This is a genomic window from Paraburkholderia sediminicola, assembly GCF_046026675.1.
GTDB classification, from domain to species: Bacteria; Pseudomonadota; Gammaproteobacteria; order Burkholderiales; family Burkholderiaceae; genus Paraburkholderia; species Paraburkholderia sediminicola_F.
The window spans coordinates 2,468,477-2,699,162 of the sequence record NZ_JAQQEY010000001.1 but is presented as its reverse complement, the minus strand read 5'-3'; the positions used below and the strand labels follow the sequence as shown (position 1 = coordinate 2,699,162).

Annotated in this window: 183 protein-coding genes, 5 tRNA genes and 1 pseudogene (2 of these 189 cut by a window edge); 125 read left to right on the top strand and 64 right to left on the bottom strand. The window is 62.0% G+C overall.

The window, feature by feature from the left end; all coding sequences use genetic code 11:
• Window positions 1-4,999: the 3' portion of a non-ribosomal peptide synthetase gene (locus PQQ86_RS11675; RefSeq protein WP_408266735.1), read on the top strand. 899 nt of this gene lie to the left of the window's left edge; the window shows 4,999 of its 5,898 coding nt (coding positions 900-5,898); its start codon lies beyond the left edge, outside the window; it ends in the stop codon at window positions 4,997-4,999.
• 56 nt (window positions 5,000-5,055) lie between these two features.
• Here PQQ86_RS11675 and PQQ86_RS11670 read toward each other — a convergent pair whose 3' ends face one another.
• On the bottom strand, window positions 5,056-5,841 hold the full coding sequence (locus PQQ86_RS11670) for an AraC family transcriptional regulator (RefSeq protein WP_408266733.1): 786 nt from the start codon (window positions 5,839-5,841) through the stop codon (window positions 5,056-5,058).
• A gap of 215 nt (window positions 5,842-6,056) precedes the next feature.
• Here PQQ86_RS11670 and PQQ86_RS11665 point away from each other — a divergent pair, with 215 nt between their 5' ends.
• The 6 genes from PQQ86_RS11665 to fhuB all read left to right on the top strand — a co-directional run bounded on the left by PQQ86_RS11665 (window position 6,057) and on the right by fhuB (window position 16,415).
• Window positions 6,057-8,204 carry a TonB-dependent siderophore receptor gene (locus tag PQQ86_RS11665; RefSeq protein ID WP_408266731.1) on the top strand — a complete coding sequence of 716 codons (2,148 nt, stop codon included), beginning with the start codon at window positions 6,057-6,059 and terminating at the stop codon, window positions 8,202-8,204.
• A 98-nt stretch (window positions 8,205-8,302) separates the two neighbouring features.
• A complete protein-coding gene (locus PQQ86_RS11660) occupies window positions 8,303-10,786 on the top strand; it encodes a penicillin acylase family protein (RefSeq protein WP_459252429.1) in 2,484 nt (827 codons plus the stop codon).
• Window positions 10,787-10,819: 33 nt separating this feature from the next.
• Entirely contained in the window at window positions 10,820-12,502 is a 1,683-nt protein-coding gene (locus tag PQQ86_RS11655) for a cyclic peptide export ABC transporter (protein WP_408266727.1), read from the top strand.
• 52 nt (window positions 12,503-12,554) lie between these two features.
• A complete protein-coding gene (locus PQQ86_RS11650; protein ID WP_408266725.1) occupies window positions 12,555-13,367 on the top strand; it encodes an ABC transporter ATP-binding protein in 813 nt (270 codons plus the stop codon).
• Window positions 13,364-14,326 (top strand): ABC transporter substrate-binding protein, encoded by a 963-nt coding sequence (locus tag PQQ86_RS11645; protein ID WP_408266723.1) that lies wholly within the window; start codon window positions 13,364-13,366, stop codon window positions 14,324-14,326. Before PQQ86_RS11650 ends, PQQ86_RS11645 begins: the two co-directional genes overlap by 4 nt.
• The gene (fhuB, locus tag PQQ86_RS11640; RefSeq protein ID WP_408266721.1) at window positions 14,316-16,415 is read left to right on the top strand and encodes a Fe(3+)-hydroxamate ABC transporter permease FhuB; all 2,100 of its coding nucleotides are present in this window, start codon (window positions 14,316-14,318) and stop codon (window positions 16,413-16,415) included. Before PQQ86_RS11645 ends, fhuB begins: the two co-directional genes overlap by 11 nt.
• Before the next feature lie 49 nt (window positions 16,416-16,464).
• Here the strand turns inward: fhuB and PQQ86_RS11635 are convergent, their stop codons facing one another.
• From PQQ86_RS11635 to PQQ86_RS11625, 3 genes are all read right to left on the bottom strand, one after another.
• Entirely contained in the window at window positions 16,465-17,652 is a 1,188-nt protein-coding gene (locus tag PQQ86_RS11635; protein WP_408266719.1) for a porin, read from the bottom strand.
• A 62-nt stretch (window positions 17,653-17,714) separates the two neighbouring features.
• The gene (locus tag PQQ86_RS11630) at window positions 17,715-20,138 is read right to left on the bottom strand and encodes a glycoside hydrolase family 31 protein (protein WP_408266717.1); all 2,424 of its coding nucleotides are present in this window, start codon (window positions 20,136-20,138) and stop codon (window positions 17,715-17,717) included.
• A gap of 19 nt (window positions 20,139-20,157) precedes the next feature.
• A complete protein-coding gene (locus PQQ86_RS11625) occupies window positions 20,158-21,444 on the bottom strand; it encodes an MFS transporter (protein ID WP_408266715.1) in 1,287 nt (428 codons plus the stop codon).
• Window positions 21,445-22,293: 849 nt separating this feature from the next.
• On the opposite strand from PQQ86_RS11625, the gene PQQ86_RS11620 reads away from it, so the two are divergent.
• From PQQ86_RS11620 to PQQ86_RS11595, 6 genes are all read left to right on the top strand, one after another.
• On the top strand, window positions 22,294-22,641 hold the full coding sequence (locus tag PQQ86_RS11620) for a hypothetical protein (protein WP_093633381.1): 348 nt from the start codon (window positions 22,294-22,296) through the stop codon (window positions 22,639-22,641).
• A gap of 287 nt (window positions 22,642-22,928) precedes the next feature.
• Window positions 22,929-24,884 (top strand): extracellular solute-binding protein, encoded by a 1,956-nt coding sequence (locus tag PQQ86_RS11615; protein WP_408266713.1) that lies wholly within the window; start codon window positions 22,929-22,931, stop codon window positions 24,882-24,884.
• 42 nt (window positions 24,885-24,926) lie between these two features.
• Window positions 24,927-25,964, top strand: coding sequence for a microcin C ABC transporter permease YejB (locus tag PQQ86_RS11610; protein WP_408266711.1), 1,038 nt, complete (start codon window positions 24,927-24,929; stop codon window positions 25,962-25,964).
• Window positions 25,964-27,070: an ABC transporter permease gene (locus PQQ86_RS11605; RefSeq protein WP_408266709.1), complete on the top strand. Its 1,107-nt coding sequence runs from the start codon at window positions 25,964-25,966 to the stop codon at window positions 27,068-27,070. Before PQQ86_RS11610 ends, PQQ86_RS11605 begins: the two co-directional genes overlap by 1 nt.
• 5 nt (window positions 27,071-27,075) lie before the next feature.
• Entirely contained in the window at window positions 27,076-28,701 is a 1,626-nt protein-coding gene (locus tag PQQ86_RS11600) for an ABC transporter ATP-binding protein (RefSeq protein ID WP_408270236.1), read from the top strand.
• Between the two features lie 137 nt (window positions 28,702-28,838).
• The gene (locus tag PQQ86_RS11595) at window positions 28,839-29,504 is read left to right on the top strand and encodes a C40 family peptidase (protein WP_408266707.1); all 666 of its coding nucleotides are present in this window, start codon (window positions 28,839-28,841) and stop codon (window positions 29,502-29,504) included.
• Window positions 29,505-29,714: 210 nt separating this feature from the next.
• Here the strand turns inward: PQQ86_RS11595 and PQQ86_RS11590 are convergent, their stop codons facing one another.
• Window positions 29,715-30,665: a patatin-like phospholipase family protein gene (locus PQQ86_RS11590; RefSeq protein ID WP_408266705.1), complete on the bottom strand. Its 951-nt coding sequence runs from the start codon at window positions 30,663-30,665 to the stop codon at window positions 29,715-29,717.
• 415 nt (window positions 30,666-31,080) lie between these two features.
• On the opposite strand from PQQ86_RS11590, the gene gltX reads away from it, so the two are divergent.
• The 7 genes from gltX to PQQ86_RS11555 all read left to right on the top strand — a co-directional run bounded on the left by gltX (window position 31,081) and on the right by PQQ86_RS11555 (window position 34,017).
• Entirely contained in the window at window positions 31,081-32,490 is a 1,410-nt protein-coding gene (gene gltX / locus PQQ86_RS11585) for a glutamate--tRNA ligase (protein WP_408266703.1), read from the top strand.
• A 122-nt stretch (window positions 32,491-32,612) separates the two neighbouring features.
• Window positions 32,613-32,688, top strand: a tRNA-Ala gene (locus PQQ86_RS11580).
• 165 nt (window positions 32,689-32,853) lie between these two features.
• A tRNA-Glu gene (locus PQQ86_RS11575) sits at window positions 32,854-32,929 on the top strand.
• A gap of 82 nt (window positions 32,930-33,011) precedes the next feature.
• Window positions 33,012-33,088 (top strand) — tRNA-Asp (locus PQQ86_RS11570).
• A gap of 61 nt (window positions 33,089-33,149) precedes the next feature.
• Window positions 33,150-33,225: transfer RNA gene (locus PQQ86_RS11565), tRNA-Glu, on the top strand.
• Between the two features lie 96 nt (window positions 33,226-33,321).
• Window positions 33,322-33,398: transfer RNA gene (locus PQQ86_RS11560), tRNA-Asp, on the top strand.
• 154 nt (window positions 33,399-33,552) lie between these two features.
• Complete coding sequence (locus tag PQQ86_RS11555; RefSeq protein ID WP_054041032.1) at window positions 33,553-34,017, top strand: GNAT family N-acetyltransferase; 465 nt, start codon at window positions 33,553-33,555, stop codon at window positions 34,015-34,017.
• A 24-nt stretch (window positions 34,018-34,041) separates the two neighbouring features.
• Here PQQ86_RS11555 and PQQ86_RS11550 read toward each other — a convergent pair whose 3' ends face one another.
• Entirely contained in the window at window positions 34,042-34,926 is an 885-nt protein-coding gene (locus PQQ86_RS11550) for an AraC family transcriptional regulator (RefSeq protein WP_408266701.1), read from the bottom strand.
• A 220-nt stretch (window positions 34,927-35,146) separates the two neighbouring features.
• On the opposite strand from PQQ86_RS11550, the gene rraA reads away from it, so the two are divergent.
• Window positions 35,147-35,641 (top strand): ribonuclease E activity regulator RraA, encoded by a 495-nt coding sequence (gene rraA, locus PQQ86_RS11545; RefSeq protein ID WP_408266699.1) that lies wholly within the window; start codon window positions 35,147-35,149, stop codon window positions 35,639-35,641.
• A gap of 55 nt (window positions 35,642-35,696) precedes the next feature.
• Window positions 35,697-36,098, top strand: a complete 402-nt coding sequence (locus PQQ86_RS11540; RefSeq protein WP_408266697.1) for a gamma-glutamylcyclotransferase family protein — start codon at window positions 35,697-35,699, stop codon at window positions 36,096-36,098.
• 251 nt (window positions 36,099-36,349) lie between these two features.
• Here PQQ86_RS11540 and aceB read toward each other — a convergent pair whose 3' ends face one another.
• Window positions 36,350-37,960, bottom strand: coding sequence for a malate synthase A (gene aceB, locus PQQ86_RS11535; protein ID WP_408266695.1), 1,611 nt, complete (start codon window positions 37,958-37,960; stop codon window positions 36,350-36,352).
• 83 nt (window positions 37,961-38,043) lie between these two features.
• Window positions 38,044-38,901: a (S)-2-haloacid dehalogenase gene (locus tag PQQ86_RS11530; RefSeq protein WP_408266693.1), complete on the bottom strand. Its 858-nt coding sequence runs from the start codon at window positions 38,899-38,901 to the stop codon at window positions 38,044-38,046.
• A 177-nt stretch (window positions 38,902-39,078) separates the two neighbouring features.
• Between PQQ86_RS11530 and PQQ86_RS11525 the strand changes: the two genes are divergently transcribed.
• Complete coding sequence (locus PQQ86_RS11525; protein ID WP_408266691.1) at window positions 39,079-39,990, top strand: LysR family transcriptional regulator; 912 nt, start codon at window positions 39,079-39,081, stop codon at window positions 39,988-39,990.
• A 236-nt stretch (window positions 39,991-40,226) separates the two neighbouring features.
• Window positions 40,227-40,661: a universal stress protein gene (locus PQQ86_RS11520; protein ID WP_175053195.1), complete on the top strand. Its 435-nt coding sequence runs from the start codon at window positions 40,227-40,229 to the stop codon at window positions 40,659-40,661.
• 262 nt (window positions 40,662-40,923) lie between these two features.
• On the opposite strand, the gene aceA is transcribed toward PQQ86_RS11520, so the two are convergent.
• The 3 genes from aceA to PQQ86_RS11505 all read right to left on the bottom strand — a co-directional run bounded on the left by aceA (window position 40,924) and on the right by PQQ86_RS11505 (window position 45,006).
• Entirely contained in the window at window positions 40,924-42,228 is a 1,305-nt protein-coding gene (gene aceA, locus PQQ86_RS11515; protein ID WP_408266689.1) for an isocitrate lyase, read from the bottom strand.
• Window positions 42,229-42,679: 451 nt separating this feature from the next.
• Window positions 42,680-44,308, bottom strand: a complete 1,629-nt coding sequence (locus PQQ86_RS11510) for a DEAD/DEAH box helicase (RefSeq protein ID WP_408266687.1) — start codon at window positions 44,306-44,308, stop codon at window positions 42,680-42,682.
• A 428-nt stretch (window positions 44,309-44,736) separates the two neighbouring features.
• Window positions 44,737-45,006, bottom strand: coding sequence for an acyl-CoA-binding protein (locus tag PQQ86_RS11505; protein WP_408270233.1), 270 nt, complete (start codon window positions 45,004-45,006; stop codon window positions 44,737-44,739).
• Window positions 45,007-45,168: 162 nt separating this feature from the next.
• Between PQQ86_RS11505 and tsaB the strand changes: the two genes are divergently transcribed.
• From tsaB to PQQ86_RS11485, 4 genes are read left to right on the top strand one after another with little or no spacing between them, the layout of a single operon-like run.
• Complete coding sequence (gene tsaB, locus PQQ86_RS11500; protein WP_408266685.1) at window positions 45,169-45,981, top strand: tRNA (adenosine(37)-N6)-threonylcarbamoyltransferase complex dimerization subunit type 1 TsaB; 813 nt, start codon at window positions 45,169-45,171, stop codon at window positions 45,979-45,981.
• A complete protein-coding gene (rimI, locus tag PQQ86_RS11495; protein WP_408266683.1) occupies window positions 45,978-46,472 on the top strand; it encodes a ribosomal protein S18-alanine N-acetyltransferase in 495 nt (164 codons plus the stop codon). Before tsaB ends, rimI begins: the two co-directional genes overlap by 4 nt.
• Window positions 46,459-47,355 carry a uracil-DNA glycosylase gene (locus PQQ86_RS11490; protein WP_408266681.1) on the top strand — a complete coding sequence of 299 codons (897 nt, stop codon included), beginning with the start codon at window positions 46,459-46,461 and terminating at the stop codon, window positions 47,353-47,355. The genes rimI and PQQ86_RS11490 overlap by 14 nt, the downstream gene beginning before the upstream one ends.
• Window positions 47,352-48,398, top strand: a complete 1,047-nt coding sequence (locus PQQ86_RS11485) for a DUF1853 family protein (protein ID WP_408266679.1) — start codon at window positions 47,352-47,354, stop codon at window positions 48,396-48,398. The genes PQQ86_RS11490 and PQQ86_RS11485 overlap by 4 nt, the downstream gene beginning before the upstream one ends.
• 107 nt (window positions 48,399-48,505) lie before the next feature.
• Here the strand turns inward: PQQ86_RS11485 and thiD are convergent, their stop codons facing one another.
• Both thiD and lplT read right to left on the bottom strand, forming a co-directional pair.
• Window positions 48,506-49,312 (bottom strand): bifunctional hydroxymethylpyrimidine kinase/phosphomethylpyrimidine kinase, encoded by an 807-nt coding sequence (gene thiD, locus PQQ86_RS11480; protein WP_408266677.1) that lies wholly within the window; start codon window positions 49,310-49,312, stop codon window positions 48,506-48,508.
• 55 nt (window positions 49,313-49,367) lie between these two features.
• On the bottom strand, window positions 49,368-50,675 hold the full coding sequence (gene lplT / locus PQQ86_RS11475) for a lysophospholipid transporter LplT (RefSeq protein WP_408266676.1): 1,308 nt from the start codon (window positions 50,673-50,675) through the stop codon (window positions 49,368-49,370).
• A 218-nt stretch (window positions 50,676-50,893) separates the two neighbouring features.
• Between lplT and alr the strand changes: the two genes are divergently transcribed.
• The 3 genes from alr to PQQ86_RS11460 all read left to right on the top strand — a co-directional run bounded on the left by alr (window position 50,894) and on the right by PQQ86_RS11460 (window position 53,932).
• The gene (gene alr / locus PQQ86_RS11470; protein WP_408266674.1) at window positions 50,894-51,964 is read left to right on the top strand and encodes an alanine racemase; all 1,071 of its coding nucleotides are present in this window, start codon (window positions 50,894-50,896) and stop codon (window positions 51,962-51,964) included.
• Window positions 51,965-52,133: 169 nt separating this feature from the next.
• Window positions 52,134-53,510 (top strand): DNA repair protein RadA, encoded by a 1,377-nt coding sequence (radA, locus tag PQQ86_RS11465; protein ID WP_408266672.1) that lies wholly within the window; start codon window positions 52,134-52,136, stop codon window positions 53,508-53,510.
• 143 nt (window positions 53,511-53,653) lie between these two features.
• The gene (locus tag PQQ86_RS11460; protein WP_097389622.1) at window positions 53,654-53,932 is read left to right on the top strand and encodes a DUF2866 domain-containing protein; all 279 of its coding nucleotides are present in this window, start codon (window positions 53,654-53,656) and stop codon (window positions 53,930-53,932) included.
• Between the two features lie 132 nt (window positions 53,933-54,064).
• Here the strand turns inward: PQQ86_RS11460 and PQQ86_RS11455 are convergent, their stop codons facing one another.
• Window positions 54,065-55,135, bottom strand: coding sequence for a CaiB/BaiF CoA transferase family protein (locus tag PQQ86_RS11455; RefSeq protein ID WP_408270231.1), 1,071 nt, complete (start codon window positions 55,133-55,135; stop codon window positions 54,065-54,067).
• Between the two features lie 157 nt (window positions 55,136-55,292).
• Window positions 55,293-57,236, bottom strand: a complete 1,944-nt coding sequence (locus PQQ86_RS11450) for an ATP-binding cassette domain-containing protein (protein ID WP_408266669.1) — start codon at window positions 57,234-57,236, stop codon at window positions 55,293-55,295.
• Window positions 57,237-57,370: 134 nt separating this feature from the next.
• Here PQQ86_RS11450 and PQQ86_RS11445 point away from each other — a divergent pair, with 134 nt between their 5' ends.
• Window positions 57,371-57,850, top strand: a complete 480-nt coding sequence (locus PQQ86_RS11445; protein WP_054041016.1) for a glutathione peroxidase — start codon at window positions 57,371-57,373, stop codon at window positions 57,848-57,850.
• Window positions 57,851-57,974: 124 nt separating this feature from the next.
• Here the strand turns inward: PQQ86_RS11445 and cls are convergent, their stop codons facing one another.
• From cls to dapC, 6 genes are all read right to left on the bottom strand, one after another.
• Window positions 57,975-59,414: a cardiolipin synthase gene (gene cls / locus PQQ86_RS11440; protein ID WP_408270228.1), complete on the bottom strand. Its 1,440-nt coding sequence runs from the start codon at window positions 59,412-59,414 to the stop codon at window positions 57,975-57,977.
• Window positions 59,415-59,680: 266 nt separating this feature from the next.
• Window positions 59,681-60,565 carry a 50S ribosomal protein L3 N(5)-glutamine methyltransferase gene (gene prmB, locus PQQ86_RS11435; protein ID WP_408266667.1) on the bottom strand — a complete coding sequence of 295 codons (885 nt, stop codon included), beginning with the start codon at window positions 60,563-60,565 and terminating at the stop codon, window positions 59,681-59,683.
• Window positions 60,566-60,581: 16 nt separating this feature from the next.
• Complete coding sequence (gene dapE, locus PQQ86_RS11430) at window positions 60,582-61,721, bottom strand: succinyl-diaminopimelate desuccinylase (RefSeq protein WP_408266665.1); 1,140 nt, start codon at window positions 61,719-61,721, stop codon at window positions 60,582-60,584.
• 190 nt (window positions 61,722-61,911) lie between these two features.
• Entirely contained in the window at window positions 61,912-62,277 is a 366-nt protein-coding gene (locus PQQ86_RS11425; RefSeq protein WP_097389617.1) for an ArsC family reductase, read from the bottom strand.
• A complete protein-coding gene (gene dapD, locus PQQ86_RS11420; protein ID WP_054041009.1) occupies window positions 62,277-63,104 on the bottom strand; it encodes a 2,3,4,5-tetrahydropyridine-2,6-dicarboxylate N-succinyltransferase in 828 nt (275 codons plus the stop codon). Before dapD ends, PQQ86_RS11425 begins: the two co-directional genes overlap by 1 nt.
• Window positions 63,105-63,186: 82 nt before the next feature.
• Window positions 63,187-64,404, bottom strand: coding sequence for a succinyldiaminopimelate transaminase (dapC, locus tag PQQ86_RS11415; protein WP_408266662.1), 1,218 nt, complete (start codon window positions 64,402-64,404; stop codon window positions 63,187-63,189).
• A gap of 388 nt (window positions 64,405-64,792) precedes the next feature.
• Between dapC and PQQ86_RS11410 the strand changes: the two genes are divergently transcribed.
• The 5 genes from PQQ86_RS11410 to def all read left to right on the top strand — a co-directional run bounded on the left by PQQ86_RS11410 (window position 64,793) and on the right by def (window position 73,604).
• Window positions 64,793-65,803: a DMT family transporter gene (locus tag PQQ86_RS11410; protein ID WP_408266660.1), complete on the top strand. Its 1,011-nt coding sequence runs from the start codon at window positions 64,793-64,795 to the stop codon at window positions 65,801-65,803.
• A gap of 149 nt (window positions 65,804-65,952) precedes the next feature.
• Window positions 65,953-69,471, top strand: a complete 3,519-nt coding sequence (gene smc, locus PQQ86_RS11405) for a chromosome segregation protein SMC (RefSeq protein ID WP_408266658.1) — start codon at window positions 65,953-65,955, stop codon at window positions 69,469-69,471.
• 129 nt (window positions 69,472-69,600) lie between these two features.
• On the top strand, window positions 69,601-70,845 hold the full coding sequence (locus PQQ86_RS11400; protein WP_408266656.1) for a cell division protein ZipA C-terminal FtsZ-binding domain-containing protein: 1,245 nt from the start codon (window positions 69,601-69,603) through the stop codon (window positions 70,843-70,845).
• A 162-nt stretch (window positions 70,846-71,007) separates the two neighbouring features.
• Window positions 71,008-73,074: an NAD-dependent DNA ligase LigA gene (gene ligA / locus PQQ86_RS11395; protein ID WP_408266654.1), complete on the top strand. Its 2,067-nt coding sequence runs from the start codon at window positions 71,008-71,010 to the stop codon at window positions 73,072-73,074.
• Window positions 73,071-73,604 (top strand): peptide deformylase, encoded by a 534-nt coding sequence (gene def / locus PQQ86_RS11390; RefSeq protein WP_408266652.1) that lies wholly within the window; start codon window positions 73,071-73,073, stop codon window positions 73,602-73,604. The genes ligA and def overlap by 4 nt, the downstream gene beginning before the upstream one ends.
• Before the next feature lie 151 nt (window positions 73,605-73,755).
• On the opposite strand, the gene PQQ86_RS11385 is transcribed toward def, so the two are convergent.
• The 3 genes from PQQ86_RS11385 to map are packed head-to-tail and all read right to left on the bottom strand — an operon-like array spanning window position 73,756 to window position 79,426.
• Window positions 73,756-75,999 carry a pseudouridine synthase gene (locus tag PQQ86_RS11385; RefSeq protein WP_408266650.1) on the bottom strand — a complete coding sequence of 748 codons (2,244 nt, stop codon included), beginning with the start codon at window positions 75,997-75,999 and terminating at the stop codon, window positions 73,756-73,758.
• Between the two features lie 6 nt (window positions 76,000-76,005).
• Window positions 76,006-78,585 (bottom strand): [protein-PII] uridylyltransferase, encoded by a 2,580-nt coding sequence (locus PQQ86_RS11380; protein WP_408266648.1) that lies wholly within the window; start codon window positions 78,583-78,585, stop codon window positions 76,006-76,008.
• 31 nt (window positions 78,586-78,616) lie between these two features.
• The gene (gene map / locus PQQ86_RS11375) at window positions 78,617-79,426 is read right to left on the bottom strand and encodes a type I methionyl aminopeptidase (RefSeq protein ID WP_408266646.1); all 810 of its coding nucleotides are present in this window, start codon (window positions 79,424-79,426) and stop codon (window positions 78,617-78,619) included.
• A gap of 401 nt (window positions 79,427-79,827) precedes the next feature.
• On the opposite strand from map, the gene rpsB reads away from it, so the two are divergent.
• The 16 genes from rpsB to PQQ86_RS11295 all read left to right on the top strand — a co-directional run bounded on the left by rpsB (window position 79,828) and on the right by PQQ86_RS11295 (window position 96,107).
• Window positions 79,828-80,580, top strand: coding sequence for a 30S ribosomal protein S2 (rpsB, locus tag PQQ86_RS11370; RefSeq protein WP_054035183.1), 753 nt, complete (start codon window positions 79,828-79,830; stop codon window positions 80,578-80,580).
• 192 nt (window positions 80,581-80,772) lie between these two features.
• The gene (gene tsf / locus PQQ86_RS11365) at window positions 80,773-81,654 is read left to right on the top strand and encodes a translation elongation factor Ts (RefSeq protein WP_408270226.1); all 882 of its coding nucleotides are present in this window, start codon (window positions 80,773-80,775) and stop codon (window positions 81,652-81,654) included.
• 220 nt (window positions 81,655-81,874) lie between these two features.
• Window positions 81,875-82,588, top strand: coding sequence for a UMP kinase (gene pyrH / locus PQQ86_RS11360; RefSeq protein WP_011488865.1), 714 nt, complete (start codon window positions 81,875-81,877; stop codon window positions 82,586-82,588).
• Window positions 82,589-82,688: 100 nt separating this feature from the next.
• Window positions 82,689-83,249 carry a ribosome recycling factor gene (frr, locus tag PQQ86_RS11355; protein ID WP_054035184.1) on the top strand — a complete coding sequence of 187 codons (561 nt, stop codon included), beginning with the start codon at window positions 82,689-82,691 and terminating at the stop codon, window positions 83,247-83,249.
• 64 nt (window positions 83,250-83,313) lie between these two features.
• A complete protein-coding gene (uppS, locus tag PQQ86_RS11350) occupies window positions 83,314-84,096 on the top strand; it encodes a polyprenyl diphosphate synthase (RefSeq protein ID WP_028199369.1) in 783 nt (260 codons plus the stop codon).
• Window positions 84,090-84,911, top strand: coding sequence for a phosphatidate cytidylyltransferase (locus PQQ86_RS11345; protein WP_408266644.1), 822 nt, complete (start codon window positions 84,090-84,092; stop codon window positions 84,909-84,911). The genes uppS and PQQ86_RS11345 overlap by 7 nt, the downstream gene beginning before the upstream one ends.
• Before the next feature lie 10 nt (window positions 84,912-84,921).
• Window positions 84,922-86,127, top strand: a complete 1,206-nt coding sequence (locus PQQ86_RS11340; RefSeq protein WP_408266642.1) for a 1-deoxy-D-xylulose-5-phosphate reductoisomerase — start codon at window positions 84,922-84,924, stop codon at window positions 86,125-86,127.
• A 7-nt stretch (window positions 86,128-86,134) separates the two neighbouring features.
• The gene (rseP, locus tag PQQ86_RS11335; protein WP_408266640.1) at window positions 86,135-87,520 is read left to right on the top strand and encodes an RIP metalloprotease RseP; all 1,386 of its coding nucleotides are present in this window, start codon (window positions 86,135-86,137) and stop codon (window positions 87,518-87,520) included.
• Between the two features lie 67 nt (window positions 87,521-87,587).
• Window positions 87,588-89,900 carry an outer membrane protein assembly factor BamA gene (gene bamA, locus PQQ86_RS11330; RefSeq protein ID WP_408266638.1) on the top strand — a complete coding sequence of 771 codons (2,313 nt, stop codon included), beginning with the start codon at window positions 87,588-87,590 and terminating at the stop codon, window positions 89,898-89,900.
• A gap of 74 nt (window positions 89,901-89,974) precedes the next feature.
• Window positions 89,975-90,511 carry an OmpH/Skp family outer membrane protein gene (locus tag PQQ86_RS11325; RefSeq protein WP_175171772.1) on the top strand — a complete coding sequence of 179 codons (537 nt, stop codon included), beginning with the start codon at window positions 89,975-89,977 and terminating at the stop codon, window positions 90,509-90,511.
• A gap of 110 nt (window positions 90,512-90,621) precedes the next feature.
• On the top strand, window positions 90,622-91,725 hold the full coding sequence (gene lpxD, locus PQQ86_RS11320) for a UDP-3-O-(3-hydroxymyristoyl)glucosamine N-acyltransferase (protein WP_408266636.1): 1,104 nt from the start codon (window positions 90,622-90,624) through the stop codon (window positions 91,723-91,725).
• A gap of 256 nt (window positions 91,726-91,981) precedes the next feature.
• On the top strand, window positions 91,982-92,446 hold the full coding sequence (gene fabZ / locus PQQ86_RS11315; protein ID WP_020065638.1) for a 3-hydroxyacyl-ACP dehydratase FabZ: 465 nt from the start codon (window positions 91,982-91,984) through the stop codon (window positions 92,444-92,446).
• 94 nt (window positions 92,447-92,540) lie between these two features.
• Complete coding sequence (gene lpxA / locus PQQ86_RS11310) at window positions 92,541-93,329, top strand: acyl-ACP--UDP-N-acetylglucosamine O-acyltransferase (protein WP_408266634.1); 789 nt, start codon at window positions 92,541-92,543, stop codon at window positions 93,327-93,329.
• Between the two features lie 3 nt (window positions 93,330-93,332).
• Complete coding sequence (lpxB, locus tag PQQ86_RS11305) at window positions 93,333-94,502, top strand: lipid-A-disaccharide synthase (RefSeq protein WP_408266632.1); 1,170 nt, start codon at window positions 93,333-93,335, stop codon at window positions 94,500-94,502.
• Window positions 94,499-95,263, top strand: a complete 765-nt coding sequence (gene rnhB / locus PQQ86_RS11300; protein WP_408266630.1) for a ribonuclease HII — start codon at window positions 94,499-94,501, stop codon at window positions 95,261-95,263. Before lpxB ends, rnhB begins: the two co-directional genes overlap by 4 nt.
• Before the next feature lie 61 nt (window positions 95,264-95,324).
• Window positions 95,325-96,107 carry a TrmH family RNA methyltransferase gene (locus tag PQQ86_RS11295; RefSeq protein WP_408266628.1) on the top strand — a complete coding sequence of 261 codons (783 nt, stop codon included), beginning with the start codon at window positions 95,325-95,327 and terminating at the stop codon, window positions 96,105-96,107.
• A gap of 77 nt (window positions 96,108-96,184) precedes the next feature.
• On the opposite strand, the gene ppsR is transcribed toward PQQ86_RS11295, so the two are convergent.
• Window positions 96,185-97,000, bottom strand: coding sequence for a posphoenolpyruvate synthetase regulatory kinase/phosphorylase PpsR (ppsR, locus tag PQQ86_RS11290; RefSeq protein WP_054035190.1), 816 nt, complete (start codon window positions 96,998-97,000; stop codon window positions 96,185-96,187).
• A gap of 548 nt (window positions 97,001-97,548) precedes the next feature.
• Here ppsR and ppsA point away from each other — a divergent pair.
• The 3 genes from ppsA (at window position 97,549) to PQQ86_RS11275 (ending at window position 101,599) form a co-directional block, all read left to right on the top strand.
• Window positions 97,549-99,954 carry a phosphoenolpyruvate synthase gene (gene ppsA, locus PQQ86_RS11285; RefSeq protein ID WP_408266626.1) on the top strand — a complete coding sequence of 802 codons (2,406 nt, stop codon included), beginning with the start codon at window positions 97,549-97,551 and terminating at the stop codon, window positions 99,952-99,954.
• 193 nt (window positions 99,955-100,147) lie between these two features.
• Window positions 100,148-100,603, top strand: coding sequence for an NfeD family protein (locus tag PQQ86_RS11280; protein ID WP_408266624.1), 456 nt, complete (start codon window positions 100,148-100,150; stop codon window positions 100,601-100,603).
• A 63-nt stretch (window positions 100,604-100,666) separates the two neighbouring features.
• Window positions 100,667-101,599, top strand: coding sequence for an SPFH domain-containing protein (locus PQQ86_RS11275; RefSeq protein ID WP_408266622.1), 933 nt, complete (start codon window positions 100,667-100,669; stop codon window positions 101,597-101,599).
• Window positions 101,600-101,778: 179 nt separating this feature from the next.
• Here PQQ86_RS11275 and smpB read toward each other — a convergent pair whose 3' ends face one another.
• The gene (gene smpB, locus PQQ86_RS11270; RefSeq protein ID WP_054035193.1) at window positions 101,779-102,225 is read right to left on the bottom strand and encodes an SsrA-binding protein SmpB; all 447 of its coding nucleotides are present in this window, start codon (window positions 102,223-102,225) and stop codon (window positions 101,779-101,781) included.
• A 100-nt stretch (window positions 102,226-102,325) separates the two neighbouring features.
• On the opposite strand from smpB, the gene PQQ86_RS11265 reads away from it, so the two are divergent.
• A complete protein-coding gene (locus PQQ86_RS11265; protein WP_028199353.1) occupies window positions 102,326-102,763 on the top strand; it encodes a type II toxin-antitoxin system RatA family toxin in 438 nt (145 codons plus the stop codon).
• Window positions 102,760-103,092 carry an RnfH family protein gene (locus PQQ86_RS11260; protein ID WP_408266619.1) on the top strand — a complete coding sequence of 111 codons (333 nt, stop codon included), beginning with the start codon at window positions 102,760-102,762 and terminating at the stop codon, window positions 103,090-103,092. The genes PQQ86_RS11265 and PQQ86_RS11260 overlap by 4 nt, the downstream gene beginning before the upstream one ends.
• 54 nt (window positions 103,093-103,146) lie before the next feature.
• Here PQQ86_RS11260 and PQQ86_RS11255 read toward each other — a convergent pair whose 3' ends face one another.
• The gene (locus PQQ86_RS11255; protein ID WP_408266617.1) at window positions 103,147-104,124 is read right to left on the bottom strand and encodes a DMT family transporter; all 978 of its coding nucleotides are present in this window, start codon (window positions 104,122-104,124) and stop codon (window positions 103,147-103,149) included.
• 358 nt (window positions 104,125-104,482) lie between these two features.
• Between PQQ86_RS11255 and guaB the strand changes: the two genes are divergently transcribed.
• From guaB to PQQ86_RS11230, 5 genes are all read left to right on the top strand, one after another.
• On the top strand, window positions 104,483-105,943 hold the full coding sequence (guaB, locus tag PQQ86_RS11250) for an IMP dehydrogenase (protein ID WP_169484046.1): 1,461 nt from the start codon (window positions 104,483-104,485) through the stop codon (window positions 105,941-105,943).
• A 6-nt stretch (window positions 105,944-105,949) separates the two neighbouring features.
• Window positions 105,950-106,675: a hypothetical protein gene (locus PQQ86_RS11245; RefSeq protein WP_408266615.1), complete on the top strand. Its 726-nt coding sequence runs from the start codon at window positions 105,950-105,952 to the stop codon at window positions 106,673-106,675.
• A gap of 203 nt (window positions 106,676-106,878) precedes the next feature.
• Window positions 106,879-108,462, top strand: a complete 1,584-nt coding sequence (gene guaA / locus PQQ86_RS11240; RefSeq protein WP_408266613.1) for a glutamine-hydrolyzing GMP synthase — start codon at window positions 106,879-106,881, stop codon at window positions 108,460-108,462.
• Between the two features lie 106 nt (window positions 108,463-108,568).
• Window positions 108,569-110,773: an OsmC domain/YcaO domain-containing protein gene (locus PQQ86_RS11235; RefSeq protein ID WP_408266611.1), complete on the top strand. Its 2,205-nt coding sequence runs from the start codon at window positions 108,569-108,571 to the stop codon at window positions 110,771-110,773.
• Between the two features lie 386 nt (window positions 110,774-111,159).
• Complete coding sequence (locus PQQ86_RS11230; protein WP_408266609.1) at window positions 111,160-111,840, top strand: alpha/beta hydrolase; 681 nt, start codon at window positions 111,160-111,162, stop codon at window positions 111,838-111,840.
• Between the two features lie 131 nt (window positions 111,841-111,971).
• On the opposite strand, the gene benD is transcribed toward PQQ86_RS11230, so the two are convergent.
• From benD to catA, 5 genes are all read right to left on the bottom strand, one after another.
• The gene (gene benD / locus PQQ86_RS11225; protein ID WP_408266608.1) at window positions 111,972-112,748 is read right to left on the bottom strand and encodes a benzoate diol dehydrogenase BenD; all 777 of its coding nucleotides are present in this window, start codon (window positions 112,746-112,748) and stop codon (window positions 111,972-111,974) included.
• Window positions 112,745-113,767, bottom strand: a complete 1,023-nt coding sequence (gene benC, locus PQQ86_RS11220) for a benzoate 1,2-dioxygenase electron transfer component BenC (RefSeq protein WP_408266607.1) — start codon at window positions 113,765-113,767, stop codon at window positions 112,745-112,747. The genes benD and benC overlap by 4 nt, the downstream gene beginning before the upstream one ends.
• A 40-nt stretch (window positions 113,768-113,807) precedes the next feature.
• On the bottom strand, window positions 113,808-114,296 hold the full coding sequence (gene benB / locus PQQ86_RS11215; RefSeq protein ID WP_408202174.1) for a benzoate 1,2-dioxygenase small subunit: 489 nt from the start codon (window positions 114,294-114,296) through the stop codon (window positions 113,808-113,810).
• Complete coding sequence (locus PQQ86_RS11210) at window positions 114,293-115,651, bottom strand: Rieske 2Fe-2S domain-containing protein (protein ID WP_408266605.1); 1,359 nt, start codon at window positions 115,649-115,651, stop codon at window positions 114,293-114,295. Before PQQ86_RS11210 ends, benB begins: the two co-directional genes overlap by 4 nt.
• 113 nt (window positions 115,652-115,764) lie before the next feature.
• Complete coding sequence (gene catA, locus PQQ86_RS11205) at window positions 115,765-116,697, bottom strand: catechol 1,2-dioxygenase (RefSeq protein ID WP_408266603.1); 933 nt, start codon at window positions 116,695-116,697, stop codon at window positions 115,765-115,767.
• Between the two features lie 173 nt (window positions 116,698-116,870).
• Here catA and PQQ86_RS11200 point away from each other — a divergent pair, with 173 nt between their 5' ends.
• From PQQ86_RS11200 to PQQ86_RS11175, 6 genes are all read left to right on the top strand, one after another.
• Window positions 116,871-117,794 carry a LysR family transcriptional regulator gene (locus PQQ86_RS11200; RefSeq protein ID WP_408266601.1) on the top strand — a complete coding sequence of 308 codons (924 nt, stop codon included), beginning with the start codon at window positions 116,871-116,873 and terminating at the stop codon, window positions 117,792-117,794.
• Between the two features lie 111 nt (window positions 117,795-117,905).
• Window positions 117,906-118,133 (top strand): hypothetical protein, encoded by a 228-nt coding sequence (locus PQQ86_RS11195; protein WP_097389533.1) that lies wholly within the window; start codon window positions 117,906-117,908, stop codon window positions 118,131-118,133.
• A 46-nt stretch (window positions 118,134-118,179) separates the two neighbouring features.
• A complete protein-coding gene (locus PQQ86_RS11190) occupies window positions 118,180-119,211 on the top strand; it encodes a LuxR C-terminal-related transcriptional regulator (RefSeq protein ID WP_408266599.1) in 1,032 nt (343 codons plus the stop codon).
• Window positions 119,212-119,560: 349 nt separating this feature from the next.
• Window positions 119,561-121,342: an adenylate/guanylate cyclase domain-containing protein gene (locus PQQ86_RS11185; protein ID WP_408266596.1), complete on the top strand. Its 1,782-nt coding sequence runs from the start codon at window positions 119,561-119,563 to the stop codon at window positions 121,340-121,342.
• A 51-nt stretch (window positions 121,343-121,393) separates the two neighbouring features.
• On the top strand, window positions 121,394-122,632 hold the full coding sequence (locus tag PQQ86_RS11180) for a phosphatase PAP2 family protein (RefSeq protein ID WP_408266595.1): 1,239 nt from the start codon (window positions 121,394-121,396) through the stop codon (window positions 122,630-122,632).
• Window positions 122,633-122,674: 42 nt separating this feature from the next.
• A complete protein-coding gene (locus PQQ86_RS11175) occupies window positions 122,675-124,906 on the top strand; it encodes a S8 family serine peptidase (RefSeq protein WP_408266594.1) in 2,232 nt (743 codons plus the stop codon).
• Window positions 124,907-125,010: 104 nt separating this feature from the next.
• On the opposite strand, the gene PQQ86_RS11170 is transcribed toward PQQ86_RS11175, so the two are convergent.
• Window positions 125,011-125,277, bottom strand: coding sequence for a hypothetical protein (locus PQQ86_RS11170; RefSeq protein ID WP_408266592.1), 267 nt, complete (start codon window positions 125,275-125,277; stop codon window positions 125,011-125,013).
• Window positions 125,278-125,681: 404 nt separating this feature from the next.
• Here PQQ86_RS11170 and PQQ86_RS11165 point away from each other — a divergent pair, with 404 nt between their 5' ends.
• Window positions 125,682-125,936: a hypothetical protein gene (locus PQQ86_RS11165; RefSeq protein ID WP_408266590.1), complete on the top strand. Its 255-nt coding sequence runs from the start codon at window positions 125,682-125,684 to the stop codon at window positions 125,934-125,936.
• On the opposite strand, the gene PQQ86_RS11160 is transcribed toward PQQ86_RS11165, so the two are convergent.
• From PQQ86_RS11160 to PQQ86_RS11150, 3 genes are all read right to left on the bottom strand, one after another.
• A complete protein-coding gene (locus tag PQQ86_RS11160; RefSeq protein ID WP_408266588.1) occupies window positions 125,920-127,353 on the bottom strand; it encodes an MFS transporter in 1,434 nt (477 codons plus the stop codon). The genes PQQ86_RS11165 and PQQ86_RS11160 overlap by 17 nt on opposite strands.
• Before the next feature lie 62 nt (window positions 127,354-127,415).
• The gene (aroE, locus tag PQQ86_RS11155) at window positions 127,416-128,240 is read right to left on the bottom strand and encodes a shikimate dehydrogenase (RefSeq protein WP_408266586.1); all 825 of its coding nucleotides are present in this window, start codon (window positions 128,238-128,240) and stop codon (window positions 127,416-127,418) included.
• Between the two features lie 34 nt (window positions 128,241-128,274).
• Window positions 128,275-129,465, bottom strand: coding sequence for a YncE family protein (locus PQQ86_RS11150; protein WP_408266584.1), 1,191 nt, complete (start codon window positions 129,463-129,465; stop codon window positions 128,275-128,277).
• 209 nt (window positions 129,466-129,674) lie between these two features.
• Between PQQ86_RS11150 and PQQ86_RS11145 the strand changes: the two genes are divergently transcribed.
• Window positions 129,675-130,568, top strand: a complete 894-nt coding sequence (locus tag PQQ86_RS11145) for a LysR family transcriptional regulator (RefSeq protein WP_408266582.1) — start codon at window positions 129,675-129,677, stop codon at window positions 130,566-130,568.
• Between the two features lie 112 nt (window positions 130,569-130,680).
• On the opposite strand, the gene PQQ86_RS11140 is transcribed toward PQQ86_RS11145, so the two are convergent.
• Window positions 130,681-131,523: a helix-turn-helix transcriptional regulator gene (locus tag PQQ86_RS11140; protein ID WP_408266580.1), complete on the bottom strand. Its 843-nt coding sequence runs from the start codon at window positions 131,521-131,523 to the stop codon at window positions 130,681-130,683.
• Window positions 131,524-131,811: 288 nt separating this feature from the next.
• On the opposite strand from PQQ86_RS11140, the gene PQQ86_RS11135 reads away from it, so the two are divergent.
• The 6 genes from PQQ86_RS11135 (at window position 131,812) to PQQ86_RS11110 (ending at window position 139,352) form a co-directional block, all read left to right on the top strand.
• The gene (locus PQQ86_RS11135) at window positions 131,812-132,933 is read left to right on the top strand and encodes a polyamine ABC transporter substrate-binding protein (RefSeq protein WP_408266578.1); all 1,122 of its coding nucleotides are present in this window, start codon (window positions 131,812-131,814) and stop codon (window positions 132,931-132,933) included.
• A gap of 36 nt (window positions 132,934-132,969) precedes the next feature.
• The gene (locus tag PQQ86_RS11130; RefSeq protein WP_408266576.1) at window positions 132,970-134,508 is read left to right on the top strand and encodes a DUF3138 family protein; all 1,539 of its coding nucleotides are present in this window, start codon (window positions 132,970-132,972) and stop codon (window positions 134,506-134,508) included.
• Between the two features lie 57 nt (window positions 134,509-134,565).
• On the top strand, window positions 134,566-135,858 hold the full coding sequence (locus PQQ86_RS11125) for an NAD(P)/FAD-dependent oxidoreductase (protein WP_408266574.1): 1,293 nt from the start codon (window positions 134,566-134,568) through the stop codon (window positions 135,856-135,858).
• A 73-nt stretch (window positions 135,859-135,931) separates the two neighbouring features.
• Entirely contained in the window at window positions 135,932-136,312 is a 381-nt protein-coding gene (locus tag PQQ86_RS11120) for a cupin domain-containing protein (protein WP_408266572.1), read from the top strand.
• A gap of 52 nt (window positions 136,313-136,364) precedes the next feature.
• The gene (locus tag PQQ86_RS11115; RefSeq protein ID WP_408266570.1) at window positions 136,365-137,786 is read left to right on the top strand and encodes an amidase family protein; all 1,422 of its coding nucleotides are present in this window, start codon (window positions 136,365-136,367) and stop codon (window positions 137,784-137,786) included.
• Window positions 137,787-137,858: 72 nt separating this feature from the next.
• The gene (locus PQQ86_RS11110) at window positions 137,859-139,352 is read left to right on the top strand and encodes an aldehyde dehydrogenase (protein WP_408266567.1); all 1,494 of its coding nucleotides are present in this window, start codon (window positions 137,859-137,861) and stop codon (window positions 139,350-139,352) included.
• Window positions 139,353-139,767: 415 nt separating this feature from the next.
• Here the strand turns inward: PQQ86_RS11110 and PQQ86_RS11105 are convergent, their stop codons facing one another.
• The gene (locus tag PQQ86_RS11105) at window positions 139,768-140,811 is read right to left on the bottom strand and encodes a 2-dehydropantoate 2-reductase (RefSeq protein WP_408266565.1); all 1,044 of its coding nucleotides are present in this window, start codon (window positions 140,809-140,811) and stop codon (window positions 139,768-139,770) included.
• Window positions 140,812-140,949: 138 nt separating this feature from the next.
• Window positions 140,950-141,717 carry a class II aldolase/adducin family protein gene (locus PQQ86_RS11100; protein WP_408266563.1) on the bottom strand — a complete coding sequence of 256 codons (768 nt, stop codon included), beginning with the start codon at window positions 141,715-141,717 and terminating at the stop codon, window positions 140,950-140,952.
• Window positions 141,718-141,937: 220 nt separating this feature from the next.
• Here PQQ86_RS11100 and PQQ86_RS11095 point away from each other — a divergent pair, with 220 nt between their 5' ends.
• Window positions 141,938-142,642: a Crp/Fnr family transcriptional regulator gene (locus PQQ86_RS11095; protein ID WP_408266561.1), complete on the top strand. Its 705-nt coding sequence runs from the start codon at window positions 141,938-141,940 to the stop codon at window positions 142,640-142,642.
• Window positions 142,643-142,710: 68 nt separating this feature from the next.
• On the opposite strand, the pseudogene PQQ86_RS11090 reads toward PQQ86_RS11095, so the two are convergent.
• The 3 genes and pseudogenes from PQQ86_RS11090 to PQQ86_RS11080 all read right to left on the bottom strand — a co-directional run.
• Window positions 142,711-142,928: pseudogene (locus PQQ86_RS11090) on the bottom strand (MFS transporter); the annotation flags it as partial.
• Between the two features lie 107 nt (window positions 142,929-143,035).
• Entirely contained in the window at window positions 143,036-143,641 is a 606-nt protein-coding gene (locus PQQ86_RS11085) for an FMN-dependent NADH-azoreductase (protein WP_408266559.1), read from the bottom strand.
• A 219-nt stretch (window positions 143,642-143,860) separates the two neighbouring features.
• A complete protein-coding gene (locus PQQ86_RS11080; protein ID WP_408266558.1) occupies window positions 143,861-144,619 on the bottom strand; it encodes a TetR/AcrR family transcriptional regulator in 759 nt (252 codons plus the stop codon).
• A gap of 500 nt (window positions 144,620-145,119) precedes the next feature.
• Here PQQ86_RS11080 and PQQ86_RS11075 point away from each other — a divergent pair, with 500 nt between their 5' ends.
• From PQQ86_RS11075 to PQQ86_RS11040, 8 genes are all read left to right on the top strand, one after another.
• Complete coding sequence (locus PQQ86_RS11075; protein WP_408266556.1) at window positions 145,120-145,938, top strand: enoyl-CoA hydratase/isomerase family protein; 819 nt, start codon at window positions 145,120-145,122, stop codon at window positions 145,936-145,938.
• A 317-nt stretch (window positions 145,939-146,255) separates the two neighbouring features.
• Window positions 146,256-147,356 carry a porin gene (locus PQQ86_RS11070; RefSeq protein ID WP_408266554.1) on the top strand — a complete coding sequence of 367 codons (1,101 nt, stop codon included), beginning with the start codon at window positions 146,256-146,258 and terminating at the stop codon, window positions 147,354-147,356.
• A 64-nt stretch (window positions 147,357-147,420) separates the two neighbouring features.
• Window positions 147,421-148,845, top strand: a complete 1,425-nt coding sequence (locus tag PQQ86_RS11065; RefSeq protein WP_408266552.1) for an MFS transporter — start codon at window positions 147,421-147,423, stop codon at window positions 148,843-148,845.
• A gap of 257 nt (window positions 148,846-149,102) precedes the next feature.
• Window positions 149,103-150,842 (top strand): CocE/NonD family hydrolase, encoded by a 1,740-nt coding sequence (locus tag PQQ86_RS11060; protein ID WP_408266550.1) that lies wholly within the window; start codon window positions 149,103-149,105, stop codon window positions 150,840-150,842.
• A gap of 65 nt (window positions 150,843-150,907) precedes the next feature.
• Window positions 150,908-151,696, top strand: a complete 789-nt coding sequence (locus PQQ86_RS11055) for an enoyl-CoA hydratase/isomerase family protein (RefSeq protein ID WP_408266548.1) — start codon at window positions 150,908-150,910, stop codon at window positions 151,694-151,696.
• Between the two features lie 111 nt (window positions 151,697-151,807).
• Window positions 151,808-153,544, top strand: a complete 1,737-nt coding sequence (locus PQQ86_RS11050) for an AMP-binding protein (protein ID WP_408266546.1) — start codon at window positions 151,808-151,810, stop codon at window positions 153,542-153,544.
• A gap of 118 nt (window positions 153,545-153,662) precedes the next feature.
• A complete protein-coding gene (locus PQQ86_RS11045; RefSeq protein ID WP_408266544.1) occupies window positions 153,663-155,417 on the top strand; it encodes an FAD-dependent oxidoreductase in 1,755 nt (584 codons plus the stop codon).
• Between the two features lie 59 nt (window positions 155,418-155,476).
• Entirely contained in the window at window positions 155,477-156,424 is a 948-nt protein-coding gene (locus PQQ86_RS11040; RefSeq protein ID WP_408266542.1) for a hydroxymethylglutaryl-CoA lyase, read from the top strand.
• A gap of 76 nt (window positions 156,425-156,500) precedes the next feature.
• On the opposite strand, the gene PQQ86_RS11035 is transcribed toward PQQ86_RS11040, so the two are convergent.
• The 6 genes from PQQ86_RS11035 to PQQ86_RS11010 form a co-directional block, all read right to left on the bottom strand.
• The gene (locus PQQ86_RS11035) at window positions 156,501-157,184 is read right to left on the bottom strand and encodes a TetR/AcrR family transcriptional regulator (RefSeq protein WP_408266540.1); all 684 of its coding nucleotides are present in this window, start codon (window positions 157,182-157,184) and stop codon (window positions 156,501-156,503) included.
• 71 nt (window positions 157,185-157,255) lie between these two features.
• Window positions 157,256-158,329: a maleylacetate reductase gene (locus tag PQQ86_RS11030; protein ID WP_408266538.1), complete on the bottom strand. Its 1,074-nt coding sequence runs from the start codon at window positions 158,327-158,329 to the stop codon at window positions 157,256-157,258.
• A 27-nt stretch (window positions 158,330-158,356) separates the two neighbouring features.
• Window positions 158,357-159,241, bottom strand: a complete 885-nt coding sequence (locus PQQ86_RS11025) for an intradiol ring-cleavage dioxygenase (protein ID WP_408266536.1) — start codon at window positions 159,239-159,241, stop codon at window positions 158,357-158,359.
• 33 nt (window positions 159,242-159,274) lie between these two features.
• Window positions 159,275-160,198 (bottom strand): amidohydrolase family protein, encoded by a 924-nt coding sequence (locus tag PQQ86_RS11020; protein WP_408266534.1) that lies wholly within the window; start codon window positions 160,196-160,198, stop codon window positions 159,275-159,277.
• A gap of 543 nt (window positions 160,199-160,741) precedes the next feature.
• Window positions 160,742-161,581, bottom strand: coding sequence for an aldo/keto reductase (locus PQQ86_RS11015; RefSeq protein ID WP_408266532.1), 840 nt, complete (start codon window positions 161,579-161,581; stop codon window positions 160,742-160,744).
• A 164-nt stretch (window positions 161,582-161,745) separates the two neighbouring features.
• Window positions 161,746-162,837, bottom strand: coding sequence for a porin (locus PQQ86_RS11010; protein WP_408266530.1), 1,092 nt, complete (start codon window positions 162,835-162,837; stop codon window positions 161,746-161,748).
• 286 nt (window positions 162,838-163,123) lie between these two features.
• Here PQQ86_RS11010 and PQQ86_RS11005 point away from each other — a divergent pair, with 286 nt between their 5' ends.
• Window positions 163,124-163,900, top strand: a complete 777-nt coding sequence (locus PQQ86_RS11005; protein WP_408266528.1) for an IclR family transcriptional regulator — start codon at window positions 163,124-163,126, stop codon at window positions 163,898-163,900.
• A gap of 104 nt (window positions 163,901-164,004) precedes the next feature.
• Here the strand turns inward: PQQ86_RS11005 and PQQ86_RS11000 are convergent, their stop codons facing one another.
• The 6 genes from PQQ86_RS11000 to PQQ86_RS10975 are packed head-to-tail and all read right to left on the bottom strand — an operon-like array spanning window position 164,005 to window position 169,999.
• Window positions 164,005-164,871 carry an alpha/beta fold hydrolase gene (locus PQQ86_RS11000; RefSeq protein ID WP_408266526.1) on the bottom strand — a complete coding sequence of 289 codons (867 nt, stop codon included), beginning with the start codon at window positions 164,869-164,871 and terminating at the stop codon, window positions 164,005-164,007.
• A gap of 51 nt (window positions 164,872-164,922) precedes the next feature.
• Window positions 164,923-166,032 carry a flavin reductase gene (locus PQQ86_RS10995; RefSeq protein WP_408266524.1) on the bottom strand — a complete coding sequence of 370 codons (1,110 nt, stop codon included), beginning with the start codon at window positions 166,030-166,032 and terminating at the stop codon, window positions 164,923-164,925.
• Window positions 166,029-167,051, bottom strand: coding sequence for an LLM class flavin-dependent oxidoreductase (locus PQQ86_RS10990; RefSeq protein ID WP_408266522.1), 1,023 nt, complete (start codon window positions 167,049-167,051; stop codon window positions 166,029-166,031). Before PQQ86_RS10990 ends, PQQ86_RS10995 begins: the two co-directional genes overlap by 4 nt.
• 39 nt (window positions 167,052-167,090) lie before the next feature.
• Window positions 167,091-167,456 (bottom strand): VOC family protein, encoded by a 366-nt coding sequence (locus PQQ86_RS10985; RefSeq protein ID WP_408266520.1) that lies wholly within the window; start codon window positions 167,454-167,456, stop codon window positions 167,091-167,093.
• Between the two features lie 58 nt (window positions 167,457-167,514).
• Complete coding sequence (locus PQQ86_RS10980) at window positions 167,515-169,176, bottom strand: AMP-binding protein (protein WP_408266519.1); 1,662 nt, start codon at window positions 169,174-169,176, stop codon at window positions 167,515-167,517.
• 34 nt (window positions 169,177-169,210) lie between these two features.
• Window positions 169,211-169,999 (bottom strand): enoyl-CoA hydratase/isomerase family protein, encoded by a 789-nt coding sequence (locus tag PQQ86_RS10975; protein ID WP_408266517.1) that lies wholly within the window; start codon window positions 169,997-169,999, stop codon window positions 169,211-169,213.
• 329 nt (window positions 170,000-170,328) lie between these two features.
• On the opposite strand from PQQ86_RS10975, the gene PQQ86_RS10970 reads away from it, so the two are divergent.
• The 5 genes from PQQ86_RS10970 to PQQ86_RS10950 all read left to right on the top strand — a co-directional run bounded on the left by PQQ86_RS10970 (window position 170,329) and on the right by PQQ86_RS10950 (window position 174,791).
• Entirely contained in the window at window positions 170,329-171,336 is a 1,008-nt protein-coding gene (locus PQQ86_RS10970; protein WP_408266515.1) for a zinc-binding alcohol dehydrogenase family protein, read from the top strand.
• Between the two features lie 246 nt (window positions 171,337-171,582).
• Window positions 171,583-172,263, top strand: coding sequence for a TetR/AcrR family transcriptional regulator (locus PQQ86_RS10965; RefSeq protein ID WP_408266513.1), 681 nt, complete (start codon window positions 171,583-171,585; stop codon window positions 172,261-172,263).
• Between the two features lie 193 nt (window positions 172,264-172,456).
• Complete coding sequence (locus PQQ86_RS10960) at window positions 172,457-172,741, top strand: DUF4148 domain-containing protein (protein ID WP_408266511.1); 285 nt, start codon at window positions 172,457-172,459, stop codon at window positions 172,739-172,741.
• A 318-nt stretch (window positions 172,742-173,059) separates the two neighbouring features.
• Window positions 173,060-173,659 (top strand): NAD(P)H:quinone oxidoreductase, encoded by a 600-nt coding sequence (gene wrbA, locus PQQ86_RS10955; protein WP_408266509.1) that lies wholly within the window; start codon window positions 173,060-173,062, stop codon window positions 173,657-173,659.
• A 154-nt stretch (window positions 173,660-173,813) separates the two neighbouring features.
• Window positions 173,814-174,791: an alpha/beta hydrolase fold domain-containing protein gene (locus tag PQQ86_RS10950; protein WP_408266507.1), complete on the top strand. Its 978-nt coding sequence runs from the start codon at window positions 173,814-173,816 to the stop codon at window positions 174,789-174,791.
• Between the two features lie 44 nt (window positions 174,792-174,835).
• Here PQQ86_RS10950 and PQQ86_RS10945 read toward each other — a convergent pair whose 3' ends face one another.
• The gene (locus PQQ86_RS10945; RefSeq protein WP_408266505.1) at window positions 174,836-175,753 is read right to left on the bottom strand and encodes a LysR substrate-binding domain-containing protein; all 918 of its coding nucleotides are present in this window, start codon (window positions 175,751-175,753) and stop codon (window positions 174,836-174,838) included.
• 202 nt (window positions 175,754-175,955) lie between these two features.
• On the opposite strand from PQQ86_RS10945, the gene PQQ86_RS10940 reads away from it, so the two are divergent.
• Together PQQ86_RS10940 and PQQ86_RS10935 are read left to right on the top strand one after the other, a co-directional pair.
• A complete protein-coding gene (locus PQQ86_RS10940) occupies window positions 175,956-176,654 on the top strand; it encodes a pirin family protein (protein ID WP_408270225.1) in 699 nt (232 codons plus the stop codon).
• Window positions 176,655-176,702: 48 nt separating this feature from the next.
• A complete protein-coding gene (locus PQQ86_RS10935) occupies window positions 176,703-177,125 on the top strand; it encodes a DoxX family protein (protein WP_054035269.1) in 423 nt (140 codons plus the stop codon).
• 94 nt (window positions 177,126-177,219) lie between these two features.
• Here the strand turns inward: PQQ86_RS10935 and PQQ86_RS10930 are convergent, their stop codons facing one another.
• Window positions 177,220-178,104 carry a LysR family transcriptional regulator gene (locus tag PQQ86_RS10930; RefSeq protein WP_408266503.1) on the bottom strand — a complete coding sequence of 295 codons (885 nt, stop codon included), beginning with the start codon at window positions 178,102-178,104 and terminating at the stop codon, window positions 177,220-177,222.
• A gap of 102 nt (window positions 178,105-178,206) precedes the next feature.
• Between PQQ86_RS10930 and PQQ86_RS10925 the strand changes: the two genes are divergently transcribed.
• The 10 genes from PQQ86_RS10925 (at window position 178,207) to PQQ86_RS10880 (ending at window position 190,120) form a co-directional block, all read left to right on the top strand.
• Window positions 178,207-179,073 (top strand): pirin family protein, encoded by an 867-nt coding sequence (locus PQQ86_RS10925; RefSeq protein WP_408266501.1) that lies wholly within the window; start codon window positions 178,207-178,209, stop codon window positions 179,071-179,073.
• A gap of 330 nt (window positions 179,074-179,403) precedes the next feature.
• On the top strand, window positions 179,404-181,125 hold the full coding sequence (poxB, locus tag PQQ86_RS10920) for a ubiquinone-dependent pyruvate dehydrogenase (protein WP_408266499.1): 1,722 nt from the start codon (window positions 179,404-179,406) through the stop codon (window positions 181,123-181,125).
• A gap of 134 nt (window positions 181,126-181,259) precedes the next feature.
• Window positions 181,260-181,499, top strand: a complete 240-nt coding sequence (locus tag PQQ86_RS10915) for a YtcA family lipoprotein (protein WP_408266497.1) — start codon at window positions 181,260-181,262, stop codon at window positions 181,497-181,499.
• Between the two features lie 39 nt (window positions 181,500-181,538).
• Window positions 181,539-182,630, top strand: coding sequence for a multidrug transporter subunit MdtN (gene mdtN / locus PQQ86_RS10910; protein WP_408266495.1), 1,092 nt, complete (start codon window positions 181,539-181,541; stop codon window positions 182,628-182,630).
• Window positions 182,627-184,846 carry an FUSC family protein gene (locus PQQ86_RS10905; RefSeq protein WP_408266493.1) on the top strand — a complete coding sequence of 740 codons (2,220 nt, stop codon included), beginning with the start codon at window positions 182,627-182,629 and terminating at the stop codon, window positions 184,844-184,846. Before mdtN ends, PQQ86_RS10905 begins: the two co-directional genes overlap by 4 nt.
• 6 nt (window positions 184,847-184,852) lie before the next feature.
• A complete protein-coding gene (locus PQQ86_RS10900) occupies window positions 184,853-186,430 on the top strand; it encodes an MdtP family multidrug efflux transporter outer membrane subunit (protein WP_408266491.1) in 1,578 nt (525 codons plus the stop codon).
• A gap of 220 nt (window positions 186,431-186,650) precedes the next feature.
• The gene (locus tag PQQ86_RS10895) at window positions 186,651-187,055 is read left to right on the top strand and encodes a Ros/MucR family transcriptional regulator (RefSeq protein ID WP_408266489.1); all 405 of its coding nucleotides are present in this window, start codon (window positions 186,651-186,653) and stop codon (window positions 187,053-187,055) included.
• Between the two features lie 114 nt (window positions 187,056-187,169).
• Window positions 187,170-187,760, top strand: a complete 591-nt coding sequence (locus tag PQQ86_RS10890; protein ID WP_408266488.1) for a helix-turn-helix domain-containing protein — start codon at window positions 187,170-187,172, stop codon at window positions 187,758-187,760.
• A 2-nt stretch (window positions 187,761-187,762) separates the two neighbouring features.
• Window positions 187,763-188,161, top strand: a complete 399-nt coding sequence (locus PQQ86_RS10885) for a DUF3331 domain-containing protein (RefSeq protein ID WP_408266486.1) — start codon at window positions 187,763-187,765, stop codon at window positions 188,159-188,161.
• Window positions 188,162-188,353: 192 nt separating this feature from the next.
• Window positions 188,354-190,120: a LuxR C-terminal-related transcriptional regulator gene (locus PQQ86_RS10880; protein ID WP_408266484.1), complete on the top strand. Its 1,767-nt coding sequence runs from the start codon at window positions 188,354-188,356 to the stop codon at window positions 190,118-190,120.
• Here the strand turns inward: PQQ86_RS10880 and PQQ86_RS10875 are convergent.
• Window positions 190,117-193,137 carry an ATP-binding protein gene (locus tag PQQ86_RS10875; protein ID WP_408266482.1) on the bottom strand — a complete coding sequence of 1,007 codons (3,021 nt, stop codon included), beginning with the start codon at window positions 193,135-193,137 and terminating at the stop codon, window positions 190,117-190,119. The genes PQQ86_RS10880 and PQQ86_RS10875 overlap by 4 nt on opposite strands.
• A gap of 251 nt (window positions 193,138-193,388) precedes the next feature.
• Between PQQ86_RS10875 and PQQ86_RS10870 the strand changes: the two genes are divergently transcribed.
• The 6 genes from PQQ86_RS10870 (at window position 193,389) to PQQ86_RS10845 (ending at window position 201,739) form a co-directional block, all read left to right on the top strand.
• A complete protein-coding gene (locus tag PQQ86_RS10870) occupies window positions 193,389-196,508 on the top strand; it encodes an AAA family ATPase (RefSeq protein WP_408266480.1) in 3,120 nt (1,039 codons plus the stop codon).
• Between the two features lie 272 nt (window positions 196,509-196,780).
• Entirely contained in the window at window positions 196,781-197,680 is a 900-nt protein-coding gene (locus tag PQQ86_RS10865; protein ID WP_408266478.1) for a LysR family transcriptional regulator, read from the top strand.
• 133 nt (window positions 197,681-197,813) lie between these two features.
• Window positions 197,814-198,488, top strand: a complete 675-nt coding sequence (locus PQQ86_RS10860) for a histidine phosphatase family protein (protein ID WP_408266477.1) — start codon at window positions 197,814-197,816, stop codon at window positions 198,486-198,488.
• Between the two features lie 75 nt (window positions 198,489-198,563).
• The gene (locus tag PQQ86_RS10855; protein ID WP_408266475.1) at window positions 198,564-199,583 is read left to right on the top strand and encodes a phosphotransferase; all 1,020 of its coding nucleotides are present in this window, start codon (window positions 198,564-198,566) and stop codon (window positions 199,581-199,583) included.
• A 43-nt stretch (window positions 199,584-199,626) separates the two neighbouring features.
• On the top strand, window positions 199,627-200,391 hold the full coding sequence (locus PQQ86_RS10850; protein WP_408266473.1) for an SDR family oxidoreductase: 765 nt from the start codon (window positions 199,627-199,629) through the stop codon (window positions 200,389-200,391).
• A gap of 103 nt (window positions 200,392-200,494) precedes the next feature.
• The gene (locus PQQ86_RS10845; protein ID WP_408266471.1) at window positions 200,495-201,739 is read left to right on the top strand and encodes an acyl-CoA dehydrogenase family protein; all 1,245 of its coding nucleotides are present in this window, start codon (window positions 200,495-200,497) and stop codon (window positions 201,737-201,739) included.
• A 51-nt stretch (window positions 201,740-201,790) separates the two neighbouring features.
• On the opposite strand, the gene PQQ86_RS10840 is transcribed toward PQQ86_RS10845, so the two are convergent.
• Together PQQ86_RS10840 and poxB (PQQ86_RS10835) are read right to left on the bottom strand one after the other, a co-directional pair.
• On the bottom strand, window positions 201,791-203,065 hold the full coding sequence (locus tag PQQ86_RS10840) for an MFS transporter (RefSeq protein ID WP_408266469.1): 1,275 nt from the start codon (window positions 203,063-203,065) through the stop codon (window positions 201,791-201,793).
• Between the two features lie 51 nt (window positions 203,066-203,116).
• Entirely contained in the window at window positions 203,117-204,838 is a 1,722-nt protein-coding gene (gene poxB / locus PQQ86_RS10835; RefSeq protein WP_408266467.1) for a ubiquinone-dependent pyruvate dehydrogenase, read from the bottom strand.
• 474 nt (window positions 204,839-205,312) lie between these two features.
• Between poxB (PQQ86_RS10835) and PQQ86_RS10830 the strand changes: the two genes are divergently transcribed.
• The 6 genes from PQQ86_RS10830 to PQQ86_RS10805 all read left to right on the top strand — a co-directional run bounded on the left by PQQ86_RS10830 (window position 205,313) and on the right by PQQ86_RS10805 (window position 211,150).
• The gene (locus PQQ86_RS10830; RefSeq protein WP_408266465.1) at window positions 205,313-205,939 is read left to right on the top strand and encodes a hydrolase; all 627 of its coding nucleotides are present in this window, start codon (window positions 205,313-205,315) and stop codon (window positions 205,937-205,939) included.
• 91 nt (window positions 205,940-206,030) lie between these two features.
• Window positions 206,031-207,908 carry an amidohydrolase gene (locus tag PQQ86_RS10825; RefSeq protein ID WP_408266463.1) on the top strand — a complete coding sequence of 626 codons (1,878 nt, stop codon included), beginning with the start codon at window positions 206,031-206,033 and terminating at the stop codon, window positions 207,906-207,908.
• Window positions 207,909-207,921: 13 nt separating this feature from the next.
• A complete protein-coding gene (locus tag PQQ86_RS10820; RefSeq protein ID WP_408266461.1) occupies window positions 207,922-208,329 on the top strand; it encodes a DoxX family protein in 408 nt (135 codons plus the stop codon).
• Window positions 208,330-208,368: 39 nt separating this feature from the next.
• The gene (locus PQQ86_RS10815) at window positions 208,369-208,605 is read left to right on the top strand and encodes a DUF1427 family protein (protein WP_408266459.1); all 237 of its coding nucleotides are present in this window, start codon (window positions 208,369-208,371) and stop codon (window positions 208,603-208,605) included.
• Between the two features lie 125 nt (window positions 208,606-208,730).
• On the top strand, window positions 208,731-209,684 hold the full coding sequence (locus tag PQQ86_RS10810; protein WP_408266457.1) for a VOC family protein: 954 nt from the start codon (window positions 208,731-208,733) through the stop codon (window positions 209,682-209,684).
• Window positions 209,681-211,150 (top strand): alginate export family protein, encoded by a 1,470-nt coding sequence (locus tag PQQ86_RS10805; RefSeq protein ID WP_408266455.1) that lies wholly within the window; start codon window positions 209,681-209,683, stop codon window positions 211,148-211,150. Before PQQ86_RS10810 ends, PQQ86_RS10805 begins: the two co-directional genes overlap by 4 nt.
• A 48-nt stretch (window positions 211,151-211,198) precedes the next feature.
• On the opposite strand, the gene PQQ86_RS10800 is transcribed toward PQQ86_RS10805, so the two are convergent.
• The 3 genes from PQQ86_RS10800 to PQQ86_RS10790 all read right to left on the bottom strand — a co-directional run bounded on the left by PQQ86_RS10800 (window position 211,199) and on the right by PQQ86_RS10790 (window position 217,089).
• A complete protein-coding gene (locus PQQ86_RS10800) occupies window positions 211,199-211,591 on the bottom strand; it encodes a DUF3331 domain-containing protein (protein WP_408266453.1) in 393 nt (130 codons plus the stop codon).
• Between the two features lie 129 nt (window positions 211,592-211,720).
• Window positions 211,721-214,018, bottom strand: a complete 2,298-nt coding sequence (locus tag PQQ86_RS10795; protein ID WP_408266451.1) for a PAS domain S-box protein — start codon at window positions 214,016-214,018, stop codon at window positions 211,721-211,723.
• Window positions 214,019-214,350: 332 nt separating this feature from the next.
• Entirely contained in the window at window positions 214,351-217,089 is a 2,739-nt protein-coding gene (locus PQQ86_RS10790) for a winged helix-turn-helix domain-containing protein (RefSeq protein WP_408266449.1), read from the bottom strand.
• Between the two features lie 451 nt (window positions 217,090-217,540).
• Here PQQ86_RS10790 and PQQ86_RS10785 point away from each other — a divergent pair, with 451 nt between their 5' ends.
• The 3 genes from PQQ86_RS10785 (at window position 217,541) to PQQ86_RS10775 (ending at window position 220,283) form a co-directional block, all read left to right on the top strand.
• Window positions 217,541-218,938: a sensor histidine kinase gene (locus PQQ86_RS10785; protein WP_408266448.1), complete on the top strand. Its 1,398-nt coding sequence runs from the start codon at window positions 217,541-217,543 to the stop codon at window positions 218,936-218,938.
• Window positions 218,939-219,236: 298 nt separating this feature from the next.
• Entirely contained in the window at window positions 219,237-219,872 is a 636-nt protein-coding gene (locus tag PQQ86_RS10780) for a response regulator transcription factor (protein ID WP_408266446.1), read from the top strand.
• 45 nt (window positions 219,873-219,917) lie between these two features.
• Window positions 219,918-220,283, top strand: a complete 366-nt coding sequence (locus PQQ86_RS10775) for a response regulator (protein ID WP_408266444.1) — start codon at window positions 219,918-219,920, stop codon at window positions 220,281-220,283.
• Window positions 220,284-220,292: 9 nt separating this feature from the next.
• On the opposite strand, the gene PQQ86_RS10770 is transcribed toward PQQ86_RS10775, so the two are convergent.
• Window positions 220,293-221,066, bottom strand: coding sequence for a ParA family protein (locus tag PQQ86_RS10770; RefSeq protein ID WP_093639868.1), 774 nt, complete (start codon window positions 221,064-221,066; stop codon window positions 220,293-220,295).
• 284 nt (window positions 221,067-221,350) lie between these two features.
• Between PQQ86_RS10770 and PQQ86_RS10765 the strand changes: the two genes are divergently transcribed.
• From PQQ86_RS10765 to PQQ86_RS10740, 6 genes are all read left to right on the top strand, one after another.
• Window positions 221,351-222,994 carry a fatty acid--CoA ligase gene (locus PQQ86_RS10765; protein ID WP_408266442.1) on the top strand — a complete coding sequence of 548 codons (1,644 nt, stop codon included), beginning with the start codon at window positions 221,351-221,353 and terminating at the stop codon, window positions 222,992-222,994.
• A 22-nt stretch (window positions 222,995-223,016) separates the two neighbouring features.
• On the top strand, window positions 223,017-223,487 hold the full coding sequence (locus PQQ86_RS10760) for a MaoC family dehydratase (protein WP_408266440.1): 471 nt from the start codon (window positions 223,017-223,019) through the stop codon (window positions 223,485-223,487).
• A gap of 46 nt (window positions 223,488-223,533) precedes the next feature.
• Window positions 223,534-225,240, top strand: a complete 1,707-nt coding sequence (locus tag PQQ86_RS10755; protein ID WP_408266438.1) for an alpha/beta fold hydrolase — start codon at window positions 223,534-223,536, stop codon at window positions 225,238-225,240.
• Between the two features lie 84 nt (window positions 225,241-225,324).
• Window positions 225,325-225,747: a phasin family protein gene (locus PQQ86_RS10750; protein ID WP_408198466.1), complete on the top strand. Its 423-nt coding sequence runs from the start codon at window positions 225,325-225,327 to the stop codon at window positions 225,745-225,747.
• A gap of 87 nt (window positions 225,748-225,834) precedes the next feature.
• A complete protein-coding gene (phaZ, locus tag PQQ86_RS10745) occupies window positions 225,835-226,668 on the top strand; it encodes a poly(3-hydroxyalkanoate) depolymerase (RefSeq protein ID WP_408266436.1) in 834 nt (277 codons plus the stop codon).
• A complete protein-coding gene (locus PQQ86_RS10740) occupies window positions 226,665-227,960 on the top strand; it encodes a DUF445 domain-containing protein (RefSeq protein WP_408266434.1) in 1,296 nt (431 codons plus the stop codon). The genes phaZ and PQQ86_RS10740 overlap by 4 nt, the downstream gene beginning before the upstream one ends.
• Window positions 227,961-227,968: 8 nt before the next feature.
• Here the strand turns inward: PQQ86_RS10740 and PQQ86_RS10735 are convergent, their stop codons facing one another.
• Window positions 227,969-230,686, bottom strand: partial view of a winged helix-turn-helix domain-containing protein gene (locus PQQ86_RS10735; protein WP_408266432.1) — the 3' portion only. The gene runs 12 nt beyond the window's last position; 2,718 of the gene's 2,730 nt are visible here — the last part of the coding sequence; its start codon lies off the right edge, out of view; it ends in the stop codon at window positions 227,969-227,971.

Genomic DNA, 230,686 nt, shown 5'->3' with positions numbered 1-230,686 from the left:
AACAGCGGACGCGTTACTGCGGACCGCGCGCACGAACGGCGTGTCGCCGTTTGCTGCGTTGCTTGCGGTCTACTGCGTGCTGCTTGCGCGATACGGCGGCCAGCATGATTTTTGCGTCGGCGTGCCGGTGAGTGGCCGCGAACGCGCGGAGACGCACGGGCTCGTCGGGTTTTTCGTCAACACGCTGGTGATCCGTGCTGAACTGTCGATGTCGATGAGCATCGGTGAGCTGTTCGCCCACGTGGGCGAGCGTGTGGCCGAGGCGCAGGCGCACCAGGCCGTGCCGTTTGCGCGCGTGGTCGACGCCGTGCAGCCGCAACGCGAGCGCTCGCACTCGCCGCTGTTCCAGACGATGTTCAACTACGAAGTGGCCGGACGTACGGAAGATACCGAACTCGCGGGCCTGACGATTCGTGCGGAAGCCGCCTCGACGCGGACAGCCCGTTTCGATCTCGTTCTCAATGTGCTCGACGATAGCGATGGTCTGCGGTTGACGTTCAACTACGCAGTCGATCTGTTCGACGCATCGACGATAGAACGGGTGAGCGGGCACTACGTGGCGCTGCTGGAACAGATGTGCGCCTCGGGCGAGCAGCGCCTGTGCGAGCTGTCGATGGGGGCGGGCGCGGGTGCCGCGAGCGCGGCGCAACGTGCGTCGTATGCGTATGTGCCGACGGTCGCGCGCTTCGAGTCGCGTGCGCGGGTGTGTGGCGACCGGCAGGCCGTGATATGCGGCGACGAGCGGCTCAGCTATGCGCAGCTCGACGCGTGGGCGGACCGCCTGGGCGTGGCGCTGATGCGCGCGGGTGTGGCGCACGAGGACCGGGTGGGGGTGTGCCTGGAGCGCTCGGCGGGACTGGCCGCGGCGCTGCTGGGGATCTGGAAGGCGGGTGCGGCGCAGGTGCCGCTGGACCCGTCGTATCCGGAGGCACGGCTGCGCGAGATGATCGAGGATGCGGGGGTGCGTTGTGTGATTGTTGATGTGGCGAGCGCGGCGCAGCTGTCGGGGGTGCTTGAGGGCTGCGTGCAGGTACGGATTGGGGAGGAGGCTGGGCAGTTTGATGAACCGGTCGATGGGCAGGCCAATGAGCAGGCGGATTCGCAGCTTGAGAGGCAGTTCGATGAACCTGCCAGTCCAGTTGCCGGCGAACGTGCCCGGCCGGATGCATCGCGTGCCCGGCGCGCGCTGCGCAAACGCACCGCATCGATCCACCCGGAGCAGCTCGCCTACGTGATCTACACGTCAGGCTCGACCGGCCGGCCCAAGGGCGTGGCGGTGAGCCAGCGCGCGCTGTCGCTGCACCTGGAGGACTTCATCGGCACCTACGGGATCTCCGCGCAGGACACGCTGCTGCAGTCGTCGACGATCAACTTCGACGTGGCGCTGCACGAACTGCTGCCGGCGCTGCTGATGGGCGGCCGGGTGTGCATGCGTGGCGCCGCTGCGTGGGACCTGCAGGCGCTCAGCAGCGCACTGGCGACCCACCAGGTGACGTTCGCGCGGATCCCGACGGCGCTGTGGCAGCAGTGGCTCGGCGAGGCGCCGTCGCGCGCGGCGCTGCCGGCCTTGAGGCAGATCACGGTGGGCGGCGAAGGTCTGCCGGGGGACGCGCTGGCGCGCTGGCAGCGTAGTGCACTGGCGGGCGTGCGGCTGGACAACCTGTACGGGCCGACCGAGACGACGGTGGCGGCGCTGTACCGCCGTACGCAGCCGGAGGACACGCGGCACGTGAGCGCGCCGATCGGGATGGCGTATCCGGGGCGCAGCGTGTGCGTGCTCGACGGGGACGGCAACGAGGTTCCGGTGGGCGGGCTGGGCGAGCTGTGCATCGGCGGGGTGTCGCTGGCGCGCGGCTACCTGGGGCGGCCGGGGCTGACGGCGGAGCGCTTCGTGCCGTCGCCGTACAACGACGGAGAACGGCTGTACCGCAGCGGGGACCTGTGCCGGCTGCGCGCGGACGGCTGCATCGAGTACCTGGGACGGCTGGACCAGCAGGTGAAGCTGCGCGGTTACCGGATCGAGCTGGGGGAGATCGAGGTGCAGCTGCGCGGGTGTGCCGGGGTGGAGCAGGCGGTGGTGGCGCTGCGCGGGGAGGGCGAGCGCCGGCGGCTGGTGGCGTACTGGGTGGGCGAGGCGCAGGCGCCGCAGTTGCAGGCGGCGCTGCGGTCGACGCTGCCGGGGTACATGGTGCCGGGCGGGTGGATGAAGCTCGCGCGGCTGCCGGTGATGGCCAACGGCAAGCTGGACCGTGGGGCACTGCCGGCGCCGCAGGAGGACGAGGCGTGGCAGGCGGTGGCGCCGCGCACGGCGCGCGAGACGCAGATGCGGGCGATCTGGGCGTCGGTGCTGGGACGCGAGACGCAGCAGCTGGGGGTAACGCAGAACTTCTTCGAGGCGGGGGGCGATTCGATCGTGAGCCTGCAGCTGATCGCGAAGGCGCGCCAGGCGGGACTGAGGCTCACGCCGAAGCAGGTGTTCGATCATCCGACGATCGAGGCGCAGGCGCGCATGGCGGTGGAGCTGGGCGGGGCGGAGCAGGTGGAGCAGGCCGAATTGCACGAAGCGCTCCCGCTGACGCCGATCCAGGCGGGTTTCTTCGACCGGTTTGAGGCGGCGCCGTCGCACTGGAACCAGGCGGTGCTGCTGCGGGTGCGCGGGGGGCTGGAGGTGGCGGTGCTGGAGCGCGCGTTGCAGGCGCTGGTGGCGCGGCACGATGCGCTGCGGCTGCGGTTCGTGCGGGTGGGGGAAGCGGAACATGTTCGCGCGGGAGAACGAGATGCAGCAGAAGGACAGGATGTAGAAGGACATGACGCAGCAGAGAAGCGTGATGCAGCGGAAGCATCGACGCGTAGCTGGACACAGCAGGTAGCGCCGGTACAGACCCAGCCGCAGGAATCGCTGGTCGAACAGATCACAATCGGCGACCGCGGCGACTGGGAGCAGGCGCTGCACGATGCGTGCACACGGGTGCAGCAGCAACTGGACCTGCGGCGCGGTCCGCTGCTGAAGGCGGCGTATCTGGATGTGGGGCGACACGGCCAGCGTGTGCTGCTGGCGATCCACCATCTGGCGGTGGACGGGGTGTCGTGGCGCATCCTGCTGGAGGAGCTGCAGCAGGCGTATGCGCAGGCGGAGCGTGGCGAGGCGATTGCACTGGGCGCGCGCAGCACGCCGTTCAGCGTGTGGAGCCTGCGTCAGCATGCGTACGGGATGCAGGCGGAGCGGCTCGCGGAGCTGGGCTGGTGGCAGCAGCGGCTCACGGACGTGGTGGCGTGGCCGGCCGCGGAAGCGACATCAACAAACGCAGCAGGCACATCGACAAACACATCGACAGGCACAGCGACAGGCACAGCGACAGGCACAGCGACAGGCACATCGACAGGCACAGCGACAAACACAGCGACAGGCACAGCGACAGGCACATCAACAGACGCACCCACCGCGACCCACACAATCCGCCTCGACCCGCAGACGACTTCGGCACTGCTCTACGACGGCGCACACGGAGCAGGGCGCCCCGGCCTCACACCCGAAGTCCTGCTGCTGGCCGCGCTTACCCGCACGCTGGCGCAGCGCAGCGCGCAGCCACGGGTGCTGGTGGAACTCGAGGGCCATGGCCGCGAGGACATCCTCGATGACATCGACCTGACGCGCACGGTGGGGTGGTTCACGACACGCTATCCGGTCGTGCTGGAAGCGGATGACGACGCCAGTCACACCCTGCACACCGTGCGCACCGCACTGGGCGAAGTACCGCAGCGCGGTCTGCACTGGGGCCTGCTGCAGACACGCGCGTCGCGGGATGCGACGGTACGCGAGGCACTGGCCGGACTGCCGCAGGCGACGGTGGGCTTCAACTATCTGGGCCAGTTCGATGCAAGCCTGCCGGAGACTGCACGCTTCGCGTTCGCAGAGGAGCGGGGCGGTGAGTCGGTACAGGCGGGACTCCACGATGCGCAGGCAAAGGTGCTGCAGCTCGATGCCCTGGTAGCGGACCGTGAACTGCAGGTGAGCTGGCGCTACCGCACGGACCGGCTCACGCAGCAGGAAGTCGAAGCATGTGCAGCAGGTTTCGCGCAGCAGCTGCAAAACATGATCGACGTAGCCCGCACGCAGGGACATCTGCCGAACACCGATGACTCAACCGCGCACGCCACGTCGGCGCTCTTCTCGACGCGCTACCCGGCCAGCAACGACGACGAGTCGGGCATCTGGGCGCAGCGCCTGAACGCCGAGTCGGCGATACACGCAGCCCGCACGAAGCGCACGGCCCAGGATGGCGTGCCCTTGCCCGCGGGCATGCTCGCGCTTAACAGCCTGCGCGCGCCGGCGCGGCTGTTCTGTATCCATCCCGGGTACGGACTCGTTGCCGAGTATTGCCACCTCGCGCAAACACTGAACGGTGTGGCGACCGTCTATGCAATCCAGTCGCCGATGTTTTCCGACAGCGAGTGGACCGCGCCGAGCTTCGAAGCGCTCGCAGCCAACTATGTCGAGCGGATGCGCGCGGTTCAGCCGCACGGGCCGTATCGATTGCTGGGGTGGTCGTTTGGTGGACGTGTCGCTGTCGCGATGGCGGCGTATCTCGAATCGCTAGGCGAATCGGCCGATCTCGTCGGTCTCGGCGATACGGCCTCTCACTTCACGTTGCCGCCGCCGGCGCGAGGGTCGCGCAACGGAGTCCACACCGCGCAATCCGGCGAGGGGGATGCACCGGCTGCGGCAGCCGGTGGTCTCGATCGCGCGCTGCAACTCGCGATGCGCGTCGACGCGCATCACGTCGATCTGATCCGCGCTCACATGTTGCCGCGCATTGCGGCGCCGATCACGATGTGGCGCGCGTCGCAGAGCGAGGAAGGTCCGGAGCGTCGACTCGACTGGGCGCATCACACGGCGGGCCGCTATCGCGAGACGCTGGTGGAGGCATCGCATTCGAATATTATGCGACAGGCCGTGCTGCACGACGACCTCCGCAGCTGGTTCGAAACGCGCCGCTAGCGCGACACAAAAAACGCCGAACGCTTGCCCTCGGCCGGTTCTCCGGCCCAGGCGACTCAGGTGCGTCGCAACAGGCGATTCGGCGTTTCGCCGATCTCGCGGCGGAACATCGCTATGAAGCTGCTGCTGCTCTGATAGCCGAGTTCGTCGGCGACCTTCGAAACCGGGTCGCCGACGGCCAGCCTCGCCATCGCCTCGACGAGACGCAACTGCTGCCGCCACTGTCCGAAGGTCAAACCCGTCTCCTGGCGGAACAGCCGCGCGAGCGTGCGCGCGCTTGCACCGACTGTCGCACTCCATTCGTCGAGCGTGTCGTCGTTCGCGGGCGCCATCAGCAACGCGCTGCAGATCGCTCTCAATCTGCGATCGCTCGGCAGCGGCAGGCCGCCTTGCATCGTCGCCTCAGCACCGCGCAGGACCGCAAGCAGCAGCGGGGCAATATGCGCACCCAGGCTATCCGGGCCGTAGTCATGCGGCTGTTCCGCAAGGGCGATGGTGAGCTCGTGCATCAGCGGGGTGACCAGCACGACGCGACACGCCGGCCACAGCCAGGGCGCCGCATCCCGTTCCAGATACACGCTATAGGAATTGACCTCGCCAATCGCGTGCAACTCGTGATCGACGCCGGGCGGCAGCCAGATGGCGCGCATGGGCGGCAGCATCCAACTGCCCATCGGCGTCAGAACCCGCACGGCGCCTTCCATCGCATAGAACAACTGCGCCTGCTCGTGCGAGTGCCAGATCTCGCGATGGCCGTTCGGATACTTCGAGCCGCGCGCCATGACAGGGCGCGGCTGCCGACGATATTGAAAGCCGAATTGCTCTCTCCAGATCGGATCCATAGATTTCCCTGATTGCAGACTGCCAAAAAATGTCCGTTTCGCGACATTCGATGGCAAGACAGCGTGCTACCACCATCGTTATCATTCCACGTCTCCTGCGCTTTAGCAAATAATTGCAAAACAAAATAAGAACGATTCTCATTTGTATTAGTATTATTGACCAACTTAAACACACTGGAAGGGTTCTGGAGATGTGCGATCGGGGAACGAATCGGATGACGCGGATGCATTGGGCGATAGCCGTGGTATGGATGGTAGTCGCCGCAACGGCTCATGCGCAGACCACAGCGGAGTCCGCCGCGGGGGCGAGCGGCACGGCCGGCGATGCAGCAAGCTCGAATACTTTGCCGGCTGTCGTCGTGTCCGCGCCCGCTGGGGACGAGACCGAAACATTCGGCTATGTCGCGAAGCGTAGCGTTGCTGGAGCGAAGACGAACACGCCGCTGATCGAGACACCACAGTCTATTTCGGTTGTGACGCGCGATCAGATGGACGCGCAGGCCGCCCAGACGATCGATGGCGCGATTCGCTACGTACCCGGCGTCACGTCGCAGGACAACGACACCCGTTTCGATCAGATTACATCGCGCGGTTTCGATCTGGACAACGATTCATACCTTGACGGCATGCGCCTGATGCGCACCACCTGGTATGCGGCGCCGCGGATCGACCCGTATTTTCTCGAGCGCATCGATGTCGTACGCGGTCCTATCTCGGTGCTGTACGGCCAGGCGAGCCCTGGCGGCGCCTTGCTGATGACCAGCAAGCTGCCGACGACCTATCCCTTCCACGAGGTGCAGGTCCAGGTCGGCAACTACAACCGCTATCAGGGCATGTTCGATCTGAGCGGGCCGGTCGACAAGAACGGCACGATTCTGTATCGCGTGACGGGCCTCGTACGCGATGCCGACACGCAAACCGACCATGTCAAGGAGCAGCGTATAGCGATTGCGCCGTCGGTCACGTTCAAGCCTGACAAGGATACGACCTTCACGGTACTCGGCAGCTACCAGTACGACCCGCAAGGCGGCCTGTTCAATCCGGTTCCCGCAGCGGGTACGATCCTGCCGAACGTCAATGGCCACATCTCGTCGCACGACTATCTTGGCAATCCGGACACTGACCGCTTCAAGCGCCAGCAGTTCTCGATCGGCTATCTGTTCGAGCATGCCTTCAACGATACGTGGAAGGTCCGTCAGAACGTCCGCTATCTGCATCAGGACATCCAGTATTACCAGAACTCGATATTCGGCTCGCTCGCCGACGATCAGCGCACGGCAGGTCTCTACACCAACAACAACGACGAGCACCTGACGAACTTCACGGTCGATACGCAGGCCGAGGCCAAATTCGACACCGGTCCGATCAATCACACGGTGCTGTTCGGCTTTGACGTGCAGCGTGTGATGAACCGCATCAGCCGCGGCTATTCGACTGGCACGATCGATATCTTCGACCCGGACTACAGCGATGTCGCCTACGTGGCGGATACCACGAAGCAATACATCGCGCAGACGCAATACGGTCTCTACGCGCAGGATCAACTGCGCTACAAGAAGTGGACGTTGACGATCGGCGCCCGCCAGGATTGGGCGCGCAATTCGAATACGACCGACGGCGTTGCGTCAGATAGCCAGCAGCACGCGTTCACTTGGCGCGCGGGCCTGAGCTATGAGTTCGACTCGGGGATCGCGCCTTACGCGAGTTTCGCGAAATCGTTCCAGCCATATGCCGGCGCGACGTTCGACGGCACGCCGTTCCAGCCGACGCGCGGCAAACAGTATGAAGTGGGTGTGAAGTACCAGCCGAAGGGCTACAACGCGCTGTTCACGATCGCGGCGTTCGACCTGCGTCAGACGAACGTCGAAACGAATGATGATGCGCACCCGGGCTACACGATCCAGACGGGCGAGATCCGTTCGCGCGGTTTCGAAGCCGAAGCGCGCGTCAGCCTCACCGACAGCCTGAACATCATCGCTTCGTATGCATTCCTGAACCAGCGAGTCACCTCCGCGGCGGCAGACGATGAATCGCTCGGCAAGGCGCCGGCGAACGGCAGTCCGACCAATATGGCATCGTTGTGGCTCGACTACACGTTGCATGGCGGCAACTTGCGCGGCTTGGGGTTCGGCGCCGGCGCCCGCTACGTCGGCTCTTCGTATGGAGACGCGGCCAATACCTTCAAGGTGCCGAGCCGCTTCCTCGTCGACGCGGTGGTGCATTACGACATGCGCAACTGGCGTTTCGCGATCAATGCGAACAACCTGTTCAACCGCGAATACATCGCTTACTGCAACAGCGCAACGCAGTGCTACTACGGCGCGGATCGCTCAGTCCTTGGAACAGTCAGGTATCAATGGTAAGACTTAAATTGCAGGTCGCCGGGGCGTCTCGCCCCGGCGCGTCGCGGCTGGATGACGTCAGGAAGATACCCGCGCGGTTCCGTCAGATCTTTCGACGGATGATGTGCGCGGCGCTGCTTCCGGCGGCGCTTGCCGGCTGCCTCGCGCAGAAGCCGACGCCGCCTCGTGCGTCGGCTTCTGACGAAGCAGGCGCGCAGGTCGTGATCCGTCGAACGGCGGATGGCGTACCGCACATCGAAGCACGGTCCTGGACCGCGCTTGGGTACGGCTACGGTTATGCGCAGGCGCAGGACAATCTCTGCACGCTCGCCGACGCGTTCGTCACGTATCGTGGCGAGCGTTCGGCGTTTTTCGGTGCGGACGCGAAGCCGCCGACGCGCGCGACTTTCGGTTCACCACGCAATATCGATGCGGACTTCTTCTTTCGCCTGCTCGACGGACGCGAGCAGACCGATGCCTACCGCGCCCATCAGCCGGACAATGTGCGGCAACTGATCGCGGGCTTTGCGCAAGGCTACAATCGCTATCTGGCGACGCTGCGCGCAGCACCAGACACGCAATCGCATGCTGCGTGCAGGAATGAGCGCTGGGTGCGCGATATCTCCGAGACCGACATCTATCGACGTCTTGCCGCCGCGAATTTCGCGGGCGGCTACACGGGCTTCATCGAGGCGCTCGCCAATGCTCATCCGCCCGCCGTGCAGCTCGGGCAGGCGGTGCCGCAACGCGTTGCGAGTCTCGGCACCGAACTCGGCAATACGTATCTGCAGGCGGGCGGCGTACGCGATGCCGGCAGCAATGCGCTCGCTTTCGGCGCGAACGTGACGGGCAGCGGGCAAAGCGTGCTGTTCGGCAATCCTCACTGGTTCTGGCAAGGGCCGGACCGCTTCTATCAGGCGCAGCTCACGCTGCCGGGCCAGCTCGACGTGAGCGGCGTTTCTTTTCTGGGTGTGCCCGTCGTGATGATCGGCTACAACCGCAACGTGGCCTGGACGCATACAGTGTCCAGCGCCCGCCGGTTTGGGCTATTCCAGTTGTCGCTCGTGCCCGGCAAGCCGACGGTCTATCGGATCGATGGGCGTGAAGAGCCGATGACGCAGCAGCAAATCACCGTTGAGGTAAAGCAGACCGACGGTACATCGCAGCCCATCACGCGCACGTTCTATCGCTCGCGCTTCGGTCCCGTGGTCGATCTGCACGCCATGTCGCCAGCGCTCGCCTGGAACGGCACGCAGGCGTTCGCGGTTCGTGATTCGAATGCCGACAACTACGCGATCTTCGAAAACTTTCTTCGCTGGGGGCAGGCGTCGTCGCTCGATGAATTCATCGCCACGCAAAAGCGCCTCGCCGCAACGCCGTGGGTCAATACCGTGGCGATCGGCCGCGACGACCCACGCGCGTGGTTCGCCGACATCGGCTCGATGCCCAACGTCGACGACGCGTTCGCCGCAACCTGCACGGCGAAACCGCTCGGCGCGGCGTTCGACGCCAAATTACCGGGCGTGCCTTTCCTCGACGGTTCGCGCTCGGCCTGCCAGTGGCCGATGAGCAAGGGCGCGGTTCGCGCGGGGGCGTTGCCGGTTGACGACATGCCGTCGTTGCTGCGCACCGACTACGTGGCGAACATGAACAACAGCTACGGTCTCGCCAACCCGCAGCAGCCGCTTTCCGGTTATCCGCGTGTGGCGGGCGAGCCCCACGCGGCGTTGTCGCTACGCGCGCAACTCGGACACGAAATTGCCCGTTCATGGATGGCCTTGCCGGCCGGCCAGCGCACGCTCACGGCGTTGGGCACACGCGTGCTCGATACCCGCACGCTGACCGCTGAACGTTTTCTGCCGCAGGTTTTGCAAAGTGTGTGCGCGGGTCCGGACCCGGACCCCGTCGTGCAGGTCGACAAGGATCGATCCGACGGCGCGGCTTTGGCAGCGCCGCAGACGGTCCATCTAGCCGCGGCGTGCAAGACACTGCGAGCCTGGCCAATGAATGCCGAAACAGACTCGCGCGGTGCGGTGCTGTGGGAGGCGTTCTGGTCGCGTATCGAGGCGATCCCGGTCGATCAGCGCTATGCCATACCGTTTTCGATGTCCGCACCGTTGTCGACGCCTGACCGGCTGCGTGCGGACGATCCGCGTGTCGCAGAGGCGTTGGGCGCCGCGGTGCTGGCGTTGCAACGCGCGGGCCTCGCAGTCGATGCGCCGACCGGCGCGTCGCTCTACACGTCGCGTAATGGCAAACGCGTCGCCCTGTTCGGCGGCTGTAGCGAAAGCGGTTACTTTGTGTCGGCCTGTCCGATTGAGCGCGTGGGGGCGGGTAAAGACGAACCTGCCTCGATGGATGGCGCGGCAATCGGCAACAGCTATATGCAGATCGTCAGCTTCGGGCCGAAGTCGCGCGTGATCGCAAAGACCTTGCTCGCGCCGTCGGAGTCTGACGATCCCGCATCGCCTGCGAGCGCTGAAGGCACACTCGACTACGCACGCAAGACATGGCGGAACGCGCCGTTCGATCAAGCCGATATCGAACGCGAAGAAGCCAGATCGCAGCGTGTCACGCTGACTATTCCCGCGCCACAAGACTGACCACGTCTCAAGAAAAGACTCCACTCGATCTCTATGCACACTCTCTGGTTTCTGGTTAAGGGTTCACGTCAGCGCTTGTTGCTGGCAATCGGTATGAGCCTTGTTAGCGGGTTCGGAAACGCGGCGATGGTCGCGCTCATCAACCAGGCGCTGTCTGCTTCGCGCGAACAGCTGGTCGAACTCGGTTTGCGTTTTCTCATGATTGGTGTCGTCGTGCTCATCACGCGGACCGCTTCGCAGACGCTCTTCATGAGTCTTGGGCAGAACGCCAAGGCGAGTCTGCGCATGAAAACCATCAATCGCATTGCGGCCGCGCCCTTTGCCTACGTCGAACGCCAGGGATCGGCGCGTTCGCTAGGGGTGCTGACGCAGGATCTGGATGCCATCGTCGTGCTGTTCGTCGGTCTGCCAGGGTTCGTGATGAACGGTGCGGTGATTGCAGGGTGTCTCGTTTACCTTGGCTTGCTGTCGTGGCAGGTTCTGGTATTCGCCGCCGTCACGGTGCTGATCGGTTCAGCGGGTTTTCACGTGGCCAATACGCGTGGCATGTTCCATCTGCGCAGTTCGCGCCGCCGGGAAGATGCGCTGGTGCGTCATTTCCGTGCGCTGTTCGACGGCGCCAAGGAACTGAAGCTGCATGGGGCGCGGATGCGCGAGTTCATCGACGAGACGCTGGCGACCAATGTCGAGGCCGTGCGCGTACAGCGCACCCGCGGCTACGTGCTCTATGCGGCCGCAGCGAGTTGGGGCAGCTTCATCTTCTTTGCGTTCATTGGCTGCGTGCTGTTCGTTCTGACGCGTTATCTGCCCGTCACGCCGCATGTGATGTCCGGTTACGCGATGATCTTCCTGTACATGATCATGCCGATCGAAGGCCTGCTTTCCGCGATTCCGAATCTCAGCACGGCGCGCGTGGCGCTCGAACGCGTCGAGCAGGTGAACGCGGAGCTGCCCATCGAGCAAACGGTCGCCGCGCCGCAAGCCACGGCGTTCGAGAGCATCGTGCTCGAAGGCGTCACGCATCGGTACTTCCGTGAAAAAGAGAACGACGTGTTTACGCTCGGGCCGGTCAATCTGAGTTTCCGTCCCGGCGAGCTCGTCTACCTGATCGGCGGCAACGGCAGCGGCAAGACGACCCTTGCGAAGATGCTCGTCGGACTCTACACGCCCGAAAGCGGACGGATTCTGCTCAATGGCAAGGAAGTCGACGAAGCGCGGCGTGACGCCTACCGCCAGCACTTTTCTGTCGTTTTCAGCGACTTCTTTCTGTTCGACACGCTGCTCGGTATCCGGCTCGATAACGTCGACGCGGCCGTGCATGCGCTGCTCGAAGATCTGCAACTCGCTCACAAGGTCAAGATCGAGAATGGCGTGTTCTCGACGCTCGAACTGTCGCAAGGCCAGCGCAAACGTCTCGCGTTGCTTGTGTCCTATCTCGAGGACCGGCCGTTCTATCTGTTCGACGAATGGGCCGCTGATCAGGACCCGCTCTTCAAGGATGTGTTCTATCGACGGCTGTTGCCGGAGCTGAAGGCGAAAGGCAAGACGGTGGTGGTCATTACGCACGACGACCGCTATTTCCATCTCGCGGACCGCTATATCAAGCTCGATTTTGGTCAGGTGATCGAAGAGGGCGCAGGCGGTGCACAGCCTGCCGATCCCTTCCATGCGCATGGCGCCGATCCGCTGCCCGCCCGCGCCCCGGCGCGCGCCTGATACGTCCACTTTGTTTCCCGCGGCCGCCGGCCGCGGGTATAGCCAGAATTCCATGGTCAATACCAGTTTGTCCGCTACCGGATCCGCCGCCGTGCCGCCACTTTTCGAACTGGACCAGGTCCGGTTCGACATCGGCGGCACGCGCTTGCTGGATGACATCGATCTGTCGATTTCGCGCGAGTGCGTGACAGGTCTCATCGGTCACAACGGGTCGGGAAAGACGAGCCTGATACGTCTGCTTGCGCGCCATCATGTGCAGGGTGGGGGCTCGATCCGTTTCGATGGCAAACCGATTGCGTCGTGGAAACCGCGCGAATTCGCGCAGCGTGTCGCCCATCTTCCGCAATACACCCCGTCCACGGATGGTCTGCTGGTGCGCGAACTCGTCGCGCTCGGCCGATACCCGTGGCACGGCAGTCTCGGCATATTCGGCGACGACGATCGCAGCCAGGTGGAACAGGCCATGCAGATGACGGACGTCACGCATTACGCGGACCGTCTCGTGGACAGCCTGTCCGGCGGCGAACGGCAACGCGTGTGGCTGGCCATGCTGATCGCGCAGGACAGCCGCTGTCTGCTGCTCGACGAACCGACGTCCGCGCTGGACATTGCCCATCAGGTCGAGGTGCTGGATCTGGTGCGCACGCTTTGCGTGCAACGCAGTATCGCGGCCGTTGTCGTACTGCACGACATCAACATGGCTGCGCGCTTTTGCGACCACATCGTCGCGCTGCGCCACGGGCGCATCCTGATGCAGGGCACGCCCGGCGACATCATGACCGGGCCGAACTTGCAGGCCATTTACGGTGTGCCGATGAACGTGCTGCGGGATCCCAGCGGCCGGGTCGTGGGCATTCCGCAATGAGCGTCGACGGCTTGATCGCACCCGTGTCGGAGAAACGCCGCCTGTACCTGCGGGCGGTGGTGGCCGCCGCGCTGGGGATGACGGCTGCCGCGCACGGCGCCGCGCCGGACGCTGCAAACCGCGCGCCGCGCCGGATCATCGTGTTGAACTGGGATCTGACGGAAATGCTGCTTTCGCTTGGCGTGGCGCCCGTCGGTGTGCCGGCGCCCGCATGGTACGTCAGCAGCGTCGTCAAGCCGCCGCTGCCTCGGGGTGTTGTCGATGTGGGACTGCTGTTCCAGCCGAACTACGATCTGCTTTACGAACTCCGGCCCGATCTGATGTTGATCACGCCCGCGCACTCAAGCGTGCGGGCTTCGTTCGAACGGATCGCGCCGACGCTGACACTCGGCGCTTACACGATGGACCCGCAACCCTACCGTGCGATGCGCGGCGAAGCGATGACGCTCGCGCGGCGCCTGGGCGTCGAAGCAAAGGCCGAAGCGCTGCTGACTGCGACGACCGGCGTGCTCGCCCAGTCGCGTGCGGCCCTCGACGCGGCGACGCCCACGGGTGGCTATCCGGCCGTCTATGTCGCGCAGCTCGTCGACGACCGTCATCTGCGCGTATTCGGCACCGGCAGCATGTTCGACGAGATCCTGCAGGCGCTGGGTCTGCGTAACGCCGCCGTGACCGCGCTGGAGCGTGGTAGCAACCGGTCCGGCCCGGGTGGATCCGCGTACATCGTCGAACTGGACCGTCTCGCGGCGGCGCCCGAAGCGCGCATCCTGTGGGTCGGTTCGGGGGCGCCCGGCAACATGGCCGGCCTGCAACGCAACCCGGTGTGGCGACAGTTGCCGTTCTCGCAAGCCGGAAGAACGGCGACCTTACCGGTCGTCTCGGCGACGGGCGCGTTGATCTCTGTCCAGCGTTTTGCCCGCGCTGTCGCCAATGCCATGCAAAGCAGCCATGTCATCTAAACACCTGCCTCCTTCAGGCCAGCAAGAGCGCCGTTCCGATACGTGCGATACGCGAATCGGCCAGCCCGCACAGGCTGCATCGGCTGCGGCACCCCGCAATATGCTCGTGCCGGTGACCTCGCTCATCGTCCTCGCGGCTATCGCGTTGACGCTCTGGGTCCTGCAAACGCAACTCGCCGGCGCCAGCCTCTGGTCCGCGATCGTGGCGCCCGAACCCGGCAACCTTCGTCAGCTGATCGTGCACGACAGCGCGTTGCCGCGCATCGCGATGACCTTGATCTGTGGCGCCGCGCTCGCGCTCGCGGGTGCGATTGCGCAACAGGTGCTGCGCAATCCGCTTGCCGAGCCGATGACGCTCGGCATCTTTCCCGGCGCCTATCTGGCGCTCACGATCGCGACCCTCTGGGCGCCGGCGTGGATCGCCGCGCAGCGCGAGCTCATCGCGCTCATAGGCGGGGCGCTGGCGATGCTGCTGGTCTTCGCCTTGGCATGGCGGCAACGACTCGCGTCGCTCGCGGTGATCCTGTCCGGCATGATCGTCAGTTTCTATTGCGGCTCGCTGACCCTCGCGCTCGCGATCTCGCACTTCCAGTTGTTGGCGGGACTCATGATCTGGGGCGGCGGCGCACTGGACCAGCAAGGCTGGCACGCCAGCGCCGCACTGTTTGCGCGCCTGGTGGTCGCGGGTGCGGCGGTTTTCCTGCTGCGCCGTCCGCTGAGTCTCTTCGAAGCAGGCGAAAGCACGGCGCGTGGCTTGGGCGTCTCGTTGATGCGGACGCGTTTCGCGGCGCTGGGTCTCGCGGTTGCGCTGACGGCGTGCGTCGTCAGCGCGGTCGGCGTGATCGGTTTCATCGGCCTCGCCGCGCCGACGCTGGCACGGCTTGCCGGCGCGCGGCGCTTCCAGCAGCGTCTGTTCTGGGCGCCTGTGCTCGGCGCCGCGCTGTTGTGGTTGACAGACGCAATGGTGCAGGCAGTGGCCATCAGCGGCGTGTTTGGTTCACAACTCATTCCAACGGGCGCCGTTACGTCGCTGATCGGCGCACCGATGCTGTTGTGGCTGCTGCGGCAACTCAAATCGCGTCCCGACCTGAGGTCGGACGTGCGTGACAGCGTGGCACAGATCAGACACAAACGGCCGCTGCGATTGATCGCGGGATTGGCCTTGCTCGCCGCGCTCGCTGTCGTCTTATCGATGGTGATCGGGCGCGGGCTCGATGGCTGGCGGATCGCCAGCGTCGCCCAATTAGGGGCGCTGGCATTCTGGCACGTGCCGCACACGGCGGCCGCCATTGCCGCGGGCGTGATGCTTGGCCTTGCGGGAACGCTGGTGCAGCGCATGACCGGCAATCCGATCGCGAGTCCCGACCTGATCGGCGTGAGCTCGGGCGGGGCGCTCGGCATCGTTGCCGCCGTATTCCTGTTTGCCGCGCCAGGACCGCTCGAGCTGTTCGCATCGTGTCTCACCGGCTCGATCGTCACGCTGCTGTTTCTGCTGTGGGTCGGACGGCGCGCCATGTACGCGCCGGAGCGATTGCTGCTGATCGGCGTTGCCATTGGCGCGCTATTTCAGGCGGTCAGCGGCACGGTGACCGCGAGCGGCGACGCTCGCGCTGCGCTCCTGCTGAACTTTGTCGTCGGCTCGACCTATTACGTACAGCCGCTGGCGGCTGCCGTTGCGGTGGTGGTCGCGCTGGTGGGTCTGGGTGCGGCGCCCTTGCTGGCTCGCTGGCTGGAACTGCTGTCGCTCGGCGAAGGCACGAGCCGCTCGCTGGGCGTACGGGTCGACGTTGCGCGTCTTGCCGTGCTGCTGCTGACCGCGCTGCTCACGGCTACCTCGACGTTGATCGTCGGACCGTTGTCGTTCGTCGGTCTGATGGCGCCGCATATCGCGCGATCATTGGGGGTGTGCCGCGCGCGGGAACAATTGCTCGCCGCGGCGTCGGTAGGCGTAGTACTGATGGTGCTCGCGCAGTGGTGCGGCAACCTGCTGCTGTTTCCCAACGAAATGCCGGCGGGCTTGATGGCCGCGCTGATCGGCGGACCTTATCTGCTGTGGTCGTTGTTGAAAGCAGCGCCGCGCGCGGCATGACAGAGGTGTCGGAAAGCCTGCGGCGTGTTGCGCAGGCTTTCTTCACCGCTCAAAACGCGTGCCGCAACCCCACCATGCCGACGAATTGCGACGGACCCGACGACGGCGTCGTATTCTGCGAGTCGCCGACCACAGCCACTGCGTCAGTGATACTCGTGCCAGTGCTGCCCGACGCGACCAGGGTTTTGCCGCGCGCATGCTGATACGCCTCCAGTGCGTATAGCGTGGTGCGAGCTGAGAGGTTGTACGTCTGCTCGAGCGAGACCTGCTGATAGCGCGCGGCATCGCTGATGCCATTCGCTTTGCTCGCCTGCGTGTAGCTGTAGCCGGCGCCGACCGTCACGGCCGGCGTGATCCGGTACGTGGAAATCACGCCGTACGTATTGAATACGCCCTCGCCGGTGAAGAACGAGCCGTTGCCCGGCGCGTATTGCACGTTCGAGTAGTTCACGCCGACCATTAGGTCCTGGTGGGTGTAGCGCGCTGCCGCGGCGAACAACTGTGCGCTGCGTGCTGTCGCATAGCCGCTGTTCACCGGCGAGTTGACTGCGTAGCTGCCGAGTGCCTGGCTCGTCGCGATGTCTTTCAGTTTCAGGTAGCCCACCGCGATCGCAAACGGCTGGTAGTCGTAGCGAGCCGCTGCGCTGAACTGGCTGCCGTTGGCCACGCTGCCCGGCACACCGCCCAGGCCGTACTGTGCGCTGAATTGCAGACCGGCGAGGTTCGGCGACAGATAGGTAACGGAATTGTTGATACGCAACGTGGTGTCGAGCGCGTCGAGGTCGCCCGGATGCGCGCCTGTTGCGCCCGTCAATACGCCTGTCGGTCCGAGTGCACCGACCATCTGGAAGTAGGGCGTGTACTGGCGGCCGAGTGTCACCGTTCCGTATCGGTCGTTGTTGAGCCCGACGTACGCTTGCCGATTGAAAATGAAGCCTGAGCTACTTTGTGCTCCGGTCAGCGAGTTAAAGCCGCTTTCGAGCCTGAAAATCACCTTTGTGCCGCCGCCAATGTCTTCGGCACCGAGCAGGCCGAATTTGCTCGCCTGCAGGTTGCCCTGACTCATGTAGAAGTTGGAGTGTCCCTTCTGGTTGCTGGCATAGGTGAACGCGTTGTCGACGACGCCGTACAGCGTCACGCTGCTTTGCGCCGACGCGCCGGTTGATAGCGCGGCGCCCGCAAACGGCAGGCACGAGAGGACGAGTGCGCGTGTACGCGCGCGCTTCAGTGAGTTCATGGCTAGCGGGTCTCCGGATTGGATGGGAAATCGTTGGTCTTCAAGTCGTGACGCATGCTGTGTTAGTGGGTGATGGCAATCGTCAGGCATCGCCAGCCGTCGGCGGTGTGGTCCGCCACCAGCGTGCCGTCGATGCAGACGGCCGCGCGTGCTTCGTCCTTTGGCACGAGCAGTCGAACTTCCTGCTGCGGTTGCTGGACCCAGCCTTCCCGCACGACCGAAATGCGCAGCGTGTTCGCATCGCTTGTAATCGTGACGTGCCAGCGGCCTTGCGCGCCTGTGCGCCAGGCTTCGCTTTCGCCGTCGTCTTCGACGCAACTGCCGCGAGCGATGCCTGCGCCGGCGTGCGGCACGGCGATGAACGCACGTTCGTCGGCGGGACGGCCGAAGTGTTGTTCGGCGATGTTCAGCGGAATTACACTGCCTTCGCGCAGTAAGGTCACTGGCCGCTCGAATGGGGCAGGCAGGATCACCGTCTGACCGCCTTCGAACAGCTCGCCGCTCCAGTACGACGCCCAACGTGCGCCGGCAGGCAAGTAGACGTCGCGCGTCGACTGGCCCGCCTCGACCACCGGTGCAACCAGCATCGACGAGCCCAGCATCATGTCGTCGCCATCCGCGAGGCAACGCGGATCGTGCGGAAACTCCGCGAACATGGGGCGCAGTACCGGCTCGTACGCGCTGTGCGATTGCCATAGCAACTCGTACAGGTAGGGAATCAGCCGGTAGCGCAGTTTGATCAGTGCTGCGACTTGCTGCGTGACTTCGGGATACATCCACGGCTCATTGACCGTGCTGTCGTCATTCCAGGAATGAATGCTAAAACGCGGCAGGAAGATGCCGAAGGCCACCCAGCGAACAAACAACTCCGGACCGGGTGCCGGGCCCGAGAATCCGCCGATATCATGACCGCTGTTCGACACGCCGGACATCGCGAGTCCGAGGCCCATCTTCAGATTGAAGCGCAGTGTTTCCCACGAGGTGTAGTTGTCGCCGGACCAGGTTTGCACATAGCGTTGCATGCCGACGCCGCCTGAGCGGGACACGAGGAACGGCCGACTGTCCGGCGCGTATTCGCGCTGTGCCTCATGCGACGCGCGCATCATCAATTGCGTTTGCAGTACCTTCGCCTCGCGCGCGGGATACGGTTGGCCGAAGCCCTGGGCAATCGCGTCGGGCGACCAGATTTCGAATTCGTTGTTGTCGTTCCAGGTTGCGGCGATACCGTGTTTCAACAGGCTGTCTTTCACGCGCGCTTTCCACCAGTCGATGGTGGCGGGATTTGTGAAGTCCAGATAGGCGCCGACTTCGTCCCAGAACTGCACCCATGCCGGATCGCCGTCGCGCGACGCGATCAACAGGCCGGTGCGTGCCACTTCGTCGAAGGCCGGATGATCCTGCAACAGGCATGGCTTGATGTTCGCGCACAGACGCACGCCGTGCTCAAGATAGCCTCGTACGAAGCCATCGATGTCCGGAAACTTCTCGTGGTTCCAGTTGAACACGTAGCGCTTCGGACCGATCGAGGTATAGCCCGACGACAGATGGAACGAATCGCACAGCACGTCGTGCTCGCTGCATCGATCGATGAATTCGCCCATGCGCTGCTGCGCGTCGGGCGCATCGGTATAGCTCATTGTCGAGCCGGAGTAGCCGAGTCCCCATTTCGGCATCCAGGCCGGACGCCCGGTCAGCCACGTAAAGCGGCGCACTGCATCTAAGGGCGTGCCCGCCGACGCGATGAAGTAATAGTCGAGGTCGCCATGCTCGGCGACAAAGTGCCGGTAGTGCCCGTGATAGTTGTCGAGCTCGCGGCCCATGTCGAAGCGGCAGTCGGCAAGCGTGTCGTAGAACAAGCCGAATCCTGTGGCGCTTTCCGGCTGCCACGTCACGTAGAAGGGGATGTGCTTGTAGAGCGGATCGGTCGTGCGCGCGCTATAACCCATCGCGTCGATATTGCGCATTTCGTAGGACTGATCCGCGCGATTCAGTGAACCGGCGCGCTCGCCCAGGCCCACATACATTTCGTCCTTACGGCGCTCGATGTAGTGGTACACGCGCTCGTCCCACCAGCCGAAGTTGTACGCCTGCGTCTTCCGATCGCTCATTACGCGATGCCAGCTCGAGTCGTGCAGGATGTCCCACGCGCAGAATCCGCCGTTCAGCGTGACCGTCAAACGGATGCGCGCCGTTTCGATCACGACGTGCCCGGCTTCGCTTGAAAGCGCGAACGGCGGCGGGGTGAAGCCGCTCATGTCACGGCGATCGCGGCCTTCGAGCGGAACGTCGTCAGCGCCCGGCGCGAGCGACCAGGTCCGCGGACCGTGCGTTTCGCCGTCCGGCAGCACGAGTACGCGGATGATGTCCTCGGCGAGAACGAACAGTTCGATCCGGCAGTTTTCCTGCGTGGTGAGAACGATGTGGTTGCCGATATGGGAAGACAGTGAAAAACGCGGCGGGTGCTTCAGATTCGTCAGTGAACGCATGATGGGTCTTCGAGTGAGGTCACGCAGCAGGGCTGGCGTTGTTGTCGACTTGATGCGGACGGGCGTCGCGTTTGACGCCGCGCATCAGAATGATCAGCAGCGTGGCGCCGATGAGATCGAACGCGCCGAGGGCGCCGAAGAGCGGCGTGTAGCCGATCGTATCGGCCAGCGCGCCGACCAGCAGCGAAAAGCCCAGGCCGCCAATCCACGCGGACATCCCGGCAAACCCGGCGACGGTGCCGACTTCGCTGGGGTCGAATACGTCGGCCGCGAGAGTATTGACGAGCGCCGAAATCATCTGATGCGCGAAGCCGCCCACGCAGAAGAGCGCGATCGCCTGATACGGCGAGGCGACGAGGCCGATACACGCCGGTCCGATCATCATGAAGGCGCCGAGTACGACACCTGCGATACGCGACCCGATCAGCGGGATGCGCAAATGCTTCATCAGGAACGGCGACAGGTAGCCGCCGAAGAGGCCGCCGAGGTCGGCGGCAAGAAACGGCAGCCACGCAAACAGCGCGATCTGCTTCAGATCCATGTGGCGTTGCGTCGCGAGGTAAAGGGGTATCCAGAAGCTGAACGTTTGCCACGCCGGCTCCGCGAAGAAGCGCGCTTGCGCGATCGCCCAGAATCGGCGCGTGCGGAGGACTTCGCGGATGCTGCGCCGTTGCGGCGCGCCCGGGGGTTGTCCGCTGACGATCGTCTCGCGCTCGGCCGCGCTGATGCGCGCGTGATCGGCCGGCGAGCGATACAGCGCATACCAGGCGGCAGCCCACACGAAGCCGAGCGCACCGGTCACCGCAAACGCGCTTTGCCAGCCATATCTCAGCGACAGGAAGACGACGAGAGGCGGGGCGAGCAGCGAACCGAGCGACGTGCCCGCATTGAAGTAGCCCACCGCCACGGATTTCTCACGGTTGGGGAACCACTCTGCGACCACCTTCATGCCTGCCGGAATGGCGACAGCCTCAGTCAACCCCATGAGTCCGCGCAAGGCCGCGAGGGATAGCCAGCCAGTCGCGAAACCGTGCAGTACGCCCGTCAGCGACCAAAGGCAGGCGAACAGCGCAAAGCCAAGCCTCAGGCCGATCAGATCGATGATCAGCCCGCATACCGGCTGCATGATCGTGTAGCCGACCTGGAACGCACCGACTACGTACGAGTACTGTTTGGTGCTCATGTGCAGCAACTGCGTCAACTGAGGCGCCATCACCCCGAGGGCGTTGCGCGACAGATAGTTGACGATCGTCCCGGCACACACGAGCGCGATGATCCACCAGCGCAAACCAATGATTGTTTTCAAAATCTGTCTCCGTACCCAAGGTGTCCGCTGACTGGCCGCTGGACGGCAGGCATGCGCGAATTCGAACATTTATCTTCGTTTAGTGTCAGTCATCGTATCACTGGTGGGACGATCGGATACTAGGGAAAATCATGGTTTAAGTGATTGAATTTCTTGAAATGTCTATTTAATCAGGCCTTTTTTTCCTGGTTTTGATGATGATGAGATCGGACGACCGGTGACTTCGAAATTTTATTTAAATGTTCTTTCGAACATGCAATGTTCGTTTTGGCGGTCTATGCGAATGAGCGCGGTTGGGCCGCGGCGATCGTGGCGGCGAGGTGGAGAAGTGGGGAGGTCTCTGGGACGGGGGCGACGCTTTGCAATGCCCCACATTTTGCGATCCGATGTGAATTGCATACGGGGGCAGCGCGAACGCGCGGGAAGGCAGAGGCGATTGAGGCGGGTGGAGCGGACGGTTTTTGCAATCAGGTCAGGCCCGCTGCGGATCATAATAATGCTTCGATATCCTACTGATTTGGGTGCGCCGTCATTGCCGCAGCCACAAGGCGGATCGTGAAGCCGGCCACCGGATTGCCAGGCGCGTGCGAAAGCGGCGGCCAGAATTGCTACGCTGTGGCGAGGGCGGTGAAAGATGAGCAACTTGCCCACAGATGGGGCGCCTAACAACAAGGCGGCTCGATTACGCCGCCACCACTTTTTCACCAAACCTTTGTCCAATGTAACGAGACGTAACGATGCGGCCACTCGTGCGATGTTGTGCATCAGTTATTACAAAGTTGAAATACGCGGACGGCTGCCTTGCGCTATATTTCGGCCAACAACACACATTCTTCAAAAGGGTGATCAATGAAGTCCGCACGTCTTGTTCCACTTCTGATCGGGGTTCTCGGGTTGGCTGCGTCGGGTGCTGCAATGGCCGGCGGCCTCAACATTGGTGTCAACATCGGCATTCCCGCGCCGGTCTACGTGGCTCCGGCTCCGGTCTACGCACCGCCGCCACCCCCGCCGCCGCCCGTCGTCTATCAACCGGCTCCCGTGTACTACGGCGGCCCGGCAATCGTGATCGGCTGGCACGGCGACCGCTACTGGGACGGCCGCCGCTACTGGGCGCGTGACGACTGGTATCGCCGTCATCCCCCGGGCCGCTACGATTACGGCCGTGACCACTACGACAATCATCGTGGCTGGCACTAAGCCATCAAAAGGCCGCAGTTGACGCAGTTGCCGCGTTGAAAAAACCGCCCCAAAAAGGGCGGTTTTTTATTGTGCTCGTGAAACCTATGGGCGGAGTTAAAAGCGCCGGGTCAATACAGCAAGCCGGTCAGCAGGATGCGTTTGCCGGCGAGGAAGCCCATGAATTCTCCCAATGAGGTCTGCGCGCCACGCACTTGAAGGTCTTGCAGATGAGATGTGCGGATTGCGCGGGTTTATTGGGTAGAATTCCCTCACGCCGCAATTGCCTACTGACCAACAAGGCCCCTATGACAACTGGCTCGCGATGGGTTCGAACGCCTCGTGCACTTTGGTGCAGCGTGATTCACAGGCTATCGCGTGTCGGTCTACCGGTTGTGCCGCGCTCCTCGCGCTCGGCGTGCGCTGTTGCGCTGTGCGGCGTGTCACTCGTCGGTGGTTTGCTCGCGGCGCCCGAGGCCCAGGCGGTCTATGCGATCGCGCAATACGGCGAACCGAAATATCCCGCGGATTTCAAGCATTTCGATTACGTCAACCCGGATGCGCCGAAGGGCGGCACGCTGGTGCTGGCCAATCCGAGCCGGCTCACCAGCTTCGATAAATTCAATCCGTTCACGCTGCGCGGTAACTCGGCACCGGGCGTCGACCTGATGTTCGAGAGCCTGACCATCGGCAGCAGCGACGAAGTGGCTTCCGCCTATGGCCTGCTCGCTGACGACATCAAGATCGCGTCCGACGGCCTGTCGACCACTTTTCACATCAACCCGCGCGCGCGCTTTTCGAACGGCGATCCCGTCACTGCGGAGGACGTCAAGTTTTCGCTCGACACGCTGAAAAGCCCGCAGGCCGCGCCGCAATTCGCGTCGATATTTGGCGAGATCACACGAGCAGTCGTCGTTGACCCGCATACGATCCGCTTCGAGTTTCATCAACGCAATCGCGAGTTGCCGCTGCTTGTGGGCAGCATGCCGGTGTTCTCACGCAAGTGGGGGATGAAGCCGGACGGCAGCCGGATCGCGTTTGACCAGTTGGCGTTCGAGAAGCCGATCGCCAGCGGGCCCTATCTGATCGATCAGTACGAGAACGGTCGCACGATTGCTTACCGACGTGATCCGAACTATTGGGGCGCGACGTTGCCGGTGCGGGTCGGCATGAACAATTTCGATCGGATCGTCTACAAGCTGTATTCGGATAGCACAGCGCGGCTCGAGGCGTTCAAGGCCGGCGAGTACGACGCACTGGTCGAGTACGTCGCGCGCAATTGGGTGCGGCGCGACGTCGGCAAGAAGTTCGACAGCGGCGAGCTGATCAAACGCGAATTTCCGCAACATAACGGCACCGGCATGCAAGGTTTCGTGCTCAACACACGGCGGCCATTGTTTCAGGACGTACGCGTGCGCAAGGCGCTCGATCTCGCACTCGACTTTCAGTGGCTGAACCGGCAACTGTTCTTCAATCAGTACACGCGCATCGACAGCTTCTTCGCCAATACGGAATTGCAGGCGAAGGGCATGCCAACGCCAGGCGAGTTGGCGCTGCTCGACCCGTGGCGCGCCAAGCTTGATCCGGCCGTATTCGGTCTGCCGCCGAAGCAGCCGGACACCGATCCGCCGGGCTCGCTGCGCGCTAATCTGCTGCAAGCGCGCGCGTTGTTGCAGCAAGCCGGATGGACCTATCGCGATGACGCCTTGCGTAACGCCAAAGGCGAGCCATTCCAGTTCGAGATTCTTGACGATTCCGGCTCGTCCGCGCAGTTTGAGCCGATCGTCGCCACCCTCATCCGTAATCTGCAGAAACTCGGCATCACCGCGACGTTTCGCGTATCCGACTTCGCGGTCTATCAGAAGCGGCTCGACGCATTCGACTTCGACACGACCACAATCCGCATGGCGGATGTGCAGGTGCCCGGTTCGGAGCAGATCGACCGTTTTGGTAGCAAGGCTGCGGACACCAACGGTTCGGACAATGTGATCGGGGTGAAGTCGCCGGCCGTCGACGCAATCCTGAGGGCGCTCGTGCAAGCGCAGACGCGCGAGCAGCTGATCGACGCGACGCACGCGCTCGACCGCGTGCTGATGCATGGCTACTATGTGATTCCGCAGTGGTACAGCGCTTCGCACCGGGTGGCGTTCAAGCGCGGTCTCGCGTGGCCGAAGACGCTGCCTCTGTACTATGGCGCGGAAGGCTGGATCACGTCGATGTGGTGGTATGCACAGCCGCAACCGCCGCAAGCACAGCCGCACTGAACGCGTCCATTCATTCACCGCCTTCGCACCGGAAACGACGCCATGTGGAGCTACATCCTCAAACGCCTGCTGTTGATGATCCCGACCTTGCTCGGCGTGCTGACGCTGACCTTCGCCGTGATCCAGTTTGTTCCGGGCGGCCCGGTCGAGCAGATGCAGCACGAGCTGCGCAAAGGCGCGGAGAATGGCGCGCCATTCGGCCTGCGCACGCATACGGGTGTCGACGCGCAGCAGATCGCGCAACTGAAAGTGCTGTATGGCTTCGACAAACCGCCGCTCGAACGCTACGTGCTGATGCTCAAACGCTTCTCGACGTTCGATCTTGGTCAGAGCTATTTCCGCCACCAGAGCGTGTGGTCGCTGATCGTTTCGAAGTTGCCGGTGTCGATCAGCATTGGCTTATGGACGTTCTTTCTGACGTATCTGATATCGGTGCCGTTGGGCATAGCCAAAGCGGTGCGCAACGGTTCACGCTTCGATATCGCGACGAGCCTCGTCGTGCTGGTCGGTTATGCGATTCCGGGCTTTGTATTGGGCGTGCTGTTGCTGGTGCTGTTCGGCGGCGGCAGTTTCCTGCAGTTGTTCCCGCTGCGCAATCTCACCTCGGACAACTGGGCGCAATTGAGTTTTGGCGGCAAGATCGTCGACTATCTGTGGCACATCACCTTGCCGATCACGGCCTCGGTGGTGGGCAGTTTCGCGGTCGTCACGATGCTGACGAAAAACGCCTTCCTCGACGAAATTCGCAAGCAATACGTGCTGACCGCGCGCGCCAAAGGTTTGTCGGAAAAGCGCGTGCTGTGGAAGCATGTGTTTCGTAACGCGTTGCTCCCGTTGATCGTCGGCTTCCCGGCGGCGTTCATCGGTGCGTTCTTCACCGGCAGTCTGCTGATCGAGACGCTGTTTTCGCTCGACGGACTTGGCCTGCTGTCGTACGAATCGGTGGTGCGGCGCGACTATCCGGTCGTGCTCGGGACGCTCTATCTGTTCACGCTGATTGGTCTCGCGACCAAGCTGATTTCCGATCTCTGCTATGTGTGGGTCGATCCCCGCATCCAATTCGAACAACTGGAGCGCTGATGAATCGAGCCCGTCTTTCAGCCGATGCGGCGGCGCGCACCGAACCGGTTCGCGCGTTCGTATCACCCACGCCCGCGCGTCGCGTCTGGCAGCGTTTTCGCCAACAGCGTCTTGGCTACTGGAGTCTGATCATCTTCGTCGTCGCGTTTGCCGCGAGCCTCGCCGGGCCGCTGTGGTCGAACGATAAGCCGCTCGTGGTGCGTTACGAAGGGCAGTTGTATTTTCCGATGTTCAAGACCTACGCGGAGACCACTTTCGGTGGCGACTTCCCGACGCCCGCCGATTATCTCGATCCGTATATCAAGCATCGTTTCGACACGCCGGGTAACTTCGCCGTGTATCCGCCGAACCGGTACTACTACGACACGCTGAATTACTTCTCGAAAGCACCGAATCCGGCGCCGCCGTCGCGCGATAACTGGTTCGGCACGGACGACCGTGGTCGCGATCTCTTCGCGCGTCTTCTGTACGGGTTTCGCGTGTCGGTGGAATTCGCGCTGGTGCTAACCTTGATCGGCACCGTGCTTGGGATTGCCGCCGGCGCCGTGCAGGGTTACTTCGGAGGACGTATCGATATCATCGGGCAGCGCCTGATCGAAATCTGGAGTGCCATGCCGGAGCTTTACCTATTGATCATTTTCTCGTCGATCTTCGAGCCAGGGTTCATTCTGCTGATCGTGCTGCTGTCGCTGTTCGGCTGGATCGGCTTGTCCGATTACGTACGCGCGGAGTTTCTGCGCAACCGCCACCAGGACTATGTGCGTGCAGCGCGAGCAATGGGGCTCTCGAACTGGCAGATCATGTGGCGGCACGTCTTGCCCAACAGTCTGACGCCGGTGATCACGTTTCTGCCGTTCCGCATGAGCGGCGCGATTCTCGCGCTCACCAGCCTGGACTTTCTCGGTCTCGGCGTGCCTTCGCCGACCCCGAGTCTCGGCGAACTGCTTGCGCAAGGCAAAGCGAATCTCGACGCATGGTGGATTTCGTTGTCCACGTTCGGCGTGCTGGTCGCAATGCTGTTGCTGCTGACGTTCATGGGCGATGCCCTGCGCAACGCGCTGGACACCCGCATTTCCGATGCCATGCGCGCAGGAGGCAACCAGTGAGCGCCATGGTGGTGAACGACGTAAAACAGGCTATAGCGCCGCCGCTGCTGGAACTCGATCGTCTGCATGTGACCTTCGGCGACACCGTCGCGGTGAACGACGTGACGCTTGCGATTCAACGCGGCGAGCGGGTCGCGCTGGTCGGCGAATCGGGCTCGGGCAAGAGCGTGACTGCGCTCTCGATCCTGCGTCTGTTGAGCGACGCGCAGGTGGGCGGGGCGATCCGTTTCGATGGCCAGGATCTGCTTGCGAAAAGCGAACGGGAGATGCGCGGCATGCGCGGCTCGGACATCGCGATGATCTTCCAGGAGCCGATGACGGCCCTCAATCCGCTCTATACGGTCGGTGACCAGATCGCGGAGACGATCGTCGTGCACGACGGCGTCACGGCGAACGAGGCGCGTAAGCGCGCGGTGGCGTTGCTGGGGCGCACGGGCATTGCCGAGCCCGGCAAGCGTGTGAACAGCTATCCGCATCAGCTCTCGGGCGGTCAGCGGCAGCGCGCGATGATCGCGATGGCGCTCGCGTGCCGCCCGCGCCTGTTGCTGGCCGACGAGCCGACAACGGCGCTTGACGTCACGATCCGCGCGCAGATCGTCGAGTTACTGCTGGAACTGCAACGCGACGAAGCCGAGAAACGCGGCATGGCTGTGCTGCTTATCACGCACGACCTGAATCTGGTGCGCCATTTCGCACAACGCATTGCGGTGATGGAGCAGGGCGTACTCGTGGAAAGCGGGCCGGTCGAGCAGGTGTTCGAGTCGCCGCAGCATCCGTACACGCAGCGTCTGTTGGCGAGCCGCCCACAGCGCACGGTGGTGCCGGTGCTGCCGATTTCGCCGGTTCTGCTCGAAGCGCGCGATGTCTCGGTCGATTTCAAAATGAAGCTGCCTGGCTTGAGCGGCTGGTTTCGCTCGGGGCACTTCCGCGCGGTCGCCGATGCGAACGTGTCGGTGCGCCAGGGCGAGACACTGGGGATCGTCGGCGAATCGGGTTCGGGTAAATCGACGCTCGCAATGGCCCTGCTCGGTCTGCAACGCACGGTGCACGGCGAGATCGAGTTTCAGGGCAGGGCGCTCGGCAGCTATCGCGGCGCTGAACAGACCGCCTTACGCTCGAATATGCAAGTTGTCTTTCAGGACCCGTTCAGTTCACTTTCGCCGCGGCAAACCATCGAGCGGATCGTCGGCGAAGGGCTCGCGCTGCACCGGCCGCAAATGGGCCAGGAGGCACGGCGCGACAAGGTGGTATCGGTCCTGCGCGAAGTCGGTTTGGACCGCACGGTGCTGTACCGCTATCCGCATGAGTTCTCCGGCGGCCAGCGTCAGCGGATTGCGATCGCGCGTGCTCTGGTGCTGGAGCCGCGCATCCTGATCCTCGACGAACCGACCAGCGCACTCGACGTGTCGATCCAGCAGCAGGTGCTGAAACTGCTTGCCGGGTTGCAACAGAAGTACAACCTCGGCTTCGTTTTCATCAGTCACGATCTGGCCGTGATCGGGGCGATGGCGCATCGTGTCGCGGTCATGCAAAATGGATCGATCGTCGAAAGCGGCGACGTTGAGCAGATTTTTGCGACACCGGCGCACCCTTACACCCGAAAGCTGCTGAAAGCGGCGCTTGACCACTGATTTTGCACTCTTTCACCAATTGGGTGCGTGTCTCGATTGTATTTTTCTATTTGTTTTGACACGTGAATACTTACTGGCTAGTATCGACCAAACTTTTTTCCGTAGCCCACTGATTTTTAGGCAAAAAATACCGACCAATGCAGCACAGAAACCTAACCCAGGCTTGCACGCGCGTCGTCGCCGGGATGTTCATTGGCGTCTTGATGGCAGCAGCTCCCGGCGCGTTCGCCGACGAAGTAAGCGGTTTTAATCAGAATGCCTCATTTTCGACCCCCAGCGGGTCGAATTCTTTGTCCCCCCTCAATTCGCAATCGGCCGCTCCTGACAGCGACGGCGGCGCCAAATCGTTCCTGTCCGGCATGGCCGGCAAAGCGGGCGACGTGGTGGTCGGCGCGCTGAACATGATCGGCGTTCGCTACCGTTGGGGTGGTAATACGCCCGATTCGGGGCTCGATTGCAGCGGCTTCGTGCGCTATGTGTTCCAGGACACGCTCGGTATGGCGCTGCCGCGCCGCGCCGAGGAAATGAGCCGTGTCGGCGAAAAAGTTCGCGTCAGCGATCTGAAGCCGGGTGATCTGGTGTTCTTCAACACGATGCGCCGCACGTTCTCGCACGTCGGCATCTACATCGGCGACAACAAGTTTGTGCATTCGCCTTCCACGGGCAGCACGATCCGCGTCGACGATATGGATAGCGGTTATTGGGAAAAGCGCTTTACTGGTGCACGCCGGATCGAGACGTCCTATCAGGAAGGTGAAGATCTGCGCAAGCGCGTGAATGCGTCGATCGGCGGTAATCAGTAACTGATTCAGCCCGCACCGGCGGTTTTGGTGCGACAAAAAAGCCTGCTTCGGTTGAAGCAGGCTTTTTGCGTTTGGGCGCTTACCGATGAATGTGGCACGAGATCTTCCGCGCGGTACGCCGGGTTGGATCGGCGCTGCGTGCGTGCGTGACGGCGACTGCAGCTGCCGCTGCCGCGCGCCGGCCGGTATAACCGGCGCGATCCTGCCGGGTTACACCGCGGCGCGGCTTGCGGCCATCTTACGTTGCAACTCGGGCATCATCTTCGCCACGGCTTCCTCGCCAGCCAGGATCGCTGCGTTGCGCTGTGAGAAATCGCTGCCGCTCATCGCGGCCAGATTCGGCCGGATCACGATGTCGGCGTACTTGTCGAGTTCATAAGCCTTGATCGTCTGGCCCATGATGGTGAAAGTCTGCATGAGCACGTCGAACGAGCTGGCAGTGAGGCCGCTTTCCGGGCGCTGCGAGATGTCCACGGCAATCACAAAATCCGCGCCCATCTTGCGCGCAAACGAGGCGGGCACCGGACTCACGAGGCCGCCGTCCACATACTCGTGACCGCCGATCTTCACCGGTTCGAAAATCGACGGCACGCTGCATGATGCGCGCACCGCAATGCCGGTGTTGCCGCGCTGGAACAGGATCGGCTGGCCGGTCTTCAGGTCGGTGGCGACCACGCCGAGCGGCTTGACCATCTTCTCGATCGGACGGTTGTTGAGCGTCGTATTCAGGTAGTTCTGCAGCGCTACGCCTTGCAGAAAGCCGCGCGTGCGAAACGGCATCGCCCAGTCGCTGATCGACGCTTCGTCCATGGTCAGTGCGAGCTTGTTCAGCGCAAAGCCGTTCATCCCGGAGGCGTATAACGCACCGACCACCGAGCCCGCGCTGGTGCCGGCCACAAGGTCGACCTGGATATTGCGCGCCTCGAGTGCCTTGATCACGCCGATGTGCGCGAAGCCGCGCGCGGCGCCACCGCCTAGCGCGAGCCCGACGCGGATCGGCCGCTGCGGTTTGTCGAGTGGCGGCGGGTTGACGGTGGGCGCGGTGGCGACCGGCGTGCTATCGGTCTTGCTGCCGCCGGTCGTGGTGCAGGCAGCGAGCACCGCGGAGGCGGCCGCCAACGAGAAGTTGCGACGGGCAAGGCGAGGGGATGACGGTTTCAACGGGTTCTCCAGCAACGGCAGGGGCGGCGCGATCGGCGCAACCGATGCCGCGATCAGGCGGATAGTCAAACGGACGGAATGGCCGGTGGCGATTCCATGCGCTGTGGTTCTATCCCCACCCGCAGCGCGCGCACATCATAAATCAAAGCTCCGGGCACGCGCCGGTCCGGTAATGAAACGTTGCAGAGGAAATGTGCAGGCCTCCCGAGGCGCGCTGCTCGCGCGTCTTGTGCGCTGCCAATGGCCATTCGGACGAGGGCAGGCGCCACGTGTTCGGAAGGTATAATTCGCCTCTCGCATTTATTTCCTTCGTGTCTGTGCAAGGCAGCTTTCTGCTGCATGGACGCGGTCCGCTGCCGCGCTTCACTGGCAATGTTCGCCACGGCGCCGGCGCCTGTCTTCCGAGTAACCGCTAATGACCACCTCCGTCCGTACCCGTTTCGCACCGAGTCCCACCGGCTTCATCCACCTCGGCAACATTCGCTCCGCGCTTTATCCGTGGGCGTTCGCGCGCAAGATGAAAGGGACCTTCGTGCTGCGGATCGAGGACACCGACGTCGAGCGTTCCAGTACCGAAGCGGTCGACGCCATTCTCGAAGGGATGGAATGGCTCGGCCTCGATATCGACGAGGGCCCGTTCTACCAGATGCAGCGCATGGACCGTTATCGCGAAGTGCTCAAGCAGATGCAGGACGCGGGGCTCGTGTACCCGTGCTACATGTCGACGGAAGAGCTGGACGCATTGCGTGAACGTCAACGCGAGGCCGGCGAAAAGCCGCGCTATGACGGCACGTGGCGTCCGGAACCCGGTAAGGTCTTGCCGGAGCCGCCGGCCGGCGTGCAGCCCGTGCTGCGCTTCCGCAATCCGCTCTCCGGCGTGGTTGCATGGGAGGACGCTGTGAAAGGCCGCATCGAGATCTCGAACGAAGAACTCGACGACCTCGTGATCGCGCGCCCGGACGGCACGCCGACCTACAACTTCTGCGTGGTGGTGGACGATCTGGACATGCGCATCACGCACGTGATTCGCGGCGACGATCACGTGAATAACACGCCGCGTCAGATCAACATTCTGCGTGCGCTGGGCGCCGAGCCGCCGGTTTACGCGCACTTGCCGACCGTGCTGAACGAGCAGGGCGAGAAGATGAGCAAGCGTCACGGCGCGATGAGCGTGATGGGTTATCGCGACGCAGGCTTTTTGCCGGAAGCGGTGGTCAACTATCTGGCGCGTCTGGGCTGGTCGCATGGCGACGCGGAGATTTTTACGCGTGAGCAGTTCGTCGAATGGTTCGATCTGGAGCATCTGGGCAAGTCGCCGGCTCAGTACGACCACGACAAGCTGAACTGGCTCAACGCCCACTACATCAAGGAAGCGGACAATGCGCGCCTTGCCGAGCTCGCAAAGCCTTTCTTCGCCGGGTTGGGTATCGACGAAGCAGCTATTGCGCAGGGCGCCGATCTGACTTCGGTGGTGGGCTTGCTGAAGGACCGTGCGTCGACGGTCAAGGAAATCGCCGAGAACGCGGCGATGTTCTATCGCACGCCGGCGCCTGAAGCCGAGGCGCTTGCGCAGCACGTCACGGATGTCGTGCGTCCGGCACTTGCCGATCTGGCTGCAACGCTCAAAACGGTCGAATGGACCAAGGAAGCGATCGCTGCGGCGTTGAAGGCAACGCTTGGCACACACAAGCTGAAGATGCCGCAACTGGCCATGCCGGTTCGTCTGCTGGTGGCAGGCACCACGCATACGCCGTCGATTGACAGCGTGCTGATGCTGTTTGGCCGCGATGTTGTCGTGGGCCGTATCGAAAAAGCGTTGGCTTAAGCGCGTTCGCGTTCGCATTGAGAGGGTTTGCATGCGACTTGCGAAAAAAGTCGCATGCAATTGCGCAAAGGGTATTTACAAAGCGCAAATTGGCCTCTAAAATCTCGTTTCTGTTCTGCAAGGGGGGTATAGCTCAGCTGGGAGAGCGCTTGCATGGCATGCAAGAGGTCAGCGGTTCGATCCCGCTTACCTCCACCATCAGAGCAGAGTGAAGTCGTTCCGAAGTCTGGAGCTTGTAGCAAAAAAGACTTCACAAGCAGCCGTAACGTAGTTAGAATATCGGTCTTTGCTGCTGACGAAACGAAATTAGCCGAAAGTTAAAGTGAGTTAGCAGCAAGATAAAGACAGATCTGAAAAGATTATGTCCCCTTCGTCTAGAGGCCTAGGACATCACCCTTTCACGGTGAGTACAGGGGTTCGAATCCCCTAGGGGACGCCAAACATCAGCGTCGCTTGGTAGTAGTAAAGCAGCGCAGCTTGCAGAGAAAAAACCAACGCTCGCAAGTCATGATAGGCAAACTGGAGTGGTAGTTCAGTTGGTTAGAATACCGGCCTGTCACGCCGGGGGTCGCGGGTTCGAGTCCCGTCCACTCCGCCAGACAAAGCCCGTTCATACAAACCTGAACGGGCTTTTTCATTAAAGGTGTAAGCAGTACGTTGTCCCCTTCGTCTAGAGGCCTAGGACATCACCCTTTCACGGTGAGTACAGGGGTTCGAATCCCCTAGGGGACGCCAGCAACATCGGCGTCGTTCATTGCGCAGAATAAGTGAGCAATATGAGCGGTGCAGGTGGTGAATGAGCCAGGCTCACAAGCCACGGTGCAAAAATCTGGAGCGGTAGTTCAGTTGGTTAGAATACCGGCCTGTCACGCCGGGGGTCGCGGGTTCGAGTCCCGTCCGCTCCGCCAGATTTTTAAGAAGCCCACTTCGAAAGAAGTGGGCTTTTTTTATGTCCGCAGCCGGTCCGCTTGGGTATCGTCCGGGTATGCTCGGGACAAACAGCCATTGCCAGCGCGCGCGGCCTGTTTTACCGTTGACCCGACTCATCTTCGTCGTTCCACCATGTTCGATCCAACCGAAGCTCCGTCACCGTTTCATCTGCGCCCGGCCAGCATGGACGATTTCGAGTTCGCCGAGGCGCTGACTCGCAATAACATGGGCGGCTACTATCGCCGGCACCATCTGGTGTGGCGTGGCGATCTGTTTCTCGGCAGTTGGCGCGAGTCGGAGAATTTCATTCTCGAAGTGGACGGCACGCCGATCGGTGTGCTGCGCATCACCCAGGAAGGCGATTCGCTGCATATCCGCGACGTGCAGATTGCCGAAGGGCATCGGCGTCTCGGCGCCGGCACGTATCTGCTCGATATGTCGCATCAATGGGCGCGCGAGCGCGGGCTGCGTGAGTTGCAGTTGCGGGTGTTCGTCGACAATCCTGCCGCGCGGCTGTACCAACGCAAGGGGTACAAGCTGGCTGGGCCGCGTCTGGCGCAACTCGGGGCGATTCGTCATCTGGCGCGGCGTGTTTGACGCAGTGCGGCGAGTGGCTGGCGGTTACGCTTTACGCCGGCACTTGTGCGCGGTCTCTTCGTCCGCCTCGGTATCGCCGCGATCCCCGCTCTCTATACGATGTTCAGCGCCACGCTCGATGAACGCCCGTGGGCTTTCACCGAATGCCCGCCGGAACATCGCCGAGAACGCACTCTGGCTCTGATACCCCAACTCTTGCGCCACATGTGAAAGCGGCCGCCCCTGGCTCAACAGCGGAATCGCGCGCGCGAGAATCGCCTGCTGACGCCATTGCGAAAAGCTCACGCCCAACTCCTGACGAAACAGCCGCGCAATCGTGCGCGTACTCGCCCCCACGCTCGATGCCCACTGTTCGAGCGACTCGCCATGCGTTGGGTCTGCGATCACAGCCTCGCACAACGCGCGCAAACGCTTCTCGTTGGGCATCGGCACGGACAGCGGCAGTGGTTCCGAACGCGTCAGTTCATCAAGTGCAAGCGCGCCTAGCAACTGTTCGCGTGTCGCCGAAATGCCGGGCGTGTCGAGCGCGGCGATGACCTCGCGTAGCAGATCCGATACTTCGACCACGCGCGGCGTATCCAGTCCGGCCGGGACGGTGCTTTCGGTGATGTAGAGCGTGCGCAGAAAGGCATCTTCGACTGCGACCACTTCGTGCGTCACGTGCGGTGGCACCCAGATCGCCCGGGATGGCGGCACCATCCATGTCGTACCGGTCGTTGCGACCCGCAGTACGCCGCGCGATGCATAGGCCACCTGCGCCCATGCATGCGTGTGTCGCGCGATACGCCAGCCCGAGGGCATTAGCCGCGAGCGCACGCGGATCGGATGCGTTTGCGTCGGCTGGAATTCGGGCGGGATGTCGGCGAAGTGGACCTGGCTCGACAGGACTGAGTCAGTGGGCGAATTCATGTTGAAGATCGATCCAATGGATGGAACGCAAAAAACGCAGTGGGTGTATGCGCGCAACCCGCAAGCAGGGAGCGCTCACGCACAGAGCCATCAAGCGCGGACCAGAGAGCGCGGACCCAAAGGCCCAGACCCAAAACCACCGCGAGCCTCTCATTGTAGGTGTTACGTCGGAGTCAACGTTGCATAATGTCCCGATTGCACGGATCCCGAGGAGAAGGTCATGAGCTTTGCAACCGCCGACTTGTGCGACGCACACGAGGACCAACTGGCGCTGGGCACGCTGCGCGTGCTCGAACCAGTCTTTCATCTCTTCAGCCGCGCCGAGTGTTTCAGTGGTGAGGCGGTAACGCTAAAGGTGTTCGAAGACAACGCACTCGTCCGCGCCACGCTCGAGGAGAAGGGCGCCGGCCGGGTGCTGGTGGTTGACGGCGGTGGCAGTCTGCGTTGCGCGCTGGTGGGCGGCAACCTTGCGCAAATCGCTGAACAGAATGGCTGGGCTGGCATCGTGTTGAACGGCTGCGTGCGCGACGCGCTGGAGCTCAATGAAGTCAATGTCGGCGTGGCCGCACTGACGACCTGCCCACGGCGTGGCCAGAAGCTCGGCGCCGGCAAGCGCGACGTGCCGGTGCAATTGCCGGGCGCGCTGGTACGTCCGGGCGAATGGATCTATGTGGATATCGACGGCGTGCTGGTGGCGAGCGCGCCGCTGAACTGAACTCCCGGCAACAGCCGGGGCAAGCCGAACTCATCATCAAGGAGAACAAACGACGATGCAGACCGTTTTTGTATACGGCACGTTGCGGGCCGGTGAAGTGAACGACCTGAGAGAGGCTGCGGCGCGCAACGAGATCGCCGCGCCGAATCTGCTCGGCACGGCCACGGTGCGCGGCCATCTATTCGACTTCGGCCTGTATCCGGGCCTGGTGGTCGACGAAGCGGGCGTGGACGTCATGGGCGACGTCTACGAAATCGACGATGAACTGGTTGCGGTGCTTGACGAGATCGAAGCCGTCTATCCCGGCGTCGAAGATCGATTCCTCGCGCGGGAAGTGATGGTGAAAGTAGACGGTAACGTCGTGAACTGCCGCTTCTATCCGGTCGCGCCTCAAGCGGCGAAGGGCCTTCCCGAAATCAGATCGGGTGATTGGGTTGAGTACCGCAGCACGCGTTGACAGGTTGTATAGCGGGCCCACGGCGAGCGCGCCGCAACATAACCAATGCATGACGCGCACATCACGAGCGCGTAACCGGCACACAACGAGCACATAAAAAAACGGCCCGGCAGGCATACGCCTGTCGGGCCGCCCGGTCGGTCAGCCTTGCGACCCCGGCCGCTCTTTCATCTTGCGTGGCTGGTGAAAGCGGGCCTGGTACGACGTCGTTATTGCTGGTAAATCAGGCTGATGCATGAGGCACAGATGCCTCAGATTTCCTCGTACAGCGGCAGCGTCAGGAAGTCGGTGAACTGCTCCGACGTCGACATCTCTTCGAAGATTTGTGCAGCGCGATCGTACGGCTTCGTATCGCCGCCGACTGCCTGCTTCACCTTGTCGAGCTCCTGCGCCGACAGTTCGCGCACCAGTTCGGCCGTGACCTTGCGGCCGTCGTCGAGCTTGCCCTTCGGCGAGCGAATCCATTGCCACACTTGCGAGCGCGAGATCTCCGCGGTGGCGGCGTCTTCCATCAGGTTGTGAATCGGCACGCAGCCATTACCTGCGAGCCACGAACCCAGATAGTGAATGCCGACGTTGATGTTGTTGCGCAGACCGCCTTCGGTGATCGGTGCTTCCGGGCGGAAGTCCGTCAGGTCGGTCGCCGTGACGAGCACGTCGTCGCGTTGCTTGCCGATCTGATTCGGTTTGTCGCCGAGCACCTTGACGAATTCTTCCATCGCGATCGGCACGAGGCCCGGATGCGCGACCCAGCCACCGTCGTAACCGTCGCCGGCATCGCGTGCCTTGTCAGAGCGCACACCACCCATTGCCTTGTCGTTTGCTGCCGGATCGTTCTTGATCGGAATTAGCGCGCTCATGCCGCCGATTGCCGGCGCGTTGCGTCGATGGCAGGTCTTCAGCAACAGCAGCGCATAGGCACGCATGAACGGCGAGGTCATCGTGATCTGCGAGCGGTCGGCGAGACAGAAATCGCGGTCGTTCTTGAACTTCTTGATCGCTGAGAAGATGTAGTCCCAACGGCCGGCGTTCAGACCCGAGCTGTGTTCGCGCAGCTCGTACAGGATCTCGTCCATTTCGAATGCGGCAACGATCGTTTCGATCAGCACGGTGGCGCGAATCGTACCGCGCGGCACGCCGACGGCTTCCTGTGCGGCGAGGAAGATGTCGTTCCACAGACGCGCTTCCAGATGGCTCTCCATCTTCGGCAAATAGAAGTAGGGCGCCGTGCCGCGCGCAACCTGTTCCTTCGCATTGTGAACCATGAAGAGCGCGAAATCGAAGATGCCGCCGGACACGCGCTTGCCGTCCACCGTCACATGCTTTTCGTCCAGATGCCAGCCGCGCGGACGCACGATCAGCGTGGCGATCTCGTCGTTCAGCGTGTACGACTTGCCGTTCTGTTCGAGCGAAATCGTGCGGCGCACTGCGTCCTTCAGATTGATGTGGCCGGTAATCTGGTTATCCCAGCTCGGCGCATTCGAATCTTCGAAGTCGGTCATGTACGAATCCGCGCCCGAATTCAGCGCGTTGATGATCATCTTGCGCTCGACCGGTCCGGTGATTTCCACGCGGCGGCATTGCAGATCCTGTGGCAGCGGCGCGATCTTCCAGTCGCCTTCACGCACGCTTTTCGTTTCGGCGAGGAAGTCGGGGCGCTCGCCGGCATCGAGACGTTTGGCGCGCTCCACACGCGCCTGCAGCAATTGCTGGCGGCGCGGTTCGAACGTGCGATGCAGCGCGGCGACGAGTTCGAGCGCTTCGCGGGTGAGGATCGCTTCGTAGCCCGGCTTGATCTCAGCCGTGATTTCCATGCCCTGTGGCAGTGACAGCGATGATTGCGATGACAGCGGATTCGCCATGGTTTCTCCTTGGTCGGTCAGATTGCAAAGGTGCAAATGTTGAGATGCGGTTGAATTGCGTCGCGGGATCCAGGTGGTAGCCGTCATGCGCCAGGGCTGTGGCGTGTGCGGCTGCCACCTGGATTGCCGGTGTTGCCCGTGCCGCTATTGCGGCCGGACGACGCGAGGGACTTCAGGAAAGCGAGCAGATCGTTCATGCCTCCGCCCGCGCCATGCGGCGTGACGCCCAGTTCTTCGGCTGGTGCGTTTTGCCGGTTAAGCCAGAAAGTTGTGAAGCCGAACCAGCTCGCGCCTGCCACGTCCCAGCCGTTCGACGACACGAAGACGATTTCGCGCGGCTCTGCGCTGAAGGCTTGTGTGCCGAGTGTGTAGGCCACGGGCGACGGTTTGTAGGCGCGTACCGTGTCGACGGATAGGACATGGTCGAACAGGCGCGTCATGCCGGCGCTTTTCACGGCGATGTCGAGCATTTGCGGATTGCCGTTCGAGAGGATCGCGAGACCGGGCCTTGAACCTGCCCCTGCTCCGGCTTTGCCGCCCGCAGGCGCAGGTATGGACCCAGAAGATGCCGAAGGCGCGTCGCGCAACTGGCGTAGTGCGGGCACGGCATCGGGAAAAGCGGACAGGCACGCATATTCGTCCATCAGGCGCTTCTCTGCCGCACGGCCCAGCGTGAGATGCAGTTTCCTGGCGGCGAAGCGCAAGGCGTCGAGCGTGATGTCCCAGAACGGCCGGTAGTGTGCACCGGGCGCACTGGCCGGATCGGCGAGCGTACGCAGCTGCGTGTATTCGATCTGTTTCTGGCGCCACAACTGCGAGAGCGCGTCGCCGTGGCCGGGGAACATCTGCTCCGCGGCAGCGATCACCGAATGCACGTCGAAAAGCGTGCCGTATGCGTCAAAAATCACTGCTTTAGGGAAGGGTGTCGTTGTGGCCGACATTGCCGTGCACTCCTATCAGAGGTCAAGACGGATTGTATTAGTGATGCTCCACGCTAAAAAAGAGGCTAAACATCACTTGATCTTTTACTTTCATACACCTAATCTGACGCGCACCGACCACTTTCCTGCACAACGCCCCAAGGGGACATCCTTCGAGGCGTCGCGGCTCCGCTCCCCATGGATCGTTTCAAGCAGATCGAGACTTTCGTTACCGTAGCGGCCAAGGGCAGCCTGTCCGCCGCGGCGCTCGCCGAGGGCGTCGCGCCCGCCATCATCGGCCGCCGTATCGATGCACTCGAAGAGCGCCTTGGCGTCAAATTGCTGGTGCGCACCACGCGCAAGATCACGCTGACCTTCGAGGGCTCGGCGTTTCTCGAAGACTGCCAGCGCGTCATCCACGACATGCAGAACGCCGAGGCCAGCGTGTCGGCCGGCGGCGTGAAGGCGAGCGGCCATTTGCGGCTGTCGGCGCCGGCCGGGTTTGGGCGCCGGCATGTTGCGCCGCTAGTGCCGGCCTTCACGGTCGCGCATCCGGATGTATCGATTACGCTCGACCTGTCCGACCGGCTGGTCGATCTCGTCAACGAGGGCTTCGACTGCGCCGTGCGCCTGGGCGAGTTGCCCGATTCGTCGCTGGTGTCGCTCAAGCTCGGTGAGAACCGCCGCGTGTGTGTGGCTTCGCCGTCGTACCTGAGCCGGCGCGGTTCGCCGCATACGCTGGCCGATCTCGCGCATCACAACTGTCTCGCGCTCGGAGCGAGCGCCAACCAGCAGCGCGGCTGGATGTTCCAGCAGGGCGACAAGGTCGTGTCGATCAAGGTGTCCGGCACGATGGAATGCTCGGACGGCGCCGTGCTGCACGAGTGGTGCCTCGAGGGTTACGGGCTCGCATGGCGCTCGTGGTGGGAGGTCGGCACGGATATCGCGGCTGGCCGGCTGGTGAGCGTGCTCGACGAGTTCTCCGCGCCGCCGATCGGCATCCATGCGGTTTTTCCGCAGCGCCGGCATTTGCCGCTGCGGGTCCGGCTGTTTCTGGACTTTCTCAAACATACGTACGGCCATCCTGATTACTGGGGCGAGGGCGGCTGAGTTGCGGCTGCGGCCCGGCGATCCAGCGGCCCGGCGCAACGACCCTTATGCCGTCCTGCTCAACCGCCACACACGACTCCCACGCGGACCCACGCAGCGGGTTTCCGATATGCGGACAGACCCGCACGACAGCCTTGAGCGCGTTTCTGCGACCTACAATCGATTGAAGCGGTTTCCAAGCCGCGCCTCGTGGGACGCTGACGCCGCGCTGCACGCAGCCGGCGACGGAGGGCATCATGTTCAGGCACATCCTGGTTCCGACCGATGGTTCAGACCTGTCACGCAAAGCGATAGACGGCGCCATCGATCTCGCGCAGGCCGTCGGCGCTCGCGTTACCGCCTACGCGTGTCTGCCGCAATATCCGTACTCGCCGTTCTCCGACGTGGTGATCGAGCCGCCGGTCGAGTTTCTGCAGCGCAGCGAGCGTGAAGCGCACGTGCACCTGAGAGAAGTGGAACTGGCCGCGCGCCGCGTCGGCGTCGCGTTCGACAGTCGCACCAGCGTGCATCCCGCGCCGTATCTCGGCATCATCGAGGCCGCGGAGCAGGGCGCCTGCGACGTGATTTTCATGGCGTCGCATGGGCGGCGCGGTCTGGGCAGCCTGCTGATCGGCAGCGAGACTCAGCGGGTCCTGACGCATACGAAGATTCCGGTCATCGTGTACCGCTAAGGCGCTCGCTCGCGATTCCCGTCACGGGCAAAAACGGCATAGCAAAAAAAACGCGTCGGCGATGAGGCCGGCGCGTCCTATGTTCGCCGCACAATGCGTTGTGCTGGCTTTGTCTGCACTGCTGCCATCTCTCCCAGATCCCAGCCATCAGGGCAGACCGGCGTACTTCGGCCCTGACGGCTGCTCCTCCCTGACAGCGGCCCTCTAACGGAGCCGCTTTTTCGTCTGCCTTGCCGTTCCCGCGATCGGACCGCGAAGTACCTTAAGCGACCTTCTTGTCGAAGAACTGTTCGTCTTCCGTCGAACCGTGCAGCGCGGTCGTCGATGCATCGCGCTCGACCGTTTGCGTCACGGCGTCGAAGTAGCCGGTGCCGACTTCGCGCTGGTGCTTGACCGCGGTGAAGCCCTTTTCGGCCGCAGCGAATTCAGCCTGCTGCATTTCGACGAAGGCGGTCATCTGGTTGCGGGCATAGCCATGCGCCAGGTTGAACATCGAGTAGTTCAGCGCGTGGAAGCCGGCCAGCGTGATGAACTGGAACTTGTAGCCCATTGCGCCGAGTTCGCGCTGGAACTTGGCAATGGTTGCGTCGTCCAGGTTCTTCTTCCAGTTGAACGACGGCGAGCAGTTGTACGACAGCAGCTGCTCCGGGAATTCCTTGTGGATCGCGTCGGCGAATTTCTTCGCGAACTCGAGGTCCGGCTTGCCGGTTTCGCACCAGATCATGTCGGCGTACGGCGCGTAGGCGAGGCCACGCGAGATCGCCTGGTCCAGACCCGGCTTCGTGCGATAGAAACCTTCCACCGTGCGTTCGCCCGTCAGGAACGGCTTGTCGTTGTCATCCACGTCCGACGTGATCAGGTCGGCGGCTTCAGCGTCGGTGCGAGCCAGCAGCACGGTCGACGTGCCGGAGACGTCGGCGGCCAGACGAGCGGCGGTCAGCTTGGCGATGTTTTCGCGGGTCGGCACGAGCACCTTGCCGCCCATGTGGCCGCACTTCTTCACCGACGCGAGCTGGTCTTCGAAGTGCACGCCTGCGGCGCCGGCTTCGATCATGGCCTTCATCAGTTCGAACGCGTTCAGCACGCCGCCGAAACCGGCTTCCGCGTCGGCCACGATCGGTGCGAAGTAGTCGATATAGCCTTCGTCGCCCGGGTTCTTGCCTTCCGACCACTGGATCTGGTCAGCGCGCGTCAGCGTATTGTTGATGCGCTTCACGACGAGCGGCACCGAGTTCGCCGGATACAGCGACTGGTCCGGGTACATTTCACCGGCCACGTTCGCATCGCCCGCCACTTGCCAGCCCGACAGGTAGATCGCCTTCAGGCCGGCCTTCACCTGTTGCATTGCCTGGTTGCCGGTCAGCGCGCCGAGCGAGTTCACGAACGGCTCGTTGTTAACGCTTTCCCACAGCTTTTCTGCGCCGCGCTTGGCAAGCGTGTGCTCCACTTGCAGCGAGCCGCGCAGACGGATCACGTCTTCGGCGGTGTACGTACGCTTCACGCCTTTCCAGCGCGGATCGGTTTCCCATTGCTGTTGGAGTTGCTTGGCTTGTTGTTCGCGCGACATGGTGTGCTCCTTGGTTGCCTGTAATGGATAGGTGACTCTTGTCTTCGTCGAAGCGGCCGCCCGTTTGAGGCGTTTCGTTTCGTGAAGTCTTATATAAGAGTCTAGGCAAATCGACCGTCGCGCCATAGCCGCCGAGGAGCGTTTTTCGAATATTTATTGTTCTTAAAAATCAAATGCTTGTATCACGCATTTCGCATTAAGAAACGTCTTTTTCCATCTTGCAATAGGCCCTGTTGTGCCTTGCAGCACGATTTTTTACGACGCAAAAAAATTTTCCACATCGTGAAATTTCGAAGGCCGCCAAAGCGGGGACGAAAAAAAACCGGCGCCTGAGCACCGGTTTCTTTCGACTGACGGGCGGCACGGGGCCGTCCGGGTCTTTTTCAGGCCGCCTCACGCACTGAACGAGCCACGTAAATAGGCGCTTGCCTGATGACTGTTGAGTCGCTGCTTAGCTGCCGCGACGCGCCGTACGCGGACCGTCGCTGCGGCGTGCGCCGTAGCCACCGTCACGCGAACCGCCGCCAAAGCCGCCGCCGCCTTCACGCGAGCCGCCGCCAGCCGACTTTCCGGCCCAGCCGCCACCATTGCCGCTACCGCTGCGAGCGCCGCCGCCGTTACCGGCCGGCTTGCCAGCACCGCTGCCGCTACCGAAGCGACGGCCGGCACCGCTATTGCCACCGCCCGGACGGCCACGGCCGCCAAAGCCAGGACGGCCGCCGTTGCCCGACGGAGCCGACTTGCGCGGCTCGAAGCCTGCGACGACGTTGACCGGCAGCGGGGTGCGCACGAAACGCTCGATGCGCTTCAGCGCGCCTTGTTCCGCGTGGTGCACGAGGCTCACTGCGATACCCGAGCGGCCAGCACGGCCGGTACGGCCGATACGGTGCACGTAGTCTTCAGCGAACTTCGGCAGGTCGTAGTTGAACACGTGCGTGATGCCCGGGATGTCGATACCGCGGGCGGCGACGTCCGTTGCCACCAGCACGCGCACACGGCGCTCGCGCAGAGCCTTGATCGTGCGGTTACGTGCGCCTTGCGGCAGATCGCCGTGCAAAGCAGCCGATTCGAAACCGGCGTCGGCCAGACGGCCAGCCAGTTGGTCTGCATCCATCTTGGTTGCCGTGAAGACGATGGCCTGGTCGAGGCCCTCGTCACGCAGCAGATGGTCGAGCAGACGATCCTTGTGATCGCGGTCGTCAACATAGTGGACGGTTTGCGCGATGTTGGTGCGTTGTTCGAGGCGTTGAACGATCTCGATCCGTTCCGGATCCTTCAGCAGGCGGCCGGTCAGCGAGCCGATCTTGCCGTCGAGCGTAGCCGAGAACAGCATGGTTTGACGCGAAGCCGGCGTAGCGGCAACGATCGTTTCGATGTCTTCGATGAAGCCCATGTCCAGCATGCGGTCGGCTTCGTCGAGCACGAGGATCTGCAGTTGCGACAGATCAATACGGCCGCGTTCCAGGTGGTCGATCAAACGGCCCGGCGTAGCAACCAGGATTTCCGGGTTCTTTGCCAGCAGCATCAGTTGTTGACCGTAAGCCACGCCGCCCAGAATGCTGACGGTGCGCAGACGCTTGAGGTGCTTGCCATACGTGGCAGCGGCGGTGGTGACCTGCATCGCGAGTTCGCGGGTCGGCGTCAGAACCAGCATGGTCGGACGGGCCACCGGTTGCGGACGGCGCGTGCGGGCACCGTCAGCCGGACGCGCTTCACGCGGCTGGCCGGCTTGTGCTTTTTGCAGTTGCGAAAAACGTTCGATGGCGGGCAGCATGAACGCGGCGGTCTTGCCCGAACCGGTCGGGCTCGAGACCATCAGATCGCGGCCGGCGATGCCAGCGGGGATCGCGCGTTGCTGAACCGGAGTCGGGTTTTGATAGCCAGCGGCGGTCAGGGCGGAGACGACATCCGCGGAGAGACCGAGCGACGCGAACGACGGGCCGGTCGGCGCTGCGGCTTCTGCGGCGACAGCTTCCGGAGCGGCAGCAACAACTGCAGCTTGTGCGGGAGCGTCGGCGAAACCGAGGGCTTGATCGGCGATGGCGTTCAACGGGCTGCTGGGGGTATTGCTCGAAGTCATGAGAATCCTTGGTAAATCCTTGGTACACACGGAATTAAAACGTCGGCGCCAATCGGCATACCCAAGTCGTCGGATTCAGCGAGCAAAGAAGCAGCGAGCAAATCGAAAAACGGGGGCAGCTCGCGACAATAAAGGCGAGCTTTTCGTTAGAAGCTGTATCGGATGCGACATGCCAACACGGCGTGCCGCCAGCCTGGGACATGATCGCCCGTAGGGGGCTAGGCAGGAGGGGACAGGTTCTAAACTGGATTGGAGCTAAACGCTACGAGGCGCTGCGCCGCAAAGGCCGCTAGAGCAAAGCCGGGCAAAGCAGTGAAGCGCAGGCAGCATTGTATAGGGTTTTGTTGCACTGCGCCACTGTTAGGAAGTTTCCTGGCGGAAAACTTCCGTCTGGCTGTCCGACGACGGATGTCGCCGTGGGGTCAGATTCAGGCGGCGGTGCCGCTCTTGAGGGCTTCGATCAGCTCGACGTATTGCTGCTTTGCCGCGTCTGGCGCGGTGCCTTTGAGCGCGGCCCACGCATCGTACTTGTATTTGCCGACGATATCGGTGAAACCGGGTTTGTCGCCGTGGACGTCGCCATCGATGCCCTGCTTGTAGAGGGCATAAAGGCGCAGAAGGGTAAGGTTGCCCGGACGTTCGGGCAGTTGCTTGGCGTCTTCCTGGGCCTGGACGAATTGCGCGTTGATGTCTGTCATGATGGTTTTTTGCCCGCTGGCGGGGTTGGTTCTGGCTGGGCCGATGATCATAACAACTGCATGCGGCGGCGGGGCCGAGGGCTTATTCCAAACATTCATGGCCGTCCGGCGGGCACACCCAAAACCGCATCTGCACGCGCCGTGCCGATTACAATACGGTCCATGACTCAAACTGTGCTTCTTGCTCTCGATACCTCGACCGAATTCTGCTCGGTAGCGCTCCTGTCCGCCGTCGGCGGCGCGGCGAGCCAGACAGCGGACCAAGGCAACGCCGAACCCCGGATCTGGATGCGCCACGAGCAAACTGGCGCAGTTTCCAGCACGCGCCTCTTGCCCGCAATTCGCGAACTTTTCGATGAAGCCGGTCTGAAACTGGCGGACTGCCACGCCATTGCCTTCGGCTCCGGCCCCGGCTCATTCACGGGTCTTCGCACCGCGACGGGCGTTGCTCAAGGCCTCGCGTTCGGCCTGAACCTGCCGGTCGTGCCGGTCAGCACGCTGCTCGCCTGCGCTGAAAGCGCACGAATGCGCGATCCGTCGGCTACCCGCGTGCTTGCCGCGCTCGACGCCCGGATGGACGAAATCTATTGGGCCGATTACGCCTGGGATGCGGCTGTCGGCGAATGGCGCACGCTACAGGCGGCTTCGCTCGACGCGCCGGAGCGTCTCGTGTTGCCCGATGTCCCCTTCACTCTGGCAGGCAATGCTGCTGCGGCCTTCGGTGCGCGGCTGCCCGCTGTCGCGGCTGCGCGAACCGTCGACAGCGAAGCGCTGCCCCATGCTGTGCCGCTCGCGCACGCGGCGTTGCGCGCGTTTCGCGCCGGCCGCACCGTGCCCGCGGATCAGGCCGCGCCGGAATACATTCGCGACAAGGTCGCTCAGACCACGGCGGAGCGCGTCGCCGAAAAAGCCGCCAAGGCCGAGCAAGCTGCCAGGATGGCATATGAAGCGGATCAAGGTGAGGGCCGGCAATGAGCGGGGTGTTGCTGGCGGACCGTTATATGTCGCCGATGACCGAAGCCGATCTGGACGAGGTCGCGGCCATCGAAAAGATCGCCTACGAATTCCCCTGGAGCCGCGGCAATTTCGGCGACTCGCTGCGTAACGGCTATTTCGGCATCTGCATGCGTCACGTAACCGGCTCGCTGATCGGTTATTGCGTGCTGATGCCGGTCGTCGATGAAATGCATCTGCTCAATTTGTGCGTGACGCCCGCTGCGCAAGGTGTCGGCGCCGGGCTCGCGCTGCTGCGTGAAGCGGTGCGCATTACGCGCGCCGAAAAACTCGACGGCCTGCTGCTGGAAGTCCGGCCGTCGAATCACCGGGCTATCCGGCTTTACGAGCGTTTCGGCTTTGCGTCGATCGGCCGGCGCAAAAACTATTATCCGGCGCGGCATCGCAGCCGGGAGGACGCCATCGTGATGCGTTTCTCGTTTGCCACGGAGGGCGCAGATGGCGCTGCATGAATCGGTACTGGAAGAGTTCGGGCTCACGCCGCTGTGGGTGCGTCGCGGGATGTCGGCGGCGCAGGAAAGCGCAGTCGAAGCCGCTGCAGAGCAGGGCGAGCGCCTTGCTCCGCCGGCGCAGGAACAGCAGAGGCGCATGCAGGCGCCGGCCGAAGCGCGGCAGCCGTCGCAACAGGCTCGTACACCTGAGCCGCCGGCGTTCGACGCTCCACCCGACGACAATTTCGCATGGTTCGACAATCAGTCTGCTCCCGCTCCCGCTGAAGCGCGCCGCGAGGCGCCCGAGCCCTCATCGATCCAGACGCTCGACTGGGACGCGTTGAGCCAGCAGGTCGCCGCCTGCGAACGCTGCCGTCTCTGCGAGAAACGCACGAATACGGTATTCGGGGTCGGCGATCGCAATGGCGACTGGATGCTGATCGGCGAAGCGCCGGGTGAGAACGAAGATCGCCTGGGCGAGCCGTTCGTCGGCCAGGCCGGCAAGCTGCTCGACAATATGCTGCGTTCGCTGACGCTCGCGCGCGACAGCAACGTCTATATCGCCAACGTAATCAAGTGCCGCCCGCCGGGTAACCGCAATCCTGAGCCGGACGAAGTCGCGCGTTGCGAGCCTTATTTGCAACGACAGGTCGCGCTCGTCAAGCCGAAAGTGATCGTCGCGCTCGGCCGCTTCGCCGCGCAAAGTCTGCTCAGGACCGAAGCGAGTATTTCGTCGCTACGTGGCCGCGTGCACGAATACGAAGGCGTGCCGGTCATCGTCACCTATCATCCGGCGTACTTGCTACGCAGCCTGCCCGACAAGGCGAAGGCCTGGGCGGACCTGTGCCTCGCGCGCGACACATGGCTCGCGGCGGGCGGCCTGCCGTCCAACGCGGCAAAGTGACGGACGCGAGCGAGCCGGCGGCGCGCTTCGCCGCCGCGCCCGGCACATCTGCGGCGATCCTCGGGAAGCTGCTCGATACATTGCGAGAACCGGCCGTGCGCGATCTTGCATGGCTGCTGCTCGGCGCCGATTTGTTGCGCGCGCAACCACCGGTAGGCGCGCTTGCGAGTCCTTTCGACACGCAGCAGGAAGCTGACGCAACCGTCGACTGGTTACGCGCGCTGGATGCCGATCCGGCCGACCTGCACCGCGATCTCGCCGAGACGCGTATCACGCGTCTCGGTCGCTACGCCGAATGGCTGCTCGGATGGTTCCTGCAACACGGACCGGCGGCGCGGCTGGTCGCGGCCGGCGTGCCGTTGCGGCGCTCCGGTGTCACGCTCGGTGAATGCGATTTTCTCGTGCAGACGCGGCAGGGCGCGCGGCTGCATTGGGAGCTGGCGGTGAAGTGCTATCTGCATGCGGGCGAAAGCCGCGCGCAGTTAACCGGGCAGTCGGCGGCGCGCCTGGCCGATTACGTCGGCCCGAATCTGAAAGACCGTTTCGATCTGAAGCTCGCGCATGTACTGAATCATCAACTGCCGTTGAGCGCGCGGGAAGAGTTCGCCTCCGTTGGCCAGGCAGGGCCGTGGACGCCGCAGATGTTTATCAAAGGCTGGTTGTTCTATCGTGCTGGCGAGACGCCGGCTGATCCTGCCGAGCTCGATCCGTCGCATGGACGTGGCTGGTGGGTCACGCGCAGCGAATGGACGGACTTTGCCGCGGCGCACGCGCAAATGTGGCGCTTGCTGCCACGGTTGGAATGGCTTGCGCCGAGAAGGTACGAGCCGGGTGCTATGGGTACGCCGGGCGAGGCGGAAGGGGTGGAACTCGCTTTTGTCGATGCCCGAACGCTCGCTGCGCAAACTTCACATCTGCATGGACCGACCATGGTCGCGGCGTTCGTCGACGACAGCGCAGGCAACCGCATCGAACGCTCGCGCGGCTTCATCGTGCCCAACGAATGGCCTGAGCTTGCGCAGGCGTACGCGCGGCAGCCGTAGGAATCGCGGGAACTCGCGGGAACAATAGGGCACACGGAAGCAATAGCGGCGTAGCGCCGTGCAACGCAGCGGCTAGTCCCGCCGCAATGCCAAAGCTCTTTCGCCCCTCACCACCAGCGATAAAAATGATGCACTGGCCCGACGCCGCTACCGACGTCCAGCCGATCGCTCGCCTGCAACGCGCCGGTCAGATACAGCTTGGCGTCGGCGACCGCGCTCGCCAGATCGGCGCGCTGCGGAATCAGTGCCGCAATCGCCGACGACAGTGTGCAGCCCGTCCCGTGCGTATTCTTTACCGGCACACGCGGGCCGCCCAAACGCAGGGTGCCGCTTTCCTGTACGAGCCAGTCGGGACTGTCCGCCGCGCTCAAATGGCCGCCCTTCATCAGCACCGCGCGCGCGCCAAGCGCACGCAACGCTTCGCCTTGTTCGACCATGCCGGCTTCGTCAGTGGCAGCTTGCACGCCCAACAAGGCCGCGGCTTCCGGCAGATTCGGCGTCAGCAGATCGGCCAGCGGCAGCAACTCGTCGCGCACCGCTGCGACCGCATCCGGCAGCAACAGCGCGTGATTGCTCTTCGAAATCATCACCGTGTCGAGCACGACATGCTTCGGCTTGTGCCGCCGCAGCGCGTCGGCGACCGCACGCGCGATTCCCGCATTCGCCAGCATGCCGATTTTCACGGCATCGATACGGATGTCGTCGAACACCGCATCGAGTTGCGCGGTAATGAAGGCGGGCTCCGGCGCATGAATCGCCGTGACGCCGCGCGTGTTCTGCGCGGTGAGCGCGGTGATCACGCTCGCGCCGTAAGCGCCGAGCGCCGAGAAGGCCTTCAGATCGGCCTGAATGCCGGCGCCGCCGCCGGAATCGGAACCGGCGATCGTCAGCACATTGGGAATGGGTTGAGTCATGGCAAAGCGAGGAAGGGGGGAAGGCGCGGGCACTAAACGCGGTGCCCGCCGCGGGTCAGTGCTTGACTTCGCCGATCAGCGCGACCGAGTCGAACGCGCGCTGATTCGCCTGGTGGCGGCGCATCACGAACCACATCATCACGCAGACGAAGGTGCCGAATAGCACGATCACCGCCGTGACGGGCACGTCGAGCCACACCAGCACGGCGTACAGGCACAGCATCACGAGCACCGAGAGATTTTCGTTGAAGTTCTGCACGGCGATCGAGTGTCCCGCCGACAGCAGCACGTGGCCGCGATGCTGGAGCAGCGCATTCATCGGTACGACGAAAAAGCCCGACAGGCCGCCGACGATCATCAGGAAGATATACGCGACGATCAAATAGCCCGGCACATGCACACGGCCGAAATACAGACCCCAACGAGTGGGGAACAGATCGCGTGTGTAGAAGGCCATCAGCATGACGGCGATGCCCATCATGATGCCGACCGGAAGTACCGTCAGCGACTTCTTCAACGGCACGCGCGAGGCTGCGTAAATCGCGCCGACTGCCACGCCGACCGCAACCACGGCTTGCAGAATGGCGGCTTCCGAAAGCGACATATTCAGCGACACCTCGGCCCACTTCAGCACGATGAATTGCAGCGTCGCGCCGGCGCCCCAAAAAAGCGTGGTGACGGCGAGTGAGATCTGACCGAGCTTGTCGCGCCACAACACGAGAAAGCAGTCGGCGAAATCGGTGACCAGCTTGATCGGGCCGCGTTCCTGTTTCGGATAGCGCGCGCCGGTGTCAGGAATGCGCAGATTGAAGAGCGCCGCGATCACGTAGATGGCCATGATCACCAGCATCGCCGCTTCAGCGGGCGTGTTGACGGTGGGGATGTGGTGCCTGAGGATCGGCGCGGCAATGTGCGGGCTGATGAGCGCGCCGCCGAGCACGGTGCCGAGAATGATCGAGCCGACCGTGGTGCCTTCGATCCAGCCGTTCGCCGCGACCAGCCGGTCAGGCGGCAGCAGTTCGGTAAGAATGCCGTATTTGGCGGGCGAGTAGGCCGCCGCGCCGAAACCCACGATGCCATAGGCGATCAACGGGTGCGCGCCGACCAGCATCGTGATGCAGCCGACCACCTTGATGGTATTGGTGACGAACATCACGTGTCCCTTCGGCCGGGAGTCGGCGAAGGCACCCACGAAGGCGGCCAGAACGACGTACGACAGCACAAAGAACAACTTGAGCAGCGGCGTCATCCAGTTCGGGGCGTGAAGATCTTTCAGCAGTGCGATAGCAGCGATCAGAAGCGCATTGTCGGCCAGCGACGAAAAAAACTGCGCGGCCATGATGGTGTAAAAACCTTTTTTCATCTGATGCGATGCTGTCCTCGCTGCGGTCTGTCCGCCCCGGCCGTGTGCAAAGCGTCCAGGCTTATACCGTTCGAAATGGGTTGTGCGCACGGCTTTATATCATGAAAATAGCTGGATTCGGACTAGCAGAATCCTTGATCGCACCGCCCAGCGGGCTGCCGAGCACTGAAAACGCCCTGTAAGCTCCTGATTCGCAAGCGTCTTTACGAAAATTACCCATGCCGCGCCCCCTCTCAGCCACGATTCACACTGCCGCACTCGCCAATAATCTCGCCGTCGCCCGGCGCTACGCACCAAAATCCAAGATCTGGGCCGTCGTCAAGGCGAACGCCTATGGGCACGGCCTCGCGCGTGCGTTTCCCGGCTTGCGCGCAACCGACGGCTTTGGTCTTCTGGACCTCGAGGAGGCGGTGAAGTTGCGTGAATTGGGCTGGGCCGGCCCGATTCTGTTGCTCGAAGGCTTCTTTCGTCCGACCGATATCGACGTGATCGACCGCTACAGCCTGACCACGGCGCTGCACTCGGACGAGCAGCTGCGCATGCTCGAAATGGCGCGCCTGTCCAAGCCTGTCAATATCCAGCTGAAGATGAACACGGGCATGAACCGCCTCGGTTACACGGTGGAAAAATTCCGTTCCGCGTGGGAGCGCGCGCGGGCCTGCCAGGGCGTCGGCCAGATCACGTTGATGACCCATTTCTCGGATGCCGACGGCGAACGCGGCGTCGCCCATCAGATGGAAGCGTTTGAGCGCGGCGCGCAAGGTATTGCCGGCGCGCGCAGCCTCTCGAATTCGGCGGCGACGCTGTGGCATCCCGAAGCCCACTTCGATTGGGTCCGCCCCGGCATCATCCTGTACGGCGCGTCGCCCTCGGGCGTGACGGCCGCGATCCAAAGCACCGGCTTGCAACCGGCCATGACGCTTGCCTCCGAACTGATCGCCGTGCAGACGCTCACCGAAGGCCATACGGTCGGCTATGGTTCGGCGTTCAAGGCGCGCGGGGCGATGCGCATCGGTGTGGTGGCCTGCGGTTACGCGGACGGTTATCCGCGGGTCGCGCCGGAAGGCACGCCAGTGATCGTCGACGGCGTGCGTACACGGATCGTCGGACGGGTGTCGATGGACATGCTGACCGTCGACCTGACGCCAATCCCGACCGCCAACGTCGGCTCGCGTGTCGAGTTGTGGGGCGCGTCGCTGCCGATCGACGACGTCGCGCAGGCGTGCGGCACGATTGGCTACGAGCTGATGTGCGCGGTGGCGCCGCGCGTGCCGGTGCGCGCGGAGTAAGGCGCGGCACTGACGTGCGGGCTCGTGGGCCGCGGTGCTGGCGGTCTCAATGACGGTGCAAAGACAATCCTAAAGACGGTCGCAGTGAGGTCCCCGGTGAGCTGGAGCTGCTCAGCGAGGACCGCAGCGAGCGCATCAATCCAAAGAACAGCAACACAGGCAAGGGCGCGTGGCTAAACAGAAGACGTTGTACATCTGCAGTGAATGTGGCGGCCAATCGCCGAAGTGGGCCGGGCAGTGCCCGTCATGCAATGCGTGGAACACGCTGGTGGAATCAATCGCGGAGGCGCCGTCCGCGCATCGCTTCCAGTCGCTCGCCAAGAGTGCACCAGTGCGGCGTCTCGCCGATATCGACGCGTCCGACGTGCCGCGGTTTTCGACCGGCGTCAGCGAGTTCGACCGTGTACTGGGCGGCGGTCTGGTGCCGGGCGGCGTGGTGCTGATCGGCGGCGATCCGGGCATCGGCAAATCGACGCTGCTGCTGCAGTCGCTCGCGGAAATCGCCGCGGACAAGCGCGCGCTCTATATCAGCGGCGAAGAATCGGCCGCGCAGATTGCGTTGCGTGCGCAACGACTTTCGTTGCTGGAGCCTGGCTCGAAGGCGAGCGAATTGCAACTGCTCGCGGAAATCCAGCTCGAGAAAATTCAGGCGACTATCGCCGAACAGCGGCCGGACGTTGCGGTGATCGACTCGATTCAAACCGTTTATTCCGACGCGCTGACCTCAGCGCCTGGTTCGGTCGCGCAGGTGCGCGAGTGCGCGGCGCAATTGACGCGCATCGCCAAACAGTCGGGCACCACGATCATCATGGTCGGTCACGTGACCAAGGAAGGCGCGCTCGCCGGGCCGCGGGTGCTCGAGCACATCGTCGATACGGTGCTTTACTTCGAGGGCGACACACATTCGTCGTACCGGTTGGTGCGCGCGATCAAGAATCGCTTCGGCGCGGTCAACGAACTCGGCGTGTTCGCGATGACCGAGCGCGGTTTGCGCGGTGTTGCCAATCCGTCGGCGTTGTTTTTGTCGCAGCACGAGCAATCGGTTCCGGGGTCGTGCGTGCTGGTGACGCAGGAAGGCACGCGGCCGCTGCTGGTCGAAGTGCAGGCGCTGGTGGACTCCGCCAACGCCCCGAATCCACGGCGCCTTGCAGTAGGGCTGGAGCAGAACCGCCTCGCGATGCTGCTGGCGGTGCTGCACCGGCACGCCGGCATCGCCTGTTTCGACCAGGACGTGTTCCTGAACGCGGTGGGCGGCGTGAAGATCACCGAGCCCGCGGCCGACCTGGCCGTGCTGCTCGCGATCCATTCTTCGATGCGCAACAAGCCGCTGCCCAAGGGGCTGGTCGTATTCGGGGAAGTGGGCCTCGCCGGCGAAATCCGGCCGTCGCCGCGCGGTCAGGATCGTCTTAAGGAAGCAGCCAAACTGGGCTTTTCGGTCGCGGTCATTCCGAAGGCCAATGCACCGAAACAGCCGATTGAAGGCTTACAAGTTGTTGCGGTGGAACGGATCGAGCAGGCCATCGATCGGGTCCGCACGCTTGAATAGACGGGGTTCCGGCGCCTGCGGGCGCCCGTCAGTCCGTAATGGCCAGTAAATATCTCCATATTGGCTGTAACCTACCCGACATTCCTTTTTCCTAAGCTGGCAGGGTATTGCATCCCTTCTGATGCCCGAAAAAGGATCGCGCCTTGAAACAGTCATATGAAACCGCGGCCGAGCGGCCCATGCAGGTGCGCGGCTGCCGCGTCTCCGAGCCGATTCGCCAGCCTTGGGGCGGGGCTTGCCGGATTGTCGAGTGGATCGACACGACGGGGCAGATTTCGCGCCGGGTAGTGGCCGAAGATGTTACCGCCGCCGAAGTGCGCGCGACGATCAACCGTCACGTGGAAGGCCGCAAGCATTTCCTCTATGACGACGAAAAAACGCCGCGCCAGGTTTTGCCACGGCAGACGGCGGTGCGGCGCTGAGATTTTGCACGGCTGGAGTGTGGCGTGTGGCCCGGCTGCCTGGATGGAAAGTTAATCGCTGCTGGCCGCAGATCCCACACCCGGACTGTCTGGGGAAGTCTTAGCTTGGTCGTCGTTTAACCTTAGTAGCGCTTAACCGTTCTGGCGACCATCGTCGCATGCATCGTTTTCGGTCTGGCCTTCGGTCATCGCCGCGTACGCCGCGCGGTTGAACAGCGGGTGCTGAGCGGCTTCCGCCGGCGTCAGTACCGGCGAGACGCAGCAGTCCAGCGATTCCAGCAGCAACACCCATTCTTCCAGCGGCCGCTTGACGATCAGGTCGGCCAGTTCCTGCGTCAGCGCAGCGGCGTCCGGGCCGCCGATCGCCTGGCCGAGGCTCCAGTGCCGCGTCGCCCATTCGGGCCGATCCAGCGCCATGCACAGCGTTTCCCAGAACTTCAGTTCGAGCGCGCCGACCGCGAGCCAGCGATTGTCGAGCGTCCGATACAGGTTGTAGCAGGGCACGCCGCCGTTCAGCAGACTGGCGCCAGCCGCGGGCGCGGCGCCCTCATTGGCGAGCGCCACTTGCGCGACGACGTTGTGCGCATAGGTAGCGTGCGTCATCGATACGTCGACGAAGCGGCCTTCACCGCCACGCGACACATGCCACAGCGCTGCGAGAATCTGCGTCACCGCGCTTAACGCGCCACCGAGCAGGTCGGCAATCTGGAAATTCGGCAGGATCGGCGCGCCGTCGCGGCCCGCCAACTGATCGAGGACGCCCGCGTAGCCGATGTAGTTCAGATCGTGACCGGCATGGTCGACAAACGGACCGCTGGCGCCGTAACCGCTGATCGCGCAGTACACCAGCCTCGGATTGAGCGCGTGCAGGGTTTCGTAGCCGACGCCAAGGCGCTCCATCACGCCGGGACGGAAACTTTCGATCAGCACATCCGCTTCGGCCGCCAGCGCGCGCAATACATTGCGTCCCGCATCCGATTTGAGGTCGAGGCGCGTCTCGCGCTTGCCGCGATTTACCAGCCGGTAGAACGCGCCAGGGCGGCCCGCCACGCGGTCGCCGGACGACTGCATCATCGTGCGGGTGGGGTCGCCCGCGCCTGGCGCTTCGATCTTCAGCACGTCGGCGCCGAGTTCTGCAAGCCGCAAGGCGGCCACCGGACCCGGCAGCAGGCGCGTCAGGTCCAGCACGCGCAGCCCCTGCAGCGGAGCAGGTGCTGCCGCGGACGACGACGCAACCGCTGGCGCGGCTGAAGCAACCGATGACGACTCAGTTGAAGAATCAGATGAGGGCGCAGATGAGCTCACGGGTGACAAGGGCTACCTCCGATCGATGCCGGCGCGGACCGCGAACAGCCTGCCGCTAGCCGATTTGTTCGAGTTCCTCGTGAGTCTCGAGCCATTCGGCTTCGAGCGTTTCGAGGCGCGCGTTCACATCTGCCTGACGGCGGATCGCCTCCGTCAGTTTGCTCTTCTGCTCGGGCTCGTAACTGGCCGGATCGACGACGAACGCATCGAGCTTCGCCTTCTCCGCGTTGAGCACGTCCATTTCCTTTTCGATCTTGGTGATACGGCTTTGCAGCGGCTTTTTCAGGTGCGCGAGTTTCTGGCGCGTTTCCGCTTCGAGACGCCGTTGTTCCTTGCGATTGACGCCGCTGTCCGTGCCATTCGCGCTATCCGCGCCGTTCGATGCCGTGCCCGCCTTGAGCGCCGCCCGTTGTTCCGCGGCATGTTGGAGCAGCCAGTCACGGTAGTCGTCGAGATCGCCGTCGAACTCCTGCAGACGGTGTTTGGCCACCAGCATGAACACGTCGGTGGTGGCGCGCAGCAGATGCCGGTCGTGCGACACCAGAATCAGCGTGCCCTCGAATTGCGCGAGCGCCATGGTCAGCGCGTGACGCGTTTCGAGATCCAGGTGGTTGGTCGGCTCGTCGAGCAGCAGCAGATTTGGCTTTTGCCAGATGATCAGCGCGAGCGCCAAACGGGCTTTTTCGCCGCCCGAGAAGGGTGCGATCTTCGCGGTCGCCATCTCGCCGGAAAAGTTGAAACTGCCGAGGAAGTCGCGCAATTCCTGTTCGCGCGTATCCGGTGCGAGACGCGCCAGATGCTGCAGCGGCGTGTCGTCCGGACGCAGCGTTTCAAGCTGGTGCTGCGCGAAGTAGCCGATGCGCAGGCCCCGGCCTTCGCGCACATGGCCGCCGAGTGCCTCGAGCGTGCCGGCGAGCGTCTTGATCAGCGTCGATTTGCCCTGGCCGTTCGCGCCAAGCAGGCCGATGCGCTGACCGTTCTGGATCGACAGCATCACATGGTCGACGATTGGAATTTCGCCATCTTCACCGCGATAGCCGCAGCGCACGTCTTCCATCACCATCATCGGATTTGGTGCGGAATCGGGCGTGCGGAATTCGAACGTGAACGGCGAGGACGCATGCGCCGGCGCGATCATCTCCATCTTTTCGAGCGCCTTCACGCGGCTTTGCGCCTGGCGTGCCTTGGTGGCCTGCGCTTTGAAACGGTTGATGTAGCTCTGCAGATGTTCGACCGTGCGCTGTTGCTTTTCATACGCGCTTTGCTGCAAGGCGATCTGTTGCGCGCGCAGGATTTCGAACTGCGAGTAGTTGCCGCCATAACGCCTGATCTGCTGATGCTCCAGATGCAGCGTGACGTTGCAGACCGAATCGAGAAATTCGCGGTCGTGCGAGATCACGATCAGGGTGCCCGGATAACGGTGTAGCCAGTCTTCGAGCCAGACGATCGCGTCGAGATCCAGGTGATTGGTCGGTTCGTCGAGCAGCAGCAGGTCGGAGCGGCACATCAGCGCCTGCGCCAGATTCAGCCGCATGCGCCAGCCGCCCGAAAAGCTGCTGACCGGCTCGCGCGTTTGTTCGAGCGTGAAGCCGAGGCCGAGTAACAACGCCTCGGCGCGGGCCGGCGCGGTGTAGCCGTCGGCGTCTGCAAACGCGGCGTGCGCTTCGCCTTCCGCGGCGCCGTCATGTGCGGCCGAGGCTTCGGCGATGCACCTTTCGATCGCGCGCAAGGCAGCGTCGCCGTCGAGCGTATAAGCGAGGGCGGTTTGATCGGCGGCGGGCGTTTCCTGCGCGACGTGGGCGATCTGCCAGTTCGGCGGAATGGAGAAATCGCCGCCGTCGGCGTGCAGTTCGCCGAGCAGAACGGCAAACAACGTCGACTTGCCCGCGCCGTTCGCCCCCACCAGGCCGGCCTTCTCGCCGGGATTGAGGGTGAACGTGGTGTTTTCAAAGAGCGGCTTGGTGCCGCGCGCGAGGCTGAACTGGTTAAAGCGGATCACGAAGAGGCCGACTGAAGAAAAACGCTATTTTAGACTGCCGGGGCTGACACCGGGCGGAGAGCCAGGATCGGCCATTCGGCCGACTGTACCCGCGCGGCTTTTGGCATAGACTGACGGCTTTACGGGGAGAGCACATGACATCGATTTATTCGTTTTCCGCACGTACGCTTGGCGGCGAGGAAGTGAGCCTCGAGCGCTATCAGGGCAAGGTCTTGCTGATCGTCAATACGGCGAGCGAATGCGGGTTCACGCCGCAGTACGCGGGTCTGCAAAAGGTTTATGACACGTACGCCGCGCGCGGCCTCGCGGTGCTCGGTTTTCCGTGCAACCAGTTCGGCAAGCAGGAACCAGGTGACGCCACGCAGATTGGCAGTTTCTGCGAAAAGAATTACGGCGTGACCTTTCCGATGTTCGACAAGATCGATGTGAACGGCGCCAATGCGCATCCGCTGTTCCGCTATCTGACGGGCGAGGCGCCGGGCTTGCTGGGGCTCGAAGCGATCAAATGGAACTTCACCAAGTTCCTGATCGGCCGCGACGGCAACGTGGTGAAGCGCTATGCGCCGCTGACCAAGCCCGAGGCGATTGTCGAAGACATCGAAAAGCAGTTGTAATGCGCGGCGCGGCCGAAGGTTCGACAGGAACTGTGAGCTGGAGTTGGAGGCCGGGCACGAGCCAGCGCTCAAACCCGAGCTGATGTCGATGCCGGTGCGGCCCGGTGGCGCAGCAGCAGGGGCGCTACAGGATCGGCGAGAACAACCGCGCCACGTGCATCAACACGCGCCGCAGCGCGCTCGCGTTGCGGTACTCGGTGCGGTCGATTTCGAGCGACTCCGCGAAGTCCTTGAGCAGCATCGCTTCGACATCTTTGGCGAAGCCGCGGTCCACGGTCAGCACCATGATTTCGAAGTTCAAGCGGAACGAGCGGTTGTCGAGATTGGCGCTGCCGATGGCCGCCGCCGCGCCGTCGATCAGCACGACCTTCTGATGCAGGAAGCCTGGCTGGTAGCGGAAGATGCGGATGCCCGCGCGCAGCGAGTCGTACGCATACAGTTTCGAGGCCGCGAACACCACGCGGTGATCGCGTCGGCACGGAATCAGAATGCGCACGTCCACGCCGCGTAGCACGGCCAGTCGCAACGCAGCGAATACGGCTTCGTCGGGGATAAGATAAGGCGTGGTGATCCAGATCCGCTCGCGTGCCGCATTGATCGCTTCGACGAAGAAGAGCGAGCAGGTCTCCTGCTTGTCGGCCGGACCGCTCGGCACTACGAGGCAGTGCATGCCCTCGTCGGCGGGCTGGAAAGCCGGCATGGTGAACTCGGGCAACTGCTGGGTCGCCCAGTGCCAGTCCTCGGTGAACACGAATTGAATGCTGGCGACAGCCGGGCCGCGCACTTCGATATGCGTATCGCGCCAGGGCGACAGGGGCGGCTTGCTGCCGAGATATTCGACACCCACGTTATGTCCGCCGACAAACGCGCGCTCACCGTCCACCGAGACAATCTTGCGGTGATTGCGGAAGTTCAGCTGCAAGCGGTTCACGAAGCGGCGATTGGTGGCGAACGGGTGCGTCTCCACGCCGGCCGCGCGCAGCGCCGCTACGTAGCGATGGGGCAGATCGAAACTGCCGATGCTGTCGTACAGGAAATAGACGCGCACGCCTTGCTGCGCTTTCGCGATCAATGCGTCTTTAAGCATCTCGCCGAGCGCGTCGTCACGCACGATAAAGAACTGCACGATCACGTAATTGTGAGCGCCTTCGATCGCTTCGAAGATCGCCTCGAAAGTGGCGGCGCCGTTGACCAGCGTGCGCACGGAATTGCCCGGCAGGAACGGCATGCCACCCAGGCGCGTGAGCGAATGGACGAGCCTCGCGCCAAGTTCCTGGGTAGGCAGCCCTGCCGAGGAGGCCTGCGTATCCCATACCTGAGGATGGGCGCGGGTGCGCAGCAACTCGTTTTCGATGCGGCGCGCGTCGGCGTAACCCTGGAATTTGCTGCGACCGAGGAACAGGTACGGCACCAGCGTCAGATACGGCATGGCGACTAGCGACACGGCCCACGCGATCGCGCCTTGCGATGTGCGGGTGTACAGAATCGCGTGGCACGCCGCCACCACGCCGAGAATATGGGCGAGGGCGACCAGCGTGCCGATGTGAAGCAGGTCGAATTCCATAGGCGGGCGAAGGGTTGGCAAGGCGCCGCCGCTGCTGCCTGACGACGCAGCGTGCAGCTGACCGCGCCCATCTTACCGAACGTGCGTGCGTTGGGGTGGCGTGACGGTCCAGCTTCTTCGGGGATTCCGCGAATGCAGGGGGGCGGCCGGGGAGAGGCGGGCGGTGCTGGCGTGTGCGGCCAGGCGCTTCGACACGCGCGGCAGGCAATCAACGTCTGCCGCGCGTGTCGTGTAATAAAGCGGTCCGGCGATCCAGTGATCCAGCGTTACACCGGCAGATCCGCGGCCTGAATCAGGAACACGTTGTCGTCGCCGGCACTCGTCGACAGCCAGACCAGATCGAGGCCGCCGAAGGCCGCTTCGACGTTCGCGCGCTCGTTGCCGATCTCGACCACCAGCACGCCGTCGTCGGTCAGCCAGTTGCGCGCTTCGGCGATGATCCGGCGCACGATGTCCATGCCGTCCGTGCCGCCTGCCAAAGCCATGTCCGGCTCGTGCTTGTACTCGGCGGGCAGTTCCTGCATGGAAGTGGCGTTCACATACGGCGGATTGCTGATGATCACGTCGTAGCGGCGCTCGGCGAGCGGCGCGTACAGGTCGCCTTCGAAGAGCGCGATGCGGTCGTCGAGATGGTAGTCCGCGACATTGCGCGTGGCGACTTCGAGAGCGGGAGCGGAGAGATCGACGGCGTCGATATCCGCGTTCGGGAAGGCATGCGCCGCGAGGATCGCAAGGCAGCCGGAGCCGGTGCACAGTTCGAGCACGGCGCCAACCTGCTCAGGATCTTCGACGTAAGGCTGCAGACCGTCCTGCAGCAACTCGCCGATGAACGAGCGCGGCACGATCACGCGTTCGTCCACGTGGAAGCGAAAGCCGTGCATCCACGCTTCCTGCGTGATGTACGCCGCCGGCACGCGTTGGCCCGCGCGGCGCTCGATCACGTTCAGCACGGCGTCTACCTCGGCCGCGGAGAGACGCGCGTCGAGGAACGGCTCCAGCAGATCGAGCGGCAGATGCAGCGTGTGCAATATCAGATAAGCGGCTTCGTCGTAGGCGTTGGCCGAGCCGTGGCCGAACGACAACTCGGCCTGGTTGAAGCGCGACACCGCGAAACGCAGCAGGTCGCGGACAGTGGAAAACGGGAGCGTCATCGCAGAAATTCCTTGGTCAGGCGATCAGTTGTTCGAGCACGCGGCGATATACGTTCTTCAGCGGCTCGATGTGTGCGACTTCGATATGTTCGTCGATCTTGTGGATGCTGGCGTTCAGCGGGCCGAATTCGATCACCTGCTCGCAGATGCGGGCGATGAAGCGGCCATCCGAGGTGCCGCCGGTGGTCGACAGTTCGGTCGTGACGCCGGTTTCGTCCTTGATCGCTTTAGCCAGTGCGTTCGACAGATCGCCGCGCGGTGTGAGAAACGGCAGGCCGCTCACAGTCCATTGCAGGTCGTACTCGAGATTGTGTTTGTCGAGGATCGCATGGACGCGAGCCTGCAAGCCTTCCACCGTGCTCGCCGTCGAGAAGCGGAAGTTGAACATCACGTCCGCATGGCCGGGAATCACGTTGGTCGCGCCGGTGCCGCTATGGATGTTCGACACCTGCCAGGTGGTGGGCGGGAAGTACTCGTTGCCGTCGTCCCAGCGTTCGGCGACCAGCTCGGCCAGCACGGGCGCGAGCAGATGCACCGGATTTTTCGCCAGATGCGGATAGGCGATATGGCCTTGCACACCCTTGACGATCAGCTTGCCCGACATGGAACCGCGCCGGCCATTCTTCACCATGTCGCCGAACTGCGCGCTCGAGGTCGGTTCGCCGACGATGCAGTAGTCCATGCGCTCGCCGCGCGCCTTCAACGCCTCGACGACCTTGACGGTGCCGTCGGTGGCGGGGCCTTCTTCGTCGCTTGTAATCAGGAATGCGATCGAGCCGCGATGCGCCGGGTGCGCCGCGACGAATTCCTCGCTTGCCACCACGAAGCCGGCGATCGACGACTTCATGTCCGCCGCGCCGCGGCCGTAGAGCTTGCCGTCACGATGGGTCGGCTCGAACGGCGCCGAGTGCCATTGTTCGAGCGGGCCGGTCGGCACGACGTCCGTGTGGCCGGCGAACGCGAGCAACTTGCCGCGCGTGCCGTCGACGCCGCGTTTGACGGCCCACAGGTTGGTCACGCCGTTCGATTCGATCGTCTCGTGCTCGAAGCCGAGCGCGGACAGGCGTTCGATCAGGAGGCGCTGGCAATGCTGGTCGTCGGGCGTGACAGACGCGCGCGCGATCAGTTGTTCGGTAAGGGCAAGGGTGCCGGACATGGATTCAGTACAAGCCACTTTGAAATGAAAAAATGCCGGCTGGCGGTTGGACACCGCAGCCGGCAACAGCTTTTAAGCAACGCGGCGAGGCCGCGTTTTACTACCCGTTGCGTTCGATCGTGGCGCTGAGCCTGGTGTCCAGCCCCGCGCGCCGAGTCACGCGAGTGGGAATGCGCATCAGCAAACAGCGTCAGGCAAACAGCGCCGTGTACTCGTCCGCGGAAAAACCGAGCGACTTGACCTTTCCGTTGACCACCAGCACCGGCCGCTTGATTACCGACGGCTTGTGAATCATCAACGCGATCGCGCCCGACTGCGTGTCCGCCGCCGCCTTCATGTCGTCCGACAGGCCGCGCCAGGTCGTGCCGCGACGGTTCAGCAATGCGTCGAGCTTCACGTCTTTCAGCCAGTCCTGAACCAGCGGCTCGGTTACGCCGTGCTTCTTGAAGTCGTGGAACTCGAACTCGACGCCGTGCTCTTCCAGCCACACACGGGCTTTCTTCACGGTGTCGCAGTTCGGGATGCCGTAGACGACGGTCTTGGTGCCGCGTGCCATCAGTCGCCTCGCAGCAGCTCGTTCAGGCCGACCTTCGCACGCGTCTTGGCGTCGACCTTCTTGACGATCACGGCGCAGTACAGGCTGTGCGAGCCGTCCTTCGACGGCAGGTTGCCCGCCACCACCACCGAGCCCGCCGGAATGCGGCCGTACGTGACTTCACCGGTTTCGCGGTCGTAAATCTTGGTGCTTTGGCCGAGGTACACGCCCATCGAGATCACCGAGTTTTCTTCGACAATTACGCCTTCCACCACTTCCGAACGCGCGCCGATGAAGCAGTTGTCTTCGATGATGACCGGGTTCGCCTGCAGCGGTTCCAGCACGCCGCCGATGCCCACGCCACCCGAAAGGTGGACGTTCTTGCCGATCTGCGCGCACGAGCCGACGGTCGCCCACGTGTCGACCATCGTGCCTTCGTCCACATAGGCGCCGATGTTGGTGTACGACGGCATCAGCACGACGTTCTTCGCGATGAACGAGCCGCGGCGCGCGATGGCGGGCGGCACCACGCGGAAGCCGCCGGCTGCGAAGTCTTCAGCGGTGTAGTTGGCGAACTTCGACGGCACCTTGTCGTAGAACTGCGAGTAGCCGCCAGCCGGCTGCACCACGTTGTCTTCCAGGCGGAACGACAGCAGCACGGCTTTCTTCAGCCATTGATTGACGACCCAGTCGCCGTCCTTCTTCTCGGCCACGCGCAGCGCGCCCTTGTCCAGTTGCTCGATGGCGTGGGCGACGGCTTCGCGCACCTCGGCCGGCGCGGCCTTCGGCGACAGGTCGGCGCGGTTTTCCCAGGCGGTATCAATGATCTGCTGAAGTTGTTGCGACATATGCGTGCTTTTCTGAAGAGTTGAAGTCTGAAGAAGGGAGTGCGGTGCGCGGGGTTGCCGAATATGAAAATTCGCGAAAACTTCAACCCGCGAGCGCGCGGCAAAAATCGACGATTCGTTGTGCGCCCTGCGTGCATTCGTCGACATCGGCGACGAGCGCCATGCGCACGAAATTGCGGCCGGGGTTCACGCCGTGCGCAGTGCGCGCGAGGAATGAGCCCGGCAGAACCGTCACATTATAGTCGGCGTAGAGGCGCTGGGCGAACCCGGTGTCCGACAGGCCCGTGCGCGAGACGTCCGCCCACAGGTAGAACGCGGCGTCCGGCAGGCGTACGTCGAGCACCTCGGCGAGCATCGGCGTCACGGTGGAAAACTTCTGCACGTACTTCGCGCGGTTCTCGCGCACGTGCGTTTCGTCATTCCAGGCCGCGATGCTGGCACTCTGGAACACCGTCGACAAGGCCGTGCCGTGGTATGTCCGGTATAGCAGGAAGTCTTTCAGAATTGCCGCGTCGCCCGCCACGAAGCCCGAGCGCATGCCTGGCACGTTCGAGCGCTTGGAGAGGCTGGAGAGCATCACGAGGCGCTCGAAGCCGCGGCCAAGCTTGTGGGCCGCTTCCAGGCCGCCGAGTGGCGGATTGGCTTCGTCGAAGTAGATTTCCGAGTAGCACTCGTCCGAGGCGATCACGAAACCGTAACGGTCCGACAGGGCGAACAGTTCGCGCCAGTCGTCGAGCGTGAGCACCGCGCCGGTGGGATTGCCCGGCGAGCACACGTACAGCAGCTGCGTGCGCGCCCAGATGTCGGCCGGCACCGCCGAATAGTCGCAGGCGAAGTTGCGCGCTGGGTCGCTATTTACGAAGTACGGCTGCGCGCCGGCCAGAATCGCCGCGCCTTCATAGATTTGGTAGAACGGGTTCGGACAGAGTACGATCGCAGGCTCGCCGTCAGCATTACGCTTGGGGTCGATGACCGTTTGTGCGAGCGCAAAAAGCGCCTCGCGCGAGCCCGCCACCGGCAGCACCTGGGTGGCCGGATCGACCGGCGGCAGGTTGTAGCGCTGGGTCGCCCATTTCGCGATCGATTCGCGCAGTGCCGGCGAACCGATGGTGGCCGGATACGCCGCCAAGCCGCCGAGCGAAGCGATCACCGCGTCGCGAATCAGCACGGGCGTGGGATGTTTCGGTTCGCCGATGCCGAAGCTGATGTGCGCGAGGCCGGCCGGCGGCGTGACGTCCTTGAAAAGCGCACGCAGCTTTTCGAACGGATAGGGCTGAAGGGAGTCGAGTAGCGGGTTCACTGGGCGGATCGAGCCTGATCGAAGATGGGCGCAGAGGAATGCTGGCACGCATGCTGACCGTAAAACGCATGAAACACGCGAAAAGGGCGGCAGCGGCGGCGAGCGAATGATTATAGCGTGGCGGCGCGCACGGGAAATTCATGGCGGCGCCTCGCGTGTAAGACGCGGCGCAACCCGCCAGGCGGCGCAGGCAATGCGACGCAGCGGGAACGACGCGAACCGCAGACGGTTCGCGCAAAAAAGAAGCAGGAGCAGCAATGTATTTAGCAGCAACGGAGACATCAGGACGATTCGGACGATTCGAACAAAGAGGGCGCAAGAACGCCGCCGTCGGCAAAGTCAGCAACATCGCCCGCAGGAGCAGCAACCGCCGCGGGAGCCTTACATCATGACCAACTGGCTTCGCAATGGCTGGCCGACGCTCGCGATCATGCTGGGCGCCTCGGTATGGGGGATGATCTGGTACCCGCTGCGCATGCTGAATGCGCTCGGCGTGACCGGCACGGCGGCAAGCGCGCTCACGAGCGCCGCCGGTTGCCTGTTCGTTCTGCTGGTCCGTTATCGTGCGCTCAAGACGGTGCGCTGGCACTGGCTGCTGCCGGCGCTCGCGCTGGCAGCCGGCGTGACCAATCTCGGTTTCGTGTGGGGCTCGATCCACGGCGAGGTGATGCGCGTCCTGCTGCTGTTTTATCTCACCCCCGCCTGGACCGCGCTCTTTGCGCACTTCATCTTGCACGAACGGCTGACCTGGTCGGGCGCAGGCCTTGCTGCGCTGTCGCTGGCCGGTGCGATGACCATGCTGTGGTCGCCGCAACTGGGCCTCCCGGTGCCCGGTAACCTCGCCGAATGGGCGGGGCTCGCGGGCGGCATGGGTTTCGCGATGAGCAACGTGCTGATCCTCAAGACGAGCCGCGTGCTGCCTGAGATGAAGCCCGAAATGCGCACCGCGACGATCTTCGGCGGCGCGGCGATTTTCAGCGCCTGCGCATCGCTGTTCGAGGCGATGCCGGCACCGCCCACTGGCGCGCATCTCGGCACGGCCGCGTTACTAGTGCTCGGCCTCGGCTTTCTGCTGGCTTCGAACAATATGCTCGTGCAGTATGGACTCGCGCGCGTGCCGGCCAATCGGGCCTCGATCATCATGCTGTTCGAGATCGTGGTGACGGCCTTGTCCGCGTGGCTGTTCGCGGGCGAGTCGCCGGGCCCGCGCGAATGGGCCGGCGGCGCGTGCATCGTGCTGGCGTCGGCATTGTCCAGTTGGGTGCACCGGACCCGCGCCTTGCCGCCCGATCCGGCCAATCGGGATGCGGGTCTTGATGTCGACCACGACGCAGACCGCGATGCCGACCTCGGTGCGGACCGTAAGGACGCTAAGAACCGCTCGCGCGCGATGGTATGATTGCCCCTCATTAGCCGGCGCATGCTTCATCGCGTGCAGTTGGCGCCCGTGTCGCGGGGGTTCGCGGGCCGTTTCGCTGTATCGGCGAACGGCTGGCGCGGCCTTCACGAGCCACCTTTTATTTTCCCTTTTCAAACAGCGAAATCGCCGTGCGTCTGACCTCGATCAAACTCGCTGGCTTCAAGTCATTCGTCGATCCCACGCATTTCCAGGTTCCGGGCCAGCTTGTCGGCGTGGTCGGACCGAATGGGTGCGGCAAGTCCAACATCATCGACGCCGTGCGCTGGGTGCTCGGCGAATCGCGCGCTTCCGAGCTGCGCGGCGAGTCGATGCAGGACGTGATCTTCAATGGCTCGACCGCGCGCAAGCCGGGTAGCCGCGCCAGCGTCGAACTCGTGTTCGACAACGCCGACGGCCGCGCCGCCGGGCAGTGGGGGCAGTATGCCGAAATCGCCGTCAAGCGCGTGCTGACGCGCGACGGCACCTCGAGCTACTACATCAACAACCTGCCGGCGCGCCGCCGCGACATTCAGGACATCTTCCTCGGCACCGGCCTCGGGCCGCGTGCGTACGCAATCATCGGGCAGGGCATGATCGCGCGCCTGATCGAGGCGAAGCCGGAAGAGCTGCGCGTGTTCCTCGAAGAGGCCGCCGGCGTGTCGAAGTACAAGGAACGCCGCCGCGAGACGGAGAACCGTCTGCACGACACGCGCGAGAATCTGATCCGCGTCGAAGACATCGTCCGCGAACTCAGTGCGAACCTCGAGAAGCTCGAGGCGCAGGCGATCGTCGCGACGAAGTACAAGGATTTGCAGGCCGACGGCGAAGAGAAGCAGCGTCTGTTGTGGCTGCTGCGCAAGAACGAAGCCGGCGGCGAGCAGGAACGCCAGCAACGCGCGATCGAACAGGCGCAGATCGACCTCGAAGCGCAAACCGCGAAGCTGCGCGAAGTCGAAGCCCAACTCGAAACGCTGCGTGTCGCGCATTACTCCGCCAGCGACGCGATGCAGGGTGCGCAAGGTGCGTTGTACGAGGCGAATGCCGAAGTCAGCCGCCTCGAGGCCGAGATCAAGTTCATCGTCGAATCGCGTAACCGCACGCAGGCGCAGATTGCCGCGTTGACGGCGCAGCGCGAGCAGTGGCAGTCGCAAGCGCAGAAGGCGCAAGACGATCTCGAAGACGCTGAAGAACAACTGGCCGTCGCCGACGAAAAGGCCGCACTGGCCGAAGACGAGGCCGCCGCCAAGCATGATGCGATGCCGGCGCTCGAAGCGCGCTGGCGCGATGCGCAGACCGAACTGAATGCCGAGCGTGGCGGTATCGCGCAGACCGAACAGGCACTCAAGCTCGAAGCCGCGCATCAACGCAATGCCGATCAGCAATTGCAGCAGTTGCAGCAGCGTCACGAACGGCTGAAGTCCGAAGCGGGCGGTCTGGATGCCCCTGACGAAGCGCAGCTCGAAGACATGCGCGCGCAGCTCGCCGAGCACGAAGAAATCCTGCACGACGCGCAGGCCCGTCTTGCCGACGCGCAGGAAACGCTGCCGCGGCTCGACGGCGAACGGCGCGTGGCCCAGGAACGGGTGCAGTCGGAAAGCGCACAGATTCATCAGCTCGACGCGCGCCTTGCCGCGCTCAAGCAACTGCAGGAAAACGTCCAGACCGAAGGCAAGATTCAGCCGTGGCTCGAAAAGCACGAGCTGAGCGGCTTGCCGCGTCTGTGGAAGAAGCTGCACGTCGAAGCCGGTTGGGAAGCCGCGCTCGAAGCGGTGCTGCGTGAGCGGCTCGCCGCCCTCGAAGTGTCGAATCTCGACTGGGTCAAGGCATTCGCCACCGACGCGCCGCCCGTCAAGCTCGCGTTCTACGCGCCGCCCGCAGCCGGTCAGCCGGGTGCTGCGCCGGCGGGTTTGCGTCCATTGCTGTCGCTGGTTCGCATCGACGACGCAGGCATTCGCGCCGTCCTGAATGACTGGCTCGGCCTCGCTTTCGTCGCTGACGATCTGCAACAGGCGCTCGCCATGCGCGCGCAATTGCCGGAAGGCGGCTCGTTCGTCGTCAAGGCCGGCCACGTCGTGACACGTGTCGGCGTCCAGCTGTATGCGGCCGATTCCGAACAGGCCGGCATGCTGGCCCGTCAGCAGGAAATCGAAAACCTGGGCCGCCAGGTGCGCGCGCAAGCCTTGCTCGCCGATGAGGCGAAGGCCGCCGCGATCCGCGCCGAAGCCGCGCACACGCAAGCCGCGCAAGCGTTGACCGATGTGCGTCAACAGTCGGAGCGCGCGACCCAACGTGTGCACGCCTTGCAGATGGACGTGCTCAAACTCGCGCAAGCGCATGAGCGTTACACGCAGCGCAGCACGCAAATCCGCGAAGAGCTCGAAGAAATCACCGCGCAGATCGAAGAGCAGCGCGCTTTGCGTGGCGAGTCGGAAGCAAACTTCGAGCGTCACGACTCCGAACTCGCCGAATTGCAGGCGCGTTTCGAAGATCACCAAATGGCCTTCGAAGCACTCGACGAAGCGCTCACCGCCGCGCGGGCCCAATCGCGCGATCTCGATCGGGCCGCCACCGACGCGCGCTTCGCCGCGCGCAACATGGCGAACCGCATCGACGAATTGAAGCGCAGCATCCAGGTCTCGCACGAGCAGAGCGAGCGTGTCGCCGCGTCGCTGGAAGATGCGCGCGCCGAACTGGAAACGATCAACGAGCAAACCGCGCATACCGGTCTGCAGGACGCGCTCGATATCCGCGCGGTCAAGGAAGAAGCGCTGCACGCCGCGCGTCTGGAACTGGACGACCTGACGGCCAAGCTGCGTGCCGCCGACGAAACCCGTCTGACCGCCGAGCGTGCGCTGCAGCCGCTGCGCGACCGCATCAACGAATTGCAGCTGAAGGAACAGGCTGCGCGCCTGAACGGCGAGCAGTTCATCGAGCAACTGGCGGCAGCCGGTGTCGATGAGGCCGAGTTGCAGGCCAAGCTCACGCCGGACATGAAGCCGTCCTATCTGCAAGGCGAAGTCACGCGGATCAACAACGCGATCACCGCGCTGGGCCCGGTCAACATGGCCGCGTTGGACGAACTGAAGGCGGCGACCGAGCGCAAGACGTTCCTCGATGCACAATCGGCCGACCTGAACAACGCGATCGAAACGCTGGAAGACGCGATCCGCAAGATCGACGGCGAAACGCGTACGCTGCTGCAGGGTACCTTCGACGAAGTGAACCGTCATTTCGGCGAGCTGTTCCCGCGTCTCTTTGGCGGTGGTCAGGCCAGGCTGATCATGACCGGCGACGAAATTCTCGACGCCGGCGTGCAAGTGATGGCGCAACCGCCGGGCAAGAAAAATTCGACGATTCACCTGCTGTCGGGCGGCGAGAAGGCCTTGACCGCCACCGCGCTGGTGTTCGCGATGTTCCAGCTGAATCCCGCGCCGTTCTGTCTGCTCGACGAAGTGGACGCGCCGCTAGACGACGCCAACACGGAACGCTTCGCGAACCTCGTGCGCGCGATGTCGGACAAGACGCAGTTCCTGTTCATTTCGCACAACAAGATCGCGATGGAAATGGCCCAGCAACTGATCGGCGTGACCATGCAGGAGCAGGGCGTGTCGCGGATCGTTGCCGTCGACATGGAATCGGCTGCTGGTTTCGCCCAGAATATCGGTTAAGTTTTCGTTTAAGTTTTTGTTCAGGTTGATCATCGCGGGCGCCCGCGTTCAGCGCAGCGGCCATCGGCCGCGCGACACGTGGGGCGGGCGCAGAGCCGCGCAGACAGAAGAATTGCTGATGGAGCATGCATGGACGAGTTGACACTCGGTTTAATCGGCGCGGGTGCCGTGGTGGTCGGGGGCGTGGTCGTGTACAACGCATGGCAAGGCGCGAAGGTGCGCCGCAAGATGCCGCGTCCAATGCCGGCCGATACCGCCGAAAGTTTCGCGCGGGACGATCAGGAGGAGCAGAGTCCGTTTATCGAACCGGCCCGGCCGACCACGCGGCGCGAGCCTGTAGTGGGTTCGGAGCAGGCGGCGGAAACCGCGGCGGCGCGTGTCGAACCGACTTTTGGCGCGACCGCCGCGCCGCTCGATACGCCGGCCGATATTCAGGCCGAGACGACTACGCCGAATGGCTATCCGGAAGCGGAAGGCATTGCTGAAGCCGAAGGCGGCCATGCGGCGACGGCCGATGAGCCGATCCTGCCCGCTGCCACGACGATTTCGTCGGCGCCGCCGGCTATCGTGGATCGCCGCATCGACTGCATCGTGCCGATTCGTTTGAATGGCCCGGTGGCCGGCGACAAGGTGATTCCGCTCGCGCAGCGTCTGCGCCGTGCCGGCAGCAAGCCGGTGCATATCGAAGGCAAGCTCGAAGGCGGCGCGTGGGAATTGCTGCAAAACGGCGCGCGCTATGAAGAGCTCCGCGCGGCCGCGCAACTGGCCAACCGGAGTGGCGCACTCAACGAACTGGAGTTCTCCGAGTTCGTGACCGGCGTGCAGCAGTTTGCCGACGCGATCGACGCGTCGCCGGAATTTCCCGACATGCTCGAAACGGTCGCGATGGCGCGTGAGCTCGACGGCTTCGCCGCGCAGTGCGACGCGCAACTGTCGATCAACGTGCTCTCCGACGGGGCGCCGTGGTCGGCCAATTATGTCCAGGCCGTCGCGTCGCAGGACGGCTTGCTGCTCTCGCGCGACGGCACGCGCTTCGTCAAGCTCGACGCGAAGCAGAGCCCGGTCTTCATGCTGCAGTTCGGCGACACCAATTTCCTGCGCGACGACCTGACCTACAAGGGCGGCCAGATGATCACGCTGGTGCTCGACGTGCCGGTCGCGGACGAAGATATCCTGCCGTTTCGTCTGATGTGCGACTACGCGAAATCGTTGGCCGAGCGCATCGGCGGGCGGGTGGTCGATGACGGGCGCCGTCCGCTGCCGGAAACGGCGCTGCTGGCGATCGAAAAGCAGTTGATGACGCTTTACGCGAAGCTCGAGCAGGCGGGTATTCCGGCGGGTTCGCCGGCCACACGGCGTTTGTTCAGCCAGTAACGGCTCCGCAATTGCGCAGTATTCGACGGCCGCACACTGTGCGGCCGCTGGCGTTTGGGGCGGAATAACGAACGCACGAAACTGGCCATTCGGCCGATGTAAAGGGGCACGCTTCCTGCGATAATCCAATGTCTGAATTTCACTGAAAAACCTTCCGACAGCATGGCCCGAACCCCCGCCTCAAACCCTGCAACCAGCGCTCCAGCAGAGCGGGCCGCGTGGTTGCGCGCGGAACTCGAACGCGCCAATTACGCGTACTACGTACTCGATCAGCCGGACTTGCCGGACGCGGAGTACGACAAGCTCTTCAAGGAGCTGGAGCGAATCGAGACGGAGCACCCGGACCTGGTGGTGCCGGATTCGCCCACCCAGCGTGTGGGCGGCGAGGCGTCGAGCGGCTTCGAGCCGGTCGTGCACGATCAGCCCATGCTCTCGCTGAACAACGGCTTCGCCGACGAAGACATCGTCGCGTTCGACAAGCGCGTCGGTGACGCGCTTGGCAAGAACACTAGCGAGCCGCCGGTGCCGGTGGAATACGCCGCTGAACTGAAGTTCGATGGCCTCGCCATCTCGCTGCGCTACGTCGACGGCACGTTCGTCCAGGCGTCCACGCGCGGCGACGGCGCCACCGGCGAGAACGTCACCGAAAACGTCCGCACGATCCGTTCCATTCCGCTCAAGCTCAAGGGCAAGCGTGTGCCGAGTGTGCTCGACGTGCGCGGCGAAGTGCTCATGTTCAAGCGCGATTTTGAACGCCTGAACGAGCGCCAGCGGGCTGCTGAGCAGAAGGAGTTTGCTAATCCGCGTAACGCTGCGGCGGGCAGTTTGCGGCAGCTCGATTCGAAGATCACTGCGCAGCGGCCGCTGTCGTTCTTCGCTTATGGAATCGGTGTGCTCGAAGGTATCGAGATGCCGGCCACGCATAGCGAACTGCTCGACTGGTACAAGGAACTCGGTTTGCCGGTAAATGGCGAGCGGGCGGTGGTTCAGGGCGCCGAAGGCTTGCTGGAGTTCTTTCACACGGTAGGCGAAAAGCGCGATACGCTGCCTTACGATATCGACGGCGTCGTCTACAAGGTCAACCGGCGCGATGAGCAGGACTCGCTCGGCTTTGTCTCGCGCGCGCCGCGTTTCGCCCTGGCGCACAAATTCCCGGCGCAGGAAGCGCTGACCAAACTCGTCGCGATCGACGTGCAGGTGGGTCGCACTGGCGCGATCACGCCGGTTGCGCGGCTGGAGCCAGTGTTCGTCGGTGGCGCGACGGTCACAAACGCGACGTTGCATAACGAAGACGAAGTGCGCCGCAAGGATATTCGAATCGGCGACACGGTGATCGTGCGGCGTGCCGGCGACGTGATTCCCGAAGTGGTGAGCGCGCTGCTCGACCGCCGCCCGGACGACGCCCGCGAGTTCATTATGCCTACGCAGTGCCCGGTGTGCGGCTCAAGCATCGAACGGCTGCCGGATGAGGCGATTGCGCGCTGCACGGGTGGCCTGTTCTGCCCGGCGCAGCGCAAGCAGGCGCTGTGGCACTTCGCGCAGCGGCGAGCGCTGGATATCGACGGGCTCGGCGAAAAGATCATCGATCAGCTCGTCGAGCAGAACTTGGTGCGCACGCCGGCCGATCTGTTCAACATCGGCTTTGCGACACTGGCCGAACTCGACCGCTTCGCTGAAAAGTCCGCGCAGAATCTGCTCGATTCGCTCGAAAAGGCCAAGCACACCACGCTGGCGCGCTTTATTTACGCGCTCGGTATCCGGCATGTGGGTGAATCGACGGCGAAAGATCTCGCCAAGCATTTCGGCTCGCTGAATCCGATCATGGATGCCTCGGTCGAAGAATTGCTGGAAGTGAACGACGTGGGTCCGGTGGTGGCTGAGTCGCTTCATCAGTTTTTCGCCGAAGAGCACAACCGCACCGTGATCGAGCAGCTACGCGCACCGGGCAAGGTCACCTGGGCGGAAGGACCGCCCGCGCCCAAGGCGCCGCAAGGCGTACTGGCCGGCAAGACGGTCGTCCTGACCGGTACGTTGCCAACGCTTGCCCGTGAAGAGGCGAAAGAAATGCTCGAAGCGGCCGGTGCGAAAGTGGCCGGTTCGGTGTCGAAAAAAACGGACTATGTGGTGGCGGGGGCGGAAGCGGGCAGCAAGTTGGCGAAGGCCGAGGAACTCGGCGTCCCCGTACTCGACGAAGATGGTATGCGTAAGCTCCTGGAGGGGCAGTTATGATCCGCGAAATTCTCAAGATGGGCGATCCGCGCCTTTTGCAAATTGCCGACCCAGTCGATCACTTCGACACCCCCGAACTGCATGAGCTCGTCAAAGACATGTTCGAGACCATGCACGACGCGAACGGCGCGGGGCTCGCCGCGCCGCAGATCGGCGTCAATCTGCAGGTGGTGATCTTCGGCTTCGGGCACAACGAACGCTATCCGGATGCGCCGCCGGTGCCGGAGACGGTGCTGATCAACCCGACCATCACGCCGGTGTCGCAGGATATGGAAGAGGGCTGGGAAGGTTGCCTGTCCGTGCCGGGCTTGCGAGGCGCCGTGAGCCGGTTTTCGATGATCAAGTATCACGGCTTCGATCAATACGGCAAGCCGATCGACCGCGTCGCCGAGGGCTTTCACGCGCGTGTCGTGCAGCATGAGTGCGATCACCTGATCGGCAAGCTGTACCCGATGCGGATCAACGATTTCGCGAAGTTCGGCTTCACGGAAGTTCTGTTTCCGGATATGGACCCGAATAGCGACGACTGACGCCGCCGTATTCTGGTCTACGGCGGACGCCTTGTTGCGTCCATCGCAGGCATAAAAAAACCCACGTTTGCACGTGGGTTTTTTGTTGAACGAGCGTCACGCTGCGCGGGCGCCGTGAGTCTCTCGCTATTTGAGCGTCAAGCTCCCAGCGTCAGAACGACTCGTCCGCCGACAGATAGCGCCATTGGCCCGGTGGCAGTGCGCCCAGCATCACCTGACCCATCCGCACACGCTTCAGGCCGATCACTTCGAGGCCAACCAGCTCGCACATCCGGCGGATCTGGCGTTTCTTGCCTTCGCGCAGTACGAAACGCAGTTGCTCGCCGTTTTGCCAATTGACCTGGGCGGGTTTCAGCGGCACGTCGTCGAGCGAGAGGCCATGGCACAAGAGCGCGAGGCTTTCCGGCGGGAAGTGGCTTTCGACGTCGGCGGTGTGCTCGCCGAACGACACGCGCACCAGATACTCCTTGTCGATCTCCGAATGGCCGCCGATCAGTTGCTTGGCGATGCGGCCGTCCTGCGTCAGCACCAGCAAGCCCGTCGAATCGATGTCGAGGCGCCCGGCCGGCGCGAGTTGGCGTAGATGCGAGACCGAGAAACGGATCTCCGAACTGTCGCCTTCCCAGCGATTTTCCGGCGTGACCAGCGTGATCGCCGGTTGATAGCCGTCTTCCGCCTGCCCCGATACGAGGCCCACGGGCTTGTGGATCAGGACCGTCACCTGGCTCGCTTGCGCGGCTTCGGCGGCGGGGTCGATCTCGATGCGCTGATCCGGACGAACCTTGGTGCCGAGCGTGTCGATCCGCTCGCCGTCGACCAGCACCCAGCCTTTCTCGATCCACTCGTCGGCTTCGCGGCGCGAGCACAGGCCGAGTTCCGACATCAGCTTGGACAGGCGCAGGGTGCCCGGTGCGTCTTCGTAATCGCGGCGCGGCGTGCGCGGGGCATCATCGTCGCGTTCGGCTCTGGCTGCGGGCGCGGGGCCACGCGGCTTGTCGGCGCGGGCGGGGCGGTTGTCGTCGCCAAAGCGGCGGCCGGCCGCGGGCAGCGCCTTGTCGAAGCTGCGAGCAGGGCGTTCGCCCCGGTCACTACGTTCGTTACGTTCGCCGGCACGCGGCGGACGATCGCCGAATTCACGTTTGGCTGGGGCTCGTTCGCCGCGGTCGTCGCGCGGCGCGCGAGCCGGACGGTCCGTGCGGTCGCCGTAGCCGCTTTTGACGGGCTTCGCAAAAGTGCGCTCGCCACGTTCGGAGGCGCCACGTTCACCTTCAAAGCGGCGCGGTGCTGCGCTGTCGCTGCGCGGCCCACGCTCGCCGCTGCGGCGCTCCTGAGGGCTGCCACGGTCGCTGCTGCCGAAGCGGGGCCGATCCGAGGCGTCACGCGCCGGACGCTCGCCACGCGGTCCACCTTCCGACGGACGGCTTGCACCCGGGCGCGGACCACTGAACGAGCGACGTTCGCCTTCGTCGCGGCGCGGGGGGCGGTTACCTTCGAAACTGCGCGGTGCGCGGTCGCTGCGATCTGTGCTGCCTTCGAAGCGGCGGGGCGCGCCCTGGCTGCGTTCGCCGTCAGCGCGACGCGGAGCACGTTCGCTGCGATCGCCGCTGCCTTCAAACCGGCGGGGTGCACGCTCGTTGCCCTCAAACCGGCGCGGCGCGCCTTGAGGACCGTCGCCGGCAGCACGGCGCGGAGCGCGTTCGCTACGGTCAGCGCCGCCTTCAAACTTACGGGGCGCACGAGCGCCCTCGTCCCGACGCGGCGCACGATCGCCGCCGCCTTCAAACCGGCGCGGAGCACCTTGAGGGCGTTCGCCGTCAGCACGGCGCGGCGCGCGTTCGCTACGATCAGCGCCACCTTCAAACTTACGGGGCGCACGAGCGCCCTCGTCCCGACGCGGCGCGCGATCGCCGCCGCCTTCAAATCGGCGTGGGGCGCCTTGGCTACGTTCGCCATCCGCGCGGCGTGGGGCACGTTCGCTGCGGTCGCCACCACCTTCAAACCGGCGCGGCGCACGCTCACCATCGTCCCGACGCGGAGCACGATCACTGCTGCCTTCGAAGCGACGCGGCGCACCGCCCGCCCCTTCACGCCGCGGCGGTCGATTCGACGGTGCCCGGCGCGCAGCGCCGGCACCACCCGCATCCCGTTCGCGGGAAAACGATCCTTCAGCCCGTGGCGCACGCGCCCCGGCGCCTGCCGGCTTACCTGCACCAGCCGGTCGCTTGCCACCACCTGCTGCGCCTTCACCCCGCGCCCCGTTAAACCCTGCCGTCGGCGTAGACGGCCTTGGCCCGGTCGGACGCGTCGGCTTACGCGCCGAGTTGCTTCCGGTACGGACAGGGGCGCGTTCGGACGAAGCCGGCCGCGGGTGCTTGGCTGTTAATTTGACTCGCATGAAATCTCACACTGCAATCGCGCGCAGCAGTTCGGTCTCAACCTGAATTTGCAGGCGGTTGTCCGACAGACCGTGTCCATCCAGCAGGAACACGTCTTCGACACGTTCGCCGAGCGTATTGATCCGCGCCGACGCGACGCCGACCCGGTGCTCGGCCAGCACGCGCGCGATTGAATAAAGAAGGCCCGGCCGGTCGTTCGCAGACACGGACAGGATGTAATATTGGCCGCGCTCGTCGGCCCGAAGATCGACGCGCGGCGTAACAGGGAAGGTCCGCGACAGCCGTGACAACCGGCCTTTCGACGGTCCCGGAAGCAGGGTGCCGTCACCGGTGAGGCGTGCGGTCAGTTCCTGTTCGACCAGATTGGCAATATCGCGATAATGCACGTCTTCTTCGGTATGCGCGACGAGGAAATTATCGAGCGCGTACCCGTGACGGGTCGTGCTGACCCGCGCATCGAGCACCGACAAGCCATTGCGGTCGAAATACGCGCAAATGCCGGCGAACAGATCGGGCTGGTCTTTCACATACACCAGCACCTGAAGCGCTTCGCCGATCGGTGACGGACGCGCCCGCACGATCGGCGTCGGGGTTTCGACGTGCCGGTACAGCACGCGGGTCTGCCACGCGATATCTGCGGCATCGTGGCGCAGGAAATAGCCGATATCCAGCTTGTCCCACAGCGCCTTTTGCGCGCCTTCCGGGACGGTTTCGAGGCGCAGCAGCGCAAGCGCTTCTTCCTGGCGCGACTTCAGTTCCGAATGCGCGTCAGGCCGTGCGCCGCCGAGCACCGCCAACGTTGCGCGGTAGAGATCCTCGAGCAGTTTGCCTTTCCACGTGTTCCAGACTTTCGGGCTGGTGCCGCGGATGTCGGCCACGGTCAGCAGGTAAAGTGCGGTGAGCCGGCGCTCGTTGCCGACCAGTTCGGCAAACCGCTTGATGACTTCGGGGTCGCTCGTATCCTGCTTCTGCGCGACCTGGCTCATGGTCAGATGCTGCTGAACCAGCCAGACGACCAGTTCACCGTCCTCGCCTTCGATGCCATGGTTGCGGCAGAAGCGCCGCGCGTCGGCCATGCCGAGCGTGGAATGGTCGCCGCCTCGGCCCTTGGCGATGTCGTGAAACAGCGCCGCCACGTACAACACCCACGGCCGGTCGAAATTGGCGATCAACTGACTGCAGAACGGATATTCGTGCGCGTGCTCGGCGACCGCGAAGCGGCGCAGATTACGCAGCACCATGAGGATGTGCTGATCGACCGTGTAGACGTGATACAGGTCGTGCTGCATCTGCCCGACGATGCGCCGGAAGTTCAGCAGATAGCGCCCGAGCACGCTGGTCTGGTTCATCAGTCGCAGCGCGTGTGTGATGCCGGCCGGCTGCCTCAAGATGTCCATGAACAGGCGCCCGTTTTCCGGATCGCGCCGCCAATGCTGATCCATCACGTCGCGGGCGTTGTAGATCGCGCGCAGCGTACGCGCCGACAAACCTTTCACGCCCGGCGTCTGTTCGTAGAGCAGAAAAGCTTCGAGAATCGCGTTCGGCTCGCGCTGGAAGACGTCGTCACTGGCGATTTCCAGCATGCCCTGTTTCTCGACGAAACGGTCCGACAGCACGCGCGTGATGCCGCTCGTGTTCGGGAAAAGCTGCGCTTCGATGTTCTGGATCAGGATCGTGGCCAGCTGCGTAACGGCTTTGGCGGACCAGTAATAGCGGCGCATCAATTGTTCGCTGGCGCGCTTGGTGGCCGTCGGCTTGTAGCCGAAGCTTTCGGCCACCGGCGTTTGCAGATCGAACACCAGAATGTCCTGGCGGCGGCCGGCGATCACATGCAAGCGGGCCCGCAGCGTTTTCAGGAAGCCTTCGTTGCGGCGCAGTTCGCGTGCTTCACGCTCGGTGATCAGGCCGCGTGCTTCGAGCTCGCGCCAGCTGCTGCCGAAGCCGGCCGCCTGGGTAATCCACAAAATCAGTTGCAGATCGCGCAGGCCGCCCGGGCTTTCCTTGATGTTCGGTTCGAGCGCATACGGCGTGTCCTGAAACTTGGCGTGCCGCTGGCGCATTTCCAGTACTTTGGCCTGGAAGAACGCGCGCGGGTCGAGCGTTTCACGGTAGCGCTTCGCAAAGTCGTCGAAGAGCAGGGTGCTGCCCGTAATGCGCCGCGCTTCGAGCAGCGAGGTGCGCACGGTGACGTCGTTGGCGGCTTCTTCGACACACTGCACCACGCTGCGCACGCTGCTGCCGAGTTCGAGCCCCAAATCCCACGCGAGGCTGATAAAACGTTCGATGCGCGCTTCGAGATGCGCGATCGGCGCGTCGGGCAGCAGCACCAGAATGTCGATGTCGGAGTGCGGCGCGAGTTCGCCTCGCCCGTAGCCGCCGACCGCGAGCAGCGCCAGCTCGGGCGGCAGCTCACAGGTATTCCAGGCGGCGCGCAGCGACTCGTCCGTGGCGCGCGCCAGGGCGGCCATCAGCGAGTCGACGTTGGAGGCTGTCTTGAAGCGTTCCAGCAACTGGGCTTTGGCCACTTTGTAGTCCGCCTTGAGCGACGTGGCATGGGATTGGGCGACGGCTGGAACACTACTCATTGGCAGGCGGGCGGGTGGGGTCGGAAGTCGTTCAGGCCGTGGCTGCGACAACTGGCGGGCGCGCGGGCGTGCCGGCCGAAACAGTCAGCACGTCGTAACCGGTTTCGGTGACGAGCACGGTGTGTTCCCACTGTGCCGACAGGCTGCGGTCCTTGGTTTTGACGGTCCACTGATCCGGCATGGTGCGGATGTCGCGCCGACCGGCGTTGATCATCGGTTCGATCGTGAAGATCATGCCGGTCTGCAACTCGAGCCCGGTTCCGGGACGGCCGTAGTGCAAGATCTGCGGGTCTTCGTGAAACACCGTGCCGATGCCATGGCCGCAATATTCGCGCACCACGCTGTACCCTTGCCCTTCGGCGTGCTTCTGGATGGCGTAGCCGATGTCGCCGAGATGGGCGCCCGGGCGCACCTGATCAATGCCGAGCCACATGCATTCGAAGGTGGTCTGCGCGAGGCGCCTGGCCATGATCGAGCCTTCGCCGACGATGAACATCCGGCTGGTGTCGCCGAAATAGCCTTCCTTGATCACGGTGACGTCGATATTCAGTGCGTCGCCGTTCTTCAGCGTTTTGTCGCCCGGAATGCCGTGACAGATCACGTCGTTCACCGAAATACAGGTGGCTTTCGGGTAAGGCGGATAGCCGGGCGGCTGATAATTCAGCGGCGCCGGAACCGTGCCTTGCACCTGGAGCATGTATTCGTGACACAGCCGGTCGAGTTCGCCGGTCGTGATGCCGGCCGTGACGAACGGCGTAATGTAGTCGAGCACTTCGCTAGCGAGCTTGCAGGCGACGCGCATCTGCGCGATATCGTGTTCGTTTTTGAGCGTAATAGCCATGAGTCGGGCCTGAAATGCGATTTATTGCAAGATTATCGCACCATATTCCAGCTGCCGCAGGGTTTTGCCACGGTTTTGCAATATGGTCGTGGGCGCGTAGGTGCAACCCGGCTGCGGCAAACAGGGGCTACCGCGCAGGTTGAGTCGCCCGATAGTCACGTGCTATAATCTTTGGCTAAGTCGATCTCTGTCTTATTTTGTTGCTCCATTGGTCACCCTGATGAGCGCAAACTGGCGGGAAAGACGCCTCGTAGCGATAGTTGCCTGCGCTACAGGTAAGGCAGTACCAAGGCAGCAGACTCGCAAGCCGGCGCACCCAGGGTGTCCGTCGCGTTCAGCCAAAAAAGGCAGCGCGGCAGATACGGCGGCCGGCTTAAGACCCAACCCTCGCGGAGATTTTCATGGCAGTTACCATGCGTCAAATGCTGGAAGCCGGTGTCCACTTCGGTCACCAAACGCGCTTCTGGAACCCGAAGATGGCCCCCTTCATTTTCGGCCATCGCAACAAGATTCACATCATCAACCTCGAAAAGACGCTGCCGATGTACAACGACGCGCTGAAGTACGCGCGTCAACTGGCAGCGAATCGCGGCACGATCCTGTTCGTCGGCACGAAGCGTCAATCGCGCGACACGATCGCTGAAGAAGCACAGCGCGCTGGCATGCCTTATGTCAACGCACGCTGGCTCGGCGGCATGCTGACCAACTTCAAGACGCTGAAGGTCTCGATCAAGCGCCTGAAGGACATGGAAGCATCGCTGGAAGCTGGCGAAACCGAACGCATGAGCAAGAAGGAAGCGCTTCTGTTCGAACGCGAAATGGCCAAGCTGCAAAAGTCGATTGGCGGCGTGAAAGACATGGGCGGTATTCCGGACGCGATCTTCGTGGTCGACGTCGGCTACCACAAGATTGCCGTTACCGAAGCGAACAAGCTCGGCATTCCGGTCATCGCCGTGGTCGACACGAACCACTCGCCGGAAGGCATCGACTATGTGATCCCGGGTAACGACGACGCTTCGAAGGCTGTCGCTCTGTACACGGCTGGCGTGGCTGACGCAATCGTCGAAGGCCGTGCTAACGCGGTCAACGAAGTGGTGCAAGCTGCCCGTGGTGGTGACGGCGACGAGTTCGTCGAGGTCAACTCGGAAGCGTAAAGCTGCCCCGTGTCCGGCAAAAAAGGGGGCTTTCTACAGGCCCCCTTTTTTTAAGCCGCGACAAAGTAGTGGCGTGCTGTGAGTAGTGCTGAAACGTAGCCGTAAAAAATACGTGCGACGTTGAAACGAATTCTTGCCGCCGGTATCGAAGCCCGGGCGGCGTGTGACAAGACGGAACTCAAGGAGCAAATGATGGCGGCAATTACCGCAAGCATGGTTGCAGAACTGCGCGCAAAGACTGACGCGCCGATGATGGAATGCAAGAAGGCGCTGACGGAAGCCGAAGGCGACATGGCGCGCGCTGAAGAGCTGCTGCGCGTGAAGCTGGGCAACAAGGCCAGCAAGGCAGCGTCGCGCGTGACGGCTGAAGGCGTGGTTGCATCGTTCATCGGCGGCAACGCTGGTTCGCTGGTCGAACTGAACTGCGAAACCGACTTCGTTTCGAAGAACGACGACTTCCTGGCTTTCTCGAAGACCGTCGCTGAACTGGTCGCTACGCAAAACCCGGCTGACGTCGCGGCTCTGTCGGCACTGCCGCTGGACGGCTCGACGGTCGACGCAGTGCGTCTGGCACTGGTCGGCAAGATCGGTGAAAACCTGTCGATCCGTCGTTTCGTGCGTTTCGAAACGTCGAACAAGCTGGCGGCGTATCTGCACGGCACGCGTATCGGCGTGCTGGTCGAGTACGCCGGCGCGGACGAGCAGGTCGGCAAGGACGTGGCAATGCACATCGCCGCAATGAAGCCGGTCTCGCTGTCGTCGGACGACGTCCCGGCGGATCTGATCGCCAAGGAACGCAGCATTGCCGAGCAGAAGGCTGCTGAATCGGGCAAGCCGGCTGAAATCGTCGCCAAGATGGTCGACGGCAGCGTGCAGAAGTACCTGAAGGAAGTGTCGCTGCTGAACCAGACGTTCGTTAAGAACGACAAGCAGACGATCGAACAGATGCTGAAGGCTGGCAATGCGAGCGTGCAGAAGTTCGCGCTGTTCGTGGTCGGCGAAGGCATCGAGAAGAAGCAGGACGACTTCGCAGCTGAAGTGGCCGCTCAAGTCGCTGCTGCAAAGCAACAATAAGTATCGCTTAAGCTTCAGTTAGTACCGTTGGACCCGCGGCGGAGCAAGACTTTGCCGCGGTCGGCAGCGCCGCAAGGCTGCGCGCGGGTTGACCCTCGCTGCGCGGCCGCCTCTGGCGGACCCCAGGGTTCGTCAATTTGGCGACGCTTGCCCGAATCAGCATTTCACCCCTACATTAGTCCCTTGTTGTTGCCCTGTTCTGCGCGATCTGGATACCTCTATGCCCACTGCCTATAAACGCGTCCTGCTCAAACTCTCCGGTGAAGCTCTGATGGGCGACGATGCCTTCGGCATCAATCGCGCGACCATCGAACGAATGGTAGCGGACGTGGCCGAAGTGGTCCGTCTCGGAACGCAGCTGGCCGTGGTGATCGGCGGCGGCAATATTTTCCGCGGCGTCGCGGGCGGCGCGGCCGGTATGGATCGCGCCACGGCCGACTACATGGGCATGCTGGCTACCATGATGAATGCGCTGGCGCTGCAGGACGCAATGCGCCACGCCGGCATTGAAGCGCGCGTGCAATCCGCGCTGCGCATGGACCAGGTGGTCGAGCCTTACATCCGCCCGCGCGCGATTCGCCAGCTCGAAGAAGGCAAAGTCGTGATTTTCGCGGCCGGCACCGGCAACCCGTTCTTCACGACCGATACTGCCGCCGCGCTGCGCGGTTCGGAAATCGGCGCGGAAGTCGTGCTGAAAGCCACCAAGGTGGACGGCGTTTATTCGGCCGACCCCAAAAAAGACCCGAGCGCGACTCGTTACACCACAATCAGCTTCGATGAAGCCATTGGCCGCAATCTGCAGGTGATGGACGCCACGGCGTTCGCGCTGTGCCGCGACCAGAAGCTGCCGATCCGGGTGTTTTCGATCGTCAAGCCGGGTGCGCTCAAGCGCATCGTACAAGGCGAGGACGAGGGCACCCTCGTCCACGTGTAAACTCTCGTTCACATAACGTGGGCTTTAACGCGAGCCCAGGCCGCCGCATCGTGCGCGCGCTGGCCGGCTCGCACCGTTTTGAAGGTTCGGAGGTTTAAAAATGTCTGTGGCTGATATCAGGAAGGGCGCTGAACAAAAGATGCAGCGTTCCATCGACGCGTTCAAGAACGACCTGTCGAAGATCCGCACGGGCCGTGCACACACGGGCCTGCTCGATCACATCCAGTGCGATTACTACGGTTCGCCGGTGCCGATTTCGCAAGTCGCGAATCTGACGCTGATCGACGCACGCACGATCGGCGTGCAGCCGTGGGAAAAGAAAATGGTCCAGGTCGTTGAAAAGGCGATCCGCGAGTCGGACCTCGGTCTGAACCCGGCTACGCAAGGCGACGTGATCCGCGTGCCGATGCCCGCGCTGACCGAAGAACGCCGCCGCGAGCTGACCAAAGTGGTCAAGAGCGAGGCGGAAACGGCCAAGGTCGCTGTGCGTAACCTGCGCCGTGATGCAAACGAGCAACTGAAGAAGCTCGTGAAAGACAAAGAAATTTCTGAAGATGACGAGCGCCGTGCAGGTGACGACGTTCAGAAACTGACGGACAAGTTCGTCACGGAAATCGACAAGCTTGTAGTGACCAAAGAAGCCGAGATCATGACGGTCTGAGGCCGGTTGGCTCAGCACCTTTAAGATCTCCACTTCTTTTTTTGCAGTCACTGTCCCGACGGCCATGACCTATACCAGCTCAACCGTGCGCGTGCCTGATGTCGCCGCGGTGCCGCGACATATCGCGATCATCATGGACGGCAACGGCCGTTGGGCGACCCAGCGCCGTCTGCCGCGCGTGGCCGGCCATACGCGCGGCGTCGACGCAGTGCGTGCGGCCGTCGAGGCCTGCGCCCGGCAGGGCGTCGAATACCTGACGCTCTTTGCCTTCAGCTCGGAAAACTGGCGCCGCCCGAACGACGAAGTGTCGTTCCTGATGCGCCTGTTCGTCACCGCGCTGGAGCGCGAGATCGGCAAGCTGCACGCGAACGGCATCCGTCTGCGCGTGGTTGGCGATCTGTCCCGATTCGATACGCGCATCCGCGACCTGATCAAACGCGCGGAGACCAAAACCGCACGCAATACGCGTCTTACGCTCACCATTGCCGCCAACTACGGTGGCCGCTGGGACATCATGCAGGCCACGCGTAAGCTCGCCGAACAATCGGCGCTGGCGGGCAAGGCGGTCGAGGTGAACGAGGACTCGTTCGCCGAACACCTGTCAATGGCCTATGCGCCTGAGCCGGATCTCTTTATCCGCACCGGCGGCGAGCGCCGCGTCAGCAACTTCCTGCTGTGGCAACTCGCCTACACCGAGTTCTACTTCACCGACACGTTCTGGCCGGATTTCGACGCCGACGCGCTCGGCCACGCCATCGCATCCTACGCGGAGCGTGAGCGCCGCTTCGGCCGCACCAGTGCTCAACTCGAGCCGCAATCGCAGAACGTCGATTCGCTTCCATGCTAAAAACCCGTGTCATCACGGCGATCATCCTGCTGGCGATCTTCCTGCCGGTCACGCTGTTCGCGCCGGTGGGCGCGTTCGGCGCGCTGATCGCCTTCGTCGTCGTGTTCGCCGCGTGGGAGTGGGCGCGTCTGCTGAAGCTCGGCGGCGCGGGCCCGATCATTTACGCGCTGGTCGCTGCGGTGGCGCTGGTCGCGAGCACGCGTCTCGGCACCGGCGTCGAGGAACCCCGGCCGCTCTTTCAGGCGGCCGCTATTTTCTGGGTGATCGCCGGGCCGTATGTGCTCCTGCGCAAGCCGACCCTCGCGCAAGGTGCGTGGCGCGCTTTTCTCTTCCTTGCCGGCATTGTGGTATTCGTCGCGTGCTGGCATGCTCTCGTCGCCGCGCGCATGCAGGGCGTGGCCTTCGTGCTGTCGCTGCTCCTATTGGTATGGCTGGCCGATATCGGCGCATACTTCTCCGGAAAAGCTTTCGGAAAACACAAGCTGGCGCCTGCCATCAGCCCGGGTAAGACTTGGGAGGGCGCGATCGGCGGCTGGCTGGTGGTGATGATCGTCGCGGCGGCGGCGGTCTTTTTGCACGCGTTCGAGCCGACCCTGTATTCTGCGCTGCTGGCGCAATGGGGCGCCGTACGTACGCTGCTCGCACTGACCCTGCTGGTCGTATTCAGCGTGGTGGGCGACCTGTTCGAATCCATGATGAAACGCCAGGCCGGAGTGAAAGATTCAAGCGGCCTGTTGCCTGGGCACGGTGGCGTACTCGACCGCATCGACGCATTGTTGCCGGTGCTGCCGCTTGCCATGCTGCTGCTCGGCTAGAGAAAGAGATATGCAAAAACGTCTGACATTGCTCGGTTCCACGGGCTCGATTGGAGACAGCACGCTTGACGTCGTCGCGCGTCATCCCGAACGCTTTTCGGTGTACGCGCTCACGGCGCATCGCAACGGCGACAAGCTCGTCGAGCAATGCCTGCGCTTTCAGCCTGAAGTCGCGGTAGTCGGTGATGCCGATACCGCTGCGCATGTCGCGGCGAAGTTGCGCGAAGCGGGCTGCAAGACCGAGGTCACGTATGGGCCGCAAGCGCTCGTCGACGTGTCGAAGAGTGACTGCTGCGATACGGTCGTGGCGGCGATTGTCGGCGCGGCAGGCCTCGCGCCGAGTCTCGCCGCTGCGCGCGCGGGCAAGCGTATCCTGCTTGCCAACAAGGAAGCGCTGGTGATGTCCGGCGCGATCTTCATGGACGCGGTGCGTGACAACGGCGCCGTGCTGCTGCCGGTCGACAGCGAACACAATGCGATTTTCCAATGTCTGCCGCGCGAAGCCGCACGGCATAGCGGCGTCTCGAAGATCATCCTGACCGCGTCGGGCGGTCCGTTCCGCACGCGCGAACCGGCCACGCTCGTCGACGTCACGCCGGACGAAGCCTGCAAGCATCCGAACTGGGTCATGGGCCGTAAGATTTCCGTCGACTCCGCCACGATGATGAACAAAGGCCTCGAAGTGATCGAGGCGCACTGGCTCTTCGATCTGCCGGGCGAGCGTATCGAAGTGCTGATTCACCCGCAAAGCGTGATCCATTCGATGGTGTCGTACGCCGACGGCTCGGTGCTCGCGCAATTGGGCAATCCCGATATGCGCACGCCGATCGCGCATGCGCTGGCATTTCCGGACCGCTTCGATTCGGGTGTGGCGCAACTGGATCTGCTGCAGGTCGCATCGCTGTCGTTCGAAAAACCGGATTACACGCGCTTTCCGTGCCTCGCGCTCGCAGTGAAGGCGCTGGACGAGGGAGGCCTCGCGAGCGCGGCGCTCAATGCCGCGAACGAAGTCGCTGTGGAAGCGTTCCTGTCGCGCCAGATCGGTTTCATGGCGATCGCACAGATAGTCGACGCCGTACTCAATGCGTTGCCGAACCGCAGCGCGCACGCGCTAGAGGACGTGATCGAAGCGGATGCGGCCGCGCGCCGCGCCGCTGCCGACTTCATCGCGCGCCTGCCGGACGGCGCCCGTCGCACGGAACGCGCCGTCCAGTGAGGCGCCTATGAACCTGCTGATTGAACTGCTTGCCTTCGCGGTCGCGATTGGCGTACTCGTGGTCGTCCACGAGTATGGTCATTACAGCGTGGCGCGTTTGTGCGGCGTCAAGGTCCTGCGTTTTTCGATCGGCTTCGGCAAGCCGCTGTTCCAATGGGTGAGCCCGAAGACGGGCACCGAATGGACGATTGCCGCGTTGCCGCTGGGCGGCTACGTGAAGATGCTCGACGAGCGCGAGACCGGCGGGGCGCCGATTCCCGTTGAAGCCTTGCCGCATGCGTTCAACCGGCAATCGGTGTGGCGTCGTTTCGCGATTGTCGCGGCCGGCCCGGTCGCGAATTTCCTGCTTGCCATCGTGCTGTTCGCCCTTGTGTTCGCCACGGGCGTGACGGAGCCGGCGGCTGTGGTGGCCGTGCCTGCGCCGAATACGCCGGCCGCGCTGGCCGGTTTCGACGGTGGCGAAACGATTGTTGCGGTGCGTGCGGAGAACACGGGCGAATCCGAGCGGGTGCGTTCGTGGTCCGACCTTCGCTGGAAACTGCTGGGCGCGGCATTCGATCACAAGCGCGTCGTGCTGAGCGCAAAAGATGCGCACGGCACCTCGGATTTCCAGCTGGATCTGCGTGGTATCACCGAGAAAGACGTCGACGACGACTTTATGTCACGTCTCGGCTTCGAGCCGGGTGGCGGCAAGCTGACAGTCGCTGGAGTGCAGCCGGATAGCGCGGCGCAAAAGGCAGGCCTTGCGGTGGGTGACCGTCTGCGCGCGATCAACGGTATCCCGACCGACAATGCCACGGCCTTCATCGCTTATGTAAAATCGCACGCCGGCACGCCCGTGACGCTGCAGGTGGAGCGTGGTGGCCAAGCCGCGGGCAAGCTGGAAGACGTGCGCATCGTCCCGCAGTCGCAGCGGGATGACGCGACAGGGCAGCAGATCGGCCGTATCGGCGCGGAACTCGCTACCCAGGTGCCGTCGATCGACGTGCGTTACGGGCCGGTCGAAAGCCTGCAACTGGGCGCGCGCCGTACGTGGGATCTGGCCGTTTATTCGGTGCGCATGTTTGGACGGATGATCGTCGGCGAGGCTTCGCTGAAGAATCTTTCTGGCCCCGTGACGATCGCAGATTACGCAGGAAAGAGCGCACGTCTAGGTCCATCTGCATTCCTGTCGTTCCTGGCCCTTGTCAGTATTAGCCTCGGCGTACTGAACCTGTTACCAATTCCGGTATTGGACGGGGGGCATCTGTTATATTATTTGGTTGAAGCTGTAACCGGCAAAGTTGTCTCTGATCGCTGGCAACTCGTTTTTCAGAGGGCGGGTCTCGCCTGCATCGTCGCGTTGTCGGCGATTGCGCTGTTCAACGATCTGGCTCGTTTAATCCATTTTTAAAGTGTCTGGCGGCGTTCACGATGGCGACCGCCCGACCTGATGCAGCTATACACACTGGGGAAGCACGTTGTTTAAACCTCATCGCTTTGTTCCAAAGACGGTTATAGCCGCGGCGTTTGCCGCGCATGGGCTGGTTGCTCACGCAACGACGCCCTTCGTGGTGCAAGACATCCGGATCGAGGGATTGCAACGCGTCGAACCCGGTACCGTGTTCGCGTACCTGCCCATCAAGCAAGGCGACACCTTTAGCGACGACAAGGCTTCCGAAGCCATTCGCGCGCTGTACGCCACGGGCTTCTTCAATGACGTCAAGATCGCGACGGAAGGTAATGTCGTCATCGTGCAGGTGCTGGAACGTCCGGCCATCGGCACGATCGACTTCGCCGGCATTCACGAGTTCGACAAGGAAAACCTGATCAAGGCGTTGCGCGCCGTCGGTTTGTCGCAAGGCCGTTACTACGACAAGGCACTCGTCGACAAGGCCGAGCAGGAACTGAAGCGCCAGTACCTGACGCGTGGCTACTATGCCGCCGAAGTCACCACCACGATCACGCCGATCGACCGCAACCGCGTGTCGGTGCTGTTCTCGGTGGCTGAAGGTCCGAGCGCGAAGATCCGCCAGATCAACTTCATCGGCAACAAGGCGTTCAGCACGGGTACGCTGCGCGACGAAATGCAGCTGTCCACGCCGAACTGGTTCTCGTGGTACACGAAGAACGACCTGTACGCGAAAGACAAGCTCACCGGCGACCTCGAAAACGTCCGCTCGTATTACCTGAATCGCGGCTACCTCGAGTTCAACATCGAGTCGACCCAGGTGTCGATCACGCCGGACAAGAAGGACATGTATCTGACGGTCACGCTGCACGAAGGCGAGCCGTACACGATCAACAGCATCAAGCTGGCTGGTAACCTGCTCGACCGCGAGCCGGAGCTGAACAAGCTCATCAAGATCAAACCGGGTGACCGCTTCTCAGCTGAAAAGCTGCAAGCCACCACCAAGGCGATCGTCGACAAGCTCGGCGAATACGGCTATGCGTTCGCCACGGTCAACGCGCAGCCGCAGATCGATCAGGAACACCATAAGGTCGACCTGACGTTGCAAGTGGACCCGAGCCGCCGTGTGTACGTGCGCCGCATCAACGTGGTCGGTAACACGCGCACCCGCGACGAAGTGGTGCGCCGCGAAATGCGCCAGCTCGAAAGCTCGTGGTTCGATTCGAACCGCCTCGCGCTGTCGAAAGACCGGATCAACCGCCTCGGCTACTTCACGGACGTGGACGTGACCACGGTGCCGGTGGAAGGCACGCCGGACCAGGTCGATGTGGACGTCAAGGTGGCCGAAAAGCCGACCGGCGCGATCACGCTGGGCGCGGGCTTCTCGTCGACCGACAAGGTGGTGCTCTCGGCCGGCGTGTCGCAGGACAACGTGTTCGGTTCGGGTACGAGTCTCGCGGTGAACGTGAATACCGCCAAGACGTACCGTACCTTGACGGTCACGCAGGTCGACCCGTACTTCACGGTCGACGGTATCAAACGGATTACCGACGTCTACTACCGTACGTACCAGCCGCTGTACTACTCGACGGATTCGAGCTTCAAGATCGTCACGATCGGTGGTGACCTGAAGTTCGGTATTCCGTTCTCCGAAGTCGACACGGTGTACTTCGGCGCGGGCCTCGAGCAGAACCAGCTGGATGTCGACGCGAACACGCCAGCGTCCTATAAGCAGTACGTCGCCGATTTCGGACGTGTATCGAATAACGTGCCACTCACGGTGGGCTGGTCGCGCGACGCACGTGACAGCGCACTGGTGCCGAGCCGCGGCTACTTCACACAGGCGAACGCCGAATACGGCACGCCGATCGGTGGCACGCAGTACTACAAGGCCGACATCAACGCGCAGTACTATTATTCGTTCTCGCGCGGTTTCGTGCTGGGCTTCAACTTCCAGGGCGGCTACGGTAAGGGCATGGGCGGTAAACCGTATCCGATTTTCAAGAACTACTACGCGGGTGGTATCGGTTCGGTGCGGGGATATGAGCCTAGCTCGCTGGGTCCGCGTGACGCGACGACAAACGATCCGATCGGCGGCTCGAAGCTGCTGGTGGGTAACATCGAGTTGACGTTCCCGTTGCCGGGCACCGGGTATGACCGCACACTGCGCGTGTTTACGTTCCTTGACGCAGGTAACGTCTGGGCAGACGCAAGCAGCGCCGCTACGTCGAACGGCGCGAACGGCCTGCGTTACGGCTACGGTGTCGGTCTTGCATGGATCTCGCCGATCGGCCCGCTCAAGCTCAGCTTGGGCTTCCCGCTCACGAAGCACACCGGCGACCAGTATCAGAAGTTCCAGTTCCAGATCGGGACGGCATTCTGATCCGGCGGAGGGCGGCCCCGGCCATTACGGGCGGATCCCGGCGGTGGGCCCGGCCAAACTACAGTATCGAGAGGATGACTTTGCGAACCGGTATGTTTTCGAAACGTGTGGCTTGCGCGCTGGCGCTGGCAATGACGCTAGGTGTCGGCGTAGCCGGGGTCGCGCACGCCCAGGAAGCCAGGATCGCTGCGGTGAATTCGGACCGTATCCTGCGTGAATCGGCTGCCGCGAAGGCTGCCCAGGTCAAGCTCGAGGCGGAGTTCGCCAAGCGCGACAAGGACCTGGCCGACATGGCGCAGAAGCTGAAGTCGATGTCCGACTCGCTCGACAAGAGCGGTGCGTCGATGTCGGCCGCAGATCGCGCGCAGAAGCAGCGCGATCTGTCGCAGCTGGATACGGACTTTCAGCGCAAGCAACGCGAGTTTCGCGAGGACCTGAACCAGCGCCGCAACGAAGAGCTGGCGGCGGTGCTCGACCGGGCCAACAAGGTGATCAAACAGATCGCCGAGCAGCAGCACTACGACCTGATCGTTCAGGAAGCGGTGTACGTGAGCCCGCGCATCGACATTACCGATCAGGTGCTCAAGGCACTGGCGGCCTCAGGCAACTGAACGCATACGCTGGTCACGGCCCGGGTTGCAGCGCAAGGCCGTGTAGAACTGACAAGTTGGACTGATTGTGCAGCAACCATCTTGCATGGGATCGGAGACAGAGGATAGGCATGGCATTTACGCTTGAGGACATCGTCCAGCGGTTCGGCGGTGAAGTAGTCGGAGAGGGTTCGCAGCGCGTCGGCAGTCTGGCGCCGCTCGATCAGGCAGGCCCGGACCAGCTGGCGTTCCTCGCCAATCCGAAGTACCTGTCGCAGGTCGAGACGACCCGTGCGGGCGCGGTGTTGATCAATGCCGACGACCTCTCGAAACTCAGCTCCCTTACAGGCCGTAACTTCATCGTCACGCCGAATCCGTACGCTTACTTCGCGCGCGTCGCGCAGACATTCATCGACATGGCAGCGCCCAAGGCCGTGCCCGGTGTGCATCCGAGCGCGACGATCGACCCGTCGGCCCAGATCGCCGCGAGCGCGGTGATCGGTCCGCACGTCACGGTGGAAGCGGGCGCGGTGATCGGCGAAAATGTGCGTCTGGACGCCAACGTGGTGATCGGCCGCGGCACGCGAATCGGTGCGGGCTCGCATCTGTATCCGAACGTCGCGGTGTATTACGGCTGCAAGCTCGGCGAGCGCGTGATTGTGCACGCTGGCGCGGTGATCGGTTCCGACGGTTTTGGCTTCGCGCCGGATTTCGTCGGCGAAGGTGACGCGCGTACCGGCAGCTGGGTAAAAATTCCGCAAGTCGGCGGCGTGTCGATCGCGGCGGACGTCGAAATCGGTGCGAACACCACCATCGACCGCGGCGCCATGGCCGATACGATTATCGAAGAGTGCGTGAAAATCGACAACCTCGTGCAGATCGGCCACAACTGCAAGGTCGGCGCTTACACGGTGATCGCCGGCTGTGCGGGCATTGCGGGCAGCACCACGATCGGCCGTCATTGCATGATCGGCGGCGCGGTTGGGATAGCTGGGCACGTTACGCTGGCTGACTATGTGATCGTCACGGCGAAGTCGGGCGTCTCGAAGTCCCTGCTGAAGCCCGGCATGTACACCAGTGCATTCCCGGCTGTGAACCATGCGGACTGGAACAAGAGCGCCGCTTTGCTGCGTAACATCGACAAGCTTCGCGATCGTATCAAGGCGCTCGAAAATTCCGCCTCGGCAGGCAAGCCAGCCAGTGCGGCAAGCAATTCCGCAGGCGACGAAGCCTGAGATATCAGGCAGACCCGCAGGCAGACCCGCAGGCAGACCCGCACGCTGACCCGCGGGTCAACCCGCACAACAATCCGCGGGCCAACCGGCCGGTACCGCGTAAAATAGCGGGCAAGCATCAGGAAGCAAAGTCGGTTGCCATGACCGGGTGGCATGGCCGCCGGGTATCGGCAAGCGCCGGCAGCACGCGTTACCAACCCACCTGCACCAGCATCCGCAGTCATCATCGCGCAGTCAATGCGTGAGTAGAAACACCATGAGCACCGAAAAAATCAATCTCGACATTCATAAGATTCTCACGCTGCTGCCCCATCGTTACCCGATCCTGCTGGTCGACCGGGTGCTCGAACTCGAGCCGCATAAGAGCATCAAAGCGTTGAAGAACGTGTCGATCAATGAGCCGTATTTCCAGGGTCACTTTCCGACCCGTCCGGTGATGCCCGGCGTGTTGATCCTCGAAGCGCTCGCACAAACGGCAGCCCTGCTGACGTTTTCGGAAGAGCCGAGCGATCCGTCGAACACGCTGTATCTGTTCGTGGGCATCGACAACGCGCGTTTCAAGCGCGTGGTGGAACCGGGCGATCAGCTGATCCTGAACTGCACGTTCGAGCGTCATATGCGCGGCATCTGGAAGTTCAAGGCGCGCGCCGAAGTGGATGGAGCCGTGGCGGCGGAAGCCGATCTGATGTGCGCGGTGCGGCACACGGACAAAGACGCTTGAAGCCGGTGTCCGGACGGTCAGCGGCTTATTCCGAGCGCTGCAAACTCCGGTTACGCCCATCCAGACAACGCAACAGAATCAGAAGCGAGGACGCATGAGCAGGATTCATCCCACTGCGATCGTCGAACCGGGCGCGCAACTCGACGAATCCGTCGAAATCGGACCGTATGCCGTCATCGGCGCACATGTGACGATCGGCGCACGGACCACGGTCGGTTCGCACAGCGTGATCGAAGGTCACACCACGATCGGCGAAGACAACCGCATCGGCCACTATGCATCGGTCGGCGGTCGTCCGCAGGACATGAAGTACAAGGACGAGCCGACCCGGCTCGTGATCGGTAATCGCAACACGATCCGCGAATTCACCACGATCCACACCGGCACGGTGCAGGACGCGGGCGTCACCACGCTGGGTGACGACAACTGGATCATGGCCTACGTGCACCTCGGGCATGACTGTTACGTCGGCAATAACGTCATTCTGGCGAGCAATGCGCAGATGGCCGGCCATGTGACCATCGGTGACCACGCGATCGTCGGCGGCATGTCAGGCGTGCATCAGTTCGTACGCATTGGCGCGCATTCGATGCTCGGCGGCGCATCGGCGCTCGTGCAGGATATCCCGCCGTTCGTGATTGCTGCCGGCAACAAGGCCGAGCCGCACGGTATCAACGTCGAAGGTCTGCGCCGCCGCGGTTTCTCCGCAGACGCGATCTCGGCGCTGCGCTCGGCGTACCGCTTGCTGTACAAGAACGGCCTGTCGCTTGAAGAAGCGAAGGTGCAGTTGCGCGAACTCGCATCCGCGGGTGGCGATGGCGATGCGCCGGTACAAACGCTGCTCGCGTTTGTCGAAGCGTCGCAACGCGGCATCATCCGCTAACCGATGGCTTTGAACCCGAGTCCCCTGCGCGTCGCGATGGTGGCAGGCGAGCCGTCCGGCGACCTGCTGGCGGCGTCGCTGCTCGACGGCCTTGCGAGCCGTCTGCCCACCGGTACCCAGTATTACGGGATCGGCGGCCCGCGCATGATCGCCACGGGTTTCGACGCCCACTGGCCGATGGAGAAGCTGACGGTGCGCGGCTATGTCGAAGCACTGCGGCATATTCCAGAAATCCTCAGCATCCGCAACGAACTGAAGCGCCAACTACTGGCCGAACCGCCGTCGGTGTTCGTCGGCGTGGATGCGCCCGATTTCAACTTCGGACTCGAGCATCCGTTGCGCGATGCGGGTATTCCGACCGTTCACTTCGTTTGCCCGTCGATCTGGGCGTGGCGAGGTGGGCGCATCAAGAAGATCGCCAAAGCGGTCGACCACATGCTGTGCGTGTTCCCGTTCGAAACGGCGCTGCTGGAAAAAGCCGGCATTGCGGCCTCGTACGTGGGCCATCCGCTCGCCGACGAAATTCCTCTGGTACCCGACACGCTTGGCGCGCGGCGCACGCTCGGGCTTGCCGAAAGCGGCCCCATCATCGCGGTGCTGCCGGGCAGCCGGCGCTCGGAGATCGATCTGATCGGTCCGACGTTCTTTGCCGCGATGGAAATGATGCAGCACCAGGAGCCCAGTTTGCGTTTCGTGATGCCGGCGGCCACGCCCGCACTGCGCGAAATGCTACGGCCGCTGGTCGATGCGCATCCTGGTCTCGCGCTGACCATTACCGACGGTCAGGCGCAAATCGCGATGACGGCGGCCGATGCGATCCTCGTCAAGAGCGGCACGGTGACGCTGGAAGCCGCGCTGCTGAAAAAGCCGATGGTGATCTCGTACAAGGTGCCCTGGCTGACCGGCCAGATCATGCGCCGCCAGGGCTATCTGCCGTATGTCGGCTTGCCGAACATTCTCGCGGGGCGTTTCGTCGTGCCGGAAATTCTGCAGCACTTCGCGACGCCCCAGGCGCTAGCCGAAGCGACGCTGAAACAGTTGCGCGACGAGGCCAACCGGCGCACGCTGACGGAAATCTTCACGGAGATGCATCACGTGCTTAAGCAGAACACCGCGCAGCGTGCAGCGGAAGTCGTGGCGAGCGTCGTCGAAAAGCGGAAGGCGCGGCCGTGACTACCGCACGCGCGCCACGCCGCAAGGCCGCGACCGTTGCAGGCGCGGCGGCGCGGCAGGTCGGTCTGGACTTTGAGATGCCGGACGACATCGTCTGCGGCGTCGACGAAGCCGGGCGCGGGCCGCTGGCTGGCCCGGTGGTCGCTGCGGCGGTGATTTTCGATCGGTCGAAGCCGATGATCCGCGGCCTCGACGATTCGAAAGCGCTCACCGCCAAAAAGCGCGACGAGCTGTACGACAAGATCGTCGACCGGGCGCTTGCGTACTGCATCGCGTCCGCCAGCGTCGAAGAAATCGATACGCTGAACATCCTGCACGCCACCATGCTGGCGATGAAGCGGGCGGTCGAAGGCCTCTCGGTCGTGCCGACGCTCGTGAAAATCGACGGCAATCGCTGCCCCACGCTGAGCGTTCGCAGCGAAGCCGTGATCGGCGGCGATGCACTGGTCAAAAGCATTTCGGCGGCGTCGATTCTCGCCAAGGTGACGCGTGACCGGATGCTGCTCGAATTGCATCAAACCTATCCGGTTTACGGTTTTAACGCGCATGCCGGCTACGGCACGCCGCAGCATCTCGCGGCGCTGCGCGAACATGGGCCCTGCGAGCATCATCGGCGCTCGTTCGCACCGGTGCGTGAAGCGCATCAGCGTTTCGGCACGGCTCTGAAACCACTGCTGGCGGGCGACATGATCATCGTGTCCGGAACGCTCTCCGACGCCATGCTCGACGACGACGCCTTCGGCGAACGCAGCGGCGCGTAAGCGTTGCGCGTTGTCCGGCGCGTCGCCCACTCTTTCCTCATTCTCACTGTCTGCGCTGCCTGTGAAAGCCATCACCTCGCGGGACAATCCGCTCTACAAGCGCCTCAAGGCACTGGCCAGCTCGACGCATCAGCAGCGTCGCAGCGGCCACGCGTTGCTCGAAGGGTTTCACCTCGCGAGCGCGTATCTCGACGTCGCCGGGCAGCCGGAAATGTGCATCGTCACCGAGGGCGCGTTGCGCCACGACGAAGCGCAAGCCATCGTGTCGCGCATCGACGAGCACCGTATCGTCACGTTGCCCGATGCGCTGTTCGGCCAGGTGTCGAACGTCGTGCACGGCGTCGGGATTCTGCTGCTGGTCGAAAAGCTCGATACGCCGTTGCCGGAGAACGTCGGAGAAACCTGCCTCGTACTCGATGGGGTGCAGGATGCCGGCAACGTCGGTTCGATTCTGCGCAGCGCAGCGGCCGCCGGTATTCAGCAGGTATTTTGCGCACCGGGCACTGCGTACGCGTGGTCGTCGAAGGTATTGCGCTCGGGCATGGGCGCGCATTTCCTGTTGCAAATCCACGAGGATGTCGAGGCGCAGGTATTGATCGAGCGCCTGGCGGTGCCCATCGTCATTACGGATTCGCACGGTGCCGAGGCGATCTACGACTGCGATCTGAGCGGGCCGCTCGCGTGGGTGTTCGGCAACGAAGGAGCTGGCGTATCGCAGACCTGGCGCGATGCCGTTTCCTTGCGGGTGACAATTCCTCAGCCGGGCGGCATGGAATCGCTCAATGTGGCGGCCGCCGCGGCTGTCTGCGTGTTCGAGCAGTGCCGCCAGCAGCGCCGCGCGTGACATTGCACCGATTTCAGGTCTGAGGCGACCTCCGCGATCACCTCAGCACCACGCACGCAGGTAAAGCAGGCCGCCGCTCAATAAGCCGGCCGGTCCAGCTTGATCTCCTGCAGGATCGTCGTCGCGATCTCTTCGATCGACTTATGCGTCGACGACAACCACTTGACTCCTTCACGCCGCATCATCGCTTCTGCCTCGTTGATCTCGTAACGGCAATTTTCCGGCGCGGCGTACTTGCTGCCCGGGCGGCGCTCGTTACGGATCTCCGACAGGCGCTGCGGATCGATCGACAAACCAAACATCTTCTGCCGATGCGCCAATAGCGGCGTAGGCAGCTTGCCACGCTCGAAGTCTTCCGGAATCAGCGGATAATTGGCCGCTTTCACACCGTACTGCATCGCCAGATACAAGCTCGTCGGCGTCTTGCCGCTGCGCGACACACCCACCAGAATCACGTCGGCATCGGCCAGATTGCGGTTCGATTGACCGTCGTCATGGGCGAGCGAGAAGTTGATCGCCTCGATCCGGTTCTTGTATTCCTCGGTGTCGGCGTTCTGGTGGCCGCGGCCCATCGCGTGGCTGGACTTGAGCTCCAGTTCCTGCTCGAGCGGCTCGACGAAGGTCTGAAACATGTCCAGCACAAGCGCATTCGAGCCTTTGACGATCTGATTCGACGCGCTGTCCACCAGTGTCGTGAAGACGATCGGACGGCGGCCGTCCTGCTGGATCGCTTCGTTGATCTTTTCTAGCGTGGCGTAGGCCTTTTCCGTCGAGTCGACGAAGGGCACGCGAACCAGGCGGAATTTCTGGTCGAACTGGGAGAGGATCGAATGCGCGAAGGTTTCGGCAGTGATCCCGGTACCGTCGGAGACGATGAATACGGTGGGCGGCATCAGTGGGGCTGGGGAACGTGAGCGGGAAAAAGCGCTCGAATGAAACATCGCTGCATGGATGTCGCTGCACGGTGGCTAACCGGAGATTGCAGCGGCGTCATGTCAGCGCGCCGTGGGCACCGCAATTGCGTCCGGATGACTGTGGGGCCTCGCGAGAGCCTCGCAAGAGCCCGTCAGCCGGTCCGGGGCGCGATTCGAGGCGCAATTCTCGTCCGACTGTCACATTTTGAGAGTCGGCACGGTAGAATAGCGGCAACCTGTTGGATAAGCAATTGCAGGCGATTGGCGTCTAACTTACCGTGAACAGTCGGTCAACGCCACGCTTTGCGCCGGTAACTTGCGGCAAATTGAGAGATTGGAGCGGATCGATCGGTAATTTCGTCCAACCGCTTTCTACGTCGTGCATCCGGCGCTTTGGTCCGCGCGGCCATATGCAGCGATTGCTTCTCCAACAGGTTGTGCAAGACGCGAGGTCACGCTTCCAATGGGCGTCTCGCGTTCAAGCCCACTTGCACAGCCGTGAATTTCTTTCACACTTAGGGGCTTGTATGACTAACGCAGTTACCGTCGCAAAGGAAGAGGCGTATGTAGTTCCATTCGAGCAGTTGCGGATGACCGATGTGGAGATCGTCGGCGGCAAGAATGCGTCGCTTGGCGAGATGATCAGTCAGCTCGCCGAAGCCGGCGTGCGCGTGCCGACTGGCTTCGCCACTACGGCGCTGGCTTTCCGTGACTTCCTGCATCACAACGATCTGACTGAACGCATCGCCAAACGTCTCGAAACGCTCGACGTCGACGACGTGAAGTCGCTCGCTGAAGCGGGCAAGGAGATCCGTCAATGGATCGTCGACGCCCCGATGCAACCGCGTCTCGAAGCGGATATCCGTGCAGGCTTCGACACCCTGCAAAACAGCTCGCCTGAAGAGTTGTCGTTCGCCGTGCGCTCGTCGGCAACTGCAGAAGATTTGCCGGACGCATCGTTCGCGGGTCAACAGGAAAGCTATCTCAACGTGGTCGGCATCGACGAGGTGCTCGATCGCATGAAGCACGTGTTCGCGTCGCTGTACAACGACCGTGCGATCTCCTATCGCGTCCACAAGGGCTTCACCCACGCTGAAGTCGCGTTGTCGGCAGGCGTGCAGCGCATGGTGCGCTCGGACGTCGGTGCGGCTGGCGTGATGTTCACGCTGGACACGGAATCGGGCTTCAAGGACGCCGTCTTCATCACGTCGAGCTACGGCCTGGGCGAAACGGTCGTGCAGGGCGCCGTGAATCCGGACGAGTTCTACGTCTTCAAGACCACGCTCGCACAAGGCAAGTACCCGATCATCCGCCGTTCGATCGGCTCGAAGCTGATCAAGATGGAATTCACCAAGGCCGGCGAGCAGGGCCGCGTGAAGACCGTCGACGTCGCGCACGAGCAGCGCAACCGTTTCTCGATCACCGACGAAGACGTGATCGAACTCGCGAAATACGCCGTCATCATTGAGAAGCACTACGAGCGTCCGATGGACATCGAGTGGGGCAAAGACGGCCGCGACGGCAAGATCTTCATCCTGCAGGCGCGCCCGGAAACGGTGAAGAGTCAGGCTGCGGGCAAGGCCGAGCAACGGTTCAAGCTGAAGGGCCAATCGAACGTGCTGACTACCGGCCGCGCAATCGGCCAGAAGATCGGTGCGGGTCCGGTGCGCGTGATTCACGATCCGTCGGAAATGGACCGTGTGCAGCCGGGCGACGTGCTGGTGGCCGACATGACCGACCCGAACTGGGAGCCGGTGATGAAGCGTGCATCCGCGATCGTTACGAACCGTGGCGGCCGTACCTGCCACGCTGCAATTATCGCGCGTGAGCTGGGCGTGCCGGCGGTGGTCGGCTGCGGCGACGCGACCGACCTGCTGAAGGACGGTGCGCTGGTGACCGTGTCCTGCGCGGAAGGCGACGAAGGCAAGATCTACGACGGTCTGCTCGAAACCGAAATCACCGAAGTGCAGCGCGGTGAACTGCCGCCGATTCCGGTGAAGATCATGATGAACGTCGGCAATCCGCAACTGGCTTTCGACTTCTCGCAACTGCCGAACGCAGGTGTGGGTCTGGCGCGGCTCGAGTTCATCATCAACAACAACATCGGCGTTCACCCGAAGGCGATTCTCGAATACCCGAACATCGATCAGGACCTGAAGAAGGCCGTGGAAAGCGTGGCGCGCGGCCATGCATCGCCGCGCGCGTTCTACGTCGACAAACTGACCGAAGGCATCGCCACGATCGCGGCAGCGTTCTATCCGAAGCCCGTGATCGTGCGTCTGTCGGACTTCAAGTCGAACGAGTACAAGAAGCTGATCGGCGGTTCGCGTTACGAGCCGGACGAAGAAAACCCGATGCTGGGCTTCCGTGGCGCATCGCGCTACATCGCTGACGACTTCGCCGAAGCGTTCCAGATGGAATGCATCGCGCTGAAGAAGGTGCGTGAAGAGATGGGTCTCGACAACGTCGAGATCATGGTGCCGTTCGTGCGTACGCTGAAGCAGGCGGAGCGCGTGGTCGGGCTGCTGGAGAAATTCGGCCTGAAGCGCGGCGAAAAGGGCTTGCGCCTGATCATGATGTGCGAAGTGCCGTCGAACGCGATTCTCGCCGAAGAATTCCTGCAATTCTTCGACGGCTTCTCGATCGGCTCGAACGACCTGACGCAGCTCACGCTCGGCCTCGACCGCGACTCGGGCATGGAACTGCTGGCAGTCGATTTCGACGAGCGCGATCCGGCCGTCAAGTTCCTGTTGAAGCGCGCGATCGACACGTGTCTGCGACTGAACAAGTACGTCGGCATCTGCGGCCAGGGTCCTTCGGATCATCCGGACTTTGCGCAATGGCTGACCGATGAAGGCATCAAGTCGATCTCGCTGAACCCGGACTCGATCGTTGAGACGTGGCAGCAACTGGCGAAATCGCTGGTGAAGTAATCGAGGTCAGTAAGAGACGTAAATAAGCGAAGTAAATAAGCGCGGGGCAGGTGCCCGATAAGCAGCGTGCATAAAGGGTGGTGCGGTATGTCAAAAGCACGTAAAAGCGTGCTGCACCGCCCGGTAATATGCACCTGCTTCGTGCTATAAACACCCCGGTAGATCCGGGGTGTTTTGCTTTGTGGAGATCAACATGGCGCCAGGTGGATTGTTCTGGTGGATCGGGGCGGGTGTGCTGATCGTGCTGGAATTGATCAGCGGCACCTTCTATTTGCTGATGATCGCGCTGGGTTGTGTAGCGGCCGCCATTGCGCATCTGGTGGGTGCCGCTGCCGATGTGCAGTTCGCGGTTGCGGCTGTAGTGGCGCTGGCGGCGGTCCTGTTGCTGAGGCGTTCCCGCTTTGGCCGCAGGACGCGTAAGGAGGCGTCGAAGAACCCGGACGTCAATCTGGACATCGGCCAGACGTTGAACGTGCCGGCGTGGCACGAGCGCCGGGCGCGCGTCAATTACCGCGGGGCTGCATGGGACGTCGAACTGGCCGCAGGCGAGCCCGAGGATGCGCAGCTCTATGAAATCGCCGAGATGCGCGGCAGTTGCCTTGTCGTCGTGGCCAGCCGGCCGGCGAAAGCAGGAGCAACCGTGGCCTGAGCGCGCGCCAATGCGCACACAGCGTCATGCATAACTATTCGAACTACGGACCGGAGGTCAGTTATGGATTCAACCATTGTCGGGGCGGTGCTTCTGCTTATCGTGATCGTGCTGGCGGCGCAGACGCTCAAGATCGTGCCGCAGCAGCATGCGTGGGTGCTGGAGCGGCTCGGCCGTTATCACCGCACGCTGACGCCGGGCTTGAGCTTCGCGTTTCCGTTCGTCGACCGGATCGCGTACAAGCACATCCTCAAGGAAATCCCGCTCGAAGTACCGAGCCAGGTGTGTATTACGCGCGACAACACGCAATTGCAGGTAGATGGCGTGCTGTATTTCCAGGTCACAGATCCCATGAAGGCGTCGTACGGTTCGAGCAATTTCGTGTTCGCGATTACGCAGCTGTCGCAGACCACGCTGCGCTCCGTGATCGGCAAACTCGAACTCGACAAGACGTTCGAAGAGCGCGACTTCATCAACCACAGCATCGTGTCGTCGCTCGATCAAGCGGCGTCGAACTGGGGCGTCAAGGTGCTGCGCTACGAGATCAAGGACCTGACGCCGCCCAAGGAAATTCTTCACGCAATGCAGGCACAGATCACCGCCGAGCGCGAGAAGCGCGCGCTGATCGCGGCATCCGAAGGGCGTAAGCAGGAACAGATCAATATCGCCTCGGGCGGGCGCGAGGCGTCGATCCAGAAGTCCGAAGGCGAGCGGCAGGCGGCGATCAATCAGGCGCAGGGTCAGGCCGCGGCGATTCTGGCGGTGGCTGAAGCTAACTCACAGGCGATTCAGAAGATCGCTGCAGCCATCCAGTCGAACGGCGGGATGGAAGCGGTGAACCTGAAAGTGGCGGAGCAGTATGTGAATGCATTCGGTAACCTGGCGAAGCAGGGCACCACGTTGATCGTGCCGGGCAACCTGGCGGATATGAGTTCGATGATCGCGTCGGCGCTGACCATTGTGAACAAGGGGAAGGGTGCGGCCGAGGCGCGCTGATTGACGTTCTTCCTTTGCCGAATAAAAATGGCCCGCAAGATCAGCGGGCCATTTTTCATTGAATCGCAGTTTTTGCCAGGGAGCCGGCGAGGCTAGCGAAGCGCAGCAAATCCGCACATCACGCGACGCGTATCAAGCCGGCCCGCAGACCGGGCCGCCGCTCAAGCCGGAGATCACGCTCACGACGGCGAACGCATCAGGCGCGCCTTCTCGCGTTCCCAGTCGCGCTTCTTCTCGGTTTCGCGTTTGTCGTGTTGCTTCTTACCCTTGGCGAGGCCGATCTCGCATTTGACGCGACCGCCCTTGTAATGAAAGTTCAACGGCACGAGCGTATAACCGCGCTGCTCGACCTTGCCGATCAATTTGCTGATTTCCTCGGCGTGCAGTAGCAGTTTGCGCGTGCGCACCGGGTCCGGATTGATGTGGGTCGAGGCTTCGGGCAGCGGGCTGATGTGCGTGCCGATCAGGAACAGTTCGTTGTTCTTGATGACCACGTAGCCTTCCTTGATCTGGCCACGGCCGGCGCGCAAGGCTTTGACCTCCCATCCTTCGAGCACGAGCCCCGCTTCGTAGCGTTCTTCGACCGAGTAGTCGTAGAAGGCTTTTCTGTTGTCAATGATGCTCATGAATGGAAAGTGCCCAACTCGTTTAAAATCACGATTTTAGCAAAGCGGGGCAAGGAAAGCCCGCGGCGCTTGTCCACCCTTGCCACGCGCTGTTCAATTTATGGCAGATGTCCAGAAAACCGTGTTGATCCGCCATTCGGCGGAACAGATGTTCGACCTCGTCACCGACGTCGCCGATTACCCCAACTTCCTGCCTTGGTGCGGGGGAGTCGAAATCCGCCGCCAGGACGAAACCGGCATGGAGGCGAAGATCGATATCAACTTCAAGGGCATCAAGCAGCATTTCGCCACGCGCAACAGCATGGAGCGGCCCACGCGCATCGATATGGAGTTCGCGGACGGTCCGTTTCGCAAATTCACCGGCTTCTGGCGTTTTACGCCGCTGCGGGCCGACGCCTGCAAGATCGAATTCGCGTTGCACTACGAATTCACCAACATCATTCTCGAGAAGATCATTGGGCCCGTGTTCAGCCACATTGCCAATACCTTCGTCGAATCGTTCGTGAAGCGCGCCGATCAGCGCTACGGTAAGGCATGAGCGCGCGCTTGTCGATTGAAGTCTGCTACGCGCTTGCCAATGAGCAGGCGCTGATTGCCGTGGACCTGCCGGAAGGCACCACGCTGCAGCAGGCGATAGACGCGAGTGGCATCTTGCAGCGTTATCCGCAGATCGATCTGGGCATGCAGAAGGTCGGTGTGTTCGGCAAGCTCAAGCCGTTGGATACGGTGCTCGCCGACCATGATCGTGTCGAGATTTACCGGCCGCTGCTGGTGGATCCGAAGCTGTCGCGTCAACGGCGCGTCGAGAAGACCCGCAAGGCGGGCTCGATCGAAGGGCGCCGCTGGCAGAACAAGGATTCGCGCTAGGCTCGACCTGTGGCTGCGGCGGGGCAGCGCCCGGGGTGCCTCGTCTCAATCGTCTCAATGCACCGAAGGCTGCGCCTTCTCCTCAATCGACGCCGCCCCGGGCGTACCGTCGTCCGCATGCTGGCGCACCGACCAGCACACTCCCGCCACCAGCAGCAGGATCGCCGCCGTTTCCAGCGGGCGCGGCAGGCGCTGGTCGTAGATAAACGCGTAGAGCAGCGCGAAAAGCGTCTCGAACACGATCATCTGGCCGGACAGCGTGAGCGGCAGCCGTTTCGACGCGGCATTCCACAGCCCGTTGCCGAGCCACGACGCGCCGACGGCGAGGCCCAGATTCAGCAACCAGAAGGTGTGCCAGCGCTCGTCGCCGAGCGGCCCCTGCAGGCTGCCAGACGGCATGACGGCGACCACCAGCCACAATCCCGCGCCGAGCGCACCGGTCACCACACCCCATAGCACCGACCACTCGTTGCCGCTGAAATGCGTCTGACGCTGCAGGTAGCGGGCGTTTTCGACCGCGAACCAGGTCCAGCAGGCGAGCGCGCCGACTGCGCAGGCGAGGCCGAGGAGCTTCGTCGCGATACTGACGGGCGCGCTGTCCGCTACCGTGAAGACGTCGATGTTGATGCAGGCGATGCCGGCCACCACCAGCGAAAGCGGCCATACGAGGCGGGCAAGCGGCACGGCGCCGTGATCGCGCCGGCCGAGCAGCGTCACCGTGACCGGCAGCACGCCGACGATCAGCGATGCAGGCGCGATGCCGATCATATGGACCGCGGCGGTCAACAGCAGGTAGTAGAGCAGGTTGCCAGCCAGCGCCAGTCTGACCAGCGCGCCGAGATCTTCGCGGGTCAGGCGTTTGACGAGCGAGCGCGCCATCGGCAGCGCGGCGGTCAGCGAGACGATGCCGTACATCGTGTAGCGGCCGGCGCTCAGCAGCAGCGGCGAGAAATCGGGCAGCACGCGCGGCACCAGAAACACCATGCCCCATAAGGCCCCGGCCATTACTCCATATGCCACACCGCGCTGCATCGACTGCCCCTGCAAGAAAACTGGAATGGTCGGCAGAATAGCCGTTCGACGGGCGGGGTGTCTTGTTTGATTCTGCATTCCGGCGGTTTTATCCGGCGTGTTCAGGCACCTTTTAACTTCCGCGCGATGGCCTGGCGGCGCGTAAGTCCCCCAAATTTCCGATTCCCGAACCGGGTGGGGCGTCCATGCGCCCGAACGCGCAAACGAAACCGGATCGAACCCGAGGCGAACGTGGAAGCGAAATCGAAGGGCTAGAAGTCACGAAAAAAATCGCCCGAAATTCGCTAAGCTGCTGTTAGTGCAGTGAAAACCAGGGAGGTATCGCGTATAATTCGCTTTTGCGCCTATAGGATTTGCCATGCGTCTGATCCAAACAGCACTCACGTTCGATGACGTGCTCCTCGTCCCGGCTTTCTCCGATGTTCTGCCGCGCGACACCAGCCTCAAGACCCGGCTGACCCGCAACATCTCCCTGAATATGCCGCTCGTGTCCGCCGCCATGGACACCGTCACCGAAGCCCGTCTCGCGATCGCGATGGCGCAAATGGGTGGCGTGGGCATCATCCACAAGAATCTCACGCCGGCCGAACAGGCGCGTGAAGTTGCCAAGGTCAAGCGCTTCGAATCGGGCGTCGTGCGCGATCCGATCACCGTGCCGCCGCAAATGAAGGTACGCGACGTCATCGCGCTGTCGCGTCAGCATGGCATTTCGGGCTTCCCTGTCGTCGAAGGCGCGCAACTGATCGGTATCGTTACGAATCGTGACTTGCGCTTTGAAGAGCGTCTGGACGAGCCGGTGCGCAACATCATGACGCCGCGTGAGCGCCTCGTCACCGTCAAGGAAGGCACGCCGCTCGCCGAAGCCAAGGCGCTGATGCACAGCCACCGCCTCGAGCGCGTGCTGGTCATTAACGACGCATTCGAACTGCGCGGCCTGATGACCGTCAAGGACATCACCAAGCAAACCGAACACCCGGACGCGTGTAAAGACGAACACGGCAAGCTGCGCGCAGGCGCCGCGGTCGGCGTGGGCGAAGACAACGAAGAGCGCGTGGAACTGCTGGTGCAGGCGGGTGTGGACGTGATCGTCGTCGACACGGCGCACGGCCACAGCAAGGGCGTGCTCGAGCGCGTCAAGTGGGTCAAACAGAAATTCCCGCACGTCGAAGTGATCGGCGGCAACATCGCTACCGCTGCGGCAGCCAAGGCGCTTGTCGAATACGGCGCAGACGGAGTGAAGGTCGGTATCGGCCCGGGCTCGATCTGCACGACGCGGATCGTCGCCGGTGTGGGCGTGCCGCAGGTCACCGCGATTTCCAATGTCTCCGAAGCGCTGAAGGGCACAGGCGTGCCGGTCATCGCCGACGGCGGCGTGCGCTTCTCGGGCGACGTCAGCAAGGCGCTGGCCGCCGGTGCGAACTCCGTGATGATGGGCAGCATGTTCGCCGGCACCGAAGAAGCGCCGGGCGACGTGTTCCTGTTCCAGGGCCGCCAGTACAAGTCGTACCGTGGCATGGGCTCGGTCGGTGCGATGAAAGACGGCGCTGCGGACCGCTACTTCCAGGACAACTCCGCGAACATCGACAAGCTCGTGCCGGAAGGTATCGAAGGCCGCGTCGCCTACAAGGGCTCGGTCAACGCGATCCTGTTCCAGCTGATCGGCGGCGTGCGCGCCAGCATGGGCTACTGCGGTTGCCGCACGATCGCGGAGATGAATGACAAGGCCGAGTTCGTGCAGATCACGGGCGCGGGCTTGCGCGAGTCGCATGTGCATGACGTGCAGATCACCAAGGAAGCGCCCAACTACCACGTGGACTAAACGCCAATGAAGCCATTGCTGCGCGCTGTACTCATCGTCGATGCGTTGTTGCTGCTTGCGTTCGGCGTGCTGTTTCTGCTGACGCCCTGGACTTCGTTGTACAACGCGCTGCTTCTGGTGCAAACCCAGCCGGCCCTGGTCGGCCAGGGGTTTGGCGTGGCGCTGATCGGGCTCGCGTGGCTTGCTTTGCACGCGTCGCTCGACGGTTCGCTCACGTCGACGGTCGCCAAGGTCGTCGGCCATGTGAACTGGTTGACCGGCGTGCTGATGCTGGTCTGGCTGCTCGGGCTGCATACGCCGGCGCTGACCGGCTTCGGGCAGATCATCGCGGTGCTGACCGGCGTGGTGCTGCTGGTGGTCGGCCTGGGCGGTGTGCGCCTGTCGGGCGCGGTGCGGCGGCGTGAAAAGGTGCGGCTGGTTGAAGCCGCAGCCGCTGAGCGCGCCGAAAAGCAGGCCGCGAAAGATGCCGCCAAAGACGCTGCCAACAGGCGCGACTCCGGTCGCGTGACGGCAGAGCCGGTCTATCGCGTCGAGCCGCTCGTCGAGCCCGTTGTGCCGGTCACACGGCCCGCGAGTCCAGTTTCGGCTGTGCCGGTCTACCCGGCGGTCGACGAGCCGGGTCTGACGGCCTCTGAACGCGCCGCACGCGCGGAGGCCGCAGCTGCGCGCGACGATGCCCGCAACGCTGCTGCCGATGCACCTGGTGCGCCCCGGCCGCCGTTTCATGGCTGACGCGCCAAGCGCCAGAACGCCTGCCGAAGCAACCGGATTCCGTTCGCGCGCGTCGCAGGCAAGTGCCTGCGGTGCTGAATGGCCCAGCGCGCTTCACCGCCACGCTTCATGCTCCATCGTCCCCACGTGGACTGCTTTGAATTCAACGCCGCGCGTCATGCGCGGTATCCCGTATCCGTTTACTTTTGACTCCGTCCGCTGCCATGCATGACAAGATCCTGATCCTCGACTTCGGTTCGCAAGTCACCCAACTGATTGCACGTCGCGTTCGCGAAGCCAACGTGTATTCGGAAATTCATCCGTACGACGTCGATGCGTCGTTCATTCGCGATTTCGCGCCGAAGGGCGTGATCCTCTCCGGCGGCCCGAGCTCGGTCACCGAAACGGATACGCCGCGCGTGCCGCAAGCGGTGTTCGAACTCGGCGTACCCGTGCTGGGCATTTGCTACGGCATGCAGGCAATGGCCGAGCAGCTCGGTGGCAAGGTCGATATCGGTCACCTGCGTGAGTTCGGCTACGCCGAAGTGCGCGCGCGCAACCATACGAGCCTGCTCGAAGGCATCAACGACTTCACCACGCCGGAAGGTCACGGCATGCTGAAGGTGTGGATGAGCCACGGCGACAAGGTCCTCGAAATGCCGCCGGGCTTCCAGCTGATGGCGTCGACGGAATCGTGCCCGATCGCGGCAATGGCCGACGAAGCGCGCCATTTCTACGGCCTGCAATGGCACCCGGAAGTGACGCACACCGTGCAGGGCCGTGCGATGCTCGAACGCTTCGTGCTGCAGATTTGCCGCGCGAATCCCGACTGGGAAATGGGCCATTACATCGACGAAGCCGTCGCGAAGATTCGCGAGCAGGTCGGTAATGAGCACGTGATTCTGGGCTTGTCGGGTGGTGTGGATTCGTCGGTGGCGGCGGCGCTGCTGCATCGTGCGATCGGCGATCAGCTGACCTGCGTGTTCGTCGATCACGGCCTCCTGCGTTTGAACGAAGCCGAGCAGGTGATGGCAACGTTCGCCGAGAACCTTGGCGTGAAGGTGATCCACGTCGACGCGAGCGAAGTGTTCCTGTCGAAGCTGGCCGGCGTGACCGATCCGGAAGCGAAGCGCAAGATTATCGGCGCGGAATTCGTCGAAGTGTTCCAGACCGAAGCCAACAAGCTGACCGATGCGAAGTGGCTCGCGCAGGGCACGATCTATCCGGACGTGATCGAATCGGCCGGCAAGGGCAAGAAGGCGACGCAGACCATCAAGAGTCACCACAACGTGGGCGGCCTGCCGGAGACGCTGAATCTGAAGCTGCTCGAGCCGCTGCGCGAACTGTTCAAGGACGAAGTGCGCGAACTCGGCGTGAAGCTCGGTTTGCCGCCGGCGATGGTGTACCGCCACCCGTTCCCGGGCCCGGGTTTGGGCGTGCGGATTCTCGGCGAAGTGCGCCGCGATTTCGCCGATCTGCTGCGCCGCGCGGATGCGATTTTCATCGAGACGCTGCGTACCTTCATCGACAAGGAGACCGGCAAGTCCTGGTACGACCTGACGAGCCAGGCGTTCGCGGTGTTCCTGCCGGTGAAGAGCGTGGGCGTGATGGGCGACGGCCGGACTTACGAGTATGTCGTTGCGCTGCGCGCTGTGCAGACACTGGACTTCATGACCGCACATTGGGCGCATCTGCCGCACGAGTTGCTGGGGCATGTGTCGAACCGCATCATTAATGAAGTGCGCGGGATTAACCGGGTGGTGTACGACATCTCGGGGAAGCCGCCGGCAACGATTGAGTGGGAGTAGAACTCTCGCCAGGAAACATCATTCGCTAGTTGATTGACTATTAAAGCCCTGTTCTTTTACAGGGCTTTATATTTTGTTTTGAGCATCATTTTTTTGGAATTTCCCCATGGAAATTAAAGTCAACTTTCTCGATAAGCTACGTCTTGAAGCCAAGTTCGATGACTTCACAGTAGTGGCCGACCAGCCTATCCGTTATAAGGGCGATGGCTCGGCGCCGGGTCCCTTCGATTATTTTCTGGCCTCATCGGCTTTGTGTGCAGCTTACTTTGTGAAGTTGTACTGCGTAACTCGCAATATTCCTACCGAAAATATCCGCCTGTCGCAGAATAATATTGTCGATCCGGAAAACCGGTACCAGCAGATTTTCAAGATTCAGGTTGAGTTGCCGCCGGATATCTCTGCCAAAGACCGCCAGGGTATTTTGCGCTCCATCGACCGCTGTACGGTGAAAAAAGTGGTGCAAGCCGGGCCCGAGTTTGTGATTGAAGAGGTAGAGAACCTGGATGCCGATGCACAGGCCCTGCTGACCTTGGCTCCGGCTTCTGATGCCAGCACCTATATTGCGGGCAAGGATCTGCCGTTGGAGCAAACCATCGCCAATATGTCGGGCATTCTGGCGGGTTTGGGCATGAAGATTGAAATCGCTTCGTGGCGCAATATCGTTCCCAATGTGTGGTCGCTGCATATCCGCGACGCGCACTCGCCGATGTGTTTTACCAATGGCAAGGGAGCGACCAAAGAAAGCGCGTTGGCGTCGGCGTTGGGCGAGTTTATCGAGCGCCTGAATTGCAACCACTTCTATGGCGGGGCGTTTTGGGGCGAAGACATCGCCAATGCGGCGTTTGTACATTACCCGAACGAGCGCTGGTTCAAGCCTGGCCCTAAGGATGCGCTGCCGGCTGACATTCTGGATGCGTACTGCCTGGAAATTTACAATCCCGATGGCGAGTTGCATGGCTCGCATCTGTACGATACCAACTCCGGCAACGTGCAGCGCGGCATCTGTTCGCTGCCATTTGTGCGCCAGTCGGACGGCGAAGTGGTGTATTTTCCGTCCAACCTGATCGAAAACCTGTTCGTCAGCAATGGCATGAGTGCCGGTAATACGTTGGCCGAAGCTCAGGTGCAATGTCTGTCCGAGATTTTCGAACGGGCGGTAAAGCGCGAAATTCTGGAAGGTGAAATCGCATTGCCTGATGTGCCGCACGAAGTGCTGGCGAAATACCCTGGCATTCTGGCCGGGATTCAGGGATTGGAAGAGCAGGGCTTTCCGGTGCTGGTGAAGGATGCGTCGCTGGGTGGGACCTACCCGGTGATGTGCGTCACCTTGATGAACCCTCGGACAGGCGGTGTCTTTGCCTCGTTCGGCGCGCACCCGAGCTTCGAGGTGGCGCTGGAACGGAGCCTGACGGAATTGCTACAGGGGCGCAGTTTTGAAGGCCTGAACGATTTACCTCAGCCTACCTTTGTCAGTAACGCGGTGACTGAACCGAATAACTTTGTTGAGCACTTCATTGATTCCAGCGGTGTGGTGTCGTGGCGCTTTTTCAGCGCCAAAGCGAATTTCGAGTTTGTTGAGTGGGATTTTTCCGGCCAGGGCGAAAACTCCAATGCCGATGAAGCCGCAACCTTGTTCGGAATTCTCGAAGACATGGGCAAAGAGGTGTACACGGCGGTGTATGACCAACTGGGTGCCGTAGCCTGCCGGATTCTGGTGCCCGATTATTCGGAAGTTTACCCGGTAGAGGATTTGATCTGGGATAACACAAACAAGGCGCTGTTGTTCCGTGCCGATATTTTGAACTTGCATCGCCTGGACGATGCAAGCCTGGCAGCACTGCTTGAGCGGTTGGAGAACAGCGAGCTGGACGAGCACTCCGATATTGCCACTTTGATTGGCATCGAGTTTGACGAGAATACGGACTGGGGGCAGCTAACAGTTCTCGAGTTGAAGCTGCTGATTCATCTCGCCTTGCAGCAATTTGAGGCGGCGCAAGAGCTGGTGGGAGCTTTCCTGCAGTACAACGACAACACGGTCGAGCGCGGATTGTTTTACCAGGCCTTGAATGTGGTGTTGGAGGTGCTGCTCGATGACGACCTGGAACTGGACGACTACGCGGTCAACTTCCGTCGGATGTTTGGCAACGCCCGGATGGACGCGGTAATGGGGGCAGTGGACGGCAGCGTGCGCTTCTTCGGGCTCACGCCAACGAGTATGAAACTGGATGGTCTCGATAGGCACCACCGCCTGACCGACAGCTACAAAAAATTGCACAAGGCGCGGGCCAATGTGGCGGCTGCAGCCAGTTAGGGTTGCGAGTCATGGCTGGATGCGATGATGCCGTTCATCTCCCGGCACAAACGCATGTTCGATACCAGAGCGACTGTCTGTGCCTGACAAACCCTTGCTAAATTCAGGTACCGACATTTCCTCCTCGGACGGCCTTGTCCGATACCGTCAAGCCAGTCTGACGGTATCGGAACAGGCTCTGGACATTCTGGTCGCATTCAAGACGTGCTTCGGAGCGAGTTCTCTTAAGAGCTTCATGATGTTCGTGTCCCCCGATTCGATGTGGCTATCATGAACACGCACAGTTAGCGCTGAGTAAGTTTGAAGCGCTGGTGCCGCTCGGCGGTATCCTGCTTGTACTGATCCCGATCGTCTGAACGTTTTCTGAAGCCGAGGAGTTGCGAAACATGACCGAGCCATCACCAACCATCGAAATCGAAACCGCGCCGGATCCCAGATTCGCCGTCATCCTGATGCACGGTCTCGGCGCCGACGCCAATGACTTCGTGCCGCTTGTCCCCGAATTGCGCCTCACAGACGCGCCCGCTGTGCGCTTCGTGTTTCCCAATGCACCTGAGATTGCCGTTACGGCAAACGACGGCTACGTGATGCGCGCGTGGTACGACATACGGTCGTTTCAGGACGTTAATCGGCAAGTTGACGAGGCCGGTATCGAATCGTCTTGCGCGACCGTGCGGCGATTGATCGAAGCGCAGAACCAGCGCGGCATTCCGACTTCTAACATCTTTCTCGCGGGTTTTTCGCAAGGCGCGGCGATGACCTATTCAGCAGGACTGACCCACCCTGAGGCGCTTGCCGGCCTGATCGTGATGTCGGGTTATCTGCCGTCGCAAGACTTTGTGGACAGCCGGTCGAGCGCCGCAAACAGCAGCGCGCCGATTTTTGCCGCGCATGGCATCTACGACGAGGTGTTGCCGATCCAGCTAGGGGAGGCCGCGCGCGACTTTGCGATCGCGAGAGGTTGCAACGTCGCCTGGAGTGCGTATCCGATGCCGCATTCGGTGTGTGAGGAGGAGATCTCGGCGTTGCGCGTGTGGCTCGGCGCGCGCCTCACGGCCTCCTTCTGAATCGTTCCGCAGCGTCTATTCGTGGAGCACGAGCATCGCGGATGTCTCCTTGGCGATGCGTACGTGTACGCCGACGGCGGACTCACTGGGAGTGGGGAGGGCGCTGAAGGAATGCCCTGTTCATTCACGCTTCAACCGGTGTCACCGCCCGCTACCGGCAACACCGTGCCGGTGATATAGCTTGCCTCGTCTGAAGCGAGGAACAGAATCGGCGCGACCTGTTCGTCGATGCTGCCGTAGCGTTTCAAGAAGGTGGATTCAGTGACCTGCCTCACCGCGTCGCCCATCCAGACCTTTTCCTGCTCGCTATCACCGGCTGTGTTGCGCGGGACGCGTCGCGGAGGTGCATCGGTCCCGCCCGGCGCAGTGGCAACCACACGGATGTTGTGCTCCGCGTACTCCATCGCCAGTGACTGCGTGATCGCGTTGACACCGCCCTTGGCCGCCGAGTACGGTATGCGGCGGATACCGCGCGTCGCATTCGAGGAGACGTTGACGATGGCGCCACCGCCACGCGTGAGCAGGTGCGGTAACACAGCATGGCAGGCATACAGCGTGGGCATGAGCGAACGGCGAATTTCCGCGTCAATCTGCTCAGGTTCGAACTCGGCGAATGGACGCATGCGAATCGCGCCACCGACGCCGTTGATCAGTATGTCGATGCCGCCAAACTTGCGCACTGCAAAAGCCATCGTCGATGCCGCGCCTTCGTACGTCTCGAGGTCGGCAACGAAGCCTGCAGTCTCCGAGCCGCTTGCTTCGGCAGCCACTTCGGAAACGAATTCGGCGCGGTCGACGAACAGCACTTTGCCACCTTCCGTGGCCGCACGAAGCGCTACGGCGCGACCAATGCCCTGTGCTGCGCCAGTGACGACCATGACCTTGCCAGCAAATCGTTGCGTGCTCATGCGGTCCTCGGTGCTGCGTTAGGGGTGAACTTCTCGTAGTGGAAGCCGTTGGGCTTCACGCCGTTATCGTCGAAATACTGACGCACTGCATCGACCATCGGTGGCGGCCCGCACAGGTAAACGTCGACATCGCCATCATTCAAGACCTCGGCCGGCATGTGCTGCGTCACCCAACCTTTGCGGGGGTAGGTCGAATCGGTGTCGGCCACGACGGTGGTGTAGGTGAAATTCGACAGCTTCGCGAGGTACGCTTCGATTGCATCGACCTGCACCAGATCGAGGTCTCGGGTCACGCCGTAAATCAGGTGGACCTTCTGCTGCGAATCGGCACGCGCCAGCACTTCCAGCATCGACAGGAACGGCGCCAGGCCCGTTCCGCCAGCGAGGAACAGCAACGGCCGCTCCACGGCGCGCAGATAGAAACTACCGAGCGGCCCGGTCAGCTCCAACGTGTTGCCTGGCTGTGCGGAATCGAGCCAGGTGTTCATCACGCCACCGGGAATACGCTTGATCAGAAAACTGACTTTCGATTGCCCCGGTGCCGATGAGAAAGAGTACGAGCGATGCTGGCCGCTGCCGGGAACATCAATGTTGACATACTGACCCGGCAGAAATACCGGCGCGGTTGCGTCCACGTCCAGCTCGAGCACCACGGCCGCATCGTTGTGCGGCTCCACCTTCGATACCGTCGCGGCGAACCGGCTCTGTTCAGTCTTGCACGCAGTGGAAGAGGCGGGCACTGCAATCACACAATCGCTTTGCGGCACCATCTGGCAGGTGAGTACAAGGCCACTGTCTTTTTCGTCGTCGCTCAGCGCGTCTTCGATGTAATCGTCGCCAAGGTCATAGCTGCCGCTCTCGGCGCGGCACTTGCAGGTACCGCACACGCCATCGGAGCAATCCATTGGCAGGTTGATTTTCGCGCGAAAGGCGGCATCAAGCACCTTCTCGCCCGGCTTGCATGCGACGAAGCGGGTCACGCCGTCCTCGAAGTTCAGTGCAATGTTGTAGCTGGACATGTTGTCTCCTCTACTTCCAGTTTCGTCCCAGCGCTCGACGTCAAACGTGATAAATGTCGAGTACCTGGCGGATGTAGTCGTTCTTCAGCACGATTTTTTTGCTGGCAATCAACAAGGCATCGTCGACCTTTCGCAAAGTAACGAACATCGTGCCGAAAAAATGGTCGTTGATTCTGTAGCGGTGGCTGAGCGTGTCGAAGTTGTAGCGCACGTCCACTTCGTTGTCGCGTTCGGCCAGCACTTCCACATTGGTGACGTTGTGGCTGGTCCGCGGTTCGGGCATCGACGCACTGCTGCGTTCGGTCTTGATGCGGAACACCCGGTCTTCCAGGCCGCCACGGTCTGGGTAATACATCAGCGAGATCTGACTCTCGTGGTCATCGGTGAGCTGGTCGTCGTCGTCCCACGCGGGCATCCAGTAGGTGACGTCCTCGGCATAGCAGGCGAGCCAGTCGTCCCACTGGCGGTCGTCGAGCAGGCGCGCTTCGCGGTACAGCGTGGCGCAGATTTTTGGGTAGTCGAAGCTCATGCCACGGTCTCCTGTTGTTCTTTCTTCAGTGCGTCGCGCATCACCTGAACCCAGTATTCGTGCTGGCACACAAACAGGCCTTCGTCTTCGCTGCGCTCGCCTGAGATGAGCGGCTTCATGCCCATGCTTTTCGCGTTCGCGTCGGGACCTTCGACCCACAACGGCGCGCCGCGCGAAAGGTCGTTCCACATCGCCGTGGTGCCGGCATAGCCAGCCTGGCAGGCGCGGAACTCTTCAAGGTCATCTGCAGTGCCCATTCCTGTTACGTTGAAGAAATCCTCGTATTGGCGAATACGGGTAGCCCGGTCGGCTGCGCTCTCACCCTTTGGGGCAAAGCAGAAGATGGTGACTTCGGTCTTGTCTACGCTGATCGGGCGTACCACGCGAATCTGGGTGCTGAACTGGTCCATCAGGAACACGTTCGGATACAGGCACAGGTTTCGAGTCTGGTTGACGATAAAATCCGCCTTCACTTCGCCGACGCGTGCCTTGATTTCTTCGCGGTATTGATAAACCGGTCGCACGTCCGGGTTCATCGTCTGGGTCCACAACAGAATGTGGCCGTGGTCGAATCCGTACACGCCGGCTACCGACTTGCTCCAGCTGTTCGCATCCACAGCCTTCGTGCCATCGACCTTGCGGCGGTCCATCGTCGCGGCGTAGTTCCAGTGCACGGTGCTGACGTGGTAGCCGTCGCAGCCGTTCTCCATCTGCATCTTCCAGTTGCCGTCGTAGATGTACGAGGAGTTGCCGCGCAACACTTCCAGTCCGTTCGCGGCCTGGTCGACGATCTGGTCGATGATGACTTTGGTCTCGCCGAGGAAGTCCTCGAGCGGTATCGCGTCCGCGTTGAGGCTGCCGAACAGGAAGCCGCGATAGCTCTGGAAGCGCGCGACTTTCTTCAGGTCGTGCGAGCCATTGGTGTTGAATTGCACCGGGTATTCGGTGGTCTTCACGTCCTTCACTTTCAGCAGCTTGCCCGTGTTAGCGAAACTCCAGCCGTGGAACGGACAGGTGAAGGTGCCTTTGTTGCCGTGCTTTTTCCGGCAAAGCATGGCGCCTTTGTGCGCGCAGGCGTTAATGACAGCGTGCAGTTCGCCGTTTTTGTCGCGAGTGATCACGATGGGCTGGCGGCCAATCCAGGTGGTGTAGTAGTCATTGTTGTCGGGAATCTGGCTTTCGTGAGCCAGGTACACCCAGTTGCTCTCGAAGATATGTTTCATCTCGAGTTCAAACAAATCAGCGTTGGTGAAGATGTCACGGCGGCAACGGAATACGCCGTTTTGTTTGTCGTCCTGAACGGCGGTATGCAGCAGTTCATCCAGTTGCGAGGCTTTGTCGATAATTGCAGACATGAGTGCTCTCCCTACGCGTGCGCCAGGTGATGGAGCACGCGCATCGGTGTCGAAAGTTTCTTGCCAAGGATTGAACGGCAGCAGGGGTGCGACGTAGCTGCCGCGTTCAGCGGTCAGGCGATAGCAGACGCACGCAGACGGTGGACGACCTGGTTATCCTTGCCCTGAACCAGCGGAGTCAACTCGATGTTGAACTCGATTTCCTTGTACGCGTCAGCCTTCATGCCCAACGCAGTACCGCCGGTCTTCTCGACGACGTGCGGAATCAGATCCTCGCGTGTCGCGTAGGCGAAGTCATCCCAGATCAGCGGGTCGCCTGCGATATTGATTTGCGTCGTCAGCTTGCGGTGCTTGTCGCTAGTGACGAAGAAGTGCACGTGCGCCGGACGGTTGCCATGGCGGGCGAGCACGTTCAGCAGTTGCTGGGTCGCGCCCTGCGGCGGGCAACCGTAGCCCACCGGCATGAGCGTACGGAATTCGTACTTGCCGTCGGCACCGGTGCTGATCGCTCCGCGCAGGTTGAACTTGCTCTGCGCGCCGGTCGGGTCGAAGTGCGAATAGAAGCCTTTTGAATTAGCGTGCCAGCATTCGACAACCGCGCCTGCGACGGGTTTGCCGTCCGGGCCGGTCACGGTGCCGCGGATGATCAGTGGGCCAGCATCCGGGTCGGGATTGATGTCAATCCTGGACACGCCATCGCGCACCGGCGCACCGGCGACATACAGTGGGCCTTCGATGGTACGTGGCGTGCCACCAATGTCGGCCTCCTTGTCCTCTGCATCCATGCGAATGTCGAGATACTTCTCCAGACCGAGACCTGCGGCAAGCAGCGCCGCTTCGCCATCCTGGCCGAGTTTGTTGAAATAATGAACGCCGGCCCAGATTTCATCGGGCGTCATGTCAAGGTCGTCGATGGCCTTGAACAGATCGCCCAACAGGCGATGGACAATCTGCTGGGCGCGAGCACTGCCGTCCTGGCTACCGACGTTAGCAGCAGCCTTTAACAGGTCCTGCGCTTCCTTCGTATCGAACACTTTGACGCTCATGTCTGCTCCTGAATCTCTATTTTCTTTGGGGTAAACCCTTGGTTTGGCACTCGCTCGAACATGCCTGAAAGGTATAATGGGTGCTGAAACAGAGTGTGAATGCAGAATAGTGGACGCCGGAAGGCCTCGTCCAACACTGATTTAGTATTGGTCCATATCTATAAGGTATTGAAATGGAGCTGCGCCATCTTCGCTATTTCGTTGCCGTAGCCGAGGAGCGTAATTTCACGCGCGCGGCACAGCGGCTGAATATGGCCCAACCGCCTTTGAGCCGTCAGATACAGCAACTTGAAGAAATTCTCGAGGTGCAGTTATTCCAGCGCGACTCGCGCCCGTTGAAGCTGACGGAGACGGGCAAATTTTTCTATGCTCATGCCGTCCAGTTGCTGGCTCAGACGTCCGAACTCGAATCAATGACGCGGCGCGTGGGTAACATCGAGCGCAGTCTCTCTGTCGGTTTCGTGGGTTCGACGTTGTACGGCATGCTGCCAAAAATCATCCGTCGCTTTCGCGACGAGAACACGACCGTCGAACTCAGCCTCCATGAGATGTCGACGATGGACCAGATTCGCGCGTTAAAAGACGGTCAGATCGATGTCGGGTTCGGCCGTATCCGGCATGAGGACGCCAACATCCGCCGGGTGATTCTTCGCGAGGAGAAGATGATCGTTGCATTCCCGGAGGGCCATGCACTCTCATTGGGCAAGCCCGTCCTCGCGCTCAGCGATCTGGTCAACGAGACCCTGATTATTTTTCCCAAGGCGCCGCGACCCAGTTATGCAGACCAGGTGCTGTCGGCATTCGCGGACCGTGGTCTCAAGCCTCGTCGGATATATGAAGTACGGGAGTTGCAGATTGCGCTAGGCCTCGTCGCAGCGGGGGAAGGAATTTCCGTCGTCCCGAGTAGCGTGTATGGCCTGAAGCGAGACGACGTGAGTTACAAGGAGCTGGACGACCCCACTCTGGTTTCCCCAATCATCATGAGCACGCGAATGCTCGACGAGTCGCGGGACCTTCGGGAACTGCTTGAACTCATCTATCGGTTGTACGAGGAGGAAAGGGTGCCTTACGCGCCCCGTAACGATGTCGAGCGGTGATACTCGCTTGCTGTCCGACGCCCCACCAGTATGAAACCTCCCAGGTAGCCTGAAACGATTGACCGGCGTGTACTAGAGTGTACTTACGACGCCTTCAACGGAGGTTCTTCCGTGGATACTCATTCAATTCTGGGCATGATTCACGCCGAAGAGGCTTTACTGGTCTCCATCGTACGGTCGTTACCCCCAGACATCAGACGCGCGGTCGCCAACGATTTTCATGAGCAGGTCGAACTCGCCGGGACTTCGCACCTGAATCCGACAACCGATCGGGAAGCGAGCGACGCGTTCAAGGCTCACATCAAAAGGTTGTCGATCATGCTTGCCTCGCTGTCGTGAAGAGACGCCGATCAGTCCGAGGCGCCACCTGTGGCGCGCACGGCTCATGCTGATCCTTTTCATTGCGCCTGCAGGTTTGTTTCGCGATGGCGTCGCGCGTCTGCTCGGCGACGGGGCCGACGGCGCCGAAGTGAAATGCGCCGACTACACGTTGAGCCCGATCGAGAGCGGGCAAACGGTCGACGTACTCGTGCTCGACGGTGACTACTTGCCAGAGGCGCTCACTACCGCAAGCGCTTCTCATCACGATGCACCCAATCTGCCCGTGCTTGCACTGCTGACCTCGGTCGATCCTCAGACCGTCGAGCAATTCATCTCGGCAGGCGTTGCAGGTCACCTGGGCAAATCGGAGTCCGGCAATGCACTGCTCGGTGCTCTGCGCCTCCTCGCTGCCGGCGGGCGGCATCTGCCATCTGCTATTCGCGTGTCGGCGGCCACCGCGGCTACCGCTTCCACCGACGCGCTGCAAAGGTCCACCGGCGCGGCCGATCCCAATTCCGACTTCCTGACGCCTCGCCAACTGCAAGTGCTGGCGCTCGCGGCGCGCGGCGATTCGAACAAGTCGATCGCGCGACAGTTGAACATTACGGAAGGGACCGTAAAAGTGCACTTATATACGGTGTACAAAGCACTCAAGGTCGGAAGCCGCGGGCAGGCGAGCGTTGCCGCGGCGCGCTTGCAGAAGATCGGCGATGTGCAACTTCACCACGCGCTGGACGGCCAGCTTTCAATCAGCCGCCTGCTGGCTTATACGGCGCCCACCCGTTTTCAGTCCGGCCATGTCCTCTTTCACAAAGATGACCGAAGCGATGCGCTTTACTACATGGTGCGCGGAACGGTCATGCTCGAGGAGATCGGCATCGAGGTGGGGCAGGGCACGATACTGGGCGAGATCGGGCTCTTCTCTCCGGACCATCGGCGCACGTGCACGGCGCGTTGCAAGAGCGAATGTGAGTTACTGGTGGTCTCGGCGACCGACGCGATGCGACTTTATTACCAGGACCCGGAATTTGCCACTTATCTAATCCACTTGATTACCCGCCGATTGGAGGCCGATAAGCTGCGCACGAGGCGTTAATTGCGATTCTCGAACGCTTATTGCAGACACTGCATTTCAACGTGCTTCGACTTTGTCCGATATCGACTGACATAAAGCGGACGGCGGGCAAAAAAAGCCATTTTCCCAACCTTTTTTTGACCTATAACACATACAAATCGCCAGTCTGCTGAGGACATTGGCGGCGCGTTCGCGTCGCCCCGTCAGGCGGCGAGATTCACCATTTCGAGCATTTCGGCTCAACGCTGAAAGGTTGCGCTTGCGTGGGCGCGGCTCTTCCGACGTGACATTTGAAAGAATGCGCAGGGGCGATGAAGTCCGTTGCGTATAAGACCTGTGCACGCCAAAAAAAATGGCTTGAATAAACGTGATGGCAGATTTCCCCCATTTACCGGATGGCCTGGTTTGTGTAGTTCGCTCCGTGCTGTTTATTGATCTCGTTGAATCCTGCAGGCTGATGCAGGATAACGAGGTCGAAGCCGCGCGGCGCTGGCGCGCGCTCAAGGCTCGGATCGAGAATGAGTTTGTGCCTGCGCATGGCGGCCGCCTGATCAGAACCGAGGGCGACGGACTCATGGTCACATTCGTGCGCCTGCAGGACGGACTCGCCGCGACTTTTGCGATCCAGCGCGCGTCGCGCGAGGTCAACGCGGGCGAGCCGGCGAGCAAGCACATGCTCTTGCGGATGGGTTTACACATCACGGAGCTGTACGAAGACGAGCGTGACGTGTACGGCCGCGGCGTCAACCTGGCTGCGCGCCTGTACACGCTGGCGGGACCGGGAGAGATCGTGGTGTCCGCGCAGGTACGGGATCAGCTGACTTCCGAACTGGACGCGGAAATCGACGACCTCGGTGAATGCCATCTGAAGCATTTCGAGCATCCGGTGCACGCCTATCGGATCGGTCCGCCCGGGCCCCGTCCGCTGATCGAGCGTGGCGCTGCTTTTTTGCCGGAGTTGCGGCCTACCATCGCGGTGATTCCTTTCATCTTGCGTGGCGGCGACGTCGAACAGCAGATGCTCGGCGAAGTGCTCGCCGACGAGATCATTTCCTCCTTGTCTCGCACGGCCGAGCTTCAGGTGATCTCGCGTTTGTCCACGACCGCGTTTCGCGAGCGCGGCGCGTCGCTCGACGAAATCAGTGGGTTTCTCGGCGCGCGTTACGTATTGTCGGGCGCATATCGAATGTCGGGCGATCAGTTCGTGCTCGTCGCCGAGCTCGCCGAGGCCAAATCGCGTCACATTTTGTGGACTGAGAGCATCAGAGGCCGCACTTCCGAAATCATGCTTGGCGAAGACGAACTAATCGGCCGGGTGGTCGGCGGGGTCAGCAATGCAATCATCAATCGCGAACTGCATCGGGCACGATCGCAGGCGTTGCCCACGCTCGAAATCTCGACACTGCTGATGAGCGCCATCGTGCTGATGCATCGCGGCGTAGCGGACGATTTCAACCGTGCGCGGGACATGCTGGACGCGGTGATCGAACGCGCGCGCAGACAGGCATTGCCGCATGCATGGCTCGCCAAGTGGCATGTCCTGCGCTTCAATCGCGGCTGGACCGATGACCGCCGCGGCGAAGCAAACGTGGCGCTCGAATGCACGCGACACGCGCTCGACGTCGATCCTGAGTGTTCGCTCGCGTTGACCATCGACGGATTCGTGCACACGAATCTGCTCAAGCGGCTCGACATCGGGCAGCAGCGCTACGCGCTCGCGCTCTCGGTCAATCCCAACGATTCGCTTGCATGGCTGCTCAAAGGCACGCTGCACGCGTTCGAAGGCGAGGGCGAGGAGGCGGTCGACGCAACCGAGCGTGCCCTCAGGCTTTCGCCGCTCGATCCCTTGCGCTATTTCTACGAATCGCTCGGTGCAACGGCCGCGCTATCCGCAGGCCGCTACGAACGCGCGGTGGAACTGGCGCAACGGTCCTTGCGAGTGAACCGCACCAACACGTCCACATTACGCGCGCTGGCGATCGCGCAGTCGCTGCTCGGCAACGTCGAGGCGGCGCGTTTGACGGTCGGCGAAGTGCTGGCCATCGATCCGACGCTGACGGTGCAGCGTTATCTCGAACGCTCGCCTAGCGGCGCATACAAGACCGGCAAGATCTGGTCGGAGGCACTTCGCCAGGCGGGATTGCCTGGTTAGATAAAAGAAGCAATGAATGCGGTGCTGGATCCCTGAGAGTGGAGACATATCGTGAGCGGACTTGGCGGTGCGGGTGGGGCAGGCGGAGCGGGTGGTGCGGGTGGTGCCGGGGGTGCGGGAATTCCGCCCGGCGGCGGAGGCGCGGGTGGCGTCTATGATGCGGGCGGCGGCAGTTCGGGCGACCCGCGGCTTCTCGCGGAAGCGCTGATCGGACACCGCGACGGGATCGTGGGCAGTTGGCGGACTCCGGAACTGGTGACGCTCAACTTCGACAATCAGAAACTGCAGGATCTCGCCACACCGTCGAAGCTCGACGATCCGGCTCAGCTGTGGCGATGGGAACCTTGGGTACGCGCGACGGTGTTCGATTTCGAACTGCTGACGAGTCTGAAGTTTTCGTTTCCCGACGCTTACACTGCCATGCTGTCTCACCGGGCAAGCGCGCAAGGCGGCCCGGACGTGAAGGTCGTTTCCCTGGGCCGCCCGGGCGTGGACGTCTTCACGAAACAACTCGACTGGCTGGACTTCTATTCGGACCTGCGCGAGGACCGCGCCGCGGAGATACTGTGTCAGATGGGTCCGCAAGTGGCGTTCTGGAGCACCCTCATCTATCTGCACCCGAGCCGCACGCCGAAGACGCTCGAACTGCTCGATGCCGCCGTGCGGTTCGCAATCTTCGTGGAAATTCGCTTCAAGCATGCGATCGCGGCGCAAAGGGCCATCGAGTACTCGAGCCAGGTGCAGCCGATGATTCAGACGCCGGGGCATGGCTCGCTACCGAGCGGCCATTCGACTCAGGCGTTCACTATCGCGGTAGTGCTGTGCGCATTGTTCAATGCGCAGCCCAACTCCGTATTCCGTCAGCAGGCGATGAGGCAGGCGTACCGCGTCGCGGTGAATCGAACGGTGGCGGGTGTGCATTTTCCGATCGACAGCATTGCGGGGCACGTGCTCGGTACTTCACTCGGGGAATACTTTGTTGCGCGGTGCAAGTCTGGCGGCAACGGCATGATTACTCCGCGCTATTTCAAGGGTGACGGTATCAACGCCAGTGGTCCGCACGGCAACCCGGATTTTGACTATCACGAGCCGCTGAGCGACATCGATGTCGCTGCCTATATCCTGAACAATCCGACCATGACCGCGCCCCAGGTGCGGGCCTACTTCTCGTTCATCGATTGGGACGCTGCGCCAACGGCCGTGGATGGATCCAACATTCTGTCGTGGCTATGGAATCAGGCGGAGAGCGAGTGGACGGGCAAGAGTCTCCAGAACACACGTTTGCCGTAAGCGTGTCGATGCGTGCAGAAAGGGTGGCATACGAGGTGGCATATGAGCTGGCAATCTTTGGCGGGCGGCGCGTGGAGCGGTCTCAACTGGATCGGACGCGCCGCTAACAGCACCCGCGCCGACCCCTATCTGGCGTGGGCGGACACAACGGCGTTTGCTCACCTCGGAGGGCAACCCACGGGTTGGGTGCGCGTCATCCTCGAACTGGAAGCGCACTGGCCGGCAGCGGGCGCTCCGCTCCTTACCGCGCAGACGTTCGCGGAAAGTCTGGAAATCGAGAACGCCACGTGGAAGACGTGGATTCAGGTATCGACCGTGTATCGCTTTCCGCCGCACGATCTGGGAGCGTCGCGCTTCCTGACTGCGATCGTGACAAAGCAGTTCTTCACTGAAATCGATGGCGCCATGAAGGGTGTCGTGAAGCGCTTCGAACTCGGGATGCCGATCGCTCCTGGCGACGCGACGCCGTCTGTGGCTCCCGGTTCCGAGGCGTCCATGCCAGGCACGGCGCCCGTCTTCGGTCCCATTGTTCAACCGGGCGCAGGGGCCACTGACGCGCCGCACGCTGTGTTCATGGGTGTCATGGACGATGGTCTGGCGTTCGCTCACGAACGCTTTCGTTCCGTCGCCGATATTCCGTTGACCCGTATCGAATACTTCTGGAATCAGGATGACGCAGCGGCGGCGTTGCTCGGCGTGCACTACGGGCGTGAGCTAGCCGGCGCCCAGATAAACGGCTTGCTTAAGCAGTGCGTGACCAACGGACTCCTGGATGAAGACGCCGTGTATCGGCTCAACGGTTACGTCGGTGCGCGCAAACGCTGGGCGCACGGCACGGAGGTCATGGATCTCGCGTGCGGCGTGAGGCACAACAAGATCGAGGCCGCCGCGTTGACCCTGGAAGGGGAGCGGACGGGAACGGTTCAACCGCCGCGCATCCTGTGCGTCCAGTTCAAGACGGCAGGGCGAACGATTCGCGACACGTCCGGGCTCTGGTTCGCCGTTCACGCACTCGACGCGATCCGCTACCTCCTGCGTCGCGCGGATGATCTTGCCGACGGCGCGGCGTACTCGGTTGTACTCAACCTGAGCTACGGCTATATGGCGGGTCCGCACGACGGCAGTTCGATCATTGAAAGCGCGATGGATGAACTGATCGGCCTGCATCGCGATCTATCCATTGTCGTACCCGCGGGAAACAGCAACACGCTGCGCTGTCACGCGGATCTCCTGGTTAAAAAAAGAACGTCGAGTCCGCTTACGTGGCGCGTCCTGCCCGATTGCGCCACGCCTGGTTTTCTTGAGATATGGTTGCCAAAGGATGTCGATGCATCCAGCCTGACCGTTCAGATCACGCCGCCGGGGGGAGACAAGAGTCCCGCGTTTCCCGTCGAGAATCTCTACACGTGGCAACCGGGGCGCAATGTGCTGTGCACGGCGGTCTATCTGGATCGCGTCGCGACGGGGGACCGCAAGATGATCCTGATCGCACTCGCTCCCACGACGACGAATCAACCCCAGCGCGATCCGGCGCCGGTGGGCAACTGGACAGTGACGCTGACGAACGGGTCGAGTGACGATCTGAAGATTCATGCGTGGGTGCAGCGTAATGAAACGGCCTACGGCTATCCACTGCGAGGGCGCCAGTCGCGTTTCGAGGATCTGGCGTACAAGCGGTTTGTTTTTGGGGCCCACGTGCGGGACTTCGACGAAGGCAATGCGTCGACCTGGATCAAGCGTGGCGGCACGTTGAGCTCCATTGCGACCGGTGAGCACACCGTCGTGGTCGGTGCCTATCGCAGGACTGACGGACGCGCTGCGACTTACTCATCGACCGGACCTTCTCTTCTGGCGACGCAGCGATCGGGTCCGGATGCGGCGGCGGTCAGCGAAGACTCCGTCGCATGCGCAGGTGTGCTGGCCGCGAGTACGCGCAGCGGCTGCCTCGTTGCGTTGAGCGGAACCAGCGCCGCGGCGCCGCAGGTGGCCCGCTTGCTGGCGAGGCAAAAAATCATCGAGTACGCGAATGGGTTGCAGCCCAATACGTTCACGCCTCAGCCTTCCGCTCGCGTGTGGATTGAAACCGAGGCGCATTCCCTCGATCCGGATCAGGTCGCGTCGGTTCCTCACCTGCTAGGCTCATGTGTCGGCACGTTGAACCCACCGCCGGTACCGCTCGGTCAACATGCCTATGTGCCGCGTCTGCTTGAGATTCGGGCAGGCTCCGGCAGGTTGCCTTCGCCGCGCTGGAAGAAAAGAGGTATCAAGCTGTAGCGAAGCCATAGCGCGAGGAGGAGCGGGTCTTGTTCACCCGGCCCTCGTCGTGCATCACGTGCATTACGTGCATCCGCTGCCGGGCTCCGGAGCGGACCGAAAGATCATTGACCTCCCTTGAAAAGCTGCTGGAGCCTCGCCGCTTCTCCGTTCTGCTGCGAGCGCACGAGGTCCTGATAGACATCGGCGCGGGTTTTGCCCTGTTGAGTCGCGCCGCCGCCCGACATCGAGTTGGTCGACATGTCTGGCCCCTGCGAACTGTTCATGATTTCGGTTGCCGTCGGCGGCTGTTGCGCGGTGGTGTCCTGCGCGTTTGCCTGCCATGAGCACGCGCAGAGCACGCCGCTGACCAGTAAAAGTGCTGTCTTCATTTTGACTCTCCTGTTGAAATGGCGACGCATGGTCCCGCTGCGCCGAACCGAAGCGCCGAGGTGCGCCGTGTCCAGGGAGAAAGCGGGTCGCTCCGTGGAACGGAGTGAGTGCGATCGGGCGAGGTTGCAGAGACGCTTAGGCTGATTGCAGTATGTGTGTCGGGCATGGGCCCGGCTATATGGCATTGGTGATAGACGAGGAAGGACGCGAGGCGCACCGGCTACCATTGTCACGCGCGTACCTATCCCGCCAGGCGCTCGATATGAGGGTGGCGCTGCACACCTGCGTGGCACCGGGCCGGACTTCGGACTCGTCTATGGTCCGCTGCGCGTCGAACCGGTCGACGAGGTTCCACCGCAGACCGCGTTGCCGTTTCCATTCAGCATCCGGCATCCTGCAATCGATGATCGTCTGGAACCTGCTGCTTCTGAAAGACCGCCGCTTTGCGGTGGACCCGCAAAAGAGCGTGGAATGGAACCGTGGCGCCTATCTGACCAATGTGCTTGCGCATTGCAGCGCATGCCATACGCGGCGCAATATGCTGATGGCCGAGGACCTGGATCGTGGCTTTAGCGGCGCGCAACTCGGTCCGTGGTACGCACCGAACATTACGCCCTGCAGGGCTTATCTGCTCGCTGTGATCAGGAGTGTTGAGTGATTGGCCGGCTGACTGGCTTGATTGGCGTGTCAGCAGCATCACGCAAATCGTCGAGATCACGCCCGCGTGTTTCCGGTGTGAAGTAAGTCGTCACCACGCCGATCAGACTGAGAATCGCGACGTAAGTAGCAAGCGGAATCCACGCCAGAATCGTCCCTTCGTGTCCACCCCAGTGCAGCGTCGCCCAGGCGATCATGGATGCGCCGACGAGCGGCGCCACGCCGCCTGCGATGACGGCTGACACTTCGCGTCCCACCGCTACGCCGGCATAGCGATGCTGCGCGCCAAAGAGCTCCGGCAACAGCGCGCCCTGCGTCGCGAACATGCCCCACACGCCGGCCAACGCGACGCACAACATCGCAATGCTTGCCGTGGCGTTGCCGAGGCTCAGCACCCACCAGGTCGGATAGGCCAGCAACAATTGATAGACGGCGAAGGCGCGATAGACGGGGATGCGCCCGAACCGGTCGCTCGCCATGCCCGCCAGCGGAATGATGACCGCTCCCGAGGCGCCCGCGAGCAGCAGGGCGATTGGGCCGATCTGGCCTTTGAGGCCGGTTGCGGTCGCGATATAGCTGATCGCGAGCGACTGATAGATCGACGAGCCGCCGTTCTCGGCCATGCGCATGCCGATGACCTTAAAAAGCGTCGGCTTCGAATGCTGGATGAGGTGCTTCAACGGATTCTCGTTGACCTCGCTTCGCGCTTCGAGTTTTGTAAACGACGGCGACTCCTTGAGTTTCAGCCGGATCCAGATCGCCACCGCAATGATGACAGCGCTCAGCAGGAACGGCACACGCCACAGCCAGCTTTGCGAAAGATCCTCGACGCGGACCAGCGCGAAGTAGATCGCGGCCGCCATCACGGTGCCCAGCAGCACGCCCATGAACGGCAACGCAGCGAAATAGCCGCGACGTTTGGCCGGCGCATACTCGGCCATCAACACGGCAGCGCCTGCCTGTTCAGCGCCGGCACCCAGGCCCTGCAGAAGGCGGCACCCTACGAGCAGTATCGGCGCCCAGATGCCTGCGGACGCATAGGTAGGCAACAGGCCGATGAGCGTGCTGGCGATGCCCATCAGCAGGATCGTCGCCATCAGCACGAACCTGCGCCCATAACGGTCGCCGAGTGTGCCGAAGATGATGCCGCCCACCGGCCGGATGGCGAAGCCCAGAAAGTACGCGCCGAAGCTCGCGATCAGTCCGATGGCCGGCGTGCTCGACGGAAAGAAAAGCGGCCCGAAAATCAGCGCCGAGGCGAGGTTGTACAGCGCGAAGTCATAGTATTCGAGCGCGCTGCCGAGCGACGCCGCCCACGCGGCGCGATACAGGTCGGCGTTCGTGACTTCGTGCTTGCCTGCGCCGACGGCGTGACCCGTATCGTGTGGGTCTGTCGCAACGGTGTGCTGATGTTTCATCTTATCGTCTCCTCCAATCGGGATGCCATTGCGGTCACTTCATTCATGACCCGAACGGTCCGCTAGCCCACGCGCGCAATCTCGTCGAGCAGAGCCGTGCTCATCGTCTCGAGCGGCGCGGGTTTGCCTGTGTACAGTTCGATCTGGCCGCAGAATTGATGCAGCAGCATCCGCGTGCCATCGACGACGCGGCACCCAAGCTCATCGGCTTCGCGAATCAGCCTGGTGCGCACGGGGATAAACGCCGCATCCATCACGAACAGATGCGGCGCAAGTTGCTCGGGCTTCAGTGGATTGACGTCGGGCGCACGGAAACCGGCGGCCGTCGCATTGACCACGCCGTCGAACTTGCCCGCAGCGAAATCATTCAGATCGCCGCCGAAAGCGAGACCGAAGTGGCTGGCCAGTTCTTCTCCACGCGACGCGGTGCGGTTGAACACGGTGAGATCCGCACCGGCGCGTTGCACGCCCCAGGCGATCGCGCGCGCTGCACCGCCCGCGCCGAGTAGCGCGATGCGGCGGCCCGGCAACGAGGTCACTTCCTCGAGCGCGCGCACCGCGCCCGTGCAGTCGGTGTTGTAGCCGGTCAGATAGCCGTCGCGATTGTCGATCGTGTTCACGGCGCCGATTTCGCGCGCCGTTTCGTCGAGTGCGTCGAGGTAGGGAATCACGGCCTGTTTGTGCGGCATCGTCACATTCAAGCCGCGAATGCCGAGCGTGCGCATCGCGTTTATCGCGCCTGCGGCATCCTCTACACCGAAGCTCACGAAGGTGTAGTCGACGCCTAACGCCCGATAAGCCGCGTTGTGCACCTTGACGTTGAACGTGAAGGGCTGGCCGGCGAGCGAGCCGCATAGCGTCGGAATCGAGTGAGGCATGAAGGGCATGTACTGTTTCCCCGTGGTATTCAGTTGACGATGATCAGCGCGGAGTCGTACGAAGCGACGAAGGGCCGCCCGTCAGCGCGATCCGCTGTCCGGTGTCCTGCAGATGGCCGCCGTTCACCGCGAACATGGCGAGCTGCTTCTCGACGTTGAACTGCACGATCAGATGCTTGCTGTCCGCGGTAAACACGATGCCTTGTGCAGCTTCTCCACCTGGCGCCTCGGACATCATCACGGCCTGGCCGTTGCGAATGGCGAAAAGCAGAACCTTGCCGCGCGCATGGCGTCCGGGGTTGTCCGGCGTGAGGTTCGAGCCGTCCATGGCCTGTACGCCGATCCATTTGCCGTCGGGTGAGATCGCTACGCCCTCGGGCAATGACGGCACCGTGATGTGTTGAACCGCGCGGAACGGCTCGTGCGATATGTCGATCAGCGTGATGGTGTCGGCATCCCCCGCGAGCTTGCCCGCGTAGGCGGGCAGGCCGGAGAGGCCGACGTCGCTCACGACGGCCCATTTGCCGTCGCTCGATACGTCGACGGTGTAGGGCGCCACGCCGCTTGACAGGCGCACACCGCTATCGGTGACGTGGCCGTCCGCGATGTTCAGCACGGCGACGCCTTGCTCGTCGCGCAGTGCCACCAGTGCATGTTTTGCGTCATGCGTGAAGCTCACACCGGCCAGGCGCTTCTGGCCGATCTTCAGCGTATCCACCGGCGTCACGCGGTTTCCGTCGATGCTGAGCACCGTCACGCTGCCGTCGACGCACGCGACGAGCGCCAGTTTGCCGCTGCGGTCGATGGCGATGCCCTGCGGATGGCTGCCGATCTCGACCCGGCTAACGGCGGGCGGCGATGCCCGCAGATCGACCACCTGGACAAAGGAGTCCATCAGCAGCTTGCCGGCGGCCTGATCGTAGCGGGTGGGCGCGCCGACCAGCGCCACGGCGGCGTCCGGCGTGATCGCGACCGCTTGCGGCGGTCCCTGGATGCCGTTCTCCACCTCCACCTGAACCTTGACCTGCGGCGGAAAATGGCTGGCGTCGAGGAGCGTGAGCGTGTCGGGTTGAGGATTGGCCGGATAGGTATCGCGTCCCTCGACGCGCTGATATTTGCCGTCGTTGCCCGAGACGATCCAGTCCGCGGCGTGCGCGGCGCATGCGGCGAATGCGATTGTCAAACCGGCGAGCGTCTGCGCACCGCGCGTCCGGCTCGAGATCAATAAATGCATGTCGATGTCTCCGATCTTGTGTTTTGTGGCGTGCTGCCCTGGTGGACGGCGTCTCTCAGGCCCTCAGGCTGCGCCGCGCATCCAATGACGCGCCCCGGTTGCCTCGAATGCCCACCAGTTCAACGCAAGGGCAGCAAACGCGCCAATAGTCTTTCGTGACGTTGTTATCATGATTCGTGATGACAAGCGCCCGCTTGCGGAGAGACACCATGGAATTGAAGCACCTGCGCGCCTTCGTGGCGTTGGCTGAAGAGCTGCATTTCGGCCGCGCGGCGCAGCGCCTATGTATCGTGCAGCCTGCGCTGAGCATGCAGATCAAGGCACTCGAAGAGGAACTGGAGGTGCGGCTCTTCGAGCGTGACCGGCACAACGTCGCGTTGAGCGACACCGGGCGGCTCTTTCTGCCCGAAGCGCGCGCCACGCTTCATCAGGCGAAGCGCGCGGAGCAGACCGCGCGGCTTTCCGCGCGCGGGGAGATCGGCGTGCTGCGCATTGCGTTCGTGTCGTCGGTTCTGCCGAAGCTGCTGCCCGATCTGATCCGCAGCATGCACGCGCGTTATCCGCTCATCACGCTGGAGTTGAAGGACCTGCCGACGCCGGACCAGATCGCGGCCCTGCATGACAACAAGCTCGATTTCGGCCTGCTACGCATGCCCGTGAGCGGCTCAGGACTCGAAACGCGCGTCGTGCTCGAAGAATCGTTCGTGGTGGCGGTGCCTGAAGATCACGCGCTGGCCGCAAAGCCCCTGATTCATCCGACCGATCTGAGCGGCTCGCCCGCTTTCGTGCTCTCACGGCGATACGCGCCCGGCTTCTACGACGAGATGCTCGTCGCGCTGACCCAGCAGGGCGCGGTGCTCGACATCGCCCAGGAACTGGGGGAGTTTCCGACCATGCTGGCGCTGGTGGCGGCGGGACTCGGCATCGGCGTCATTCCGGCCGAGGCGGCGCTGGCTTTGCCGCCCAAGGTCGTGGCGCGTCCGCTGGATCTTCCCGGTCACCGTACCGGTATCGGTCTTGCTTACACGCGGCTCGATAGCCCGACAAAACGTGCGCTCTTCGAAGTGATGGAACATTGCGCCAGCGGTGCACGGGAGAGCTGAGTTCGCGTGTCTTCGTCTTGAGATACGCGGTCTTCGCGGTTTTTCAGTTGAAGGAGCTGCTCGGGTCCCATTGCACGAAGCCCATCGGACACCCTTTCGTCATCCTGATCCACTACACCCCATCGCTGCCATACCGCAGCGGTGCGTTCTTCAGCACGAGCGCCATCAACTGCCGCCGCGAATCAACGCCGAGCTTCGCGAATGCCCGTTTCGCATAGGTCTCGACGGTCGAGGGCTTCAGCCCCATCGATTGCGCGATCGCCGGTGTCGTCATGCCCTGAATAAACGACGAGCACACGTGCGTTTCGCGTGACGTCAGCTTGCCGTGCAAATGCGGCAGCCACTGCGCGAGCAGATTGTTGTCGGACGTATCCGGGCGGCCGTCGTCTGGCGAGATCGCGCCGATCAGCCGCTTGTGCACCGCCGCGAGCGGCAGCACAACGTGCGCGAACTGCTTAAGCAGGCTCAGTTCCTTCAGCGAAAACGACGGCAGGCGCCGTGAGCGTGCCATCGATATCGAGTATCGCGTGCCGTTCGTCACGCCGAACACCACGCATTCATCGTGGATGTTGCCGATGTCGAAGAACAGATGCCGGAGCTCGCTCGCAACCTTCTGCGCGGAGATCTGGATCAGCTGCACATCGCGCTTGTCTCCGATTCCCTCGTAGGTCGCGTCCTCGCTCGCATAGCTCCGGTAGTAGTCCCGCATCACCTGTTCGACGAGTTCACGATCGCGACCGAAGCTCCCGATCCAGCCGACGCTGCGTTGGCCGGACGGAGACACACGCTCGTAGTCCAGATGTACCGCGTCGAAATCGACGAAGTGCACGAGATTTTCAAACACGACCTGCATGAACTGCGGAGCGCCAACGGCCTGCGCGATGTCGCCCAACGTCTCGGTCACTAACGCGACCTGACTGAGCTGGAGATCCGGCGAGGGGAGCGCGGCGTTCATAACTTCTGTTCTCGATCAATTCCGGGTGGCGCTACTGGTATCACGACAAATTCCCCATGCCTACACGGGAATGCACCCAAACCACCGTTATCGATGATGACACTTGTCCTTTGTTCCCGGGACAGACGGCGCGTATGGCGATCTTTACAGTGCTCTACAAGCTGAAACGAAGGAGATCCGGCGTTCAGTCCGCACGTCGACGATTGCCTCGCGACGCATTGACGAGTTTGCTTACCGGCGGCATCCGCATGGATCGGAGCGGCCGACCCACACTATCTGGAGATTCCTATGCGTGCCCGTTTTCGTCGCTGCCCGGTCATCAGGATCGTGTTCGCCGCCTCAGCCAGCCTCGCGTTCGCGGCTAGCCAGTCCGCGCTGGCCGGCGACACCAATCTGAATGTTTACAACTGGTCCGAGTACATCGCGAAGGACACGGTGCCAATCTTCGAGAAGCAGACCGGCATCAAGGTGCGCTATGACAGCTATGACAGCGACGACACGCTGCAGACCAAGCTGCTCACCGGCAGTTCCGGCTACGACATTGTCGTGCCGACGTCGAACTATCTCGCGCGGCAGATCCAGGCGGGCGTCTACCAGAAGCTCGACAAATCGAAGATCCCGAACCTTGCGAACCTCGACCCGGCGCTGATGAAGATGATGGCGAAGGCCGATCCGGGCAACCAGTACGGCGTGCCGTGGGCGTGGGGTACGACAGGGGTGGGCTACAACGTCGAGGCCGTCAGGAAGCGCCTTGGTGACAACGCGCCGACCGACAGCTGGGCGTTGCTGTTCGACCCGGCGAACGTGTCGAAGCTGAAGGGTTGCGGCGTGTCGCTGCTCGACGCGCCTGACGCGGCATTCGCAGCGGTGCTGCAGTACATGGGCAAGGATCCGGAGAGCAAGAACCCGGCGGACTATCAGGCGGCCTACGAGGCGCTGAAGACGATTCGTCCGTACATCACGCAGTTCAATTCGGTGGGCTATGCGGACGATCTTGCCAACGGCGACGTGTGCGTGGTGCTCGGCTGGTCCGGCGACGTCAGCCTCGCGGGTCGGCGCTCGGCGGAGGCGAAACACGCATACCAGATCCGCTACGTGAATCCGAAGGAAGGCGGCCTGCTGTGGTTCGACGCGATGGCGATCCCGAAGGATGCGCCTGATCCCGAGGCGGCTTTGAAGTGGATCAACTACATCGAGGACCCGAAGACCAGCGCGGCAATCACGAACGAGATTGCCTATCCGACCGCGAACAAGGCCGCACGCCCGTTCGTGAAGCCGGAGATCTCCCAGGATCCGGACGTCTACCTGTCTGACAGTGTGCTCGCCAGAATGTCGCTCGCGATGCCGATAAGCGCGGAGCTCACGCGGCTGCAGAACCGTCTGTGGCTGCGCTTGAAGTCAGGCGGTTGAGGAATCCGAAGCAAATAAAAAACAGGGAGATGTTTCATGAAGAAGAGGTTAATTAGCGTGCTGGTGGCCGGGGTGCTGCCGGGGCTGGCCGCGGCGAGTCCGACTGGCGATCAGATCAAGGCGCTGCAGCAGCAACTCGCCGCGCTGCAGCAGGAGGTCAAAGGTCTGCAGTCGCAGCTTGCCGCGAAGCCCGTGTCCAAGCCGGCGCCGGCGAGTGCGGCCGCTGTCGATCCTTCGTCGGCGGATTACGGCCAGGCGCCCGCGGTGCTGAGCAACGACGACCTTGCCGAGCTGAAGCAGCAGACCGCGAACCAGCAGCTGAAAGTCGACGCGTTGACCGACGCCGCCCAGACCGGCCCGATCGCCGGGCTGTCGGTGACTGGCTACATCGATCCTACCTATCTGTATAACCGTGCGGCGGGCACGTCGTCATTCCAGTTTGCGAACCACGAAAACGCGTACCAGTATTACAACAGCACGTTCGGCGATCTATACCTCGATATCAAGAAGATATTCGGTGTCGGCCCGATGGCGCCCGCCGTCGAGGTAACGCTGGCGCCGAACCGCGGCGCCGGCATGTATCTGATGAACGAACACGGCGACAGCGGGCTCAACATTCTGAACACCGCGATTGCGACGGTGCCGCTGACACCGGCCACGTCGGTCGTCGCGGGCCTGATGCCGGGGCTGAGCGGCTACGATGTGCAGCAGTCGAATCAGATGCTGACGCTCACGCACAACCTGTTATTCGACTTCTCGGATCCGGGCAGCTCGATCGGCGCTGGCGTCAACTACACCGGTGACCAGTGGGCATGGAAATTCCTGCTCGGCAACGAGCAGTTCCGCACCGCCGGCTCGGTGACGCAGACCGGCACGAACGCGTTCGGCGATCCGATCACGACGAGCAACCGCATGCCGACGTTTAGCGCGCGGGTCGACTATTTCCGTGGCAGCCAGCTCGACGTCGGCGGCTCGTTCAGCATCGGCCGGCAGACGCTGCCGAGCGCGATCGACCCGTCGACGGGCTCGGTCAGCTATGGCTGGGGTGGCCAGGCGCCGAACGGCTACGGCACGTTCTTCTTCACCGAAGCCGATATGACGTACGCGCTGGCCGACATCCAGTACAACGCCGAAATCGACTACGGCCAGCAACAGAATGCCGCGTGGAACGGCGGCCAGGCGCAGTGGTACGGACTGTCGCTGCTCGCGCACCGGAAGTTCAGGCTGCCGGTGGTCGGGCGGATCGGCGTGACGGCGCGCTACGACTTGCTGGTCGACAGCAAGAACGGCGGCGGCGGTGGCGGGATCGCCCTCAACGGCAACGGGATGGATCCGTATAACGGCTTCGGCGTCGACGTGAATTGCCTCGCGGCGTCGAGCAATCACGGCTTCGAATGCAAGGGCGCGACGCACCAGGATGTCGCGCTCGACCTGCTGTTCTATCCGACCCAGCAGATCACGGTGAAGGTCGAATACCGGCACGATTGGGCGAACCGTCAGGTGTTCCTGCGCAATGACGGTACGTATGCGAAGTCGAACGATCTGCTTGCCGCGCAATTCCTCTACTCTTTCTGATGCGATGCCGGCGCCGGCCCGAAGAAGCTGGGCCGCCGTCGGTCGCGAGGCTTTGTCATGCTCAAGTTTGAAAATCAGGCGCACGTCCCGTCGTATTACGCGGCCACCGCGAACGACCGGACGTGTTATCCATCGCTCGATGCATCGGTATCCGCCGACGTCTGCGTAATCGGCGGTGGACTCACAGGCCTTTCCACCGCGCTCAATCTCGCGGAACGCGGCTACTCGGTCGTGTTGCTCGAGGCGTCGAAGATCGGCTGGGGAGCGAGCGGCCGCAACGGCGGCCAGCTGATCGCGGGTTATTCGTGTGACATCGATACGTTCTCATCCTTCATGCCGGAAGAGGACGTGCGGCGCGTCTGGGCGATGGGGCTCGAGTCGGTGGAGCTCGTCAAGGAGCGGGTCGCGAAGCATCAGATCGATTGCGACCTGACGTTGGGCTATCTGACCGCGGCAAACAAGCCGCGCCATGTCGACGCGCTGCGTGCCTGGCAGGAAGCCGCCGAGTTGCGCTTCGGCTATCAGGGGTACCGGTATGTCGAGCGTGACGAGATGCGCCAGGTCGTCGTTTCGGATCGCTACCTCGGCGGGCTGCACCATGACGGTAGCGGTCACCTGCATCCGCTCAACTACACGCTCGGTCTGGCGCGCGCGGCGCGTGACGCGGGGGTGTCGATTCACGAGGACACGAGCGCGCACGCAATCGGCAAGACCGCGCAAGGCCATCGCGTGGCAAGCGCACGCGGGCAGGTGGATGCGCGCTATGTCGTGCTTGCGGGTAACGCCTACCTCGGCCGGCTCGCACCGGCGCTTGCGCGCAAGATCATGCCGGTGGCGACCTACCTGATTGCGACCGAACCGCTCGGCGATGCGAGGGCAAGCGACACGATGCCTACGGATGCGGCGATCAGCGACTGCAACGCGGCGCTCGACTATTTCCGCTTGACGAAGGATCGCCGCATGCTCTGGGGCGGCAAGGCGAGCAGCTCGACGCGTACGCCGCGCGAACTCGCCGCCGCTATGCGGCGGGACATGCTGAAGACGTTTCCGCAACTCGCCGACGCGAAGATCGACTACGCGTGGGGCGGGTTCGTCGACGCGACGATGAATCGCGCACCGCATTTCGGCCGACTCGAGCCGACCGTGTATTTCGCGCAGGGGTTTTCCGGGCACGGCGTGAACGTCACGGGGCTCGCGGGCCGGCTGATCGCGGAGGCGATCGATGCGCAGGCCGCCCGCTTCGACCTGTTCGGCAAGATCCGGCACCGCGACTTCCCGGGCGGACGCCTGCTGCGCTCACCGATGCTGATGCTCGCAATGACCTGGCACCGGATGATGGACGCGTTTTGAGCCGGCGCCAGCCGGTTCGTCCGGCTGCGCGGCAACTCACCTATATCGAACATTGCACACCTGCGAGGCGCTAATGACAGACATCACCAATATCGTGGACCTGATGCGGGACCCCGCGGAGCTGACCCAATCCCGCGTACCGCGCGGGCTGCTGCTGGCCGGCAATCCGATGCAGACGCTCACGCGTCATTACATCAGTCCTTGCGGACAATTCAGTTCCGGCATCTGGGAGAGCACGCCCGGCCATTGGACGATCGAGTACAACGAGTCCGAATACTGCGAGATGTTGAGTGGCGTGGTGATCGTGCGTGATATGCAAGGGAGCGAAAAGGTGCTGCGCGCCGGGAATCGTTTCGTGATTCCCTCGGGATTTTGCGGCACCTGGGAGGTGGTGGAGGCGTGCAGGAAAATCTACGCGTCGCACGCCCCTCAGGTCGAGCCATCCCACGCGTAGCGCGACAGTTCCACTTGCAACGTCAATCATCGGAATCAACCAGGAGCATGACATGACTCAGGATTTGTGGCGTCTGAACGCTACGGAAATGGTCGAACGCATCGCGCGTCGCGATGTGTCGTCGACGGAACTCACGCAGAGTTGTCTTCAGCGGCTCGAGGACGTGAATCCGCGCATCAACGCGATTGTCGACGTGCTGGCCGACAGCGCGCTGCAGGCTGCGTCGCAAGCCGACGCGGCGATCGCGCGGCGCGAGCCGGTCGGACCGCTGCACGGCGTGCCGGTGACGGTCAAGATCAATGTCGACATGGCCGGCCGCGCGACCACCAACGGTGTGAGCGCGTTCAAGGACCTCGTCGCGAGCGAGAACAGCCCCGTGGTCGCGAACCTGCGCAAAGCCGGCGCGATCGTGATCGGCCGCAGTAACGCTCCGGCGTTTTCATATCGCTGGTTCACCGACAACGACCTGCATGGCCGCACGCTGAATCCGTGGAATCCGCAACTGACGCCGGGGGGCTCCAGTGGTGGTGCAGCGGCTGCGGTTGCCGCTGGCATCGGAGCGATCGCGCACGGCAACGACCTCGGCGGCTCGATCCGCTATCCGGCCTACGCGTGCGGTGTCGCGGGACTGCGGCCGAGCGTCGGCCGTGTACCCGCGTACAACCCGACGCAGGTAAAGGACCGGACGCTTGCGGTCCAGCTCGCGTCAGTGCAGGGGCCGCTGGCGAGAACAGTCCGTGATCTGCGTATTGCACTGGAGGCGATGGTTGGCGGTGATCCGCGCGACGCATGGTGGATGCCGGTAGAGCCGCTCGGCCCGCGCGCGCCGTTTCCTGCGCGCGTCGCCGTCTGTGCGGAACTACCGGGTATCCGTTCCGACGCGGCGGTCGTCGACGCGATCCGGCAGGCGGCAGGCTGGCTCGAGGAGGCGGGCTGCATCGTCGAAGAAGCTGTGCCGCCGCAGATGGCCGAAGCAAGCGCGCTGTGGCTGGACCTCGTCACCAACGAAGCGAGGAGTGGGCTCGGCGACGTCATCATGCAGCATGGCGACGACGCGATTCGTACGGCGTTCGGCAGCCAGCGCCGGCTTGCCGCTCCGCTCGACCTGGCCGGCTACATGAATGGTCTGGCGCGGCGCACCGGCCTGTTACGCGACTGGCAGCGCTTCTTCGAGCGCTATCCGCTGCTGCTGATGCCGGTTTCCTGCGCGCAGCCGTTTGCGATCGACGAGGACCAGCGTGGCGACGATGCGATGCGGCACATCATCGACATGCAGAGTCCGCTGCTTGCGACCGCGTTGCTTGGATTGCCGGGACTCTCCGTGCCGACTGGCGTGCGCGACGGTGTGCCGATGGGTGTTCAGCTTGTCGCCGGGCGCTTCCAGGAGGCGCTGTGCCTTGCCGCGGGCGAAGCGATCGAGGCGCGCGCGGGAACTTGCACGCCGATCGATCCAGTCGGTGCGACGGTGCGTTGAGCGGGTTGAGTCAAGGACAGGTAACGAGGCGCGTGGCGTTCCTGTCAAACAACAGTGAATATAGGTATCCTGATGATTAAGAAAACTTTCTCGGACTGGCAGAATGAAGCCGTTGCGATAGAAATCGAAGGGCGTGCATTTGTCGATGGCGCGCTGCGCCATGCGCACAGCGAAAGGACATTCGCCTGCGTGAGCCCGATCGATGGCCGCGTGCTGGTCCAGGTCGCTGACTGCGGTGAGGCAGAGGTCGACGCAGCCGTCACGGCGGCCCGGCGGGCTTTCGACACGCGGGTATGGGCGGGCATGAATCCGCGCGATCGCAAGGCCGTACTCCTGCGCTGGGCGGCATTGATGCGTGAGCACCTCGAGGAGTTGGCTTTGCTCGAGACGCTCGACGCGGGTAAGCCGATTGGCGACACCACGGCCATCGACATACCGGCTGCTGCGCACTGCGTCGAATGGTATGCCGAGGCGATCGACAAGATGGGCGGCGAGGTCGTGCCGGCCGACCATCACCTTATTGGTCTCGTGACACGCGAGCCCGTGGGTGTTGTCGCTGCGGTGGTGCCGTGGAACTTTCCGCTGCTGATGGCGGCGTGGAAGTTCGCCCCGGCGCTTGCCGTCGGTAATAGTGTGGTTCTCAAACCATCGGAGAAATCGCCGCTTACCGCGATTCGCGTCGCCCGCCTGGCGCACGAGGCAGGCCTGCCACCCGGTGTATTCAATGTCGTGACGGGTGGCGCCGAGCCGGGCAGATTGCTCGCGCTGCATCAGGGCGTCGACTGCATCGCGTTCACCGGCTCGACGAGAACCGGAAGGCAGATCATGGAATGCGCGGCGCAATCCAACCTGAAGCGCGTGTGGCTCGAACTCGGGGGTAAGTCGGCGAACATCGTGCTGCCCGATTACCCCGATCTCGATCGGGCAGCGAAGGCGGCCGCCGACGCGATTTTCTTCAACATGGGCGAGGTGTGCACGGCGGGTTCGAGGCTCCTCGTGCACCAGGATATCAAGGACGCGTTCGTTGCGAAGGTGGTTGCAGCGGCACGTGCCTATGAACCGGGTCATCCGCTCGATCCGTCGGTGACGATGGGGCCCATCGTCGATCGTATCCAGTTCGAGCGCGTGGCGGCTTATATCGAAGCAGGTCGCCGGGAAGGCCGGCTTGTGACAGGCGGCGCGCGAGTCAGGGAGGAAACCGGCGGCTTCTATGTCGAACCGACCGTATTCGAGGTCAAGCCGGATGCGAAAATTGCCCGCGAAGAAATCTTCGGGCCGGTTCTGTCCGTGATCGAGTTCGATCACCTCGACGAAGCGGTGCACATCGCGAACGACACCGAATACGGCCTCGCGGCTGCCGTATGGTCCGGCGATCTGGCGACTGCGCACGAGGTGGCGAGGCGTCTGCGCGCAGGGACAGTCTGGATCAACGGCTACAACGAAGGGGCCGACGACATGAATTTTCCGTTCGGTGGTTACAAGCAGTCGGGCAACGGCCGCGACAAGTCTCTGCACGCGCTCGAGAAATATACGGAGTTGAAGTCGACGATTGTGCGGCTGCGCTAGGTGGTGTTCAGGCTTGCACCGAAAGTGTTTCGGCGCAGGCTAATAACCCGCTGCGCCTCCGCACCGACTGACAACCGGCGAAACTAGGGGGCGGATGCCGGCCCGGCGCTTCCAGCCTTTTGAGGCGCGACTTGCTGGTGAGTGGTTTTTTTGTGAGATTTCTTGCCTGTGCTATGAGCCTTTTGTTCGGCTTTCCGTTGTGTGTCCTGCATCTGCTTCGTCCCGGGGGCGCCTGTCTGTGCCACGACTTCCGGGGCGAATGCGACTGAAACAGCAAGACTTGCAGCGACTGCCAGCGAAACCGCGTAACGACTTTTCATGATTCTCTCCCAGGTCAAACGCCGGGGGGCGTGACCAAGACATCAATCTACTCCATTGATGGCGTGGCCGCGACCTGATGCGCGTGTGTCGGCGTTCAGATTTTTGAGGGCAATGGCAAAGCGATATGCGCTGCGGCCCGCATCTCAGCCAGCAATGCTTTGCCTGACCATGAAGGGCGCACGTTGGCTCGCTCGGCTTCCCGCACGAGTTCGCATAGCCGTGCGTTGACCGGTGCCATTTGTCCAAGGCGTTGGGCGAGGCGCACGACCTCGCCGTTGATCCAGTCGATTTCGGTAGCGCGCCCGGCTGCCAGGTCGTCGGACATCGACGAGCGCGCGAGCGGATCGATCGTCAGCATCGCGCGGCCCAGCCGTTCAAACAACGCATCGGGTACGCTGAGAACACGCGGTATCCACGTGGTTGGAAGCGGCGTCACTCTGGCTGGCCGTATGCCGGCCTGCTTCAGTAGCACGAGCGCTTCTTTTTGCGCCATCGCGAGGCAAAGCCGGTAGGTGCGTTGCGAGAGCTCTTCCTTCAAAGGCCGGTTCGCCAGCGCGTTGATGGCATTGTTGAGGTTGAGCAACAGCTTCGCCCACTGCACCGGCAACATATCGGCGTGCTGGATCAGCGGTAGACCTGCTCGCCTGAACTCGTCGACGAATGGCTGCATGGCCGGTGTATGTCTGATCTCCAGTTGTCCCGCTGAACCTTGATGAAAGGCACCGGGGCCGCGTTCGACGACATTGAATGGCACCATCCCTTCCAGCACCGTGTGCTGTGGCAGCGCAGCGCGCAGCACGTCCGCATTGCCAATGCCGTTCTGGAAGCTCACGACGATCGCGCCGGGGCGTAGCACGTTCGCCAGTTCGGCCGCGGCCGTGGGCGTCGCGGCAGACTTGACGGTGACGAGCACGAGGTCGGCTGCGGCGGCGCTCGCCGCATCCGTCGATACGTCGATGCGCTCCGACGGGGCATGCCAACGGCTATTGTCGTGCCGCGACAGTGTGATGCCTTGATTGCGCAACTGGTCGGCCACGCGTGCACGTCCAATGAAACTGACGTCGCTCCCTCCGGCAAGAAGCCGTCCGCCGACATAGCAACCAATTGAGCCGGCACCGTAGATAAAGATTTTTGCCATTCAGGTTCTCACGTGACTTACCAGATTACGTCCGCGTTGCGTTGAATCGGCAAACGCGGCCTATGACGCTTAATACATGCTTACGCTATTTGTCCGGCATAGGCCATCGTGTGCCGGACATCTTGCGAACGGACTACGTTAGTCTGCATATCCAGGGTTGCGGCGGTCGAGCCGACGCAGCAGGCCAGGCCATACCAGTGCCCCGGGCGTGAGGCCCCGCGTCGCCATCCGGATCTGGTCCTTGATGCCGTCGAGAATCTGGTGCGGGATGGGTGTGAGCTTGCCGCCACCTGACTGGGCGCGCACCTGAATCATGCAGGCTGCTTCAAAAAAGTACATGGCGACGAAAGCGTCCGCCGGCGCCGCGCCGACCGTCAGCAGGCCGTGGTTGCGCAGCATCAGGTAAGTGTTGCTTCCGAGGTCCTGAACGAGACGGGGCTTCTCGGCTTCGTTGAGCGCGATGCCCTCGTAGTCGTGGTAGCCGAGCGACGCCAGCACGCCAAGTGACTGCTGGGAGAGCGGCAGCAGTCCCGCTTCCTGCGCCGACACGGCAACGCCGTTGACCGAGTGCGTATGCATCACGCAATGGGCGTCTTCGCGAGCCGCATGCACGGCGCTATGGATCGTGAAGCCGGCCGGATTGACGTCATGCGGCGATTCGGCAACCTTGCGGCCGTCGAGGCCGATCTTGACAAGCGAAGACGCGGTGATTTCCTCGAACATCATCCCGTACGGGTTGATCAGGAAATGGTGTTCAGGGCCTGGCACGCGCGCCGAGATATGGGTAAACACCAGATCGTCCCACCCGAACAGCGCCGTGAGACGGTACGCGGCCGCGAGATTGACTCGCGCTTCCCATTCGGCAGGTGAAACGTCGTTCTTCAGACTGACAGCAGATGAGGCCACGTCGACACTCCTTATTCGATGGTTCAAGCAATGGAACAACCTGGAATAACCCGGAACAACCCTGAATGGCGCCCTACGAAATCGCTTATTTTGCGCCTGCGACGCAGCAGGTGCCGCAGATGCCGCAGGGTCCAAAGTCATTGCGTCGTCAGATGCGAATTCACATGATGTTCGCGAACCCGCCTAAAATCTGTCGGATACCCGACAGGTCGACGCGCCCATGGAATCCAGCCTGCACCGCTACCGGTCACAACTCGAAACGACCCCATGGTTCCGGGGCCTGCCTGTCGAGTTGCGGGACTATCTGATCAGCCATGCCGGCCTGCTCACGCTGGAAAAGGGCCAATTCCTGTATCGGCGTGGCGAACAGTCGTATGGACTGTACGCCGTGCTGGGCGGCGCACTCGCTATCGGCACAGTCGGGATGGATGGGAAGGAGGCGTTGCTCGCGGTGCTTGGACCGACGGCATGGGTGGGAGAAATCTCGATGTTCGATGGGCTGCCACGGCCGAACGACGCCACGGCCGTCAGCAGGACGTTGTTGCTGCATGTGCCCGGTGCCGCGCTGCAGGACCTGCTCGATTCCACGCCCCGTTATTGGCGCGATTTTGCGTTGTTGATGGCGCAAAGACTTCGGGTTTCGTTCGAGAACGCCGAAGCGATGACGCTGTTGCCAGCGGCACAGCGCGTGGCGAACCGTTTGCTGATGATCGCCGGTGGTTATGGCGGTCTCAACGCCTCGCAGAGCAGGATCAGGGTCTCGCAAGACAGCCTGGCTTCAATGGTGTCGCTGTCGCGACAGACCACGAATCAGTTGCTCAGGAACCTCGAAAGTCAATGCGTAGTGAGTCTGAAATCCGGTGAAATCACCATTCTCGATTTCGACCGTTTGCGCGCAGCCAGTCTCGGCGATCTCAATCCGTAACTGTCACGCCGGTTCGGTGCGCCGCGGGTGAGCGAGTTGCTTACGAATGCGTTTTTTGCCGTCGTCAGGAGATCGCCCGGCCGTCCGCCAAGCAGCAGGCAGCCGCCGAAGGTGAGCATGTCCGCATTGACCACCCATACCAGCGAGGTTTCGGTGAAGCCGAGGTCCGCGGCGATTGACGGCAAGGCAACGTTGACGATCGCGTATCGAGCACGATCATGAGCACGCCGAGGCAGAGAACGATCAGCGCCAGCCAGCGTTTGTTGCTGCGCATGGAATGGGTCATGCAGCGCCCCTCTTCCTTGCTCAAGCAGGTGCAAGCGGATACCCGACGCGCCATCACTCGGCACGATTCGGAAACCCGACTGGCAACCCGTTAATGGCGCTGCTATCTCACGCGGCGAGCGCGGCGGTCTCTTTCTTCGCCGAGGCGATGGCCCCACTGCGTGCGTCCTCACCCATCGCCACGCCTTCTGCGCGAATGAAGGTGATATCGGTGATGCCCAGAAAGCCGAACGCTGCCTTCAGATAGGTTTCCTGATGATCGAAGAAAGCGGCGGGCGAGCCTTCGCTGTAAACGCCGCCTCGCGACGAGGCGATGACCAGCTTCTTGCCGCCGCACAGTCCGATCGGGCCGTGCTCGCCGTAGCTGAACGTCTTGCCGGCGACCGAGATGCGGTCGATCCAGGCCTTCAGTTGAGAGGGCACGCCAAGGTTGTACATCGGTGAGCCGATGACCACGATATCGGCGGCGAGGAACTCCTCGAGCGCGACCTGTCCCAGGGCGACGTCGGCCTTCAATGCCTCGTCGACCGGAGCGCCTTGCGCGGCCGCGAGGTGGGCTGCCGTCAGATGGCCGATCGGCGTGGCGGCCAGGTCGAGACGGGTGACGGTAAGGTCGGAATGGCGGGCCCGGAAGGTCGCGACGACTTCCGCTGACAGATCGCGGCTGACGGAGCCTTGTCCGAGGATGCTGGAATCTACGTGTAGCAGTTTCATGAAAATGATCTCCGAAGTGGCAGACGATGCGTCTGCCGGAAACCCGCACGATAGGCTCCGACCTGCAATCTGGATAGCCTATATTTTCAGATGAAATCCATCGCTTTAGTAGATATATACCTGGCGGAGTGGTGGTGGGTCAGTTTAAGGCGCGAACGACTCGCGGATGCGCGAGTCGTTGCCAGCGAGAGGGATGACCGGGCAGTAACGCGGGATACTTTAGCTGCTCTTCACGCGCGCGGATGCGCGGGGCCGGCTACCGGACTTGCCCGAACGTGATTCGGCCTTGTCCGCGCATGGTGTCTCCGGCTGTTTGCTGAAGACGAGTGTCTCGACCATCTGCCAATACGCATCAACAACGGCTGGATCGGACGCAGAGACATTGCTGGTCGCCAGCATTTCCGGGCCGAATCCAGAGAGCGTCGATGTCAGGCTGATCATGAGGTAGTGCAAGAGGATCGGCTCGACTTTGGGCAAGGTGTTTTCATCCTGCGCCGCGCGAATCTGTGGAATTAGCCAGTTGATCAACGGCTTGAGCACTGTGTCGGCGAGCCATTGCAAACGAGGGCTGTACACGAGGAACTCTTGCAGCATGAAGCGGTGAAACTGGGGAAAATCCACTGTGAACCGGAACAACGAGCGGTACACAAGTTTTACCCGGTCCGCCGCCAGGGCGGGGGGAGTATCCGTCAGATTGGCATCCCACTCATGGCGAATGCGTTCGAACACAAACTCCGCCACCGCCTGCCAGAGAACGTCTTTGGATCGGTAGTGGTAGGTGATAAGCGGATGTTGCAAGCCGATGCGATCCGCGATGCTACGAATACTCGCAGCCTCAAAGCCCTTCGTGGCGAATTCGGCAAGTGCCGCGTTCAGGATCGCGGAGCGGGTTTCCTGCGCCCGCTGCTGCTCTGCACGTTTGAGTTCGGTTGGTCTGCTTTTGTTACCAACGTTCTTGGAACCTGCGCTGTCCGCCATTTGGTTTCTCGATTGGGAAATTCGTTATTGCGTTGCTTCTGTGCTCCGGTGCCTTCCGCCTTCGGACGGACGACCACCCGGTAGGCGTAGCAGGCCGCGAGCGTCAACGAAGGCAGGCTTCGCAACGGTATCACACACTCAGCGCCGAAGCCTGGCCGCGCTGAACCCGTTGAGCACAGTCAATTTGGCCGGCACAGTAACACACTATTTAACGACCGCCGGCCTGATGCGCCAACAACTTCAAGCGAGGCAAGGCACGTCGTTGGTTCGGCAAAAAGCACGAGATTAAAGAGGTTTCGAATCGTCAGACAAAAATTGCGTCGCGCATGCCGCGTACTCAGCCGATACGACGCGCCTTGCCGCTCAATTTTCTTTTAAATTAACATGTTGTAAAGTATAATGAAGCTGACCTGATTGGTCCAGAGGTTCAAATATTCCGCCCGCCCAGCCGACTGCAGAACTGAATCCGGCTACAGATGTAATTCACGGATCAAGGACAGATGGAAAGCAAAATCACGCTGACATCAAGTGACGACATCGCCTTCGTTACGATGGTGAACGAAGCACGCGCGAACTCGATCGACAAGGCGTTCTGCGACGAACTGTTGGGCGTCCTCCGCGAGGTTGAGGGTTCGGCGAAGTATCGCGCAGTGATACTTCAAGCCAAGGGCAGGATATTTTCAGCCGGCGGAGAGCTTCGCCAGATCTTCGACGGAGTGCAGCGTTCTGATTCCTACCTCGAATCGCTAATTACCGCACTGCACGCCACGATCGTGGCGATGCGGCGTTTGCCGATACCTGTGATCGCTAGCGTTCAAGGAGCGGCAGCAGGTGCGGGTTTTTCGCTGGCAATGGCGTGCGACCTGGTGGTCGCGTCAAGCACGGCGCGCTTTGTTGTCGGCTACGCCAAGCTGGGAACATCAAGCGACGGCGGTTTGTCTTTTCATCTCGCGCGTCGATTGGGAGCGCCGAGGGCACTAGAGATCCTGTTGACGCGTGACTCGTTGACTGCGGACGAGGCCAGGCAGCTAGGGCTCGTTCAGAGCATTGCCGAACCCGCTTCCTTGCAGGACACCACGCTGGCGCTCGCGCGGAAAATTATCGACGTACCCGTGACAGCGGTCAGAGAAATGAAATCGCTTGTTGGGATGGTGGCCGAAGATAGCCTTGAGCGCCATCTTGAACGGGAAAACATGCGTTCCTGCGATGCGCGTCGACGAAGGAGTTTTCCGAGCGAGTCGCACAATTCATCGCAAACTCTGAGTCGCCCCGAAGCGCATCGACCTGAAGATAAAAATCTCGTCTCAAGGAAGGTCTGAAAAAGTCCTGAACTGAGACGCTGTTATCTCGCGCGGTCCACACATCCCCATCTCCTTTTCCAGTTGACGTCTTCGTAAAGTCGCTACTGCGCGACGTCGCCATCGATTGCCGATCTGATCGGCAGCCAGGTTCAATCCCTTCCAGATCCCTGCGTGAAGTCAGGTCCCGTTCCCTTCATTCGTCAGGTGAAGGACACCTGGGGATACTCCTATTCAAATTAAACTATACGAACGGAAAATTTAGACATATCCTTCATTCCAGTAGCCCTGATGTGCCAGTTAGCACAGTGCGTTCAAAACGACAGAGGAGACAGGAGATGAAGAGATTGTCCCTGGCCGCGGCGCTGTTTTGTGTCACGCCTGCGGTGGTGTATGCGCAAAGTTCAGTGACACTGTACGGTCTGCTGGATGAAGGCTTGACCTACGCAAGCAATCAGAACGGACATTCAGCCTGGTTGGTTCAGAGCGGAGGTGGATCACTGTCCAGATGGGGGCTGCGTGGCGCCGAAGATCTGGGCGGCGGCTACAAGGCGGTCTTCACGTTGGAAAACGGCTTTGACGTGTCGAGCGGCAACCTGTCGAACAATGGGCGTCTGTTCGGCCGTCAGGCGTACGTCGGAATTTCAAGCCCGTATGGGACGTTCACGCTTGGGCGCCAATACGAGGAAGTAGCCGAAATGCTTTCTCCCATCGCAGCCGGTTTGAACTGGGCGGTCTACTTCGCTCACGCCGGTGACGTCGACAACGTTGGCGGAAGCATACGCATTAACAACTCGGTCAAATACGCCAGCCCCAAAATTGCAGGCTTCACATTTGGTGCGCTCTATAGCTTTGGTGGGCAGCCCGGACAATTCTCAACGAATAGCGTGACGTCGGTGGGACTGAGTTACAACGGAATTAGCTTCCCGCTGTATGTTGCGGCCGCCTATACGATCATCAAGAATCCGTATGCCGCAGCATTCGATAGCATCACACCGCGAAACATCATTTATGCCCCGTACGTGCAGAGCGCGGAAAGCGAATCCATCGCAGGGGTAGGTGCATCGTACAAGCTCGGCAGCGCTTCCATGGCCTTCCAGTTTACGTCGACGCAATTCAAGAAAGGCTTTCTTGGCAGTAACGTGCGGTTCGACAACTACGAAGCAAGTATCGGTTACTTCATCACGCCGTTTCTGTTCGCAGGTGCCGCGTACATCTACACGCACGGCAAAGTGGATGCGACCTCCGCGACGCCAATCTATCGGGCAATCGATCTCTACACCAACTATTTCCTCTCGAAGCGGACGGACGTTTACTTTGCGGCCGAACTGCTGAAGGCGGCGGGTTCGGCGACTCAGGCGCAGATCACGTTGATTCCTTCACCATCGAGTGGACAAACTCAGGGCTTGTTGAGAGTTGGGATCCGTCACCGGTTTTAACGAGCGTGTGATGTCGGTGGTGTCGAGAAACAGGTGAACCCAGATTGACACCGGAATCAGGTGATTGATCGTCAAGGACAATGCGATGAATAGCATAGGCTATGCCCAGCGGGATGTGCGCGAGATTTTCAACGATATGCCTATGGGGCGTAAGCAGTGGGCCGTGTTCCTCATCTGCTTCGCGGCAACAGCGATCGAAGGTTTCGACACCATTGTGATCAGTTTTATCGCACCTGCGATAAGCCAGCATTGGCAGCTATCGAGCGTCGCGCTTTCGCCTCTGGTGGCCTTCGGACTCACCGGTTTGCTGATTGGATCGATCGTTGGAGGAACACTGGCTGACCGTGTCGGTCGTCGAACGGTGAGCATCGTGGCAATCGCATGGTTTGGAATCGCGGGTGTGATGTCGAGCGAAGCACAGTCGATATTTCAGCTGATTGCCTTGCGTTTCATAACCGGTCTCGGCATCGGCGCAGCGATGCCCGCTACGTCGGCGATCGTCGCGGAATATAGCCCCGACCGTTCACGCTCGGCGATGCTTGCATCGACTTACTGTGGATTTCTTTTCGGTGCGGCAGCCGCTGGTCTGGTGACGTCTCTCGCTATCGGGGCATTGGGGTGGCGAGGCATGCTGGTACTGAGCGGTCTTTTACCGCTTGGTGTCGTTGCCTTGTTTGCATGGCAAGTGCCTGAGTCGCCACTCTACGTCGTGGCCAGTCGAAGGTCCAATGACGAGGCACTACGGGTTCTTGCCAAAGTATTTCCGTCATTAGACTGCTCTGGAATGCATTTATTCATCGCGGAAGCGCGTGAATCGATCAGCGGAAGCAGGGCACTGTTGAGCACGAAATACCGGCTCGGCACCGTGTTGACATGGCTTGCGGAGTTTGCGGGTTATCTGGTGTTCTTTCTGATTGGAAGCTGGATGCCGACCCACCTGAAGCAGCTGGGGCTATCGATGCACGACGCCTCGCAAGTATCGTCAATGTTCCAGTTCGGTGCGCTTGGCGGCGCGGTTCTTTTCGCCATCCTTGTTCGTCGCTATAACGTGGCGTCGGTCGTTTCCGTGGCGTTCGGCGCGGGCTCCCTGCTTGTCATCGCGTTGGGCATTTCCGAAACCACTCAGTGGCACGCGGGCGTGGTCTTCCTGTCCGGCATAGCGGTTGGAGGACCGCTGATCTGTGTCAACACCATTCCGGGCATCTTCTATCCGACTGCGCTGCGTGCGTCTGGCGGTGGCTGGAACGTTGCGATCGGACGTCTGGGGTCAATCGTCGGTTCGTCTTTGATTGGCGTGATCGTCATATCGGGGTTTCCGTACCTGCTCACGTGTGCGTTGTTGTCGATACCGCTTTTGATGGCTTGCGTATGCATGACCGTCATGGCCCGCGTGCTCTCTGAACAACGGCGAATGCTGACCGAACACGTGGCGGACATCGGTACGGGATCGACGGATGATCCATCGTTGCCGAACAGCACCACGCAGTGACGGTATGGCGCTAGCACGCGAAGTCCTGGACACGTAGCCCTTCCAGGATCGCAATTCATTTGGGATTCAAACTTTTATCTTTGGCACGTTGTTCGTCTTGCATACTTTACGGACGTGAAGTATAGTGAATTACGGACCCTGCCTGATCGTGCGGCTCTCGATGAGCGAACGCAAAAGCGCATGTCGGTGGGTAGAGCAAATTTTCGGTCTTAAGAGGGCCGTCTGTTGACGCCGAACAGGCCAACGAAGGAGGAGACATGATTGAAGAACGCGACATCGTCGTAACGATGCGGGACGGAACCCGTCTTGCGGTGGACGTTTATCGGCCGGATGCGGATGGCAAGTATCCCGTGCTGTACGCTTCAGCGCTGCACAACAAGGATCTTCAGGGTCCGGATATTGCGGACGTCTTGCCCCCACAGCCCGCGCATGCGCCACTCTGGTTCGGGCCAATAGAAGCGGGGGACACTCGCCGCTTCATCGCCAATGGTTATGTGCACGTTATTGCGCAACCGCGCGGCTCCGCCAAGTCGGAAGGCCACTATGGCGAGGAGAATACCGACCATTACGACATGATCGAATGGATCACGCAGCAGCCGTGGTCCGACGGCAAGGTCGGCATGGTGGGGATCTCGGGTTTTGCCGGTGAACAGTGGCGTGCGGCGGCGCAGGGTCACCCCGCGCTCAAGGCAATCTTTCCGTACGACGCCTGTAGTGCATACGGCGGGATGTTCGGGTTCCGGGACTTCAATCCCGGTGGCGTCATTCACACGTTTCCGTACCTGCTTGACGTTTTCAGCACGGTGCATGAGCCGCGCGGTGTGCCGGGTACGTTACCTGAAGCGCAAGAGGAACTTTGGCGCGCAGCCATGCGCAATCCCGACTACAAGATGTACATCAACCTGTACAACATCCTGACACAGAAGGGGCAACGCACGGGGGTGATGTATCACATCATGACGAACCCTTGGGAGCCGGAAGGGACGGTCGAGCGAGCCGAGGAAATTTTCAAGTCGATCAAGGTGCCGTTCTATACCGGTTCTGGCGCCTACGCTTACACCTACAAATTGCACTGGCTTGGCGCGCAGCATTACTTCAGCAATGTCAAACAGCCGCGCAAGCTGATCTTTACGGGCCCGGCGCATCTGGAGCGGCCATTCCATCAATACCACGACGAAGTTATTCGCTGGTACGACTATTGGTTGAAGGGTATCGATACCGGCATCATGAACGAAGCGCCGGTTCGTTACTGGGTGATGGGCGCCAACGAATGGCGCACGGGTAGTGACTGGCCTTTACCTGAGACGCAATGGGCGAAGTACTACCTTTCGGGCTGGGAGCAGCTTTCCGCGGACGCCCCTCGTCCTGCAGCGGAGGTTGGCAACGCGCATCGGGAACCCGATGTCTTTACGCAAATGCCGCTCAAAAAGACGTCCAAGGTCGAGCGCCTGCGTTACATGACTGAGCCGCTTGCGCAGGACGTGCTGGTTGCAGGTCCCATCTCGCTGACGCTCTACGCTGAGATCGACCAGACGGACACCAACTGGATTGTCGTACTCAAGGACGTGGGCCCGGACGTATCGGTGGTTACTGCACGCGTCGGCGAACGGTCGGTTCCGGAGACGCTACCTGAGCGAGAACTTACCCGCGGCTGGTTGAAAGCGTCATACCGCGCAACGGATCCTGCCCGATCCACACCTGCGGAGCCGTTTCACAAATTGACGAAGGAGTCGATCGCGCCGGTCACACCGGGCGAGATCGTCAAGTATGAAATCCAGGTGCTCGCAACGGCAAACCAGTTCAAGGCCGGTCATCGGATCTGTATCGAGATCTGCAGCATGGACGCGCCGACAGGAACGGGCGCGATGACCGACGTTGAATACATTCCGTATCACGTCACCAGCAGCAACACGGTTACTCACAAGATTTACCGTGACGCGGATCGTCCTTCACATCTGCTTCTTCCAATCATTCCGTTGAATCAAGACAACTCCTGAATGACGAAACATTCCCGGGCGTCACGGAACACTCGGTGAATCTGACTGAATAGTGAGGTTAGGCGATGAAAAGCATACGTTTTGAGCTCGACGGGAAGGTCGGGAATATCGTTCTGGCGAATCCGCCGTACAACCGGCTCGATGCACGGTTTGCAGAGTGTCTCCGGCAGGCGGTTCACGAAGCTAGCGAAAGCGATATCCGGGTACTGGTCGTTCGGGCCGAAGGACCCAACTTCAGTCTCGGTGGCGAGGTTCGCGAATGGCCAGGAAAGGACTTGAACTGGTTCCGCACCTTCGTCGCGGAGATCAACACTTCGTATCGTGCAATCGAAGCGCTCCGCGTCCCGACGGTGGCGGTGGTGCAAGGTCTGGCTTTTGGCGGCGGCTTTGAACTCGCGTTGAACTGTGACTTCATTGTGGCGTCGACCGACGCCGTGTTCCGGTGCGTCGAGGTCACGACGGCAATGCTTCCTATTGCAGGAGCGCTGCAGCGGCTGGCCGAGCGCGTGGGGCGTAGCAACGCGTCCCGTTTCGCGATGCTCGGTGACGCGATTCCCGGCAGCGTGGCCCGGGACCTCGGGATTGCCACGCACGTGGCTGAACCCGATGCGCTCGAACGTGTTGCCGCCGAACTGGTTACGCAGCTCTCCGACGGTCCGACGCTTTCGTACGCAGCGACGCGCACCTTGCTCAAGGTGTGGTCAAGCGGCGGCATCCCCGGTGCGGATGCCGCCATGCTGGATGTGTGCATGGACTTGTACAACACGGAGGACGCCACGCGAGGTTTCGCCCACACGGCCGAGGCGTTCGATCGCGATGAAGAACCGGGCGAGATGGTTTTTCACGGGAAATAAAGCGTTTTCGATGTCGGCCTTCGACTGGGGCCGACGGCATTGCAATCGCTACATAACTCCGTTCAGCGGAATTTTTGGCGGAAACGCGCAGTAACGATGGAGGACGGCTTCATGCACACTTTACCCGGTTCCCTTACGCTCGAAGCGCCTGCCGATGGCGTTGCCTACGTACGGGGTTCGACGGACGTTCCGTTGAGCGAGTCCACAGTCGGCCAGTTTCTGAGAGAAACAGCACGCAGATTTCCTGATCAGCAAGCTGTGGTATTCCGGGAGCAACTTGTACGGTGGACGTGGAGCGAATTTGACGATCATGTCGATCAGCTTGCCGCAGGGCTTCTGTCGTTGGGAATAGGAAAAGGGGATCGCGTCGGCATCTGGTCTCCCAACCGGTTTGAATGGTTGCTCACGCAGTTCGCGACGGCGCGCATCGGTGCTGTGCTGGTCAACATCAATCCCGCCTATCGTGTTTCGGAACTCGAGTACGCGCTGCGTAAAGTGAAATGCAAAGCGCTCGTCACCGCCGAGAGCTTCAAAACGTCAAACTACATTTCGATGTTGCTCGACATTGCGCCTGAACTCGCGTCGCAGCAGCCGGACGAGTTGAAGGTCGAACGTCTGCCGGACCTTCGTACGGTGATCTCCGTGGGTGACTGGCGCGTATCCGGTGTCATGTCGTTCCACGCGGTCATGCAACGCGGAGAGGGGATGCTTCGAGACGACGGGCGTGAGGTAATCGATACCGTCGAGCAAACACTTTCTTCGCAGGACCCGATCAATATCCAGTTCACAAGCGGCACCACCGGCAGCCCCAAGGGTGCAACGCTGACGCACCGGAACATTGTCAACAACGCGCGCTTTGTCGGCATGGCGATGAAGCTGTCCGAAGCCGACTCGCTTTGTATTCCTGTGCCGCTGTACCACTGTTTCGGCATGGTGCTCGGCGTACTGGCGTGTGTCTCGGTTGGCGCTCAAATGGTTTTCCCGGGCGAAGGATTCGACGCCGGCGCAACGCTCGCAGCGGTCTCTGAAGAGCGTTGCACCGCGCTTCACGGGGTGCCGACGATGTTTATCGCTGAACTGGGGCATGCAGACTTTTCATCGTTTGATCTGAGCAGTCTGCGGACCGGCATCATGGCGGGATCGCCTTGTCCGGTCGAGACAATGAATCAGGTCGTGACCAGGATGAATATGCGAGAGGTCACCATTGCGTATGGCATGACGGAGACCAGCCCCGTGTCGTTTCAGAGCGGAACCACGGATCCGCTTGATAAGCGCACGACAACGGTCGGGAGGATTCAACCTCATCTCGAAGTGAAGATCGTTGATTTCGATGGTAAGACTGTATCTGTCGGTGAGACGGGAGAACTCTGTACAAGAGGGTACTCGGTGATGCAGGGGTACTGGGAAGACGAGACAAAAACGCGCGAAAACATCGTTGACGGATGGATGCATACAGGCGATCTCGCCACGATCGACGCCGATGGATATTGCAACATCGTCGGAAGATTGAAGGACATGGTGATTCGAGGGGGAGAGAACATCTATCCTCGCGAAGTTGAGGAGTACCTCTTCAGGCATCCAAAAATACAGAATGTGCAGGTGTTTGGCGTACCGGATGAGAAGAACGGCGAGGAGTTGTGCGCCTGGATCGTGCTTCGAAAAGGCGAAGGTTCGACTGAGGAGGACATCAGAGACTTTTGCCGAGGGCAGATCGCGCACTATAAGGTGCCAAAATATATTCGCTTCGTGAGCGAACTGCCCATGACTGTTACGGGAAAAGTACAGAAGTTCGCCATGCGTGAGGAGATGATTCGCTATCTCAATCTGACCGAGCACAAAACCGCCTGACGGGTTAGCGAAAACCGGCAGGATCGTAAAAACAGAGACTCGTAGACTCGCCTTGAATTAGGTATCCGAAACAGACGGAGATGGTGAGGCACGAAGGCATGACAATTGGAGGTGTCGAATGTATGAAATAACCACGGACGTACTCATCGTCGGAACGGGGCCTGCCGGCTCCGCCAGTGCCGCGCTGCTTTCGACGTACGGTATCAACAACATGGTCGTCAACCAGTATCGTTGGCTGGCCAACACGCCGCGAGCGCACATCACGAACCTGCGCACCATGGAGGTCCTGCGCGACCTCGGCCAGCAGGTTGAGCAGGAGGCCTACCTGCACGCGACCGATCAGGATCTGATGGGTGGGACGGTTTTCTGCGAAAGCCTGACCGGTGAGGAGATTGGCAGGGTGCCTAGTTGGGGACTGCATCCGCTCTCAAGAGCGGAGCGTCAATTGTCGAGTCCGACCAGAATGAACGATTTGCCGCAGACGTTCATGGAGCCGTTGCTTTTCAAAACGGCTTGCGCGCGAGGAACCGAAGCGCGGATGAGCACGGAATATCTGAGCCATACGCAAACTGACGAGGGTGTTCTCACGCGCTGCCGTGACCGATTGTCGGGCGAGGAGTTCACGGTCAAATCCAGGTACCTGATCGGCGCGGACGGCGGGAACTCCAAGGTCGCAAAAGATGCAGGTCTGCCTTTCGAAGGGCAGATGGGTGTGCGGGGATCGATGAACATCTGGTTCCGCGCAGACTTGTCTGAATTCGTCGCGCACCGCCCGGCAGTGTTGTACCCAATCATGCAACCGGGCGCGGAAGTGGGCGGTATCGGGATGGGCCTGATCCGGATGGTTCGGCCCTGGCACGAGTGGTTGATTGTTTGGGGCTATGACATCAACGAGCCCGCGCCGGTTGTGGACGAGGCGAAGGCCACCACGATCGCACGCCAACTCGTGGGCAAGCCGGATCTAGAGATCGAGCTGTTGGGCGCGAATACCTGGACCGTGAACAACATGTACGCGACCCGCATGCAGGAGGGGCGAGTGTTCTGCATGGGCGATGCGACCCATCGGCACCCACCGTCCGGCGGGTTGGGCTCCAACACGTCGATTCAGGACGCGTTCAACCTCGCATGGAAGCTCGCGGAAGTCATCAAGGGACGCGCGGGTGAAGCGCTTCTGGATACCTATTCGACCGAGCGTGCACCGATCGCCAAGCAGGTCGTCACCCGCGCGAACCAGTCGATTGCCGAATTTGCTCCGCTCTATAGCGCGCTTGGCATCGACAAGTCGAACGACGGGGAAGTCCTGCAGGCGAATATGCATGCTCGAAGCGGATCTACGGCGGCTGCCGAAAAACAGCGGGACGAAATTCGGGAGGCGTTGGCGTTCAAGCGATATGAACTGGACGCTCAGGGCGTGGAGATGAATCAACGCTACCAGTCGAGCGCTGCGGTGACCGATGGGCAAACCGAGCCGGAGTTCACGCGCGACCGTGAGCTGTATTACCAGGCGACGACATGGCCCGGCGCGCGTCTTCCTCATGCCTGGGTTTTCGACGCCCGTGGACGGCAACACTCCACGCTTGACCTCGCAGGACATGGACGATTCGTACTGTTCACCGGTCTGGGAGGTGAAGCATGGGTTGAGGCCGCCTCAAAGGTCGGTGAGGAGCTGGGGTTGAAGATTGACGTACACGTTATTGGCCCGCGGCAGGCCTATGCGGACCACACGGGCGACTGGGCTCGCGTGCGTGAAATCGGCGACAGCGGTTGCGTATTGACCCGCCCGGACCATCATGTTGCGTGGCGTAGTCTTGCGTTGCCGAGTGATCCGGCAGCTGAACTGCGCCGGGCATTGGGGCAGGTGCTCTCGAAGTAAATACTGGACGCAAGCGTCTCGCCTGGAGGGTCGACCTTCGCCACGAAATGGAGTTTTCAATGAATCAGCAGGAACGTTGGAGGGAGGGCGCGGATAGCGGTCTCCCAAAGCGCGTACACATTGTCGAGGTCGGGCCTAGAGACGGTCTGCAGGCGGAAAGCACGTTCATACCAACCGACACCAAGATTGAACTGGTCAATCGACTCGTTGGCGCCGGCGTACAACGAATCGAAGCGGCGTCCTTCGTGTCGCCAAAATGGATCCCGCAAATGGCCGACGGTGCGCAAGTCATGGCTGGGATCGGTCGCGCAGCGGGGGTCTCGTATGCCGCGCTGACGCCCAACATGAGAGGACTCGAGGCCGCGATTGAGAGTAAGGTCGACGAGGTCGTCATTTTCGGTGCAGCGAGCGAAGCATTTTCCATTCGCAACATCAATTGTTCTGTCGCAGAATCGCTTGAACGCTTTGCGCCGGTTGCGCGTATGGCGAAAGAAGCGGGATTACAACTGCGCGCCAGCATTTCATGCTCGTTCGGATGCCCATACCAGGGGGCGGTGAGCGTTGATGCCGTCGTCGATATGGTCCGGCGTTTTCGCGATCTGGGGTGTGACGAAATCGATATTGCCGACACCATCGGGGTGGGTACGGCGCACCGGGTTCAGCGAGTGGTTGAGGCCGCTTCCAGGGAGTTTCCGTTGGCGAGTCTCGCTGGCCACTTTCACGACACCTATGGGCAGGCATTGGCAAATATCTTCGGCGCCCTTCAGGTCGGAATGACAACGTTCCATGCGTCCGTTGGTGGACTGGGCGGTTGCCCTTATGCGAAAGGCGCCACCGGCAATGTTGCTACTGAAGATCTGCTCTACCTTCTGGACGGCCTAGGCATCGAAACAGGCATTGACCTGGACGCCGTCGTTTCGATTGGCGATTGGGTGAGTCAACAAATGGGCCGGGAGAATGGCGCGCGCGCCGGTAAGGCATTGACAGCGCGCAAGGCACTCAACTGATGTTGTTGTGTCAGCGGTGATCGACCGTTAAGAAGAGTGGGCGTCGGCAAATACCGCGTTGCGGGATGCCGCCCCTCTAGCGTGATGCAAATGCTCCGAACACGAGCTGCTCGACGGTGCGCCAATATTCTTCGGCCAGCGCCGGATCGGATGGAGATAGATCACTGGTCGCCGAAAATTCCGGACCGAAGCCCGAGAGGGTCGACGTCAGACTAATCAGCATGTAGTGGAAAACAATAGGCTCGACGTTCGGTAGCGCGTGTTCCTTCTGGGCGGCGCGGATTTGCGGAAGCAACCAGCCGATTAGCGGTTTTAGGAAAGCGTCGGCGAGCCATTGCAGCCGCGAGCTGGAACCTAGCGATTCCTGAAGTATGAAGCGGTGAAACTCGGGGAACGCTATAGTGAAGCGAAACAGCGCCCTATATGCCAGCTTGAGCCGGTCGACCGCGCTAGCCGGACCGAAGCCGGACAGACTTGCATCGCGTTCTTGCCGCACCCGTTCGAATACATATTCGGCCACCGCCTGCCACAGAATTTCTTTGGAACGAAAGTGGTAGGTAACGAGCGGATGTTGCATCCCAATCCGGTCTGCAATGCTACGAATACTCGCGGCCTCGAAACCCTTTGATGAGAATTCCGTAAGAGCCGCATTTAAAATGGCCGAACGCGTTTCCTGCGCGCGCAGCTGTTCAGTACGCTTCAGTTCAACCGGGCGGCGTGCCCGGATATCTCTTGCCTCAGGAAGTGTAGGTGACGCCATGTGCGAATACCTTGCGACACGTTGAAGTGAATATTGAGTGTCTGGATCATTTGGTCCGGACGAAACTCGTTCTACAACCCATCAATTGGTGCGCTGCCGTCGAAGGCCCGCTGCAGTAAAGCGCGAATTGCTTCGCGTTCTAGCGGACGGGGATTCCAGTAGGCGTTGTTGCAGGCAATGTCGGCCGCCTGGTCGAGTTGTTCTTCGAGCATGCCGATCTCCTTCAGTGCAACGGGCGCACCGTTTGCGCGAGCAAGTTCGTACAGACCTTGCGCCGCGCTGTTGTGTCCGAGCGCCCGTGCAATCCGTCTCATCGCATCCGGCACAGCGCCTGCGTTGTATGCCAGGGCGTGCGGCAGCACGATGGTATGGGTGGGAGCGTGCGGCAGATTGAAACTGCCGCCGAGCGTATGGCATAGCTTGTGATGCAACGCCATACCGACGCTTCCGAGCACGGCACCGCAAAGCCAGGCACCATAAAGCGCATCGGCACGTGCGGACGGGTCGTTCGGCTGGGCGACGATTTTGGGCAAGCTGCGCGCGAGCGCTGCGATGCCTTCTTCGGCCATCAAGCTGGTAAGAGGATTCGCATCACGTGAATACAGGCCTTCTGCCGCGTGTGCGATTGCGTTGATGCCGCTGGTCACGGACATGCTTACCGGCAAGGTCAGGGTCAGGTCCGGATCGTAGACAACGGTTTTGGGTAATACGCGCAGATCGGTGCCCGTCCGTTTCAGGCCCGATTCGGTCAACCCGAATATGGGCGTCATCTCACTGCCGGCGTAAGTGGTCGGCACGGCGAGGATGGGTAGACCTGTCTCGAGAGCAAGGCCCTTCGCGAGGCCGATTGCGGAACCGCCGCCCACGGCGATGAGGCAGTCGGCCTCGAGCGACGCGGCAATCGTGCGTACTTCCGTGACCAGTTCAACCGGCACGTGCATGGCAGCCCGATCAAAGACACCCGCTGCAAGCACGCCCAACTGGTCGGCAACCGATCCACCCAATGCGCGTTGTTCGTGACTACACAGAACCAGCGCGCGGCGTACTTGCAGCGTGTGCAATTCACGCTCGATGTGATTGCGTGAGCCGCACCCGAAGACGACACGCGTGCCGCGCCCGTTATAGACGAATTCAGATGTTGACATGGCGGGTTCCGGCAAGAATGTGCCCGTTCATGACCCATGTACCGCAGGGTTGAGAACGAAGTCGTAATCGAGCGTATAAAACGGGGTGTCCATCGCCGTGCCGTCCGGCGCTATACCCGGCGAGTGCTCGACCCAGTCGACGATCAACGTCGAGCGCACGCCGAATACGGCGTCCGAGTCGAGGTACTTGTCGCCGTTGCGGAACACGTGTGTAATCAACGGCTCGTAGCCTGGCGCCGTGATCCAGAAGTGCAGGTGGGCGGGGCGCCACGGATGGCGTCCGAGCGCGTCAAGCATTCGACCAACCGGCCCGTCGTGCGGAATGGGATAGGCCTCGGCGAGAATCGAGCGGAAATGAAAGAGTCCGTCTGGCAGCGTCTGCAAACGACCACGCGCTTGAAACTCCACGTTTGGATCCCGCGAGTCTCCGTACTGCACGTCGTAGTACCCGTCTTCATCGGATTGCCAGACTTCGATCGCTGCCCCGGCGACAGGTTCTCCCGAAAGACCCCGAACGCTGCCGGCAACAAAGCAGGGGAGACCCGCAGCACCGTTAGAGATATCGTCACCGTTCCTGTACTCGGGGGCACCGGCAACAAAGAAGGGGCCAAGAACGGTTGCTTCCGTGCATTCGACCGGCTTGCGGTTGTTCTGTGTCGTGACGAGCATCGACAAGCCGAGCGTGTCGGACAGAAGGACGAACTCCTGGCGTTTTTCGTCCGTGATATGGCCAACCTCGGTGAGGAAGTTGACGGCGTATGCCCATTCACTCTCGGTCAACTCCACGTCTCTTGCGAACGAATGCAAATGCTGGACAAGGCTGGTCATCACCGTGCGCAGCCTGTCGTTGTTACAGCCGGCCATTGCCGCGAGCACCGCCTGGGTGATGGTGTCTTCGTTGATGTTACGCATCGTCTTTCCTTGAACTCCGCGTTGGCAATACAGTTAGCGCCCGAGCAGCCGGCCAGCATTGTCCCCGTACACCTTGTCCATCTCAATGCCGGGAATCTGGATATTATCGAGCACTTTCCCGAACTGCCGGATTGCGCTTGTCGGTGCGAAGGGGAAGTCCGTCCCGAAGAGAATGTGATCGGGGTCGGCCACCTGCGCCAGCGCACTGAGGGGGGAATTGCCGGCGGAAAGCGCCGTGTCGAAGTAGAAGGATCTGACCGCTGCCAACGTGTCACCCACGCGCTCGGCCACTGCGGGCATCATGGAAATCGACAGGGCAATGCGAGGTACGAGAAACGGCAGCGTTCCCCCGGCATGCGAAAGGATAAACCGGATGTTCCTGAAGCGGCTCATTGCACCTGAAATGATCAGGCTGGTGGCTGTACGCGTCGTCTCGAAGGGAAACTCGAGCACGGAGGCTGGCGCGACCGGCGGTACTTCGTGAGGGGGCTGATTGGGGTGAATGAAAACCACCGTCCCGCGCCGGTTCAATTCTTCCCACAGCGGCGTGAAATGTTTGTCCCCCAGATACAGCCCGTTATAGTTCGTAAAGGCGATGAAACCATCCACCTTCAGCACGTCAAGACAATAGCTGGCTTCCTTCAGGGCGGCGTCGACGTCGGGCAGTGGCAAGCTCGCAAATGAGCCGAACCGTCCGCGATGCTGGGTTCTGAGTTCCGCTGCGTGGTCGTTGCATTTTCTCAGCAGTGTAGGCGCATCCGGAAGCGTGGGACCGGAGGAGATCGACAGGATGCCCTCGTCGATTCCGTTTTCATCCATCATCGCGAGCGCTGCCTCGACGGACCAGGTTGGGGCCACGCCGCCCGGCATCGCCGCATTCAGCAAGTCCAGCCCAACCGCGTCCACGTAGAGTTTCGGCAGGAAATGTTGGTGCGTGTCAATTTTTCTCTTCGGCATGGCCGTTGTCTCCTATGAAGAATTCTTTAGCATCGGGCGGGGGCATTCCCTCCTCGGCTTGGATCCATCTTATACATTATTTTTTACGTTTGCAAAGTTTAGTGAGCGATGCAATCGCCGACGTGTTTCCGGGCGAATTGATGCAATGTCACATGCGTCGGTGCGGCTTGAAGGGCATCTTAACGTTTCATCAAGTGCAATGATGCTTTGCAATTCAGGAGATGCACGCGTGAAGGTATGCGGCCATACTACGGACTCGCGAATCAACCCATTGCGGGTTTGGTTGGGCCGATGTCCGCTCGATTCATGATTCCCGACGCCAGCGTGGAGGCGTCAACCTGCAGCATCTATCGTGGATAACCCACACCAGCACGGGCAGGTCTCAGGCTGGCCCATATCGATCAGGATGCCGAAATGATGCAGAGGGTGATGTGCAGACGGTCGGCTCCGCAGGCACGACCGCGCACTGCGCAGGCGACGCTGCTCGCCGACCATGATTGAACCCGCTGTTTCGTTTTCTGTCTCGCGCCAGAGACCAGACAGTTAAACGCCCGTGCTATCCCACTGCGGGGCAAGACCGGGCGGATCGACAATCCGGCTGTTTGCCGTCGCCAATGCGTGGATCGCGGCCATGTCCGCCTCATCTAACTCAAAGTCGAACACCGCCAGGTTTTGTGCCAGCCGATCGATCCGCGTGGTTCTCGAAAGCGCCACGACGCCGCGCTGTTGAACAAGCCACCGTAAGACGATCTGGGCGATGGTTTTGTCATGGCGAGCGGCGATCTCCTTGAGCGTTGGTTCCGAGAACACGCGGCCAACTGCCATGCCGCAATATCCTGTCACGGCAAGCCCGGCCTCGCGCGTGCTTTCGATGAGCATGGACTGGTTCAGATACGGATGGTATTCGAACTGATTCGTGACCAATGGAGCCGCCGAGAGCCGGATCGCGTCCGTCATCTGTGCGCGGTTGAAGTTGCTGACGCCGATGTGCCGGACCTTGCCGGCGCGCACGACCGCATTGAGCTCCGCGATCTGTTCGACGAGTGGCACATCCGATCCTCCCGGCCAGTGCAGCAGGAGCAGGTCGATGTAGTCCGTCTTGAGCTTGCGCAGGCTTTCGTTGACGGACGCATCGAAGTGTCTTGCTGAGTAGTTGCTAACCCAGACCTTGGTTGTCAGAAATATGTCGCTTCTTGGGATGCCGGATGCGGCGACGCAGTCGCCGATTTCTGCCTCGTTACGGTAGATTTGCCCGGTGTCGATATGACGGAAGCCGGCTCGAAGCGCTTCAGGAATCATTCGATAGATGTCGTCGCCAGTCATCCCGTAGGTGCCAAAGCCTATGGCCGGAATGGCCGAGTTACCGGCATGGACGTTCTGCATGCTATTCCTCATAGACTAGGTGCCGGGCGGCGGCTGTGAAAGAAACCGCCGCTTGGCGTGTGATTTCGTCAAAGGAAAGGTACGCGAAGGCATGCCTGGAGAGAAGCCTATACATTTCGATGCGATCTATCGTCAGAGACGATAGAGATCTGGCAGTTGCACTGCTAGAAGTTGTGCTGGATACCCACCGAGACGCCGGTCGTGGACCGGCCGGTTGCCACGCCTGCGGCCGCGAGCGAAGCGAAGCCATTGGCGCCTGAAGCGTGCTGGTAGGTCACCTGCTGGTAGACAGTAGTTCTTTTCGACAGGAGGTAAGCGTTCGAGACGGTAATGGTCTTCCAGTTTCCGCCGTCGAGATTTTCCACCCATCCGCCAACCGAGAGGACATCGTCGGGCACGATGGTCCAGTTCGCTCCGGCGTCAACGGTGTTGGCGTTACCCCGGCCAGTCGCCAATGTGATACGCGATTGCGTAAACGTGGCGTGTAGAAGCACATTCTTCAATTGATACGATGCGCCGAGCCCCCAATTGACGAGCTTGTTGGCGACAACGCCTTCGGCCTGAGGCAGTGATGTTCCAAAGAGCGACGGCAGACCGATAAAACTGGAAAGTTCCAGAAAGCGGTTGTTCTCGTTCGCATACGTGGCTGCCAGACTCAGCGGCCCTCCCTTGTACTGGACAAAGAAAGAGTAGTTCCTGCTCTCGCTGAAATTGCCGGCCACATTGCCAAACGCAAATTCCGCCCCCGAGGAGAACCCGCCAAGGGTCGGGCTTACATACTTCACCGCATTGTTGAACTGGAAGAAGTTGGCAATTTCATCCAGATTGCCTTGATGAAGCGTGAGAATGTTGCCGAGGAGGAAGGGCGTTTGATAGTTGGACAGAATGTCATACATGAAGCTGGGTTGGTGACCGAGCGTCAACGTGCCATAGCTGTCCGATTGCAGTCCAACGTACGACTTTCTGTTGAATAAGGTCCCAGGAACAAGTTCCCGGCCATTGTTTAGCAGGTACTCGTTCTGAAGATCGAAGATGGTACGTAGTCCGCCACCAAGATCCTCAACGCCCTTCAAGCCGAAAATGTCGGGTGCGTGCGTGTTTCCCTCCTGGAGTAGCGCGTGTCCTCCGACGTTGCTGATGTACTGCACTGCAGTGTCCGCAATTCCATATAAGGTAACGCTGGATTGCGCGTTGGCGGCACTGATCACAGAAAGTGCGGCGATCGCACCTGCCATCGTACGTCCATAAATTGTCATGCCTTGTCTCCGAACCGGTTGTTGCTCTTCCGAAGAAGTTATTTGAATAAAGGGGCGCGTATGAAATCTGTACTACTGATGAAATGAGAGGCTAAAGAGTCAAGCGTTTTGTTCCGACTGCTCGCTTGCCTCCGATCGCCTTAACTTGCTGGTGTTGCGTTCAACAATAATGAATGACATAATCTATGTTGAACACTATAGAAGGCACGCCCCAGGCGTGTCAACATGACGGCCGTCCGTGGAAACCCGGGGCGGCGATTTTTTATCACTTCCATACGGTTGAAAAATGACCAATGTGACTGCGAGGCGCGGCATCCAGTCTGTCGAGATTGCGTTCCGAATCCTTTCGGCGTTGCAGACGAGTGAGCGAGCACTCCCGCTCAAGGAAATTGCTGCGCTGTCCGAACTGTCGCCGAGCGCGACGAGCAACTACATGATCAGTCTGGTGCGGACCGGACTTGCGTCGTCTGACGAAAAACCGGGGTGCTACAAGCTCGGGCCGGCGTCGCTTGCTTTGGGTATGAGCGCGATCAATCAACTGGACGGATTCGATATCGTGCGTCGAGAGGTGGTCGCTTTGCGGGAAGCAACACTGAGTGGCGCGGCTGTCACCGCATGGACCGAAGATGGGCCGGTGAGTCTCTTCAAGCAGGAGGGGCAGACGCGCAGCATTCTCGAACTGAGAACAGGCCTGATTCCGCTGGTCACGACTGCTGCGGGAAAGCTGTTCATTGCCTGCCTTCAGCCTGCACGCACCGACGATCTCATCAGCCGCGAACTGTCTGCGGGACAGGAATGGACTCCGGCTTCCTTGCGGGAACATGCGATCGCTGAATTGCGCACCTGTGGCTTCACAACGGTTCATCGCGGGGAAATGGGTTACGTGTCTGTCGCGGCCCCTATCTGGGACAGGGACGGCGATCTCCGATTTGCCATCAGTCTCATCGGATCGCCTGCAACACTGAACACGGACGTTGACGGTAAAGAGATAAAGGCGCTACTTGATAGCGCGGTTCGAGCTACCGCTGCACTGGGCGGCAAGGTCCCCAGAAAAATTGGGTAGAAGCAGGGCGCTCAATACCGATGCGCGCCATCTGTTTTGGCGGATGACTGTAACGGACATGCTGGTGCGAGGGCCGCGGCTTGCTCATTGCATTCATCCTTCCTTCAGTCTGTCCCGGCTTCCGCAGCTGCCAACACGATGGAATTGAACGCCTCCGGCGCTTCGAGCTTCGGCATGTGGCCAATCCCATCGAGCACGAGGAGCGTCGAACCATTGGCAACCTCGTGAATCGTCCGGGCATGGTCGTCAGCTGGAGCGACGCGGTCCAGGTTGCCGACAATGACGGAGATCGGCGCGGCGATCGAACGAACGATGGATGGCGTATACGCAGAGAAGAGCATGTCTACGGCGTGTTCCCAGCCTGTAGGAGTCACCGCGTCTCTCAGCCGGGATACGACCGCGCGAACCAGGGGGCCTGCGTTCGGTGCGATCAGAGCATTGACCACGGCGGCGCGCGCTTCGGGCGATTGTGCCGCTGCGCTTCGCATCAGAACTTCTCGTGCCGCATCGCGCTCCGCACCGGATAGATGTCCTCGTGCAACATTGGGCGCGCTCAATACAAGGGCACGCGTAGCCGACGGGTACCGTGCGGAAAAAGTTGCGGCGATGACACTACCCCACGAACTGCCTACGACGGTTGCACGCGCTATGCCGAGCGCAGACAGCAGGGCCATGAGCGCATCCGCGTAATCCGTGGCGGCCGGCGTGCTGATCTCAAAGGGGCTGCTTTGCCCATAACCGGGAGCATCCCAGGCAATCACCCGATGGCTCCTGCTCAGCGCGGCGAGCTGTGCTCGGTAACCCGCCGAGCTCGAACCAATACCATGCAGCAGCACGATGGCGGGTGCGCGCTCGTCACCGGCAGTGCGATACGTGATGACCGGCTTGTCGCCGAGTGTGGGGAGATTCACTAGTGCCTGTTCGACAGCGGGCAACGAGGATTCAAGTAGATGGTTATCTGTTTCAGTCATGATTGAAGTCTGGTGGATATATCCGTCGCTCTAACTTGGGCAGATGCCAATTCACGCCTCTCTCAATTCAGCGGAGATCTCATGCGCGGCGGCTCTGAGGGCTTCTGCACAAGGACCATCGGCCGCGGCATCGAAATGTTCGGCCGGCCCTATCGCCGTCAGTGCCAGCACGGCCATTCCGCTCGGGGAAAGAATGGGCACGCTGATGGCGTTGGCGAGCATACGGTCGTCATAAAACGGGGCGGGGCGCCTCGTGGCGACCTGCGAGACTCTGACGGATTCAAGTACGCTTGCGAGCGATTCCGCAGTGGGGAGCACTTCGCCAGACGCTTGTCGTGCGTTGTCACGCAGTTCCGCTGTCACAAATCGATCGACGGCTTCCGGCGGAAGGAACGCCGCCAGCGCCAGGCCCGAAGCGGAAGAAGTCACCGGCAGCACAAGCCCAAGCGGCAGATCGGCGGCCACAGGCGTGGTTGCGGCTTGCCATGCGATCACCGTGGGACCGTGATTGCCCCATGCTACGAGCGCAAGTGTCTTGTCCAGCGTATGCGCGAGTCGCAACATGGCGCGGTTCGCCAGCCGGACAGCATGTGGCTGCGATTTCATCGTGCCCGCCGTTCCGAGCGGCGCGCGGCCGAGGTCGTGTGGGTCAGCGACCAGATATTGTCCACCGCCGAATACCAGCGGCCGCCTCGCGCTCTGGCGTATGCATTCCACCGAGCCGACAAAGATCACGTGATCGCCGCCTGGAAAGCGGGAGACCACCTTGCACTCCAACCATGCGCTGCAATCCCGCAGTAGCGGCAGCCCGTCGACCCCAAGGTCATAGTCGATGCCGGCGAATTTGTCCGGCGACCGGGTCGCAAAGTGATTGGCGAGGTCGTATTGGTATTCAGCCAGGATGTTGATGGTGAATCGTTCGGCATCCCTGAACGCGGTATGGCTCCCCGCAGAGGTGGCCTGGCTCCATAGGACGAGAGGCGGGTCCAGCGAGACCGAGGAAAACGAATTGGCGGTAAGGCCGTGCATTTTCCCCTCGCCATCAAGCGTGGTGACCACGGTGACGCCAGTTACGAAGGACCCGAGCACGTCTCTCAACTGACGCTTTTCGAACGTCCTGATGGCAGGACGCTCCTCGTCTAACGAAGCACTTCCGCTCATGACAGAACCTTTTGCGACTCGCTGAAAGCCGGCATGATGGACTCGTGAAACAGGCTGATAGAGGTCTTCGCTTCGGAAACGGACATGTCTCCGAACATGAATGTTCCGATGAGGTAGTTGAATGCCCCGTCGTGCGCCTGCTCCAGCAGCTTTTCACGCACGGTTTCCGGGCGGCCCACAACGGCTAGGCCCGATTCCACGAGCGGCTCGATCGTCGGCGGAAGCTTCTGGTTGACCGGTTCCGTCCCGTGCTTTTTCCAGAGCTTGAAAAAGTTCGGATGGAAAACTGACCATGCCCGCGCGGCAATTTTCATGGCCTCCTGGTCCGTTTCCGCGACAACGATGTAGCGATTCACGCCGATGAGCGGCTCAGCAGAGGACGGATGCCGCTTGGCGAATTCTTCGCGATATCGATCAGTGATGGCTCTGACTCGCTGGACCGGGCCGCCGCACACGATATTCATCTTCTCCTGGGCCGGCCATACCGTCGATTCCGGCGATGCCAGCGCGTACCAGGTCGGAGGGGGTGTCTGTAGCGGCTTGAGTTCGACCGGCATGTCGTTGAATTGCCAGAACGCCCCTTTATAGTCGAGCGTATCTGAACTCAAATACCGCTTGATAATTTCATACGACTCGATGTACCTGGCCTGAGCCGTGGCCGGGTCGATACCGAGTGCCTCGATTTCGTGGGGCGAGGCGCCTCGCCCCACGCCATACTCCAGGCGGCCGCCGCTCAGATTGTCGAGCATGCAAATTTCTTCAGCGAGACGGACCGGGTGGTGGATCGGGAGAATGTAGACCAGCGGCGACAGACGCAGTCTCTTGGTGCGCTGCGCAGCAGCGGCAAGAAACACGCTTTGCGAGGGGCAGGCGCTCAGCGTGGTCGCATGGTGTTCCGACATGTGATAAGCATGGAAGCCGAGCCTGTCGTAAAGCTCGATAATTTGCATCCTGTCTTCGTACTGCTTATGAATAGGCAGTCCATTACGATCGTTTTGGTCGAATATACCGAATTTCATGGCTTTTTCCAGTAAGTGCGAAATGTGTGATCTTCTGACTTAGCGGGTCGAAGATTTGCTGAATACCTGAAAGATGTTCTCTTCCGGATCCTGGTAGGTGGTCACCACGCCGTGTGTGCCCATGTCGCGTTGCGCGAGTTGCCGGCCACCCGCGAACAGGATTTTCTGCCGGACCTCGTCCTGGGTTTCACCGGCGACCTGGAAGACGGGGACGGCCCCCATGGCTCCTTCTGCCGCTTCCTCGGCCGAACTCAATGCAAATGCGCTGCGCTGCAGACGAAATTGAGTCCACTTGTTCTCGTCGCGAAACTGGACAGGCATCCCCAGCGCCGATGCATAGAAATCTTCCAGCCTGGCCATATCCTTCGCGACGAAGTAGATGGTTTGTACGTCAACTTCTGCCATGGCGGCACTCCGGTAAATGGTTATAGCGGGATTGATATGACCTCGTTGCCAAGGCGCGTCACGCTGTGTGTAGCTCTTTCAGTCCAAGTTCGTCGCTCATGATTTGCCGAATCACGTACTTCTGGATTTTTCCCGTCACGGTGGTCGGAAACGAGTCGACAAAACGGATGTATTTGGGAACTTTGTAATGGGCTATCCGGCTCTTGCAAAATTCGCGGACTGCGTCGTCGTCGAGAATCGACTCCGGCCTGACGACGATCCATGCGCAGAGTTCTTCGCCAAAGTTCCTGTCCGGTACGCCGACCACCTGCACGTCGAGCACGCCCGGGCACGCGTACAGAAACTCTTCGATCTCGCGGGGATAAAGGTTTTCACCGCCGCGGATGACCATATCCTTGATGCGCCCGACGATGTTGACGTAGCCATCCGGATCCATCGTGGCGAGATCGCCCGAATGCATCCAGCCTTCGGCGTCGATTGCGTCGCGCGTCCGGTCGGGCTGGTTCCAGTAGCCAAGCATGACCGAGTAGCCGCGCGTGCAGAGTTCGCCGGTCTGGCCGCGCTCCACAGTCTGCCCGGTGAGCGGGTCGATAATCTTGACCTCGAGGTGAGGCAAGACTTGACCGACCGTGGATACCCGCCTCTCGACCGGGGTATCCGTCATGCTTTGGCAGCTCACAGGGCTCGTCTCCGTCATGCCGTATGCGATCGTGATCTCGGGCAGATGCATTTCGCCGACAACCCGCTTCATGATCTCGATAGGGCAAGGCGAACCGGCCATGATGCCGGTGCGCAGACTGCTCATATCGAACTCCGCAAAGCGCGGGTGATTGAGTGCCGCGATGAACATGGTCGGCACGCCGTACAGCGCCGTGCATTTTTCTGCCTGTACGGTCTCCAGAACGGCTTCGGCGTCGAAGCGCTCGGCGGGGTAGACGATCGTCGAGCCATGGGTCAGGCAAGCCAGATTGCCCATGACCATACCGAAGCAGTGGTACATCGGAACCGGGACGCACACTCGATCCACATGGGTGAGCTTCATGCACTCGCCCACGAAGAAACCGTTGTTCAGGATGTTGCGATGACTCAGGGTAGCGGCCTTGGGAAGACCCGTCGTCCCGCTGGTGAACTGGATGTTGACGGCGTCGTCCGGGCGCACGGTGCGGCGTACGTCCTGAAGCAATGCGCTGTTTGCATCGCCGGAGCGGAGCAGGTCGGAGAAGCGTTGCGCGCCGGCTTCGTCCGGGCAGTCCGCGTCGTCGATCCACCAGATCGTCTCAAGGCTTGGCAGCCGGGCCTTTCCCAGCTCCCGCAACATGTTCAGATACTCGCTCGACCGGTATCGGACCATTGTCACGATGGCCTTGCACCCCACCAGGCTGAGCGCATGCTCCAGCTCCGAGGTCCGATAGGCCGGGTTGATGTTGACGAGTATCAACCCGGCCTTCGCCGTGGCCAACTGCAGCAACAGCCAGGCGAGGTTCGTGTGGGACCAGATTCCGATCCGCTCGCCCGGCTTGAGTCCTGACTCGAGAAGCGCGGCCGCAAGCCGGTCCGACTTTTCGCGAAGTTCGCCGTAGCTTAGCTGGACCCCTTCGTGCCGGCTGACTACCGCGACGTGCTCGCCCATCTTGCTGGCGATCTCGTCAAATGAATCGCCAATGGTTTTGGCGATCAGCTCTGGGAAACGTGTTCCGTGCTGATATGAAAGTGTGTTCATCGGACTCTTCCGTGCAATGGGCCTGGCTGACGGCTTATTTGCCGACAAATACGACCGGAGTCGGTTCTTCGCCTCGAGCGAAGGCCTCTGCACGCGCAGTCCGCCCTTTCCTGGCGTCTTCCGTCATGTGGAGCCCCATGGTGAGATCGAGGATCAGCGAGTCCGCACCGGGCACGCCGCCGCCTGACCATGCCTTGAGAAGGGCGCGAATGGCGCCATACGAGCGCGTAGGGCCGTTCGCCAGCTTGATGGCGAGATTGTCGGCAACGTTCTCGACTTCATCTTCGCCGACGACGAAGGCGGCAACGCCGAGCCGACCGGCGGTCGCGCCGGACATGGGTTCGCTCAGCATCGCGTAGCGCGCGGCATACGCACGACCCGCTCTTTCCGCCAGGCGCTGCACGCCGCCCGCGACAGGCGCCGAGCCAACGGACGCTTCAATGCAACGGAAGGTGGCGTTCTCAGCCGCGACGATGAAGTCGCAAGCAAGAGCGAGTTCGAATGCGCCGCCGAATGCCGCGCCGCGCACCGCGGCAATCGTCGGGATCTGGAGGGATTCGATTGACCGATAGGTATGGTGAATCTGCGATATGAATGTCCGCCAGTCATCGAAATCCTTGTCGATGAAATCGAGGACGTCGCCGCCTTTGCTGAAATCGGGGCCTTGCGCGCGGATCAGGAGCGACCGGATATCGGCCTTGCTGGCTTCCCGGACGGCCTTCTCAAGGCAGTCAGCGAAATCAGCCGCGATGAGATTGGAGGGCGGGTTGGCCAATACGATATGGCCTACGTTCTGACGACGTTCAAAGTAGATGCTTTCCATTGAAAGGAATCCTTAATAAATGATGGCGATCGTAAAAACCTCGATGTCTCCTGCCAGGCACCGCACCGCGTATATTCAACAATAGTGAATGCGTGCAGCATTGTTGTATATTAGGTCGCCGACGGAGGCGTGTCAACTCATTTGCGGATGACGTTCTGCCGCGCGCAATGGTGCTTTGCCATTCAGGACACTGGCGAACGACCGTTGCGGATATAGGATTCCAGACGGGTCAAACCGCAGACCATCGCCAATTTCAGTGGCTAGCGTTTTGACCTTTGCTTCGCACGGCCAGCCGAAAAAGTTCGGCATAGGCGACATTGGAGAATGTAATGAAGGCGATTGGCTATAAAGAAAAGGGTGGCGTCGAGGTTTTGACCGAGCTTGAACTTCCGATGCCGCAACCTGGCCCACGCGATTTGCGGGTCGCCGTGAAGGCCGTGTCGGTGAATCCTGTCGATGTGAAGCGCCGTCGCTGGGAAGATCCTTCGGAGAGTCCGCTTCCCAGAGTGTTGGGCTACGACGCGGCAGGCGTGGTCGTTGCGGTTGGAAGCGAGGTCACTCTCTTCAGCCCTGGCGACGAGGTCTTCTATGCAGGGGCGATGGATCGCCCCGGGACCAACTCGGAGTTTCATCTCGTCGACGAGCGGATTGTCGGGCCCAAGCCCATCTCGTTGTCGTTCGCCGAGGCGGCAGCCTTGCCGCTCACTTCGATAACTGCATGGGAAATGCTCTTCGACCGCATGAAGGTGCCTCGCGGCTTGCACGTACCTGGCGGCACGCTGCTCGTTCTGAACGGAGCAGGGGGCGTTGGTTCCATGTTGATCCAACTGGCTAACCGCCTCACGGGCCTCACTGTCATCGCTTCTGCGTCCCGGTCAGAAACCGTCGAGTGGGTGCGCAAGCTGGGTGCGGAGCACGTTGCCGACCACAGCAAGCCTATCGACGAAGCGCTGCACGCAATCGGCTTCGACGGCGTGGACTATATCGGGGCGATCACGTCGATGCCCGGTAGCGCCCCCAGTCTCGCCCGGGCGTTGAATCCCCAAGGCCATATCACGCTGATCGACAACTTCGACGACAGCATTGCGCCGTTCAAGTCGAAGAGCATCACGGTTTCGTGGGAGATGATGTTTACCCGGTCGCTGTTCCAGACAGCGGACATGGATGCCCAGCACCGCTTGCTGAAAGAAGTGTCGGAGATGGTTGACGCGGGCCTGCTGCAGACCACACTCACGCACGTGGAAGGACCCTTGACGGCAGCGAATCTTCGCCGTGCCCACGAACGGATCGAAACAGGAAAGGCTATCGGGAAAACCGTGCTGGAAGGCTTCCAGTAATGATTTTCGATTGTCGTTTCCGTGTGGCGTGGTCAGCGCCGCGTCATGATTGCCGGGTGTTAACCAGCCTTGACATTATATTTTCCAATCGTATAGTAATGCGATGAGGCGTGCGTAGAGCGACACGGCTTACGAGGCGGTTCTTCCCGGGTCGATCACGCGTGATTCGCAAAAATGCTTTGTTAGAAAAACCGCTGCAACAGTCTTTGATGCGGGTCGACTGCTGACACAAAGGATAACTAAACGATGTGGAAAGCATTAGTGGATGAATTTGCTCAGCAAGATGAACGCGAAACCGACTCGTTGCGAGTTGCGCGGTCCGCGATCCGTCGAAAGAACGGCAGACGTCCGCGGGCTGCAGCGGACGATCTCCGGAACAGCATTCTTGAAGCCGCAGTAGCGCTTTTCTATCGCGAGCCGGTCGAGTCGTTGAATCTCGATCGGCTCGCCGATCAAACGGGGCTCAGTAAGAGGCACATCTATCGGATTTTCGGCTCGCGCAAGGCGTTTCTACAAGCTTATGCTGACCTGCTTTGTGATGGTCAGCGTGCGCAATGGCGGGAAGCTGGACATCGATCCGGGGAGGAGCCTGTCCAACACTTGCTCGAGCTCTTTATCGATGTCGCCGTCGAACTGGCTTCCGGTAGTCATCCGCCGGGGCAGCCTCAATTGTCGGCGATACAGTTCTCCGACGAGAATCATCCTGTCAGGCTATCGCGTATCAAGCTTGGCCCGGAGTTTCGAGCACTCTTGATGCGACTGGCAATTGCCGCACATGCAGTAGATGCCGAGGCGTTGGTGGATACGTTGATGATGCTTTGGGAGAATGCAACAAGCAACGCCAGATCAGGCAGCGATTCCCGGCGGGTCGCTCAGCGTCTGCCGACCCTGGTCGACCACATCATCAGGAGCTACGTGATGCTGTAGGCGCGCAGGGTGGAGGTCGCATCATCCGCTCTTGCATACTCAACGGCGACGTTGGCCGATTGTTGTCGCATTGGCAACAGAGAGTTCAAAAACTAGTACTTACCCTAATGATTTTTGCCCTTTAGACTGCGTGCAGCCTTGGCAGCGTAGCTGCTCTGTAGCGCAACTAAAACAATCGTTGAGGTAGGTCACCATGAAGTCGTTCACCAGGATGGTTCTTATTGCTGCTCTTATTGCAGCACCCGTAGCGTCGTTCGCACAGTCCAGTCAGCCAGTAAGTCGTGCGCAGGTGCGCGCCGAGCTGGCCCAGCTCGAGAAAGCTGGCTACGACCCGCATGACTGGCTTCACTATCCCGAGAACATCCAGGCAGCTGAAGCAAAAGTCGCGGCGCAGAATGCCGCTGCCCAAGCCCCTGTTTCGGGCTACGGTGGTGGTGTTGACGGAACGTCCCGTTCGGGCGCAGCAAGCGGTCTGTAATGTTGATGTAGAGGCGCGATTCTCGAGGATCGCGTAATTTGCGGCTGAGGCTTCCTATCTGTATCGGTGGGAAGCCTCAGCCGTTTTGCTTTATGGGCGTCTGCCAGCCATCATTCGGATGCGTTGATTAATTCTTGTCGTTCTGCCAGAAGCAATGGTCCGTTGCAACCGTGGAGCTATGCGCATCAGCATTTCGGTCGTAGCCTTCACGTCGAGTCATTATTTCATTTCGGGCGCCCGTCATGACGCGTGCTTGGGTAGGGCGGACTCACATGATTCCCCACCGTGGTACCACGCAGATATAGGAAGGAGATCGAAATGTCGAAAGTTCTGGTTCTATATTATTCCTCGTATGGCCATGTCGAAGCGCTAGCGGATGCCGTCGCCGAAGGTGCGCGCTCCACGGGCGCCACGGTCGACGTCAAGCGGGTGCCGGAGACCGCGCCGGCGGACGTGGCCAAGGCCGCCTACTTCAAGCTCGATCAGCAAGCGCCGGTTGCGACCGTCGCCGAGCTCGCCAACTACGACGCTATTGTCGTCGGCACGCCGACCCGATTCGGGCGCATCTCATCGCAGATGGCGACATTCCTGGATCAAGCCGGCGGCCTGTGGATGAGCGGTGCATTGAATGGCAAGGTCGGCGGGGCGTTCACGTCGACGGCGAGCCAGCACGGCGGCCAGGAAACGACGTTGTTCTCGATCATTACCAATCTGCTGCACTTCGGTATGACCGTCGTCGGCCTGCCGTATAGCCACCAGGGGCAAATGACGCTGGACGAAATCGTCGGCGGTTCGCCGTACGGCGCTACGACGATCGCGGGTGGGCAAGGTCAACGCCAGCCGAGCGCGATCGAGCTCGCCGGCGCTCGCCACCAGGGCGAACTGATCGCCCGGACGGCCAACAAGCTGTTTGGCTGAACTGCACCGTTGACGCGCGCATGAGACGGCCAGGCAGATCCCTGCCTGGCCGCCGACACGGATCCGGAAAGCGAATTCACCAGGCTACAGACCGTCGTTCGACATTGGCCGAGGACCGGTGCCATTGACAACCATTAATTCGAAAGAGCTGAGCATGCAACGTTCGACAACTGAAGGTGCGTTGGGGGATTTCGTCGTAACCCATCCGCTTGACCCGGAAGATGCGGGGATCACCGCTGCGGCGCGAGCCATGGCGAGCCCCATGAAAGGCAAACTGAGGGGCATCGAAGCACGCGAGCCTTTTGATGCCATGATGGAACGCGTTTCGCCACGCGACGACGTGACCTTCGAAGCCGACACCGTTGGCGGCATTGCGGGCCTCTGGGTTCATCCTGCGGATCGTCGGTCCGACGAAGCGATCCTCCATCTGCACTCCGGATGGTTCAACCTGGGCAGTGCCAAAGCCTTCCGTCACCTTGTCGGCCATATCGCTGCGAGGGCGGCAGCAAGCGCCTTTATCGCGGACTATCGGCTTGCGCCCGAGCATCTTTTTCCCGCGGCTGTCGACGACGTGCTGGCGTCTTACCGCGGCCTTGAGGAAAGGGGAATTCGCCGGATTGCCATCACGGGAGATTCTGCCGGTGGCAATCTCGCGCTGGTACTCGCCGCACGCGTCTCCGCTGACGCGGCCTCCGCAAAGGCGGCGCTTGTCGGCGTGGCCGCACTATCGCCGGTTACCGATCTGACGCTTTTGAGCGAGACGTATGTGACGCGCGCGGATGCCGATCCGTATTTCACCCTTCCGCAAGTCGCGGAGCTGGTGCATGCCTATCTGGGGAGTGCCGATCCGAAACTTCCGCTGGCTTCGCCGCTTCACGGGCAGCTTTCCGGCTTGCCCCCCGTTCGCATTCACGTCGGCGACGACGAAGTCCTGCTCGATGATTCGCGTTGCTATATCGAGCGTGCGATTGCTGCCGGAACCGATGCCCGGCTCGATGTCTGGATGGGGATGCCGCATGGCTTCGCCGGCAGCATTGGAAGTCTGAAGGCATCGGCACAAGCGCTGGATGCCATCGGCGAGTTTCTCACGGAGAAGCTGCTGGCCGCGGCCGACCCGCATACTGCACGCTAAAACCGCGCAGAAGGCGGACTCATTGCGGGCCACCGCTCACCGCTCTAGCGCTGCCGGTTCTGGCCTTCGAATCCTGCCACCAGCGCATCGAGCAAGTGGCGCACGGCCGGAACCATGCCCCGGCGCGTGGGGAAGATCGCATGCACAAGGCCCGGCGTGCTGGCCAGACCTGGCAGTAGGTGCTGCAGGCGGCCGGCCTGAATATCGGCCTCAACCAATTCTCTCGGCAGCATCGCCACGCCGACGCCGGATATCGCTGCCACCCGAAGGCTCGCCAGGTCGTCGGTGGCGAGGCGAGGCTGGTGCGCCCATGAGGTCACGCCCCCCTCAGCGTCGACCAGATTCCACACAAATCGCTCATTGCTGCTCGCCATGGAGAGGGTGGGCCATTCCTTGACGGATTCGATCGAGCGGGGCACCGGATGGCGCGCCGCCAGTTCGGGACTGGCAACCAGAATGTGGATCGACAAGCCCAACTGACGGACGGCGAGATCGGTGTTCTCCAACGGCGGCAGCCTGACCCGGATGGCAAAGTCGAGACCTTCCTCGACGACATCCACGCGGCGGTTGGTTGCATCCAGCAGAACCTGGACGTCAGGGTTGTCTTGCACGTATCGCGCGATGATCGTGGAGATGCCGGACTCCAGCAAAGCCACCGGACAGGCGATGCGGACGGTGCCCTGAGGCTTGGAGCGCGTACGCTCCACGATTTCTTTCGCAGCCCTGGCTTCCGCCACCAGCGCAAGGCAATGCTGGTGGAACTGCCGCCCGGTTTCCGTCAAGGAAAGGCTCCGGCTGGTGCGATTGAGCAGCCGAACGCCAAGTTCTTCTTCCAGTGCGCGAACGCGCCGGCTGAGTTTCGAGGTCTGCAAGCCGAGGCCGCGCGCGGCCGCCGTGTAGCTCCCTCGCTCGACCACCTCTGCGAAGAGCCGAAGATCATTGAGGTCAGTGATTGCGTTCATAGGCGGACTTCAACTCCTTCTAATCGTTCTATTAGTGGCAACGAAACGTTTCATTGTAGGAGATATGCGCGAGTTCATTGCGAATATAGCATTCATCCCATCACCTGCATCACTTGCATCAGCGCTGAATTCAGTCGGTCGCACAGGTGACAAGCGTCGCATTGGCGACGGCAGGAAATGGCGGCGGAAAACGGAGATGGACATGCTCACACACAGGCGTTGGGAATCACTGGACACGGCGAACCGAGATTGGCTGCGCGCGAAATACCATTTCGCGGTGAGCGCCGACGGCAATCCCGACCATGCCGCTCTCGGTCCCCTGATTGTGTGGAACGACGACGAGATCGCGGTTGGCAGCGGTTTCCCCATGCACGGGCATCGTGACATGGAAATCATCACGTACGTGCGCCAGGGCCTGCTCGGGCATCGGGACACTTTGGGATCCGAAGGAACGATCCACGCAGGTGATGTCCAGGTCATGAGCGCCGGTACGGGCATACGCCACGCCGAGTTCAACAAGGGCGAAGTGCCGCTCAAGGTCTACCAGATCTGGCTGCTGCCTCGCAAAGCCGGTGGTGAACCCGCATGGGATACCAAGCCGTTTCCAAGAGGCGACCGGTCAGGGCGCTTTGTAGCCCTTGCCAGCGGGTTCGCCGGCGATGAAGGTGCGCTGCCGATTCGCGCCAATGCGCGTGTGTTCGGCGCAATGCTAAAGGCCGGTGAAAGCGTTCGATACGAGTTGAGTCCGGCGCGTCGCGCCTATCTCGTCGTGGCCTCGGGACGCATCGAAGTAAATGGCGAGCCCGTTGGGCCGCTGGATGGCGTGGCGATGACGAAAGTCGCCGCAGCACAGATTTCTGCTCTTGAAGATTCCGAGCTGGTGATGGTGGACGCCGGCTAATTCCCTTTCTCTTAATCCACCTGGTTAAATTTATCTTAGGAGTTAGTTATGGAACGTTTTAAATTTCTTCCGTTGCTGGGTCGTATTCTGATCGGTGCACCGTTTGTCATGAGCGGGCTGGGCAAACTCGCGGCGTATGGCGCGACGGTTGGTTATATCGCGGCCATGGGTCTGCCCGTGCCGCCACTCGCGTTCATTCTTGCCGTGCTGACCGAGCTGGGCGGCGGCCTGCTGCTGCTGTCGGGCTACCGGGCTCGCACTGTGTCGTTGGGGATGGCGGTGTTCTGTGTGGTCACAGCGCTGTTTTTTCACCATAACTTCGCCGATCAAAACCAGATGATTCACTTCCTCAAGAACGTGATGATGGCCGGTGGTCTCCTGCAAATCACCTGGTTCGGCGCCGGCGCATTCAGCCTGGACGCGCTCACCGGCCGCACAGCTTTGCGTGTCTCGCCTGCGAACGCGAGCTGAAAAGTCTGATCCGCTGAGACGACCGGCCAACCAGCTGGCTCGTCTCTCCGGGATCGGCGCTCGCTGCAACGCCAGCGGGCCGCCACCATACTGCTTACTTCCCCAACTGTGCAATGAAGGCGCGAGCGGCCGGCCCCGGCGGCGCGTCCTTGCGGTAAACAACCTTCATTGGCATCGCTACATCGCGCGGCAGGCCTTCAATGCGAATCGCCACGAGGGTGCCACTGTCGAGATCTTCCTTGACCATGTGCAGGGGCATATGCCCCCAGCCCAGGCCGGCCTTCAGAAAGGCATACTTGGCCCCCAGATCCGCGAGCCTCCACGTCGAGGCGGACAGCACGCCGAATTCGCGTCCCTCGGACAACGCGGTTCGGTCGCTGAGTACAAGTTGCACGTGCTTCTTGATTGCGGCGGCGGAAATGATGCCCCGGCTATTTGCGAGCGGATGAGCGGGGCTGACAACCGTCACCAGTTTCAGCTCGCGCAAGGATTCGACCTGCAGTTCATCCGTCACGATCGGCAGCGTGCCGATCACGCCGATATTGCAGATCCGGTCGAGCACCAGCTTCATCACACCGCCCAGCGCCTCGACATAGAGCCGCAGCGGCGTGTGCGGATAGTCCTTCTGGGACTGAGCCGCCGCGCGCGTCAGACTATCCATGGGGTACATCACGTCCATCGCGACGGAGAGTTCGGGCTCCAGACCCTCCCGCATCGCGCGTGCTCGCGCCTTGAAACCATCAATCGTGTCGGCCACGGAACGGGCATCGAGCAGCAAGCTCTTGCCTGCGTCGGTGAGCTGCGGGTAGCGGGCCGTGCGATCGAACAGCTTCACTTCGAGTTGTGCCTCGAGATTCGCAAGGGTCTGGCTAACTACTGATTGCGCGCGCCGGAGCTTGCGCCCGGCTGCTGAGAAGCTGCCTTCATCGACCGCCGCGATGAAGGTCCGAAGCTGGTCAAGCGTTACGCCGTCAAGCATATCCATCGCTCCAATCGATACCTGAAATCTAAAAATATAGGCTTTTCAGATGGAGTGCAAGCTCTTACCTTACGTGTATCGCGTTTTTACCAAGGCAGAGCCATGAACACCGACACAGCCGTAGTCACCCCGATTCCAGAGACAACGCTGGCCCCGCGCCGGGTCGCATTCCGCACCACTGGCAGTGCGCACGGCGGCATTACGCGTCTGGCCAGTCCTTCCGATATCGGCGAGTTGATCAAGCCTTTTGTGTTCCTCGATCACGCCCTGGTCGTGCCGACCGGCAAGCCGATGTTCGGGATGCACCCGCACTCGGGTCTCGCCACACTCACCACGGTGCTGAGCGGCGGAATTTCCTATGCGGACACGACAGGCAAGAGTGGCGAACTTCCCGCCGGCGGCCTCGAATGGATGAAGGCTGGCAATGGCGTCTGGCACGACGGAAACGTATTACCGGGCGAAGCCGTACGCCTCTTTCAACTCTGGGTCGCCCTGCCGCCCTCGCAGGAGAACTCGCCAGCGGAAAGCCAGTACATCTCGCCGGCCGAGGTCCAGCGGGATGGGCCGGTTCGCGTCATCATCGGCCGCCACGGATCGGCGGCGAGCGATATTCGCGCGCCCGAAGGTATCAACTACTTCCATGTTGAACTGAGCGCTGGGGATACGTGGCGATACATGCCGCCTGCCGGACACAACGTCTCGTGGCTGGCGATCGACAAGGGGAGGCTGAACGCATCCGAGCCGATCGAGGCAGGGGAGCTCGCCGTATTCGAGGAATCCGACGGGGCGCCCATCGAGTTGCATGCCGAGCACGCGACGTCGTTCGTCATCGGCTCCGCGATCAAGCATCCCTATCCCCTGGTGCTCGGCTACTACTCGGTGCATACGAACGCTGACGCGCTTGCGCAGGGCGAGGCCGAGATCCGCCGCATCGGTCGCGATCTGGCCACGCAGCGCCGCGCCCGGTAAGAGCGGACACCAATGGAATGCGTGTCCGTCGTAGAAGTGGATCCCCGTAACGGTAGGTAAGTCACGGTATCCCGGCGGGCACGATTTGCTTGCGAGATCGCTGCGCCGCCGGTTCACGCGATTTCGATACGTCACCGTGCGAATCCTAAAGCACGCCCGGACGAGCCGCGACACCATGGTCGAAGTCAAACCGTGGCCGCCGGCACATGTGCCTGCACACCCCGTCATCGGGAGAAGGAGGCGCATCGTGAATTACCCCCACGCTCATTCAGGTTCGCTGCCGCCCAAGGGGGCGGCTAAGTCCGTTGCGGCACGTCGGCAGGAGGCATCATGACCACGGCAGCGGACTATCTGGTCGATGCCCTGACACAGGCCAGCGTGAAGCGCATTTACGGCGTCGTCGGCGACTCGCTGAACGGCATCTCCGATTCGCTCAGGCGCTCCGGTGAGATCGACTGGATCCACGTGCGGCACGAGGAAGGCGCTGCTTTCGCGGCCGGCGCGGAAGCGCATCTCACCGGTCAACTGGCGGTATGTGCCGGCAGTTGCGGACCGGGCAACCTGCACCTGATTAATGGACTATTCGACTGCCACCGTAGCGGCGTGCCCGTGCTCGCGATCGCCGCGCACATTCCCAGCTCGGAGATCGGCATCGACTATTTTCAGGCGACGCATCCGGAAATCCTGTTCAAGGAGTGCAGCCACTACGTGGAACTCGTGTCGCACGTCGACCAGTTGCCGCAGATCCTGACCCGCGCAATGCGCGCCGCGGTCGGACGGCGCGGTGTGGCGGTCGTCGTGATTCCGGGCAACGTCGCGCTATCGCCGACTACGGCCAAGGTCGCGCCCTGGCTGGTGCCGTCGGCGCCGCCCGTGCTGCGTCCGGCTGACGAAGAGATCGTGCGTCTCGCGGATGTGCTGCACGCGGCATCGCGCGTGACGCTGATGTGCGGCGCCGGCTGCGCGGGCGCGCACGACGAAGTCGTCGAACTCGCGAAGCGCCTGAAGGCGCCGATCGTGCACTCGCTGCGCGGCAAGGAGCACATCGAACATGACAACCCCTACGACGTCGGCATGACGGGCATGGTGGGGTTCGCGTCGGGCTACGCCGCGATGAAGGCGTGCGACATGCTGTTGCTGCTCGGCACCGATTTTCCTTACCGGCAGTTCTATCCGGAAGACGCCACGATCGCGCAGATCGACGTGCGTCCCGAAGCGCTCGGCAACCGCTGTTCGCTTGATCTTGGCCTTGTCGGCACGGTCAAGGACACGCTCGCCGCGTTGCTGCCGGTCCTCAAGGAAAAGACCGATTCGTCGCACCTCGACAGCGCGCTCGCGCATTACCAGAAGGCGCGCAAGGATCTGGACTCGCTTGCCGAGAGTAATCCGTCGAGTACGACGATCCATCCGCAGTACGTGACGCGGCTCGTGAGCCAGCTCGCGGCGGATGACGCGATCTTCACCTGCGACGTCGGCACGCCGATCGCCTGGACGGCGCGCTATCTGAAGCTGAACGGCCGGCGCCGGCTGATCGGTTCGTTCAACCACGGCTCGATGGCGAACGCGATGCTGCATTCGATCGGCGCTCAGGCCACGTACCCTGGCCGCCAGGTGATCTCGATGTCCGGTGACGGCGGCTTCACGATGATGATGGGCGACTTCATCACGCTGGTGCAGGCGAAGCTGCCGGTGAAGGTGATTGTGCTGAACAACGGTACGCTCGGCTTCGTGGAGATCGAAATGCGCGCCTCGGGCTTCGTCGATACCGGCACCGACCTCGTCAATCCGAACTTCGCGCGCATGGCCGAAGCGATGGGCGTGAAGGGCATTCGCGTCGAGAAACCGCAGGAACTCGAAGGCGCGATCGCGGCCGCGCTCGCGCACGACGGACCCGCGCTCGTCGACGTCGTCAGTGCACGGCAGGAACTGATCATGCCGCCGAAGACCACCGTCGATGAAGCCTGGCATTTCGGCCTCTTCATGATGAAGGCGGTGATGGACGGACGCGGCAGCGAGCTGATCGATCTCGCGAAAGTGAACCTGACGCGCTGAACCTTGGCATCCGGAATGTCCGGTGCGCCAGGATCGCGCGTCCAGTTGAATCGTAATGCTTCATTGTCTGCCATCAGGGAGAGACGGCGATGTCGAGTGGTGTGCGCCGTAGGCGCCACGGATGGGCGGTCCTGATGTCGTGCGCGACCTTGACGCTGGCTGCGTGTAGCGACGCGCCGTCGGTTGGCGTGCTGGGTGCGTATTTTCCGGACTGGCTGTTTTGTATCGTGGGCGGCGTGCTGCTGGTCGTATGCGTGCACGTGCTGCTTTCGCGAAGCGGCCGCGGCGCCTGGCTCACGCCGCCGGCGATCGTCTATCCGGCGCTGACGGTGCTGTTTGCCGTCGCGCTCTGGGTAGCAGGCTTCAACCTTTAACGCCTTTGATCCCTTTAACCTTTAGCTGACCGTGTGACCATGACTGCTGCCCAAAGCACGGACGCAGGAAAGCAGCGTCCGCGAACCTGGCCCGCCATGCTGCTGATCGCGCTGGCCGTGATCGCGATCATTGCCGTGATCTGGCGCGTGGATACCGTGCCGCGCACCGACGACGCCTATGCGTACGCCGATACGATCGGCGTCTCGCCCGAAGTCAGCGGCAAGATTGTGACGCTTGCGGTGCGCAACAACCAGGCGGTGAAGCAGGGCGATCTGCTGTTCGAGATCGACCCGCGGCCGTATCAGTTCGCGTTGCAGCGCGCCCAGGCGGCGCTCGCGCAACTCGATGCGCAGATTCCGCTGACCCAGCGTACCGTCAATGCACAAGGATTCAGTGCCGACGCGGCAAAGTCGTCGGTTGCGCGCGCCCAGGCCGCCGCGAAGCAGGCGGGGGATACGCTGGCGAGAATGGAGCCGCTGATCGGGAAGGGCTACATTTCCGCCGACGATCTGGAGCGCGCGCGCACTACGCAACGCTCGGCGCTCGCCGAGCTTGCGGCCGCGCAAGCGCAAGCCCGCGAGGCGCAGGCGGCAGTCAGCAGCGTCGCCGCGCTCGTCGCGCAGCGCGCGGTGCTGACGGCTGAAATTTCCACGGCGCAACTCAACCTGGAATATGCGACCGTGCACGCGCCGTTCGATGGCCGCGTTGTCGAGTTGCGCACGTCCGTCGGGCAATTCGTGTCCGCGCAAAAACCCGTCTTCACGCTGATCGATACGCGGCATTGGTACGTGATCGCCAATCTTCGCGAGAACGAGCTCGGCAACATCCGGCCCGGCACCCGTGCGACCGTGTACCTGATGAGCAATACCCGCATCCGTTTCAGCGGTTCGGTCGACTCGATCGGCTTCGGCGTCGATCCGCAGGATGGCAGCGGCACCGCGAACGGTCTGCCGAGCATTCAGCGCAGCATTAACTGGGTGCACGTCTCACAGCGTTTTCCGGTGAAGATACTGGTCGATCATCCCGATCCGCAGATGTTCCGGATCGGCACGTCCGCGGTCGCCGTGCTGCAGCCCGAACGTCACGAAAATCGTGACGCTCGCGCGACGCCCAATGGAGCGCCGTCATGAGCGGGCTCGACGGCGTCGGGCGTCATCTCGCCTGGCCGCGGCAGCTCGGGCAACTGGGAGGCTTCCTGCGCGCGGAGCTTGGCGGGTTTCCGGGGCGCGCCAACGTGGCCATGCGCAGCGTGCTCGGCTGCGCGCTCGTGATTGTCGTGTCAATGACCTTGCAGGTGCCCGAGCTGGCGTTGTCGCTGATCGCGGTGTTCTTCGTCACGCAGTCGAACATCGTGCTGACCCGCCTCGTCGCATTGTTGGCCGTGATCGGCACGACCTGCGCGATTGCCTGCATCATCGGCGTCTACAAGCTGACATTCGACTATCCGCTGTTGCGCATCATCATCGCAAGCGCCATCTTTTTCTGCAGCGCTTATCTGATGCGGGCCGTGGCGAAACTGGGGCTGGTGTTCTTTCTCGTCTCGCTGATCGTGATTTACGCGCAGACCTTTGCCGATCAGACCGATAACGCGGAAGCGCTGGTGCGTGACTGTCTGTGGGTATGGGTGGCGGTCAACTACGCGGTTGTCCTGTCGCTGATCATCAACACGCTGTTTCTGCCAGCCGAACCGGAGCAGCAGTTGCGCGCCGCCATGCAACGGCAGCTCGCGACGGCCCGTGCGCGGCTCGCGGTCATGATCGACGTGAATGCGGCGGCAGTGCATATTGGCTCGCTCGATCTCGAGCGCGGCGCACTCGCGTTGCAGAAGCTGTTGCGCTTTTCGACCATGCGTCACCACTACAGCGAGGAAGATGCCTCGGCGTGGCTGGCCTGCGTGACCGTGGTATCGCGCATCTTCGAAGCGGCGGCGGTGCTGCCTGAGCATGCAGTCGCGCGCGACGCTGGGCAGATCGATGCCATCCGTGTGGTGCAGGACGAACTTGCGTCTCTCGATCACGCGATTGGCGACAACCTGCAATGGCGGCATTGGGGCGCATCGCGCCAGGCGCCGGTGTTGACCTCGATACCCGCGCTCGACGCGATGCAACGTGCGCTCAACGTGTTCTCCGAAGCCACGCGGGGTGCTGTCGCGCCGACGCGGCCGGACGATGCGGCCGCCGGCAGTGCAGCGGAGAAAGGGGAGCAACCGGAGCAACCGGAGAAACCGGAGAAAGCGGAGCAGGCGACGAAAGCGGCGGCGCGTTCCGCGCAGCCCGAACCGGACGTTTTCGCGAATCCACGTTACGCGCGCTTCGCGCTGCGTACGCTGTTCTCGGTACTGGTCTGCTACGTGTTCTACAACGCGGTGAACTGGCCGGGTATCCACACGATCATGCTGACGTGTCTCGTGGTCGCACTGCCGAGCCTGGGCGCGTCGAGCCGCCAGGGCGTGCTGCGGATCAGCGGCGCACTGATCGGCAGTGCCCTGGCGCTGTTCATGGTCGCGTTCGTGATTCCGCAACTGGAAAGCGTGACGGGGCTACTGCTGATGAGCTTGCCCGTGATCGCGCTCGGCGCCTGGGTGGCGGCGGGATCCGAGCGGATCAGCTATGCAGGAATCCAGATCATGTTTACGTTCGCGCTGGCCTTGCTCGAATCGTTCTCGCCGCCGTCAGATCTCACCGAGATCCGCGACCGGATCGTCGGTATCGTCCTGGGTGTCGGCGTGGCCACCTTCATCCAGATGTCGATGTGGCCGGAGCGCGAATCGGAGGGCCTGCGTACGCAACTGACGTCGATCTTGCGCAAGATCGCGGCGCTGGCGCGTATCGAGGCGAAGGCGGTGCAGAGCGGCCCACGCGCGACGGATTCGGCAGCGGTGGTTGAAACGTGGGCCATGGTCGCGGATTGCGAGATGGCGCTCGCGCGTGTCGCGCTCGAACCCGACTGGCGCGAGGGAGAGACGACCCGTATTACGCTGCTGTCGCAGACGGTGCTCGCGCAGAGCCGGGCGATGCTTGTCGCGCTCGAAGCGTTTCACCATGAGGCGATGATCAATGCGTCGGCAAGCGCGCCGACGGAGCGCGCAGCGAAGTTTCAGTCAGATGTCGCGGATGCGCTGGAGCGATACGCTTCGCAGCTCGCGGCCGAGCCATCGGCCGCGATGACGCCGGCGCGCCTCGATCCGAGTGGACTGCGCACCGCGCTGCCGCCGGCAGGGGCAACGGAGACGGCAGATGGGCAAACACTGGAGCGGCTCGCGCAACGCATTGACGCGGCGCTCGCCGGGTTGCCACGCTGGTTGCCCGACGAACGTGCGTCCGGCGAATTCGCGAGTGCGGGGTGATCTGCGATGACGCACTTCGCTTGCATCCTGCGCCGCGTGTTGCGCCTACCGCACTTACCGAGCCTGTGGCGCCTGACGCGCATGCCGGCCGTACGATCGAGCACACGATCAGCCACACGACTGCTCAACCACTGGCTCGCGTCGCTCGCGTTGCCCATGCTCGCCTCGTGCGCGATCATTCACCACGATAGCCCACCCGCAGCGATGATCGCGCCGCAGCAGATCCGTCTTGCCGATGACATCCATCTGGCCAACGAAGGCTGGCCGTCTGCACGCTGGTGGGAGCAGTATCACGATCCGCAGCTCAATACGCTCGTCGATCAGGCGCTCGCGCATGCCCCGTCGCTCGCAATTGCGCGCGAGCACGTCTCGCAGGCCCATGCGCAGGTCGAGCTGATCCGCGCGGGGTCCGGCCTGCAGATGTCCGCGCTGGCGGAAGCCGATCGCGAGCATGTCTCGGGTCATGGTTTCCTTAGTGCGTACGCGTCGCACGACCCGGCAATCGGAGCCTATGGGCCGTGGTATTGGACCGGCCTGGTAGGCGTCGACGCTCACTACGACATCGACATCTGGGGCAAGCAGCGCGACCTCGTGCGCTCGGCGATCGGCGAGCAGAACGCGCGGCGCGCGGAAGCGGCGCAGGCCGAGCTCGAACTCTCGGCAGGCGTCGCGCAACTCTACTACAGCATCCAGATCACCTACACGAGCCTTGACCTGTTGCGGCAGCTTCGCGAAGTGCGCGCGTTCGAGCTCGACACCCGATCGGCGCGGTACGAACGCGGCCTCGAAGCGCTGACCCAGACCGCCCAGGCACGCTCGCAGGTACTTGCGATCGACCAGCAGATCGCCTCGAGCGAGGAGCAGATCGTCCACGCACGCGAAGCGTTGCGTGCGCTGGCGGGCGTCGGCCCCGACGATCTGCCGGCGATCGCGCCGGTGCCGTTGCCGGCGCCGGCAGGTTCGCTGCCGTCGACGCTGTCGTATGAGCTGCTCGCGCGGCGCCCCGATCTGCAGGCCATGCGCTGGCTGGTACAGGCGTCGTTCGACAAGATCGATGCGTCGAAAGCCGCGTTCTACCCGAGCTTCGACATCACCGCGTTCTTCGGTTTCAACGCGCTGCGAATGCGTGACCTGTTCCTGCATTCGAGCCAGCAGATCAACCTCATTCCCGGCCTCACGCTGCCGATCTTCGACGGTGGCCGCCTGAATGCGAACCTGCACGGCGCGCGCACGGCCAGCAACACGCTGATCGAGCAGTACGACCAGGCCGTGCTCGACGCGGTGCGCGACGTCGCGCAGAGCGGCAGCCAGATCGACGATCTCGATCATCGCTCGCATCTGCAGCATGACCGGATCGACGCGTTGCGCTTCGCGAGCGACAGTGCCGAGGCGAGCTACCAGACCGGCCTCGGCGACAGGATGAGCGCGATGCAGGCGAAGGCGCCGGTCATCGCTGGACGCCTCGAACTCCTGCAACTTACCGGCGACGAGATCCAAGCGGGCATCGTGCTGACCCGCGCGCTGGGTGGCGGCTATCGCAGCGACGACCTGCCGGGGGCGTCGGCCAGTACGAACAAGCCCTAGGCGGCGAGCACGCCGGCTTCTTTAATGCTGCCGGTCGCCCGCGCGAGCGTGTCGACCCTCTGTCGGGGGATGGATCGCCATGCCTGCCGACGCTAACGCGACCGATGACCGGTCTGCCATGGAGCCAGGTCATGAAGAATCATGATGCTTCGGAAATCCGCACGCCACTTCGGGCAACGCCGCTGTTCTACCCGGAGCAGTTGATCAGTCGAGGCGGATCGTGACGCAGGACATCGATCTGATCGAGCTCACCGCCGAAATCGTGGCGAGCTTCGTATCGTGCAATCCGTTGCCGGCAGACGACCTGCCGGAGTTCATCTGGAGCACGTACGCCGCGCTAGCCGCATTGCGCACGACGTCGGTACCGGCCGCGCGGCAGCGAGCGGCGGTGCCGATCGAGGAATCGGTGCGCGACGATTATCTCGTCTGTCTCGAAGACGGACGCAAGCTTAAGTCGCTCAAGCGCTACCTGCAGCGGCACTTCGCGATGACCCCCGACGAATACCGCGCGAAGTGGGGCCTGCCCGCCGACTACCCGATGGTCGCGCCGGCCTATTCCGCGCTGCGCTCGTCGATTGCGAAGCGCCATCCCGCAGGCGCAATCAAGCCGCGTCGCGGCGCCTGAGATCGTGCGAACGAGGGATGCCACTCCCGTCGCGCTCACCCAATGAGGGGATGTCGCGCCGCCGCCAGACTGCGCAAGATAGAGGCCGTCGACTTACGCCCCGCGGAGGCGCACATGTTCACGCAGACACCGGATGCAGCGCGCGGCAACGAGGCAGCAGATTTCGCCGCCGACGGCGGGACCGCGCTCGAGGAAGCCGAACCGGTTGCCGACGCGTCCCCCCGGCTCCACTCAGACAGCGTCTGCGACGCAATCGTCGCGCGCCTCGTCGCGCAGGCTGCTGAGCAAACGCGGCCTTCCGCGCGGCGCACGGCGTCGCTGCCGCGATGGCGTCTGCGGCGCGCGCTCGACTTCATCGAAGCGAACCTCGCGCAGCCGATCGGACTGGCCGATGTCGCCGCCAGCACCGGACTCACCCGCATGCATTTCGCGGCGCAGTTTCGCTCGACGACCGGCTATTCGCCGCACGCGTATCTGCTGCGGCGCAGGATCGAGCATGCCCAGATGCTGCTGCGCTCGTCGGCGCTCAGCGTGCTCGATGTCGCCCTCAGTTGTGGCTTCGGATCGCATGCGCACTTTACGACCGTCTTCGGGCGGATCGTTGGCGAGCCTCCCAACAGCTGGCGAACCCGCATGCGGGACGAGGAGCCGATCGAGGAGCCGGCGGTGGCTATCGATCCTCGCCGTGGCGACAGGGGAGCCTGATCATGCAGACCGACCTGGCGGATGATGCATGCTGGTGCGCCGCGTTGCGCCTGCTCGACGATGGCGCGTGGGAGTGGGCCGCAAGCCGGCTGGCGCCGCGCGTCGAAGCGGCAAAGGTGCGGGGTGCGCCAATCGATGCGTGCCGCGAATGCGTAGTACGGGTGCTCGATCGCGTTTCGACGAAGGTCGTCGTCGTGTACTGGTGCGATGCAACGTCCTGCCGCTACGGCGACCAGTTGTGGAGGGTGGGCGTTTCGAGGCGGCGCGGTCGCTGCGCGTTGTCGGGCGCGCCGATCAAGGCCGGCGACGTGGTCTATCGTCCGCGACAGGGGCGGCCGAGGCCCGTCAACGCGGCCGCGGTGATGCTGGCCTCCGAGGTTGAACGCGTGTCACCCGGTTGATCGTTGGCTGCATTACAAATCCCGGTTTTGATCGCTTTCGTTTCGGTTGCAGTCCGGGCAATACCGGGCAACAACCCATCCTTTACCAAAAAAGAACCGAATCATCACGCTTTTCCGGACGGTCATCTCTAGTCTGGACGGTACTGCGTTCGTCCAGCGATTGTGACGATCGGGTGACCGACGGAGCGAGGAATGAACGAGGCATTGGTCTGCGAAATCCATCAGGAAGCGGGGCATCTTCAAACCCCCGCGGCGCCGCCGCGGGGGCAGTCCGACGCCCTCATGACGCGGGCGCTTCATGTCGTGCCGCCCGCGCCGGTGTTTGCCGACGAAGTTCAGACCGAAGTGCAGACATTGGCGCGCGTCGGCCGGGAACGGTCTGCGCTAAGTGTAGCGCGCGTCCATCCGGATCTGGCGCGCGGGTGGCAGATGGTGATCCGCGGCGAGGCCGCCGAAGCGCTCCTGAGCGCGCAGCGGCTTGAAGGGCAGGTCGGTCCGCTAACGGGTCCGGTTGCCGTTGCGGTGCGTTGCGAGATCGCGGCCGTGCGCGCCGCGGCGCTCCTGCTGCAGGACGACGCGGGCGCCGCATTGGCCGCTGCGCTTTCCGCGCTGCGGCTCGGCACCGCAACGCCCACCGCGCACGTCGCGCTGACGGTGTGCCGCTGCGCTTATTTGCGCCTCGGCGACCCCGAGAGTTTCTACGCGGTGGAACGCCGCGCGCCGGACGCTCAGCCGGGCCGGCTGTGCGCGATCACCACGATGCTCGACATTGCGCTCGATGCCGCGGTCGAATTCGCTCAGATGCATTTCAATGCCGCGCGCCTGCTGGCCGACGACGCACTCGATGTCGCGCGCCGTTTCGGGGCCGGTCCGGCGGCAATCGACGCGCTGCCCGCCTGCGTGATGGCGCAGGTGCTGTACGAGGAGGGCCGTGTCGACGAGAGCGAGGCGCTGGTCGCGGCGCGGCTGCCCGGAATCCGGCAGGGCGGTGCGATCGAAGGCGCGGTGCGCGCTTACGGACTGCTTGCCCGCATCGCCGCCAACCGGCGGCAACCGGGACAAGCGCTCCTGCTGCTGGCCGAAGCGGACGCGCTTGGGATCAAGCGCAACTGGCCGCGGCTGCGCGCCGCCAGCCTCGCGCAGCAGGTCGAGATTCACGTGGCCGCGGATCGCCTCGACCATGCGGCGCTCTGCGCACAACGGCTCGCCGTGCTGGCCGGGCAATGCGGCGCGGCTAGCAGCAGCGCGCGCTTCGAGATCGCGCGCTACCACGTGCTTGCGCAGGCGCGGCTCGCACTCGCACAGACGCATTCACAAACATGCTTTCCCGCTTTCCCTCAGGCACCCATCCAGGTATCCGCAGCGGTCGATCTCGCAGCGCTGCGGCAGCTCCATTGCGATACCGTTCTGAGGCGCGATCGATACGGCGCGGTGACGATCGCGCTGTTGCTGATCGAAGCGTTGCTGGTCGCCGGTCTGCGAGATGACGCGGTCGAGGCGCTCGTCACGCTGCTCAAGCAGGCGGCTTCGGCGGGACTGCAGCAGACGCTCGTCGACTGCAGCGAGCGCGTGGCGAAACTGATCGACGGGATGGTGCGCGGGTCGATCGTACCCGCCGGCGATATCCGCGAGCTGCTTCCCTATGCAGGCGCGTTGATGTCGCGACGCCGGCGTGACGCCGCCCATGCGCAACCGGCGTGCGATACGGCGCGGGACATCGCACGGTCCGTGGCCGCCATGGGCCTGAGCGAACGTGAACGCGTGATCATCGGACTGATGGGGCGTGGGCTGACCAACAAGCAGATTGCGATCCGGCTGTGCATCGCGCCCGAGACAGTGAAGTCGCACGCCAAGCATCTGTACTCGAAGCTGTCGGTAGGGAACCGGATCGAAGCAGTGACATTGGCGAGCCGCCTGGGTCTCGTCCGGCTATCCGGATGCGGGCACGCCGGTGATTAACCCGCTTCGAACGTCTCACGCAGACGATGGCCCGACGGCAGCTTTGCGGCGAGTGCGTCTTTCATTGTCTTGCTGAGTGCTGCGTGGTAGTCGGCCGATTGCGTGTCGCCGGCCAACTCGCAGGCGCGGGCAGCCGTGCGATGGATGCGCCAGTCCGCGAGGGGCGTCTGGTAACCCTGAGTCGCGTCGAGCGCATGCTGCACACAGCGCAACGCGTGGGTTGCGTCATCCTGTTCGCACGCAACCCGCGCGCGCGTCTCCCACGCGAAACCCTGCCATGTGCGTTCTTCGATCGAGGTCGCCAGTTTGACGAGCCGGTCGGCATGCGTGATCGCTGCGTCGAGATCGCGCTCCTCGAGTGCGACGCCCGCGAGCCCCCATTCGAGCGGCAGACGCCAGTACCAGTCGAAGATCACCGGCTGCGAGTCCATTCGTTGCATCACCTGCGTGAGCGCGTCGCGCGCGGCGCGCGTATCGCCGAGGCCGAGCTGTGCGAGCCCGGTCAGCAGCAGGCAGAGCCGGTATTCGGCCGGCAGGATCGACTTGCCGCTGCCCGGTTCGGGCGACTTGCCGGCCAGCACCTGCGTGCAGGCCAGCAGCATCGCGTCGAAATCCATCGCGTGGAACTGCACCCAGCAGCGATAGAGCGTGAGCGTGTCCGCGCCGTACGGATTGCCGTTGTGCGCGAACATCGTGATCGCCTTGTCGAACTCGCGCTGCGCGCGGCCGAATTCGCCGAGATAGAGCTGTGTCCACGGCACACCCAGATGCACCATCCAGGTCGCGCGCGCCATGTTGAACTCGGGTCGGTTTTCGTCGTTCTCGACGAGGAAACGGTAGTTCGCGATGATCGTGTCCTGGGCTTTCTGGTAGTGCGACGACACGAGACAGACCATCGCGTATTCGCACAGCGACCAGGCGGTCGTGTAGGGATCGTCGCCGGCGCGCAAGGGGACGAGCGCGGCCTCGCATCGGACGATGTCTTCGGCGCACCAGCCGCGCACCCACATCCGCCATACGTAGCAACTGATGCGGGTGCGGGCCTGCTGTTGCGGGTTGGCCTGCCGGTCGCTGAGCGCGAGCGTTTCGTCGATGATCTGGCTGCAGCGCAGCTGGTCGCGCCAGCTGTACGTGTACGCGAGGCTCATCAGCGCCCGGCTCTGGATATCGATCAGGCCATGCTGCGCGGCACGCTCCGCGAGCTGTTCGCAGGTTTCCCGCGCGCGGGAATCGTGGGCCGCCGCGAAGATCGAAGCACGGCCTTCGAGGAATTCCGTTTCCGCCGCGGCGCGGGCTTCACCGGGCAGGTTGGCCGCGAACATCAGCGCGCGGTCGAGGACCGCGAGCGCGTCGTTGTAGGCGAGACGCTTCTTCGCCGTCTGGATCGCAATGCGCAGATAACCGAGCGCTCGTTCCCAACGTTTCGCGGCGGCGAAGTGCTGGGCGAGTTCGGCGGCGACCCCGCCGCGCTCCTCGGGTGCGAACAGCGCCTCGAGCGCCTCGGCGACGTGCAGATGAGAGCGGATGGTGCGCAGCGGACCTTGCCGTTCGTAGAAGGTCTGCCGATACATGGTGTGGCGGAACGCATAGGTGCTGGCGGCGAACCCGTCCTCGAGCGCAGACGACGGCTCGCGCCGGATGAAACTTTCCTGACGGCAGAGCGCCTCGCAGATATCTTCGAACAGCTCCTGGCTCAAGCCGGCGGCCGGCGCCGCGGTGATGACGCTAAACGCGAGGCCGGCGACGCTCGCGCCTTCGAGCGCGCGTTGCTGGTCGTAGTTCAACCGCTGGATGCGATGCTCGATGACCTGGTTCAACGTGAGCGGCACTTCCAGCCGCACTTCCGAGGGCGACAGATGCAGCTTCCAGCCCTCGGGCGTCGATTGCGCGATGCCTTGCTCGACCAGGTGATCGAGCGTCGCGACCATGAACAGCGGGTTGCCGCCGGAGCGCTCGCGCACCAGCTGGGCGAAGCCGTTCGCGCTGTCGGGCCGGGCATCGCGCGGGCCGCCCGTCAGATATTCGGCGATGGCGCCTTCGGTCAGTGGTTCCAGCACGATGTCGTGACACAGCTTCTGCAAGCCCAGATCGCGGTTCAGCCGGCACAACGGATGTTGCGCGAGTTCGGCGTCTTCCGGACGGTATGTTGCGATCACCATCAGACGCGCGCCGCTGCGATGGCGGGCAAGCGCGGACAACATGTCGACCGTCGAATAATCGGACCAGTGCAGGTCTTCGAACACCAGCGCGAGTGGCCGCTCCAGCGAGAGCGCTTCGAGGAATTCGCAGATCTCCCTCAGCATGCGCCCGCTCGCCGCGCCGATCACCTGATGCTGCAACTCGGCGCGGTATTGCTGCGGCACCGATCCCAGCATCTGGAGCGCCCAGGTCGGCGCGATCGATACGAGCGTGCGCGTAATCATCGGGCCCGCTTCGCCGCGGGTCAGCTGGGTCAGCGCGTCGAGCACCGGGTAGTAAGGCTCGATGCCGCCGTAGCCTTCGACGCAGCGCCCGAGCGACGTCAACACCGTGGCATTGCCATCGAGCGAGTCAAGGAACCGATTGACGAGCGTCGTCTTGCCGATGCCCGGTTCGCCCGCCACGAACACGATGCGCGATGCGCCATTACGTGCCTCGTCGAACAGCGTCTTCAACCGGTTCAGTTGCTGCTTGCGGCCGACGAACCCGCCATGACTGCGCTGCTCCGCCTCGCGCGGGCCGTTGCTGGAACTGGCGGAAAGCGGCGCAATGAAGCAATAGCCGCGGCCGCGATGGGTTTCGATAAAGCTTGGACGTGCGGGATCGTCGCCGAGTGCCGTGCGGATGGTCAGCATGTGAGCCTTCAGCACTTCGGGCTGGACATGCACGTTTTGCCAGAGGGCATCGAGGAATTCCTCGTGCGTGATGAGCCGCCCGGCGTGGTCGATCAGGTATTGCAGCATGTCGTAGGCGCGTGGCGCCAACGTGAGCCTGCGGTTCGTGCCGTCGGGCGCACATTGCCAGACGCATCGATTCACTCGATCCAGCCGAAAGGGTGGGAAATCGATCACCTAGGTTCTCCGATGGCGCTGCAACCCGACTTGGTTGCCGCGATTTTATACTGCGCCTGTCGGTCATGCTGAGTGGAGCATTCCATTACACAATCAGGACCAGAAAATCACCCTTCCGGATTTCGAACACCTTACCCTGACGGGAAAAGTGTGCGATTCGTCCTGGCAGGCGGGCGCGTTTGTTCTTCAGAGTTGTTCTTCAGAGGGTTGGAAAAGGCATGAGGAGCAAGGTTGGGATGAAGGCTTATTCGAGCAGGATATCGTCGGTCAGTTTCGAGGGCTTTCGTCTGGATACGACGAACGAATGTCTTTGGCGGCTGAATTCCTCCGGCACGGCATCCGAGCGGATCGATCTGACGCGCAAGACCTTCGGCGTGCTGCGGTTTCTGATCGAGAATCGCGGTGCGCTGATTACCCATGACGCGCTGCTCGAAGCCGTGTGGCCCGACGTGCACGTGCAGCCCGAAGTCGTGAAGAGCCACATACAGATGATCCGGGCGCGGCTCGGCGATAGCGCGCAGCGCCCTCGCTACATCGAAACACTGCGTGGACGGGGCTATCGTTTTGTCGCGCCCGTCGAGATTCCTGTAACGGAGCTTGTGCCGGCCGTGAGCGAAGAGAGCGTCGGCGGCTTTGCCGGGCGCACGAGCGAATTACAGCAACTGTGCGCCGCCATGGACCAGGCCCGATGCGGAAACGCTCAGATCGTGGTGGTTGCCGGTGAACCGGGCATCGGCAAGACAGCGTTGCTCAGGCAGTTCGTTGCCGCGCAACGGTTCGAACGTGACGATACGTGGCTTGCCGAAGGGCATTGTGTCGAGGGCTATGGCGGCACGGAGCCGTTTTATCCGGTTCTGCAGGCGCTCGGCCAACTTTGCCAGGGAACCGGCGGCAGCGAAGTCGTGAAAGCGCTGGTGACGCTCGCGCCCACGTGGGCATGGCAGCTCCCGGGCCACGTGGCGAGCCAGGTGCGCGAGTCCCTGCATCGGCAGCTTCCTGGCGCGTCGCGCGAACGCATGCTACGGGAGATTCGAGGCTTGCTGAGCTCTCTGACGCAGACGCAGCCGCTACTTCTGATATTCGAAGATCTTCATTGGGCCGACTACTCGACCATCGATTTTCTGGCGGCGCTGGCGCGCCAGCCAGGCGCGCTGCGTCTGATGGTTGTCGTCACCTACCGGCCGGACGAGGCGGCGCTGACCGAACACCCCATCGAGCAACTGCACCACGAGCTTGCGCTGAGGGGTCTATGCCGCGAGCTGGCGCTGGGTCCATTGCCTCGCGATGCGGTGGTTGCGTGGCTGACAGACCGCGATCACACCGACCCTGCCGAGGAAGAACTGTCTTATCTCATCGCGCAACGTTGCGGCGGCAATCCGCTGTTTATGCGGGCGACCCTTGCCGATCTCGTGGAGCGCAACATGCTCCGCAAGACGGCGACGGGCTGGCGGCCGCTGGCGCCTCTCGCCGCGATCGGCGCGGCAGCGCCACACACGATCACCCGGACGCTCGAGGGCAGAATCCGGCGCCTCGATGCCGACGAACGGAATCTGCTTGAAGCCGCCAGCGTGGCAGGACTCTGCTTTTCATCGGCGACGGTGGCCGAGGCCGCGGGTCTGTCGGCGGAGCAGTTCGACGATCTTTGCGAGGCGCTGGCACGCACTCAACGCTTTATTCAACGTAGCGGAGTGAAGCGCTTACCAGACGGCGGCGCAGCGGCGATGTTCTGTTTCGACCATGCTCTCATTCGTCACGCATTCTATGGGCGTCAAGGGCTGACTCGCCGCTCGCGTTTGCATCGGCAAATCGCCGAACGGCTCGAGGCGATCTACGCTCGCGATCAGCGAGCGGAGGTGGCATACGAGCTCGGACATCATTTTGCCGACGCGAGAGACTGGCTCAAGGCGATCGACTATCTACGCATTGCGCTGCAAACCGCGAAGGTTCGTTTTGCGTATCGCGAGGCGCAGTCGATTCTTGACTTTGCCGCTTCGCTCACCACGAAGTTGCCGGCTGATTTACGTCCGCTGAAAAGCTTTGAGTTTGCCGAGGCGCGCGCGTCGCTCTACGCAGCGGCGCATGATCCGCGCGCTGAGGCCGCCTGGATCGAACTGGAGGAGCAGGCACGCACGATTGGCCGGCTCGATGCGCAATTGCGCGCCATGCTCGGCCTGGCCTACGTCTTTAGCTGGAGCGACAGGCAGCGTTGCATCGAGGTGCTGAACGATGCGCTGACGCTCAGCGCATTGCATCCCGACCTGCGCGTCAGCGCGCTGGTGCGCGTGAGTGCCTACGTACGTCGTATCTGGACCGATGGCTGGTCGCATGCCGATCTGACCGAGTGCGAGACGGCGATGCGTGCGCTGCGCGAGACGGGGGATCCCTTGCTGATCGCCCGGGCGAATATGGAACACAGCATGCTGTGCATCATTTCCACCCGCTATCGCGAAGCGCTCGGCACCGTGCGGGCGAATTACCAGGTCCTCTTTGAACATGCGGTGGAGCATCCGGGCTTCGACCTCGCGCGGGCGACGTGGATGCTCCGGCTGGGTACGGCGTGGGCACAGCTTTTCCTTGGTGAGTTAGGGCGGTCGATGGAATCGTTCGACCAGGGCATGGCTTCGTTCCACGAGAACGGCGACTATTTTGCGGCTCGCACACTCGAGGTTTATCGGGGTTGGTTGTTCGTGCACACGATGGACTACGAGTCAGTCATTGACATGTACGAACGCTTCGTGCCGGCCTCAAACTCGTCCGATCGAGCGGTCGAGGCCGACTCCGGCGCGCTGCTGCCCGTGCAACACCGTGCGTGCATCGTGCTTGCGGGCCTCGCGTATATCGGACTGGAGGACGGCGCACGCGCCTCGGCGCTGTTTGCCGAAGCGCAACGGCAACTGGACGCGACACCCATCATGTTCGACTGGTACTGGCGGCTGGCAATCGAATGGGGTACCGCCGAGGCTGCGATGATGGCGGGCGACCATCGCAGTGCCCGATCGCGCGCTGAGGCGTTCCTCAAGCTCGCCCTCGCCACGGAAGACCGGACATGGCAGGCGCTCGCCTGGGACGTCGTTGCGCGAGAGGCGCTTACGAGTGGCGATCCGGTCGTTGCACGCGAGCACATCAACGCCGCGTTCGCGGCCACGGAGGGCTTCGAAACCCCGCTGGCGGACTGGCGGCTTCACCGTACGGCGGCCGCGATCCACGAGGCCTGCGGCGACGCCGAACAGGCGGATGCGCAACAGCGCCATTTCATGTCGACGCTCGAGCGGCTGTCGAATTCCTTACCGCGTGGTGGCCAGATCGGCGAACGCCTGCTCGCTCTTTCAACAAGCTGATAGATGCTTCAAGCAAGAGGTGCAAGACATGAGACACGGGGGAGCCATCATGGCGCCGATCCCCCCGCTGGGTGATATCGACCAGTAAGGAGTCGATGCAAGATAAGTGAATCCCCCCGCCGTCTGGTCCCTGTTTGGTTGTCTCGCACTTGCAGGAGTAGACTCGCCGGGGTTGCTCCGTGATACCACGCCGATCGTTGCCTTGTGCCGACAAGTGCAGGTGAACAGGAGGAATTGAAAACACAGTTCGAGTGGCATCGGGAAATTTGAAAATGCGTCTGTCAAAGGTTGATCTGAATCTCTTCGTTGTCTTCGAAGCTGTCTATAGAACACGAAACCTGACGCGTGCAGCGGAGATGCTGTTCATCACTCAGCCTGCTGTCAGTAATGCGTTGTCGCGGATGCGCAAAACATTCGACGATCAGCTGTTTGTGAGTACGTCGGCCGGCATGATGCCGACGCCCGTTTCGGAAAACATCATCGGCCAGGTTCGTGAGGCGCTGCAGTTGCTTGACTCGAGTACTCACGTCGGCGGCCGGTTCGATCCCGCCTCGTCCGAGCGTACGTTCCGGCTCAGCATGACCGACCTCACGGAAGCGCTCCTTCTGCCTGCGCTCGAGGAGGTGCTGCAGCGCCTCGCGCCCGGCATTCGTATCGAGAGCTACTTCACGACACGTAAAGAGGTTCCGGAAGCGCTAGCGAGCGGTGCGGTCAATCTTGCTATCGACGCGCCGCTGATCGACGATCCCTACCTCGAGCAGGAGCCGCTGGGCCGCGACCGCTATGCCTGCATGCTGCGTCGCGACCATCCGTTTTCAAAGAAGAAGCTGACGATCGACGACTACCTCAGCTTCGGTCACATTCACGTATCCAGCCGCCCTCAGGGATCGGGTCTCGTCGATGGCGAGCTGACCAAGCTGGGCGTCAGGCGATCGATTCAGACGCGGGTCCAACACTATCTGGTCGCCCCGTTGATCGCGATGCGAACCGATCTCGTCCTCACGGCCCCCCTCGTGCTCCTCAAGCGCTATGACGCGCGGATCCTGGAGCTGCCGTTCGATCTTCCGGACCTTCAGTCGCATGGCTACTGGCATCGAAGCGTGACGGGGGATCCGGCTCATCGTTGGCTGCGTGAGCAGGTTGGCCGTCTCATGCTGGAGATGAATCAGTAGCTCGGGACATACGGGGGCATGCGGGACACGCACGCCCGGTGTCACTAAAAGTTATAGCGGGCTATCACAACAATAAATTTCCTGAATGATACGGCGCTGGGTATTCTGCAAGCCATGTTGAAGCGAGGATGGCATGGCAGAACTCTATCTTGTACGGCATGGTCAGGCGTCTTTCGGCGCTGACAACTATGACGAACTATCACCCTCCGGTCGTACCCAATCAGGTTGGCTCGGCGAGTACTTCGGGCAAGCCAACTTGCGGTTCGATCGCGTTGTCATCGGCACGATGCAGCGGCATCGGCAAACCGCCGACGCCATTCTCGCCGCCATGGGCGGCCCGCAAATCGAGCTCACGCAAGACGCGGGTTTGAACGAATACGATTTCGAGGCGTTGTTCGCGGCCGTGGGCGATGAGGGCTTGCCGTCAGGTTTGTCCGCCACCAGTTCAAAAAAGGACTTCTACAAAGGGCTTCGGCACGTGCTGCAGCTCTGGGCCGATGATCGCTTGCCGGGGGCTGTTCCAGAGACATGGCAGCAATTCCAGACGCGTGTCCAGCGTGCGCGCAACGATATCCAGCGGGCCGGCGGCAGACGCGTTCTGGTGGTGAGTTCGGGTGGCCCGATCGCGGTCACTGCCCAGCAGGTTCTGCAGGCGCCCGCTGCGACCGCGATTGCACTGAACCTGCAGATTCGAAACAGCAGCGTTTGCCAATATGTCTTTAACGACGACGCGATGTCGCTCGTCAGCTTCAATTCCGTGCCGCATCTCGAACATGCCGAGAGGCGTGAATTTGTCACCTACGGCTGACCTCAATCCGGATTCCTGCTAGATGAACCACCCCCACGCTCACTTACGTTCGCTGCCCCCCGAGGGGGAGGCAACATGAACCACCCCAGCCTCAAATTCGACATCGACGATCTCACACGTTATCTGACGGCGCACGTGCCCGGGTTTCAAGGGCCGATGTCCATCGAGAAATTTCCCGGCGGACAATCCAATCCGACGTTTCTTTTGAAGGCGCAAAGCGGAAGCTATGTGCTGAGACGTCAACCTCCCGGCGACCTGCTCAAGGCCGCTCATGCAGTTGATCGTGAATTTCGCGTGATATCGGCGCTTGGCCGGACACCGGTTCCCGTCGCCCGCGCGTATCACCTTTGCGAGGACCGCGACGTTATCGGCAGCCTGTTTTACGTCATGAGCTACGAAGACGGACGAATCTTCTGGAACCCGGCGCTGCCCGACGTATCCGTCGAGGAGCGTGGCGCCATCTACGACGCACTGCTCGGCACAATGGCCGCTCTCCACGACGTGGATATCGACGAGGCCGGATTGTCCGACTACGGCCGTCCGGGCAACTATTTCGAGCGTCAGATCGACGTCTGGACCAGGCAATATCGCGCCGCGCAGACCAATACGTTGGAGGCAATGGAGTCGCTGATCGAGTGGTTGCCTGCGCACTGTCCGGCGGAGACAGGAAAGCTATCGCTTGTGCACGGGGACTTCCGTATCGACAACATCATCTTCATGCGCGATGCACCTCAAGTCCGCGCCGTTCTCGATTGGGAGCTCTCCACGCTCGGCAATCCACTGGCTGACATCGCGTATTTCTGCATGTGTTTGCGGCTTCCGCCCGGCAGCCATATCGCCGGGCTCGCAGGCTTGAATCGAGCGGCGTTGCGTGTGCCGGACGAGGCGTCGATTGTCGAGCGGTATTGCGCGCTGCGGGGCATTTCGTCGATTGAGAACTGGAACTTCTACCTCGCGTTCAGCTTCTTCCGGCTCGCCGCTATCGCACAGGGCGTGAAGAAGCGGGCTTTGGGCGGCAACGCATCGAATGAAAAAGCGCGGCAGGTGGGGGAGATGGCTGGAGCGCTTGCGAAGATGGGCATTGACCTGATCTGAAGACAGGCAGGAAACACGGAACGTAGAAATAGGAATACTGATCGTGACTACAAACTTGTTTGACCTGAAAGGAAAGATTGCGCTGGTGACGGGCGCGAGCCGGGGTATCGGCGAGGAGGTCGCGAAACTGCTCGCCGGGCAGGGCGCTCACGTGATTGTGTCGAGCCGTAAGCTGGAGGATTGTGAATCCGTGGCAAGCGAGATCAAGGACGCGGGCGGGAGCGCCGAAGCGTACCCGTGCCATGTCGGGCGTCTCGAGGACATCCTCGTGATCTTCCAGCATATTCGGACACGGCATGGTCGTCTGGACATTCTCGTCAACAACGCGGCGACCAATCCGTATTTTGGCCACATTCTCGATACCGATCTGTCGTCCTTCGAGAAGACGGTGGAAGTCAACCTGCGCGGTTACTTCTTCATGTCCGTCGAGGCGGGCAAGTTGATGCGCGAGAACGGCGGCGGCGCGATCGTCAACACGGCTTCGGTCAATGCATTGCAGCCTGGCGACAGGCAGGGCATCTACTCGATCACCAAGGCCGCCGTTGTCAACATGACGCGGGCCTTCGCGAAGGAGTGCGGGCCGTTGGGGATTCGGGTGAATGCGTTGCTCCCCGGACTGACCAAAACCCGCTTTGCGGGCGCGTTGTTCGCAGATCAGGCCACGTACGAGAGCTGGGTGTCGCAGATTCCACTGCGACGCCATGCGGAACCTCGTGAGATGGCGGGTACCGTGCTGTACCTGGTGTCCGACGCTTCGAGCTATACCACCGGAGAGTGTGTCGTCGTCGACGGTGGACTGACGATCTAGTCACGTGGTCGAGGCACGATATTGATCGCGCTGTTGGCCAGACTATTGGCCGTGCGGTTTGCCGGTGCCTCGACGACACTAATCAGATTATGGAAGAGTAAAAATGGACTTTGCATACAGCCCGAAAGTCGAAGCACTGCGCACCCAGGTGCGTGCGTTCATGGACACGCGCATCGTTCCGCGCATCCGGCAATGGCATGATGAAGTGAGTGCCGGTCAGTATCCGGTTTCCTTTATGGAGACCTTGAAGGACAAGGCGCGTGAAGAGGGCCTCTGGAACCTGTTCCTGCCGCATCTGCGCGATGACGAGCCCGGTACCCGCCTGACCAATCTCGAGTACGCGCCCTTGGCTGAAATCATGGGGCGGGTGTCGTGGGCGTCGGAAGTGTTCAACTGCAACGCGCCGGACACGGGCAATATGGAATTGCTCCATATGTTCGCCACGCCCGCTCAGCGCGAGAAGTGGCTCAAGCCTCTTCTCGACGGCAAGATCCGTTCGGCGTTTGCGATGACGGAGCCGGCGGTGGCCTCTTCAGACGCGACCAATATCACCACGTCGATTCGTCGTGACGGAGATGACTATGTCATCGACGGCCGCAAGTGGTTCATCACGAATGCAGCCCATCCGAATTGCCAGATTTTCATCGTGATGGGCAAAACGGATCCGGACGCGCCGAGCCACAGTCAGCAGAGCATGATTCTCGTGCCTCGCGATGCACCCGGCGTCAAGGTGATCCGCAATATCTCGGTGGTCAATCACGTGGCGCCGGAAGGCCACTGCGAGATCGAGTTCAAAGGCGTGCGCGTGCCGCGATCGAATCTCCTCGGTGAAGAGGGCAGCGGCTTTGCACTGGCGCAGGCGCGTCTCGGACCAGGACGGATTCACCACTGCATGCGCTCGATCGGCGCTGCGGAACTGGCGCTTGAGCTGATGGTGGAGCGGGCCCAGGCGCGCACGGCATTCGGCAAAACGCTGTTCGAACACGGGACGGTCGCCGAATGGATCGCGAAGTCCAGAATCGAAATCGATCAGGCGAGGCTGTTTGTTCTCAAGGCCGCGTGGATGATCGACAACGTGGGTGCGAAGGACGCGCGCAAGGAGATCTCGATGATCAAGGCGCTCGTGCCGACTGTTCACACCGCTGTTTGCGAGCGGGCGATGCAGGTGTTCGGCGCGATGGGCTTGAGCCCCGACACGCCGTTGGCCGATAGCTGGACGTGGGGCCGTGCGTTGCGCTTCGCGGATGGCCCGGACGAGGTTCACCTGCAGAGCATTGCACGGATGGAACTCAAGGCGCAGCCCTATGAGCCGGGGAAGGATAATCCTTACCTGATGGCGTCGGTGTAACGGATAGCGCCAGGTTCAAGGCTCGACCTTGCTGAGGAATCTGGCGCGCCCTCACGCGTTCGTGCGTCCGCGCGGTCCGGTCTCGCGCATGAATATGGCGAGCACCATGGCGAGCACGATGCCACCGAGCAGCCATGAACCGGCTGCCCGGAATGTCGACAGGTTCATTGTGCCGCCGTTCGCATGGTGGGCAAGCAGCTTGCCGTACACGGGCGTGAGCAACGCGCTGAACGTGAACACGAGGAAATTGATCGCGCCGCTGGCGCTGCCTTTTACGTTATCGGGATTGACTTCCTTGATCACCGTGTAGGGCAGCATTGCCGCACCGGAGCCGATACCGAGCAGCAGACCGAGCACATAAGGCGGCGCCACGCCGGCCGGCAGATAAAAAATGCCCGTGGCCGACACAAGCATCAGCAGTGCACCGCCGATCAACACCGGCTTGCGGCGTCCCAGACGGTCAGACAGGTAGCCTAGCAGAGGGCAGCCGATCACCCAGCCGAGCGGCACCATGCTCGCGCGATTGACGGCCTCTCCATAGCTGACGTCGAGACCATTGCGCAGGAACGGAATGCCCCAGATCATGTCGCCAATCGTAGTCGGCAGGAACAGCAGCCCGGCGCAGAAGCCGCAAAGGTAGGATTGCGGATTCGTGAGCACCTGCTTGTACGGCGCGAACATCTTCAGCCACGAGCCCTGGCTGGCCGGGCTGTCGTCATGGGCTGCCGGTGTCACGAATAGCACCAGTACGGCGATCACAAAGATCACGAGGCCGGACAGCCACCAGAACTGCTGCCATGTGATGAGGCCATGAATGAGCGGCGCAACGGCGAACTGACCCGCGGAACCGCCCAGCATGCCGAAGCATTGAGTGAAGCCTACCGCCGTCGCAAGAGAGCGGGGAGGAAAGCCGTGCGTGGCGAGATACACCGCGCCGATAAAGCCGCACGCCGAACCCGCGCCTTGCAGCAGGCGGCCGACCTGCGCTGCCTCCACGCTGCCAAGGCCGAACAGGGCCGCCCCCACAGCAACGAGAACGATGCCGGCTGGAATGACCGCCTTGCCGCCGAGCCGATCGAGCAGTGCACCGCAAAGAATCGAGAACAGCGCATAGGTGTAGTAGTACAGGCCGACGAGCGCGCCCACGCCTAGCGCATCGCGCGCGAACGCCGCACTCAACTCGGGCACCATCACGCCCGGCGCCGAACGCAGCATGTACTGCATGAAGTAGAACGCGGCACAGAAAAGCCAGGCGATAACGAAGCCCATGTGGATGGGTTCGCGCTCGGATGAAGCATCTACAGTGCCGACGATTTTGCTGGACATGGTTCGATTCCCATTGCGTGGATAACGGTCCCTACACGCTTGCGGACTGCATCACCGGAAGAGATTGACCTTTGCGAGGTCGATGAGCTGCTGGCCCCGACCGTCCATGACGGCACGAAGCATAAACAGGCCGAAGTGGTAAGCCTGATCGGCGCTGGTCGTGGGAGGCATCACGAGCTCCTGACGCGCGCTTACAACATCGACGAGCGCCGGACCCGGATGGGCGAATGCTTCGCTTAGCGCGCCTTCCAGCTCCGCAGGGTGCTCGACGCGTATGCCTTTGATTCCGATCGCATTGGCCATCGCGGCGAAGTTCGGATTTTTCAGGTCGCATCCCGTATCGACGAAGCCACTGGCCTTCATCTCCATTTCCACGAAGCCCAGCGTTCCGTTGTTGAGCATGACGACTTTGACCGGCAAGCCTGCCTGAATCAGCGTGAGAAATTCACCCATCATCATGGTGAAGCCGCCGTCACCCGACATCGAGATCACCTGCCGGTCCCTGAAAGCGGCCTGCGCGCCAATCGAGTGCAGGAGCGAGTTGGCCATCGAGCCATGATTGAATGAACCCACCAGGCGCCGTTTGCCGTTCATCTTCAGATATCGGGCTGTCCATGCGACGGGGGTGCCGACGTCGCAGGAGAAGATGGCATCCTCGTCGGCGAGTTCGCTGACGAGCCGGGTCACGTATTGCGGATGAATCGTGCTGCTGCCCGCTTCGGGCTCAGCCAGCGAATCCAGATTCGCGCGAGCCTTGCGATAATCGTCGAGTGCACGATTCAGGAAGCTGCTGTCCGTATTCTGCTGAACCATGGGGAGAAGTTCGTTGAGCGTATCCTTGACTGTTCCCAATACGCCAAGCTCGATCGGGCATCGATTGCCGAGGGCTTCTGCCCTTGTATCGACTTGCGCGATGGTCACCCCCTCCGGATAGAACTGTCGATAAGGAAAGTCGGTACCCAACATCAGGAGCATGTCGCAGCTCTTCATCGCTGAATACCCGGAGGAGAATCCGACAAGGCCAGTCATTCCCACATCGAACGGGTTGTCGTATTCGATGTACTCCTTTCCTCGCAGCGAGTGCACGATGGGCGCTTGCAGCTTGCGGGCGAGTTCCACGACTTCCGCGTGCGAATCCTTGCAACCGGCTCCACAAAGCAACGTCACGCGCGACGACTGGTTCAGCAGAAGTGCGAGTTTCGCGATGTCGGCGTCCGCGGGGCGAATCATTGGAGCGGACGGTGCGCTCCAGTTCGGCACAGGTTTTGTGAGCGGCCCGAGCGCCACATTGCCAGGTATGACGACAACAGCGACGCCTTTACGCGCAACGGCCGTCCGGATCGCACGGCCCAGAATCTGCGGCAACTGGTCGGGGTGGGTGACGAGTTCGACGTAGTGACTGCATTCCTTGAACAACACTTCGGGATGGGTCGACTGAAAATAGTCAATGCCGATTTCCGAACTTGGAATATGCGCGGCGATAGCGAGAACAGGAACGCCGCTGCGTTGGCAATCGAACAAGCCGTTGATCAGGTGCAGGTTCCCCGGGCCGCAGCTCCCGCAACAGACTGCGAGTTGTCCCGTGAGATGAGCTTCGGCGCCCGCGGCGAAAGCCGCGCTTTCCTCATGCCGCATGTGAACCCACTCAATGGAACCTTCCCGGCGTAGGGAATCCGTGAATCCATTCAGCGAATCTCCCACCACACCGAACACACGCTTCACGCCCGCGTTTACCAGTGCACCAACCATGTAGTCGGCAGCTATCGTTGCCATTTCACATCTCCATAGATTAAGAATTTGCGGCCCATCGGATGCTTATCGGGGAGACAAAAGAAGCGCATTCCGCGTGAGTGCGTGGTCCTTTGGCGCAGGACGAATGAAGACCTGTTCGCCATGCGATGTGTCCGATAGTAGTTGGCTGGTCCTAAGGCGACCATTACATAAATCTGGAACATCTTGGCGAGGCAATTTGTGCTCCGCGCCGGTCGAGCAATGAGGTCAGGCATCCGAACTTACCGTGGACCACCGCGCTACATAAATATGTAATGTCCCGGCAAGGTACGAAGTTATACCTTGTCGTCGTGCCATTGCGGCATCGTGAAACTCACGCTCAAGCTTCGCCGGGAAGCCGTTCGCATCCGCCTCGCCGATGCAACATCGACTCGCCCCATCCACTAACCGGACGCTGACACGGTGGCCTTCGTGCAACCGTGCGGGTCCTCGCATTCTCGTAAATTGGAGCTACTCATGGCCCATGAATTGTTGACGCCCGACACGTGCGCGCTCGCGCTTATCGACCATCAGCCGCAGATGTTTTTCGGCACGCACTCGCATGAGCGCACCACCATCCTGCACAACATTCAGATCCTCGCGAAGACCGCGAAGCTCTTCAAGGTGCCGACCGTTCTGACGACAGTCGCCGCCGATACCTTCAGTGGCCAACTGCTGCCGGAAGTGCAGTCGGTGTTTCCGCAGATCAAACCGATTGATCGCACGTCGATGAATTCGTGGGAAGACAAGGGCTTTCGTGAAGCGATCAAGGCGACGGGCCGCAAGAAGATTGTGATCGCGGGTCTGTGGACGGAAGTGTGCGTTGCATTTCCGACTGTGCAGATGCTCGCCGAAGGCTTCGAGATCTATGTGCCGACGGACGCCTGCGGCGACATCACCGGGGAAGCCCATGAGCGTGCCGTGCAGCGCGTCATCCAGGCGGGCGCGGTGCCGCTGACCTCGGTGCAGTTCATGTGCGAACTGCAACGTGACTGGGCGCGTGGCGAAACGTACGAAGGCTGCATGGAGATTTTCAAGGCGCATACCTCGTATGGTATCGGCGTGCGCTACGCGAAGCAGATTCTTGGCGGGCACGCGAGCTAGGCGGACAGATTGCCTCACGCCATTTTTTCACGCGAGACGCTTTCGTCGTCGCGCGTGAAACGCGTCTGACCAAACATCACGGAGAGCGACGATGACCGCACCGATTCAGCCCAGCCGCATTGCGGACCTGGTGATCTATAACGGCAAGATTGCGACGCAGGACGACAAGCGTTCATTCGTGACGGCGCTCGCCATCGCGAAGGGCGAGATCGTTGCGGGCGGCAACGACCACGACATGATGCAATGGGCGAACGAGTCCACGCGCCGCATCGATCTGAAGGGACGCACGGTCGTTCCCGGGCTCAACGATTCGCATCTTCACATCATTCGCGGCGGATTGAATTTCAATCTCGAACTGCGCTGGGATGGCGTGCCCTCGCTGCGCGACGCGCTCGAGATGCTGCGCGCGCAGGTTGCGCGCACACCCGCGCCGCAATGGGTGCGCGTTATCGGTGGATGGAACGAATTTCAGTTTGCGGAAAAACGCGGGCCGACGCTTGAGGAGATCAACGCGATCGCGCCGGATACCCCCGTCTTCATCCTGCATCTCTACGACAGCGCGCTGCTGAACGCTGCTGCGCTGCGTGCGGTCGGCTATGACCGTGATACGCCGAATCCGCCGGGCGGCGAGATCCAGCACGACCGCCGTGGCAATCCGACTGGCATGCTGATCGCGCGTCCGAATGCGGGTCTGCTGTACGCGACGCTCGCCAAAGGACCGAAGCTGCCGCTCGACGATCAGTTGAATTCGTCGCGTCAGTTCATGCGCGAACTCAACCGCCTTGGCGTGACGAGCGCGATCGACGCAGGCGGTGGCTACCAGTCCTATCCCGACGACTATGCCGTCATCATGGAACTCGCGAAGCGTAACGAGCTGACCGTACGAATCGCGTACAACCTGTTCACGCAGAACGCGAAGAAGGAAATCGAAGACTTCGCGAGGTGGGTCAAGGTCACCAAACCCGGTGACGGCGACGATTTCCTGAAGATGAATGGCGCCGGCGAGATGCTTGTGTTCTCCGGCGCGGACTTCGAAGATTTTCTGGAGCCGCGTCCGGACCTGCCGGACGTGATGGAAAGCGAACTCGAAGCTGTCGTGCGGCTGCTCGTGCAAAACCGCTGGCCGTTCCGGCTGCATGCAACTTACGACGAATCGATCGAACGTTTCCTCAACGTGTTCGAACGTGTCAACCAGGACACGCCGTTCGACGGCCTGCGCTGGTTCTTCGACCACTGCGAAACCATTTCGGCGCGCAACATCGACCGCATTGCCGCGCTGGGCGGCGGCATCGCCGTCCAGCACCGGATGGCGTATCAGGGCGAATACTTCATTTCCCGCTATGGCGCCGAAGCCGCCGCGCATACGCCGCCTGTGCGTAAGATGCTCGCGGCCGGGCTGCCGGTCGGCGCGGGGACGGACGCAACGCGCGTCGCGAGCTTCAATCCGTTCGTGTCGCTGTACTGGCTTGTTTCGGGGCGCACGGTGGGCGGCACGCTGATGTACGCCGTGCAGGACCGGCTGGATCGCATGGAAGCACTGCGCCGCTATACGGTGGGTAGCGCATGGTTCTCGAACGAAGAGACGAGGAAGGGCGCGCTCGTGCCTGGCCAGCTTGCCGATTTCGCGGTGCTGAGCGACGACTATTTCACGATGGAAGAAGACGGCATCAAGCATCTGAGCTCGGTGCTGACGGCGGTCAATGGGCGGATTGTCTACGCGGCCGAAGAGTTCGAAACGTTCGGCCCGCCTGCGCTGCCCGTTAGTCCCACGTGGTCACCCGTCGCGGAATACGGCGGCTATGCGCGCTATCGTCCTGCGGCGCCGCTCGTGCAGTCGTGCAACGACGCGTGCGTGAACCTGTGCGGTGTGCATCGCCACGCGCATGCGTGGGCATGGCGCAGCAACGTGCCCGCAGGCGACGCGAACGCGTTCTGGGGCGCGCTTGGTTGCAGTTGTTTCGCGTTCTAGGAGCAGGCGGGCGATGAAGCGTTTTCTCACTTCCGATGTGGCGCTGCTGTTTCTGCGCGTCACCGCGAGCGTGCTCGTGCTGCTCGTGCACGGACTGCCGAAGGCAATCCACTACACGAGTCAGCTCGAGGCGATCGAAGACCCGTTTCATCTCGGCAAGACGCTGACGCTAGGCTGTGCGATCTTCGCGGAGGTCGTGTGCCCGCTGCTGATGATCGCGGGCATCGCGACGCGGCTTGCCGCGCTGCCGATCATGCTGGTCTGCGTGGTCGCGCTGGGTTTCGTGCATCGCGAATGGACATTGGACCAGGCGCAATTCGCTTGGATGCTGCTGATCATGTTCGGAACGATCACGATCGGCGGTGCGGGACGCTACCGGATTGCGCTGCGCCCACATCCGTCCGGGCAGCGGCAGGCGTGAGCGTACGGCGCATTTGCCGCGGCGCGTGAGGAATGAACCATGTCATATCTGATTGCATTCGGTACGGGCTTCGTGGTTGGCCTGCTGTATTTCCTTGTGCGTGTGCATTCGCCCGCGCCGCCGCTGATCGCGCTTGCCGGGCTGCTCGGCATTGTGATCGGCGAGCATGCGATTCCGTTCGTGCAGGCGCGCATACGCACGCCCGATGCGCAAACGCAAAGCGCTCCGCCTGTCGCCAGCAACAAGCCGAATCCGTTATGTAACGAGGATCAGTAGGCGCTGCTCTTGCCGCTCCTCGCGTTATGCTCGCTGCGCTGGTGCGCAGCACGGGCATGCTGAAAGTCGCAATCGGATTGCGCCGCGCAACGGTGCGGCATCCACTACCAGTAAGGAGCTGTTTTATGAATACAGTCAGGATGATTCGATTATTGCGGAACGCTGTCGTGTCGCTTACGTCGATTGTGTCGGTCGCAGCGCTAGGCATGGCGCTAAGCGCCCCGCCGGTTTTCGCCGAAGCCGATCATCAGAACGTAGGCAAGAGCCTGCCGGTCGTGTCGGTTGGTCCGCAGTACGACACGACGCACGTTTATGTGGCGACCCAGGACATCGACGCGTTCGTCGACAGTTTTGTCGCGACCTTCGGCGGCACGGCTTCGCCGCGCGCCGTGTTCACGGTCACGCCGACGCCGAGCAAAACGGCTTCGCAATACGTGCGCACGCCTGTGGGCATGCTGTCGGTGTTCGCATTCCAGACGCCGATACCGTATCCGTTCGGCAGCGAACGCACGGGCTACCTCGTCACCGACATGGACAGGGCCGTTCGTGCCGCGCGCGCCGCGGGCGCGGACGTGATCGTCGAGACGTTCGACGATCCGATCGGCAAGGACGCGGTGATCCAATGGCCCGGCGGCCTGAACATGCAGTTGTACTGGCATACGAGGGCGCCTTCGTACGGTCCGCTCGAGACGGTGCCCGACAATCGCGTCTATGTGTCCGCGCAATCCGCGGATAACTTCATCAAGCGCTTTGTACGCTTTTCGCACGGCAAGGTCGTGTCCGACAACCGTCACGCGGACGGCGGCGAAATCGGCCGATCCGACGAGACGATCCGGCGCGTACGCATCACGTCCGGCTTCGGCACCATGCTCGTGTTCGTGACCGACGGCAAGCTGCCTTATCCGTTCGGCCGCGAAGTCACCGGCTATCTGGTCGCCGATCTCGACGCGACGCTCGCGAAGGCGCAGGGTGTCGGCGTGAAGGTGCTGTCGCCGGCGAACAGGACAGTTGAAGGGCGTACGGCAATAGTCGAATTTCCCGGCGGCTACGTCGCCGAAATTCACGAACTGGCGAAATGATGCAGCGCCGCTCACTGAGGCGCGCGACGTCGAAGGCGGCTGCCTGCGCCGCGCTCGCGGTGTGCGGATGGGCAGAGGGCGTGGACGCGTTCGCCGCCGACAACGCGGCGGATGCGGTTGCCGGCGTGGCCGCTGCGCCTCAATGCACCGCGAAGCGGCCGTCGCCGCTGTCATTCAACCACTGGCAGGAAGACTGGTTGGTGCTGGCCAATCCGTGTGTGCCGCGCGAGCCGTTCGATGCGCTCAAGTACATCTCGCCCGGCAGCGATCCGTCGACCTATCTGTCGCTCGGCGCGACCCTGCGTGAACGCTTCGAACTGAACAACACGCCACTCTTCGGGCTCGGCGCCGCGCGGCCCGATAGCTACGTGATCGAGCGCGCCGAAGTGCATGCCGATGCGCGCATCGGTCAGCACGTGCAGGCGTTTTTCCAACTCGAGGATGCGCGGCCCTTCGGCAAGGATGCCGTTTCGCCCGTCGACAAGAATCCGCTCGACATCGGACAGGCGTTCGTCGCGTTCGTCTATGGCGTAGGCAGCGGCACGTTCAAGGCTCGCGTCGGGCGGCAGGAGATGGCGTTCGACTTGCAGCGATTTGTCTCGGTGCGCGACGGGCCGAACGTGCGTCAGGCGTTCGACGCGCTGTGGGCCGATTATGAAATCGATAAGTGGCGCTTCATCGGTTATATGACGCAGCCTGTGCAGAATCGCGATGTCACGGCTTTCGACGATGTTTCGAACCGGCATCTCACGTTCAGCGGCGTGCGCGTGGAACGTGCGAACACGGGGCCAGGCGATCTGTCAGCGTACTGGTCGCGCTACAACCGCGATAACGCACGCTTTCTCGATGCGGCAGGCACCGAGCATCGCGATGTATTCGACGTGCGTTACGCGGGCAAGGTCGCGTCGTTCGATTGGGACGGCGAATCGATGGTGCAGACAGGGCACGTCGGCAAGGACACCATCGGAGCGTGGGCGTTCGGCTTGCTGGGCGGCTATACGCTCGCAACGGTGGCGGGCTCGCCGCGTTTCGGTTTGCAGGTCGACGGCGCATCGGGCGACCGGCATCCGGGCGATGGGCGCGTCGAAACCTTCAATCCGTTGTTTCCGAACGGCTACTACTTCACGCTGGCGGGATACACCGGCTACAGCAACCTGATTCACGTGAAGCCGTCGATCACCTTCAAGGTATCACCGAAGGTGACGTTAATGACGGCACTCGGTTTCCAGTGGCGCGCGACGACGGGCGATGCGATCTACGGTCAGGGGATGGCCGTGGTGCCCGGCACGGCGGGAAAGGGAACCCGCTGGACGGGTATGTATGCGCAGATTCGCGCCGACTGGCTCGTCAGCCCGAATGTCGCGTTCGCGCTGGAAGCGGTGCACTTTGAAGTCGGCGATTCGATCCGCGCGCTAGGAGCGCGCAACGCGGACTACGTAGGCGTCGAAGCGAAGTTCGGATGGTGACCGATGACAGGAGCGGGCCCGCTCAGCGCTTCGACCGGACCTGAATCTTCAGAAGCCTTCTTCCAGAGAGACCGCTTCGAGGACCGTGGCCAGAATCATCGCTTCGATGTTGAGTGGTGTAGGTTGAACCCGCTTGGGTCGATACACTGCATGGCCTCGCTTAATGGCCTGGCCACTCAGGGCGCAAATTCCGGCTTTCTTCGCGACGCAGCGCCGCCAATGCTGTTCGCCGTAGCAGCAGGACGTCGCGTCGCTCCACGCGACCGTTGCCGAGCTCCGCCCGCGGCGCTCCAGCACCCGGATGACGCATTTGCGGAAGTCGATTTCGCTGCCCTGCGGGCGGAGGCAACTGGACACCACCGGTGCCTGTATTTCGCCTTCGTTCGAGAGGAGCGCCATGGTTGACTGCCACGTTCTGTCTGTTTCAAAGGGAGCTTGCATGATGCGGTTCCTCGCTTCTCGTTAGAGCTAACCCTCGATCTTGACTGGATGATAGGTAGCAGACTGGCGGGCCGCTATTACATGATTGTGGAGGGCGTCCCACATTCACCCTCCGGCACCATGCCCCGCTCAGCGACTGGCCGCTCCACTGATCTCGACGTCCGGATACGCGGCGTCATTGCTCAGGGCTGGCAGAACGACGCTAAAGGTTGATCCGTAGCCTTGATTATTGGCGGCAGTAAGACTGCCCTCATGCGCTTCGATAATGGAGCGCGACACTGCAAGCCCGATGCCCATTCCCGTGCTCTTGGTCGTGACGAATGCGTCGAATATGCTGTCGCCACCCACGACGCCCGAACCGTTATCGATCACCTGGAGTAGCACGGACCCGTCGTGAAGCGCCCTTGCGGTAATGAGAATCCTCGGTGCGCGCCCCGAATTTTCCGTGGCCTCTATGCCGTTCGTGATCAGATTAAGCAGGACCTGCTGAATCTGTATCTGGTCGACGAACACCGGGGGCAGGCCGTCGGGCAAATCGAGGTCGATGTCGGCGGTATGCCAGGTTTCGTCTTCACGTAGCAGTCGCACGGATTCGCGAACCATGTCTTTCACGTTACGCTTGCACTTCTGGAATGATTGGCTCTTGAACAGCGCGCGGATGCTTTTCATCGTCTCGTCGGCGGAATGGGCATCTCGAACGACGCTTTCCGCGGAAGTCCTGGCCTCATTTAAATTGGGCGGGGACGCTGCGAGCCACCGATTGCAAGCCTGCGCGTTGGCGATAACGGACGTGAGAGGCTGATTGAGCTCGTGGGCGATGGAGGCGGAGAGTTCTGCGACCGTGGCAATCTGGGTTGCCCGTGCAAGTTCAGCCTGAGTGTGCCTGAGCCGGTCCTCGGCACGCTTGCGTTCGTCAATATCCAGACTGAGTCCATACCATTGAACAATGTTGCCGTCGGCGTCCCTCATTGCTTCACCCGTGTGTTGGTACCACCGGTAAATCCCGTCTTTTCGGCGAAGCCGGGCAGTGTGGCAGTACGGTTCGCCAGTCTCGACCGAGTGTGTCCACGCTTGAATCATGGTGTCCAGATCGTCAGGATGGCAGGTTACCTGATAGCCGGGGCCCGCGAGCTGCGAAAGATCCAGTCCAACGAATTCGACGATTTTCCGATTGATGTAAGTGAGCCCCCCTTGTGGGTCATTGCTCCAGAGCATGGCGGGGATGGTCTCGATCAGTTCGCGTAGCTGGTGCTCCCGCTGTTCGAGCACGGCTTCCGTCTGTTTGAGATCGTCGATGTCCGTACATACGCCGTACCAGTGCAGGATCTGTCCGCTTTCGTCGCGAAACGGTTCGCCGCGAGCGAGATACCAGCGCAGTGTCCCATCGGCACTAGCAACCTGGTACGTGTCCTGATACGACACACCTTCGTGCACAGCTTGCCGCCAGCGCGAGCGGACACGAAGACGGTCTGCTTCCGGGATGAGACGAAGTAACATTTCTCCGTCGAATTCTTCCTCGGTCTTTCCCATGAAGGCGAGCATTTGCCGATTCCATCTGTCGACTTTTCCTTCCGGTGTGGCTCGCCAGATCATCGCGGGCAATACGTCTACGAGTCTTCGCAAATTAAGCTCTTCTGTGCGAAGAACTTCCTGAGCCAGCTGCCGCTCGTGGATATCCGTCGAAAGTCCATACCAGCTCAGAATTTCGCCGTTGGCATCGCGCATGGGTGTGCCTTTGCATTGAAACCAGCGATACGTGTTGTCTGCCGCGCGGAACCGATGGACCGAGTCGTAAGGCATCCCGCTAGCGAGGGAATCTTCCCAGACCTCAAGGGTTGATGCAGCGTCGTCCGGATGCACCAGCTCAAGCCAGCCGCGTGCTCTCAGATCTTCGAGCCGTAGGCCGGTGTAGTCCTCAGCGCGTTTGTTCACATATTCCAGGCGGCCATGAGCGTCCGTCCGCCAGAGCAGGCTGGGAACATTCTCGGTGAGCCAGTTCAGTTGCGCTTCCCGTTTACGGATCAATTCTCTCGACTCGCTTGCCGTTAGCGCCCGTCGATCCTTGAGATCGAAATCGTCACCCTTCGAGTGGGCCGTCGAGTCTGGCTGTTGGGTGTGGCGGAGGCGTTGGGAGACCAGTTCGGCACAAAGCCATGCCGCGCCGATTGCGACGGCGCAGCGGCCGATCGAGCCGCCAGATAGAGGAGGGTGACCGGCAGTCAACGTCGCACCGGCAATTCCGAGCGAGACGAAACCCGCGGCGAGACGCCCAAAGCTGCGGTCGAAAAAGTGCGCGACCAGAACAACCATTACGAGGCCGAGGCAGCCCGTGACCGGTTCGAGTAATCCCGCCACTGCTGATGCGCCGGCTATGGCGCTGCTGAGGGCGGCAACCCGGGACGAGCGTGGTATCAACACGGTAAGCATGTCAACCTCGGAGTTCGTCAACGTATTGGATAGTGGTACTCCACATTTTCACATTAATGGCGGGATTTTCCAGCGAAAAGGTCACTAACTGGCAAAGTGAGCGGAGAGGGTTGGCGGTTATTTTGAGTCGTACCGCGAGGTCTGGTTGCGCGTACGGTTGTGGCGCGAATCGAGTACGAGGCAATGGACATAGGTCATACCATTGCGGATGGGTACCTTTTCAGGAACTGCCAGTCAGGCAGCTCAGGAAAAAGATAGGGGCAAAAGGATCAATTTAAAACTTCGCATCGGACGGCGCCATTACATATTCATGTCGCTACTTCGGCATGCGGTTAGTCTGAACCCACAAGACCGAGGTCCCACGCACGCGCAACAGCTTGAGCGCGCTTGTCGACGCCGAGTTTCACGAAGACGCTTTTCAGATGTGATTTGACGGTTTCAGCGCCAATTCCAAGCACATTCGCGATTTCCTTGTTCGACTGTCCGCGCGCAATCAGGTCGACAATTTCGCGCTCCCTTGAACTCAGCGACCCGCGCTCGGTATCGCGTCGGCGGTGGCCGCCTGGCTGATAGAGAATCCGCGCGCCGTCGAGCAGACGATCGAGGTAGGCGACCAGCTCGTTCGAGTGCTCCGTCTGCTCCGCGTCTTCACGAACGGCGTCCAGCAGCAATCCGATGTCCGGTCCCACCTCGAGAATGGACTGGTACACGCCCGCGGGCGCGGCGGCCTTCAGGACTTCGCGAAAGATCCCGATCGCCCGGGCGCGTTCGTTCGCTGCCAGCCAGACCAGCGCAAGCATGGTTCGCAAGCGTACTGCCAGAAAATCTGCATGCTGTCGTTCGGCGTTCTGCAACGCGGCGCCCAGCACCGCGGTGGCTTCTTCGGTCCGCTGTTGGGCCGCGGCAACAGCGGCCGCTCCGAATGCACGATAGTTCTCGATCTCGAGCGAGATGGAACGCGAAGGACGAGCGTTGGAGCCCGCCATCTGATCGAGTTGCGCGACGCACGCAGCCGCTTCGACCGTTCTGCCTTCCATCAGATATAACCGCGTGCGTTCAACGAGGGCGGCTGCGGTCATGCGGTCCCATTGGCGTTCGCAACTCAACGCCTGGGCCCGATCGAGCAATGCATACGCCTGCGTCACATCCGAACGCGCGACGGCGATCCGGATGAGGAGGCGATAGGCAATCAAGGCGCTATCGAGCAGGACCGCAACGTCAATGACCGGCATCAACCCGGTAACCAGCGTTTCAGCTTTGTCCAGCCGGCCCTGTTCGTACCAGATCTGGCCGATCATCGGTGCGCATAGCGCCACCGAGATCGAATCGGGACCGGCATGCCGTTCGGCCAGTTGCATCGATTCCGTGAAATGCCGTTCGGCAAGCCCGAAGTGCAACTGTTGCATTTCCGCGTGTCCCAGCAGGCACTGCCGGTAGACCGAAGAGTAAAGATTGCGCCGATTTTCTTCTGCTGAGTAGGACATCCACGGCGTTGCGTAGAGTGCTTCGAGATTGCCGGCCTTCCAATGGGCGAAGCGCACGACGTTGGACGCCACATTGGTAGTCCAGATATCGGTGGTCGGCCGCTCGATGCATGGTTCGGCGATAACGAGTGCGCGCTCGGGATCGTCCTGCAGGCCCGCGACGACCGAGCGGATCGCCTGGCATTCGCGCCGGATCTCTTTGGCTTCGGTGCCCGTGTCGGACGCGAGATCATGTTCGACTACATCCAGCATCGCGAGCGCCTCGGCGAAATGCATGGCGAGCGCCATGCCCCAGGCGATCGCCAGCGTAACCTTCACCTGTGCACCGGCCAGACCGGCGGGAAAGCGGCGCTGCAGGTCGAGTAGCGTGAGGAGGTCGCCTTTCTTGACCAGCGCCATCGCGCACCGCTCCATCAGACGAATCGCGTTATCCGTGCGGCCCGCGGCGATCGCGTGTCTGACTGCCTCCGTCCACAACTCCTGATCGGCATACCACGCACACGCGCGGCAATGCAGTTCCGCCACCTCGTCCGCGTGCAGCGTCTCGAGTTGAGCCCGCAAGTACTCGCCCATCAGAGGGTGATAGCGGAACCATTGCCCCTTGTCGTCGAGCGCCTGCAACAGCAACTGTGCCCCGGCGATTTCGTCCAGCATAGGCTGGCTCGTGCGCAGGCCCGTTACCGCCTCGCAGAGCGGCGCGCTCAACCGGTCGAGTATCGACGTGCGCAGCATGAACCCGACCATGTCGGGGGACAGGCGCTCGAACATGTACTCGATATAGGCGGCGAACGGCCGCGACTTACCGGATGGCGCATCACGCTCCCGAACCGCCTCACCATCCTTGCGCGATAGCATGGACATCTGGATGCGCAGCGCTGCGGCCCAGCCCTCCGTGCCCGCAAAAAGCGTCTGGATGTACGAAGCGGTCAGCGTGCCGGGCAACGTGCGTTCGACAAAGCGCCTTGTTTCGTCGAAGTCGAAACGCAACACCGACCCGTCGATTTCCAGCAGATCGTCTCCTGCTCTCAGCTTCGCGAGCGGCAGCGGTGGATCGGTGCGGCTGCAGAGGACCACATGCACATGAGGCGGCGCCTTTTCGATCAGGAACGACATCGCGTCGTGTACGGCCGGCAGGCTGACCTGGTGATAGTCGTCCACAAACAGGACGACCTCGTCATCGACTTCGACAAGCTCATTGACCAGGGTGGAAACGACGGCGTGCAACGGGACGAATGCGGCGTCGGCGGTCAGGCTGATCGCCGCGGCGCCGACCTTGTCGCAGGCGTGCCGCAACGCGTGCGCCAGATAGTTGAGAAAGCGCGCGGGTTCATCGTCTTCTGTGTCCAGCGACAGCCACGCCACTAATGCACCGTTCGCGCGCAACCGGTCGAGCCAACTGAGCGCCAGCGAAGTTTTGCCGAATCCGGCGGGTGCCTTGATCACGGTGAGACGTTTGTTCGCGGCGCGCTCGGCGAGGCCAGCGAGCCGCGGACGCGCGATAAGATCTGCCGGCACGCGCGGCGGAACGATCTTCGTTGCGAGGAAAAGGTGCAGTCCGCTCGCGGATGTCTCTCCAGTCACACGCATGTTTCGGTTACCCATTGTTTTGAGCCAGCGAATTGTTGGGAGGCGTGCTTGCCGCCACCGCCCCATTTATAGAAGCGCCTCCCCCGGGCCGGGGGAGGGTGTGACTCTCCCCAATCTGGGGGATGGCAGGTTGCGCCGCGCCAGGCGACCATACGTGCACCGGATTGAGATCGAAGCGTGCCTCAGGCTAGGGGCAACGCCCCAGCCGATCAGTGGAAGGCGGCTCATTGGCGCCTCGCCACGACCGACTCATTTTTCGCCCCATGATACGCCGCGTCGAATCCCATTGCAGGTGTCCGGCAGGCACCGGTCGGCGCGTAGCCGCAGGGTCACATAAGCCGTATAAGCCGTACAAACCGCGGCTTCGGCGCTCCTTGTCTTTCGAAATCGTGCGTCCGTTATTGATGGGTGTCTATCCGTGTTAGCCAATGTTCCAAGAATCAGCGATTACTTGCGGGAAAAGACCGTTTCGATCGCAGCTGATCTGACGCATGTCGTCGAGCGTACGCTGGCGATACTGACGCAGATGGACGGATACAGGTTGCTGGTACCGTCGGCGCAACGGGACGTTCGCGAATCGGTCGAGCTGTCGGCCAAAGTCTGGTTCGAGACGCTGTTGTCGGGCGAACTCCCCTCGGCGCAGGACATGGACGTGTTTCGGGAAATCAGCCAGCGACGTGAACATCAACGTGTGCCGCTGCAGAGCCATTTGCAGGCATTGCGCCTCGGGTTGCGGGAAATCTGGAGCACCTACATTGCGCTCGGCGAGTTGGACGAGCGTATTGCCAAAGAGCTTCTGGCCGACGTCTCGCTGTATCTGCTTGATCACTTCGATTTCATTGCGCAGACTATTGTGCGGACCTATCTGGGTGAGCAATACCGGCAGCCGCGGTGGGCGGAACTTGCCGTTGCAATCGAGGAAGGCGCACGCCGTTCCGAGAGCGTGCGGCATCATCTCGTCGCACTCCTCGAGCAGTTATTGGCCGAGCCAGATCTGCTCTCAAGGCTCGACGTCGAGCAGGTTCGGGAGCACCGCGGTACCGAAGGGGGCGGCGCGCAAGTGATGAAGTTCTTCGGCCTCGATGTCGATATCGATGACGGCGCGGAATTATCGAAGGCCTTGCGCGACGCACAGGAGAGGCTGGCGCAGGCGTCGCGGCTCGCGGCTGTGGCTGAACTCTCCGCTTCCATTGCCCACGAACTCAACCAGCCGCTCCAGGCCATCGTGGCGCATGGGCAGGCCTGCGTGCGATGGCTCGCTGCAACGCCGCCCAAGCTCGACGAAGCCCGATACTCGGCCGAGCAGGTTGTGCGCGACGCGAATGCCGCGGCAGACGTGGTAAGCCGCATTCGCGCTCTTTTCAGGCATACGGCTCCGCAAAAGGTTGATCTCGATGTCAACAAGCTGATTCTTCAGGTGTGCACGCTGATGGCTGACGACATCCAGCACAACGCGGTTTCGCTCGAGACAATTCTCGGCGAAGACGTGTCGAAGATCAGCGCGGATGCGGTTCAGATTCAACAGGTGATCGTCAATCTTGTGCGCAACGCAATCGAAGCGTTAGCGGCAACGGAGGAACGACCGAGGCTGCTGGTGATCCGCTCACGTCGCGATGCCGGCAATGTTGTGGTCGATGTGGAAGATCACGGTGCGGGGCGGGTGAACTTCGAGAAGATATTCGAGCCGTTTTTTACCACGAAGAAAACAGGCATGGGCATGGGTTTGGCAATCTGCAAGTCAATCGTGGAAGCACACGCGGGCCGGATTGGGGCTGTGCGCAATGTGTCCCGCGGCGTGACCTTCAGTTTCAGCCTTCCGATTGAGAGATCGAACGCAATTTCACGTTGACGATAGCTGAGGGTATCCCCGGCCGCCTCCGGCAATCAGCGTGACCGGCTTCGGTCTCGCTTTGGCCTGATAGCAACGCGCTGTATCCAGACATCTTCCCAGCCTACTGCTTCATATCAGGCCGTGATATTACATATTTATGTAATGCAGAACACGGCTGCCTATCCTTCCGGGCGACGATTCCGGCGGCTATAATTTTTTGTCGGCAGGACCACGTAAGAACAACATTCAACGAGATTATCGTTGACCGTCCGTGCCGACGTCAGGCCGGGTTTTGACCCGGCAACGGAGAAGGCGCATGAAATCCGCAAGTGAGGTGGTGTATGTGGTCGACGACGACAGGCGGGTGCGTGAAGCACTCACCTCGCTGCTGCGTGCAAACGGAAGAGATGCCCGCGCATTCGATTCCGGCGCGGAGTTTCTGGAAACACCGCGTCAGAATATTGTTTCATGTCTGATTCTGGATTTGCGAATGCCTGGCATGAGTGGGCTGGAAGTTCAGAAGCTCGTCAGGGACTCGCAGATTCCCGTCATTTTCATTACTGGAAAGGGCGATGTGCCTTCCACGGTGCTCGCCATGAAGGGCGGGGCGGTTGATTTCCTCACCAAGCCCCTCGATGAAGACGAGTTGATGCGCGTGGTTGCTGCGGCGCTCGAAAGGGCGCACGTTCTTCGCAAGGAGGCGGACGATGCGGCGATGCTCCATGCGCTTTATCAAACGCTCACGCCGCGTGAGCAGGAGCTCTTGCCTTTACTCGCCAGCGGCCTGCTCAACAAGCAGGCGGCGGCAGTACTTGGGATTACCGAATACACGGTGCAGGTCCATCGCGGCCACATCATGAGAAAGATGCGAGCGGATTCGTTTGCCACGCTGGTCAGGCAGGCGGGCAAACTGCAGCTCGAGACGTCGCCCATAACCACTTTCTGCGCCTGACGCCAACGCCAATTCGGTGTTGGACTCGATGACCGGAGAAAAAAAATGTCCACGCCTCCGGTTCGAACCGTGGCCGTGATTGATGATGACCGACGCGTACTGACGTCTCTGGCGAACCTGCTGGCTTCCGGCGGGTACGGAACACGGGCCTACGAATCCGCTCTGGATTTTTTTGCCGATGGCTACGCGGGTCTGGTATGCGTCATTACCGATCTGGGAATGCGGCCCATTGACGGCATTCAGGTGCTCGATAGAACGGTTCATTCAGGCGCAGCCACGCCGGTCATCATTATCACGGGCAAACCGAGCCAGCATACGGAAGACTACTATCTGCGCAGAGGCGCATTAGGTTTCTTCCGCAAACCTGTCGATGGCAATGCGTTGCTGGACATGCTGGATAGCATTGCTTAATAACGGCGCTCAGGCTTCCCCAACCAGTTCGCGATGCAATGCCATGAATTCCAGAGCAAGCTTATGCCGTGGATCGAGGTGAACCATCGGCTTGGCATGCTGATGCGATTCGCGAATCCTCACGGAAGAAGACAGTCGTGACTCCAGCACCGGCAAGCCCTCGCTGACCAGTTCCTCAACCAGCTGGAGAGGCAAGCTCGCGCGCGGCTGAAACTGGTTGATCACAATCCCTTCGACTTCCAGATCGGAATTATGGTCCTGCTGAATTTCCTTAACGTTGTCGAGCAGCGTATAGAGCGCGCGACGAGAAAAATCGTCACAGTCGAATGGGATCAGGCAGCGTTCGACCGCAATCAATGCGGAGCGGGTATAGAAATTCAGGGCCGGCGGCGTGTCGATATAAATCGCGTCGTACGCATCATCCAGTTCATTCAGGGCGTCGCGTAGCTTGTAGATTTTGTAGCGGGATTCGAGCTTGCCGTGCAAAGCGTCAAGCTCCGGATGAGAGGGCATCACATCGAGGTTCTCGAACGGCGTGGGATGGATGAAGGTCGAGACTGGTGTCGGCTTGAAGCTGAAACTCAGGGCCGTTTCGAAGAAGTCCGCCACGCTCGGCTTGAGCCCGCTCGCCTGCTCGCCGAGAAGGTATTGGCTGGAATTGCCCTGAGGGTCGAGATCGATGACCAGGGTGCGCATGCCCTCGCTGGCGCTGATCGCCGCCAGGTTGCATACGATGGTCGATTTGCCCACGCCACCCTTCTGATTGAAGACGACACGCCGCATCTGGTTTGCCCCTTTTTGCGAGAACTAGCGAAAACTTGCGAAAACTTGCGAAAACTTGCGAAAGGCACAGCTTACCCTGGCGGCCCCCCCTTAGCCCGGCCTCAACGGCCGTCCCCGCGCCGCGGCCCTTGTTCCGCGGCCACTTCCTGACAGTTCCCCTGTTCGGGGGATGGCTCCCCCTTGGCAAACACCCGATGATGACTTCACTCGGGATGCCACCGTGCGCGACAAGCACCGACTGACCTGTGTCAGCCCGATCCATTTCTCGACTTGAGGAGACGTAGATGCAGGACGCCGTGCAGGGATCGACGCCATCCCCTTATGCCTATCCGCTGCTGATCAAGCAACTGCTGCACACGCCGTTCGTTCAGGCGCCGGATCAGGAAATCGTGTACCGCGGCCAGCTGCGGATGACCTATACCACGCTGAGAGAACGCATTGCGCGGCTCGCCAATGGCCTTCACGAGCTCGGCGTGCGGCATGGCAGCACCGTGGCCGTCATGGACTGGGATAGCCACCGCTATCTGGAGTCGTACTTTGCGGTTCCGATGATGGGCGCCGTGCTTCAGACGGTCAACGTGAGGTTGTCGGAGGCGGAGATCGCCTACACGATCAACCACTCGGGCGCAGAGGTGCTGTTCGTCCACACCGATTTCCTGCCCGTGGTCGAAGCGATCAAGGATCAGCTTGAAACGGTCCGCACTTTCGTGTGGATCGACGAGCCGGGCAGTGAAGCGAGCGCGCACACCATTGCATTCGCCACCGAATACGAGGCGATGCTTGCTGCAAGCGCGACGAGCTACGATTTCCCCGACTTCGACGAGAACACCCGGGCGACCACCTTCTACACGACAGGAACCACCGGCCTGCCCAAGGGCGTGTACTTCTCGCACCGCCAGCTGGTTCTGCACACCATTACCTTGATGGGGGCGCTGTCGAGCCCGGTATCGGGCCAGCGCTTTCATCGCGGCGACGTCTATATGCCGCTCACGCCGATGTTTCATGTGCACGCATGGGGCATGCCCTACATCGCGACGGTGATGGGCGTGAAGCAGGTCTATCCGGGCCGCTATGTGCCTGATCGTCTCGTGCAACTGATCCGCGAAGAAGGCGTCACGTTTTCGCACTGCGTCAGCACGATCCTGCACATGCTGCTCTCCTGCGATGACGCGAAGCACGCGGACTTCAGCAAATGGAAAGTGATCATCGGCGGCGGCGCGTTACCGCATGGTCTCGCGCGCGCCGCGCTCGACCGCGGTATCGATATCTTTACCGGCTATGGCATGTCCGAGACCTGTCCTGTGTTGAGCCTCGCGCAACTCCCGCCTGACACCGGGCCGCTCGATCTCGAAGAAGAGGTACGCCTGCGCTGCAAGACCGGCTTCCCGGTTCCGCTCGTCGACTTGCGCATCGTCAACGAGGACATGGAAGACATCGCGCACGACGGCCGGGCCTACGGCGAGATCGTTGTGCGTGCGCCGTGGCTGACGCAGGGCTATCTGAACAATCCGGATGCGTCCGCGCAACTCTGGACCGGCGGATACCTGCATACCCAGGACATCGCGAACATCGACGCGACCGGCAACATCCAGATCACGGACCGTATCAAGGACGTCATCAAATCCGGCGGCGAGTGGATCTCTTCGCTCGAAATCGAAAGCCTGATTTCGCTGCACCCGGATGTCTCGGAAGTCGCGGTGATCGGGATCAAGGACGAGAAATGGGGCGAACGGCCGGTTGCGCTAGTGGTTCTGAAGGCGGGCGCTGCAGTTACCGAAGACGACGTCAAAGCGCACGTCATGGGATTCACCAGAACCGGACGAATCTCGAAGTACGCGGTGCCGCAGATCGTCAAGTTCGTTGACGCGCTGCAGAAGACGAGCGTCGGCAAGATGAACAAGAAGTGGTTGCGCGAGCAATTCGCCTGACCCGTCGCAAGGAGCAAACACGATGAGCATCAAAGGATATAGCGTCGCCACGATCGACGACTTCGTTGGCCGCGAACTGGGCGTGTCGGACTGGGTTGTCGTCGATCAGGCACGGATCGACGCCTTCGCGGCATGCACCGGCGACAGGCAGTGGATTCACGTGGATCCCGAGCGCGCGAAACGCGAAAGCCCGTTCGGCGGCACGATCGCGCACGGCTATCTGACGCTGTCGCTACTGGCGTCGCTTGCAATCGAGATCGGACTCATTCCTGGGGACGCATCGGCTGGACTGAACTACGGGCTGGACAAGGTGCGCTTCATGACACCGGTGAAAGCGGGAGGGCGGGTGCGAAACCGCGTGACGCTGATTTCGGTGGAAAAGAAGGGCGGCGGCCGGATCATCGTGAAGACGATGAACGAACTGCAGATCGAGGGCGAGGAGAAGCCGGCGCTCATTGCCGAGACATTGGCGATGCTGGTCTCGCAAGCGTAAGCAGCGCTGTTGACGAAACGGACAGAGATGGTTGAGGAGCAGCAAGATGGCGGCAAATGACGAAAGCAAGGCACGCAGCGAGCAGACGAACGACCTTGCGGCGTCTGCCGCGGAAGGCATGCTCGGACCGAATCCGTTCGTGGGACTGCGGCCGCGAGACATTATGGCAACCGCGCAGCAGATCGGCACCCAGGCGCTGCGGCAACCGGCGTTGCTCATGGAGCAGGAGGCGGCGCTTGTCCGCGACCTGATCGCTGTGCTTGGCGGCAGTGCGGACGGTACGCCGCCGCAGGGCGACAAGCGCTTCACCGATCCGGCATGGCAGACGAATTCGCTTTACCGCATGACGCTGCAAACTTACGTGGCGTGGCGCAGCGCGTTGACAGGGTTCGTCGACCGCTCCGCGCTCGACCCGAAGAGCAAGGAACGCGCGCAGTTCGTCCTGTCGCTCTTCACCGACGCGCTGTCGCCGACGAACACGCTGCTCGGCAATCCGGCTGCACTCAAGAAAATCATCGATTCGGGCGGCGCCAGCCTGCTTGGCGGCATGCGGAACCTCGTGACGGACATGCTGCAGAACCAGGGGATGCCCGCGCAAGTCGACAAGTCGGCGTTCAAGGTGGGCGAAAATCTCGGCACGTCGCCGGGCTCGGTGGTCTTTCGCAATGAGGTGCTCGAGCTGATCCAGTACACGCCGGCGACGGAGCATGTGTATGCTCGCCCGCAGCTCATCGTGCCGCCCCAGATCAACAAGTTCTACGTGTTCGACCTGTCCGAAGGCAAGAGCATCGTCGACTACCTGGTGAAGAGCGAGTTCCAGGTGTTCATGGTGAGTTGGCGCAATCCCACCGTGGCGCAGAGTCACTGGGACCTCGATACCTATGTGACGGCGCTCCTCGAAGCGATCACGGCCGTGCGCGACATTACCGGCAGCGACGACGTCAACCTGCACGGCGCCTGCTCGGGTGCGATGACGATTTCCGCGCTCCTCGGCCACCTCGCGAGCCGTGGCGACACGAGCGTCAACGCGGCCACGCTGATGGTCGCGGTGCTGGACAACACGGCTGACTCGCAGCTCGGTCTCTTCGCGACGCCGGAGGCCATCGCGGCCGCGAAGCAGAACAGCACATCGAAGGGCGTGCTCGCCGGCGAAGAAATGGGCCGCGTGTTCGCGTGGATGCGACCCAATGATCTCGTCTGGAACTACTGGGTCAATAACTATCTGCTCGGCAAAACGCCACCCGCTTTCGACATTCTCTATTGGAACAACGACGCGACCCGGCTGCCCGCGGCGATGCATGGGCAACTGCTCGATATCTTCACGGGCAATCTGTTCAGCAAGCCTCGCGCGCTGACGGTCCTGGGTACGCCGATCGATCTGTCCGAAGTGACGTGCGACAAATACGTCGTCGCCGGTATGACCGATCACATCACGCCGTGGAAGGGCGTGTACAACACGGCGCGCACGTTCGGCGGCAAGACGCGCTTCGTGCTGAGTTCGAGCGGTCATATCCAGAGCCTGATCAACCCGCCGGGCAATCCAAAAGCGAAGTTCTTCCTCAATACCGATTTGCCCGCCACTGCCGACGCATGGCTTGCCAATGCGCAGGCGGAAAAGGAATCGTGGTGGACAGATTGGCGCACGTGGCTCGCCGGTCATTCCGGCGAGCGGCGCGCCGCCCCGGCGAAATTAGGCAACAAGCAGCACCCCGTGGGCGTGAAGGCGCCGGGAACGTATGTCATGGAAGCATAAGGCACTAAGGCACATGTATCGGCGCACTCACTGACCGCACAGTAGTCAACATTTTCTTAACGTAGTTTCAATGGAGTATCGATGATGGATTCAACCAATTTCAATAGCATTTTCGCCGAGTATAAAAAGGTCATTGGACAGTTCAAGCTGCCCGGCGTCGACGTGGGCGCACTCCTCGAGTCGCGCCGCAAGGACGTCGAGGCGATCGTCGAAGCCAACACGACCGCGCTGGCAGGCGTGCAGTCGCTCGCTCAGAAGCAGTCGGAGATCCTCCGCACGACGTTGACCGAAGTGCAGTCGCTCGTCACCCGCGTTGCCCAGTCGGGAGCCCAGCCGGCGGCCAACACGGGTGAAGTGGTGCAGCAGGCACTGCACAAGGCGCTGGTGGACATGCAGGAACTCGCGGACACCGCATACCGTGCGCAGGCGGACAGTGTCGCCGTGGTCACCAAGCGCGCTGCCGAGCACGTCGAGGAACTAAAAACGCTCCTGCAGCCGAAGAAGTAATGCCGAAGAAGTCATACGACAGCGCCCATGCGGCATGCCGACGCGTCGAATGAAGCGTCCTTTCAGAAGATGATCCGGAAACAGAAAATGCACACGAATCCCGAGTCTCTTTGCAGCATGGAAATCCAGATGATCGATCTGGACGGTCAGACACTGCGTGTCGCAACGTGGCGCGGCAGCGATGCTTCGCCGCCGCTCCTTATCTTCAACGGCATCGGCGCCAACCTCGAACTGGTGGAGCCGTTCGTCACGGCGCTCGAAGACGTGAGCGTCATCATCTTCGACGTTCCCGGCGTCGGCAGCTCGCCCGCGCCGGTCGTGCCGTATCGCTTTTCGACGTTGTCCGTGCTGGCGGACAAGCTGCTGACCCGGCTCGGCTATGAGGGGGCCGTCGATGTGCTCGGCGTATCGTGGGGCGGCGCGCTGGCGCAGCAGTTCGCGCATCTGTATCCGGGGCGCTGCCGCAGGCTGATTCTCGCGGCAACCTCACCCGGCGTCATCATGGTGCCGGGCAAACTATCGGTATTGTCAAAGCTGCTCGGGCCGCGCCGCTATACCGATCCCACCTACCTGCAACAGGTAGGCGCGGATATCTACGGGGGCGCTTACCGACGCGATCCGTCGTTGCTGAAGGCGCATAGCCGGCATATTCAGCCGCCGCGCGGCCGCGGCTACCTCTATCAACTGCTGGCCGCTACGGGCTGGAGCAGTCTGCTGTGGCTCGGTGCGTTGCGTCAGACGACCCTGGTCATGCACGGCAACGACGACCCGATTGTGCCGCTCACCAACGCCAAGATTCTCGCAGCCCGTATCCCAAATGCGACGCTCTATGTGATCGATGACGGTCACCTGTTTCTCATCTCGCGCGCGAGTGAAGTCGCGCCGGTGGTGCGCAGGTTTCTCCGGCAGGGGGCGAGTTGAGTTTCTCTGCGCGTGGTAGCGATGGCGATGGCGCGCGGGCGGCCATTGCGAATGCACACGAAGACAGCAAGGCAAGCGGCTTGAAGCGCATGCGGCGAACGGCGACCTGCCTGCTCGTCTGCATGATTGTGTTGCTGTTCGCGTGTGTTGCCTGGCAGGCTGACCATGCATGGCTTGCGTGGCCGCGCGCGTTTGCGGAGGCCGGTACCGTCGGCGCGATCGCGGACTGGTACGCAGTCGTCGCGCTGTTCCGTCGTCCTTTGGGTCTGCGGATCCCGCATACGGCGATCATTCCGCAAAACCAGCAGCGTATCGCCGAGAGCCTCGGCAAGTTCGTCGAAGAAAATTTTCTGACGCCGGAACTCATCGTCGACAGGCTGAGCGGCCACGATGCCGCACACGCGCTTGCCTGGTGGCTGGAGCAGCCGGCGAATAGCCGCGGGGTGGCCGATATCGTTGCGGATGCCGTGACGGGATTGCTCGACGGCATTGACGAAGCGGATGCCCAGTGGTTTTTCGACCGTCTGGTGATACCGCAGTTGCGTACGCTCGACGTATCCCGCGTAGCGGGCGACGTCATCAAAGTACTCACTGAAGGCGAGCGGCATCAGCCTTGGCTGCTTCGCGGACTCGAAGTGCTGGAGAAATGGCTCACGGCGAATGTCGGAATGATCAAGGCCAAATTCAGCGAGGCCTCGAGATACACGCCTGCGCAGCTTGATACGTATATCGTCAGTAAATTTATCGAAGGCATCGTTGCGCTCCTCCGTGAAGTGGCGGCGAATCCAGATCATGAACTGCGTCACCAATTCGATGAGGCCCTGGAGGGGCTGAGCGTGCAATTGCAAACATCGGCTGTGCACCGCCGTTTCGGCAAGTCGCTGATGCGTGACTGCATCCGTTATTTCAGACATGCAGACCACCATCGCGCGCTGCTGGAGCGTTTGCGCATGCGTGTGATCGCCGATCTCAGTCGCGAGCAATCGGCCGTGCGCGACGCCATGACGAGCATGCTGGCTTCGCTCGGCAAGCGGATCAGCCGTGAACCCGCGGTTCAACACAAACTGAACGCATGGTGGCTCGCGCTCGCGCGCGAACTCGTCGTGCGCTATGGGCGCCAGCTCTCCGCGTTGATCACCGAGGTCGTAAAAGGCTGGAACTCAGATGAAGTGAGCCGGAAGCTCGAGGCGGAAATCGGCCGTGATCTTCAGTATGTCCGGATCAACGGCACATTCGTAGGCGGCATCGTCGGCGTGCTGATTCACGCCACCACGCTTGTCGTCATGCGGTAAGGCGTGCGCTAGCCGGTCGCAACCAGGCCCAGTGCCTGCGCGCGCGAAACCGCGTGTGCGCGCTTGTCGACGTCGAGTTTCACGAAGACGTTCTTGACATGAGTCTTAACGGTTTCAGGTGCAATCCCCAAGGTGCGCGCGATCTCCTTGTTCGACTGCCCCTGGGCAATCAGCTCGACGATGCTGCGCTCCCGTGCGCTCAACGGCTCCCGTTCCATGTCGCGCCTGGGCGTGACGGGCTCGTAGAGCGCTCGCCAGCCGTCTAGCAGGCGATCGATGTAAGCGACGATCTCCTTCGTCTGCGGGGTGGAACGCGTGTCGTCGCGAACCGCCTGCAGGAGCGGTCCGATTTCGGGCCCCTGGTCGAGAATCGAGCGGTAGATACCGCTATTGGCGCTCAGGACTTCGCGAAAGATTTCGACGGCGCGGGTCTGGTTGTTCGCGCGCAACCAGACGAGCGCGATCACGGTGCGCAAGCGCAGCGCGAGATAGTCGCCGTGCCGGCTTTCGACGCTTTGCAAAGCGGATGTCAACGCCACTAGGGCTTCCTCTGTCCGGTTTTCGGCCATCGCCACCCAGGCCACCGCAATCGCGCGGTAGGTTTCGATCTCCGGCGAGACGGCATGCTCCGCGGGGCAATGGGCGCCTGCCAGCTGATCCAGTTGCACGACACAGGCCGACGCTTCCGTCACCCTGCCTTCAGCCAGATAGAGCCGCCCGCGCTCGACGAGAACGCCGGCAATCAGCCGGTCCCAGCGGCGTGCGTATCCCAGAGCCTGTGCCTGATCGAGCAGCGCATAGGCCCGCTCGGCGTCGGAACGTGCGATAGCGATCCGTACCAGCACGCGGTAAGCGATCAAGGTGCTATCGAGCAGCACTGCCAGGTCGATCACCGGCATGAGATCGACGAGTAACGCTTCCGCCTCGTCGAGCCGCCCCTGCTCGTACCAGATCTGCGCAATCATGGGCGCGCACAACGCGGCCGAGATGGATTTCGGACCGGCATGGCGCTCGGCGAGCTGGATCGACTCGGTGAAATAACGCTCGGCGAGCGCGAAGTGCATCTGCTGCATCTCCGCATGGCCGAGCAGGCATAGCCGGTAGACCGAGGCGAACACGTTGCGCTGGTCTTCCTCGAGCGAATAGGGGATCCACGGTGTCGCGTACAGCGCTTGCAGGTTGCCCGCTTTCCAGTGCGCGAAGCGCACGACGTTGGAGACGACGTTGGTGGTCCAACTGTCTGTCGACGACCGTTCAAGGCACGCCTGTGCGATCGCCAGCGCGCGCGGCGCGTCGTCTTGCAGCGCGGCCACCACCGAGCGGATCGCCCGGCACTCCCAGCGGATGTTGTCGGCGGCGTCGCCCGAGCCCGTACCCGTGTCGCGCTCGATCTCATCGAGTATCGCGAGCGCTTCGTCAAAACGCATCGCCAGCGCCATACCCCACGCGATCGCGAGCGTGATCGTGACCTGCCCGCGCATCAGATGCGCCGGGAATTGCCGTTGCCAGCCGAGCAGCGTGAGCAGGTCGCCCTTCGTGACGAGCGCCATCGCGCAGTGAGCCATCAGGGAGACGGCGTCTTCCGTATCGCCCGCGGCGATCGCGTGCTTGACCGCGTCTGTCCACCGCGCCTCTTTGGCGTACCACTGGCACGCACGACGATGCAGGCCCACCACCTGATCGGGATGCCGGGTTTCGACCCGCCGATGCAGATACTCGCCCATGAGATGGTGATAGCGGAACCAGCGTCCATCGATATCGAGCGGTTCGAGCAGCAACTGGCGTGCGGAGATCGTGTCCAGCATGCCTTGTGCCGCCGCCATGCCGGTCACCGCTTCGCATAGCGGCGCCGTCAGGCGGTCGAGTATCGACGTGCGCTGCATGAACTCGACCATCTCGGCGGGCAAACGCTTCAGCATGTCTTCAAGGTAAGCGGCGAACGGCCGGGACGCGCCGGACGGCGCGCTCACGTCCCAATCCGGTTTGCCTTCGTCACGCGATAGCACCGAGGCCGAAATGCGCAGCGCCGCCGCCCAGCCTTCCGTGCTCGCGAATAGCGACTTGACGCGGGCAGCGCGCGACTCGCCTGGGCATTCGTGTTCGACAAAGCTGCGCGTTTCGTCGAAGTTGAAACGCAGTGTCGACGCATCGATTTCCAGCAGGTCGTTGCCCGCTCTCAGGTTGGCGAGCGGCAGCGGTGGATCGGTGCGCGTGCAGACCACGACATGTACGTTCGACGGTGCATTCACGATGAAGTACGACATGGCGTCGTGAATGGCGGGCAGGCTGATCAGGTGATAGTCGTCGACGAACAGGTAGACCTCGTCGTCGACGTCGACGAGTTCGTTGATCAGCGTCGACACGACTGAATGCGCCGGCACGAGTGACGCCTCGGTTGTCAGGCTGACCGCGGACACACCGACGCTTGCGCACGCATTGCGCAATGCCTGCGCCAGATGATGGAAGAAGCACGCGGGCTCGTCATCTTCCGTGTCGAGCGAGAGCCACGCGACATAGGCGCCGCTTGCATTCAGCCCGTTGAGCCACGTGAGCGCTAGCGATGTCTTGCCAAAGCCGGCGGGCGCCTTGATGACCGTGAGCCGTTTGTATTCCGCCTTTCCTGCAAGAGAGAGCAGGCGCGGCCGATCTATCAATCCGGTGGGCAGGCGCGGCGGAAACACCTTGGTTGCGAGGAAGAGAGGCGGCCTGATCGGGGACGGCGCTTC

Excerpts from the sequence above, each read along its gene's own strand:
- PQQ86_RS11670 (WP_408266733.1), bottom strand. The coding sequence starts at position 5,841 with ATGGATCCGATCTGGAGAGAGCAATTCGGCTTTCAATATCGTCGGCAG.
- PQQ86_RS11665 (WP_408266731.1), top strand. The coding sequence starts at position 6,057 with ATGACGCGGATGCATTGGGCGATAGCCGTGGTATGGATGGTAGTCGCC.
- PQQ86_RS11660 (WP_459252429.1), top strand. The coding sequence starts at position 8,303 with ATGATGTGCGCGGCGCTGCTTCCGGCGGCGCTTGCCGGCTGCCTCGCG.
- PQQ86_RS11655 (WP_408266727.1), top strand. The coding sequence starts at position 10,820 with ATGCACACTCTCTGGTTTCTGGTTAAGGGTTCACGTCAGCGCTTGTTG.
- PQQ86_RS11650 (WP_408266725.1), top strand. The coding sequence starts at position 12,555 with ATGGTCAATACCAGTTTGTCCGCTACCGGATCCGCCGCCGTGCCGCCA.
- PQQ86_RS11645 (WP_408266723.1), top strand. The coding sequence starts at position 13,364 with ATGAGCGTCGACGGCTTGATCGCACCCGTGTCGGAGAAACGCCGCCTG.
- fhuB (WP_408266721.1), top strand. The coding sequence starts at position 14,316 with ATGTCATCTAAACACCTGCCTCCTTCAGGCCAGCAAGAGCGCCGTTCC.
- PQQ86_RS11635 (WP_408266719.1), bottom strand. The coding sequence starts at position 17,652 with ATGAACTCACTGAAGCGCGCGCGTACACGCGCACTCGTCCTCTCGTGC.
- PQQ86_RS11630 (WP_408266717.1), bottom strand. The coding sequence starts at position 20,138 with ATGCGTTCACTGACGAATCTGAAGCACCCGCCGCGTTTTTCACTGTCT.
- PQQ86_RS11620 (WP_093633381.1), top strand. The coding sequence starts at position 22,294 with ATGAAGTCCGCACGTCTTGTTCCACTTCTGATCGGGGTTCTCGGGTTG.
- PQQ86_RS11615 (WP_408266713.1), top strand. The coding sequence starts at position 22,929 with ATGACAACTGGCTCGCGATGGGTTCGAACGCCTCGTGCACTTTGGTGC.
- PQQ86_RS11610 (WP_408266711.1), top strand. The coding sequence starts at position 24,927 with ATGTGGAGCTACATCCTCAAACGCCTGCTGTTGATGATCCCGACCTTG.
- PQQ86_RS11605 (WP_408266709.1), top strand. The coding sequence starts at position 25,964 with ATGAATCGAGCCCGTCTTTCAGCCGATGCGGCGGCGCGCACCGAACCG.
- PQQ86_RS11600 (WP_408270236.1), top strand. The coding sequence starts at position 27,076 with ATGGTGGTGAACGACGTAAAACAGGCTATAGCGCCGCCGCTGCTGGAA.
- PQQ86_RS11595 (WP_408266707.1), top strand. The coding sequence starts at position 28,839 with ATGCAGCACAGAAACCTAACCCAGGCTTGCACGCGCGTCGTCGCCGGG.
- gltX (WP_408266703.1), top strand. The coding sequence starts at position 31,081 with ATGACCACCTCCGTCCGTACCCGTTTCGCACCGAGTCCCACCGGCTTC.
- PQQ86_RS11555 (WP_054041032.1), top strand. The coding sequence starts at position 33,553 with ATGTTCGATCCAACCGAAGCTCCGTCACCGTTTCATCTGCGCCCGGCC.
- PQQ86_RS11550 (WP_408266701.1), bottom strand. The coding sequence starts at position 34,926 with ATGAATTCGCCCACTGACTCAGTCCTGTCGAGCCAGGTCCACTTCGCC.
- rraA (WP_408266699.1), top strand. The coding sequence starts at position 35,147 with ATGAGCTTTGCAACCGCCGACTTGTGCGACGCACACGAGGACCAACTG.
- PQQ86_RS11540 (WP_408266697.1), top strand. The coding sequence starts at position 35,697 with ATGCAGACCGTTTTTGTATACGGCACGTTGCGGGCCGGTGAAGTGAAC.
- aceB (WP_408266695.1), bottom strand. The coding sequence starts at position 37,960 with ATGGCGAATCCGCTGTCATCGCAATCATCGCTGTCACTGCCACAGGGC.
- PQQ86_RS11530 (WP_408266693.1), bottom strand. The coding sequence starts at position 38,901 with ATGTCGGCCACAACGACACCCTTCCCTAAAGCAGTGATTTTTGACGCA.
- PQQ86_RS11525 (WP_408266691.1), top strand. The coding sequence starts at position 39,079 with ATGGATCGTTTCAAGCAGATCGAGACTTTCGTTACCGTAGCGGCCAAG.
- PQQ86_RS11520 (WP_175053195.1), top strand. The coding sequence starts at position 40,227 with ATGTTCAGGCACATCCTGGTTCCGACCGATGGTTCAGACCTGTCACGC.
- aceA (WP_408266689.1), bottom strand. The coding sequence starts at position 42,228 with ATGTCGCGCGAACAACAAGCCAAGCAACTCCAACAGCAATGGGAAACC.
- PQQ86_RS11510 (WP_408266687.1), bottom strand. The coding sequence starts at position 44,308 with ATGACTTCGAGCAATACCCCCAGCAGCCCGTTGAACGCCATCGCCGAT.
- PQQ86_RS11505 (WP_408270233.1), bottom strand. The coding sequence starts at position 45,006 with ATGACAGACATCAACGCGCAATTCGTCCAGGCCCAGGAAGACGCCAAG.
- tsaB (WP_408266685.1), top strand. The coding sequence starts at position 45,169 with ATGACTCAAACTGTGCTTCTTGCTCTCGATACCTCGACCGAATTCTGC.
- rimI (WP_408266683.1), top strand. The coding sequence starts at position 45,978 with ATGAGCGGGGTGTTGCTGGCGGACCGTTATATGTCGCCGATGACCGAA.
- PQQ86_RS11490 (WP_408266681.1), top strand. The coding sequence starts at position 46,459 with ATGGCGCTGCATGAATCGGTACTGGAAGAGTTCGGGCTCACGCCGCTG.
- thiD (WP_408266677.1), bottom strand. The coding sequence starts at position 49,312 with ATGACTCAACCCATTCCCAATGTGCTGACGATCGCCGGTTCCGATTCC.
- lplT (WP_408266676.1), bottom strand. The coding sequence starts at position 50,675 with ATGAAAAAAGGTTTTTACACCATCATGGCCGCGCAGTTTTTTTCGTCG.
- alr (WP_408266674.1), top strand. The coding sequence starts at position 50,894 with ATGCCGCGCCCCCTCTCAGCCACGATTCACACTGCCGCACTCGCCAAT.
- PQQ86_RS11445 (WP_054041016.1), top strand. The coding sequence starts at position 57,371 with ATGACATCGATTTATTCGTTTTCCGCACGTACGCTTGGCGGCGAGGAA.
- cls (WP_408270228.1), bottom strand. The coding sequence starts at position 59,414 with ATGGAATTCGACCTGCTTCACATCGGCACGCTGGTCGCCCTCGCCCAT.
- prmB (WP_408266667.1), bottom strand. The coding sequence starts at position 60,565 with ATGACGCTCCCGTTTTCCACTGTCCGCGACCTGCTGCGTTTCGCGGTG.
- dapE (WP_408266665.1), bottom strand. The coding sequence starts at position 61,721 with ATGTCCGGCACCCTTGCCCTTACCGAACAACTGATCGCGCGCGCGTCT.
- PQQ86_RS11425 (WP_097389617.1), bottom strand. The coding sequence starts at position 62,277 with ATGGCACGCGGCACCAAGACCGTCGTCTACGGCATCCCGAACTGCGAC.
- dapD (WP_054041009.1), bottom strand. The coding sequence starts at position 63,104 with ATGTCGCAACAACTTCAGCAGATCATTGATACCGCCTGGGAAAACCGC.
- PQQ86_RS11410 (WP_408266660.1), top strand. The coding sequence starts at position 64,793 with ATGACCAACTGGCTTCGCAATGGCTGGCCGACGCTCGCGATCATGCTG.
- PQQ86_RS11400 (WP_408266656.1), top strand. The coding sequence starts at position 69,601 with ATGGACGAGTTGACACTCGGTTTAATCGGCGCGGGTGCCGTGGTGGTC.
- ligA (WP_408266654.1), top strand. The coding sequence starts at position 71,008 with ATGGCCCGAACCCCCGCCTCAAACCCTGCAACCAGCGCTCCAGCAGAG.
- def (WP_408266652.1), top strand. The coding sequence starts at position 73,071 with ATGATCCGCGAAATTCTCAAGATGGGCGATCCGCGCCTTTTGCAAATT.
- PQQ86_RS11385 (WP_408266650.1), bottom strand. The coding sequence starts at position 75,999 with ATGCGAGTCAAATTAACAGCCAAGCACCCGCGGCCGGCTTCGTCCGAA.
- PQQ86_RS11380 (WP_408266648.1), bottom strand. The coding sequence starts at position 78,585 with ATGAGTAGTGTTCCAGCCGTCGCCCAATCCCATGCCACGTCGCTCAAG.
- map (WP_408266646.1), bottom strand. The coding sequence starts at position 79,426 with ATGGCTATTACGCTCAAAAACGAACACGATATCGCGCAGATGCGCGTC.
- rpsB (WP_054035183.1), top strand. The coding sequence starts at position 79,828 with ATGGCAGTTACCATGCGTCAAATGCTGGAAGCCGGTGTCCACTTCGGT.
- tsf (WP_408270226.1), top strand. The coding sequence starts at position 80,773 with ATGGCGGCAATTACCGCAAGCATGGTTGCAGAACTGCGCGCAAAGACT.
- pyrH (WP_011488865.1), top strand. The coding sequence starts at position 81,875 with ATGCCCACTGCCTATAAACGCGTCCTGCTCAAACTCTCCGGTGAAGCT.
- frr (WP_054035184.1), top strand. The coding sequence starts at position 82,689 with ATGTCTGTGGCTGATATCAGGAAGGGCGCTGAACAAAAGATGCAGCGT.
- uppS (WP_028199369.1), top strand. The coding sequence starts at position 83,314 with ATGACCTATACCAGCTCAACCGTGCGCGTGCCTGATGTCGCCGCGGTG.
- PQQ86_RS11345 (WP_408266644.1), top strand. The coding sequence starts at position 84,090 with ATGCTAAAAACCCGTGTCATCACGGCGATCATCCTGCTGGCGATCTTC.
- PQQ86_RS11340 (WP_408266642.1), top strand. The coding sequence starts at position 84,922 with ATGCAAAAACGTCTGACATTGCTCGGTTCCACGGGCTCGATTGGAGAC.
- rseP (WP_408266640.1), top strand. The coding sequence starts at position 86,135 with ATGAACCTGCTGATTGAACTGCTTGCCTTCGCGGTCGCGATTGGCGTA.
- PQQ86_RS11325 (WP_175171772.1), top strand. The coding sequence starts at position 89,975 with ATGACTTTGCGAACCGGTATGTTTTCGAAACGTGTGGCTTGCGCGCTG.
- lpxD (WP_408266636.1), top strand. The coding sequence starts at position 90,622 with ATGGCATTTACGCTTGAGGACATCGTCCAGCGGTTCGGCGGTGAAGTA.
- fabZ (WP_020065638.1), top strand. The coding sequence starts at position 91,982 with ATGAGCACCGAAAAAATCAATCTCGACATTCATAAGATTCTCACGCTG.
- lpxA (WP_408266634.1), top strand. The coding sequence starts at position 92,541 with ATGAGCAGGATTCATCCCACTGCGATCGTCGAACCGGGCGCGCAACTC.
- lpxB (WP_408266632.1), top strand. The coding sequence starts at position 93,333 with ATGGCTTTGAACCCGAGTCCCCTGCGCGTCGCGATGGTGGCAGGCGAG.
- ppsR (WP_054035190.1), bottom strand. The coding sequence starts at position 97,000 with ATGCCGCCCACCGTATTCATCGTCTCCGACGGTACCGGGATCACTGCC.
- ppsA (WP_408266626.1), top strand. The coding sequence starts at position 97,549 with ATGACTAACGCAGTTACCGTCGCAAAGGAAGAGGCGTATGTAGTTCCA.
- PQQ86_RS11280 (WP_408266624.1), top strand. The coding sequence starts at position 100,148 with ATGGCGCCAGGTGGATTGTTCTGGTGGATCGGGGCGGGTGTGCTGATC.
- PQQ86_RS11275 (WP_408266622.1), top strand. The coding sequence starts at position 100,667 with ATGGATTCAACCATTGTCGGGGCGGTGCTTCTGCTTATCGTGATCGTG.
- smpB (WP_054035193.1), bottom strand. The coding sequence starts at position 102,225 with ATGAGCATCATTGACAACAGAAAAGCCTTCTACGACTACTCGGTCGAA.
- PQQ86_RS11265 (WP_028199353.1), top strand. The coding sequence starts at position 102,326 with ATGGCAGATGTCCAGAAAACCGTGTTGATCCGCCATTCGGCGGAACAG.
- PQQ86_RS11260 (WP_408266619.1), top strand. The coding sequence starts at position 102,760 with ATGAGCGCGCGCTTGTCGATTGAAGTCTGCTACGCGCTTGCCAATGAG.
- PQQ86_RS11255 (WP_408266617.1), bottom strand. The coding sequence starts at position 104,124 with ATGCAGCGCGGTGTGGCATATGGAGTAATGGCCGGGGCCTTATGGGGC.
- guaB (WP_169484046.1), top strand. The coding sequence starts at position 104,483 with ATGCGTCTGATCCAAACAGCACTCACGTTCGATGACGTGCTCCTCGTC.
- PQQ86_RS11245 (WP_408266615.1), top strand. The coding sequence starts at position 105,950 with ATGAAGCCATTGCTGCGCGCTGTACTCATCGTCGATGCGTTGTTGCTG.
- guaA (WP_408266613.1), top strand. The coding sequence starts at position 106,879 with ATGCATGACAAGATCCTGATCCTCGACTTCGGTTCGCAAGTCACCCAA.
- PQQ86_RS11235 (WP_408266611.1), top strand. The coding sequence starts at position 108,569 with ATGGAAATTAAAGTCAACTTTCTCGATAAGCTACGTCTTGAAGCCAAG.
- PQQ86_RS11230 (WP_408266609.1), top strand. The coding sequence starts at position 111,160 with ATGACCGAGCCATCACCAACCATCGAAATCGAAACCGCGCCGGATCCC.
- benD (WP_408266608.1), bottom strand. The coding sequence starts at position 112,748 with ATGAGCACGCAACGATTTGCTGGCAAGGTCATGGTCGTCACTGGCGCA.
- benC (WP_408266607.1), bottom strand. The coding sequence starts at position 113,767 with ATGTCCAGCTACAACATTGCACTGAACTTCGAGGACGGCGTGACCCGC.
- benB (WP_408202174.1), bottom strand. The coding sequence starts at position 114,296 with ATGAGCTTCGACTACCCAAAAATCTGCGCCACGCTGTACCGCGAAGCG.
- PQQ86_RS11210 (WP_408266605.1), bottom strand. The coding sequence starts at position 115,651 with ATGTCTGCAATTATCGACAAAGCCTCGCAACTGGATGAACTGCTGCAT.
- catA (WP_408266603.1), bottom strand. The coding sequence starts at position 116,697 with ATGAGCGTCAAAGTGTTCGATACGAAGGAAGCGCAGGACCTGTTAAAG.
- PQQ86_RS11200 (WP_408266601.1), top strand. The coding sequence starts at position 116,871 with ATGGAGCTGCGCCATCTTCGCTATTTCGTTGCCGTAGCCGAGGAGCGT.
- PQQ86_RS11190 (WP_408266599.1), top strand. The coding sequence starts at position 118,180 with ATGCTGATCCTTTTCATTGCGCCTGCAGGTTTGTTTCGCGATGGCGTC.
- PQQ86_RS11185 (WP_408266596.1), top strand. The coding sequence starts at position 119,561 with ATGGCAGATTTCCCCCATTTACCGGATGGCCTGGTTTGTGTAGTTCGC.
- PQQ86_RS11175 (WP_408266594.1), top strand. The coding sequence starts at position 122,675 with ATGAGCTGGCAATCTTTGGCGGGCGGCGCGTGGAGCGGTCTCAACTGG.
- PQQ86_RS11170 (WP_408266592.1), bottom strand. The coding sequence starts at position 125,277 with ATGAAGACAGCACTTTTACTGGTCAGCGGCGTGCTCTGCGCGTGCTCA.
- PQQ86_RS11165 (WP_408266590.1), top strand. The coding sequence starts at position 125,682 with ATGATCGTCTGGAACCTGCTGCTTCTGAAAGACCGCCGCTTTGCGGTG.
- PQQ86_RS11160 (WP_408266588.1), bottom strand. The coding sequence starts at position 127,353 with ATGAAACATCAGCACACCGTTGCGACAGACCCACACGATACGGGTCAC.
- aroE (WP_408266586.1), bottom strand. The coding sequence starts at position 128,240 with ATGCCCTTCATGCCTCACTCGATTCCGACGCTATGCGGCTCGCTCGCC.
- PQQ86_RS11150 (WP_408266584.1), bottom strand. The coding sequence starts at position 129,465 with ATGCATTTATTGATCTCGAGCCGGACGCGCGGTGCGCAGACGCTCGCC.
- PQQ86_RS11145 (WP_408266582.1), top strand. The coding sequence starts at position 129,675 with ATGGAATTGAAGCACCTGCGCGCCTTCGTGGCGTTGGCTGAAGAGCTG.
- PQQ86_RS11140 (WP_408266580.1), bottom strand. The coding sequence starts at position 131,523 with ATGAACGCCGCGCTCCCCTCGCCGGATCTCCAGCTCAGTCAGGTCGCG.
- PQQ86_RS11135 (WP_408266578.1), top strand. The coding sequence starts at position 131,812 with ATGCGTGCCCGTTTTCGTCGCTGCCCGGTCATCAGGATCGTGTTCGCC.
- PQQ86_RS11130 (WP_408266576.1), top strand. The coding sequence starts at position 132,970 with ATGAAGAAGAGGTTAATTAGCGTGCTGGTGGCCGGGGTGCTGCCGGGG.
- PQQ86_RS11125 (WP_408266574.1), top strand. The coding sequence starts at position 134,566 with ATGCTCAAGTTTGAAAATCAGGCGCACGTCCCGTCGTATTACGCGGCC.
- PQQ86_RS11120 (WP_408266572.1), top strand. The coding sequence starts at position 135,932 with ATGACAGACATCACCAATATCGTGGACCTGATGCGGGACCCCGCGGAG.
- PQQ86_RS11115 (WP_408266570.1), top strand. The coding sequence starts at position 136,365 with ATGACTCAGGATTTGTGGCGTCTGAACGCTACGGAAATGGTCGAACGC.
- PQQ86_RS11110 (WP_408266567.1), top strand. The coding sequence starts at position 137,859 with ATGATTAAGAAAACTTTCTCGGACTGGCAGAATGAAGCCGTTGCGATA.
- PQQ86_RS11105 (WP_408266565.1), bottom strand. The coding sequence starts at position 140,811 with ATGGCAAAAATCTTTATCTACGGTGCCGGCTCAATTGGTTGCTATGTC.
- PQQ86_RS11095 (WP_408266561.1), top strand. The coding sequence starts at position 141,938 with ATGGAATCCAGCCTGCACCGCTACCGGTCACAACTCGAAACGACCCCA.
- PQQ86_RS11085 (WP_408266559.1), bottom strand. The coding sequence starts at position 143,641 with ATGAAACTGCTACACGTAGATTCCAGCATCCTCGGACAAGGCTCCGTC.
- PQQ86_RS11080 (WP_408266558.1), bottom strand. The coding sequence starts at position 144,619 with ATGGCGGACAGCGCAGGTTCCAAGAACGTTGGTAACAAAAGCAGACCA.
- PQQ86_RS11075 (WP_408266556.1), top strand. The coding sequence starts at position 145,120 with ATGGAAAGCAAAATCACGCTGACATCAAGTGACGACATCGCCTTCGTT.
- PQQ86_RS11070 (WP_408266554.1), top strand. The coding sequence starts at position 146,256 with ATGAAGAGATTGTCCCTGGCCGCGGCGCTGTTTTGTGTCACGCCTGCG.
- PQQ86_RS11060 (WP_408266550.1), top strand. The coding sequence starts at position 149,103 with ATGATTGAAGAACGCGACATCGTCGTAACGATGCGGGACGGAACCCGT.
- PQQ86_RS11055 (WP_408266548.1), top strand. The coding sequence starts at position 150,908 with ATGAAAAGCATACGTTTTGAGCTCGACGGGAAGGTCGGGAATATCGTT.
- PQQ86_RS11050 (WP_408266546.1), top strand. The coding sequence starts at position 151,808 with ATGCACACTTTACCCGGTTCCCTTACGCTCGAAGCGCCTGCCGATGGC.
- PQQ86_RS11045 (WP_408266544.1), top strand. The coding sequence starts at position 153,663 with ATGTATGAAATAACCACGGACGTACTCATCGTCGGAACGGGGCCTGCC.
- PQQ86_RS11040 (WP_408266542.1), top strand. The coding sequence starts at position 155,477 with ATGAATCAGCAGGAACGTTGGAGGGAGGGCGCGGATAGCGGTCTCCCA.
- PQQ86_RS11035 (WP_408266540.1), bottom strand. The coding sequence starts at position 157,184 with ATGGCGTCACCTACACTTCCTGAGGCAAGAGATATCCGGGCACGCCGC.
- PQQ86_RS11030 (WP_408266538.1), bottom strand. The coding sequence starts at position 158,329 with ATGTCAACATCTGAATTCGTCTATAACGGGCGCGGCACGCGTGTCGTC.
- PQQ86_RS11025 (WP_408266536.1), bottom strand. The coding sequence starts at position 159,241 with ATGCGTAACATCAACGAAGACACCATCACCCAGGCGGTGCTCGCGGCA.
- PQQ86_RS11020 (WP_408266534.1), bottom strand. The coding sequence starts at position 160,198 with ATGCCGAAGAGAAAAATTGACACGCACCAACATTTCCTGCCGAAACTC.
- PQQ86_RS11015 (WP_408266532.1), bottom strand. The coding sequence starts at position 161,581 with ATGCAGAACGTCCATGCCGGTAACTCGGCCATTCCGGCCATAGGCTTT.
- PQQ86_RS11010 (WP_408266530.1), bottom strand. The coding sequence starts at position 162,837 with ATGACAATTTATGGACGTACGATGGCAGGTGCGATCGCCGCACTTTCT.
- PQQ86_RS11005 (WP_408266528.1), top strand. The coding sequence starts at position 163,124 with ATGACCAATGTGACTGCGAGGCGCGGCATCCAGTCTGTCGAGATTGCG.
- PQQ86_RS11000 (WP_408266526.1), bottom strand. The coding sequence starts at position 164,871 with ATGACTGAAACAGATAACCATCTACTTGAATCCTCGTTGCCCGCTGTC.
- PQQ86_RS10995 (WP_408266524.1), bottom strand. The coding sequence starts at position 166,032 with ATGAGCGGAAGTGCTTCGTTAGACGAGGAGCGTCCTGCCATCAGGACG.
- PQQ86_RS10990 (WP_408266522.1), bottom strand. The coding sequence starts at position 167,051 with ATGAAATTCGGTATATTCGACCAAAACGATCGTAATGGACTGCCTATT.
- PQQ86_RS10985 (WP_408266520.1), bottom strand. The coding sequence starts at position 167,456 with ATGGCAGAAGTTGACGTACAAACCATCTACTTCGTCGCGAAGGATATG.
- PQQ86_RS10980 (WP_408266519.1), bottom strand. The coding sequence starts at position 169,176 with ATGAACACACTTTCATATCAGCACGGAACACGTTTCCCAGAGCTGATC.
- PQQ86_RS10975 (WP_408266517.1), bottom strand. The coding sequence starts at position 169,999 with ATGGAAAGCATCTACTTTGAACGTCGTCAGAACGTAGGCCATATCGTA.
- PQQ86_RS10970 (WP_408266515.1), top strand. The coding sequence starts at position 170,329 with ATGAAGGCGATTGGCTATAAAGAAAAGGGTGGCGTCGAGGTTTTGACC.
- PQQ86_RS10965 (WP_408266513.1), top strand. The coding sequence starts at position 171,583 with ATGTGGAAAGCATTAGTGGATGAATTTGCTCAGCAAGATGAACGCGAA.
- PQQ86_RS10960 (WP_408266511.1), top strand. The coding sequence starts at position 172,457 with ATGAAGTCGTTCACCAGGATGGTTCTTATTGCTGCTCTTATTGCAGCA.
- wrbA (WP_408266509.1), top strand. The coding sequence starts at position 173,060 with ATGTCGAAAGTTCTGGTTCTATATTATTCCTCGTATGGCCATGTCGAA.
- PQQ86_RS10950 (WP_408266507.1), top strand. The coding sequence starts at position 173,814 with ATGCAACGTTCGACAACTGAAGGTGCGTTGGGGGATTTCGTCGTAACC.
- PQQ86_RS10945 (WP_408266505.1), bottom strand. The coding sequence starts at position 175,753 with ATGAACGCAATCACTGACCTCAATGATCTTCGGCTCTTCGCAGAGGTG.
- PQQ86_RS10940 (WP_408270225.1), top strand. The coding sequence starts at position 175,956 with ATGCTCACACACAGGCGTTGGGAATCACTGGACACGGCGAACCGAGAT.
- PQQ86_RS10935 (WP_054035269.1), top strand. The coding sequence starts at position 176,703 with ATGGAACGTTTTAAATTTCTTCCGTTGCTGGGTCGTATTCTGATCGGT.
- PQQ86_RS10930 (WP_408266503.1), bottom strand. The coding sequence starts at position 178,104 with ATGCTTGACGGCGTAACGCTTGACCAGCTTCGGACCTTCATCGCGGCG.
- PQQ86_RS10925 (WP_408266501.1), top strand. The coding sequence starts at position 178,207 with ATGAACACCGACACAGCCGTAGTCACCCCGATTCCAGAGACAACGCTG.
- poxB (WP_408266499.1), top strand. The coding sequence starts at position 179,404 with ATGACCACGGCAGCGGACTATCTGGTCGATGCCCTGACACAGGCCAGC.
- PQQ86_RS10915 (WP_408266497.1), top strand. The coding sequence starts at position 181,260 with ATGTCGTGCGCGACCTTGACGCTGGCTGCGTGTAGCGACGCGCCGTCG.
- mdtN (WP_408266495.1), top strand. The coding sequence starts at position 181,539 with ATGACTGCTGCCCAAAGCACGGACGCAGGAAAGCAGCGTCCGCGAACC.
- PQQ86_RS10905 (WP_408266493.1), top strand. The coding sequence starts at position 182,627 with ATGAGCGGGCTCGACGGCGTCGGGCGTCATCTCGCCTGGCCGCGGCAG.
- PQQ86_RS10900 (WP_408266491.1), top strand. The coding sequence starts at position 184,853 with ATGACGCACTTCGCTTGCATCCTGCGCCGCGTGTTGCGCCTACCGCAC.
- PQQ86_RS10890 (WP_408266488.1), top strand. The coding sequence starts at position 187,170 with ATGTTCACGCAGACACCGGATGCAGCGCGCGGCAACGAGGCAGCAGAT.
- PQQ86_RS10885 (WP_408266486.1), top strand. The coding sequence starts at position 187,763 with ATGCAGACCGACCTGGCGGATGATGCATGCTGGTGCGCCGCGTTGCGC.
- PQQ86_RS10880 (WP_408266484.1), top strand. The coding sequence starts at position 188,354 with ATGAACGAGGCATTGGTCTGCGAAATCCATCAGGAAGCGGGGCATCTT.
- PQQ86_RS10870 (WP_408266480.1), top strand. The coding sequence starts at position 193,389 with ATGAGGAGCAAGGTTGGGATGAAGGCTTATTCGAGCAGGATATCGTCG.
- PQQ86_RS10865 (WP_408266478.1), top strand. The coding sequence starts at position 196,781 with ATGCGTCTGTCAAAGGTTGATCTGAATCTCTTCGTTGTCTTCGAAGCT.
- PQQ86_RS10860 (WP_408266477.1), top strand. The coding sequence starts at position 197,814 with ATGGCAGAACTCTATCTTGTACGGCATGGTCAGGCGTCTTTCGGCGCT.
- PQQ86_RS10855 (WP_408266475.1), top strand. The coding sequence starts at position 198,564 with ATGAACCACCCCAGCCTCAAATTCGACATCGACGATCTCACACGTTAT.
- PQQ86_RS10845 (WP_408266471.1), top strand. The coding sequence starts at position 200,495 with ATGGACTTTGCATACAGCCCGAAAGTCGAAGCACTGCGCACCCAGGTG.
- PQQ86_RS10840 (WP_408266469.1), bottom strand. The coding sequence starts at position 203,065 with ATGTCCAGCAAAATCGTCGGCACTGTAGATGCTTCATCCGAGCGCGAA.
- poxB (WP_408266467.1), bottom strand. The coding sequence starts at position 204,838 with ATGGCAACGATAGCTGCCGACTACATGGTTGGTGCACTGGTAAACGCG.
- PQQ86_RS10830 (WP_408266465.1), top strand. The coding sequence starts at position 205,313 with ATGGCCCATGAATTGTTGACGCCCGACACGTGCGCGCTCGCGCTTATC.
- PQQ86_RS10825 (WP_408266463.1), top strand. The coding sequence starts at position 206,031 with ATGACCGCACCGATTCAGCCCAGCCGCATTGCGGACCTGGTGATCTAT.
- PQQ86_RS10820 (WP_408266461.1), top strand. The coding sequence starts at position 207,922 with ATGAAGCGTTTTCTCACTTCCGATGTGGCGCTGCTGTTTCTGCGCGTC.
- PQQ86_RS10815 (WP_408266459.1), top strand. The coding sequence starts at position 208,369 with ATGTCATATCTGATTGCATTCGGTACGGGCTTCGTGGTTGGCCTGCTG.
- PQQ86_RS10810 (WP_408266457.1), top strand. The coding sequence starts at position 208,731 with ATGAATACAGTCAGGATGATTCGATTATTGCGGAACGCTGTCGTGTCG.
- PQQ86_RS10805 (WP_408266455.1), top strand. The coding sequence starts at position 209,681 with ATGATGCAGCGCCGCTCACTGAGGCGCGCGACGTCGAAGGCGGCTGCC.
- PQQ86_RS10800 (WP_408266453.1), bottom strand. The coding sequence starts at position 211,591 with ATGCAAGCTCCCTTTGAAACAGACAGAACGTGGCAGTCAACCATGGCG.
- PQQ86_RS10795 (WP_408266451.1), bottom strand. The coding sequence starts at position 214,018 with ATGCTTACCGTGTTGATACCACGCTCGTCCCGGGTTGCCGCCCTCAGC.
- PQQ86_RS10790 (WP_408266449.1), bottom strand. The coding sequence starts at position 217,089 with ATGCGTGTGACTGGAGAGACATCCGCGAGCGGACTGCACCTTTTCCTC.
- PQQ86_RS10780 (WP_408266446.1), top strand. The coding sequence starts at position 219,237 with ATGAAATCCGCAAGTGAGGTGGTGTATGTGGTCGACGACGACAGGCGG.
- PQQ86_RS10775 (WP_408266444.1), top strand. The coding sequence starts at position 219,918 with ATGTCCACGCCTCCGGTTCGAACCGTGGCCGTGATTGATGATGACCGA.
- PQQ86_RS10770 (WP_093639868.1), bottom strand. The coding sequence starts at position 221,066 with ATGCGGCGTGTCGTCTTCAATCAGAAGGGTGGCGTGGGCAAATCGACC.
- PQQ86_RS10765 (WP_408266442.1), top strand. The coding sequence starts at position 221,351 with ATGCAGGACGCCGTGCAGGGATCGACGCCATCCCCTTATGCCTATCCG.
- PQQ86_RS10760 (WP_408266440.1), top strand. The coding sequence starts at position 223,017 with ATGAGCATCAAAGGATATAGCGTCGCCACGATCGACGACTTCGTTGGC.
- PQQ86_RS10755 (WP_408266438.1), top strand. The coding sequence starts at position 223,534 with ATGGCGGCAAATGACGAAAGCAAGGCACGCAGCGAGCAGACGAACGAC.
- PQQ86_RS10750 (WP_408198466.1), top strand. The coding sequence starts at position 225,325 with ATGGATTCAACCAATTTCAATAGCATTTTCGCCGAGTATAAAAAGGTC.
- phaZ (WP_408266436.1), top strand. The coding sequence starts at position 225,835 with ATGCACACGAATCCCGAGTCTCTTTGCAGCATGGAAATCCAGATGATC.